Below are 220,527 nucleotides of genomic sequence, written 5' to 3'. Positions count from 1 at the left end.
TGCTGATGCCCTTCGGCCTCGGCCTCGGGATCCTCTGCCTCGCCCTGTACCCCGGGCGGAGCGCGAACAAGTTCGGCCTGCTCACCGGGCAGATCGTGGCCGTGGACGACCCGCAGCTCGGCTGGCTGATCGCCATCTCGGTCGTCGTCGTGATCGGTCTCGCGCTGATCTGGCGCCCGCTGACCTTCGCGAGCGTGGACGCCGACGTGGCGGCCGCCCGCGGCATCCCGACCCGGGCGCTCTCGATCGCGTTCATGCTGCTGCTCGGCCTCGCGGTGGCCGTCTCGGTGCAGATCGTCGGCTCGCTGCTCGTGCTCGCGATCCTGGTGACCCCTGCGGCCGCGGCGCTGCGGATCTCGGCGTCGCCGGTGCTCGTGCCGCTGCTCAGCGTGCTCTTCGCCGTCGGCGCGCTGGTCGGCGGGATCCTGCTCGCCCTCGGCGGCTCCGTCCCGATCAGTCCTTACGTGACGACGATCTCGTTCACGATCTACGTCGTCTGCCGGATCATCGGCCGAAAGGGCGTGCGCCGGTCCTCGCGCCGGCGCTCACCGGCCGCGGTCGGGGCGGGGGTATAGCGTGGCGCGGGTCGTGAAACGGGAAGGCGGACCGGTGGTCAAGCGGAACACGTGGCAGCGCGAGGCCGTGCGCGAGGCGCTCACTCAGCGCGAGGACTTCGTCAGCGCGCAGGGCCTGCACAGCGCCCTGCACGCGTCCGGCTCGCCGATCGGGCTGGCGACGGTCTACCGCGCCCTGTCCGACCTCGCCGTCGAGGGCGAGGCCGACTCGCTGCAGTCGCCCGAGGGCGAGAGCCTCTACCGCGCCTGCACCCCGGGCACGCACCACCACCACCTGATCTGCCGGCGCTGCGGGCTGACGGTCGAGATCGCGGCGGACGCGGTCGAGACCTGGGCGCGCACGGTCGCGGCGCAGAACGGCTTCACCGATGCGCACCACGTGGTGGACGTCTTCGGGCTCTGCGCGGAGTGCACCCGGGCGGTCGCCGCGGCGGAGTGACGCGGGCCCCCGGGCCGCGGGCTCAGGCCGGCAGGAAGATCCCGGCCGCCCTGTCCTTCACGACGGCGCCGGCCGGCAGCACCCGTCCGCTCATCGCGAGGTAGACGCCCGGCGGCAGCAGCTGCACCGCGGCCACGGCCGCACCGAGGTTGAAGGCGGCGTCACTGTCGCGCATCCGCGCGGGCTGCATCGCGCCGGTCAGCACGACGACCCGGTCGCGGACGGCGCCGAGCGCCTCGGCCGTCAGCGTCATCGTGTCGGTGCCGTGGGTCACCACGATGCGGTCCTCCTCTGCCGAGAGCACGCGCTCGCGGATCAGCGCGCGGTCGGCGTCGTCGAGGTCGAGACTGTCCTTCCGCAGGACCTCCTCGACGCGGAACTCGAGCGTCGACAGCACGGGCTCGAGCAGGCGCGGGATCGTCGGCGCGCCGATCTCGAGCTCGCCCGCGAGCGAGTACTCCTTGTCGATGGTTCCGCCGGTGGTGAGGACGAGGATGCTGTCTGACACGCGAACAGACTAGGCCGGGCCTCCGACACGGCACGTTCGTGCGGTTCCGGCGGCCGCGGGTGCTCCGGCGCGATCGATCGGGAACGATGGACGCATGTCCTCCTCCACTCCGTCCCTCCTCCGCACCGGCGCCAAGGTCCTCCTCGGCTCCGCCCTCGTCTTCGCCGGCGTCAGCCACCTGACCCGCGCGCGCGAGGAGTTCCAGGCGCAGGTTCCGGAGTGGGTGCCGCTGGACAAGGACACCGTCGTGCTCGCGTCGGGCGTGGTCGAGATCGGCCTGGGAGCGTCGCTGGTGCTCGCCCGCCGCCGGGCGCCGCTGGTCGGAGCGGCCGCCGCCGCGTTCTTCACCGCGATCTTCCCCGGCAACATCTCGCAGTACGTCACGAGGACCAGCGCGTTCGGCCTCGACACCGACCGCAAGCGCGCCGTCCGGCTGGTCTTCCAGCCGCTGCTGGTGGCCTGGGCGCTCTGGTCGACCCGCCGCCCGCAGCGCTGAGCGGCGCTGCTCGCGCACGGACATCAGCGGAGAGCACGACTCATCGCCGAGGAGCGATGAGCAGCCCTCTCAGCTGATGCTCTGCACGCCGTCCGGCTCCAGCAGCGGCGCGAGCAGCTCCTCGATCGCCCGCCGCGCCCCCGCGGGGTCGCCCGCGGCGATCGACTCGACCAGCAGCGCGTGCTCGCGCTCGTGCCGGTCCTCGTCGCCGACGACGTCGTCCTGCAGCACCGTCTCGAACAGCCCGGTCAGCCCGTCGTAGAGCTCGAGGAAGAGGGCGTTGTGGGTCGCCGCGACGACCGCGCGGTGCAGCCCCGTGTCGGTCGCGGTCCGCTCGGCGAGGTCGCCGCCCGTCCACGAGCGGCCGCGGGCGGCGAGCAGCGCCCGCAGCGTCTCGACGTCCTCCGGCGTCCGCCGCTCGGCGGCCAGCGCCGCGGTCGCGCCGTCGATCGCGAAGCGCAGCTCGAGGCCGTCGCGCCGCTCGGCGGTGGGCAGCCGGCGCCGGAGCGACGTGGTGAGCTGCGAGCGCGCGGTCACGAAGGTGCCGCGCCCCTGCTCCCGCCGCACCAGCCCCGACTGCACGAGCGTCTGCACGGCCTCGCGGACGGAGTTCCGCCCCGCGCCGCTCCAGCGCACGAGCTCCGGCTCCGTCGGGATCCGCGCGCCGAGTGCCCAGCGGCCGGAGCGGATCTCCTCGTGGAAGAGGGCGGTGACGTGGTCGATCACGCTCTCGCGGCGGAAGGGCGCGAGGGGCTCGGGAGCGGACGGGCCGGGCGGGACGGGGCCGGCTGCGTTCGGGCCGGGTGCGCTCGAAGCCGATGCGCCCGCGTCGGCATCGGTCGCGCTAGGCTCGGCGGGATTCATCCCATCATCCTACCGAGGGCAGACCGTCATGACCGCCACCGTCGTCACTCCGCAGAGGACCGCGCTCCTCGCTCTCGCGGCGATCGTGATGACGGCGCTCAACCTCCGGACGGCCGTCACCGGCTTCAGCCCGCTGCTCGAGACGATCGGCGCCGACCTCTCCTTCGGCCCGACGCTCTACGGCGCGTTCGGCACCATCGTCACCGCGTCGTTCGCCGTCTTCGGAGTGGTCGCCGCGGCGGCCTCCCGCCGCTTCGGCCTCGAGCGCACCCTCGCCGTCGCGACGCTGGTGACCACGGCGGGCATCCTGCTCCGCGCGCTCAGCCCGAGCCCGCTCGCGCTGGTGCTCGCGTCCGTCGTCGCGTTCGCCGGAGTGGGGACCTCGAACGTCCTGATCGTGCCGATCGTGAAGCGCTACTTCGCCGACCGGCTGAAGGCGATCAGCTCGCTCTACCTCGCGCTGCTCCAGGCCGGTCAGTTCGTCGCTCCGCTCATCGCCGTCCCGCTCGCCTCCGCCATCGACTGGCGCTTCGCCGTCGGCGTCTGGGCCGCGCTCACCGCGATCGCCTGCCTGCTCTGGACGGCGCTCGCCCGCCGCGGCGAGGCCGGCGCCGCCGCGGCCGCCGCTCCCGTCCGGCTGGCCGGCGTCTGGCGCACCCGCCTGCTCTGGGCGATGGTGCTGATGCTCGGGATGACGGCCCTCAACACCTACGCGATCATCACCTGGCTGCCGACGATCCTCGTCGACGCGGGCGCGGATCCGGCGCAGGGCGGCGCGCTGCTCGCCCTCTTCTCGATCTTCGGACTCGGCGCGGCCTTCGTCGTCCCACCGCTCACCCTGGGGATGCGGAACCCGTCGATCGTGGTGGTGGTCTGCGTCGCGCTGCTGGCGGTCGGCTACGTCGGCCTGCTCGTCGCGCCGCTGACCGGCGCCGTGGCCTGGGTGGTCTGCCTCGGCCTAGGCGTCAGCACCTTCCCGATGACGCTCACCCTCGTCAACGCGCGGACCCGCAGCACGGCCGGCTCCTCGGTCCTCTCCGGAGCGACGCAGGGTCTCGGCTACGCGCTGGCCTGCGCCGGGCCGCTGCTGATCGGCCTGCTCTACGAGGCGCAGGGGAGCTGGACCGGCTCCTACGTCCTGCTGCTCGCGAGCCTCGTGGTGCTGCTGGTCAGCGGGATCGCGGCGAGTCGTCCCCGGTTCCTCGAGGACGAGGCGTCGGCGCGCTGACGTCCTCGAGGCTCAGTGCCGCCACCACGCGGCCGAGCCCGAAGCGCCAGGCGCTCTCGACATCGCCGCCGAGGGTGAAGGCGCCGTTGATCTCCATGCCGATGAAGCCGGTGGCCCAGGCGGTGAGGGTCCGCGCGGCCTCGAGCGCGTGCTCCTCGCCCGCGAGCCGGGCGGTGGCGCGGAGGACGGAGGCGCTCGCCGCGTCGCGGAACTCCTGCCGGGCCACCGGGGTCCCGGGGGCGGGCGCCATCACCAGGAGGAAGGCGGCCGGCCGCTCGCGGCCGAACGCGCGGAAGGCGTCGGCGAGCTCCTCCGCCGTGGTGAGCGGCTCGACCCTCGCGGCGAGCTCGCCCAGCGCCGCCTCGGCCACCAGTCGCACGAGCGGGTCGCGGCCCTCGACGCGCTTGTAGAGGGAGGGGGCGCGCACCCCGACGCGCTGCGCGACGGCCTGCATCGTCACGCCGGCGAGGCCCTCCTCCTCGAGGATCTCGGCGGCGGCGCGGACGATCGCCTCGAGGGTGGTGCGCTCGGGAGTGGGCATGCCCCCACTATAGCTATTGACAGTAGCCATGATGGCTATGTACCGTAGCCATCATGGAACTCGGTCCCCACCTCCGCCGCCTCGGCTCCGACATCGTCGCCGCCTACCTCGTCCACACCCCCGAGGGCGTGACCCTCATCGACGCCGGGCTGCCCCGCCTCTGGCCCGAGCTGCTCGCCGAGCTGGCGGCGATCGGCCGCTCGCTCGACGACGTGAAGGGCGTCGTCCTCACCCACGGCGACTCCGACCACATCGGCTTCGCCGAGCGGCTGCGGCGCGAGCACGGCGTGCCCGTCTTCGTGCACGAGGCCGACGCGGACCGCGCGAAGGGCGGGAAGAAGCCCTCGAACCGGACACCGTCGATGCGGCTGGGCCCGCTCGTCGGCTTCCTCGGCTACTTCCTGCGGAAGGGCGGGGCGCGCGTGCCCCCGCTGACCGAGGTCGTGACGGTGCAGGACGGCGAGAGGCTCGATCTGCCGGGCGCCCCGCGGATCATCGGGCTGCCCGGGCACTCCGCCGGCAGCATCGCGGTGCACGTGCCGATCGCGGACGCGGTGTTCGTCGGCGACGGCCTCACGACCAGGCACGTGCTGACGGGGGCGACGGGGCCGGCTCCCGCGCCGTTCACCGATGAGCCGGAGCAGGCGATCGCCTCGCTGCAGCGCCTGCTGCCGACCGGCGCCACCTGGGTGCTGCCCGGCCACGGGGCGCCGTGGAGCGGGGGAGTGGCGGCGGCGGTCGCGGCGGCGACCCGCGCCTAGCGGCCCGCCGCGAAGGAGCCGCCCGCGTATCTCGATACGCCCGCTCCGCGGGCTACTCGATCACCATGGACGAGGTCGCCTCCATGCTGGTCGAGTAGCCCCGCAGGGGCGTATCGAGACCGCCCACCGCAGGAACGCCGGTCTCCGTCTCCGCGCGCTAGGCCGCCGGCACCAGATCCCAGCGCGCCGTCAGCAGCTCGAGCCCCTTGTCGAAGGTGGCGGACCAGGCGGTCGCGTCGTGCGCGCTGTCCGGGACCTCGAGGTAGGTGGTGTCCATCCCGGCGGCCTCCGCGGCGGCGTGCAGGGTCTGCACTCCGGAGAGGAACGAGGTGTCGTTCGCGCCGACTCCGAACACCGCGAACGAGTCCGTGTACGGCGCGTTCCTCGCGAGGATCGCCGCGGGCTTGGCCGCCTCGTAGGCCGCCGCGTCGCCGCCGAAGCCCTGCTGGATCGTCGTCGCGTCGTCGCCGAGCGTCGGGGCGAGCTCGCCGGACGCGTCGATGATGTTGCCGAAGAGCTGCGGATAGCCGGCGCCGAGCTGGATCGCGCAGGTGCCGCCCTGCGAGAGGCCGCCGATCGCCCAGTGCTGCGCATCGCCGAGGACGGGCAGGTTCGCGCGGATCCAGTTCGGCACGTCGACGGTGAGATAGGTCGCGGACTTCCCGAGCGGGGAGTCGATGCACATCGGGTTGGCCGTCGGGTCGCCGAGCTGATCGGGCGACACCACGATCGGCGCGAGGCCCGCGTGCGCGGCGGCGTACGTGTCGAGCGTCTGCTGCAGGTGCTCCACCGCGAGCGGGTCCGACGGCGAGCCGGGCTGGCCGCTCAGCATCACCATCACGGGCAGCAGCGGTGGGTCCGCGGTCTGCGCGGCCGGCGGGAGGTAGACGACGGCGTCGCGGGCGGGGAACCCCGACTGCGTGGCGGGGATCGTCACGGTCGAGACGCTGCCCGCGGTCGGCATCCCGGCCGGGGCGGTCCAGGTCTCGAGGGAGGCGTGCTCGCCGGCGGGCGTCGCGATCGGACCGGCCAGCGTCGGGTACGCGCTGATCCCCAGCAGCTCGCGCACGGTCGGGTACTGGCCGAAGTCGATGTTGACCGTCATCGCAGCGGTCGTGAGCACGAGGACGCCGACGAGCGCCGAGGCGAGCGCCCGCCTCGCGCGCCGATGGGCGAGGGCGTGCACGAGGGCGACCAGGGCGACGCCGAGTCCGCCGAGGCCGAGCCCGACCCAGACGCGCGTGACGGGGGTGAAGTCGACGCCGAAGGGGCCGCCGGTGCCGCCGATCAGGCCGGCGAGCAGCCAGCCGACCAGCAGGCCGAGGAGCAGGACGCCGGCCGCGAGCACCAGGCGCCGACGGCGGCCGCGGGGCGCGGAGCGGGCGAAGGCGAGGATCAGCGCGAGGAGGGCGAGCACCGCGACCGCGTAGACGGCCACCACCGCCGGACCGGAGACGAGGCTGAGCCCGAGCAGTGCGTTCATGGGTCGTTCCGGTCGTCGAGGGGCGGTGGCGCGGGGGCGCGGCGGCGTCAGTCTGGCCCCGGCGTCTGGATGCGGTCTGGACGATCTCTGGACGGATCGAGAGGTGTGGGACTCCTCCCCAGGGGCGTGTCGGTCGATGCTTCCACCGACCGGGCGCAACCCCGCGCGGCGCGCCTCCCGAGCGGCCTACCGTGGAACTGCAGCACGCCGCTCCCGGCGCCCTCACGAAGGAGCTCGACCATGATCACGACGCCGCACCCCCGACACCTCGCCGCCGGAGTCCTCGCGTGAGCCGCGGCGTCGCCGTCGTCACCGGCGGCACCGCCGGTCTCGGCCGCGCCACCGTCCGCGAGCTGGCCTCGCGCGGCTGGGACGTCGCCGTGCTCGCCCGCGGCGAGGACGGGCTCGCGGCGACGCTCGCCGAGATCGAGCAGGCCGGCCGCCGCGGTCTGACGATCCCGACCGACGTCGCCGATCGCGAGGCGGTCGAGTCGGCCGCCGACCGCATCGAGGCCGAGCTCGGCCCGATCGAGCTCTGGGTGAACGACGCGATGGTCGGCGTCTTCGGCGAGTTCCTGTCGACCGACCCGGCCGACTTCGAGCGCGCCGTCGCCGTCAACTTCTTCGGCTTCGTCAACGGCACCCGCGCGGCGCTCTCGCGGATGACCCCGCGCGGCCGCGGCCACGTCATCCAGGTCGGCTCCGCGCTGGCGCACCGCGGCATCCCGCTCCAGGCGGCCTACTGCGCCTCGAAGTTCGGCGCCCGCGGCTTCACCGAGGCGGTCACCGCCGAGCTGCTGCACTCCAAGAGCCGGATCCGCCTGTCCGAGGTGGACATGCCCGCGCTCAACACGATCCAGTTCAACTGGGTGAAGTCGCAGCTGCCGCACCATCCGCAGCCCGTGCCGCCGATCTACGAGCCGGAGGTCGGCGCGATCGCGATCGCCGACGTCGCCGACAAGCCGCGCCGGCGCACCTGGGTCGGCGAGCCGACGGCGGGCACCATCCTCGGCGACCGCTTCGCCGGCGCCTTCATGGACTGGTACCTCGCCCGCAGCGCGTTCGACGGCCAGCAGGCGCCCGACAAGAAGGAGCCGATGCTCCCGAACAACGTCTACGAGCCGGTTCCCGGCGATCACGGCGCCCGCGGCCTCTTCAGCGACCGCGCGCACACCATGACGCCGCAGATCTGGATGATCCGCCACCGTGCCGCGAGCTACGCCGGCGCCGCCGTCCTCGGCGCGGCCGGCCTGGTCGGGGCCGTCGCGGCGCTGCGGAGGAAGTGACGTGGTCGACGCCGTCGTCGTCGGCTCCGGGCCCAACGGGCTCTCGGCCGCGGTCACCCTCGCCCGCGCAGGGCTCTCGGTCGCGGTCTACGAGCGCAACGAGACCCTCGGCGGCGGCGCCCGGACGGCCGAGCTGACGCTGCCCGGTTTCCACCACGACATCGGCTCGGCCGTGCACCCGATGGCACTCGCCTCGGAGTTCTTCCGGCGGTTCGAGCTCGACCGGCGGATCGATCTGCGGCTGCCCGAGATCTCCTACGCGCACCCGCTCGACGGCGGGCGCTCCGGCATCGCCTACCGCGACCTCGAGCGGACGGCCGCGGCGCTCGGGCGCGACGGCGCCGCCTGGCGCTCGCTGATGGGTCCGCTGGCGGAGCGGGCCGACCGCGTCGCGGGCTTCACGAACGACGCCCTGCTGAAGATCCCGACCGACCCCTCGGTGCTGCTGCGCTTCGGGCTGCGCGTGCTCGAGCAGGGCTCGCCCCTCTGGAACGCGCGCTTCCGCGAGGAGGTGGCCCCGGCGATGCTCGCGGGCGTCGCCGCGCACGCGATCCGGCCGATGCCGAGCCTGTCCACCGCCGCCGCGGCGCTCGCGCTCGGCTCCTACGCGCACGCGCGCGGCTGGCCGGTGCCCGTCGGCGGCAGCCAGGCCATCGTCGACGCGATGGCGGACGATCTCCGCGCGCACGGCGGCACGATCGAGACCGGCGTCGAGATCACCTCGCTCGCCCAGCTGCCGAGCGCCCGGGCCGTGCTGCTCGATCTCACGCCGACGGCGCTGCTCGAGCTGGCCGGCGACCGCCTGCCCGCCCCGTACGCCGCGGCGCTCCGGCGCTTCCGCTACGGCAACGGCGTCGCCAAGGTCGACTTCGCGCTCGACGGCCCGGTGCCGTGGACCGATCCCGAGCTCGCGGAGGCCGGCACGCTGCACGTGGGCGGCACCCGCGCCGAGATCGCCGCCGCCGAGCGCGACGTGGTCCTCGGCCGGCACAGCGAGAACCCGTACGTCCTGGTGTCCCAGCCCTCCGTCCTCGACCCGACCCGCGCGCCCGAGGGCAAGCAGGTCCTCTGGGCGTACACCCACGTGCCGCGGAACTCGCCGGCCCACCAGCGCGAGTCGATCACGGCGCAGATCGAGCGCTTCGCCCCGGGCTTCCGCGACCGCGTGCTCGCGGCGTCCTCGATGACCGCGCGCGACATGCAGGCGTGGAACCCGAACTACATCGGCGGCGACATCGCGGCCGGAGCGGCGAGCGTGGCGCAGCTGCTCTCGCGACCGGTGCCCTCGCCCGACCCGTGGCGGCAGCCCGCGAAGGGGCTCTACCTCTGCTCGTCGTCCACGCCGCCCGGGCCCGGGGTGCACGGGATGGCGGGCTTCCACGCCGCCCGCAGCGCGCTCCGGCACGAGTTCGGCATCCGCCGGGCGCCGGACCTCGCGCCGGGGCCCGACCAGACGCGCCCCGCGGATCTGGCACCCTGAGACGCGGGCGGCACGACCCGCCCGCGTTCAGCACCCGCTTCGAAGGAGCATGCGATGTCCCGCAACACCCGCGTCTTCCACTGCCCGCCCGAATCCGTCTTCGCCGTCTTCGCCTCCGGCTGGCTCTTCCCGTCCTGGGTCGTCGGCTCGTCCCGGATGCGCCGGGTGGGCCGCGACTGGCCGCACGTCGGCTCGAAGCTGCACCACTCGTTCGGCGTCTGGCCGCTGGTGATCGACGACGAGACGACCGTGCTCGAGTGGGACCCGTCGAGCCGCTTCATCATCCAGGCGGCCGGCTGGCCGATGGGCGAGGCCCGCGTGCGGCTCGAGGTCGAGCCGCACCGCGACGGCTGCAGGGTCCGCATCCACGAGACGGCGGTGAAGGGGCCGGGCACGCTGATCCCGAAGCCGCTCCTGCACACGTTCCTCTGGGTGCGCAACATCGAGACCCTGCGCCGGCTCGCGCACATGGCGGAGGCGGGCGCCAACGGGCGTGCGCTGCCGGCGGCCGCGCTGGCCTCGCCGAAGGACCGCGCGGGTCTCGACACTCCGAAGCACGTCTGGCCCCGGCTGCTCGGCACCGTCGGCTCGATCGTCGCGGGCTCGCTGGCGCTCCGGGCCGTCCTGGCCCTCGCGCGCCGGGCCCGGCGCTAGGGGAGGGGAGCGGGGCGGCTGCGATCAGCCGCCGCCGCCCCGCTCGGCCGAGCTCAGACGATGCGCTCGATCAGCCGCACGTGGTGCACGGCCACCCGGGTCGGCTCACCGGCGAACGCGGCCTCGCGCTCCGGCGAGGCGAGGTAGGCGCGCTCGATCTCGCCGAACGCGTCCGCGTCGCCCGGGGTGCTGACGGCCCAGACGAACTCGTTCACCTCGCGGTCGGCGTAGGCGAACTCGATCGTGAAGCCGTGCGCGGCGCGGGCGGGGACGATCTTCGCCTCGTACCAGGTCAGGAAGTCGTCCATCACCCCGTCGACGAGCTCGTAGCGGCGGAGTTGGATCGTGCGGGTCTCGGAGTCGCTCATGCGTCCGACGCTACCCGGCCCGGGCGCCGCAGCGCCCTCCGGCCCGCGCTACGCTCGCCCCGCACCCCACCCCGTCCTCAGGAGGCCGCCCTGGATCCCCGCCGTCAGCGCGCCCTCGCACTCCTCGTCGCGGGCTGCTTCTTCATGGAGAACCTGGACGCGACGATCGTCACCACCGCGGCACCCGCCATCGGCGCCGACCTGGGCGTCGACTCCGCCGCCGTCGCCATCACGGTCACCGCGTTCCTGCTGACCGTCGCGGTGCTGATCCCCGCCTCCGGCTGGTTGAGCGAGCGCTTCGGCGTCCGCCGCGTCTTCACGATCGCGATCGCCGTCTTCACGCTCGCGTCGCTGCTCTGCGCGCTCAGCCCGACGCTGCCGCTGCTCGTCGCGGCCCGGGTGCTGCAGGGCGTGGGCGGCGCGCTGATGGTGCCGGTCGGCCGACTCGCGGTGCTGCGCGTCACGCCGCGGGAGGGGATCATCCGCGCCATCGCGATCCTGGTCTGGCCGGGACTGGTCGCGCCGATCCTCGCGCCGTTCATCGGCGGACTGCTGACGACCTACGCCTCCTGGCACTGGATCTTCCTGATCAACCTGCCGCTGGGCGTCGTCGCCTTCGTGATCGCGCGGCGGATCGTGCCCGTCGGGACCGAGGCGGCGCCGCCTCCGCTCGACGTCGTCGGCCTGCTGCTCGTCGCGGTCGGCCTCGGCGCGCTCGTCGGGGCGTCCGGCTTCGTCACCGGCAGCGGCTCGAACACCGTCGCCCTCGGCCTGGGAGTGGCCGGCGCGCTCGTCACGGGCGTCGCGGTGCGCCACCTGCGCCGGACGCCGCATCCGCTGGTCCCGCTCGACGCCTTCCGCTTCTCGACCTTCCGGGTCGCGAACGCCAGCGGCTCGCTCTACCGGGCGACGATCAACGCCGTGCCGTTCCTGCTGCCGCTGCTCTTCCAGGACGCCTTCGGTTGGGACGCGGTGCAGGCCGGGTCGATCGTGCTCGCGCTCTTCGTCGGCAACCTCGCGATCAAGCCGGCGACGACCTGGCTGCTGCGCACGGTCGGCTTCCGCGGGGTGCTCGTCGCGGCCAACGTCGTCGGCATCGCCTGCATGGTCGCGATGGCGTTCCTCGATCCGGACGTCCCGATCCCGGCGATCGTGGCGCTCCTGGTGCTCAGCGGGGTCGCCCGCTCGGCCGGCTTCACGGCCTACAACACCGTCACCTTCGCCGAGGTGGCGCCCGAGGGGATGTCGGGCGCGAACACCCTCAGCGCGACCACCCAGCAGATCGCCGCGGGCTTCGGCGTCGCGGCCGGCGGCATCGCGCTCGCGGCCGGCTCCGCCTTCGGCCCGGGCCTCGTCCCCTACCGCTTCGCCTTCCTGACGCTCGCCGTGCTGACCCTCGTCCCCCTCGCCGCCGCCGCCCGCCTCCCCCGAGACTCCGGCAGCACCCTCACCCACTGACCCGCACCCCCGCGCCCCCCTTCTCCCCGCCGCGAGATGCCACTTGTGCACGCGACACGCCGTGAAAGGCGTGCACAAGTGGCATCTCGCGGAGGGGAGCGTGAGGGGAGGGACCGGTCAGAGGGTGAGGGCCAGGCCGTCGAGGATGTCGTGGGCCGTCGTGGTGACGGTGGTGACGGCGGGGGAGGCCTGCTGCGCGGCGCGGAGGACCTCGGCCCAGATCGCGGCGCCGGCACCGAGGACGTCCTCGCGGCCGGCGCGGACGTAGGGGAGCGCTGCGGTCTCGGCGGGTGAGAGCGCGGCGAGCTCGTCGCAGGCGGCGAGGACGTCGCGGATCGGCAGGGTCGCCTCGAGCGCCCCGCGGTCGTAGGCCTCGAGTCGGAGGACGTGCGCGGTGACCGTCAGCACCGTCGCCGCGACCCCCACGACGCTGCGGGCGGCGGAGAGGTCGACGGAGGAGGCGGCCAGCGCGCGCCGGACGTCGGCCCGGATCGCGTCACGCTGCTCCTCGGTCGGCGCGCCCCCGCTCGCGCGGTGCCGCTCGGTCAGCCGCACGCTGCCGACGTCCATCGAGTGCGCCTGCTCGGGCGCGTCGACGCCCGCCACCAGCTCCGTCGAGCCGCCGCCGAGGTCGACGACGAGGACGGGGCGGGCCGCGTCGACGGCCGAGACGGCGCCGCGGAAGGAGAGGGCCGCCTCCTCCTCGCCGCTGATCGTCTCGGGACGCACCCCGATGATCCGCTCGACGGCGCCGAGGAAGTCGTCCCGATCGGCCGCATCGCGGGTCGCCGAGGTGGCGACGAAGCGCCGGCGCGAGGCTCCCGACTCGTCGACCAGCGCCGCGTACTCGCGGGTTACGGCGAGCGTCCGCTCGAGCGCATCGGGGTCGAAGCGGCCGGTGCGGTCGACGCCGTGCCCGAGCCGCACGAGCTCGGTGCGGCGGAGGACGTCGACGAGGCGGCCGTCCTCGACGTCCGCGATCAGGAGGCGGAGGGAGTTCGTGCCGCAGTCGAAGGCGGCCACGCGGGTGGCGGTCATGCCGACAGTCTGCCCGGCGCTCCGGCGCACACCCCGCCTGCGGACCCGCCGGTAGATTGGCAGGGACGAGCCGAAGGAGCCCCCGTGCACGAACACCACGTCCGCGTCCACCGCAGCGACGAGGAGCTCCCGCGCCACGGGCAGCTCGCCCACGCCCTGGCCGAGGTGGCCGCCGATCCCGTCGAGGTCGACGCCGAGGTCGCCGAGATGGTCGTCAACCGCGTGATCGACAACGCCGCCGTCGCCGCCGCGTCGATCCTGCGCCGGCCCGTGGTCGCCGCCCGGTCGCAGGCGCTCGCGCACCCCGCCTCGATCGGCGGCGAGGGCGCGACCGTCTTCGGCGTCGATCCGGGCCGCCGCGTCTCGCCCGAGTGGGCCGCCTGGGCGAACGGCGTCGCGGTCCGCGAGCTCGACTACCACGACACCTTCCTCGCGGCCGAGTACTCGCACCCCGGCGACAACATCCCGCCGCTGATCGCCGTCGCCCAGCACGCGGGCATCGACGGTGCCCGGCTGCTCCGCGGCATCGTCACCGGCTACGAGGTCCAGGTCGACCTCGTCCGCGCGATCAGCCTGCACCGGCACAAGATCGACCACGTCGCGCACCTCGGCCCCTCGGTCGCGGCAGGCCTCGGCACGATGCTCGGCCTCGACGTCGCGGTGATCGAGCAGGCGATCGCGCAGGCGCTGCACACCACCACGGCGACCCGGCAGTCGCGCAAGGGCGAGATCTCGAGCTGGAAGGCGTACGCCCCCGCGTTCGCCGGCAAGGCCGCGATCGAGGCCGTCGACCGGGCGATGCGCGGGGAGACCAGCCCGTCGCCGATCTACGAGGGCGAGGACGGCGTGATCGCCTGGCTGCTCGACGGCCCGGACGCCTCCTACGACGTCCCGCTGCCCGACGCGGGCGAGGCCAAGCGCGCGATCCTCGACACGTACACGAAGGAGCACTCGGCCGAGTACCAGGCGCAGGCCCTGATCGATCTCGCCCGCCGGCTGCACCACGCGCACCCCGAGGCCGCCGACCCCGAGCGGGTCGAGCGGATCGTCCTGCACACCTCGCACCACACCCACTACGTCATCGGCTCCGGCGCGAACGACCCGCAGAAGTACGACCCGACCGCGTCGCGCGAGACGCTCGACCACTCGGTCCCGTACATCTTCGCGGTCGCCCTGCAGGACGGCGCCTGGCACCACGAGCGCAGCTACGCCCCCGAGCGCGCCGCCCGCCCCGACACCGTCGCGCTCTGGCAGCGCACGACGACCCAGGAGGACGCGGAGTGGACGCGCCGCTACCACTCGACCGACCCGGCCGAGAAGGCGTTCGGCGCCCGCGTCGAGATCCTGCTCACCGACGGCACGACGATCGTCGACGAGATCGCGGTCGCGGACGCGCACCCGCTCGGCGCGCACCCCTTCACCCGCGAGCAGTACGTCGCGAAGTTCCGCACCCTCGCCGCCGACGTCCTGGAGGAGGCCGAGGTCGACCGCTTCCTCGACCTCGCGCAGCGCCTGCCCGAGCTGACCCCCGACGAGGTCGCCCGCCTCACCCTCGTCGCCGCCCCGGGCGTCCTCGCCTCCGTCGAGTCCCCCCGCGGCCTCTTCTGACCGCGAAGGCGACGCCTCGCGCGCCAACCACTCCACCGCCATCGATGCTTACCGGTCTCACTCCCTAGACTCGCGAATCCCGTCCGTGTCGCACTCGGACGGATCGGCCTGGGCCCGGTACTCGGGTCAGATGTCGCAGGTCATGGCGTGCACAAACGAAGGCGCACTGATGCACCTTCCCGGGAAAGGCTGGTTGGACTGATGAATCGCTATGAGGTCGCCGTCACTCAGGAGAAACCGTTCTGGGTCGCGGTCGTTCAAGGGCTGCCCGGGGGCGCCGCCGAGTCGCGCTCGCTCGCCCTGCTCGAAGGCGAAGTCCGCGACCTCGTCTCCGCGCTGACGAACGTCGACGATGACACTCTCGAGTTGTCCTGGGACTTCGGCGCCGCCTTCCCGGACGACGTCGCGTCGGTCCTGCGGGAGCTAAGGGCGGCAAGGGAGAATCTGGAGCGCAGCCGCGACGAGTACGGGCGTCTCCAACACGACGCGGTCCTGGGCGTCAGGGATCAAGGAGTCTCGATGCGGGACACCGTCGTTCTCTTCGACCTCTCCGTCCGGCGCATCTCTCAGATCGCGTCCTGATCCCCTCTCCGCGAGATGCCACTTGTGCACGCGACACGCCGTGGGAAGCGTGCACAAGTGGCATCTCGCGGAGGGGAGGGGCTAGAGGAGGGCGTCCGTCAGGTGGTTCGGGGTGCCGAAGCGGTGGGCGGTGATGGAGACGGCCTGCTCGCGCAGGAACGGCAGCAGCTCCAGGCGGCCGGACTCGGTGGCCTCGCCGGCGTAGACCGCGAGGTCCGGGCGGCCGCCGGTGACCGCGGTGACGGAGGAGGCGGGGGCGCCCAGCAGGCGCACCCGGCCGGCCCCGTGCTCGCGGACCCGCGTCGCGAAGGCGGCGTCGTCCTCGACGGCGACCGCCGAGGCTCCCGACGCGATCGCCGACACGAGCTGCGGGGGCAGCGGCGTCGCGCTCGAGACCGCCACCCGGGTGCCCGCGGTCGCGGCGGCGACGACGACCTGCGCGAGCGACCCCACCGGCTCGCCGTCCGCGAGGCGGATCAGCACCGGGGCGCCGTACGGGAGGTGCCGGAACACGTTGCGCTCGGCGGCCAGCCCGGTGACGTCGCGGGCCGAACCCGCCGCCAGAGCCTGCGCGGCGCTGCGGGCGGTGCGCTCCACCGCGTCCGCCTCCGCGGCCGGCAGCTCGGCCCGGGCGGCGGCCACCAGGCGCCCGACGCGCGGGTCGTCGACGGCGGTCGTGGCCGCGGACGGCGCTGAGGTCCAGGACCCGAGGCCGAGCAGGTAGTCCGGTCCGCCGGCCTTCGTGCCCGGACCGACCGCCGACTTCTTCCAGCCGCCGAACGGCTGGCGCTCGACGATCGCCCCGGTGATGCCGCGGTTGACGTAGAGGTTGCCGGCCTGGATCCCGTCCAGCCAGGTGCCGATCTCGGCGGGGTCGAGCGCGTGCAGCCCCGAGGTGAGGCCGTAGTCGACCTCGTTGACGAGCGCGATCGCGTCCTCGAGGGTCGCCGCGGTCATGATCCCGAGGATCGGACCGAAGTACTCGGTGCGGTGGAACTCCGAGCCGCGGCGCACGCCGTCGCGGACACCCGGGCTCCAGAGCATGCCGGTGTCGTCGAGGGAGCGCGGCTGCAGCAGCCAGCGCTCGCCCTCGCCGAGCGTCGTCAGTCCGCGCAGCAGCTTGCCCGCGGCGGGCTCGATCACCGGTCCCATGCGGGTCGCCGGGTCGGTCGGCTGCCCGACGGTGAGCGACTCGACCGCGTCGAGCAGCTGCGCGCGGAACCGCTTGGAGCGCGCGACCGAGCCGACCAGCACGACGAGCGAGGCGGCCGAGCACTTCTGGCCGGCGTGGCCGAAGGCGCTCGAGACGACGTCCTTGACGGCGAGGTCGAGGTCGGCGGAGGGCGTGACGATGATCGCGTTCTTGCCGCTGGTCTCGGCGAGCAGCGGCAGGTCGTGGCGGAACGAGCGGAACAGCTCGGCCGTCTCGTAGGCGCCGGTGAGGATCACCCGGTCGACGGCGTCGTGCGCGACGAGGTCGGCGCCGAGCTCCTCCTCCGGCAGGCGGAGCAGCAGCAGCGCCTCGCGGGGGACGCCCGCGGCCCAGAGCGCCTCGGCCAGCACGGCGCCGCAGCGCGCGGTCGGCCCGGCGGGCTTCAGCACCGCGGCCGAGCCGGCGGCCAGCGCGGCGAGAGCGCCGCCCGCGGGGATCGCGACCGGGAAGTTCCACGGCGGAGCGACGAGCGTCAGCTGCGCGGGGTGGAAGACGGCGCCGTCGACCGAGTCGAGCTCGCGGGCCCGCTCGGCGTAGTAGTGCGCGAAGTCGATCGCCTCGGACACCTCCGGGTCGCCCTGGTCGATCGTCTTGCCGGCCTCGGCGGCCATCACCTCGAGCAGCTCGCCGCGGCGCGCCTCGAGCTCGTCGCCCGCGCGGTGCAGGATGCGCGCCCGCTCGTCGGCGGGCAGGGCGCCCCAGGCGGACCCGGCGGCGCGGGTGGCGGCAAGGGCCGCCTCGAGCTCGTCACGGGTGGAGATCGTCGCGGCCTCGATCGCCTCGACCCCGGCGCGGGACGCCGGCACGCGGGCGAGGATCTCCTCGGCCCAGGCGCGGTTCGAGGCGACGGACGGATCGGTGTCCGGGGTGCTGCGGAAGTCGCCGAAGCCGGGGCGGCCCGACGCGGCGAAGCGGTCGGCGACCCGGTGCGCGGGCGGCACGGCGCCGTCGAGCGCGGCGACGGAGGCGCGGAAGCGGGCCTCCTCGCGGGCGAACAGCGCGGGCTGCGCCTCGAGCTCGAACACGGCCGACATGAAGTTGTCGCTCGACGCCCCCTCCTCGAGCCGGCGGATCAGGTACGCGATCGCGACGTCGAACTCGGCCGGCGAGACGACCGGCGTGTAGAGCAGCAGCGAGCCGACGGTCCGGCGCACCGCCTCCGCCTGGCCCTGCGCCATGCCGAGGAGCATCTCGTACTCGATCCCCTCGCGGACGCCGCGCTCGCCGGCCAGCAGCCAGGAGTACGCGACGTCGAAGAGGTTGTGGCCGGCGACGCCGACCCGCACGTTCCGGATCCGGTCCGGGTGCAGCGCGTAGTCGATCACGCGCTTGTAGTTGGTGTCCGAGTCCTGCTTGGTCGACCAGGTCGCGAGCGGCCAGCCGTGCACGGACGCCTCGACCTGCTCCATCGGCAGGTTCGCGCCCTTGACCAGGCGCACCTTGATGCCGGCACCGCCGCGAGCCCGGCGCGCGGCGCTCCACTCCTGCAGCCGGATCATCGCCGAGAGCGCGTCGGGCAGGTAGGCCTGGAGCACGATGCCCGCCTCGAGGTCGAGGTACTCGGGCCGGTCGAGCAGGCGGGTGAAGACCGCGATGGTGAGATCGAGGTCCTTGTACTCCTCCATATCGAGGTTGACGAACTTCTGCGGCGTCGCGGCGGCGGCCCGGGCGAAGAGCGGTGCCAGCTCGTCGACGATGTCGTCGACCGCGGCGTCGAACGCCCATGGGTTGTGCGGGGCGACGGTGGAGGAGACCTTGATCGACACGTAGTCGACGTCGTCGCGGGCGAGGAGGCGGTGCGTGCCCTCGAGGCGGCGCTGCGCCTCCTTGCGGCCGAGGACCGCCTCGCCGAGCAGGTTCATGTTGAGGCGGACGCCGTCGCGGCGGATCTTCGCGATGGCCGGCCCGAGTCGCGAGTCGGTCGCGTCGATGATGAGGTGGCCGACCATCTGCCGCAGCACCCGGCGGGCGATCGGCACGACGACGTCCGGGAGCAGCGGGGCGACCGCGCCGCCGAGGGCGACCGCGCCGCGCATCGGGGCGGGCAGGAAGCGCGGCACGCCGCCCGCGATCGAGCGCAGGGCCGCGGCGGCGACCTTCGTGTCCTCCGGGCGGACCACGCCGTCGACGAAGCCGACCGTGAAGTCGAGGCCGCTCGGATCCTTCAGCACGCCGGCGAGCTGGGCGCCGGACGCGTCGACCGGGACGTCGGCGGCGTCGCGCAGCCACTGGCGCACCAGGGCGACGCTCGCGTCGACGAGTCCGGGGTCGACGCTGTCCGCGGCGGGGCCGTCGGGGGAGGGGCCGGTGGAGCGGGCAGGAGCTGCGAGATCCGTCATGTCCCCAGTATTCGACGGGGTACCATTGAGCAGAAGCGACCGTTCCTTACCGGTACCGGTCAGCTGGTCTTACCGATTCGCGCCGCAGAAGCGAGGTCCGCCGTGCTCGACGTCCGCCGCCTCGTGCTGCTGCGCGAGGTCGCCATCCGCGGCACCCTGGCCGCCGCCGCGGAGGCCCTCGCCTACAGCCCCTCCGCCGTCTCGCAGCAGCTGAGCGTGCTCGAGCGCGAAACGGGCGTCGAGCTGCTGCGGAAGGTCGGGCGGCGGGTGCAGCTCACCCCGCAGGCCGAGATCCTGGTGGCGGCGGCGGGCGAGGTGATGGCGCTGCTCGAGCGGGCGGAGGCGGCGCTCGCCGCGTCGGGCGAGTCGGTCACGGGGCGGGTGCGGGTCGCGGTGTTCCAGTCGGCGGCGCTCGCGCTGATGCCCGGAGCGCTGCGCTCGATCGCCGAGCGGGCGCCCGAGGTGCGGGTCGAGATGGTGCAGCGCGAGCCGGAGGGGGCGCTGCACGAGACCTCGTGGGCGCGCGAGTTCGACCTGGTCGTCGCCGAGCAGTACCCGGGCCACTCGGTGTCCTGGCTGCCGGGCCTCGTGCGCAGCGACCTGACGACCGACGCCATCCGCCTCGCGGTCAGCCGCGACTCCTCCGTGCGCGATCTGCAGGGCGCGCGCGACGCCGCGTGGGTGATGGAGCCGCGCGGCACCGCGAGCCGGCACTTCGCCGAGCAGACCTGCCGCGTCGCGGGCTTCGAGCCGGACGTCCGCTTCGAGACGGCGGACCTGCAGGCGCAGATCCGCCTCGCCGCCTCGGGCAACGCGGTGGCGCTGATGCCGGACCTGGTCTGGGCCGGCGGCGAGCCCGACTGCCGCCTCCTCGAGCTGCCCGGCCGCCCGCGCCGCACCATCTTCACGGCCCAGCGCGAGGCGCAGCTCGCCTCGCCCGCCGTCCGCGTCTTCCGCGACTGCCTCGCCGAGGTCGCCGCCCGCTACGCCTGACCCGCACGTCCCTTCCCTCGCCGTGAGATGCCACTTGTGCACGCTTCCCCCGGCGTGTCGCGTGCACAAGTGGCATCTCGCGGCGGGGGATGGGAGCGTGAGGGACGTGAGTGGGCGCGTGGGTGCAGACAGGGATGCGGGCGGGGTGCGGCTGGTCGAGACGACGGCCGGCGACGCGGTGGCGGAGCGGCTGTTCGCCGTGCAGGAGGCCGAGATCATGCGGCGCTACGGCGGCGACGACCCGGGGCCGCGGCCGCCTGCGGACGCACCGACACTGCTGCTGCACGCCGAGTCCGAGGTCGTCGGCTGCGTCGCGCTCGCCGCCGAGGGTGAGATCGGCGAGATCAAGCGGATGTTCGTGACCGAGGCGGCGCGCGGCCGCGGTCACAGCCGCGTCCTCCTCGCGGGAGTCGAGGAGCTGGCGGTCCGGCACGGCGTCACGCTGCTCCGCCTGGTCACCGGCATCGAGCAGCCCGAGGCGATGGCCCTCTACAGCAGCTCGGGCTACGACCCGATCCCCGGCTTCGGCTACTGGGGCGACGAGCCGGCGACGCGCTGCTACGCGAAGCGGCTGGCCCCGGCCGTCCCCGCGGCCTGAGCCCGCGCCGCGCCCCGGCTCACAGCCGGGCGAGCTTCGCGCGCGCGATCAGGAAGCCGCCGTACATGATCAGGCCCACCCCGACCGCGGCGAGCAGGATCGTGCCGTAGGGCGGCACGTCGAGGAAGCGCAGGGCGCCGTCCAGGCCGGTCGCGCGCCGGGCGTCGCCGGTGATCGCCGCGACGACGAAGAGCCCGCCGGCGATGCCGAGCGCGATCCCCTTCGAGACGTAGCCGGCGGCGCCGAGGATCAGGACGGCCAGACCGCGCCTGCCCGCCGGGATCCGCACGAGCTTGCGGAAGCCGCGGCGCACGCCGATCGCGACGAAGCCGATCCCGCTGCCGAGCACGATGCCCCCGACGATGGTCAGCACGATCGACCCCGCCGGCCGGGCCAGCAGATCGGTGCTGATCGCGCGGATCGTGGCGGAGGAGCTGGTCGACCCGCCGAGCGCGAAGACGAGCGTCGTCCCGGCCAGCGCGAGCGACGCGAATCCCTTCCCCGACTCGACGAGCCGCCGCCCCCAGCGCTTCGCGCGACTCGGATCGCTCGAGCGGCTCTGGAAGGTGAACTGCCAGATCCCGAGGGCCACGAGCGCGACGAGCGCCGCCCAGACGACGACGAGACCGGCCGGCGACTCCGCCATGCGCGCGATCGCTCCCGACGGATCCGCCTCCTGCGTCGTCTCGTCGCCGAACGCCACCCGCAGCGAGAGGCCGCCGATCAGCAGGTGCACGAGGCCGTTGACCGCGAAGCCGAGGCGCGCGAGCCGCCGGAAGCGCCGCGTCCGCACTCCCGCGCGCGTGGGGGCGCGCACGGAGGACATCGGACCACCTTCTCACGCGTCCACCCCTGTCCGGGCGCGCCCGGTCGGAGTGGAATGGACCCCGGCCCGCGGCGTCCGCGGGGACCTCGAGGAAGAAGGACCGCCATGACCACCTGGCTCATCACCGGCTGCTCCACCGGACTCGGCCGCGCCCTCGCGACCGCCGTCCTCGCCCACGGCGACCGCGTCGTCGTCACCGCGCGCGACGTCGAGTCCGTGCGGGACATCGCCGAGGAGCACCCCGACTCCGCACTCGCCCTGGCGCTCGACGTCACCGACGACGCCCAGGTCGCCGCCGCGGTCGACACCGCGCAGGAGCGTCTCGGCGGGATCGACGTGCTGGTGAACAACGCGGGCTACGGCTACCGGGCGGCCGTCGAGGAGGGCGAGGAGGACGCGGTGCAGCAGCTCTTCGACACGCAGCTGTTCGGCTCGGTGCGGACGATCAAGGCCGTCCTGCCCGGGATGCGCGAGCGCCGCTCCGGCACGATCGTCAACCTGTCCTCGATCGGCGCGCGCATCTCCCCGGAGGGCTCGGGCTACTACGCCGCCGTGAAGGCCGCGATCGAGGCGCTCACCGAGTCGCTGCGCAAGGAGGTCGCGCCACTGGGCATCCGAGCGTTCTCGGTCGAGCCGGGCGGCTTCCGCACCGACTTCGCCGGTCGCTCGCTGACCCAGTCGTCGCAGCCGATCGCCGACTACGCCGAGACCGCGGGCAAGCGCCGCAAGGAGCACGACACCGTGCACGGCACGCAGAAGGGCGACCCGGCGAAGGCGGCGACCGCGCTGATCGAGGCCGTCGAGTCGGACGCGCCGCCGTCGATCCTGCTGCTGGGCAACGACGCCTCCGACGCCTTCCGCGCGGCCCTCGACGCCCTCCGGTCCGACGCCGACGCGTGGGAGGAGCTCAGCCGCAGCACGGACTTCCGCGACGGGGAGTGACAGCGGACCGACGTCGCGCCGGAAGCGAGCAGGGTCCGGATCGGCGCGCGACGGCTCCGGTCAGACGCCCCAGTTCATGTAGGGCGCGTTCAGACTCGACACGGTGACCTCGTCGTCAGCGACGGCGCCCACGCCGTTCGTCAGCTCGGTGCCGTCGGCGCTCCCGACGGGGGTGTTGTCGAAGAGGAACGCGCCGGGCCTGTCGCCGATCACGCTCTCCGGCCGCTCGGCCGCGACCTCGGCGGCGGAATCGCCCACCGCGACGCCGCCGAGGGTGCTGATCGCGACGTCGGCGACGGCGGGCGCGGTGGCCTTCACCATGACGTCCGGCTCGGGGTAGGTGAGCTCCGGTCCGCCGGCGTCGTAGACCTCGGTGTCCTTGAGCACGAAGCCCGGCCAGGTGTAGTCGTGGGTCCGGTAGCCCTCGTAGGGCACGTCGTCCGACTCGGTCGGCTCGCTGCCGAACGCCTCGGTGAGCGCCGCCACCGCCCCGGTGCCGTCGCGGTAGGCCCAGGTGCCCAGCTCCGCCCCGGAATCGTCCACCAGCGAGAACGACGTCGGCCCGAGCAGGAGGCTCGCGGCGTCGGCCGGCACGGGAGTGGCGGAGGGCGTCGGGGTCGCGGTGACGGTGGCGGTCGCGGTCGCCGTGGCCGTCACGGTCTCCTCGGGGAGCGGCTGCGCGACAGGATCCTCCGCAGGCACGCAGCCACTCAGGACGGTGACGACACCGGCGGCGAGTGCGGCGCGCAGCAGCGCGCGGGACGGAACATGCATCGGTGGACCCCCGGGACGTGACGACGGGAGCACGGACCGTCCCCCTTCTCCCATCCTCCGGCGCCCCGGCCCCACGAGGGGCGCGCCTCCCGTAACGATCTCATCCCGCCTCGCGCCCGTCCCACCCCCTCGTCCCTCCCCGCCGCGAGATGCCACTTGTGCACACGACACGCCGTAAAAAGCGTGCACAAGTGGCATCTCGCGGCAGCCGGCAGGGCTCACGCCGGGGCGTGCACCAGCTCGGAGATGCGGCGCTTGCACTCGTTGAACTCGGGCGCCGTCACGTCGCGCTCGCCGGGCAGGTCGACCGTCACGATCTCGCTGATGTGCCCGGGCACGCCGTGCGAGGCGCCGCCGGTCATCACGACGACGCGATCGGCGAGGTAGACCGCCTCCTCGATCGAGTGCGTCACGAACAGCACCGTCGTGCCCGTCTCGCGGTGGATCCGCTTGAGCTCGACCTGCAGATCCGAGCGGGTCAGCGCGTCCAGCGCGCCGAACGGCTCGTCCATCAGCAGCACCGACGGCTCGTTCGCGAGCACCCGCGCGATCGCCACCCGCTGCTGCATGCCGCCGGACAGCTCGCCCGGGTACCGGTCGGCGAAGCGGGTCAGCCCGACCGCCTCGATGAAGCGGTCGGTCACCTCCGCCGCGGCCGCCTTGGCCAGCTTCTTGCGCCGCGGACCGTAGGCCACGTTCTCCCGCACGCTCAGCCACGGGAAGAGCCCGTAGTCCTGGAAGACGACGCCGCGATCCGGCCCGGGCGCCGAGACGGCCCGGCCGCCGACCTCCACGACCCCCTCGGTCGCCTCCTCGAAGCCGGCGAGGATGCGCAGCAGCGTCGACTTGCCGCAGCCGCTCGCGCCGACCACGGCGACGAACTCGCCCGAGCGGATGTCGAGGGAGACGTCGGCCATCGCGAGCACGCCGCCGCCGGCGGTGTCGTAGCGCTTCACCAGGTTGAGCACGTGGACGTCCGCGGTGCGGGACGCAGCGACGGGGCCGGGAGAGGGGGCGGAGAGCGTCATCGGGTCCTCACTTGACGAGCGGCCGGCGGCCGAAGAGCACGCGGAACAGGAGCAGGAGCAGCCGGTCGGAGGCGAAGCCCGCGATCGCGATGCAGATCATCCCGACCACGATCAGGTCGGTCCGCACCACGTCGCGCGCGAGGAAGATCGTCGAGCCGAGGCCCGTGCTCACCCCCGTCGTCTCGCTGAGCACCAGCACGACCCAGGCGAGGCCGAGCCCGATGCGCATTCCGTTGACGATCGCGGCGGCGGAGGCGGGCAGCACGACGCGCACGAGCACGCCCGCTCGCGACGTGCCCAGCATCCGCGCGGCCTCGATCAGCCGCGGCGGCACCTGGCGCGCCCCGCTGATCGTGCCGAGCACGATCGGGAAGAACGCCGACAGCGTGATCAGGAAGATCGACGCCTGGTCGCCGTAGCCGATCAGCAGCGCCACGAGCGGCACCCAGGCCGTCGCCGGCACCGGTCGGAACAGGTTGATGAACGGATCGAACAGCGAGTTCACCGTGTAGTAGCGGCCCATCAGCACGCCGAGCGGCACGGCGATCACGGTGGCGAGCGCGAAGCCGCCGAAGACCCGGCCGGCGCTCGCCGCGAGGTCGGTCCAGAGCAGGCCGCTGAACGCGTCGTTACGGAGCCCGGCGACGGCGTAGTCGATCAGCGAGACCAGCACGTCGCCCGGGTAGGGCAGGAACGCCATCCGGATGCCGAACGGCAGCTCCCACTCGCCCGCCCGCCCGAACTGCCAGAGCAGCAGGAACAGGATCGGGACGGGCAGGCCGAGCAGGAAGGTCGTCCAGCCGCTGCGGGCGCCGCGACGTCGGCGCCTGACCGTCGACAGCCGCTCGGTGGCGGTCGCCGGCTCGACGGCGCGGGTCGTGGTGGTCATCGGCCGACGACTCAGGCGGCCGGGGCGAACGTCGTGTCGACGACGTCCTCGATCGCGGGTGCGGAGTCGATGAAGCCGAGCTCCTGCATCTGCGTCGCGAGCGCGCCGAGCTGGCCCTGGTACTCCTCGCTGAGGTCGGAGCGGAGCCAGAAGTTCTCCAGCGCCGACTCGAGGACCTCCTGGTCGCCGCCGAACTCGGCGATCATGTCGGGCAGCCACTCGTCGACGCTGTCCGCCATGTACTCGGTCGTCGCCGCGTGCGTGTCGACGACCTTCTGCACGACCTCCGGCTGCTCCTCGATCATCGCGCCGGTGGTGACCAGGCCGATGTTCACGCGTCCGATCGGCGTCGCGTACGGGTCGGCGATCTCGGTGCCGCCGGCCGCCTCCGCGATCGAGACGCCGATCTCCACGCCGAAGAACGCGTCGATCGAGCCGCTCGTGTACGCGGACGCCATCTCGGGGACGGGGATCGTGATCAGCTCGAGGTCGTCGTCGGTGAGCCCGGCCTCGTCGAGGTAGTAGCGCAGTGCCACCTCCTGCGCGCTGCCCTGGATGTAGCCGACCTTCTTGCCGGCGAGGTCCTCGACCGAGGAGACGCCCTCGCCGCCGATGAAGCCCGAGCCGCCGTCCGCGGCGGACGCGACGATCGTCAGGTCCCGGTCCTGGGCGATCGAGGCGATGGTCGGGGTGACGCCCGAGATCGCGAAGTCGATCGTCCCGGCGACCAGCGCGTCGCTGAGCGCGGGCGTGGTGTCGAGGGTGATCACCTCGAACTCGACGCCCTCCTCGGCGAACCGCTCGTAGAGGAAGGGCTGGTAGAAGTGCGGCTGACCGCGGAGGGTGCCGACGGTGACGGTGACGGTCTCGTCGCCTCCGGAGCCGGAGCCGGAGCCGGCGTCACTCGATCCGGAGCACGCGACGAGCGAGAGGGCGGCGGTGAGCGCGGCGCCGAGGGCGAGGGCGCGGCGGGCGGTGGTGCGGGCGGACGGCCGGGACAGGGGCATGCGGGCTCCAACGGGTGAGGGGTGTGCCCCCACTCAACCGCCCCCACATGCTGTGCCGTTTCTGAGAAGTTTCCGACGTATTAAGTCCCGCCCGCGCTCCCTCCCCCCCTCCCTCGCCTCCCCCCGCCGCGAGATGCCACTTATGAGCGCGACACGCCGGGGAAAGCGTGCACAAGTGGCATCTCGCGGAGGGGGACGGGAGCGGAGCGCGTGCCTACGCCGCGAGGAAGCGGTCGGCCGTGCGGAGCGCCAGTGCGACCGTCAGGAGCGCCGGGTTCGCGATCACGGCGCTCGGGAAGACCGAGTTGTCGCAGACGAAGAGGTTCGGCACGTCGAAGCTGCGCCCGTCGCCGTCCACGACCGCGTCGCCCGGGTCGGTGCCCATCCGGCAGGTGCCGAGCGTGTGCGCCGTCCGCGCGATGACCCGGGTGCTCCGGGCACCCGCCGCCTCGACGATCGCGGTCATCGTCCGGATCGCGTGCCGGTCGATCGCCTCCTCGTTCGAGCCCGGCGAGAAGGTGATGCGCGCCTTCGGCACCCCGTGCTCGTCGAGCTCGTCGGTCAGCACGAGCCGGTTGTCGTCCGAGGGCAGGCACTCCGCGTTGATGCCGACGCCCGCCAGGAAGCGGTAGTCGTCCAGGGCCGCCATCAGCGACGGCCCCCACAGCCCCGCCCCGCGGACGAACGAGGTCGCCTGCGTGAGCGGCATCGTGCCGAGGCTCTGGATCAGGTAGCCGCCGGCGAAGTCGGCGTCGGCCGGGCGCACGGTGTCCTCGGTGATGACGGAGGAGGGGTAGCCGCGGTAGCCGCGCATCTCCTGGTCGAAGGTGCCCCAGACCTGGGTCGCGCCGTGCGCGAGGAAGTTGCGCCCGACCATCCCGCTGCTGTTGGCGATCCCCGTGTGCAGGAGCAGCCGCGGCGTCTCGACCCCGCCCGCGCAGAGGAACAGCGCGGAGCAGCGCTGCCGGTGCTCGACGCCGTCGGCGGTGTAGAGGACGGCGCTGACCTTCCCGGCCGCGTCGAGCTCGATGCCGTGCACGAAGGACTCGGCCCGGATCTCGGCGCCGTCCCGCACCGCGAGCGGCAGGTAGGACGTGTCCATGCTGCCCTTGGCGCCGGTGCGGCAGCCCTGGTGGCACTGACCGCAGTTGCGGCAGGAGGCGCGCTCGCCGTGGGCGTCCTGGTGCCGGCCCTCGCTGAGGACGGCGGCAGGAGCGTCGGTGGCGCGGATCCCGAGGGCCGCGCAGCCGCGCAGCATCATGTCGGCCGAGGCGTTGCGGTCGACCGGCGCCTGCAGGTAGCGGCGCGACGGGTCCCACGGGTAGTCGGCCGGTCCGGAGACGCCGATGGTCGCCTCCGCCCGCTCGAGGTAGGGGACGAGCTCGGCGTGGGTGACGGGCCAGTCGCGGCCGAGTCCGGACTCGGTGCGCAGCAGCAGGTCGCGCGGGTCGGGGCGCGGCGTGAACGCGCCCCAGTGCAGGGTGGAGCCGCCGACGCCGCGGCCGCTGTTGTTCGGGCCGAAGGCAGTGGGCGTGCTGCCGCCGCTGAGGCGCTCCTCCATCCAGTTGATCTCGGTCGCCTCGGTCTCGTCCGAGGTGAAGGCCAGCGGATCGAAGTGCGGCCCCGCCTCGAGCGCGACGACCCGGAGGCCCCGCGCGGCGAGGGTCGCCAGGATCGGGGCGCCGCCGGCGCCGGTGCCGATCACGACGGCGTCGACGATCTCGTCGGGGGAGTAGCGGCGCATGGTCGCGGTGTTCATCGGGGATCCCTCGTGCTGGTCTGCAGGGTGCTGTCCTGCGTGGTGCTGCTCGGTGAGGTGCTGCTCGCCACGGTGATCGTCCGCGCCGTGCCGGGCTCCCAGGTGTCGTGATCGCCGGCGGCGAGCGCGGTGAAGCCGAGGAGCGGGAGGACGTCGCCGCCGGTCGCGTAGCCGTCGAAGCCGATGCGCGCGAGGCTCGCGGGGTGCGCGAGCCACTGCCGGACCAGGTCGTTGCGGCAGTCCTCGAACCAGGCCTTCGCCTGCTCCGCGCCGAACGCCCCGAGCGGCTCCGTTCCGAGCGCCTCCAGGCGGGCGTCCTGCTCCGCGGGCGCCAGGGCGGCGAAGCCCTCGAGGGCGTCGAGGCCGAGGCGGTAGGCCTCCGGGTCGCTGGGCAGGTCGGCGTTGCGCCAGCCGTCGCCGCGGCCGGCCGCGAGCTGGGCGTCGACGCGGGCGGCCAGGTCGATCCGTCCCGCGACGGCGCTCTCGCCGCTGTCCTGCGGCACGACGCGGTCGGCGACGGCGCGCAGCGTCGTCAGCTGGGCGGGGCTGAGCGCGGCGGGCGCGTACCCGGGGTCGTCGGCGAGCAGCCGCTCGGCGAAGAGGGCGCGGATCCGCGAGGTGGTGCGGCTGGAGCGGATCGTGGCCGCGACGTCGGCGGGCACGGCCGGGCCGGTGCCGGCCTCCTCGTCCCAGAAGGCGCGGATCGCCGCGGCGACCTCGACCGGCCGCTCGATCGGCAGCAGGTGCCCGGCACCGGGCAGCTCGACGAGGCCGGCGCGCGGGTACGTCCGGGCGTTCGTCGCGCGCTGGCCGTCGGCACCGAGGTCGCCGTCCTCCCCGCCCGCGATCAGCAGGGCGGGCAGGGCGCGGAGCGCGTCGGCGAGGTCGCTGCGGTCCTCGCGGCTGCCGCTCTGCAGCCAGTCGCGCCAGGCGGCGGGGGAGGAGCGGAGCAGATCGGCGAGCGCCTGCTCCTGCTCGGCGGCGGGCAGGGCGCCGCCGATGTTCTGCTCGAGGAACTCGCGGGCGTGCTGCTCGGAGAGGGGGCCGTCGGCGGCCCAGCCGAGCATCTCGCTCCGCTTCTCCTCGGGCATCGGCTCGGGCGAGAGCGGCGACCCGGCGAGCAGGACGACGCCCGCGAGCCCGAAGAGCCCGGAGCGGCCGGACAGCGTGCGCTCGGCGACCAGCGAGGCGACCTTGCCGCCCATGCTGTGCCCGACGAGCAGCCAGCGCGTCGCGCCGTGCTCGCGGATCACGCGGATCACCGCGGTGGTCATCGCGGCGAGGGAGGTGTCGACGGCGTCGCGCGCGTCGCCGTAGCCCGGCAGGTCGATCGCAACCACGTCCGCCGTGCCGGCGAGCTCCCGCGCGAGCGGATCGAAGAGGCGGCCGCTGAGGCCGAGCCCGTGCAGGGCGAAGATCGTCGGCCGGCTCGCGGTCGTGGGCATGCAGGTCCTGTCGCATCACGGAGCCGCCCGAGCGGCGGCGTCCGAGCACCATGCGACCACAGCGCGAGAACGAGCGTTGGCACTTGCGGCGCCCCCGCGTTCGTGCCAGTGCCGCGCGTTGGTCCGACCGACCACCCCGCGCTCCATGCTGATCGAGTAGCCCGCGCAGCGGGCGGTCATGCTGATCGAGCAGCCCGCGCAGCGGGCGGCCATGCTGATCGAGTAGCCCGCGCAGCGGGCGTATCGAGATCCACGGCTCTCAGAAGTCCGGCCTGCACACCCGCCCTGCGAACGACGGCGGGTCTCGATACGCCCTGCGGGCTACTCGACCAGCATGGGCGGGCGCTCTCTCGTGCTCCCCGACGGCTCCGCGAGGCGTCAGGCGCCCTCGCCGAGGGGGAAGACCAGCAGCGTCGACGTGGCCGTCGCGACCAGGCGGCCCTGCGCGTCGGTCACCCTCGCCTCGGCGAACGCCACGCGCCGCCCGGGCTTCACGACGGTGCCGACGGCGAGCAGCTCGCCGCTGTCGCTGTGCAGGCCGCGCAGGTAGCTGACGGTGAGATCGAGCGAGGTGTAGCCGACGCCCGCCGGCAGGGTCGACTGCACCGCGCAGCCCGCGGCCGAGTCGAGCACCGTGCAGACGAATCCGCCGTGCACCCGCCCGATCGGGTTGTAGTGCGACTCGTCCGGCGAGCAGCGGAACTCCACCCGCCCCTCGTCGACCTCGCCGAGGTCCATGTTCATCAGCGTGATGATCGGCGGCGGCGGGATCGTCCCGTCCTTCATCGCGCGGAGGTAGGCGAGCCCGCTCATCCGCATCGCCGCGGCCGCGCCCGCCATCGGATCGTGCCAGGTCACCGTCCTGCTGCGCAGCCCGTCGTTCCCCGCGTCCTCGCCCGTGTCCCTGCCCGCTTCCATGCCCACTCCCTCGTGCCCACTCCCGCGGCGACCACCGGCCGCGCTCGCACCCTACGCGCGTCGGCCCTCCGTGCGTCGGCGCAGGGTCTCGAGGAGTGCGGCCGGGGTCTCCGGGTCGCTGAGGGTGATCGCGAACTCGCTGCCGCGCGTGGTGGTCACGACGAGCCCCGGCCCGGAGCGGAGGATGAGGGCCGAGCGGCCGGGCGACATCCGGTAGCCCCAGCCGCCCCACTCCGACGGTCGGAGCGCCGCGGTGCTCACCGAGGCCATCGATGACAGCGGGATGCGGCGCAGCGGGATCCCGAGCACCTTCGAGACGACGCGGAGGCCGCGGCGGTCCGCGGTGACGCGCAGGCGGGTGAAGCCGAGCATCACGATCGCGCTCGCCCCGAGGACGATCCCCATCGCGATCGCCGGACCCGTGGCGTCCGTCGCGAGCAGGCTCGTCACGGCGATCGCGGTGCTGCCCACCAGCACCGCTCCGGTGACGGCGAAGACCCTGCCGGTGACGGTGTGCGACCAGGCGCCGGTCTCCTCGCCGCCGAGCGGCAGGCCGTCCGCGGCGATCCGTGGTGCGTGCCGGGTCGGCGGGGCGAGCAGCGCGGGGATCACGGCGAAGGCGCCGCTGCCCAGGAGTGCGACGAGCCAGGCGCCGAGCACGGCCTCCTCCGCGGAGCCCGCGGCGAGCGTCGTCCCGACCGAGGTCGCCCAGGCGCCGGCGCCGAGTCCGGCGACCAGGCCGAGACCGCCGAGCAGGAGCCTCGAGCCTCGGCCGAGCGCCGCCGCGACGAGTCCGGCGACGGCGGGGACGCCCGCCAGCAGCAGCGCCAGCGCGAGGAGGGCCCCGACCGGCTGCGACTCGTCCGCGGCGCCCGTGCTCGACCAGTGCGAGGCGAGCACCGGCGGGAGCCGGTCGGCGAGGACCGCCCGCGAGACGAGGATCCCGGCGGCGGGGATCAGGAGCGACGCGGCGGCGACGAGCGCGCGAGGTCGCGACCCGGAGATGGTCGAGGTGCGGGTGGTGGTCACAGTGCGGTCCTCTCGAGGAATCGGATGACGTCCGCGCGGCTGATGCCGCTGCGGCGGGCCTCGGCGGCGAGCTGCTCGACGAGGGCGGTGACGCGCACGAGTCCCGGGCCGGCGGACTCCGCCACCCAGGCGCCCCGGCCGCGGCGCATCTCGAGGAGGCCGTCGTCGCGGAGCGCGGCGTACGCGCGCAGCACGGTGTGCATGTTGATGCCGAGGGAGTCGGCGAGCTCGCGCGCCGGCGGCAGACGATCGCCCGCCGACAGCTCGCCGGACGCCACCGCGGCGCGGACCTGCGCCTCGAGCTGATCGGCCAGCGAGCGCGGTGAGGAGTGGTCGACGCGCAGCAGCATGTTCGCCATGTTAGTAGAACAATGCGAGTGAGGGAAGGCGCGCTAGCGTGGGAGGACCAGTCCGGGAGAGGGGACCCCGATGACCGCTCCGACCGCCTCGCGCGCGGCGACGCTGCGCCTGGCCGGCCTGTTCGTCGCCGGGGCGGGGCTGCTCGAGGTCCTGTTCCTCGTCGTCCCGGCCGGCTCCGGATCCGTGCTCGCGGCACGCGCGGTCGTGCTGCTCGGCGCGGGGCTGCTCGCGGCCGCCGCGTCGGTCCTCGCGCGCGGGGCCGACTCGAAGGGCGGGCTGGTCGGCGCGACCGGCGCGACGGCACTGATCGTCTTCGCGGTGCTGATCGTGCTGCGGCCGATCATCAGGTGGTCCTCGCCGAGCACGACGGGCTCGACTCCCACACCCGAGATGATCACCGCCTCGACGCTCGTGCTCACCCTCGCCGTGCTGTCGCTGGTCGCCGGAGTGGTGGGGCTCGTCGCGCTCGCTCGCTCGCGCACCGTCCCGCGGCGGGTGGTCGTGATCGCCGCCGTCGCCGTGGGTGTGAACGCCGTGGGCGGCTTCGCGACCTCGGTGCCCCTGCTGGTCACGGCGACGCCGTCCCAGGAGCTGCTGATCGGGATCTCGATCGCGGCGTCGCTCGTCGGGTCGCTGCTGATCCTCGCCACGGGGGTCGTCTGGCTCCTCGCCGCCCGCACGATGGTCCGCGCGGGCTGAGCCCCGGCCCGCTCAGCACGCCGGCGCCCGCTCAGGACGAGATCGCTTGCTCGGGAGCCCCGGCCTGCTCAGGACGACAGCGCCAGCGACACCGCCAGCACCACCATCACGACCGCGACCGCCCCGTCGAGCACGCGCCAGGCCGTCCGGCTCCGGAACAGCGGCCGCAGCGCCCGCGCCCCGACGCCCAGCGCCGTGAACCACAGCACGCTGCCCAGCGCCGCCCCCGCGCCGAACCACCAGCGCTCGTCGCCGTGCGTGTTCGCCACCGAGCCCAGCAGCACGACGGTGTCGAGGTAGACGTGCGGGTTCAGCAGCGTCAGGGCCAGGCAGGTGCCGATCGCCGTGCGCAGCGAGGTGGAGGCGCCGGCCGGATCGCCCTCGAGCGTCCCCGGGCGCAGTGCCCGCCGCGCGGCGAGCACCGCGTAGGCGAGGAGGAACACGATCCCGCCCCAGCGGATCACGACCAGCAGCCACGGTGCCGACTCGATGACGGCGCCGATCCCGGCGATGCCGAGGACGATCAGCGCGGCGTCCGCGAGGGCGCAGATCGCGACGACGGCGAGCACGTGCTCGCGCCGCAGCCCCTGCCGCAGCACGAACGCGTTCTGCGCACCGATGGCGATGATGAGCGAGAGGCCGAAGCCGAGGCCGGACACGGCGGCGAGGAGGGGGGACACGGCTCCGACGGTAGGCCCCGCCGCTCCTGTAGACCAGCTCATGCTCCTTCAGTACCGTAAGCACGACTGATGCGAGGAGCGCGATGCTGACCGACGACCTCGACCTCGCCCGCCTCCGCGCCCTCGCGGCCGCCGTCCGCTTCGGCTCCTTCGACGCCGCCGCCCGCGAGCTGCACGTCACTCCCTCGGCGCTCAGCCAGCGGATCAAGGCGCTCGAGTCGGCCGCCGGCCGCGTCCTCCTGGTGCGCTCGCGCCCCGTCGTCGCGACCGAGGCGGGCGCCGGTCTGCTCCGCCTGGCCCGCCAGATCGAGCTCCTCGCCGAGGACGCGGTCCGCGCGCTCGACGGCGGCCCGCGGGAGGGGCGCGGCCCGGTCACGGTGCCGATGGCCGTCAACGCCGACTCGCTCGCGACCTGGGTGCTCCCCGCGCTCGCGACCGTCCCCGAGGTCGTCGTCGAGCTGCACCGCGAGGACCAGGAGCACACCACCGCGTTCCTGCGCGACGGCACCGTGCTCGCCGCGGTGACGGCCGAGGCGGAGGCGGTGCTCGGCTGCACCGTCGAGCGGCTCGGCACGATGCGCTACCGGGCGATGGCCGCGCCCGCCTTCGCCGAGCGCTGGTTCCCGGACGGACCGGACGCGGCGGCGCTCGCCGTCGCTCCCGTCGTCGTCTTCGACGAGAAGGACCGCCTGCAGGCCCGCTTCCTCGCCGCGGCCGGCGTCGAGGCGCGACCCCCGCAGCACCGGGTGCCCGGCTCGGCCGACTTCGAGCAGGCCGTCCGCCTCGGTCTCGGCTGGGGCATGCTGCCCGAGCTGCAGGCCCCCGTCGGCGCCGCGGGCCTCGTCGCCCTCGGCGGCGCCCCCGTCGACGTCCCCCTCCACTGGCAGCAGTGGGCGCTGCGCACCCCGAGCCTCGACGCCGTCGCCGCCGCGATCACCGCCGGCGCCCGAGCCGCACTCCGCCCCTGACCCCTCTTCCGCTTCCGCGAGATGCCACTTGTGCACGCGACACGCCGTGTCGGGCGTGCACAAGTGGCATCTCGCGGGAGCGAAGAGGGGGTCAGACGGCGAAGACGTCGCGGAGGGTCACCGTCTGCAGGGAGCGCTCGCGCAGGAGGTCGACCAGCTGCGCGTAGACCGTCGTCACGGGGTCGAAGTTGGCGTGCCCGATCACGATCCGCTGCGGCCGGAACCACTCGTCCGCGAAGCCGAGCAGCTGCTCCGGCGTGATCCGACCGGAGTCCGAGAGCGAGCCGTACCAGAGCGTCGTCGCCGTGTAGCCGATCGCCGCTGCGGCCGTCCGGCTGCGCGCATCGGTGTAGCCGAACGGCGGCCGGTAGAAGGGAGCCGCCTCCACCCCGTAGGTGGCGCGGATGAACTCGCCGTTCCGGCCGAGCTCCTCCTGGATCCCGTCGGTCGAGAGCGAGGTCAGATCCGCGTGCGACCAGGTGTGGTTCGCGAGCTGCACCTGCCCGCCGGCGACCAGCGGCGCGAGCGCGGGTGCGTTCACGGTCCAGGAGTCGTACTTCCCGTTGAGGAAGAAGGTGAGCCGCGTCCCGGTGTCCTTCGCGAACTGCGCGTACGCGGCCACGACGTCGGAGTCGGACCCGTCGTCGACCGTCCACGCCAGCAGGCTCCCGTCGCCGGGCAGCTCGGTGATCGTCCCCTCCGGCAGCGGGAACCGCGCGCGGACCGGCACGGGCGCCGCCGTGGTCGTCGGCACGGGGCGCGGCGGGGGAGTGGGCGTCGGAGTGGGCGACGGCGTCGCGGCCACGGCGGCCGCGGTCGGCCCGACGCGGACGGCGCTCGTGCAGCCGGTCAGGCCGACGGCCGCGGACGCGAGCCCCAGCAGCAGCGCACGGCGCCTCAGCGCGCTCGGCTGCGCACCCGGTCTCGGCGCGCTCGCCCTCGATGCAGACATGGTCCCCCCACGCGGCGACCCGGACCCCCCGGGAGCGCCGGAGCGACCGTAGCACCGGCGTGTCTTGCAGGGCGCGCGGGTGTCGCCTAAGCTACTCGGGTTGCGTGCATCTGCACGCTCTTGCGCGCTGCCCTCGGGCGGCGCGCCGACAAGTGACCTTGGGTGGGTCGGGCGAGGCCTCGTGCCGCGCGTGGCCCACGGTACCCACACATGGAGGAAACCATGGCAGCAGTCTGCCAGGTGACCGGAGCCGTCCCCGGTTTCGGACACGCCATCTCGCACTCGCACCGGCGCACCAAGCGCCGCTTCGACCCGAACGTGCAGAAGAAGACGTACTACGTCCCGTCCCTGCGCCGTAACGTCACGCTGACGCTGTCGGCCAAGGGCATCAAGGTCATCGACGCCCGTGGCATCGAGTCCGTCGTGAAGGATGTTCTCGCTCGTGGGGTGAAGATCTAATGGCCAAGCAGCAGGACGTCCGTCCGATCATCAAGCTCCGTTCGACGGCCGGAACCGGTTACACCTACGTGACCAAGAAGAACCGCCGCAACGACCCCGACCGTCTCGTGCTCAAGAAGTACGACCCCGTAGTGCGCAAGCACGTCGACTTCCGCGAGGAGCGCTAAGTATGGCTAAGAAGAGCAAGATCGCCCGCAATGAGCAGCGCAAGGTGGTCGTCGAGCGCTACGCCGCCAAGCGCCTCGAGCTGAAGAAGGCCCTCGTCGACCCCGCCGGGACCGACGAGTCCCGCGAGGCCGCCCGCACGGGCCTCCAGAAGCTCCCCCGCAACGCCTCGCCGGTCCGCGTCCGCGGCCGCGACGCCGTCGACGGCCGCCCCCGCGGCAACCTCTCGAAGTTCGGTATCTCGCGTGTCCGCTTCCGTGACATGGCCCACCGCGGCGAGCTGCCCGGCATCACCAAGTCGAGCTGGTAAGCGGCGCGCAGCGCCGCTTACCAGCGTGCTAGCTGCGTGAACGACGAAGGCCCCTCGATCTCACGATCGGGGGGCCTTCGTCGTTCACGGGTCAGGAGCGTCCCTGCCGCCCCTGACCGCGGTCGGCCTCGCGACGGGGCCGGGATCCGCAGAGCGTCCTGCGTCCGCTGCGGAGAATCGCTTGGCACGCGATTCTCCGAATCGCTCGCGGTTCCCGCTTGCGCTCCGCGTCTTCGGCGGTGATCCGTCGCGAACGGCTCCTTCGTCGGCGGTGGGACAGCCGGTCGTGACGGATGGGCTCGCTTGCGCCGGTGGGGCCGGCCCATGCTGATCGAGTAGGCCGCGGAGCGGGCGTATCGAGATCCACCCGCATCGAACGGTGGTCTCGATGCCGCCCTGCTGACGACGGTGGGTCTCGATACGCCCCTGCGGGGCTACTCGACCAGCATGGGGCTGCCGCCCATGCCTTCCGATCGAGTAAGCCGCGGAGCGGGCGTAGCGAGATGCACGGTCCATGCTGATCGAGTAGGCCGCGCAGCGGGCGTATCGAGATCCACGCGAACGGGCGTATCGGGATCCACCGCCGCCGGAGCTTCGCGAACGCGCCGCGTAAAATGGCGCGCATGACAAGCAGCCTTCCGACCGTCGCCGAGATCGCGGCGCTCATCGACCACGCGATCCTCAAGCCCGAGCTGACCCGCGCCGAGGTCGACGCGCAGCTCGACGAGGCCCGGGCGGCGGGCGTCTTCAGCGTCTGCGTCCGCCCCTCCGACATCGCGCACGCCGTCCGCCGGCTCGAGGGCTCGGGCGTCCTCGTCGGCACGGTCATCGGCTTCCCGCACGGCACCACCTCCACCGCCGCCAAGGTCGCGGAGTCGACGCAGGCGCTCGCCGACGGCGCCGTCGAGCTCGACATGGTCGTCAACATCGGCCGCCTCCGCAGCGGACTCCTCGAGGACGTCGAGGCCGACATCCGCGCGGTCGTCGATGCGGCCGAGGGGCACGTCGTCAAGGTCATCCTCGAGACGAGCCACCTCGACGACGAGCAGATCGTCGCCGGCAGCGAGGCCGCCGAGCGCGCGGGCGCCGACTTCGTCAAGACCGCGACGGGCTTCGCCGGCGGCGGCGCGAACGAGCACGACCTCCGCCTGATGCGCGGCGCCGTCTCCGACGCCGTCCAGGTCAAGGCGTCCGGTGGCGTCCGCGACCTCGACACGCTCCTCGCCTTCCGCGAGCTCGGCGTCACCCGCTTCGGCACGAGCGGCTCGGCCGTCATCCTCGGCGACCTCACCGCGCGCCAGGCCGGCGACTCCTCCGCCGCCCGCGTCGACACCGGCTCCTACTGAGCACCGTGCGCGGAGGAGGGGGCCGCGGTCGTCGCGCGGTGGCGGAGGGCCGCGCGCTCGACGACATCGCCAAGGCGCTCAAGGAGCGGGTCTACGCCGCCTTCACCGGCCTCGCCGTCGTGATGATCTACGCCGTCGACGACCAGGCCGACTCCGCGCACGCGCTGCGCAGCCTCGTCATCGCGATCGTCGGCATCTCCGCGGCCGGCTTCGTCGCCGACGTGATCGCGCACCAGGTCGCCCACGCCTCGACCCCGACCGCGGTCGAGGCGCGCACGATGCTCCGGATCTCCGGCGGCGCCCTCGCCTCCGCCTCCCTCCCCGTCCTGGTGCTCGCGGCATCGGCGCTCGGCTGGATCGACGACGTCCTCGCGCTCCGGATCGGCGTCGGCGTCTACGTCGCGACCCTCGCCGGCATCGCCCTGATCGCCGTGGTCCGAGCCGGTCTCGGTCTCGGCCAGAGCATCATCGGCCTGCTCGGACTCGTCGGACTGGGAGCCGCCGTCGTCGGCGTGCTCGCGCTGTCGCACTGATGACGGCGACACCGACGCCGACGGCGACCCCCGCGCCGACTCCAGCGGCGGCGCCCCGATGACCCGCACCCGCGTCGAGCTCGGCCGCCGCGAGGACCTCGGCGGCGACTGCGAGCACTGCTTCGGGCTCTGCTGCGTCGCCCTCGCGTTCACCCGCTCCGCCGACTTCCCCGTCGACAAGGCGGCGGGCGACCCCTGCGGCAACCTCGACACCGAGGACGCCTGCACGATCCACCGACGGCTGCGACCGGAGGGCTTCGTCGGCTGCACCGTCTTCGACTGCTTCGGCGCCGGTCAGAAGGTGTCGATGCAGACGTTCGGCGGCGTCTCCTGGCGCTCCGCCGCCCAGGTGCGGGCGCGGATGTTCGCGGTCTTCCCTCTGATGCGCCGCCTGCACGAGCTGCTCTGGTACCTGGACGTCGCTCTCGCCCTGCGCGAGACCGACGCGGCTCTGCGCGACGAGCTGCGCGCCCGCTTCGACGCCGTGCACGGGCTGACGCTCGCCGAGGCGGACGAGATCCTCGCGGCCGACGTCGACGCGGAGTACGCGGCCGCCCGACCGCTGCTGATCGCGGCGAGCGCGTCGGCCCGCTCCGCCCTCCCGCGCCGGAAGCGGCACGGGCGCCTGCGCCTGCAGCCCGGCACCGACCTCGTGGCCGCGGCGCTCCGGGGCGCGGATCTGCGGGGCGCCGACCTGCGCGGCTCGCTGCTGATCGCGGCGGATCTCCGCGGGGCGGACCTGCGCGGCTGCGACGTGCTGGGCGCCGACCTCCGCGATGCGCTGGTGGCGGGCGCCGATCTCTCCGGGGCGCTCTTCCTGACGCAGGCGCAGGTCAGCAGCACGCGCGGGGACGCCGCGACGGCGCTGCCGCCGCACTTCGAGCGCCCGTCGCACTGGGCCGTCGCGGGAGGCTGACCCCGAGGATCACGAGGTCGACGAAGGGGGAGTCGACGAGGGGGGGAGTCGGCGAAGGGCGAGTCGGCGAAGGCCCTCAGCCCTCGACGGTGCCCGCGGCCGAGCCGTCGTGCTCGAGGCCGAGGCCGCCGAGGACCTCGCGGTGGACGAGGTTCGAGCCGTTCCAGTTCTCGATCACGCACTGCGGGAAGGCCTCGCGGTCGAGGGCGTCGAGCCAGCTGGCGGCGGCCTCGCGCGCCCAGGTCTCGGACGAGTAGACGCCGAGGATCTCGGTCTCGTCCGCCCACTGCCCGGTGGACGAGAGCACGTAGTGACCGACGCTCATGGCTGCTCCTTCATCGTCGCGCAGTGGCGCGCATTGACAAGCCTGTCACAAACACACTCTTGCGCGCGGCCGTTGTCCGTGGTTACGCGATGCTGTCGCGAAGTCGCGCATTGAGCGCTGCGAGGGCCGCGCCGATCTCGGGTCCGTCGGCTCCGGGCAGCACGGCGCCGCCCTGCGCGAGGCTGTGCCGCAGGGCGTCGAGCTCCGCCGAGCCGATCCGGCCGTCGGTGGTGAGCACCTCGAGGGTGGTGAGGACTCCGACGAGCGCGACGGCGTCGTCGACGTCCAGGGGGCGGGCGCAGCTGTTCTCCATGCGCTTCTCCAGGGGATCGGTGCCGCGCGGGGAACGCGGCGAGGGGGGTCGGGTGGGGGTGGGCGCCGGTCGGGAGTCCGGACGCGCCGAGACGCCCCGCAGTCGGATCGACCGCGGGGCGTCGCGTGGGACGGCGTCAGCGGTCAGGCGACGCGCGGCTCGTCCTCGGGGGCGTCGTCCTCGGGGATGTGCACGTCCTGGACGGTCACGTTGATCTCGGCGACCTCCATGCCGACGATCTCGCGGATCGCACGGCCGACGGCGGAGCGCACGCCCTCCGCGACGTCCTGGAGCGCGACGGGGTACTCGGCGACGATCGTGACGTCGGCCGCGACCTGGCGCTCGCCGACCTCGACCTTGACGCCCTGGGCGCGGTCCTCGTTGCCGAGCGCGCCACGGATCGCACCGAGGGCGCGGGCCGCTCCGTTGCCGAGAGCGTGCACGCCGGGGACCTCTCGGGCCGCGATGCCGGCCACCTTCGCGATGACGCCGTCATCGATGACGGTGCGTCCGGTGCCGGTCGTCGTCGTGGTGGTCGTGGTGCTCTCGGCCATGGTCTCCTCTTTCGTCTCGGTGCCCGGTCGGTCGATCGGGCGGTTCTGAAGTAGGACGGAGCCACCCCGTCGTTCGTCACGGTGTCGTCCCACGTGCCCAGGCGACTGCCAGGGTCGGGTCTCACCGCGCCGTCTCCCGGTCGAGGAAGGCGAGGGTGCGCTCGAGCGTCTCGCGCGCCTCCGGCCGCTCGAAGTGGAACTGGTACTCGTGCCCGAGCTCGCTGTCGTGCCCGTCGCCCCAGAGCAGCGCGGTGACCGGCACGCCGAGCGAGCGCAGCTGCGCCGCGAACGGGCGCGACTGCTGCGCCGTGAGCGGATCGGCGTTGCCGCCACTGAGGAACACCGGCGGGAAGCGCGGGGTCACGTGGTCGATCGTCGACATCCAGCGCGCGGCCTCCGACGTCCACCACGCGCGCCGGCCGGTGTACGCCCAGAGGGCGGCGCGCAGTCCGCGGCCCGCCAGCCCGGTGGCCGCGGCCAGCGTGTCGAGATCGAAGATCCCGCAGTGCAGGACCACGGCCCGCAGCGCGTCGACGGGCAGCGTCGTGGGGAGTCCCGCGGCGCGGGCGTAGGAGGGGTTCGTGATCGCCGTGGCCAGCTGGCTCGCGAGCTGGGCGCCGGCGGAGTCGCCGGCCAGGACGATGCGGTCGCGCGCGATGCCGAGGCGTCCGGCGCTGCGGCGGAGGTGCTCGAGCGCGGCGAGCAGCTGCCGCGGTGCGGTCGGATGCACCGCCTCCGGTCCGCGGCTGTAGTCCAGGGCGACGGCGGTGTAGCCGGCGGCCGCGAGCATGCGGAGGTAGGGGTCGACGTCGCGCCGGTGGCCGGACACCCAGCCGCCGCCGTGGATCCAGACCACGGTCGGCCGGGAGCCCGCGGCTGCGGAGCGGAAGACGTCGGCCGTGGTGGCGGGCGCCCCGGGGCGCGCCGGGATCGGCTCCGCGACCCGGCGGATCCCCTCGGGCGCGAACGGGAGCATCGACGCGGCCGTCCGCCGAGCCTCGCGCTCGAACACCGTTCGGACAGCCAGCGCGGTCGGCCAGGACGCGGCCCGGATCGGCGTCGCGTGCACGGTGCCCCCTCCTCGCGCCGCTCGCCCGGCCCCACCGGCGACGCGTCACGAAGGGTACGCACTTCGTGTTTCCACCGTGAGACAGCGCAGGTGGCAGGCTGGGCGGGTGACGGACGACGTGAGCGCGCAGGGCGACCCGGGACGGCCGGTTCCCGCACCGGCCGGCCCTGCACCGGCCGCCCCCGCATCGGCCGCCCCTGCATCGGCCGCCCCCGTGAAGACCCCTCGCGGGAGGCGCGAGCGCAGAAGGGCCGCTCGCGGGAGCTCCCTCCGTCCGCGGACCCTGCTCGTCCTCGCCCTGATCGGCTCGATCGGCGGGGTGCTCTCCGGCGCGTTCGGGGTCGGCGGCGGCATCGTGATGGTGCCGATGCTGATCGCCTGGGCCGGGATGGACCAGCGCCGCGCCTCCGCGACCTCGCTGCTCGCGATCGCCCCCACGGCGGTGGCCGGCGCCTTCGGCTACGCGCTCGGCGGTCAGGTCGCGTGGCTCCCCGCGGCCGTGATCGCGGCGGCGGCGATGATCGGCGCGGTCGCCGGCTCCTGGCTGCTCGCCCGCCTGCCGCTCGGCGTGCTCCGCTGGCTGTTCGTCGCGCTGCTGCTCGCGGCGGCGGTGCGGATGGCCGTGTTCGGCTCGAACGAGACGGGCGACGTCGCCGAGGGCTGGGGCGTCTGGCCGGGCTTCGGCGGTCTGGGGCTCGCGATGGGCGTCGCGTCGGGGCTCTTCGGCATCGGCGGCGGCGCGATCGCCGTGCCCGTGCTCGTCGGGGCGTTCGGCCTCGCCGACCTGCTCGCCAAGGGCACCTCGCTCGCCGCGATGATCCCGACGGCGATCAGCGGCTCGATCGCGAACGCGCGCCGCGGGCTGCTGGACGTCCGCGCCGGACTCGTCGTCGGCCTCTGCGCGACGGGGTTCTCCTTCGCCGGAGTCGCGCTGTCGTTCCTGCTGCCCGCGCGACTCTCGGGCGTGCTGTTCGCCGCGCTGCTGCTCCTGGCGGCGCTCCAGCTCGCGCTGAAGGGGCGGCGGAAGCGCTCCTGATCCGGTCCGGTGCACCGACCGGATCGTCCCGCGCTCTTGACATCCGGTCTTGGTGAGTGTTCGATCAGTCACATGCCTACCACGACCCCTCGCTCCACCGCCGAGGCGCAGCGCGAGCGGATCACCGCGGCCGCCGTGCACGTCTTCGCGCGCACCGGCTACGCGGCGACCCCGATCACCGAGGTCGCCACGGAGGCCGGGGTCTCGCCGGCCTACGTCTTCCGCCTGTTCCCCGGCAAGCTCGGCGTCTTCGTCGCCGCGGTCGACCGCTGCTACGAGCTGGTCGCGTCGAGGCTCGCAGCAGCGGGGGAGGCCTCGCCCTCCTCCGACCCGGCCGACCGGCTCGAGGCGATGACCGCCGCCTACATCGACCTGATCGCCGACCGCGACCTGATCATGCTGCAGTCGCAGGCGCAGAGCGCGTGCGAGGTCCCGGAGATCCGCGAGGCCGTGCGCCGGGGCGTCTCCGCGGTCGTCCGGCGGGTCACCGTCGTCTCCGGAGCCGACGGCCCGGCCGTGCAGCGCTTCATCGCCTACGGCCAGCTCTGCCACCTGATCGTCCAGGCCGACCTCGGCGGCGTCGACTCCGAGTGGGCGCACATCGTCTCGGCAGGCATCCGCCACCACCCTTGACCGCCACATGCCGGTCGACTAGCCCCGCAAGGGCGCATCCCCTGCTGGTCGAGTAGCGCTGGTTCGCCCGCTGGTCCAGCAGGCCCGCCCCCACCCATGCTGGTCGAGTAGCCCCGCAGGGGCGTATCGAGACCCACGCTGCCATCCCTTCCGCCTCCACCCCACCCTCTCCACCGCACCACTCCTTCCCGCACACCCACACATGTGACTGTCCAGTCACTCAGCAAACCACCCAGGAGCACCCCATGACCACCACCCTCCCGCGCACCACCACCCGCGTCGTCCTCCCCGGACTCGTCGAGCCGTCCGGGCTCGTCGTCGAGCAGGCGCCCGTCGAGCCGCCCACGGCCGGCGAGCTGCTCGTCGCCGTCGAGGCCACCGGCATCTCCTTCGCGGAGCAGTCGATGCGCCGCGGCCGCTACGTCGCCCAGCCGCCCTTCCCCTTCACCCCGGGCTACGACCTGGTCGGCCGGGTGCTCGCAGTCGGCCCCGGCGGCGACGCGTCGCTCGAGGGCCGCCGCGTCGCCGCGCTCACCAAGACCGGCGGCTGGACCGGGCACGCCCGCGTCGCCGCACGCGACTGCGTCCCGGTGCCCGACGGCGTCGCGTCGGAGGACGCCGAGGCCGTGGTGGTGAACGGAGTGACGGCCTGGCAGATGCTGCACCGCTCGGCCCGGGTCTCCCGCGGCGACACGATCCTCCTGTTCGGAGCGAACGGCGGCGTCGGCGGTCTCGTGCACCGGCTCGCGCGGCTCGAGGGCATCCGGGTGATCGGCGCCGCCTCGCCCCGCTACCACGACGCCCTCCGCGCAGCCGGCGTCGAGCCCGTCGACTACGCCGACCCGGAGGTCGCCGCGCGCGTCCGCGAGCTCGCGCCCGGCGGTGTCCAGGCCGTCTTCGACAACATCGGCGGAGCGACGACCCGCCTGGCCTGGTCGCTGCTCGCGCCCGGCGGCACCCTCGTCGCCTACGCGATCGTCAGCGCGAGCACCGGGAGCATCTGGCCGCCGTTCCTGAAGCAGCTCGCGCGGATCCAGGCCTACCAGCTGGCGCCCAACGGCCGGCGCGCCGTCTTCTACGACCTCTGGGCCGGGCACTCGCTGCGTCCCGCGCGCTTCCGCGCCCGGCTCGAGGAGGACCTCGGCCGCGTGCTCGCGCTCCTCGCCGAGGGCTCGCTCTCGGCCAACATCGCGGCGCGCTTCCCGCTCACCGGGATCGTGGCGGCGATGGAGCTCGCCGAGTCGCGGACCCTCGACGGCAAGGTGATCCTGCTGCCCTGATCGAGGCGCTGCCCTGATCGAGGCGCCGCCCTGATCGAGGCGCCGGGCGACCGGTGCCGCGCGCCCGTGGAAAAATGGGCGGTGATGTCCTCCGAAGCCTCATGAGCGCCGCCACCTACCTGACCGCCTCGATCCCCCTGCGCCTCGCGAGCGCGGGGATGGTCGTCGCCCTTCCCGTCCTCGCCGTCGAGCGCCTCGACGACGTCGCCCTCGGCGGGCTGCTGACCGGCGCGGCGCTGTTCCCGAGCGTGATCGCCGCGCCGCTGGTCGGCACGGTGCTCGACCGGGTGCGCGCGCCGCGCCGGCTGCTGGTCGGCGCGGCGCTCGCCACCGCCGCCTCCTTCGCGCTCGCCGCGTTCCTCGGCGACGTGCCGACGCTCCTGATCGCGCTGCTCCTGGTGCTCGCGGGTCTCGCGACCCCCGTCTACATGGGCGGCATGTCGAGCTTCGTCACCAGCGCGATCGCCGAGCCGCGCCGCGCCTACGCGCAGGACTCGCTCTCCTACACCGTCGCCTCCATCGGCGGCCCCGCGATCGCCGGGCTCGTGATCGCCGTCGCCTCGGCCCGCTTCGCGATGCTCGCGATGGCGGCCCTCGCGCTCATCGGGGTCCTCGGCTCGCTCGCCCTGCGGATGGAGGCGCGGCCGACTCCCACCGTCGGGGTCCGGCGCACCATCGCCGCCGGGGTCACCCACCTCGTCCGCCACCGGCCGATCGCCATCGTCACCCTCTCGGGCACGATCAGCCAGATCGGCGGAGGCGCGGCGGGGGTCGCCGCGATCGGCCTGTCGCTCGAGCGGGTGGGCAGCCCCGCCGCGGCGGCCGGGCTCCTCACCGCCTTCGCCGTCGGCGGGCTGCTCGGCGCGATCGCGGTCGCCCTCCGGCGCTGGACGCACCGGCCCCCGGCCTGGGTGATGGGCGCGGGCTTCGCCGCGACCGGCGTCGCCCTGCTCGCCGCCGCTCCCGATCTCGGGATCGTCGTGGCCGTCGTCGCGTTCGCCGTCGCCGGGATCTTCACCGCGCCCGCGAACGCCGCGATGCTGCTGCTGCGCGATCAGGAGAGCCCGGCGGCCGTCCGCTCCCAGGTCTTCACGATCGGCGCGGGCCTGCGCGCCGCCGCCGCCGCGGTCGGAGCCGCCCTCGCAGGCGCCGCCTCCACCCTCGACGCCGGCTGGCTGATCCTCGGCATCGCCACCGTCTGGATCGCCTCAGGCGCCCTGCTCACCCTCTTCCCCAGCCCCGAGCCCCCCACGCGCCTCACACCCTGATCCCCCCGCCGCGAGATGCCACTTGTGCACGCGACACGCCGTGAAAGGCGTGCACAAGTGGCATCTCGCGGGAGCGGGAGGGAGTGGGTCAGGCGGCGGCGCCCGCGAGGCTGCCGGTGCTGAGGCCGGCCGGGTCGGTGATCAGGCAGTTGATGACGCGGTCGCCGCTGCCCCAGCTCTCCTCGGTCGGGTAGTAGTAGCTGAACTCGTACTGCGACTCCTCGTAGCTGAGCCCGACGAAGCTCTCGAACGCCGTCTGGCACTCGGAGTCGGCCTGGGCGACGGTGTCCGTCTCGCCCGGGTACTCGTCGGCCTCGGCCATCGTGATGTTCTGGAAGACCTCGTAGCTGTGCTCGTCGGTGCACGGCACGGTCGGCACGTCGGTGACCTCGGTCGCGGTCTCGCTCAGCTCGTCGTTCAGGCAGTCGCCGACGCGCAGCTGGAAGACGTCGGTCGTGCCGCCCTCGACGATCTCGCCCGAGGAGTCGTCGCGGGTCTCGCCGCCCATCATGCTGTTGATCCCCGAGCAGCCGGTCAGGCCGAGGGCGAGGGCCGCAGCGGCGGCGAGGACGAGGGAGGAACGGCGGCGGTTCATCAGGAGCTCCAGACGGCGGCGGTGACGGTGACAGATCGGCTCCAGGGTAGGGGCGGCCGGGCCCGCGCGGGCACCCCCTGTGCGGTGCGTCCGCCCGCCGATCGAGGCCGCTACTCCGATCGCCGCCTCCCGACAAGGCCCCCCGCGCGGCAGGCGCCGCCCAGCCGAGTGGAGTCGAATGGGGGCATGGCTCAGAAGACCGTCGCAGACCAGCTCATCGCCCAGCTCATCGACGCCGGGGTCTCCCGGATCTACGGCATCGTCGGCGACTCGCTCAATCCGATCGTCGACGCGGTGCGCCGCAGCGGCGGCTCGGCCAAAGGCGGGATCGACTGGATCCACGTCCGCAACGAGGAGGCCGCCGCCTTCGCGGCCGCCGCGGAGGCGCAGATCACCGGGAAGCTGGCGGTGTGCGCCGGGAGCTGCGGGCCGGGCAACCTGCACCTGATCAACGGCCTCTACGACGCGCACCGCTCGGCCGCGCCGGTGCTCGCGATCGCGAGCCACATCCCGAGCAACGAGATCGGCTCCGGCTACTTCCAGGAGACGCACCCCGACCGCCTCTTCGTCGAGTGCTCGCACTACCGCGAGCTCGTCTCCACGGCGGCGCAGGCCCCGCGGGTCGTGAACGCGGCGATGCGCAGCGCCGTCGCCCTCCGCGGCGTGGCCGTGGTGACGCTGCCGGGCGACGTCGCCGAGTTCGAGGCCGTGGGGGAGTTCCCCGCCTTCGTGCTGCCGGAGCCGCCGATCCTCGTGCCCGCCGAGGCCGACGTCCGCGCGCTCGCCCAGGCGATCGACGCCGCGAAGACGGTCGCGATCTTCGCCGGCGCCGGAGTGCGGCACGCGCACGACGAGGTCGTCGCGTTCGCCGAGCTCGTCGGAGCGCCGATCGGGCACAGCCTGCGCGGCAAGGAGTGGATCCAGTACGACAACCCGTACGACGTCGGCATGACGGGGCTGCTCGGCTACGGTGCCGCGCACGCGGGCATCCACGACGCCGATCTGCTGATCCTGCTCGGCACCGACTTCCCCTACGAGCAGTTCCTGCCCGACGCGTCGAAGGTCGTCATCGCCCAGGTCGACACGGACGCCTCGAAGCTCGGCCGCCGGGTGAGCGTGGCCCACCCTGTGCACGGCGACGTCGCCGCGACGCTCGACGCGCTCACCCCGCTGGTGAAGCGCAAGGACCACCGCTTCCTCGACAAGCTGCTGAAGAAGCACGAGAAGCTCGTCACGGGCGTGGTCGGGAAGTACACCGAGGTCGCCACGAAGCGCCCGATCCACCCCGAGCTGGTCGCCTCGACGCTCGACGTGCTGCTCGCGGACGACGCGATCGTGACCGCCGACACCGGCATGGGCAACGTCTGGCAGGCGCGCTACATCACGCCGAACGGCCGCCGCCGCCTGCTCGGCTCGTACTCGCACGGGTCGATGGCGAACGCGCTGCCGCAGGCGGTCGGCGCGCAGCTCGCGCAGCCGGGCCGCCAGGTCGTCTCGCTGAGCGGCGACGGAGGGCTCTCGATGCTGATGGGCGAGCTGGTGACGGTCGCCGCGTACAAGCTGCCGGTGACGATCGTCGTGTTCAACAACTCGACGCTCGGGCTGGTCAAGGTCGAGATGCTCGTCGACGGCTTCCCCGACTTCGCGGTCGACGTGCCGATGGTCGACTACGCGCAGGTCGCGACCGCGATCGGCTTCCGGGGGATCCGCGTCGAGGACCCGCGCGAGGTCGAGGGGGCGCTGCGGGAGGCGCTCGCCGATCCGGGGCCGGTGCTCGTGGACGTGGTGACGGATCCGCTCGCCCTGTCGCTGCCGCCGACGGTGACCGGCGCGCAGGTGAAGGGATTCGCGCTGGCGATGTCGAAGATGGTGATGAACGGCGGCACGGGCGAGGCGATCGCGCTGGCCCGCTCCAACGTGAAGCACGCGCTGCGGTGAGGCGCCTGGCGACCGGCACGTGGTTCGTGCGCGGCTCGAGCCTGCCGCTCTGGCGCGGGCGGGAGGGGGTGGCGATCACCTACGCGCCGCTGCCGAGCGGCGAGGTCGCCGACGTCGTCAGCTGGCGCGGCCGGCGCTCGACGCGGTACGTGGTCGGGATCGACGCCCCCGACCCCGCGGATCCGGACGGCTTCCGCTGGCGCGGCGTCGAGCCGCTGACGCTGCTCGCCCGCAGCCGGTGGTCCTTCGTCGCGGCCGACGCGGAGGCGGGCTGGGCGCTGACCCGCTTCGCGCGGACGCCGTTCACCCCGGCCGGCGTCGACGTCTGCGTCCGCGACGCGCACCCGGCGCCCGGCGTGCTCGCCGCCGCCCTCGCGGCCTGCGCCGCCGACCCCCGCACGGCACCGCTGCGCCCCCGCCTCTTCGAGGTCGCCCCCTGACAGTGGATCTCGATACGCCCGCTGCGCGGGCCACTCGATCAGCATGAGCGGGTGCGGCCCGCTCGCTGCGGACCGCTCCCATGCTGGTCGAGTAGCCCCGCAGGGGCGTATCGAGACCCCGCGTGCAGGCCTCAGAGGCTCTCGCCGAGCGTGATCGCGTCGGCCTCGACGGCCTCCGCCTCCGCCCCGTGCGCGTCCGCGCGCGCCAGCGTCCGCCGCCCGAGGAACACGATCAGCGATGCGACCAGCACCGCACCCGCCGCCGCGTACATCGGGAACGCCGGCGACACGGCGACGGCCAGCGCGGACGCCGCCGGCGGCGCGATCGCCCCGCCGAGGAACCGCACGCCCGAGTAGGCGGACGACGCGACGGAGCGCGGCAGGTCGGTCGCCTCCATCACGCACTCGGTCAGCACCGTGTTCACCACGCCCAGCAGCAGGCCGCCGACGATGATGCAGACGATCAGGCCGACCCGCGACGAGATCAGCAGCCCGCCCGCGACGAGGTCGAGCGCCAGCAGCACCAGGACCGAGCGGAGCACGACGGTGCGCGGCAGCCGCGCGGTGAGCAGCGGAGCGACGAACACCGAGGTAATCGCGACGCCCAGCCCCCAGCCGAAGAAGGTGAAGCCGAGCCCCATCTCGTCCAGCCCCAGCGGGTAGGGCGTGTAGGCCAGCAGCACGAAGAAGCCGATGTTGTAGAACAGCGCGGCACCGGCGAGGGTGCGGATCGCGGGGACCGCGAGCGCTTTGAACGGCGCGGACAGCGGCGTCGGGGTCGGCCGCGGGCCATCCTCCCGCAGCAGCGTCGCGATGGCGATGAAGCCGACCGCCATCAGCACCGCGGTGCCGAAGAACGGGCCGCGCCAGGAGACGGAGCCGAGCAGGCCGCCGAGCAGCGGGCCGATCGCGATGCCGACGCCCAGCGCGGCCTCGTAGAGCACGATCGCGGCGGAGGAGCCTCCGCTGGCCGCGCCGACGATCGTCGAGAGCGCGGTCGAGATGAAGAGCGCGTTGCCGAAGCCCCAGCCCGCGCGGAAGCCGATGACGCCCTCGACACTGCCGGCCGTGCCCGCGAGCGCGGCGAAGACCACGATCAGCACGAGGCCGATCATCAGCGTCTTCTTGGCGCCGATGCGGCTGGAGAGCCAGCTGGTGAAGAACATCACTACGCCGGTGATCACGAGGTAGCTGGTGAACAGCAGCGAGGTCTCGGTCGGCGTCGCCTCGAGGCTCTCGGCGATCGCCGGGAGGATCGGGTCGACCAGGCCGATGCCCATGAAGGCGATGACGGCGGCGAAGGCGACGGCCCAGACGGCGAGCGGCTGCCGGAGGATCGAGCCGCCCGCGGCGGGGGAGTGGGGTGTGGACACGGAGGGGCCTTTCGGGACGGGGTCGTGCGGGGAGGGGGACATGCGGGGAGGGGGACGTGCGCGGGGAGGGCGTCAGGAGCCGGCGACGCGCAGCACGCGCGCCTCGACGAGGGCCGCGGCGCGCTCGAGGGCGCGGCGGTCGTCGTCGTCGAGGTCCTCGAACAGCGGCGCGAGGGCGGCGTCGAGGCGGAGGCGGTGCTCGGCGAGCGCCGCGGATCCCGCCTCGGTGCCCTCGATCAGCCAGGCGCGGCCGTCGCTCTCGTCGTGCACGCGGCGGATCCAGCCGGCCTCGTCCAGGCGCGCGACGATGCCGGTCATCGTCGGCTGAGTGACGCGGACGCGCTCGGCGAGCTCGCCCAGGCGGATCCGGGAGGCGGTGCGCAGCTCGGCGAGGGTCGACCAGACCGCCCCGGACTGCGCGCCGAGCCCAGTGGCACCGCTGGAGCGACCGGCGTACCGCGCGAGCGCGGTGGCGGCGGAGGCGAGGCGGACGGGAGCGGACGGTTCGAGCACGTCCATAAACATAGCACGCCTATGTATTGAGGGGAATCGCGAGACGTCGGCTCCCGCACTGCCCTTCTCGATGGTTCCCGTGCCAAAATGGTTCGCAATCCCTCGTCACAGCCGGGGATCACCGACGGAAAGAGTTGTCATGCCCAGCGCCTCACCCAGCGCACCCGCCTCCGGATCCGGCGTCGCCTCCGAGATCGACTGCGACGTCATCGTGATCGGCGCCGGCGCGACCGGCCTGACCGCGGCCCTCCGCCTGCAGGAGCGGGGCCGCAGCGTCGTCGTCCTCGAGGCGCGCGAGCGCGTCGGGGGCCGCCTCGAGACGCGGGTGATCGACGGCCAGATGCTCGAGCTCGGCGGTCAGTGGGTCTCCCCGGACCAGACCGCGCTGCTCGAGACGCTCGACGAGCTGGGCCTGGCCACCTACTCCCGCTACCGCGAGGGCGAGAGCATCTACATCGGCGCCGACGGCGGCGCCCGGCGCTTCACCGGCGACATCTTCCCCGGCGGCGCGAGCACCGAGGCCGAGATCGAGCGGCTGATCGGGATCCTCGACGGCCTCGTCGCCGAGACCGACCCGGCCGCCCCGTGGTCGCACCCGCTCGCCCACGACTACGACCGGATCAGCTTCGCCGCCTGGCTCGAGGCGCAGACCGACGACGCCGAGGCGCGCGCCAACGTCGCGCTCTTCATCGCCGACGCCATGCTCACCAAGCCCGCGCACGCGTTCTCGCTGCTGCAGGCCCTGCTGATGGCGGCGAGTGCGGGCAGCTTCGGCAACCTCGTCGACGCCGACTTCATCCTCGACAAGCGGGTCCTCGGCGGGCTGCAGCAGGTCCCGGAGCGGCTCGCCGAGCGCCTAAGCGCCGAGCGCGTCCTGCTCGGCCGTCCGGTCCGCTCCGTGCAGTGGAGCGGCGACGCGGTGACCGTGCGCGCCGACGGCGTCACGGTGCGGGCCCGCCGCGCGATCGTCGCGGTGCCGCCGAACCTCGTCAACCGGATCGCCTTCGACCCGCCCCTGCCCCGGCTCCGCCAGCAGGCGCTGCAGCACCAGTCGCTCGGCCTCGTGATCAAGGTGCACGCGACCTACGCGACCCCGTTCTGGCGCGCCGACGGCCTCTCCGGCACCGCGTTCAGCCCGCACGCCCTCGTGCACGAGGCGTACGACAACTCCAACGCGGGGGAGGAGCGCGGCACCCTCGTCGGCTTCGTCTCGGACGAGAAGGCCGACCGCGTGCTGGCCCTGCCCGAGGCCGAGCGGAAGGCCGCGATCCTCGACTCGCTCGCCGCCTACTACGGCCCGGCCGCGCTCGACCCCGTCGTCTACTACGAGAGCGACTGGGCCGCGGAGGAGTGGACGCAGGGCGCCTACGCCGCGAGCTTCGACCTCGGCGGGCTGACCCGCTACGGCGCGCTCCAGCTCGAGCCGGTGGGCCCGCTCCGCTTCGGCTCGAGCGACCTCGCCGCGGAGGGCTACCAGCACGTCGACGGCGCGATCCGCGTCGGCCGGCGGCTCGCGCAGGAGATCCTGGACGAGGACGGCGCCGAGCGCGACACCACCCAGCACGACGACACCGCCGGCGCGACCGCGCCGGCCCACCACCGTGAAGGAGCACTCCCCGCATGAGCAGCAGCACCTACGCCGTCATCGACCCGGCCTCGGGCGAGACGCTGAGCGAGTACCCCGGAGCGACCGACGCCGAGGTCGCCGACGCGATCGCCTCGGCGCACGACGCGTACTCCTCCTGGTCGCGCACCGTGCCGGTCGCCACCCGCGCCGCGCTGATCGGCCGCGTCGCCGAGCTGCACGCCGAGCGCGCCGATGCGCTCGCCGAGATCATCGTCCGCGAGATGGGCAAGCCGCTCGAGCAGGCGCAGGGCGAGGTCGGCTTCGCGGCCGACATCTACCGCTACTACGCCGACAACGGCGAGGAGTTCCTGAAGGACGAGCCGATCGCGCTCGCCGACGGCACCGGCTCGGCCTTCGTCCGCCGCGCGGGTCTCGGCGTGCTGCTGGGCATCATGCCGTGGAACTTCCCCTACTACCAGGTCGCCCGCTTCGCCGGCCCGAACGTGGTCGCCGGCAACGCGATCCTGCTCAAGCACGCCCCGCAGTGCCCGGAGTCGGCCGCCGCGATCGCCGACATCTTCCGCACCGCCGCCGAGGAGCTCGGCGCCCCCGCCGGCGTCTACGTGAACCTCTACGCGAGCAACGACCAGGCCGCGGCGGTGATCGCCGACCCGCGCGTGCAGGGCGTGTCGGTCACCGGCTCCGAGCGGGCGGGCGCGGCGGTCGCCGAGATCGCCGGCCGCCACCTGAAGAAGGTCGTGCTCGAGCTCGGCGGCTCCGACCCGTTCGTCCTGCTCTCCACCGACGACCTCGACAAGGCCGTGGAGGACGCGGTCGCCGCGCGCCTGGACAACAACGGCCAGTCCTGCAACGCGGCCAAGCGCTTCATCGTCCTCGACGCGCTCTACGACGAGTTCGCGGCGAAGTTCACCGAGGCCTTCACGAAGGCGCAGCCCGCGGATCCGTTCGCCGACGGCACCCTGCTCGGCCCGCTGTCCTCCTCCACCGCCACCGAGCGCCTCGAGCAGCAGCTCGCCACCGCGCGCGAGCAGGGCGCGACCGTCCGCGCGAGCGGCGAGGTGACCGGCAACTTCTTCCCGCCGGCCGTCCTCGAGGACGTCACGCCCGAGATGAACGCGTACCGCGAGGAGTTCTTCGGCCCCGTCGCCGCGCTCTACCGGGTCCACGACGAGGACGAGGCGATCGCGCTCGCGAACGACACCCCGTTCGGCCTCGGCTCCTACCTCTACACGACCGACGAGGAGCAGGCCCTGCGCCTGGCGGATCGCATCGACGCCGGCATGGTCTGGATCAACCTCGTCCTCGGCGACGCGGTCGAGCTGCCCTTCGGCGGCGTCAAGCGCTCCGGCACCGGCCGCGAGATGGGCCGCAGCGCCCTCGAGGAGTTCGTCAACAAGAAGCTCATCCGCATCGCCCGGCCCTAGGTGGTCCGGCGGGGCCGTGCCAGCGCCGGCGGGCCTGCCTTCCAGGCGTTCCGTCATCGACAGTCCAGGTCGGGAAGCGCGGTCGGCTCGACTCCCAGCACGTCCAGCACTCGCCGCGCGGTCGAGGGAGTCGACATCGACAGACCGCGTTCGAGGCGTCGAACGTCGGAGACGGACACCCCTGCGGCGCGCGCCGGCTCGTCGGTGGAGAGGCCCTGGATTGCCTCCACTCGGCCCGCAGCGATCAGCGCCCGCATTCGGCGCGGAGTGACGCCGAGCTGCTCGGCGACCTGCTCGACGTTCATGATCCGTCTCTCTCGTTCGTCCGGTCTGCTGTCTCGCGGCCGATCGACCTTCGACGACATCGAGCGCTCCGTCTGCGGCACGGAGAGCGGCCGCGGCCTTCCACCAGTCACACGGCGGGGTTGCTCCCCCCTGTCGCCTGGCCAGAAGGTCTCCGGAGCTTGGCGCGCAACGCACTCCGTCTGATATCGCCGGTGATACTATGACGATGTCGTCGATTGCAAAGCTTCTGCAGCGCATGCGGAGCAACCCGAGAGGGGTGCGCTTCGAGGATCTCGCGAGGGTGTGCGATCACTTCTTCGGCGAACCTCGTCAGCGCGGCACTTCCCACCGCGTCTACCGGATGCCCTGGTCGGGCGATCCGCGGGTGTACATTCAGAACGACCGGGGAGAGGCGAAGCCCTATCAGGTCAAGCAGGTGCTCGCGGCGATCGAGAAGTGGGAGGGGGAGCTGAAGTGACCGACGCGGAGCACTACACCTATCGAGTCCAGTGGTCGCAGGAGGACGAGCAGTTCCTCGGCACCGTGGCGGAGTTCCCCTCGCTCTCCTGGGCGGCGGACTCGTCGTCGGAGGCGTTCGCCGGGATCCGGAGCGTCGTCGTCGAGGTCCTCGCCGACATGGCCGACACTGGCGAGGTGCCACCTGTCGCGTTCGGCGACCGGACCTACTCGGGTCGCTTCCTCGTCCGAATGCCCCCCGGGTTGCATCGTCGGCTCGTCATCGAGGCGGCTGAGCAGCAGGTGTCCCTCAACAGCCTGGCGCTGACGCGGCTCGTGGGGGCCTGAGGCTCGTCGGCCCTGAAGCCCGGTAGGCTCGCCCGTCATGCGCGTCTTCGGCTGTCCGCACTGCGAGGCGCGGGTGGAGTTCGAGGACGCGGTGTGCCTGCGCTGCGGCACGGCGCTCGCCTACGACGTCGCCGCGGACGAGCTCGTCGAGGCCGAGGGGCGCGCGCTCTGCGTCTACCGCGGCACGATCGACTGCACCTGGCTCGCGGCGGAGGGGACCGGCGGCGCCTGCGCCTCCTGTGCCCTGACCCGCGCCCGGCCGCCGGTGTACGACGCGGCGACGCTGAGCCAGCTGACGGTCGCCGAGTTCGCCAAGCGGCGCCTCCTGCGCCAGCTGCGGCACCTCGACCTGCCGGTCGATCAGGGCCGCCGGCTCTCCTTCGAGCTCCTCTCCTCGGCGCAGGGCTCCGTCACGACGGGGCACGCGGACGGTGTGATCACCGTCGATCTCGCCGAGGGGGACGACGCGCACCGCGAAGCGCTGAAGGCGCGGCTCGGCGAGCCCTACCGGACGATGCTCGGCCACTTCCGTCACGAGATCGGCCACTACTACTGGCAGCTGCTCGTCGACGGCACCCCGCTCCTGCCCGCGTTCCGCGAGCTGTTCGGCGACGAGCGGGCCGACTACGGCGCGGCGCTCGACGCGCACTACGGCGGCGCTGCCACCGAGGACTGGGCCCGCGACCACATCTCCCAGTACGCGACGACGCACCCGTGGGAGGACTTCGCCGAGACCTTCGCGCACTACCTGCACATCGCCGACGCGCTCGAGACCACGGCGACCGTCGGTCTCACCGTGGCCGGACCGTGGGGCCGCCTGCCCGAGTCGCTCGTCGGCGGCGTCCAGGCCACGGGCGCCGAGCGGATCTCGGGCCTGGAGATGCCCGAGATCCTCGCCCGCTGGCACGGCTTCTCCCTCGCCCTCAACAGCGTGAACCGCTCGATGGGCAAGGACGACCTCTACCCGTTCGTGATCACGCCCGCGATCGCCGAGAAGCTGGCCTGGGTGCACGAGCTGGTGCGCCGCGGCGGCTGACTCCGGAGAGCCCGGCCGGGCGGCGCACCCCGCACCGCCGGGGAGCGGCGCTACTTCTTCTTCAGCGAGGACTCCTTGTGCGCGGCCTTCGCGTCGGTCTTGTCGCTCTGCACGATCCAGTAGGGCTCGTCGTCCGAGGCGTTGAACTTCTGCCCCTCGAACTGGAACTCCTTCGTCTTCTTCTCGACCAGCTCGCCGTGGGTCTCGCCCTGGGAGGTGTTCCAGCTGATCTTGTCGCCCTTCTTCACGAGGCGCTCCTTCTCTCTCGTGCCGCCCCGGGACGGGGCAGCGTGATGGTGGTCGTGACGTCGACGATCGCCGGAGCGGCCGGCGCCGACGAGAAGCCGAAGCGGACGGGCGGGGACAGCGGCCCGAGTGCGCCGAGGTCCTCGCCGCCGAGCGACGCGGAGACCTCGAGGATCCGGCGGATCGCACGGACCCCGTAGTACTCCCGCCTGCCGTGGCCGGCCGAGCCCGCGGTGCTGACGCCCCGCACGAGCACCGAGGCGACCGGCGAGATCGCGGTCAGCCATGCCGGGTGCTCGGCGAGCGGTCGCGGGACGATCCGCAGCAGCCGCCCGAGCGGGGTGAGCCCGCCGAGCCGCAGCGACACGGCGAGCGGCCCCGCGGCGGCGTCGAGGCCGCCGGAGATCCGCCGCCACGAGACCGGCGCGAGCAGCACCTCGTCGAACGAGTAGGTCGATCCGATGAACCCGGCCACCTCGTCCGTCGGCGCGATCAGGATCCGGTGCCCGTCGGGACGCTCGATCATCGCGTCGGCGAACGCGCCGAACGGCGTGCGCTCCCACATCCCGAGCACGATCCGGGTGCCGGAGGCCGTGCCGAACCCCGCGATGCGCCCGCTGAAGCGCAGGCGCCGCGAGGTCCGGCCCGGCCCGGTCATCAGGAGGCGGCGGAGCGCAGCAGCGTGAAGGACGCGTCGCGGACGATCAGCGTGGTGACCTCACCCGCGACCACCTGCTCGGGGTCGCTCGAGGCCGCGAGCTCCCACTCCGCGCCGGGAGCGTCCGGCACCGTGAACTCGACGCCGTTCTCGGCCGAGTTGAGCAGCAGCGCGAAGCTCGCGCTGCCCTCGGCGCGGAAGACGAACGTGATCGAGCGGGCGTCCGGGTTGTCCCAGTCCTCGTCGGCGAAGCCCGCCGCGTCCGAGCGCAGGATGTCGACCGTCTCGGGTCCGTCGCCGGGGGCGCGGCGGAACCACTTCGGCCGCAGGGCCGGCTCGGCCTTCCGCAGCGCGATCAGCTCGCGGGTGAAGGCGAGCAGCTCGCGGTCCGCGTTCTCCCAGTCGAACCACGAGATCTCGTCGTCCTGGCAGTAGGCGTTGTTGTTGCCGCCCTGGGTGCGCGCGATCTCGTCGCCGCCGAGGATCATCGGCACACCGGCCGAGAGCAGCAGCGTCGCGAGGAAGTTGCGGCGCATCCGGCCGCGGCGCTCGTTCACGGCGGGGTTGTCGGTCGCGCCCTCCGCCCCGTTGTTCGAGGAGCGGTTGTCGCTCTCGCCGTCGTTGTTGTCCTCGCCGTTGGCCGCGTTGTGCTTGCGCGAGTAGGCGGTGAGGTCGGCGAGGGTGAAGCCGTCGTGCGCGGTGACGAAGTTGACGCTCGAGACGGGGGAGCGCTTGTCGGCCTCGTAGACGTCGGGCGAGCCGAGGATCCGCTGGGCCGTGGTGCCGAGCACCGAGTCGGCGCCGTGCCAGAAGTCGCGGACGTCGTCGCGGAACTTCCCGTTCCACTCCGACCAGTCGGCCGGGAAGCCACCCACCTGGTAGCCGGCGGTGTCCCACGGCTCGGCGATCATCTTGACGGGCGCGAGCACCGGGTCCTGCGCGATCAGGTCGAGGAAGGCGCTGTGCACCTCGGCCTCGCCGGTCTGGCGGGTGAGCGTCGTGGCGAGGTCGAAGCGGAAGCCGTCGACGTGCATCTCGGTGACCCAGTAGCGCAGCGAGTCCATGATCAGGCCCAGCGCCGCGGGGTGCGCGACGTTGAGGCTGTTGCCGGTGCCGGTGGTGTCGAAGTAGTTGGCGCGGTCGTCCTCGACGAGGCGGTAGTAGGAGCCGTTGTCGATGCCCTTGAAGGAGAGGGTCGGGCCCTTGTCGTTGCCCTCGGCGGTGTGGTTGTAGACCACGTCGAGGATGACCTCGAGGCCGGCCTCGTGGAACGCCTTGACCATGGCCTTGAACTCGTCGACCTGCGAGCCGTCGTCGCCGGCGTGCGAGTACTCGTTGTGCGGAGCGAAGAAGCCGAGCGAGTTGTAGCCCCAGTAGTTGCGCAGGCCCTTCTCGATCAGGTGCGAGTCCTGCACGAACTGGTGCACCGGCAGCAGCTCGACCGAGGTCACGCCGAGGTCGGTGAAGTGCTTGATCGACGCGGGGTGCGCGAGACCGCGGTAGGTGCCGCGGATCTCCTCGGGCACGTCGGGGTGCAGCTGGGTGAAGCCCTTCACGTGCACCTCGTAGACGACGGTCTCGTCCAGGGGGATGCGCGGGGCCTCGTCGCCGGTCCAGTCGAAGGAGGCGGGGTCGGTCACGACGCAGCGCGGTACGGAGGCGGCGGAGTCGGCGTCGTTGCGGGTGTCGGCGTCCTCGTAGAACTGGCCGAAGACGTCCTCGCTCCAGTCGTAGGAGCCCTCGATCGCCGTGGCGTGCGGGTCGAGCAGGAGCTTGGCGGCGTTGTGGCGCAGACCGTTCGCGGGGTCCCAGGGGCCGTCGACGCGCAGGCCGTAGCGCGTGCCGATGCCCATGCCGGGGACGATCCCGTGGAAGACGTGGCCGGTGCGCTCGGTCAGGGCGACGCGGGTCTCGGCCCCGGACTCGTCGAACAGGCAGACCTCGACGCCGTCCGCGGTCTCCGAGTAGACGGCGACGTTCGCGCCGGCGTCGCCGCGGAGGGAGACGCCGAGGGGATAGGGGAAGGAGCGGGGAGATGCGGGCATGCGACCATCCTGACGAACGCTCCCTGAGCGGTTCTCGCCCTTGTCGGGCGGGTCGGGGGCCGCTACTGTCTTCGACCCCACTCCACGCGCCGGCCTGGCGGACGCCCTGCTCGGAGGCATATAGTCAGCTGGCTTACTAATGGAGCTCCGGACCGGATCCGGGGCGGAGGAGGGCGGCGGACATGGTCATCGCAGCAGCACGGCGTCGGTGGATCGGCCTGGTCGTGATCAGCCTCGGCGTCGCGACGATCATCGTCGACTCGACGATCGTGAACGTCGCGATCCCGTCGATCGTCGGCGATCTCGGCATCACCTCGACGCAGGTGCAGTGGGTGCAGGAGTCGTACACGCTCGTCTTCGCCGCGCTCCTGCTCGCCTTCGGCACCCTGGCCGACCGCTGGGGCCGGCGCCGGATGCTCATCGTGGGCATCGCGCTGTTCGCGCTGTCCTCGATCGCCGCGGCGCTGGCCCCGACCGGCGACCTGCTGATCGCCTCGAGGGTGGTGCAGGGGGTCGGCGGCGCGATGGTGCTCCCGTCGACGCTGTCGCTGATCAACGCGACCTTCCGCGGCAAGGAGCGCGCGATCGCTTTCGCCGTCTGGGGCTCGACCATCGGCGGCATGACCGCCGTCGGCCCGCTGCTCGGCGGCTGGCTCACCACCGACTTCTCCTGGCGCTGGGCGTTCGGGATCAACATCCCGCTCGGGATCGTGATCGTCGTGGGCGCCCTGCTCTTCGTCGACGAGTCGCGGCAGCCCGACGCGGGCCGGGTCGACCTGGTCGGCGCCCTCCTCTCGGTGATCGCCTCGGCCGCCCTCGTCTTCGGGCTGATCGAGGGCCGGAGCCTGGGCTGGTGGCTGCCCTCGCCCGTGCCGGTGGCCTTCGCGGTCGCGGTCCTCGCGACGATCGCGTTCGTGCTCTGGGCCCGCGCCCGGGAGCGCGCCGGCCGCTCGGCGATGCTCTCGCTGCGCCTGTTCCGGCTGGCGTCGTTCCGCAACGGCAGCATCGCCGCGATGATCGTCTCGCTCGGCGAGTTCGGCATCATCCTCGCCCTGCCGATCTGGCTGCAGAACGTGCTCGGCTACTCGGCCGTGCAGACCGGCCTGGTGCTGATCGCCCTCGCGCTCGGCTCGTTCGTCGCCTCCGGCTTCGCGGGGGCGTTCGGCAACCGGGTGTCCGCGGTGCTGATCGTCCGGGTCGGGCTCGCGGCCGAGATCGTCGGCGTCGTCGGCATCGGCGCGGTCGTCACCGACGCGACGCCGTGGTGGGCGCTCGTCCCCTTCCTCGCCGTCTACGGCTTCGGCGTCGGCCTCGCGACCGCGCAGCTGACCGGCGTGGTCCTCCGCGACGTGCCGGTCGAGCTCAGCGGCCAGGGCTCCGGCACCCAGTCGACCGCCCGCCAGATCGGCTCCGCGCTGGGCATCGCCGTGCTGGGCACGATCCTCTACACCTCGACGGCGGGCGTGCTCACCGCGTCGCTCGAGGAGCAGGGACTGCCGGCCGCGCAGGTCAGCAGCACCGTGGACGCGGTCGTCGACTCCTCGGGCGCGGCGATCGCCGGGCTCGCGGCCGACCCGGGCACCGCAGCGGTGGCGCGGGCGGCGGGGGAGGCGCTCTCGGACGGCACGCGCTTCGCCGCCTTCGCCGCGGCCGCGTTCCTGGCCGTCGGCTTCGCCGCGACCCTGTCCCTCGGCGGGTCGGCGCCGCGCGAGGAGGAGGACGAGGCCGCGGCCCCGTCCGCTGCCCCGGTCGGCACGGACCCGGTCAGCTGAGCGGCGCCGCGTCGTCGGCGGTGAAGACGATCTTGCCGAGGGTGCGGTCGGTGCCCTGCGCCCGCCGCGAGAGCACCGCGATGATCTCGTCGAGCGGATGCACCGCTCCCGCCGTCGGGGTCAGCTCGCCCGAGACGGCGAGCGACACCGCGCGGCCGATCCGCTCGGCGCTCGCCGTGACGATGAGGTTGCGGACCGCCGGGCGGTCGCGCCGGACGAGTCCCGCCGCCTGGGCGCCGAGGTCCGGGCCGCTGGGCACGAGCGTCGCGTAGCGCCCGCCGTCCGCGAGCAGGAGTGCGGCGTCCTTCGCCGGCAGGTGCCCGGACACGTCGAGCACCGCGTCGAAGCGGCCGCCGAGCACGCCGAGATCGAGCAGCCGGTAGTCGTGCGCCTCGGCGCCGAGCGCGCGGAGGGTGTCGGCCGAGGCCGCCGAGCCGGTCGCGGCGACGGTGCAGCCGGCCCGGACGAGCAGCTGCACGACGAGGTTCCCGATCGCCCCGGAGCCGCCGCCGACCAGCACCTGCTCGCCCGCGCGGACCCGCAGTGCGTCGACCGTGCCGACCGCGGTGCCGCCGGACATCGCCAGCGTCACGCCCTGGACGTCGTCGAGGGAGTCGGGGAGCGGCACGAGCGAGCGGTCCCGGACGATCGCGGCGTCCGCGAAGGCGTCGCCGTCGCGGGTCATGCCCACCACCCGGTCGCCGATCGAGACGGAGTGGCGGCCCGGGCCCAGCGCCTCGACGGTGCCGACGATGTCGAGTCCGAAGCCGTAGGGGCGCTTCCGGCCGACGGTCATGATCCGGGCGGTGCCGGAGAGGATCTTCTCGTCGGTCGCGTTGATGCTGGCCGCGCGGGTGCGCACGAGCACCTCGCCGCGGCCCGGCATCGGCACGGGCGCCTCCCGCCAGGAGAGCACGTCCGGCCCGCCGAACCGTTCGTAGCCGAGTCGTCGCACTTCCCACTCCCGTCGTCGCGCCGCCGGAGCGGTCGTCCCCCGAGCCTAGGCGCTGGCCGCCCGGTGCTACCGTGGCCGCCATGAGTGCAGACGACAGCCCCGAGTTCGCCGGATTCACCAGCGGAGGCTCGGCGAACGTCGAGAAGCCCGACGACGTCCGGCCCGTCGACGACGACAACGAGGAGAGCACCACTCCCGAGGAGAGCGCCGACCCCGACCACCCCTACGACTCGATGGCCGAGAGCGGCACCGAGAACGCTCCGGAGGACGAGGTCGGCTCCCGCGAGGACGAGGAGGGACTGCTTCCCCCCGGCAGCACCGCCGAGGGAGCGGGCACCTCGCTCGGCTCCGTCCCCGCCGAGGCGCGGCGCGAGGCCGAGCCGCTCGGCGCGCACGACGGCGAGGCCGGATCCGGTCAGCTCGCGGACGAGCGCTGGCGGCAGAACGGCGTCGATCCGCTCGGCTGAGCCCTCCCGGCGCGGAGTCCGGCGTCCAGGAACTACTCCGGTTGCTCGGAGGAGCCCTTCTGGCGCGACCCGTACGGTTCCGGAGGACGCGGCACGCCCGCCGCGTGGACGGAGAGTCTCATGTCGTTGCTGTTCAACCGCACCCGGGAGCTCCGCTGGACCCCGGACGAGCGGAAGGCCCTCGCCGAGGCCGTCGCCGAGGACCGCGCCCAGCTCTGGCGCAGCGTCGGCGATCTCGATCGCACCGTCGTCGTCTCGACGGAGGACCCGGGCGTCCGCGGCGGCGCCCGCTGGCCCACCGATCACCGCGCCTTCCTCCGGGTCGAGCGCGGCCCCTCCGTGGTCCTCGCGACCGACGGACTGAGCGACCCCTTCGACCGCCTCGCGAGCCCGGGCACCGGTCTCGGACTCGAGCTGTGCCTCGAGACGTCGGCGCTGCGCGGCATCCCGGCGGCCGACCTCTGGAACCACTGGCAGTTCCGCGTGCTCTACGAGGCGGCCCGGCTGGCGGCGCTCCAGGGCGTCTGCTGCCGCACCGGCGTCGACACCGCGACGCTGCCGGGAGCCGCGGCTCCGGCGGCGTGGACCGATGAGCACGGCGCCGTCGGCGTGCTGCTGGGGCTGCGCGGCGGCGGTCTGCCCGAGCGCCTCGAGCTGGCGACCGGCGACGTCGAGCTGGTGACCCTCACCCCGCTGTGGCCGGAGGAGTACGCGTGGGCCTCGGTCGACGCCACCGCCCGCGAGGAGATCGCGTCGCGCCTGCGCGCGCTGCCGCACGACGAGCTCGTGCACATCGCCCGCCCCCGCGTGGTCTGAGCGGCCCGCCGGCCCCGCCGGATCTCGATACGCCCTCTGCGAGGGCATGGTGCGGCCGATCTCGATACGCCCTCTGCGAGGGCTACTCGATCAGCATGGTGCGCGCCGTCTGCGAGGGCTGCTCGATCAGCATGGTGTGCGCCGTCTGCGAGGGCTGCTCGATCACCGTGGCGCTGCCGCGGATCGCGCGGAGCGGCGAGAACATGCTGGTCGAGTAGCCCCGAAGGGGCGTATCGAGACCGACGCTGATCGAGCTGCCGCGCAGCACCCCCGCCATGCTGGTCGAGTAGCCCTGAAGGGGCGTATCGAGACCGACGCTGATCGAGCCCCCTCAGTCGCGCTCGTCCGGCTCCGGCGTCAGCACCATCTCGCCGGTCCCGTTCGCGTGCGCGATCAGCTCATCGATCCAGACGCGGTTCAGCGCCGGCCGCCGGCCGCCGTGGAAGCGGAAGTGCAGCGGTGTCGTCGGGTGGACCCAGACGGAGCTGCGGCCGTAGCCGCTCGACTCCGGTTCGCTCCAGGAGAGGCTGAAGGATTCGTTCCGCCGCATCTTCGCGAACATGGCCACCTTGAGGTGGGCGAGCAGTCGATCGTCGAAGTCGATCTCGAGTGACTGCGGCCCGTAGATCAGTCGTCCCATGGAGGCGAGGATACCGCCGAGGCCGGGCCCGGTGGATCAGCGCCCGGGAACGGCGAACGCCCCGCCCACCGGATCCGAGGATCGCGGGGGACGGGGCGCTCGCTGACGCAGAAGGTCGGAGATTACTCGCCGACGCCGCGGATGTTCGCGGCCTGCGGGCCCTTGCGGCCCTGCTCGACGTCGTACTCGACGTGCTGGTTCTCGACGAGCTCGCGGTAGCCCTCCTTGGCGATGGCGGAGAAGTGCGCGAACACGTCGGCGCCTCCGTCGTCGGGAGCGATGAAGCCGAAGCCCTTTTCGGAGTTGAACCACTTAACGGTGCCAGTAGGCATTTCTTTTCCTTACGTGATGGTGACGCCCGCGCGAGCGGTCGTCGTTAGATGTCGCACAGCTGTGCGGTACCCGTTCCGCTCGTCCGCTGCGGGTGAAACACGCGTCGGCCGGTCGATCCGGGTCGTATCAGGGGCGGAGAGCGCGGCTCCTCGTGGGGAGTGCGTCTGCGCGGGGGAGAACGTCCCGCTCGCCGAGAGTATCGGTGAGGCGGGGGTCGAACGAGGAACGGCACGGCTTCCGCGGCGTCCTGTGAAGGGCGGTACCCGCGGATGAGGCGGGCGTTCGAACCGGCTGACCGAGGGCGATGCACTCGGTCGATGCGGTCTCTATCAGGGGCTGAATCTCTTCGTCGTCGTGCGACTTCTCAGCCATGGAATTCGGGCGATCGCCCAGGAGATGACCCCACTCTACGGGAGAGGAGCGCCCGAGCGCGACTGCGCTGCGCGGAACGTCTCGGAGCGGGCCGCCCTGTGCCACGATGCATCCACCGGTGCGGCCCGCGCACCGCCGCCAGGGCGAGGTGCCGATGCTGCTGCCGAGTGCCGAGACTCCGGGCGCCCGGACCCCGAGCGCGCAGACTCCTGACGTCGCGATCAGCGTCGCCGACGCGCTCGAGCTGCGCCGCGAGCAGATCGAGGTCGGCATCGCCTGCGCGCGGCGGGCCGGCGGCGTGTTCGCCGGCGCGTCGGCCCTGCACCTGGCACTGCTCGCCCCGACCGGGCTGACCGCCGTGCTGCCGAGCGCGCTCCTGCTCGTCGTGAGCGCCGCGATCCAGCTCTCCTCGCTCCGCGCCGGCCCGGGCGGTGCGCGGGCCGTGATCGCCGGTCTGGTGCTGGGCTTCGCCGCGCTCGCGGCGTTCCTCGGCCCCGGAGTCCAGGACGGCGACCGCACCGTGCTCAGCTGCGTGACGATGCTCGCCTCGATGGCCCTGCCCGCCGGGCTGCTCGCGATCGGCTCGTCCCGGCGTCTGATCGGGGCCGCCGTGCTCGCGGGCGTGCCGGCGCTCCTGCTCGGCATGGCGGCGACCCTCGGGTCGGGCCGGTCGCTGTTCGTCGGCCTCTCCGTCGTGGTCTGCTGGGTCATCGCCGTCATCGGCGCCCGCTGGCTGGCGTCCAGCGTCGCGCGGGCTCGCGCGGGCACCGCCCGCCTGCGGACCGCGCACGCCGCCGAGCGCCGCTCCAGCGAGAGCGAGGCGCGGCGCCGCCGGGAGGCCCGGCTGATGCACGACACGATCCTCGCCACGCTGACCCTCGTGGCGCACCGCGGCGAGGGCGTGCCCGCGACGACGCTGCGCGCCCAGGCGGCGGCCGACCTCGCCCTGCTGCGCCGTCTGGAGCACTCCGAGCCCGGCGACCGGCCCGAAGCGGAGCCCGAGCACGGATCCGGACCCGACCCGGTCGTCTCCGGGGAGGTCGCCGTGGTGCCCCCGGTCCTCCTCGAGGTCGGCCGCCGCGCCGAGGCGCTCGGCGTCGCGGTGCGCTGGCACGCCGGCGTCTCCGACCCCGGCGGCGACGACTCCCTTCCTCCGCTCGACGGCCCCGCCCTCGACGCCCTCGCGCGGGCGGCCGGCGAGTGCCTCGAGAACGTGCGGCGCCACTCCGGTGCCACGACCGCGCACATCACGCTCGATCAGGGCGCCGACACGGTCCGGCTGACCGTCTCGGACGCCGGTCGCGGCTTCGACCCCGCCGCCGTGCCCACGTCGCGGCTCGGGCTCGCGCAATCGGTCGTCGGGCGGATCGAGACCGTCGGCGGCACGGTCCGGATCTTCTCCGCGATCGGCGCCGGCACGACCGTCCTGCTGAGCGTGCCGCGATGACCGCCCCCGCGAGGACCGGCCGCTCCGGCGAGGGGACGCTCGTCGAGCTGGTCCGCGCCGCCGGGCAGGGTCCGCGCACGCTCGACTCGGTCCGCCAGCGGATCACCCGCACCAACCGCCTGACCGCGAGCTACCTCGCCGTCGGCTTCCTCGCGATCACCGCGGCACTGGTCGTCCGAGGGCTCGCGTCCTTCCTCTGGGCGCTGAACGACCGGTCCGCGACCTGGCTCTCCGGCCTGTCCTGGGCGATGGTGCTGGTGGCGCTCGCGGTCGGGGTCGTCGTCGTGGTGACCCGGCACGGCGACCTGCCGCGGGGCGTGTTCACCGGGGTGCTCGTCGTGGACGCCGCGGCGATGGTGCTGGAGTTCGCCGACTACGCGCTCCCGGCGCCCGCGCCCCTCTACTACCCGACCGTCTGCATCGGCGTCGGCGCCACGGTGGTCGCGCTGCTCGGCTTCCAGCCGCCGTCGCGCAGCACCACGGCGATCTCCGTGCTCGTCGGACTCGGCCTGCTCGGACTGCTCGGCCACGCCGTGCTCACCGGCGAGGGGTCGAGCATCGCGGTCGGCAACGTGCTGCTCGCCACGACACCGGTGGGCGTCTACGCGTCCCTCCTCTCCGCGCTGCAGCGGCACGTGCACCGCGGGCTCGACCGCACCGTCGCGGAGAGCGTGGTCGACGGGCCGGGGAGCGGGCCCGGCGGGCTCGCCGCCTCCGAGCTCGCCCGCGTCGACGCGGAGATCGCGGAGCTGCTCGAGGAGGTCGTCGACCGCGACGCCGTCCCCGACGCCGAGCTGGCGGAGCGCGCCCGCGTGCTCGGCGACCGCCTGCGCGAGGTGCTGGCCCGCAGCCACGACCGCACCTGGCTCCGGATCGCGGTGGAGGAGTCGGCGCTGCTGTCCGGGGCGGTCCTCCTCCGGGACCCGCGCGGTGCAGCCGCGGCCCTCGCTCCGCCCGACCGCTCGCGACTGCTCTCGGCCCTCTGGCTGCTGACCACCCAGGCGGGCGCCGGCCGTCCGCCGATCGAGCTCGAGCTGGAGCCGGCGCCGTTGCCGGCGGCGCCGATGCGGATCGTCCTCCGCGCGCCGGGCCTGCGTCCGCGCGACGTCGATCCGGCGGTGTGGGGGATCCTCGGCGAGATCGGCGCGCACCACGCCTCGCCGGAGGGCGCGGGCACGACGATCGAGCTCGAGCACCGCGCTCCGGGGAGGCCGGCGTGAGCGCCCCCGACGGCACGATCGGGACGCCGGGGGTCGCGGCGGAGGCGCCCGGGATCGCGCTCGCCATCCTCGACGACCACCCGATCCTGCTGAGCGCCCTGACCGAGTGGATCAACCGCTCCGGCTCCGACATCCGCGTCGTCGCGACGGCCTCGAGCTGGACGGCGCTGCTCGCGCACCCGCGCTTCCCGACCGATGTGGTGCTGCTCGACATCGACCTCGGCGACGACCTCGACCTCGCGATGAAGATCCGCACGATCACGGCGGCGGGGGCCGCGCCGATCATCATCAGCACGCACTCGCAGGCGGAGACCGTCGCGGGGGCGCTGGAGGCGGGCGCGCTCGGCTACCTGGTCAAGAGCGAGCGGACCGAGGTGATCCTCGAGGCGATCCGCTCGGCGGCGCGCGGCGAGTGCTTCCTCACGCCGCAGACGCGGGCGCTGCTCGGCGGCGGCGGCGCGGGTCCGTTGACGGCCCGCGAGCGGCGGATCGTCGGCCTCTTCGTGGAGGGCCTGTCGCTGAAGCAGGTGGCGACCGAGCTCGGCATCACCCAGGACGCCGCGCGCAGCTCGCTCCGGAACGCGCGGGCGAAGTACCGCGCCGAGGGCGTCGGGGTGAGCACCAAGATCGCGCTGCGCCGCCAGGCGATGCGCGACGGGATCATCGGGCGCGCGCCCTAGGCGCGGCCCGACGATCCCGTGGGCGGAGCGGTCGGCGTCAGACGCTCTCGTCGCGCTTCTGGCGCGCGGGCTCGGCCGGGCGGTCGGGGCCGTTCCAGACGGAGACGATGCCCCACGCCACGGCGGCGATCGGCACGGCCAGCACGGCGCCGACGATGCCCGCGAGCACGGTGCCGATGGTCAGGGCGATCAGCACGATCAGCGGGTGCAGCTTGAGCGAGCGGGCCATCACGACCGGCTGGAGGAAGTTGCCCTCGAGCTGGTTCACCGCGATGACGACGATGATCACGATCAGCGCGGCCAGCGGCCCGTTCGCGACCAGGGCGACGAGCGCGGCGAGGATGCCGGCGGCCGTCGCTCCCACGATCGGGATGAAGGCGGTGAGGAAGACGATCACCGCGAGCGGCAGGGCCAGCGGGACCTGCAGGATCGCCAGGGCGATGCCGATGCCGATCGCGTCGACCGCGGCGACGGTCGCCGTGCCGCGGATGTAGCCGCCGAGGACGTCGACGGTCTTGCCGCCGACCCGCTTGGCGCGGTCGTAGCTCGAGCCGGTGAAGGGGCGGAGCAGGAACTCCCAGATCTTCGGGCCGTCCTTCATGAAGAAGAAGAGGACGACGATCATCAGCACCAGGCCGGTGACGAAGTTCGCGGCGGCGGCCGCCCCGGCGAGGGCGCCGGAGCCGAAGGAGCTCGAGGTGAGGAAGTCGACCACGCTCTGGCGGGCGTCCTCGATCTGCTGCTCGTCGATCTGGAACGGCAGGTGCTGCACGTAGTCCTGCAGCGACGCGATGCCGTCGGAGGCGCTGCTGACCAGCTCGTCCCACTGGTTGCGGACGGCGACGGTGATCAGCCAGCCGATCGCGCCGAGGATCGCCAGCAGCCCGATCAGCGCGATCCAGGTCGCGAGGATCGACGGCACGCCCTTCCGGCGCATCCAGGCGAGCAGCGGGTGGATCGCGGAGGCCAGGATGATCGCGATCAGCACCGGGATCAGCACCAGCGTGAGCTGGGTCAGCGCGAAGACGAGGACCGCCGCGAGCGCCAGGACGACGAGGACCTGGAGGCAGCGGAGGGCGAAGCGCCCGAGCCCGTCGGACCACACCGTCGGCCGGCGCTCGGTCGGGGGAGTGGCCGGAGGAGTCGCCCGAGGAGTCGCCGGGGGGACGTTGCGGTCGAAGAAGCCCATGGGGGGAACCGTAGTGGAGGGACGCGGTCCGGTTCTCCCGCTTGACGGCCGCGGGCCGCGCCCGGGGCGGGGCGGCCCTCGGCGGTGGCGGACCGGCGAGCGGGATGCGGAATCCGTCGCGTTCGGCGCGGCGGGCTGAGCAGAATCGCCTGTTTCCGAACGGGAAACGGCCTTCTTCCGCTCGTTCCGTTGCCTCCGCGACGGAATCCGCACTAGGGTCGCCATGTCCATGCACGTGCATGGGGTGCGAGACCCGAACTCGCGCCGCAGCCGCGCTCGCCGTCGCCCGCCGCCTCCCGACCGGGCGGCGGGCCCGTGCCCTCCGGCATGGACCGCCGGATCGCAGCCGCCGGATCGCCGCCGCCGGATCAGGCGGCGGGCACCCGGACCGTCAGCCCGCCCGGCTCGATCCAGGTGCGGAACGCCGAGGTGGAGCCGAACGGGTCGCCGTCCAGCTCGATCTCCTGCGGCCGCTCGAGCCGCACGACCAGCTCGTGGCCCTTCACGTAGCGCAGCGCCGAGACCTCCTTGGTGAGGCCCATCAGCTTCTTGCCGACCACGCCGCTGCGGCGCAGCACTCCGTTCTCCCAGACCACCTTGAAGATGATCTGCACCCAGCCGAAGAAGCCCTCCGGGCGCAGCAGCACGATGTCGAACTCGCCGTCGTCGACCGCGGCGTCCGGCAGCAGCAGGATGTTCGCGGGCAGGGCGCCGCAGTTGCCGACGATGATCGTGTGCGCGCGCACCTTGCGGGTCTTCGCGCCGTTCAGGGAGTAGCGGAACTCGAGCTGGTTCTTGTCCAGCAGGGCCTTCCGCAGTGCGTCGACGTAGGCGAGCCAGCCGGCGCGCTTCTTGAGGTCGTCGTCCGTGTTCGCGAGCATCTTCGCGTCGATGCCCAGGCCCGCCATCACGACGTAGGAGCGGCGGTCGCGGCCCTTCGACGTCTCGATGTCGATCACGCCGATGTCGATCGCGCGGTCCCGGCCCGAGAAGGCGACGGTCAGCGCGTTGTCGATGTCGTCGAGCGTGAGGTTCAGGTTGCGGGCGAGCAGGTTGCCGGTGCCCGAGGGCAGCAGGGCGAGCGAGGCCTTCGAGTCCTGCAGCGCCTCGGCGACCACGCGCACGGTGCCGTCGCCGCCCGCCGCGATCACCATGTCGACGCCTTGCTCGAGGGCCTCGCGGGTCTGGCCGGCTCCCGGGTCCTCGACCGAGGTCTCGAACCACAGGGTTTCGTCCCAGCCCGCCGCCTCCTCGGCGCGGGCGACGGCGGCCTTCACGGCCTCGAGGTCGACCTTGACGGGGTTGTAGACGACGGCGGCGCGACGGAGCTCAGACATCGGCGCCGTCCTCGTCCTGCTCGGCGAGCTCGTTCCCGTCGGCGTCGACGCGGCCCGGGCGCACGTCGGCGTCGTCGCGGATGTCAATGCGGGTGTCGCCCGCGGGGGTGGTCGTCACGTCGATGCGCGGGGCCGCGTCGGCCTCCGTCGCCTTCGGTGCGCTGGTCAGCTGGTCTCGGCGATCATCCGCCGTCTGGTCGCTCATGCCTGGACGGTAGCAGCGCGCTCGCGCGTGCCGCTCGGGGTTGCGCCCGCCCTAGCGGGCTGCCTGGAGGCCCCAGAGCACGAGCGGGATCTGCAGCGGGAGGCGCAGCAGCGTGATCGCCCGGGTGCGCGGGCGACGGGCGTCGAGCGCCATCTGCACGTTGGCGGGGAAGACCCCGGCCATCAGGGCGGCGGAGGCGAGACCGCCGGCGCGGCGGGTGGAGGGCAGGAGCGTCGCGGCGGCGCAGGCGAGTTCGGCGACTCCCGAGACGAGCACCCAGCCGCGGGCCGAGCCGGGCATCGCCCGCGGGACGGCGCGCTCGAACACGGCGGGGCGCACGAGGTGGATCACCCCGGAGACGGCCATCGCGCCGACGAGGACGAGCGGGCCCGCGCCGAGCGGGCCGGGACGGGCGGTGCGGCGGCGGCTCATCGGCCCTGCGCTCCGCGCTCGAGCGGAGCGACGTGGTCGAGGATCCGCCGCCACTCGCGCACCAGCGCCAGCCGCCCCGTGCCGTCGACGGTGGCGGAGCGCGCATCGGGCAGGTGCGAGCGGAACCACCGCGCGTCCTCCGTGCCCGCGACAGGGTCGGCGTCGCCGTTCACGATCAGGACCTCGGCCGTCACCCGGTCGAGCTCGTCGGCCCAGGAGCCGTCGCGGAGCGCGACGAGATCGGTCGCCGCGCCGGTGGGGCCCTGGCGCCAGCCCTCGCCGAGCATCCGCTCGAGGCGGTTGCGCAGCCCGCCGTGGCTCGCCAGCACCGGGTCGCCCGGGTCGACCCCGAGCGCGTCGAGTCCGGGCACGTCCGTCGGCAGCGTGCCGGCGATCCCCGCGGCGTCCTCGCCGAGCAGGGTCCGGCGCCGCTCCCACGCCGTCGTCGAGTGCACCAGCACGCCGGCCTGCGGCGGCGCGGGCGTGCCGACGATCGCGAGGCGGTCGACCAGGTCCGGGTGCCGCGCCGCGAGCGAGAGCGCGACGACTCCGCCGGAGCCCCAGCCGACGACGCCGACGCTGCCGAAGCGCGCGCCGTCGATGACGCGGGCGGTGCGCTCGGAGCGGCGCAGGTACTCCGCGAGATCGTCAGCGCGGTCCTGCACGCGGCCGTCGGCCGGTCCGACCGGGTCGGAGGCGCCGTAGCCGGGGCGGTCGAGGGTCATCAGATGGAGTCCCCACGGGCCGGTGACCAGCGGGTCGGGATCGAAGCCGCCCGCGCCGGGAGTGGGATGGCAGAGGACGACCAGCCGGTCGGCGATCGGATCGCCGGCGGCGGACACGCCGATCCCGCGTCCGGATCGCAGCTCGAATCGGTGGTTCGCCATGTCTCCTCCAGAGTGCCGCCGTCCATCGGCGGTGCGCGCCCAGTCAACCGGAGACGCGGGCCGCGCCGCTGGGGATTGTGCTCGCGTCGGCACATCGTGTCCGCCTCCGCCCGCCGCCGCCACCCCCTGGCGCTCCCGGTCGGGCGCGGAGGAGAGTGGTCGTCCCGGCAGAGCGCCGGAGCGAAGGGAGAGCGGCGATGAGCAGCGACAGCAGCAACGGCACCGAGGACGAGAAGACCGAGAAGACCGAGGACCTCCCCGACGGCACCGGCACCGACACCTCCGACGGCGGCGGCGACACGGACACCGTCTCGGGCGGAGAGCCCGACGACGAGTAGCCGTCGCGGCACGCTCTGAGACGAGAGGAGGGGCGCCACCGGTGATGCCGGTGACGCCCCTCTCGTGGTTCCGCGGGTCAGACGACCGGGCCGCTGCCCTCGCTGGTGCGGCGGGTGACCTGCTCGCCGCTGGCGGGGTCGACCGCCGAGCGGGTGGTCGAGACGGCCTGGCGGCGGCGGGTCCTCAGCACGAGGCCGATGATGAGGCCGACGGCCCCGGCGGCCATCAGGATGTAGCCGATCAGCGTCAGATCGACTCCGGCGACGTCGATGTCCACGGCGAAGGCGAGGACCGCGCCGACGACGAGGAGGAAGATCCCTGCTCCGATGCTCATACGTGCTCCTTCTGCGATCGCCGGCGTGCGCGGGAGGCGCTGAAGGGGCACCGGCGGGCGACGCCCCACCGTAGTGCCCGCACACCACGCGCCCGAAGCCCTATCCGCGACCGGTCCCGCGGGTGTAGGCGCGCGACGCCGCACCGAGCCTCCGCCGGCGATCACCGGGACCTTGCGTCCGCATCTCTCGGACGAGGTGTGACCGCCTGCCGCAGGACCGCGGCGAGCTTCTCGTTGCTCCCGGTGTCCTGACTGTGGAATCGCGCTTCCACGAAGGCGTCCCGCAGCGGTGCTCCGGGCAGGAACCTTGCGGCGTCGATCAGGTAGCCCGCCTGCTCGGCCAGCTGGGAGAATAACACGAATTGCGAGCGAGTGTTGCCCTCTCTCGCGAAGTGGATCACGTTCAGCTCGCCCCAGCTCTCGGCGAGCTCCTCGACGAACTCCTCCGGACCGAGGCCGCGGAGATGATCCTTGCGGGCGAGCTCGGCGTACTCGGATTCCGCGGCCTCGGCGAGGGATGGGCCGGCGGGGTAGTAGGCGTGTCCGTCCTTGGTCATGCGCTTCCCGACCGGAGCGACTCGCTCCTGGCCCGCCCATGCGTACACGTCCTGGAAGATCGCGAGATGGATCGCCTTCATGTGCGCGTAGTCGAACCGGCCGGCGATGGGCTTCTCGTGCAGCTCCCGGATGCGGACAGCGGTGATCGCCTCCTCCATCACGCGCAGCTTCACGGGATCGGTCTCGCCGTAGGGCTTCCCGGGTCCCGTCAACAGGTTCCGGAGAACAGTCGTCCCCGGGATGAAGTAGTCGTCCCAGGTGCGGAAGGTGGAACCGCCGGGCATCAGCCCTGGACGTGCCGCCTGATCGCCGCGACCGCCTCGTCCCCCGACAGCTCGTGGCGCGCAGCGAGTTCGATGATCGCGCGCAGTGCCGGATCCTCGACCTCGTGGCCCGCGAGAGAGAGTGCGGCCTCCGCGAACATCCGATGCCGATCCCTCTCGGCATCACCGACCGTCGTTGCTGCGACTGCATGCGCCATGCCGGACTCCCTTCCGAAGCCTCGATTCTACCGACGCGACCCGGCGAACAGCAGGGCGTCGTCGCGGTTCAGCGGTCCGCGATGCGGAGCATCACGCGGGTGCGGTCGCCGCGGGAGACGATGCGCTCGATCACCATGAAGACGCGGTACTCGAGGCGGTACTTCCGCAGGAAGACGCGGCCGAGGCGGTCGACGGTGCCGGTGTCCGAGACGATGCGCGCCTCGGCCTCGAGGACGGTCGCGCCGTCGGCGACGCGGCCGCGGCGGTCGCAGGGCACCAGGGTCACCCGCGGGTCGTTCCGCAGGCGCTTGACCTTGCCGCTCTTGCGGGGAGTGGTGACGACCAGCTCGTCGCCGTCGCGCGCGATCCACACCGGCGTGGACACCCCGACGCCGGTCTTCCGGAAGGTGGTGAGCGAGACGAACGAGGCGTCGGCGAGGGCCGCGAGCGCGGGCGAGAGGGTCATCCTCGAAGGGTAGGGGCACCGGGAAGCGGGTCCGCAAGCCTCCCGGACACCTCGGATCGCCCCCGTAGGCTGGAGGCATGCCCGACCCGACCCCCCTGATCGGTCCGATCGCGGCCCCCGAGCTGCACGTGATGACGTACAACATCCGGCGGCGCATGCCCCGCCTCACCGCCCGGGCGGTCGACCAGTGGGAGCGGCGCAAGCCGCTCGTCCGCCGCCTGCTGCAGGAGGAGCGCCCGTCGATCCTCGCGGTCCAGGAGGCGCTGCCCGATCAGGCGCAGTGGGTGCACGAGTCGCTCGACGCCTCCTTCGAGGGGATGGGCTTCGGCCGCGACGCCGACCGCGGCGGCGAGCGCGTGATGCTCTTCGTCGACCGCAGCCGCTTCGCGGTGCGCGACTGGTCGCAGATCGCCCTGTCCGCCACTCCGGACGTCGCCGGCTCGCGCAGCTGGGGCAACCGCATCCCGCGGACCGCCGTGATCGCCGAGCTGACCGACCACGCGACGAATCGCGAGCTGACCGTGGTGGCGACGCACTTCGACCACCTCTCGCGCCGCTCGCGGCTGCGCTCGGCCGAGCTCGTCGCCGAGCGGGTCCTCGATCTCGGCCGGCCGGCGATCGTGATGGGCGACACCAACACCGACATCGGCACGGCCCCCTACCGCGCGCTGCTCGACGAGGGCCGTCTCGCCGACTCCTGGGTCGTCGCCGGCACGCACCTCACCCCGCACTGGGGCACCTACTCGAACTACCGCCCGCCGAAGGCCGGGCGCCGCATCGACTGGCTGACCGTCAGCGCCGGGGCGTTCGAGGTCGTCTCGGCCGCGATCAACGCCACGCGCTACGACGACGCGGCTCCGGGCTCGGACCACGAGGCGGTCCAGGCCGTGCTCCGCTTCACGAAGCCGTGACCCGCACCGCCGTGAGATCCCGCCCCGAGAACGAGCCCGTCCTGATCTCGACCTTCATGGAGCCGCCGCGCACCCGGGGCGAGTGGTTCGCCGACGCGGTCCGCGCGCTCGGCGCCGCGAGCATCGTCGCCGCGGTGCTCGGCTGGGACCTCGTCGACGTCGCCGTCTTCGCCCTCGCGGCGATCGGGCTCGTCCTGCCGCGGTTCCTCGGGATCCGTCCCGCGCTGGACGCCGCGTTCGGCCTGGCTCTGCTGATCGCCTCGTGGAGCAGCGTGCTCGGGCTCTACCAGGCGTGGGCGTCGTGGGACCTCGTCGTGCACTTCGTGCTGAACGGGCTGGTCGCGGCCGTCGCCTACATCCTCGCCGCGCGCGCCGGCGTGGTGCCGACGGTGGCGGGCGATCGCGGACCGCTCGCCCCGGCGATCGTGCTCTGCGCCTGCTTCGGCCTGACGATGGGCGTCGTCTGGGAGTGGGGCGAGTGGGCCGGGCACCGCTTCGTCGACGAGACGATCTTCGTCGGCTACGAGGACACGCTGGGCGACCTCGCCGCCGGGGCGGCCGGCTCGATCGCGGCCGGCGCGCTGATGCGCTTCTGGTCGGCGAAGAGCCGCGTCGTCGGCGGCTGACCACCGCCGGTCGGTCGGCGCTCCTCGGGGCTACGACACCGCGCGGAGCGCGTCGAGCACCACCGCGCGGGCCGGATTCCCCCGGCCCGAGCGGCGCCAGGCCGCGCTGACGACGCGCGTCGAGATCGGGTCGACCGCGGGGACCGCGACCACCGCCTCCGGAAGCGGCTCGCGTCCCAGCCGCGGGACCAGCGCGACCGCCGCACCCGCCTCGACCAGGGCGATGTGGGTGCTGAAGTCCTCGTCGTAGTAGGCGATGTCCGGCTGGCGGCCGGTGCCGGCGAAGGTGCGCAGCAGCCAGGCGTGGCAGATCGCCCCCGCCGGGATGCTCACCCAGGTCTCGTCGGCGAGGCGGCTCGGCGCGATCTCGGCGCTCCCGGCGAGCGGGTGCGCACGGTGCAGGAGGACGTCGGCGCGGTCCTCGAGGAGGATCTCGCTCTCGATGGTGTCGTGGGGGAGATCGAGCGCCAGCCCGGGCCAATCGTGCAGGATCGCGAGATCGGCCGCGCCCCGCTCCAGCCGGCGCGAGGCCTCCCACGGGTCGAGCTCGTCGAGGGTGAGCCGCAGCCGAGGCGCGCGCTCGCGGATGAGCAACAGGGCCGGCACCAGCAGGCCGCGCATCGCGGTCGAGAACGCGGCCACCCGCAGAGTGCCGGTCACCTCCTCCGCCGGGACGGTGCCCAGGTGCCCGAGCGCCTCGAGCTCGGCGAGGAGGCGCTCGCCGCGCTCGGCCAGCGTGCGGCCGTGCGCGGTCAGCAGCACGCCGCGACCGGAGCGCTCGGCAACGGCACCGCCGGTCTGGCGCTCGAGGCGCTTGAGCTGCTGCGACACGGCCGAGGGGGTGTAGCCGAGCGCGTCGGCCGCGGCGGCAACGGTGCCGCAGTCGCGGACGGCGACGAGGGCGCGGAGCGCGGACGGCTCGATCATGCAGCGACGCTACCGGATCGGCGGTGCCGACCTGCGCTGGTGCTGCCGGGTCGTTCGCGCTTGTCTGGACCCATGACCCGCCGGCACAGCCTCCTCGCCCTCCTCGTCGTCCTGCTCTGGGGGCTGAACTTCGTCGTCATCGACGTCGGGCTCGCGGACGTGCCGCCGCTGCTGTTCCTCGCGATGCGCTTCGCGGTGGTCGCGGTGCCGGCCGTGTTCCTCGTGCCGCGGCCCGAGGCGCCGCTGCGCACGGTCGCGACGATCGGGGCGTTCATGAGCCTCGGGCAGTTCGCTCTGCTCTATCTCGCGCTGGCGCTGGGGATGCCCGCGGGGCTGGCGTCGCTGGTGGTGCAGGCGCAGATCGTGATGACGGTGCTGATCGCGGCGGTGCTGCTGCGGGAGCGGCCGACCCGGCGGCAGAGCATCGGCCTGGTCGTCGGCGTCGCGGGTCTCGTGATCGTGGCCGTCTCGCACGGCGCGGTCGCTCCGTGGCTGCCGTTCGTGGTCTGCCTGGGCGGTGCGCTGTCCTGGGCGATCGGCAACGTCCTGACCCGGCGCGCGAAGGGCGCCTCGGGGCTGTCGCTGGTGGTCTGGTCGGCGCTGGTCGTGCCGATCCCGGCGCTGCTGCTCTCGCTGCTCGTCGACGGCGGGCCCGCGATCGCGACGGCGCTGCAGGGGCTCTCGCTCGCGGCGGTCCTCAGCACGCTCGACACCGCGGTGTTCGCCTCGCTGATCGGCTACGGGATCTGGAACTCGCTGCTGGCCCGCTACCCGGCCGCGTCGGTGGTGCCGTTCACGCTGCTCGTGCCGGTGGTCGGCGTGCTGTCGGCGTGGGCGCTGCTGGGCGAAGTGCCCTCGGTCGGCGTGCTGATCGGCGGTGCCGTGATGGTCGCCGGGCTCGCGGTCGCGACGATCCGGCGCGGTCGGCGCGCAGAGGTCCTCGCCGCCGTCGGTGGTCCGGCGTAGTGTCGCCCACATGTGCGGACGCTTCGCGATGGATTCCGAGACCGACGCCCTGATCGCCGAGTTCGTCGCGGCGGGCGGCCGGGCGGCCGACTGGGCGCCCGACTTCAGCGTCGCTCCCACCGACGCCGCGCCGATCGTGCGCGAGCACCGGCACGAGGACGCGCTCGAGCGCGAGATCGAGCTGGCCTCCTGGGGCTTCCGGCCCTCGTGGGCGAAGGGGAAGGGGCCGTCGCCGATCAACGCGCGGCTCGAGACCGTCGCCTCGAACGGGCTGTTCCGCGGGGCCTTCGCGAAGCAGCGGGCCATCGTGCCGATGCGCGGCTACTACGAGTGGGAGGCGCGGGCCGACGGCAAGCAGCCGTGGTTCCTGCACGGCGACGAGCCGATCCTCGCCGCGGCGGGCCTCTACGCGGCGCGCAAGGAGGGCGACGAGTGGCGCGTCTCGTTCACGATCATCACCCGCGAGGCGCGGGACGCCTCCGGCGAGGTCCACGACCGGATGCCCGTCTTCCTCACCCCCGACGTCCGCGACGCCTGGCTGAGTCCGGAGCCGCTCGCCTCGAGCGAGGAGATGCTGGCGACGCTCGACCGAGCCTCGGTCGCCGTCGCCTCGACGATCACGGCCTACCCGGTCGACCGCCGCGTCAACAACGCGCGGACGGTCGACCGCCACGATCCTGGCCTGCTCGACCCGGTCGCGTGAGGGGAGTTACTTCGTACCTGCGTGCCCCGCCCGCCGGCGGAGCCGGCTGATGGGAGCGGTTCCCGGGGCAGGCCGGATCATTTCGTTCCGGCGTGTCCCGGGAACGGCTTGCCGTTGAGGCTGACCTCGTCGGGGTCCACCTCGACGGTGCCGACGTCGTCCGCGCCGCCCGTGCCGGGGACGGAGATGACCTCGGCCGAGCCGGAGACCTCGGTCCGGCTGGTGGTCGGGTCCTGCTCCTGGCGGACCTCGGTCTCGCGCTCGCTGCCCGGGGACTCGGCGCGGTCCTTCTCGATCGTCTCGCTCTCGTTCGCCGTGGCCGGAGCCGCGCCGTCCGTCGCGCCGATCGTCGATCCCTGCTCGTCCTCGTGCATGTGCCTCACCTTTCGTCGGGACCAGCCACGCTACGCGCGGCCCCCTCGACGGGCACCCGCTTGACAGGCCGCCCGCCCCGGTCGGTCCTGCGTGCCGGAGGACGGACGTACTACCCTGAGGGAACGGTCGCACCGGGGAGCGCGGCGTTGCCGCAGCATCCGTCCGAGGAGGAATCGTGTCATCCCACCGAACGGGCGAGAACCGCGTCGTCGGCACGACGATCGGCGGTCGCTACACGATCGAGGAGCTGATCGGGCGCGGCGGGATGGCGACGGTCTACCGGGCGCGCGACGAGATCCTCGGCCGGTCGGTGGCGCTGAAGATGTTCGCCCCGGGCATCGACGACGCGCAGGACCTGCAGCGGAAGTCGTCCGAGATCCGGCTGCTCGCCGCCCTCAACCACCCCGCGCTGGTCACTCTCTACGACGCCGACGACGGCGGGGACGACACCGGCGGCCAGGCGTACATGGTGATGGAGCTCGCGGAGGGGCCGAGCCTCGCGGAGCGGCTCGCCAGTGGCCCCGTCGCGCCCAACGACGTCGCGTCGATGGCCGCCGATCTCGGCGAGGCCCTGCACACGGTGCACGCGGCCGGCGTGGTGCACCGCGACGTGAAGCCGTCGAACGTGCTGCTCGTGCCGAGCCCGCTGACCAGCCGCGAGTTCCGGCCCAAGCTCGCCGACTTCGGCATCGCCTACCTGATCGACGCCACCCGCATCACCTCGCCCGGCACGCTGATCGGCACGGCCGCCTACCTCAGCCCGGAGCAGGCGCACGGCGACGTGCTGACCTCCGCGAGCGACGTCTACTCCCTGGGGCTGGTGCTGCTCGAGTCGCTGACCGGGCGGCGTCCCTTCACCGGCTCGGCCATCGAGGTCACCCTCGCCCGGCTGCTGCGCGACCCCGAGGTGTCGGAGTCGCTCGGCGGCGGCTGGTCGGCGCTGCTGAACGCGATGACGCGGCGCGAGCCGGCGGAGCGGCCGAGCGCGATCGAGGTCGCGGAGTCGGCGCGCGCGCTGATCGATCCGCGGCGCGACGGGCCGCCCACGGCGATCGTCGTCCCGGACGTGATCCGCGCGGAGCCGGCCGGCCCGCCGCCGACGGAGCGGATGCTCGCCACCGAGCGCTTCGCTCCGACCTCCGCCGCGACCGAGCTGCTCGACGCGACCTCGGTGCTGCCCGCGGGGGCGACCGAGCGGCTCCCCGAGGCCGCGCCCGCGACCGCGACGACGACGTGGGTCGCGCCGAGCGCGCCCGCCGTTGCCCGGCGTCGCACCGGCCCGAGCCCGTGGCTGATCGTCCTGGTCCTCGCGCTCGTCGCCGTCGCGGTCGGTCTCGTGATCGTCCTGTTCGACGGTCCGCAGTCGCCGCTGCCCGCCGTCGACGGCGAGCTCGGCGAGCACCTCCGTCAGCTGCGCGAGAGCATCGGCTCATGAGGGGCGGGAAGCGCGTGAGGGGACTGCGCACGGGTCTCGGCCTGCGCACCGGCCTCCGACTGCGTGCCGGGGGAGCGGTGCTCGCCGCGGTGCTCGTGCTGTCGGGCTGCTCCGCCTCGGATCCGTCGATCGACGACGGCACCGCGCAGGCGCTCGACGACGCCGTCGTGGCGGTCGCCGAGAAGGCGTCGGCCGACGACTGGGAGGGAGCGCTGACCGAGCTCGACGCGCTCCAGGCGACGCTCGACGCGGCGATCGCGGGCGGGACGGTCCAGGCCGATCGTGCGAGCGCGATCCAGGCTCAGGCCGATCTGGTGCGCGCGGACCTCGGTGCGCTGATCGCCGCCGTGCCCGCGCCCGAGGAGTCGACCGCGCCCGTCCCCGAGGAGACCGCGCCCGCCGAGGAGGAGCCGCCGGCCGAGGAGACTCCCGAGGAGGAGACCCCGGCCCCGGTCGAGACCGCGGACGAGGAGCCGTCGCCGATTCCCGAGGAGACCGAGTCGACCGAGCCCTTGGAGCCGACCGAGCCGACCGAGCCGCCCGAGGAGGAGTCGCCGGCGCCCGTGCCGTCGGCGCCCGCCGTGGGCGCACCCGCGGTCGAGGCGCCGGTCGAGGAGCCCGTGGAGGCTCCGGGCACCGGCGGCAACGGCGGCGGTCGCAGCCCGTCGAGCGGGCAGAACCCGGGCAACGGGAACGGGCCCGGGAAGGGCTGAGCCCCTCCGACTCCGGGCGCTCACCCCTGCTCGCGGGTCCTACTCCTCTGTGCGCAGGACCGCGAAGTCGGCGCCGAGGTCGACGTCCACGTCGGTGCCGTCCGCGCGGGTGACCTCCACGTCGAACGCGTGGTCGGCGTCGTCGCTGCGCTCGGCCTCGGTCACCGTGCCGCCGCCGACCGCGGCGATCGCGGCCTCGCTCGCGCGGGTCAGCTCCTCGCCGACGAGGTCGTCGGGATCGACGGCGCCGGTCGTGGCGTCGTCCGTTCCGGCCGTGCCGTCCGTCGTGCCGGTCGTGCCGTCGCTGCCCGTGCCGGTCGCGCCGTCGCCGCGCACGGCGTCGTCGTCCTCCGGGTCGACCACGAGGACTCCGAAGGAGTCGTCGAGACGCACGTCGTACTCGAGGCCGTCGTCGCCGCGCAGCTCGAGCTCGTAGCCCGGCGTGCCGTCGTCGTCGCGCTCGGCCGAGGTGACGGTCCCGCCGCCGATCTCGCTGATCGCGACCTCGCTCGCGCGGTCGAGGTCCGCTCCGGTCAGCGCGTCCGAGCGCTCGAAGCCGTCGGTCGCGGCGAAGGCGATGCCCGTGCCGGCCCCGACGAGCACGACCGCGCCCACGACTCCGACGATGATCCCGGTCTTCTTCTTCATGATCCGCTCCGTCTCCGGCGCCGCTCGTCGACGCCGCAGCCACTGTCCCGCGGGCTCGCTGAAGCCACCCTGAAGCGACCGGAGGGCGTGGCCTCAGCCCAGCGGCACCCGCAGCGTCAGCCGCGCGCCACCCCACGGCGACTCCTCGACCGCGACGCTCCCGCCGTGCGCGGCAGCGATCTCGGCGACGATCGCCAGCCCCAGCCCGGAGCCGCCGGCGTCGCGGGCGCGCCCCTCGTCCAGCCGCACGAAGCGCCCGAGCACCCGCTCGCGCTCGGCCGGCGGAATGCCCGGACCGTCGTCGTCGACGACGATCACCGCCGCCTCGCCCTCGCCGCGGGTCGCGATCGCGAGCCGCGAGGCGCGGTGGCGCACCGCGTTGTCGACCAGGTTCCGCAGCGCCCGCCCGAGCAGCGCCTCGTCGGCCACCGCCTGCACCGGGGAGACCCCGGACGCGTCGACGGCGATCCCGGAGTCGCGCAGCCGCCGCACCTCGCGCAGCGCCAGGTCGTCGAGGTCGACCGGCGCAGCGAGCACCGCCAGCCGGGCCTCGTCGGCGCGCGCCAGCAGCAGCAGTCCCTCGATCAGGCCGCCCATCCGCACCGACTCCTCGGCGACCGTGGTCGCCAGCCGGGCACCGTCGAAGCGGTCGGGATGCGCGAGCGCCACCTCGGCGCTCTGGCGCAGGGCCGCGACCGGGGAGCGGAGCTCGTGCGAGGCGTCCAAGACGAACCGGCGCTGGCGCTCCTGGCCGTCCTCGAGGCGCCCGAGCATCCGGTTGAGCGTCTGCGCGAGCCGGTCGATCTCGTCGCCCGAGCCGGGCTCCGCGATCCGGCGGTCCAGGGCCGCGGCGGTCACCGCGTCCGCCTCCGCCCGCATGCGGTCGACCGGCCGCAGCGCCCGGCCCACGACGACCCGGCAGACGATCGCGACGAAGGCGATCAGCAGCGGCACGGCGACCGCGAGCAGCCCCGCGGTCGTCGCGAGCGCCTCCCCGCGGCCCTCGTCGGGCACGCCGACGACGAGGAGCGCGCCGTCGTCCAGCTCCTGGGTCGCGACCACGAGCGGATCCTCGTCCGCGGGCGTCGTCGCGAACGGCTCGTCGCGCTCCTCGGTCGCCAGCGCCGGCAGGTCCTCCGCGTCCTCGCCCGCGGCGACCACGCGCCCGTCGACGACCAGCTGCACCGCGCCCTCCGAGGCCCGCACCGCGGCCGCGCCGTCGTTCTCGACCAGGGTCGCGATCCGCTCCGCCTCGGTCTCGGCGGCCGTCGCGGCGCTGCCGGCGAGCACCGAGGACAGCACCAGCAGGAAGCCGGCCGCGCCGAGCACCGCCGCGAGGGCGACGACCGCGGTCGCCGCGAGCGTGATCCGGGTGCGCAGCGAGCGCCGGCCCCTCCCGACCGCGCCGCGCCTCCCGGCCGCGCCGCCCGTCACGGCTGCACCGAGTAGCCCGCGCCGCGCTGGGTGCGGATCGTCTCGCGGCCGAACGGCCGGTCGATCTTGTTGCGGAGGGTGCGGATGTAGACCTCGACGATGTTGGGGTCGCCGTCGAAGTCGAAGTCCCAGACCGCGCCGAGGACGTCGCGCTTGGAGACGACGTCGCCGGCCCGGGAGACGAGGTACTCGAGCACGCTGAACTCGCGCGCGGTGAGCGGGATCGGCACGCCGCCGCGCTCCACCCGGCGGGCGGCGGGGTCGAGCACGAGGTCGCCGACGACCAGCACGGTCGGGCGCTCGGCGGCGCCGCGGCGGATCAGCGCCCGCAGCCGCGCGACCAGCACCGGGAAGGAGAACGGCTTGGTGAGGTAGTCGTCGGCGCCGGTGTCGAGCGCCTCGACCTGGTCCAGGTCGCCGTCCTTCGCGGTCAGCATCAGGATCGGCGTCCAGTCCTCGGCCGCGCGCAGGCGCTCGCAGACGCGGAAGCCGCTGATGTCGGGGAGCATCAGATCGAGGACGATCGCCGCGTACTCCGCCTCCTGCGCGAGCCAGAGCGCGTCGGTGCCGTTCGCGGCGGTGTCGACCGCGAAGCCCTCGCCCTGGAGGCCCGCCTCGAGCGCGCGGAGCAGATTGATCTCGTCGTCGACGATGAGGATGCGGATGGGAGCCTCCCGGTCTCGGCGCGGACGCCCAGGTTAACCCGCCGGTCTCCGGGGTGCGCTAAGACGGGGCGGTGACCTCCCACGCCTCCCTCGCCCGCCGCCTGGGCACCCCCGACGCCGTCGTCATCGGGCTCGGCTCGATGCTCGGTGCCGGTCTCTTCTCCGCGTTCGCGCCCGCCGCCGCCGCGGCCGGCCCGTGGCTGCTGATCGGTCTCGCGCTCGCCGCGCTCGTCGCCTGGGCCAACGCCTCCTCGACGGCGCAGCTCGCCGCGCAGTACCCGCGCTCGGGCGGCGCCTACCTCTACGGCCGCGAGCGGCTCGGCGAGTGGCCGGGCTTCCTGGCCGGCTGGAGCTTCGTCGTCGGTAAGACCGCGAGCTGCGCGGCGATGGCGCTGACCGTCGCCGCCTACGCCGCCCCGGCCGGGTGGGAGCGGCCGGTCGCCGTCGCGGCGGTCGTCGCCCTGGTCACGGTGAACGTGCTCGGCGTGACGCGCACGGCGCTGGCGACGCGGATCCTGCTCTCGATCGTGCTCGTGGTGCTGGTCGTGGCGGTCGCGGCCGTCGCGGCCTCCGGGCCGTCCGCGGCGGGCGGGCCCTTCGACGCCGTCGCGGACCGGCCCTTCGACGCCTACGGCGTGCTGCAGTCGGCCGGCCTGCTGTTCTTCGCCTTCGCCGGCTACGCCCGCATCGCGACGATGGGGGAGGAGGTGCGCGACCCCGCGCGCACCGTGCCGCGGGCGATCCTCGGCGCGCTCGTGCTCGCCGTCGTGATCTACACCGTCGTCGGCGTCTCGCTGCTGGCCGCCCTCGGCGCGGACGGGCTCGCCGCCTCCACCCAGCCGCTCGTCGACGCGGCCGCTGCCTGGCCGTGGACGGCGCCGCTGATCCGCGCGGGCGCCGCCGCGGCGAGCCTCGGCGCGCTGCTCGCCCTGATCGCCGGCATCGGCCGCACGAGCCTGGCGATGTCGCGCAACGGCGACCTGCCGCGCGCGCTGGCGACGATCGACCCGGTGCGCAGCGTCCCGCGCCGCGCCGAGATCACCGTCGGTGCGATCATCGTCGTCCTGGTGCTCGTCGCCGACCTGCGCTCGGCGATCGGCTTCTCCTCGTTCGGCGTGCTGCTCTACTACCTGGTCGCGAACGTCGCGGCGCTGACGCAGGAGGCGCGGCACCGCCGTTACCCGCGCGTGCTGGCGGTCATCGGCGTGGCCGGCTGCCTGCTGCTCGTGGCGACCCTGCCGCCCGCCTCGATCGCGGGCGGCGCCGCGGTGCTGGCCGTCGGCGCCGCGTACCGGGTGATCACTCAGTCGCGGGTGCGGCGGAGCAGCCAGACGAAGTAGGGCGCGCCGACCAGCGCGATCATCAGGCCCGCGGGCAGCTGCGACGGCGCGATCAGCGTGCGGCCGAGGGTGTCGGCGACGAGGACGAGCAGCCCGCCGAGCAGCATCGCGACCGGCACGATGCGCCCGTGCCGCGCGCCGACCAGCGTGCGGGCCAAGTGCGGCGCGACCAGGCCGACGAAGCCGACGGTGCCGACGGCGACGACGGCCAGCGAGGCGAGCACGGCGGCCAGCGCGAGCATGCCCAGGCGGGTGCGCTCGGGCCGGACGCCGAGGATCCGCGGGGTGTCCTCGTCGATCGCCAGCAGATCGAGTCGGCGGCGCAGGCCCAGGAGCACCGGCAGCAGCACGAGGATCCCGACGGCGACCGGCAGGACGTCCGGCAGCGACCGGCCGTACGTGGTGCCGGAGAGCCAGGTGAGGATCCGCGGCGTCCGCCAGGGGTCGGAGCTCAGCAGGAGGAAGGCGGTCACCGCACTCAGGGCGTAGCCGGCGCCGATGCCGACGAGCACGAAGCGGTCCGGCTGCAGTCCGCCCCGCCAGGCGAGCAGGGCGATCGCCCCGAAGGTCACGAGCCCCGCGGCGACCGCCATCATGATCAGCACCGGCCGACCGCCGCCGCCGAGCCCGGTGGTGACGACGATCACAGCGCCGAGCCCTGCGCCCGCCGTGATGCCGAGCAGTCCCGGCTCGGCCAGCGGATTGCGCACGGTGCCCTGCACGGCGGTGCCCGCGAGGGCGAGCGCCGCGCCGGCGAGCACGGCCGCCGCGATCCGCGGTGCCCGTTCGTCGAGGGCGCGGGCGACGAGGTCCGGTGCAGCGCTCTGCAGCCAGAGGGCGACGTCGCCGAGCCGCAGCTGCAGGCTCCCCGCGAGCAGCGCGAGCACGATCGTCACCGCGAGCAGGACGCCGACGACCGCGAGCACGACCCGGAACCGCCGCGCCGTCCGCAGGGTCGAGTGGACCGTGCGTGCCGTTCGCGCCGCTCCGGCGTCGCGCATCCGCAGCGCGAGCACCACGATGACGAGTCCGCCGAGCACCGCGGTCGGGATGCCCGTCGGGATCGCCGTGGCCCCCTCCGGGCTGAGGATCGCGCGCAGCAGTGCGTCGGCGAGCACGATCAGCGCGGCGCCGATCAGCGCCGAGGCGGGCACCAGGAAGACGTGGCGGCGCAGCGCTGGGACCCGCGCCGCCAGCAGCCGGGTGAGGACGGGGGCGCCGAGCCCGACGAAGGCGATCGGCCCGGCCAAGGTGACCGAGGTGCTGGTGAGCAGCACCGCGCAGAGCAGGGCCAGCGCGCGGGTCGAGCGGACCGGGACGCCGAGCGTCGCGGCGCCGTCCTCGCCGAGACCGAGCACATCGAGGCGGCGCGAGAGCAGCAGGGCCAGTGCGAGGACGACGGCGATCAGCGGAGCCGCGCGGACCGAGGCGTCGATGTTCAGCTGCCCGAGCGAGCCGCTGCCCCAGGCGAAGAGCCCAGTCGTGTTCTCCCGGAAGAGGATCAGCAGCATCGCCGTGCCGGAGTCGAGCGCCATCGCGATGGCCGAGCCCGCCAGGATGAGCCGGGTGCTCGAGGTCCCCGCGGCCCGCCCGGTGAGCGCGAGCACGAGGGCCGCCGCGGCGAGACCGCCGAGGAAGGCGACTCCGCTCGACGCCCAGAGCGGCACCGACACCGAGAAGGCGGCCACCGCGGTCAGGGCGAAGTAGGCGCCGGCCGTCACCGCGAGCGTGTCGGGTGAGGCGAGGGCGTTGCGCGAGATCGACTGCAGCAGGGCGCCGGCGGCGCCGAGGGCGAGACCGACGGCGATGCCCGCGGACAGGCGCGGCAGCCGTGAGCCGGCGAAGACATCGGCCGCGGAGACCCCGCCGACCGACACCTCCTCGCCGAGGAGGGCGCGGAGCAGTCCGTCCGCGCCGATCCCCGAGGTGCCCTGGGTCAGGTGCCAGAGCCCGATGAGCACGACCGCGACCGCGAGGGCCGCGAGCACGCCGACGATGACGTCCACGAAGGCGTCGATGGCCTGCTCGCCCGACTTCGGACCGCCGGCGCCCCAGACGCCGGGCGGGAACTCGAAGGCGCGCCCCTGCTGCACGGCGGGCAGCGCGGCCCAGACCGGGCTCTTCGCGAGCTCGGTCACGTAGCTGTCGGCGGTGCCGTCGTTGGAGTAGACGAGGTTCGCCTCGCCGACCGCGGTCAGCCCCTCGATATCGGTCTGCGCGAGCCCGTAGGAGGGGTCGACGCCGCCGCTGCCGTAGGAGTCGTTGATCTCGTCGGTCCAGGCGCCCTCGAGGCCGAGCTCCTCGCCGAGCTCGGTGAAGAGCGCGCCCTTGCCGTAGGGGCGGATGACGACGTTGCCGCTCTCGATCCAGCCGTCGAAGAAGACGAACTCGGGCGTCGCGAGCGCGGCCTCGGCGACCTCGGTCTTCGCGTCGGCCAGGTGCTGGTCGAACTCCGCGAGCACCGCGTCGGCGCGCTCGGTCCGGCCGGTGGCCTCGCCGAGGAGCGAGAACACCTCCTTCATGTTGTCGATCTGACCGCTCGCGTCCGCGCCGATGGTCGCGAGCACGGGCACGTCGCGCTCCTCGAGCTGAGCGAGCAGGTCGTCGTCGGCGCTGTAGGCCTCCATCACGATCAGATCCGGGTCGAGCCCGTAGAGGGTGTCCAGATCGGGCTCGCCGCGCTCGCCGACGTCCGCAGTGCTCGCGGGCAGGGTCTCGGCGCTGACGTAGGTGGCGTAGTCCTCCGTCGAGGCGGCGCCGACCGGGGCGACGCAGAGCGTCAGCAGGTCCTCGGTCTGCTGCCACTCGAGCACGACGATCCGCTGGGCGGGGGCGTCGAGCTCGACGGTGCGGCCGAGGCTGTCGGTCAGCGAGACGGCGCCGGTGGCGGTCGGCGTGTCGTCGGCGGCGCACTCGGCGGAGTCGACAGTGCCGGCGGCGTCGGCGGTCTCGACGGCGGTGGTGCCGCAGCCGGTGAGCAGGAGCACGCCGGCGGCGGCCGCGGCGAGGGCCGTGGGGAGGAGGGGTGCGCGGGTCATTCTTCGGTGTCCTCTCGGGAACGGGCGGGGGTCGTCTCGTGCGGGCGGGAGTCGTGCAGGCGGCTGCTGTGCCGGCCGACGGGGTCGATGCGCAGGCGGCCGGTCCGCTCGTCCACGGCGACCTCGACCGGCAGCCCGTAGGCCGCCTCGATGTGCTCGGCGGTGAGCACCTCGATCGGGGCGCCCTCGGCGAGGACGCGGCCGTCGCTCAGCAGCAGCAGGCGGTCGGCGACGCGTGCGGCGTGATCGAGGTCGTGCAGGACGACGCCGACGGCGGCGCCGTGCACCTCGGCGAGATCGCGGAGGAGATCGAGCGTCTCGACCTGGTACCGGAGGTCGAGGTGGTTGGTCGGCTCGTCCAGCAGCACGACCCCGGTCTGCTGGGCGAGGCAGGCTGCGAGCCAGACACGCTGCAGCTCGCCGCCGCTGAGCTCGCCCGCGGCGCGCTCCGCCATCGACAGCACGCCCGTGGCGGCCATCGCCTGCTCGACGGCGTCGCGGTCCCGGGCCGAGGGGCCGGCGAAGGGGCGGCGGTGCGGGTGGCGGCCGAAGGTGACGACCTCGCGCACGCTGAGCCCCTGCGGCGCGGTGCGGCTCTGCGCGAAGAGGGTCACCTCGCGAGCGAAGTCGCGGCTGCTCAGCGCGGTCGCGGGGCGGTCGTCGTCGAGGGTGACGAGTCCGCCGCTGGGGGTGTGCAGCCGCGCCAGTGCGCGCAGCAGCGTCGACTTGCCGGAGCCGTTCGGCCCGACCAGCGCGGTCACCCGGCCGGGCTCCAGCTGCACCGAGACGCCGTCGACGACGGTGCGCTGACCGAAGCCGAGCACGAGGTCGGCACCGGCGAGGCGCGAGGGCGAGCGCGGAGGCTCGGGGGAGGGGTGCATGGGGAAGGCGGAGTCCTGCGTCTGAAGAGCGAGCGGGGAGGAGATCCGCTGACTAAGGGTTGGCTTACCTTCCTCAGGCTAGGTGGCCGCAGGATCGACCGCAATCGACTGCCGAGGACACCGCATAGAGCGTTCCGGCCACTCCGGCCCGCCGCGTCAGCTCGCAGAGGCCCCTGCGGCGCCGCGCTGATCCTGCGCGAACGCCCCGGGCGTGGTCCCCATCACCCGCTTGAAAGCGGCGATGAACGTGCTCGGGTGGGTGTGCCCCATCAGCTCCGAGACGTCCTGCACGCTGCGCCCCTCGGCCAGGAGCGCCACCGCGCGATGCGCCCGCAGCGCCTGCCGCCACTGCAGGAACGACAGCCCGGTCTGCGCGCGGAGCACCCGGGAGAGGGTCCGCTCGCCGACGCCGAGGTGCTCGGCCCAGTCGGCGAGCGTCCTCCGGTCGGTGGGGTCGTCGAGGAGGGCCGCGACCAGCGGCGCGAGCCGCTCGCCCTGCGGGACGGTGACGGAGTACTGCTCGCTCGACGGCGCGATCACGTCGAAGACCACCGCCTCCGCTCGCAGCCGCGCGGCCTCCTCGAGGTCGGTCCGCGAGAGCCGCGTGAGCAGGGCGGCCAGCACGGGCGTCACCTCGACGAGTGCCGGCACTGCGATCGGCACCGGTGAGCGCTCCGGATCGAACAGGGCGTCGCAGAGCGCTGTGCGCGCCGTCGTCCGTCCGGCGTGCTCCGTCCCGGCCGGGATCCAGACGCCGAAGCCGTCGGGCACGGTCAGGATCCGATGCTCGAGGCGCACCGTCATCGTCCCGCCGCGGACCCAGACCAGCTCGTGGAGCTCGTGCCGGTGCGGCGCGAACTCGTGCGGCGCCTCGAGCAGGACGCTGCCGGCCGCGATCGCGAACGGCTCCTCGATCCTCGTCGGCGCACCGGTGTCGGCGACGACGACGGTGCTCGGCTCGCGCCGCCAGGTGCCCCGCGCGCTGTCCTCGTCCATGCCCACGATCTTAGGAAGTGCCCGCGTCGGGGCAGACTGGCGCGGTGACCCGAGTGCCGACGACAGCAGCGCAGACCCCCACAGCAGCGCGGATCCCCTCCGCAGCGCAGGCCTTCCGCGACCGCCTCGTGGAGCACATCGACGCCACGGGATTCGGCGCCCACGGCCTGCACGTGCTGATCGGCGACGACGCAGCCGAGCACCGCTGGACTCCGGACGTGCGCGAGGACGTGCACTCCGTGGCCAAGGGTGTCTGCGTGCTGGCCGCGGGGCTGGCCGTCGATGACGGCATGATCTCGCTCGACGAGCCGCTGGGACCGCTGTCCGCGGACGTCTCCACCGACCTCGGCGAGGGAGTCGCCGAGCTCACGCTGCGCCGGCTGCTGAGCATGACCAGCGGCATCGACCTGCCCTGGTCGCCCACGCTGATGACGGACTGGCGCGACCTCGCCGTCGAGTTCCTCCGCCGCCCCTCCCGGGGGCCCGTCTTCCAGTACTCCAACGCCGCGAGCTACACCGCGATGCGGCTCCTGGAGACGCGCGTGGGCGACGTGGGGGACTACGTCGACCGCAGGCTGCTGCGGCCACTCGGGATCGAGGGCGCGGAGTGGGAGCGCTGCCCGAGCGGGCGCATCGTCGCCGGCAGCGGGCTCGCCCTGCGCACGGAGGAGACGGCCCGGATCGGCCGCCTGATCCGAGACCGCGGACTGTGGCGCGGCGAGCGGCTCCTCGCCCCTGAGTGGAGCGACGCGCTGCACTCCGACTGGGTCGCAGCGGGCACGGGGCCGGGCTATCAGCGCTACGCCCTCGCCGGCTGGGACGGCCCCGGCGCCTGCTGGCGCCTGCACGGCGCGTACGGGCAGCTGCTCGTCTTCGCGGGCGACGCCGTGGTGACGATCAGCGCCGACGACCATCCGGGCGCCGATGCGGTCGCGGCGTTCATCGCGTCGGAGCGGGCGGTCGCCGTCGACTGACGGCCCGCCCGCTCCCGCGAGGGTCTACTCGTCGCGGTCGGTGTACTCGCCCTCGCCGGTGGTGTCGGGGCCGGTGCCTTCGGTGTCGACGTAGGAGCCCTTCTCGGTGCTCGACTCCTCGTGCGAGGAGGTGTCGACGTAGCTGCCCTCCTCGTCGCCGGAGGTGTGCGAGACGCCGTCGGTCTCGGTGTACTCGCCCTCGTCGGAGGTGTCGGTGCCGGGAGCCGTGCCGGAGTCGTCCGCGACGGCGCCGTCCGCGACGTGGCGGCCGCGTCGGGTCGTCTCCTCGGTCGTGCTGCCGTTCTCGCTGGTCGTGGTGGTCTCGAACTCGTCGTCGTGTGCCATGGCGGTCTCCTCGCCTCATCGCGTCGGGTGGATGCACTCGACGATCCAGCACCGCGACCGCCTGTGCAAGCCGTTGCGGCTGCACATCCGCGCACCTCGGCACCCGTCCGGCGAACACTCCGCGGCCCGAGCGCAACTCCTGTCGCGATGTCCCCGGTGCCGCCTAGCCTCCGAGCATGACTGCACGGACTCGCACCCGCTGGGGCGTCATCGGCCAGCTCGGCCCCCTCTTCGACGACGGAGGCCCGATGCTGCTCGTCGAGGCGCGCTCGGCCTTCGGGCGCCGGCCGATGCACCGCGCGAAGGCGCAGCTGCTGCTCTCGGCGCTGCGCCACCGCGGCCGCGAGCTCGGCGACCGCGTCGAGTACGTCCGCGCCGAGACCTTCGCCGAGGGCCTCGCGGGCCGCGACGACCTCGAGGTGATCGACCCGCCGACCCGCGGCGGCCGCCGGCTCGCCCGCCGGATGGGGATGAGCATCCTCCCCAGCCGCGGCTTCGTCACCGAGGAGGAGGACTTCCGCGAGTGGGCGCTCGCGAAGTCCGGCAAGCGCCTGCTGCTGGAGGACTTCTACCGCTGGAGCCGCGAGCGCACCGGCGTGCTGATGCGCGGCGACCAGCCCGAGGGCGGCCGCTGGAACTACGACCACGACAACCGCAACCCGCCGCCCAAGGGCGCCTCGCGGCTCGGGCTGCCCGATCCGTGGTGGCCGGAGGAGGACGACATCGACGAGGAGGTGCGCGCCGATCTCGCCCGCTGGGAGAGCGAGGGCGCGATCCACCTCGTCGGCGAGGACGGCCCGCGCCGGTTCGCGGCGACCCCCGCGGAGGCGGAGGCGGCGCTCGCCGACTTCGTCTCGTCGCGGCTCGGCGACTTCGGCACCTACGAGGACGCGATGCTCTCGGGCGACTGGACGATGGCGCACTCGCTGCTGAGCGCGCCGCTCAACCTCGGCCTGCTCGATCCGCGCGCGGTGATCGACGCCGCCGCGGCCGAGCACGCCTCGGGCGGCGCTCCGCTCTCGAGCGTGGAGGGCTTCGTCCGGCAGATCCTCGGCTGGCGCGACTACGTCTGGCACCTGTACTGGCACCTCGGGCCGGACTACCGCCACCGGAGCAACGCACTCGGCGCGAAGGCCCCGCTGCCCCAGCAGCTGCTCGATCTCGATCCGGCCGGCATCGAGGCGAACTGCCTGCACGAGACGCTCGACGACGTGCGCCGGCACGGCTGGGCGCACCACATCCAGCGCCTGATGGTGCTCGGCAACTGGGGCCTTCAGCGCGGCTGGGACCCGGCCGAGCTGAACGACTGGTTCGTCGACGTCTTCGTCGACGGCACGGAGTGGGTGATGCCCGCGAACGTGATCGGCATGTCGCAGCACGCGGACGGCGGGATCGTCGCGACCAAGCCGTACTCCTCCGGCGGCGCGTACATCAACAAGATGTCGGACTACTGCGGCGGCTGCCGCTTCAACCCGAAGGTGCGCCTGGGCGAGAACGCCTGCCCGGTCACGGCCGGCTACTGGGCGTTCCTCGACCGCACCGAGCCGGTCCTCCGCGGCAACCACCGGATGGCGCAGCCCCTCGCGGGCCTGCGCGCCCTCTCCGACCGCGCCGCCGTCGTCGACCAGGAGCGCCACCGCGAGAGCTACTGACCCGCGGAGCGGGCGCGCCCCTGCTGATCGAGCAGCCCGCGGAGCGGCCCCCGCTCCTGCTGATCGAGTAGCCCGCGCAGCGGCCTGCGCTCATGCTGATCGAGTAGCCCGCACAGCGGCCTGCGCTCATGCTGATCGAGTAGCCCGCACAGCGGCCTGCGCTCATGCTGATCGTGCAGCCCGCGCAGCGGCCCCGCTCATGCTGATCGAGCAGCCCGCGCAGCGGGCGTATCGAGATCCACCGTTCTGCAGACGCGGGGTCTCTATACGCGCTGCGCGCTACTCGACCGGCATGAAGGGGAGCGCGCCGATGAGCGGCATCGAGCGGATCGGATCCGCTCAGCTCGCGCGGTACACGGACACCGTGACGGCGACGGTGACCTCGGTGGTGTCCTCGCGGCCGGCCAGCAGCGCGTCGACCGCGCCGGCGTCGACGTGGTGCGCGCTCGGCCCCATCAGGACCTCGGCGCGCAGCTCGCCGGGGGTCATCGCGACCGCGTAGTCGAGCTCCTCGCGCGCCACCCGCTCGAAGCCCTGCAGCTGCTCGTCGAGCCGCTCGGCCTTGCCGGCGTCGATCCCGAGCATCCCGAACACCGGGCGGATCTCGCCGAGGTGGCGCTCGCGGGGCGTCACCACGACGGCGACGCCGCCCGGGCGCAGCACCCGCAGCATCTCCGGCGCGTTCCGCGGCGCGAAGACCGTCAGCAGGGCGTCCGCGCAGCCGTCGGCGAGCGGCAGCGGCTGCCACAGGTCCGCCGTCGCGATCGCGGCGCGAGGATGCGCCCGCGCCGCCCGCCGCGCGGCCGCCGCGGACAGATCGAGCCCCAGCCCGCTCGCCTCCGGCCGCGCGTCGAGCACCGCCGCCAGATACGCTCCGGTCCCGCAGCCGAGGTCGACGACCAGCCGCGCGTCGACCGGCACGGCCGCGGCGACCGCGTCCTGGATCGCCCGGTAGTGCCCCGACCCGAGCAGCGCGTCGCGCGCCTGCACCATCGCGGCGGTGTCGCCCGACGTCGCGTGCCGCCCGCGCAGCAGCGAGACATAGCCCTGGCGCGCCAGGTCGGCGCTGTGGCCGAGCGGGCAGCGCAGGAGCGACGGCCTCGGCAGAGCGTCCGGCGCGAGAGCGGCGGAGCAGACCGGGCAGGCGAGCGCGGGCAGGACCGCCGACCCGGGGACGCCCGCCGGGTCGAAGGGGTGCCGGCTCACGCGGGCCGCCCCGGTTCGTGCCGCATCGCCGTGATCGCCGAGTTCAGCGTCGCGATGACCGGCACCGCGAAGAGCGCGCCGGCGAGCCCGGCGACCTCGAGCCCGGTCGCGACGCCCAGCACCACCGCGAGCGGATGCACCTTCACCGCCGTGCCGAGGATGAGTGGCTGGAGCACGTGCCCCTCGAGCAGGTGCACGACGACGACCACGCCGATCATGATCAGCGCCGCGACCGGCCCGCTGAACAGCAGTGCGACGACGGCGGCCAGCGCCCCCGTCACGATCGCGCCGAGGAAGGGCACGAAGGAGCCGAGGAACACCACGATCGCGATCGGCACGACCAGCGGCAGCTGCAGGGCGAGCGCGCCGATCCCGATCCCGATCGCGTTGATCGCGGCGACACCGAGCTGAGCGCGGACGAACTGACTGAGCGTCTCCCAGCCGGCCGCCGCTCCGGTGTCCAGCGGTGAGCGCGCGGCGCGCGGCATCAGCCGGAGGAACCAGGTCCAGATCCGCCGGCCGTCCAGCAGCAGGAAGATCAGCGAGAAGAGGGTGAGCAGGGTGCCCGCGAACACCTCCGCGACCTGCGAGCCGACGGCGAGCGCCCCGGAGGCGATGGTCGACGCCTGGGTGTCGGCCCAGTCGATCGCCCGCTGCGCCCAGTCGCCGAGCTGCACGTCGGTGAAGCCGAGCGGCGGGCCCTGCAGCCACGCCTCGACGTCGTCCACCGCGTCGAGCGCCCGCTGCCCGACGCCGCCGAAACCGGCGCGCGACTGCACGACGACGAGCCCGATCAGACCGACGAGGGCGAGCAGGAGCGCCAGGATCGAGAGGAGCACGGCGAGTGGCCGCGGCAGCCGCCAGCGCTCGAGCCGGTCGCGCAGCGGCGTGAGCAGGGCCGTCACCAGGAGCGCGATCAGCACCGGCACGACGACGACCGGCACCAGCGCGACCAGCTTCACGACCAGCCAGAGCAGCGCGGCGACGGCCAGCACGCGCCAGCCCCAGGCGGCCGCGATCCGCATGCCGGGGGAGACGTCGTGGAGCTCGTCGGCCGGAGCGGCGGGAGCGGCGGCGACGGGAGTGGCCGTAGCGGGAGCGGCGGGACCGGAAGCAGCGGCCGGAGGGGTCGCCGCAGCGTCGCGTCCCCCGTCGCGCGGCCGGCGTCCTCGCATGTCCCCTCCGATTTCCCTCGCAGTGTACGACCGCGGCGGCGGGCCCCGCCGGGAGAGTGCGCCATCCACGACGGATCCGGTTGCACAAAGGCCCGATCACTGACGTAATGGAGGCATCATGGCCTCGAAGAGCACGGTTTTCGAACGATCAGCACCCGCCCCCTCCGTCGTCGACCACGCGCTGGCCGGCACGCGGCGCGGCGTGCCCTGGCTCGAGGGCGCCCCCGCACCCCGCCCGGCTCTCGTCGGCGCCGTCCGCGCCGATCTCGTGATCGTCGGCGGCGGCTACACCGGCCTCTGGAGCGCCCTGCGCGCGAAGGAGCGCGACCCGGGCCGCCGCGTGGTGCTGCTCGAGGCCCGCTCGCTCGGCTGGGCCGCGTCCGGCAGGAACGGCGGGTTCGTCGAGTCGAGCCTCACCCACGGCCGCGAGAACGGCCTCGCGCGCTGGCCGGCCGAGGCCGCGCGGCTCGAGCGGCTGGGCGTGCTGAACCTCGACGGCATCCAGGAGACCGTCGCCCGCTACGCGATGGACTGCGACTTCGAGCGCACCGGCTCGCTCGCGGTGGCGGTGGAGGAGTACCAGGTCGGCCCGCTCGCGGACGGCGACGGCGTCGCGGGCGGCCGCTTCCTCGACACCGCCGAGATCCGCGCACTCGTCGACTCGCCGATCTTCCTGGCCGGTCTCGCCGCGCCCGCCGAGCAGTGCGCCCTGGTGCACCCCGGCAAGCTCGTCCGCGAGCTGGCGCGGGTCGCGGAGGAGCTCGGCGTCGAGATCCACGAGGACAGCCGCGTGCTCGGCCTCGAGCGCGACGGCTCCGGAGTCCTCGTCCGCACCGCGGCGGGCTCCGTGACGGCGTCCCACGCGATCCTCGGCACCAGCGCCTTCCCCTCGCTGCTCGCCCGCACCCGGCTGCTGACCGTCCCGGTCTACGACCACGTCCTGATGACCGAGCCGCTCGACGCCGCCCAGCTGGCCTCGATCGGCTGGACCGGCCGCGAGGGCGTCAGCGACGTCGCGAACCAGTTCCACTACTACCGCCGCACCGCCGACGACCGGATCCTCTGGGGCGGCTACGACGCGGTGTACCACCCGGGCGGCCGGATCCGCGCCGCCTACGAGGACCGCCCCGAGACCGACCGCGCGCTCGCCGCGCACTTCCTCACCACGTTCCCGCAGCTGGAGGGCCTGCGCTTCAGCCACCGCTGGGCCGGGGTGATCGACACCAGCACGCGCTTCGCCGCCTTCTACGGCACGGCGCTCGCCGGTCGCGTCGCCTACGCCGCCGGCTACACCGGGCTCGGCGTCGGGACGACGGCGTTCGCGGCCGACGTCCTCCTCGACCTGCTCACCGGCGAGCCCACCGAGCGGACCGAGCTGGAGATGGTCCGCAAGCGCCCGCTGCCCTTCCCGCCCGAGCCCTTCGCGACCGCGGGGATCCAGGCCACCCGCTGGTCGCTCGACCGCGCCGACCACGACGACGGCCGCCGGAACCCGCTGCTGCGGACCCTGGACGCGCTCGGGCTCGGCTTCGACTCCTGAGCTGCGCCTCTGGACGGATTCCGCCTCCTGGCGGATTCCGTCTCCCGACGGGCTCCGCCTCCTGACGGCGGCGCCCGCCCGGTAGCGTGCTCTGCGGGGGCACCGCCGGGTGCGGGAGGGACACGGATGCCGACGACGACGCTCACGGCCGTGCTCGCGATCACCGGAGCGGTGGCCGGCGCCGTCCTCGTCGTCAGCGGAGTGCTGAAGCTCGGCCGCACGGAGCGGTTCCGCGCCAGCCTCGTCGCCCTCGGCCTGCCGGACCGGCTCTCCGCGGGCCCGCTCTTCGCCCGCGTCTTCCCCGTCCTCGAGATCGCGCTCGGCCTCGCGATCCTCCTCGCCCCCGCGCCGCTGCACCGCGTGCCGCTGCTCGGCGCGGTCGTCCTCGACGTCGTCTTCCTCGTCGTCGCAGTCCGGGCGGTGCGCGCCCCGGAGCCGGTGGAGTGCGAGTGCTTCGGCGGTCTCGGCGACGCGCGGATGACCGGCCGCACCGTCGCGCGGAACGCGGTCCTCCTCGCGCTGGCCCTGGCAGGTCTCGTCGGGGCGGCATCCGCGACTCGGCTGATCGCCTGGTGGCTGCCGGCCGCCGTCGCGGTGCTGCTCGCGCTCGCGCTGGTGCCGGTGCGCGACCGCCTCGCCGCCCGCGCGACCGCCGCCGCGCCCGCCGCGCCCTCCCGACCCGCCTCGGCCCCCGACCTCGACGCCCTCGTCCTCCTCACCGCGGCCGGCGAGCCGATCGCCCTCGCCGAGTGGGCGGACCCGCCGACGCACCTCGTCTTCTTCTCGCCGTCCTGCATCTCCTGTCACGAGCTGGTCGAGCGCTTCCGCTGGTGGCCGAACGGCCTGCGCGAGGGCGAGGAGCTGATGCCCGTGTTCCTCGGCGCACCCGCCGACTTCGCCGCGCACGAGGTCTTCGCCCCGCTCGTCGAGCACGCGCTCTACGACCCCGACCGCTCGGTCGCGGCGGCGGTCGGCCGCGGCGCGACTCCCGGCCACGTGCTGCTGAGCCCCGCGCACCCCGTCGGCGACGGCTGGACCAGCGGCTGGTTCGAGATCGAGCGGCAGGTGCTCCGCCCCGACTTCTTCGAGGACGTCCACCGAGGCGCCGTCGCCCCGGCGCCCGGTCCCGCCGAGCACGCCTGACCCGGCCGGCCCACCGCCCCGCCGCGCCCAGCACGACGGCGCGTCCGCGGCCACCCCGTAGCCGCCCGAAACATGAGGGTCGTACGGTGAGCGCATGCGCGCAGAACTGACCCTCGGTGCGGAGGAGGAGCTCCACCTCATCGATCTCGAGTCGAGGCAGCTCTCCCCCCACGCCCCCCAGGTGCTGGCCCGGCTTCCGCGAGACAGCTTCTCGGCCGAGCTCCAGCGGACCACGGTCGAGACGAACACCGCGGTGGTCGACTCGCTCGACGGGCTGCGCGAGCAGCTGATCTCGCTCCGGCGCGCGGTGATCGACGCCGCGGCGCCCGACGGCATCGGCATCGCCGCCGTGGGCACCGCGCCCCGCTCCGAGCACGGCGACTTCGAGCTCACCAGCACCGGCCGCTACGGGCGGATGCAGGAGCAGTACCGGATGCTCGTGGACGAGCAGCTGATCTGCGGCACCCAGATCCACGTCGGCGTCTCCGACCGCGAGCTCGCCGTGCAGATCGCCCAGCGCATCGCCCGGGACCTGCCGGTGCTGCTCTCCGCGAGCGCGAGCAGCCCGTACTGGAACGGCCAGGACACCGGCTACGCGAGCATCCGCACGATCATCTGGCAGCGCTGGCCGAGCGCCGGCGCGACCGGGCCGCTGGACTCCGCCGCCGAGTACGACCGCCTCCTCGACGACCTGATCGCGACCGGGGTGATCGCGGACTCGAAGATGGCCTACTTCGACGTGCGGCCCTCCTCGCACGCGCCGACCCTCGAGCTGCGGGTCTGCGATGCGATGCCGATCGTCGACGACGCGGTGCTGATCGCGGGGCTCTTCCGCGGCCTCGTCCGCACCGCCGAGCTCGACATCGAGGCGGGCCGGCCGTTCCGGCACACCCCGCCGCCGATCCAGCGCGCCGCCACCTGGCAGGCCGCGCGCGGCGGTCTCGCCGGCCCGCTGCTCGATCACACCGAGCACCCGCGCCCCGTGCCCGCCGCCGAGGCGCTGCGCAGCCTGATCGCGCGCCTCCAGCCCGCCCTCGACGAGCTCGGCGACCTGGAGCAGGTCCGCGCGCTCGCCGAGGCGCTGATCGCGCGCGGCAACTCGGCCGACCGTCAGCGCGCCGTCTTCGCCGAGCGCGGCACCCTCGACGCCGTCGTCGACGCCGTGGTCGCCGAGACGCACGGCCCCGCGAGCGGCCCGATCCTCCCCGCGCCGAGCCTGCGCACCTACCGCGTCCGCGCCGGCGACGAGGCCGTGGCCACCGGCGGACGGCCCAAGAGCGCCTACCAGCCGATCCTCGAGCACTTCCGCGGGCTCGGCCCCGAGCGGCTCGCGAGTCTGCACGACTCCCGCGACCGGCGCGTCGCCGAGGCCGGGCTCACCTTCCGCGTCGGCGAGGAGGACCGCCCGTTCCCGGTCGACCTCGTCCCGCGTGTGCTGCAGGCCCACGAGTGGGGCGAGCTCGCCGCGGGGCTCGAGCAGCGCGCCCGTGCGCTCGAGTGCTTCCTGCAGGACGTCTACGGCGAGGGCCGCGCGGTCAGGGCCGGGGTGGTCCGCGACCTGCGCGGCGCGCCGGGCTGGAGCGAGGACGCCGCGCGGCTGCCGGCCGGCACCGTCCGCGGCGCCGTGATGGGCTTCGACCTGGTCCGCAACGAGTTCGGCGGCTGGCGGGTGCTGGAGGACAACCTGCGGAACCCCAGCGGTCTCGCCTACGCGCTGGGCATCCGCCACCTGCTCGACGACGTGCTGCCCGATCTGCCGCGCCCCGACGGCCTCCTCGATCCGTCGACGGCGCTCGCCGGACTGCGTGCGACCCTCGCCCACGGCGCGAAGGGCGCCGACCCGGTGCTCGGCCTGCTCTCCAGCGGAGCGTCGAGCTCGGCGTGGTTCGAGCACCGCCGGCTCGCCGAGGGCGCGGGTCTCCTCCTGCTCCAGGCGGGCGACGTCGAGGTGCGGGGCGGCCGGGTCCTGGCGGGCGGCGCGCCGGTGGACGCGCTCTACCTGCGGCTCGACGTGGAGCTGGTCGACCTCGTCGACGGCGACCGGCCGATCGGCCGCGAGATCCTCGAGGTCGCAGCGGCCGGAGACGTGTACCTCGCCAACGCGCCCGGCAACGGCGTCGCGGACGACAAGGCCCTCTACTGCGCGGTGCCCGAGCTGATCGGCTACTACCTCGACGAGCGCCCGCTCCTGGAGTCCGTGCCGACCTACCGGCCCGAGGACGAGGCCGAGCGCCGGATCGTGCTCGAGCGCGTCGGCGAGCTGGTCACCAAGCCCGTCGACGGCTACGGCGGCCGCGGCGTGATGATCGGCCCGGCCGCCCCCGCGGCCCGGGTCGCCGAGCGGCGCGCGGAGATCGCGGCGGACCCGGGCGGCTGGGTCGCCCAGGAGGTCGTGCGGCTCTCCTCGCTGCCCGCGTTCTCCGGCACCGAGCTGCAGCCGCGGCACATCGACCTCCGCGCCTTCGTCCTCGTCACCGGGACCGGGCCGGGCGACGTCCGGCTCGCCGACCTCGCCCTCACCCGTGTCGCCGCGGAGGGCAGCATGATCGTCAACTCCTCGCGCGGCGGCGGCGCGAAGGACACCTGGATCGTAGGCGGCTGAGATGTGCGGCATCGCGGGCGAGATCCGGTTCGACGGCGAGCGCGCCGACCGGGGCGCGGTCGATCGGATGACCGGCTGCCTCGTGCACCGCGGCCCCGACGGCGACGGCCTCTGGGCCTCGGGCCGCGTCGCGCTCGGGCACCGGCGGCTGGCCATCATCGACCTCTCCGCTGCGGGTGCGCAGCCGATGGTCGACGCCGCGCTGGGCCTGACGATCGTCTTCAACGGCTGCATCTACAACCACCGGGAGCTGCGCGCCGAGCTGGAGGGGAAGGGGCACCGCTTCTTCTCCCACTCCGACACCGAGGTGATCGGCAAGGCCTACGCCCAGTGGGGCGAGGACTGCGTCGACCACCTCCTCGGCATGTTCGCCTTCGCGATCCACGAGCGCGACTCCGGCCGCGTCGTGCTGGCCCGCGATCGCCTCGGCATCAAGCCGCTCTACCTCGACGAGTCGCGCGACCGGCTCCGCTTCGCCTCGACCCTGCCGGCCCTGGTCGCGGCCGGCGGCGTGGACACCTCGATCGACCGCACGGCGCTGATGCTCTACCTCAGCTTCCACTCGGTCGTGCCGGCGCCGCGCACGATCCTCACGGGCGTGACGAAGCTGCCGCCCGCGACCGTGCGGGTGATCGAGCCCGACGGGCGCAGCCGCGAGCGCGTCTACTGGGAGCCGGTCTTCGCCCGCGATCCCGCGCGGGCCGACTGGAGCGAGCGCGACTGGCAGGAGGCGCTGCTCGCCTCGTTCCGCACCGCCGTCTCGCGCCGGATGGTCGCGGACGTGCCCGTCGGCGTGCTGCTCTCCGGCGGCATCGACTCCAGCCTCATCGTCGCGCTGCTCGCCGAGGCGGGGCAGACCGGACTGCAGACCTTCTCCATCGGCTTCGACGCGGCGGGCGGCGAGTCCGGCGACGAGTTCGAGTACTCGAGCCTGGTCGCGGAGCGCTTCGGCTCCGATCACCACCGCCTCCCGATCGACTCGTCCCGGCTGCTGCCCGGGATCGACGCCGCGGTCGGCTCGATGAGCGAGCCGATGGTCTCGCACGACGCCGTCGCCTTCCACCTGCTCAGCGAGGACGTCTCGCAGCACGTCAAGGTCGTGCAGTCCGGGCAGGGGGCCGACGAGGTGCTCGGCGGCTACGACTGGTACCCGCCGCTGGCGCGGGTGCCGCGCGAGCGGGCGGCCGAGGCCTACGCGGACGTCTTCGTCGACCGCTCCTTCGCCGCGCTCCAGTCGCTGCTCTCGCCCGCCTGGCGCGGCGACCCCGACGCCGCGACCGTCTTCCTCGCCGAGCGCTTCGCCCGGCCGGGAGCCGACACGGCCGTGGACGCGGCGCTGCGCAACGACACCGCGGTCATGCTCGTCGACGACCCGGTGAAGCGGGTCGACAGCATGACGATGGCGTGGGGCCTGGAGGCGCGGGTGCCGTTCCTCGACCACGAGTTCGTCGAGCTCGTGGGCACGATCCCGCCGGAGCTCAAGCTCGCCCACGGCGGCAAGGGAGTCCTCAAGCGCGCGGTCCGCGGCATCGTCCCGGACGAGGTGATCGACCGCACCAAGGGCTCGTTCCCGGTGCCCGCGATCCGCCAGCTCGAGGGCCCCTATCTCGAGCGGGTGCGCTCGGCGCTGACCGACCCGGCCGCGCGGCGCCGCGGGATCTTCGATCCGGCGACAGTGGACGCGCTCCTGGCCGATCCGAACGCGACCCGCACCCGCCTGGGCTCCAACGAGCTCTGGCAGCTCGCCCTGCTCGAGATGTGGCTGCAGGAGCACGGCGTCGGCTGAGCGGTGCCGGAGGATGGAGGCATGACGCTCCCTCCCGCCGCTCCGCCGGCCGCCGCTCGACCGGCCGCCGACCTCCTGGCCGCCGCCGAGGAGCTCGGGCTCGGCCTCGTGCACGCCTGGGGCAGCTGGGGCCCGACGATGACGCCGGACGCCGCTCGCGTCGCCTTCCTCAGCGATCGCGGCGGAGCGCCCGAGGTCTGGGTCCAGGACGTGGTCGTCGGAGCTGCGCCCCCGGAGGCGCGCCGCCTCCGCTTCACGGACGATCCGGTGCTCGAGGTCTCCTGGTCGGCCGACTCCGCCTGGCTCGCCTGCCTCGTCGCGACCGACGGCGGCGTGCGCAGCCAGGTCTGGGTCGTCCGGCCCGACGGCTCCGACGCCCGCCGCATCGCCGGCTCGCGCGACGCCCACGCCGAGCTCGGCCCGTGGACGCGCAGCGGGCACCACGTCGTCGTCACGATCCCGTCGGCCGAGCCGGAGCAGCCGACCCGCTCCTTCCTCGTCGACCCGGTCACGGGCGAGCGGAAGCCGCTGGTCGACGGCGACCTGATCTCGGTGCTCGACCTCTCGGTGGAGGAGCGGCTCGTCGTCGTCCGCGACGGGCAGCGCGGCCAGCAGTACTGCGTGGTCGTCGACCGCCTGACGAACGAGAACCACGCGCTCCTCCCCGACTCGGGCACCGGATCCACGGACGTCGCGCTGCTGCGCCCCTCGCCGCCGCACGACACCGAGAGCCCGATGGTCGCCTACCTCGCGACCGACGTCGATCTGCCCCGGCGCCAGCTGGTCGCGATGCCGCTCGGCCCCGACGGCTGGCGCGGCCGGATCCGCCGCGTCGCCGCCCGTGACGACGCCGAGCTCGAGGGCCTGGACGCCGACGACGCCGGCCGGATGCTGATGCTGGTCTGGAACGTCGCCGGCTCGAGCGAGATCGAGCTGCTCGACACCACCACCGGCGAGCGGGTCCCGGTCGCGGGGCTGCCGGGACTCGTCGCCACGACCCCCGTGCTCTCCCGCGACGGCGGCGCCGTGATCCTCGGCGTCGAGGGCCCGGAGCGCCCGCGCGAGCTCTGGCGGCTGGACACCGCCAGCCACGAGTGGTCCCGGATCACCGGGGTGCCGGCGCTCGCCGCCGCGCCGCTCGTCGTCCCGACGCTGGAGCGCTTCGAGGGCCGCGACGGCCTGGCGCTCTCCGGCTGGCTCTACCGCGCTCCCGGCGCGACGGCGCAGGGCCCGGCGATGCTCAGCCTGCACGGCGGGCCGGAGTCGCAGGAGCGGCCGACCTTCTCGGCGCAGCACCAGGCGGTCGCCGCCGCGGGGATCACCGTCTTCGCGCCGAACGTGCGGGGCTCCTCGGGCTTCGGTCGCGACTTCGTCCACGCCGACGACGTGGAGAGGCGCACGGACGCCTTCGACGACGTCCTGGCCGCCGCCGCGTTCCTCGTCGAGTCGGGGCACGCCGACGCCGAGCGGATCGCCGTCACCGGCCGCTCCTACGGCGGCTACCTCACCCTCGCCGCGCTGGCCTTCTCGCCCGGCGTCTTCGCGGCGGGCGTCGACATCTGCGGCATGTCGCACCTGCAGACGTTCTACCGCGACACCGAGCCGTGGATCGCCTCCGCCGCCGTCACCAAGTACGGGCACCCCGAGCACGACGCCGCGCTGCTCGAGGAGCTGTCACCGCTGAACGCCGCCGACGCGATCGACGTGCCGCTGCTCGTCGTGCACGGCGAGCTCGACACCAACGTGCCGATCGGCGAGGCACGGCAGATCGTCGCGGCGCTCGAGGAGCTCGGCCGCCCGGTCCGCTTCCTGCAGCTGGACGGCGAGGGGCACGAGTACCGCCACGCCGAGTCGAAGGAGGCGCTGCTCGTCGAGCTGCTGCGCTTCCTCACCGAGACCCTCGGCCCCGACCGGACGCCCCCGCGCGCAGGCTGATCGAGTAGCGCCCGGAGGGCGCGCATCGAGATCCACCGTCGTCGGCGCAGGGGTCTCGATACGCCGCTCCGCGGCTACTCAACCAGCATGTGATCGACAGCGTGGGTCTCGATACGCCGCTGCGCGGCTACTCGACCAGCATGACTGCGCCCCGCCCTCGTCCCTCCGCCGCCGCACGCCGATCCAGCAGCCCCGCAGGGGCCCCCATGCTGGTCGAGTAGCTTCGCAGGGCCCCATGCTGGTTGAGTCACCCCGCAGGGGCATCATGGTCGAGTAGCCCCGCAGGGCCCCCATGCTGGTCGAGTAGCCCCGCAGGGGCGTATCGAGACCCACCGCTCCGCGAGCCGATCGATCAGCAGGGACGTCCCGCCGCGGAGCTCAGCGCTTCTCGAACTCCGCGCTGAACGACCCGTGGATCGGCTGCGCCGGGTCGTCGCCGACGGCGCGCGCCGGGTCGTCGATCTCGGGGGCGCGCCGGAGCGCCGGCGCCGCGTCGCCGCCGATCGTGTCCGAGACGCCGTCGAGGAGCTCCTCGGCGATGCGGCTGGAGAGACCGCTGCGCTCGCCCGGCCCGGGATCGGTCAGGGAGTCGACCGGGGCGGCCAGCGCCTCCTCGAGGCCGGTCCGCTCGCGGCCCGCCTCCGGCTCGTGCTCGATCCGCAGCGCCTGCGCGGTCTGATCCTGCTGTGACTGCGACCCGTCGGGCATCGTCGCTCCTCGTCCGTCTCGAGCGGCCGGGGCAGTGCGCTCCCGCCGCTGCCCCGAGCGTAGATCACCGGGAGCCCGCCGCCCACGCTCCGTCGAGCGGCTCCGTCGAGCGGCCCGCTCGCGCAGCTCAGTCGAGCAGGAGCCAGGAGTGCGCCTCGACGCGGATCCCGCCCGGGCTCGCCGCCTCGTCGCCGAGGTTGAGCGCGAGCCGGGCGCTCTCGCCGCCGGGCCCCTCGGCCACGAGGAGCACCGAGGTGTTCGCGAGGTCGACGCTCCGGGTGCGCGCGGCGACGAGCCACGGGTGCCGGCGCCGGAACGCGATGACCTCCTGGTGCACGCGGTAGGCGTCGTTCCGCGGCCACTCGGCCGGGTCGTCCGGGAACTCGGGCCGGATCGCGTCGTCGCCGCCGGCGCGCTCCTCCTTCACGCCCTCGAGACCGCGCTCGTCGCCGGAGTAGATGCTGGGGACGCCCCCGACGAGGCCGAGGACCGCGACCGCGTGGCCGTGGTGCCGCGGATCGGCGATCGCGCTGGCGAGCCTCGTCACGTCGTGGTTGCCGATGAAGGTCATCGGCACGAAGGTCTCGAGGAGCTCCGCGTGCCGCTGCAGCGTCCAATCGAGCTCGAAGAGGTTGCCCTCCTCGATCGAGCTGCGCACCGACTTCCACAGCTCGTACTGGGTGACGGAGTCCAGGCCCGACTCGCGCACGTAGCCGGCGTAGTCGCCGTGGATGACCTCGCCGACGAACCACGCCTCGGGGAAGCGCTCGCGCACCGGGTCGATCGCGGCGCGCCAGGCGGAGGGGGCGATCGCGTACGCGGCGTCCAGGCGCCAGCCGTCGATCCCGCGCTCGAGCCAGTGGCTCATCACCGCCGAGACGTGCGCGGCGACCTCGGGGTTCGTCGTGTCGAGCTCGACCAGAGCCTCGTGCCCCTCGAAGACGTCGACCCGCAGGCCGTCGACCTCGCGCGCCGCGTCCGTCCGACGGAAGCGCGCGGCGGCGGGGGAGCCCTCGCCCGCGGCGACGGCCTCGCGCCACCACGCGTGCTCGCGGCCGACGTGGTTGAAGACCCCGTCGAAGACCAGGCGGATCCCGCGCTCGCGGCAGGCGGCGATCAGATCGTCGAGGTCCTGCTCGTCGCCGAGCCGCGGGTCGACGCGGAGGTGGTCGACCGTGTCGTAGCCGTGGGTCATCGAGGCGAAGACCGGGCCGAGCAGCAGGCCGTTGCAGCCCAGCGCGAGCAGGTCGTCGAGCCAGGGGAGGAGGCGGCGGAGGCGGTGCTGCGGCTCGTCGCCCTCCCGCGGTCCGTCGGCCGAGGTCGCCTCGGCCCCCAGGAAGGCGAGCGGGTGGATCTGCCACCAGATCGCCGTCGAGATCCAGCCGTCCGTCGTCTGCGCCATCGCGGTCGCCTCTCCCGGCGAGCTCGGGCGCGCGCCGTCGGCGAGTGTAGCGACGGCCCCTGACACCGCCTCCCAGCCGTTCGAGAGCCTCCGCGGGGTGCCGATCGGCGTGATTCCGGGCTTCTCGACGCGCGAATCGACGCCGATCCGGGATCGGGCTGGTAGGTTACGGACGGTCCGACCGGTTGACGGGGTCCGTCCCCGGCCGTTGGACGACACACAACCACCAGCTGTTCTCAACAGCGCGAACGTCCTGGGAGGACACTCCAATGGCTGACAAGTCGCTCAACCGCACCGAGCTCGTCGCGAAGATCGCCGCCGACTCCGGCCAGAGCCAGGCCGCCGTCAACGGCGTCCTCGACTCGCTCTTCTCGACCCTCGCCGACTCCGTCTCCAACGACGTGAAGGTCACCATCCCCGGCTGGATCGCCGTCGAGCGCACCTCCCGCGCCGCGCGCACCGGCCGCAACCCGCAGACCGGCGAGACCATCCAGATCGCGGCCGGCCACTCGGTCAAGGTCTCCGCGGGCACCAAGCTCAAGGCCGCTGCCAAGTAGTCAGCGCCCCGCACGACGCACGAAGGCCCCGGCGATCCCGCCGGGGCCTTCGTCGTCCACGGCCCCTCTGCGGCCCCGGCGATCCGCCGGGGCCTTCGTCGTCCCGGACCTTCGTCGTCCTGCCGCCCCTCAGCCGCGAGAACGTAGGCTTGCGGGGTGAATCGAACCGTCCGGATCGCGGGCCCGGCGCTCCTGCTCGTCGCCGCCGCCCTCATCGCGCTCCTCGCGGCTCTCGCGTTCGGCGGCGGCTCGGCCGCACCCCTGCTCAACGACCCGGGCCCCGTCGTCCGCTTCGGTCTCCCGATCGCCAAGCTCGCGGTCAACCTCGGCGCCGCCGGCATGATCGGCTCGCTCGTCCTGACGCTGTTCGCGCTGAGCCCGCGGCTGCCGGGCTCCCGGTCGGCGGCGCAGCGCTCCCACGCCACGGCGGGCCGGGCCGGCACCGCGGTCGACACCGCCGTCGAGACGCGCACCGAGTACACGATCGCCCTCGACGTGGCCGCGGCCAGCGCCGCGTTCCTCGCCGCCGCCTCCGCGGTGACCGGCTTCCTCACCTTCCTCAACGTCACGCAGACGCCGCTGAGCCTCGACCGCGACTTCGGCACCAAGCTCAGCTACTTCATCGGGAGCATCCCGGTCGGCCAGGCCTGGCTGATCACGACGCTGCTCGCGGCCGTGGTGACGGTGCTCTGCTTCGCCGTGCGCAACCAGACCGCGCTCGTCTTCGTGACGGCGATCGCGCTCCTGACGCTGCTGCCGATGGCCCAGCAGGGCCACGCCGCCGGAGCGAGCGGCCACGACGCCGCCGTCACCGCCCTCGGCCTGCACCTGGTCTTCGCCGCGATCTGGCTCGGCGGCCTCCTCACGATCATCGTGCTGCGCCCGCTGCTCGGCGGCGAGCGCCTGCTGCCGGTGATCGCGCGATACTCGAGCCTCGCGCTGGTCAGCTTCGTCGTCGTCGCCGCCTCCGGCTACATCAGCGCCGAGCTGCGGCTCGCCACCCTCGGCAACCTGCTCACCGGCTACGGCGTGCTCGTGCTCGTCAAGGTCGCGGCGCTCACCGCACTCGGCGTCTTCGGGCTCGTGCAGCGCCGCTTCCTGATCGCGCGGATGCGCGCCGCCGGGGGAGCGGGCGGGCGCAGCTTCTGGTGGCTCGTGGCGGCGGAGGTCGCCTTCATGGGCATCGCCTCCGGAGTCGCCGCAGCCCTCGCCCGCACGGCGACCCCCGTCGACCAGGTCGCCGCGACCGAGCTCACGAACCCCACGCCCGCGGAGCTGCTCACCGGCGAGCCGCTGCCGCCCGCGCCGAGCGCCCTGAACTTCGTCACCCTCTGGAACGTCGACCTGCTCTGGCTGCTGCTCTGCGGCTTCGGCATCGCCTTCTACGTCGCCGGCGTCGTGCGCCTGCACCGCCGCGGCGACCGCTGGCCCGTCCACCGCACCGTGCTCTGGATCGCGGGCATGCTCCTCCTCGCGTACATCACGAACGGCGGCGTCAACGCCTACGAGAAGTACCTGTTCAGCGCGCACATGCTCGCGCACATGGTGCTCACGATGGCGGTGCCGGTGCTGCTCGTCCCCGCGGCCCCGGTCACGCTGATCGCGCGCGCCGCGGCCCGGCGCACCGACGGCTCGCGCGGCGGCCGCGAGTGGGTCCTGCTCGCCGTCCACTCCCGCTTCGCCACCGCGGTCTCGCACCCGATCGTCGCGGCACTGCTGTTCGTCGGCTCGCTGTGGGGCTTCTACTACTCGCCGCTGTTCCGCTGGGCCACGACCGACCACATCGGCCACGAGTGGATGATCGTGCACTTCCTGATCACGGGCTACCTCTTCGTGAGCGTCCTGATCGGCGTCGACCCGAGCGTGCACCGCGTGCCCTACCCGATGCGCCTGCTCCTGCTGCTGGGCACGATGGCGTTCCACGCCTTCTTCGGCCTGGCGCTGATGACGGGGGAGGGCCTCCTCCTCGCCGACTGGTACGGCGCGATGGGCTGGGGCACGAACGCACTCTCCGATCAGCAGGCGGCCGGCGGCATCGCCTGGAGCATCGGCGAGATCCCGACGCTCGCGCTCGCCATCATCGTCGCGGTGATGTGGAGCCGGGCGGACGCCCGCGACTCGAAGCGGATGGACCGCCAGGCGGACCGCACCGGCGAGGCCGAGCTCTCCGCGTACAACGACCGCCTCGCGGCCCTGCAGAAGCGCGGCTGACCCGGGGCGTCCCCGGGGCGTTCCCGTCCGAGCGGACGTTCCGCGACAGCGCGGAGCGGGCCCCGCGAGCCCTTCCTAGGCTGTCCCCCGCTGTGCCGATCCCGCCCGCCTCCTGCGGGCTCGAGGCGGCGCGCTGCGAGAAGGGGAACGCATGATCGAGGCACGGGGCCTGACCAAGAAGTACGGGGCGAAGACCGCCGTCGACGGGATCGACTTCACCGTGGCGCCGGGGAGGGTGACCGGGTTCCTCGGTCCCAACGGCGCCGGAAAGTCGACGACGATGCGGATGATCGTCGGCCTGGACCGGCCGACCGCCGGCTCGGTGCTGGTGAACGGCCGCCCCTACCGGGAGCACGAGGCACCGCTCGCCGAGGTCGGCGCCCTCCTCGACGCGAAGGCGACGCACCGCGGCCGGTCCCTCCGCGACCACCTGCGCGTGATCGCCGCGACGCACCGCATCCCGCGGTCCCGGGTGGAGGAGGTCATCGAGGTCGTCGGCCTCGGCAGCGTCGCGCGCAAGCGCGTCGGCGGCTTCTCGCTCGGCATGGGCCAGCGGGTCGGCATCGCCACCGCGCTCCTCGGCGATCCGCGCACGCTCCTGCTCGACGAGCCGGTCAACGGACTCGACCCGGAGGGCGTCCGCTGGGTCCGCGACTTCGTCCGCGCGAAGGCGGCCGAGGGCTGCTGCGTGCTGCTCTCCTCGCACCTGATGAGCGAGATGGCGCAGACGGCGGACCACATCGTCGTCCTCGGCCGGGGCCGGATCCTCGCCGACGCCCCGCTGTCCGACTTCCTCGCCGAGGCGCGGCCGCGCGTGCGCGTCGAGAGCCCGGACTCGGCGCGGCTCGCCGAGCTGCTGGTCTCGCGCGGCGCCGCGGTCTCCCTCGTCCCCGGCGGGCTCGAGGTCGAGGGGCTCGAGGCACCGGCCGTCGGAGCGCTCGCCCACGAGTCCGGAGCCGTCCTGCACGCCCTCACCGCGCTCACCCGCTCGCTCGAGGAGGCGTACGTCGCGATGACCGCCGACTCCGTCGAGTACTCCACCCCCGCCGCGCCCCTCGAAGGAGCCTCCCGATGACCGCGACCGCCTCGAGCCCGGTGCGCCCCGCCGCCTCGCCCGCCCGGCTGCGGCTGGACGGCATCGTCCTCTCCGAGCTGCTCAAGCTCGTCACCGTCCGCTCGACCTGGTGGTCGATCGGCGTCAGCGTCGTCCTCGCCCTCGGGCTCGCCCTGGCCCTCGGATCCGCGGTCGAGCCCCCGACCTCGGGCTCGGCGTCCGGGCTGGTGGCCGGCGGATCGACCCTCCATCTGCAGTTCGTCGGCCTCATCATCGCCGTCCTCGGCGCGCTCTCGCTCGGCGGCGAGTACTCGACGGGGATGATCCGCTCGACCTACACCGCCGTTCCGCGCCGAGTGCCCTCGCTCGTCGCCCGCGGGATCGTCGTGGGTGCGGCCTCCTTCCTCGTCGGCGTGATCACCTGCGTCGGATCGTTCGCGCTGATCGCGCCGCCGCTCGCCGCGAAGGGCGCGCAGGTGTCCCTCCTCGAGGGCGGCGTCCTCGGCGGCCTGCTCGGCGGCGCCTTCTCCCTGGCCGTGATCGGCGTCTTCTCGGTCGGGATCGCGGCGCTGGTGCGCAGCACAGCCGCCGCCATCGGCCTCGCGGTCGGCGTGCTCTTCGTGCTGCCGCTGATCGCGACCATCGCGAGCGGGCTGATGGACGTGCAGTGGATCGCCGACGTGAGCCCGTACCTGCTCTCGAACCTCGGACTGGCGCTGGCGAGCGTTCCCAGCGAGGGGTCGGGCGTCGAGGAGATCAGCACGACGTCCGCTCTGCTGGCCAGCGCCGCCTGGGTCCTCGCCGTCTGGGTCCCCGCCCTGACGGTGACCCGCGTCCGCGACGTCTGACGATCCCGGAATCGACCCCGGGTCGGCTGGGTACAGTGGACCGGTGACCCAGCCGACCCTCTCCGACGAGCAACAGCGGGTGTTCGACCTCATCGAGAACACCCGCGAGCACCTCTTCGTCACGGGCCGCGCCGGCACCGGCAAGTCGACCCTGCTCAACCACCTGAGCTGGAACACCGACAAGCAGATCGTCATCTGCGCTCCGACCGGTGTCGCCGCCCTCAACGTCGGCGGTCAGACGATCCACTCGCTGTTCCGGCTCCCGATCGGCGTGATCGCCGATTCGGACCTCGATCAGCCGCCCGAGCTGCGGAAGCTGCTCAACACCATCGACACCCTCGTCATCGACGAGATCTCGATGGTCAACGCCGACCTCCTCGACGGCATCGACCGCAGCCTCCGTCAGGCCCGGCAGCGGCGCTCCGAGCCGTTCGGCGGCGTCCAGGTCGTCCTCTTCGGCGACCCGTTCCAGCTCGCCCCCGTGCCGGGCGACCCGGAGGAGCGCGCCTACTTCGCCGACCGCTACCGCTCGCTCTGGTTCTTCGACGCGCTGGTCTGGCAGGAGGCGCCGCTGCGGATCATCGAGCTCGGCAGGATCCACCGGCAGAGCGACGAGCGCTTCAAGTGGATGCTCAACGCGGTGCGCTTCGGCATGGTGACCAAGGAGATCGCGGACGTCCTCAACGCCGCCGGTGCGCGCACCCCGCCCGAGAACGACGCGATCACCCTGGCGACCCGCAACGACACCGTCAACCGGATCAACCAGACCGCCCTCGCGCGACTGAAGGGCCCGGTGAAGACGGCCTCCGCCGAGATCAGCGGCGACTTCGGCGGTCGCGCCTACCCGGCCGATCAGAACCTCGAGCTCAAGATCGGCGCGCACGTGATGTTCCTGCGCAACGACGCCGAGCAGCGCTGGGTGAACGGCACGATCGGCCGCGTGACGAAGGTCGCCGGCACCGTCTGGGTTGAGGTGGACGGCGAGGTGCACGAGGTCGAGCCCGCGACCTGGGAGCGCTACCGCTACTCCTACTCCGCCGCGACGAAGAAGCTGACCCGCGAGATCGTCGCCGAGTTCGCCCAGTTCCCGCTGCGCCTGGCCTGGGCGGTCACCATCCACAAGTCGCAGGGCAAGACCTACGACTCCGCCGTGGTCGACCTGGGGCAGCGCGCCTTCGCGCCCGGGCAGACCTACGTCGCGCTCAGCCGCATCACGAGCCTCGAGGGGCTCTACCTCACCCGGCCGCTGCGGCCGAGCGACATCATCGTCGACAAGGACGTGCTGCGCTTCATGTCCGAGCGCCGGGCCGAGCCCGCCGCGGTGGCCGAGGCGGAGCCCGCCTCCTCCTGAGCCCGGTGCGCGCGGCGGTCAGGCCGCGGCGCGCGAGCGGGCGAGGTCGCGGAAGAGCGCGGTGGTGAGCCGGTAGGCCTCCGCCACCTCCGCGATGACGCGGTCGCGCTCGTCGTCGTCCCAGCCGGCCGCGTCGAGCTGCTCGCGGTAGACCGCGCGGAACGCCGAGGGCGTCGCGATCTCGCCGTAGAGGTAGAAGCCCACGCCGTTGGTCTCGAAGCCGAAGCGCCGCTGCAGCAGGGCGCGGACGATCGAGCAGCCGGACAGGTCGCCGAGGTAGCGCGTGTAGTGGTGCGCGACGAAGCCGCCGCTCCAGCCGCTCGCCACCGTGCGGATCCGCTCGACGTAGGCCGCGGTGGAGGGGAGCGGGCTGATCCGCGAGCGCCAGTCCTCGCCGACGAGGAAGCGGAGATCCTCAGCGATCGCGGGCAGGCGGGTGAGCTTGGGCGAGATGAACGGGGCGGCGACCGGGTCGCCGACCATCGACTCCGCGACGGCCTCGAGCGCCTCGTAGACGAAGTAGTGCTGGGCGATCATCGCGACGTAGTCGTCGCGGCTGCCGGAGCCGGTCATCAGCGCGGTCATGAAGGCCGAGACCTCGTCGTCGCCGCCGGACCCGCCGATCCGCGCGCGGAGGGCCTGGGAGAACGGGACGACGTTCGAGAGGGTCGAGGCGGTCGGTCCGGTCGAGGCGTTCGGCACGGTGGCCTCCTTCGGCTTCTTAGGCTGCCCTTACCGTAGCCGAGAGGCCGCGTCGTCGCCAGAGTGCGGCGCGAGGAGACGGGTCAGTGCCCGTGCCCGCCGTCGCGGACGGTCGTCATCATGCCGCCCATGTCGTGCGTGCCCTCGGACGACGCCGACAGCGCGGGAGTGGCGAGGGCCGAGACGAGCAGCGCGCCGGCGAAGAGGCCGAGCACGGCACGCGGGGCGGAGACGGGTCGCTCCGCGTCGTCGCGCTGCGAGCGGAGGGTCGCGGCGACGACGGCGGCGGCGACGAGCTGCAGAGCGCCCGCCGCGAGGGCCGGCAGCGGATCGCGCAGCAGTCCGGCGGCGATCGCGAGGACGAAGCCGGCGACCGTGGCCCCGGTGACGCCGAGGGCGATGCGGGGGACGAGGATCCGGCCGCGCGCGAGGACGAGGACGCCCCAGGCGAGCTCGGCGACGCCGAGAGCGGCGATCGGGATCGTCGCGGCGTTCAGCTCACCAGCGGCGAGCGAGAGGTGCACGAGACCGGCACCCAGTCCTGCGAAGGCGGCGTTGCCGCGGGCCACGGTGCTCATCCCGGTCTCCGTTCTCGTCACTGCGCCGCTCTCGCGGTCGCGCTGTTCTCGTCACCGAGGTCTCCCGCCGATGCAGGAGGGGCACCCCGGTGAAGAGGGAAGGCCCCGGATCGACACACCGCATCGTGTCGTCCGGGGCCGTTCAGTCCGTCCGCCGCGGAAAACGGCGGGCCCACGGCGGACGGAGCATGGGGGGAGCGGCCGGAGCCGCTCCGGGTCAGGCGGTCGCGGTGCGCGCCCGGGTGCCCTTGTCGGCGGTGAGCCCGACTCCGAGGAGGACGAGCGCGCTGGCGAGGTGCAGGAAGTGGTCGGCAGTGTTCAGCGCGAGCACGTTGAGGGCGGTGTCGACCAGGAAGAACCCGACGATGCCGAGGAGCAGGTAGACCGCTCCGACGGTGACGTTGACGGACTTGGCCGCCGGGACCGTGGAGAGACCGGCGATGAGCAGGGCCCCGCCGATCAGGAGATGGGCGATGTTGTGCAGCGGATTGACCTCGAAGATGCCGAGGAGCAGACCGCCCTCCGTCGCGAGGAACTGGACGCCGCCGGTGACGACGAAGCCGAGCAGTCCGACGACGACGTAGACCGCGCCGAAGAGCGTGGCGAGCAGTCGGTTCGGTGAAGTGCGCATGATCCTTGATCTCCCTTCGAGCAGCGTCTGATCGCCGCCTGTCCTCTCTTCGTAGCAGCCGCTCAGACGGTTTGGAAAAGGGGTGGCCGGATCGAGGAGCGCGTGCTCGCCGGGTCACGGTCGGGACACGAAACCCCTCGGAGGGGGCACCCGCCGCCCGGCCCGCCGGAGCGCGCCCGTACAGTGGAAGGGTTCCAGCAGGCGTCTTCGGGGGGAGTCGGACCGCATGATCGGTGGCCGCAGGTCGACCCGGGTCGGCGCTCTCGCCGTGCCCGCCCTCGTCCTCGCCCTCACCGGCTGCACCGGCGGTGTCCCGTCCGTCGTGCCCGCCGCGCCGTCCGATCCCGCGCCGGAGGACCTGGCCGTCGCCCTCTCCGCTCTCCTCGCCGAGGCGCAGGACGCGGCGGGATCCTCGGGAGCGGTCGCGGGCGTCTGGTCGCCGTGGGCCGGCGGCTGGGAGAGCGCGGTCGGCTCGATCGGCGACGCCGAGGCGACTCCGGTCACCACCGAGACGCAGGTGCGCCTCGGCACGGGCGGGACGCAGGCGATGACCTGCGACGTGGTGGTGGCGCTCGCCGAGGAGGGGACCGTCGACCTCGACGCCGACGTCGGCGAGACGCTCACCTCGCTGCCCGGCATCGACGGCACGACGCTGCGCCAGCTCTGCTCGCACACCTCGGGGCTCGCCGACTTCCGCTCGATCCTCTGGCCGACCGTCGTGCAGAACCCCTCCCGCGAGTGGCCGACGCTCGAGCTCATCTCGGCCGCCCAGGTGAGTGCGCCGATCGCCGAGCCGGGCGCCTCCTGGGCGGACTCGGCCACCGGTCCACTGCTCGCGGGCTTCGTCGCGTCGCAGGCGACGGGGCGCAGCATGCAGTCGCTCTACGACGAGTACGTCGTGCCGCGCTACGGCCTCACCAGCACCCGCCTCCCCGGCGACTCCGAGCTCGAGCTGCCCGCGCCGGCGATGCTCGGCTTCGCCGCGTCCCTCGACCCGCGCACGGGCGCCCTCCAGTGCGAGAACCGCCGCGACCTGTCGGCGGCGTCGCCGTCCTCGCTCGGTGCGGCCGGTGGGGCGGTCACCGATCTCGAGGACCTCCGCCGTCTCGCGCAAGGTCTCGCTGCCGAGCCCGCGGGCGAGGCGATGTGGACGGATCCGATCCCGCAGGGCCAGGGGCGCGCCGAGTGGCTCCGCGCCGGTCTCGGCGGCCACGAGGCCGGTCCGCTCCGCGGCTTCTCCGGAATCGCACCGGGCTTCCTCACCGCCGCCTACTCCGATCCCGCGTCCGGGCTGACGGTCGCGGTCGCCTTCAACGACTCCACCGCCGGGGACGGCTTCGCCGCGACGACGGCGCGCGCCCTCGCGGCGATCGCGGTCGAGCAGGGCGCGGCGAGCGGCGCCACCGGACTGCCGGAGCTGCCCTGGAACGCGGAGGGCGAGCGCTCCGCGGTGCAGGGCGCGCGACCCTGCTGAGCGGTCCTACCCTGGAGCCATGCCCATCACTCCCGACACCAAGGACTGGACCTGGGTGCTCGAGCGCCCCTGCCTCGAGTGCGGCTTCGACGCCTCGCTGGTCGAGTCCGACGCCGTCCCCGCTCTGATCCGCCAGAACGCGGCCGCCTGGCCGTACGTCCTCGAGCGCGACGGCGCCGCGGGGCGCCCCGACGACGAGACCTGGTCCCCGCTGGAGTACGCCGCCCACGTGCGCGACGTGCACCGGATCTACCGCCGGCGCCTCGGCCTGATGCTCGAGGGCGACGATCCGCTCTTCCCGAACTGGGACCAGGACGTGGCCGCGGTGGAGGAGCGCTACGACCAGCAGGATCCGGCGGTGGTCGGTCGCGAGCTCGTCGAGGAGGCGGCGCGGATCAGCGACGTCTTCGAGGGCGTCACCGGCCGTCAGTGGCAGCGGCCGGGCCGTCGCAGCGACGGCGCGTCCTTCACTGTCGAGACGATCGCGAAGTACTACCTGCACGACGTGCAGCACCACCTGCACGACGTGCAGGGCTGAGCCCGGACGTCGTCAGCAGTCGATCAGCTGCGGGTTGAGGAACGACAGCGTCCGCGCGTAGGCGAGGGCCGCGGCCGCCGGGCTCACCGACTCCCGCAGGGTGGCGTTCGCGAAGTGCCGCTGAGTGTCGGGATAGGTGTGCGCGGTGACGGGCGTGCCCGCCTCCTTCAGCCGCCCGACGAACGACTCGGGGTCGTCGCCCTCCGGCCACTCGTCGCTCTGCGCGTAGTGCAGCAGCGTCGGGCAGGGCACGAGCGCGTGCTCCTCGCGCCCGAGGGTCGCGTAGTAGGCGACGACCGCGTCGACGAGACCGGTCGCGGCGACGAGCAGGGCCAGCCGCCCGCCGAAGCCGAAGCCGATCAGGGCGGAGCGCTCCGCCCCGGCCGCCGCTCCGGTGCGCACCGCGTCGGCGACGGAGGCGAGCGCGCGGTCCTGCGCGGCCATCGCGGCGAGGTCCCGCGCGTCCTCCGGGGCGAGCGTGGCCCAGCCGTCGTAGAGGTCGGGGACGAGCACGTGGTAGCCGTGCTTGGACACCGCCTCGGCGAAGGGCTCGAGCCAGGGCAGCCGGCCGAACACGTCGTGCAGGATCACCACGACCGGGCGGCCGGGGTGCCCGTACTCGAGGGCGATGCCCGGAGACGGGATCTGCACGAGCTCGCTCACCCCTCCACCCTGCACCGTCGGGCGCCGCGATCGGCCTGCCGGCGCGGATCCGCTCGGCGTGTCGCGCCGATCCGCGTCACTCCCGGATCGAGAAGCCCTGCTGGGCGCCGTACTCCACCAGCTCCGCCTGCCAGTCGAGCAGTCCGTCCTGCAGCGTCGCCTCCCCGGTGTAGGCCCTGCCGACCGAGTCGTTGAAGACCCCGGAGGCGTAGACCTGGAACGGGAGGAAGCGGAAGTCCTCCGGGGCCCGCTCCGAGGCGGTGGCGTACTCCCGGTTGACCGCCTGCCCGCCGAAGTAGGCGTTCGGCTCGTCCAGGAAGCCCGGCTCCTCGGTCGCCGCCCGGTGCGCCGGCCACAGCCCGGAGTCGCGGATGACCTCGACGCCGTCGCCCGCGGTGGCGAAGGTCAGGAAGTCGACCGCGAGCTCCTTCCTCCCACTGCTCTCGAGCACCGAGAAGCCGCCGCCGCCGTGCTCCGCGGCGACGCTCGCGCCGGGCTCCCACTGCGGCAGCTGCGCCACGCGCCAGTCGCCGGCGGAGTCGGGGGCGGTCCGGGCGAGGACCGCGGCCATCCAGCTGCCGGCGGGCAGCGTCGCGATCCTGTCCTCCACCAGCATCCTCCGCCACTCGTCGCTCCAGTCGGGGACCGGGGCGAGCAGGTCGTCGTCGAGCAGCCGCTGCCAGGTGTCCGCGTACCGCGCGGTCCCCGCGTCGGTGAGATCGATCCCGATCTCCGAGCCGCTCACGGCGAAGGGCCTGCCGCCGGCCTGCTGGATCAGGCTCGCGGCGAGGCCGGCGTTCCCGGTGTCGTTGAGGATGTGCACCTCCGGGTCCGCGGCGTGCAGATGCTCGGCCGCGCTCACGTACTCGTCCCAGGTGGTGGGCACCGGCACGCCGAGCCTCTCGAAGAGGGCCGCGTTGTAGAACATCACCATCGGCCCCGAGGCCCACGGCAGCCCGTAGACCGTGCCGTCGACCTGCGACGCCGACCACGGTCCGGGCGCGAACCCGTCGGCGAGAGCGGCGGCGCCGAGCGGACCGAGGTCGGCGAGGGCTCCGGAGAGGGCGAACTGCGGGAGCGCGGTGTGGTCGAGGAAGACGGCGTCCGGCGTCCCGGACCCGGCCGCGAGGACGTTCTGCAGGACGGTGTACTGCTCGGCCCCCGTGCCGACGTCGACGACGTCGATCTCGACCCCCGGGTGCTCCTGCTCGTAGCGCTCGGCGACCTGCGGGAGCTCGTCGTCCCAGGTCCAGACGAGCAGCCGGTCGTCCTCGGCGGCGGCCGCGCCGGTGCAGCCCGGCAGCGCGAGCGCGGTGGCGGCGAGGGCGAGCGCCGCGGCGAATCGGGGGAGGCGGCGAGGAGTCACGGTGGTCCTGTCGTCGAGCACGCCGCAGCCCGGGCGGGGGCGGCCGCCGCCGATCATACGAGGATCCGGGCGTCCGTGGTTGCCTTACCATTCGGACATGTCCTCCGAGCCCGGGCCCGACCCCCTCCCCCCGCCCGACTTCCTCGAGGACGTCCTGGACGAGCTGCGGCGCAGGAGGAGCCACTATGGAGACATGACCGAAGCCCCCCGCCGCCCCTCCCTGGCGGACGTGGCGCGCCTGGCCGGAGTGGCCCCCGTCACCGCCTCGCGCGTCGCGAACGGACAGACCAACGTCGTTCCCGCGACACGACAGCTCGTGCTCGACGCCATGCGCACCCTCGGCTACCGGCCGAACAGCGCGGCCCGCGCCCTCAAGAGCGGCTCGTTCCGCACCATCGGCGTCGCCGTCTTCAGCCTCGACACCCTCGGGATGATGCGGACGGTGGACTCGATCGCCGCCGCCGCGGCGGCGGCGGGCTATGCGATCACCCTCGTCCCGGTCTCCGCGGCCAGCCAGACCGGGCTGAACGGCGCCTTCACCCGGTTCGGCGAGCTCGCGGTGGACGGCCTCATCGTCGTCGTCGAGACGCACCTGCGCGACACCGACCGGCTGACCCTCCCCAGCATCCCGCGCGTGCTCGTCAACGCGGCCGCCGGAGCCTCCTCGCCCGTGGTCGACGCGGACCAGGCGGGCGGCGTCCGCGCCGCGGTGGAGCACCTGCTGGGGCTGGGGCACCGCACCGTGCACCACATCGCCGGACCGCGGGGCTCGTTCGCGGCCGAGCGCCGCGAGGCGGCCTGGCGGGAGGCGCTCGTCGCGGCCGGCGCTCCCGTTCCCCCCGTCCGCTACGGCAACTGGCTCTCCGACGGCGGGTACCTGCAGGGCGCCGCGCTGGCCGAGAGCGGCGACTGCACCGCCGTGCTCGTCTCGAGCGATGAGGCCGCGCTGGGCGTCTACCGGGCCTTCGCGGAGCACGGACTGCGGATCCCCGAGGACGTCAGCGTCGTCGGCTTCAACGACATCCCCGAGGCGCAGGACTACTCGCCGCCGCTCACGACGGTCCGCCAGGACTACCGGGCGGTCGGCGTGCGGTGCGTCGAGCTGCTGCTCGAGCAGCTCGCCGACGGGGTCAGCGACGAGCCCGTGACCGAGCTGGTGCCCACGACCCTGATCGTCCGGGCCAGCACCGCCCCGCCGGCGACCCGCTAGCCGTGCCGGACCTCGGGCGGGTCGTCGCCGAGCTGGAGCGGGCCTGGCCCGGGAACCGTGCGGTGAACCTCGTCTTCCACGGCCACAGCGTCCCCGCCGGCTACGCCGCGACCCCGGTGGTCGACCGCCGCTCCGCCTACCCCCAGGTCGTGGCCGCCCGGCTGGCCGAGCTCCGTCCCCGCGCCGTGCTCAACGCGATCGTCACCGCCGTCGGCGGCGAGCACTCGGAGGCGGGCGCGGGCCGGATCGTCGAGGTCCTGGGGCACCGCCCCGATGTCGTCCTGATCGACTACGCCCTGAACGACCGGGTGATCGGACTCGAGCGGGCGCGCCGCGCCTGGGAGTCGATGATCGCCGCGGTGCTCGGAGCGGGCGCGGTCCCTGTGCTGATCACCCCGTCGCCCGACCTGACGGCGGACCTCGCCGATCCGGAGGACCCCCTCGCGCAGCACGCCGAGCAGATCCGCGAGCTCGCCGCGCGGCAGGTCCTGCCGCTGGCGGACCCGTTCCGGGTCTTCCGCCGGCTGCACGCGGAGGGCTACTCCTTGGCGGAGCTGATGGCGCAGCCGAACCACCCGAACGGGCGCGGGCACGCGATCATCGCGGCGGAGATCCTCGAGCTGTTCGCCGCGGCGCACGAATGACACCGGCGATCAGCGAGCGGTGACCAGAAGGGCGAGTGGAGCGAGTGACGGGAATCGAACCCGCGCCATCTGCTTGGGAAGCAGAAGTTCTACCATTGAACTACACTCGCGCGGCGCCGCTCGGGCGCACCAGGACATGCTAGCAAGCCCCGCACCCTAGGATCGCCTCGTGCTGCTCTCCGATCGCGACATCAAGCTCGAACTGTCCTCCGGCCGCGTCGGACTGACTCCGCACGATCCGGCGATGATCCAGCCCTCCTCGGTCGACGTGCGCCTCGACCGCTTCTTCCGGCTGTTCGACAACCACCGCTACCCGTACATCGATCCGGCCGAGGACCAGCCCGAGCTGACGCGGCTCGTCGAGACCCCGGCGGGCGAGGCGTTCATCCTGCACCCCGGCGAGTTCGTCCTCGGATCGACCTACGAGGAGGTGGCGCTGCCCGACGACATCGCCGCCCGGCTCGAGGGCAAGAGCTCGCTCGGGCGACTGGGGCTGCTCACCCACTCCACGGCGGGCTTCATCGATCCGGGCTTCACCGGGCACGTCACGCTCGAGCTGAGCAACGTCGCCACCCTGCCGATCATGCTGTGGCCCGGGATGAAGATCGGCCAGATGTGCTTCTTCCGGCTCAGCTCGCCGGCCGAGCAGCCCTACGGCTCGGCCGCCTACCTCTCCCGCTACCAGGGCCAGCGCGGCCCGACGGCCTCCCGCTCCGCCCTGAACTTCCACCGCACCGACGTCTACACCGACTGACCCCTCCCGCGAGATGCCACTTGTGCACGCGACACGCCGTGTCGGGCGTGCACAAGTGGCATCTCGCGGAGGGCGCGGGAGCGCGAGCAGGCGCAGCGCGTCAGCCGAGGAGGCGGGGGAGCTGGAGGACGAGCCAGGGGGAGAAGGCCCACGGGGTCGCGCGGACGGCGGCCAGCGTCGCCTCGGGGTCGACCCACTCGACGTCCATGACCTCGTCGGCGCGCGGGTCGAGCGCGTCGCGGCTCGAGACCGTCGCGGTGTAGACCGGGCAGATCTCGTTCTCGACGATGCCGGAGGCGTCCACCGCGCGGTAGCGGAAGTCGGGCAGCGCCACCTCGAGCGTCTCGAGCCGGGCGCCCAGCTCGCGCTCGGCGCGGCGCACCACCGCGTCCTCGATCCGCTCGCCGGGAGCGGGGTGGCCGCAGAACGAGTTGGTCCAGACGCCGGGCCAGGTGCGCTTGCCGAGCGCGCGGCGGGTCACCAGCAGCGCGCCGTCGGGCGCGAAGACGTGGCAGGAGAACGCGAGGTGCAGGCGGGTGTCCGTGTCGTGCACGGTCGCCTTGTCGGCCACGCCGACGGCCGTCCCCGACTCATCGAGCAGGACGACCTCCTCGAGGAGATCCAGCTGCTCGAGCTCGTCGGTGCGCACGGCGATTCCTTCCGAAGTCATGACCGTAAGTCAAGCACGACCGCGGAACTCAGCCGGCTTATTGCTAGAGAAGCGAGTTTGTTAGCCTCGACCCCGTGGATACGCGCGACCCCGTGGTTCTCTCCCGAAGGCGGCAGGAGCACGTCGATGCTGTCCTGGACCGGTTCTTCTCGCTCGCGCGCTCGCGGGCGACGCGGCTCGGGCCCCGGTACCTCACCCTCTGGCAGACCATCGAGGCCAACACCCGCGGGGGCAAGCGCTTCCGCCCGCTGATGGTGATCTCGGCCTACGAGGCGCACGGCGGCCTCGACCCGGAGGCGTCCGCCCACCTCGGCGCGGCCTTCGAGCTGCTGCACACGGCGCTGATCGTGCACGACGACGTGATCGACCGCGACTTCGTCCGCCGCGGCGGCCCGAACGTCTCGGGCAGCTACCGCGACGAGGCGACGACGGCCGGCCTCTCGATCCCGATCGCCGAGCACCGCGGCACCTCGGTCGCCGTCATCGCGGGCGACCTCGCGCTCACCGGCGCGCACCGCCTGATCGAGGGCGTCGGCGCGGCGGACGGCGTCCGCGCGCGCCTGCTCACCCTGCTCGACGAGGCCGTCTTCGCCTCCGCCGCGGGCGAGCTGGCCGACGTCGACTTCTCGCTGATGCCCGGCATGCCCTCGGTCGACGAGGTGCTCGAGATGGAGCGGCTGAAGACCGCCGTCTACTCGTTCGAGGCGCCGCTGCAGGCCGGGGCGATCCTGGCCGGCGCGGACGACGCGGCGGTGGAGGCCCTCGGCGAGTTCGGCCGCGGCATCGGCATCGCGTACCAGATCGTCGACGACCTCCTCGGCGTCTTCGGCACCGAGGGGCAGACCGGCAAGACCACGCTGGGCGACCTCCGCGAGGGCAAGCGCACGGTCCTGATCGCCCACGCCGCGGGGACCGACCGCTGGCGCGAGATCGAGGGGCTGATCGGCGACGAGCACCTCGACCCCGAGACGGCGGAGCGGGTGCGCTGCATCCTCGAGGAGTGCGGCTCGCGCGGCTACGCGGAGGCGCTCGCGAGCGACTTCGCCAACCGGGCCTGGGACGCTCTGCACACCCCCGCGGTGACCGAGGCGTTCCGCACCGAGATGCGTCCCCTGGTCGCCAGCGTCCTCGGGCGCACCCGATGACCGCGCACTCGCCGATCGGCCGCGACGCGCGGATCGCCGCCACGATGACGGTCGCCGCCCGATCGAGCCGTACGGTGGCACGATGAGCCGCCAGAGCGAACTGTACGACCGCGTCGCCCACGAGGCGTCCGCGCAGGTGATCCGGCGCTACTCCACCTCCTTCGGCCTGGCCACGCGCCTGCTCGGCGCGGGCGTGCGGGAGCGCGTCGAGGACGTCTACGCGCTGGTGCGCGTCGCCGACGAGATCGTGGACGGGGTCGCCGTGGAGGCGCACCTCGACCGCGCCGCTGTGGAGGAGTCGCTCGACGCCTTCGAGGCCGAGACCGAGCGGGCGCTCGCCACCGGCTACAGCGCCAACCTCGTCATCCACGCCTTCGCGCGCACCGCGCGGGCGACCGGCTTCGGCACCGAGCTCACCGCGCCGTTCTTCGCGTCGATGCGTGCCGATCTGCGCGAGACGGTGCACACCCCCGAGTCCTTCGAGAGCTACGTCTACGGCTCGGCCGAGGTCGTCGGGCTGATGTGCCTGCACGTCTTCCTGGCCGCGCCCGACGCGGGGCTCGTCTCGGCCGCCGCGCGCGAGCGCCTCGTCGCCGGTGCCCGGCGCCTCGGATCGGCCTTCCAGAAGGTCAACTTCCTCCGCGACCTCGCCGCCGACGTCGACGGCCTGGGGCGCAGCTACTTCCCCGGCGTCGACCCGCGCGCGTTCTCCGAGCGCGACAAGGCGGCGCTGCTCGCCGACCTCGACGACGACCTCGCCGCCGCCGGTGCGATCGTGCCCGAGCTGCCGCGCTCGAGCCGCCGCGCCGTGCTGCTCGCGCACTCCCTCTTCGCCGCCCTCGCGGACCGGATCCGGGCGACCCCGGCCGAGGAGCTCCTCCGGGCCCGGGTCAGCGTGCCGACCGCGACGAAGGCGGCGCTCGCCGCCCGGGCCGCGGTCTCGACGATCGGTCCGCGCCTGGGCGCCGGTCCCGCGCGCGCCTCGCGCTCGGCGAGCGGTCCGCACCGCGCCGTCGTGATCGGCGGCGGCATCGGCGGTCTCGCCTCCGCCGCCCTCCTCGCCCGCGACGGCTGGGACGTCACGCTGCTCGAGCAGCGCGAGGTCGTCGGCGGCCGCGCCGGCTCCTGGGAGCGCGACGGGTTCCGCTTCGACACCGGTCCCTCCTGGTACCTGATGCCCGAGGTGTTCGACCACTTCTTCCGCCTGATGGGCACGAGCGCCGCCGAGCGCCTCGACCTCAAGCGCCTGGACCCGGGCTACCGGGTCTACAGCCAGGGCGTCGACGAGCCGATCGACGTGCTCGCCGACCTCGAGTCGAACCTCGCGCTGTTCGAGAGCATCGAGCCCGGTGCCGGCGACCGGATGCGGGTCTACCTCGAGTCGGCGCGCGACACCTACGAGGTCGCGAAGCGCCGCTTCCTCTACACGAGCTTCGCGTCCTTCCTGCCGCTGCTGCGGCGCGACGTGCTCAGCCGCACCGGCCGCCTCGGCCGCCTCCTGCTCACCCCGCTCGACACGTTCGCCGCGACCGCGGTCACCGACAACCGGCTCCGGCAGATCCTGGGCTACCCGGCCGTCTTCCTCGGCTCCTCGCCGTTCGCCGCGCCGAGCATGTACCACCTGATGAGCCACCTCGACCTGGCCGACGGCGTGCTCTACCCGATAGGCGGCTTCACCCGCCTGATCGCGGCGGTCGCCGAGGTGGCGGAGGAGGCGGGCGTCACCGTCCGCACCTCCTCGCCCGCGACGCGCATCCTCACGACCCGCGCTCCGCGCAGCAGCCGCCGCGGCGCCGAGGTCGTCGGCGTCGAGTACGAGGGCCCCGACGGCGTGCACCGCCTCCCCGCCGAGCTCGTCGTCAACGCCTCCGACCTCTTCACCACCGAGCAGTCGCTGCTGCCGGACGAGCTCCGCAGCTACCCGCCGGAGTACTGGGAGAACCGCGAGCCCGGCCCGAGCGCCGTGCTGGTGCTGCTGGGCGTGCGCGGCGAGCTGCCGCAGCTCGAGCACCACACGCTCCTGTTCACGACCGACTGGCGCGAGAACTTCGGCCGGATCTTCGGCGAGAACCCCTCCGTCCCGGATCCGGCGTCGATCTACGTCTGCCGCCCGAGCGCGACCGACCCCGACGTCGCTCCCGAGGGCCACGAGAACCTCTTCGTCCTCGTCCCGATCCCGGCCGACACCTCCATCGGCCACGGCGGAGTCGACGGCGCGGGCGACGCGCAGGTCGAGGCGATCGCGGACGCCGCGATCCGCCAGATCGCGACCTGGACCGGTGCCGAGGACCTCGCCGAGCGCGTCGTCGTCCGCCGGACCATCGGCCCGGCCGACTTCGAGAGCGACCTCGGAGCCTGGCGCGGCTCGATGCTCGGGCCGGCGCACATCCTCTCGCAGAGTGCGTTCTTCCGCTCCGGCAACGCGAGCGCCCACGTCGACGGCCTGCTCTTCGCGGGCAGCTCGACGATCCCGGGCATCGGCCTGCCGATGTGCGTGATCAGCGCCGAGGTCATGCTCAAGCGCGTGCGCGGCGACGTGTCGACCGAGCCGCTGCCGGTGCGCGACGCCCCGTCGGCGCCGGTCGCGCCGAGCGTCGCTCCCGAGCCGAGCCTCGCGGCCGCGGGGGAGTAGCGCGTGGGGGTCCTCTACCTGCTCGCGCTCGTCGTCTCGATCTCCGGGATGGTCGTGCTCGACAGGCGCTTCGGCCTGTTCTTCTGGGCGGACGCCCGCCGGGCGGCGATCGTGCTGCCGGCGGGCGTCGCGTTCTTCCTGCTGTGGGACCTCGCCGGCATCGGCCTCGGCGTCTTCTTCCGCGGCGAGACCCCGTACATGACCGGGCTGCAGATCGCGCCGGAGCTGCCGATCGAGGAGGTCCTCTTCCTCACGCTGCTCTGCTACCTGAGCATGAATGTGCACGGCTTCCTGGCGAAGCGGGCGGAGGCGCGCGCGTGACCTACCTGCTCCTCAACACGGTCTTCCTCGCGGTCGTCGCGGTGCTGCTGGTGCTGGCGCTGCGCCGCCGCCGGCTCCGGCTCCCCGCGCTGCTCGGCACCCTCGCCGTGCTCCTGGTGATGACGGCGGTGTTCGACAACATCATGATCGGGGTCGGACTCCTCGTCGCCTACGACGACGACCTGATCTCGGGCATCCGGATCGGCGTCGCGCCGATCGAGGACTTCGCCTACGCGATCGCCGCCGCGCTCGCCCTTCCCGCGCTCTGGGCCCTCCTGCCCGCGCGCCGCCCGAGCGCCTCGTGAAGCGCCTGCGCGCGCTGTTCGTCTCGAGCCGCCCGCTGAGCTGGGTGAACACCGCCTACCCGTTCGCCGCGGCCTACCTGCTGACCACCCGCGAGATCGACCTCGCCTTCGTGCTCGGCACCCTCTACTTCCTGATCCCCTACAACCTCGCGATGTACGGGATCAACGACGTCTTCGACTACGAGTCCGACCTGCGGAATCCGCGGAAGGGCGGCGTCGAGGGAGCGGTCCTGGACCGGAGCGAGCACCGCGCGACGCTGATCGCCGCCGTCGCGACCAACGTCCCGTTCCTGATCGCGCTCGTCCTGCTCGGCTCGCCGCTGTCCTGGCTGGTGCTGGCGATCAGCGTCTTCGCCGTCATCGCCTACAGCGCGCCCGGGCTGCGCTTCAAGGAGCGGCCGTTCGTCGACTCGCTCACCTCGGCGACCCACTTCGTCAGCCCGGCGGTCTACGGCATCGCGCTCGCGGGCACGGCGCTCACGCCGGGGCTGTGGGCGCTCCTGGTCGCGTTCTTCCTCTGGGGGGTCGCCAGCCACGCCTTCGGGGCGGTGCAGGACATCCTGGCCGACCGGGCGGGCGGCATCGGCTCGATCGCCACGGTGATCGGAGCGCGGGCGACCACGCGCTTCGCGATCGCCGCCTACGTCGCGAGCGGGCTGCTCCTTCTCCTGCTGCCCTGGCCGGGGACGCTCGCCGCGGTGCTGGCGATCCCGTACGCCGTCAGCATCTGGCCGTACCGCTCGCTGACCGACGAGCAGGCCGAGCGCGCGAACGCCGGGTGGAGGCGGTTCCTGGGGCTCAACTTCCTCACCGGGTTCCTGGTGACGCTGCTGCTGATCCTCTTCTGGGTCGCGACCTGATCGCGGCCGGCGACCCCGCGGCCCGCTAGCCGCCCGTCGTGCCCCGGGCGCCGCGCGCCGCCGCCGGGCTCCGCACCGGCAGCAGCAGGGCGAGCCCCGCGGCGAGCACGACGACGAGGCCGAGGATGCCCCAGTACTGCACGTCGGCCTCGCCGCCGCCGGAGAGGCTCGCGGCGATCGACACCGCGGTCGCGAACGCGGCGGGGGCGAGGAAGGACGCCGCGCGCCCGGTCGTCGCGTAGAGGCCGAAGATCTCGCCCTCGCGGCCCTCGGGGATCAGCCGGGAGAGATAGCTGCGGCTGGCCGACTGCGCGGGACCGACGAAGAGGCAGAGCAGCAGTCCGAAGATCCAGAACGCGGTCGGCCCGGCGTCGTGCAGGACGAAGACGGCGCCGCCGCAGACGATGAGGCCGATCAGCGAGGCAACGATGACCGCCTTCGGGCCGATCCGGTCGTCGAGGGCGCCGACCGCGATCGTCGCGACGCCGGCGACGATGTTCGCGGCGATGGCGAAGAGGATGACCTGCCCCGCGCTGAAGCCGAAGGTACCCTGCGCCAGGACGCCGCCGAAGGTGAAGACGCCGGTCAGGCCGTCGCGGAAGACGGCGCTCGCGAGCAGGAAGGCGAGCGTGGTGGGGCTCTCGCGCCGCAGCGCCCCGATCTGGCGCAGGAGCGCGCGGTAGGAGGCGAGAACGCTCACCCGCTCGCCGTGCTCGGCGCTCCCGGGCAGCTCGGGGACGGCGAAGAGCACGGGCAGGGCGAAGACGGCGAACCAGACCCCGGCCAGCAGGATCGAGACGCGGACGTCGAGGCCGTCCTCTCCGGTCACGCCGAAGAGCCCCACCTCGGGCGAGATGAAGCCGAAGTAGAGGATCAGCAGGAGGGCGATGCCGCCGACGTAGCCCATGCCCCAGCCGAAGCCGGAGACGCGGCCGACGCTCGCGCGGGTGGAGACCTGGCTGAGCATCGCGTTGTAGTTGACGCTCGCGAACTCGAAGAAGACCGTGCCGACCGCGAGCAGCCCGAGGCCGAGCCACAGGTACGCCGGGTCGGGGCGGACGAGGAACATCAGCAGGATGCAGGCCACCACCACCGCGGAGTGCAGGCCGAGCCAGCGGCGGCGGCGCCCGCCCCGATCGGCGCGGCGGCCGGTCACCGGCGCGATCAGCGCGACGACCACGCCCGCGCCCGCCAGCGTCCAGCCCAGTGCCGCCGAGACGCCGCTCGGCGTGCCGAAGAGACCGTCGGTGGTGAGGTAGACGGTGAAGACGAAGGTCGTCACGACGGCGTTGAAGGCGGCGCTGCCCCAGTCCCACAGCCCCCAGGCGAGGACGGGCCAGCGGCTGGTTCGAGGCAGGGCGGGGGCGGTCATGCACTCACCGTAGGGGGATCGGGGAAACGGCAGGTAGCGTGGCGGCCCGTGCAGCCTGAGAGTTGAGCCGGGTCGACTCAGGTTTGCGGTCCCGGACTTGACTCACCGGGGCGGATGCGTAAACTTGAGCGTGCGGGGCTCAACTCCCGCACTCGACTTTCCCGCAGAAGATCCACCAGTGAGGGACGGCCCGACGGCCGTCCACGAAGGAGAAACACGCATATGTCCCGTGCCGTAGGCATCGACCTGGGAACCACCAACTCGGTCGTGGCCGTCCTCGAAGGTGGCGAGCCCACCGTCATCGCCAACGCCGAGGGCTTCCGCACCACCCCGTCCGTCGTCGCGTTCACCAAGGACGGCGAGGTGCTCGTCGGCGAGACCGCGAAGCGCCAGGCCGTGACGAACGTCGACCGCACCCTCGCCTCCGTCAAGCGCCACATGGGCACCGACTGGACCTTCGGCGTCGAGGACAAGAAGTACACGCCGCAGGAGATCTCGGCGCGCATCCTCGGCAAGCTCAAGCGCGACGCGGAGCAGTACCTGGGCGAGAAGGTGACCGACGCGGTCATCACCGTCCCGGCCTACTTCAACGACGCCGAGCGCCAGGCCACGAAGGACGCCGGTGAGATCGCCGGCCTCAACGTCCTCCGCATCATCAACGAGCCCACCGCCGCGGCGCTCGCCTACGGCCTCGACAAGGGCAAGGAGGACGAGCTCATCCTCGTCTTCGACCTCGGTGGCGGAACCTTCGACGTCTCCCTCCTCGAGGTGGGCAAGGACGACGACTTCTCCACGATCCAGGTCCGCGCGACCTCGGGTGACAACCGCCTCGGCGGCGACGACTGGGACCAGCGCGTCGTCGACTACCTGGTCAAGCGCTTCAAGGACTCGACCGGCGTCGACGTCTCGAAGGACAAGATCGCGCGCCAGCGCCTCAAGGAGGCGGCGGAGCAGGCCAAGAAGGAGCTCTCCTCGAGCACCTCGACCAGCATCCAGCTGCCCTACCTCTCGCTCACCGAGAACGGCCCCGCGAACCTCGACGAGACGCTCACCCGCGCCAAGTTCGAGGAGCTCACGAACGACCTGATCGAGCGCACCCGCAAGCCGTTCACCGACGTCATCGCGGAGGCCGGGGTCAAGGTCGACGACATCGCGCACGTCGTCCTCGTCGGCGGCTCGACCCGCATGCCGGCCGTGGCCGAGCTCGTGAAGAAGCTCACCGGCGGCAAGGAGCCCAACAAGGGCGTCAACCCGGACGAGGTCGTCGCCGTCGGCGCCGCCCTGCAGGCCGGCGTCCTCAAGGGCGAGCGCAAGGACGTCCTCCTCATCGACGTCACCCCGCTCTCGCTCGGCATCGAGACCAAGGGAGGGATCATGACCAAGCTCATCGAGCGCAACACGGCCATCCCCACCAAGCGGTCCGAGACCTTCACCACGGCCGACGACAACCAGCCGTCCGTCGCGATCCAGGTGTTCCAGGGCGAGCGCGAGTTCACCCGCGACAACAAGAACCTCGGCACCTTCGAGCTGACCGGCATCGCGCCGGCGCCCCGCGGGATCCCGCAGGTCGAGGTCACCTTCGACATCGACGCCAACGGCATCGTGCACGTGTCCGCGAAGGACAAGGGCACCGGCAAGGAGCAGTCGATGACGATCACCGGCGGCTCGTCCCTGCCGAAGGACGACATCGACCGCATGGTGCGCGAGGCCGAGGAGCACGCCTCCGAGGACAAGGCGCGCCGCGAGGCCGCCGAGGTCCGCAACAACGCCGAGACCCTCGCCTACTCGATCGACAAGCTGATCAAGGAGAACGAGGACAAGCTGCCCGAGGACGTGAAGGTCGAGGTCCAGGGCGACGTCGACGCGCTGAAGACCGCGCTCGCCGGAGACGACGACGCGGCCGTCAAGACCGCGTTCGACGCCCTCAACGCCTCGCAGACCAAGATCGGGCAGGCCATCTACTCGCAGGACCAGGCCGCGCAGAGCGCTCCGCAGGACGCGCCGGCCGAGGACGAGAAGAAGGACGACGAGGACATCGTCGACGCCGAGGTCATCGACGAGGACGAGCCGAAGGACACGAAGTAACGATGGGGAAGCACAACCAGGAGCCCGCCGAGGGCGTTCCCGAGGACGAGCCGACCACCGGAGCCGAGGCGGCCGAGTCCGCGCAGGACACCGAGGGCCTGATCGAGGCCGAGGGCCCCGACGTCGAGACGACGCTCTCCGACGCCGACCTCTCGTTCCTCTCCGGTCAGTCCGACGGGGAGACCCTCGCGGCCGAGCGCCTCGCCGACCTCCAGCGGGTGACCGCGGAGTACGCGAACTACCGCAAGCGAACCGAGTCGAACCGCCAGGTCGACAAGGAGCGGGCGATCGGCGACGCGGTGAAGGTCATCCTCCCCGTGCTCGACGACATCGACCGCGCCGAGAAGCACGGCGATCTCGCCGAGGGCGGCCCGTTCACCGCCATCGCGCAGAAGCTGCGCGGCGGCATGGAGAAGCTGGGTCTGGTCAAGACGGGCGCCGTCGGCGACCTGTTCGACCCGAACATCCACGAGGCGATCTTCCAGCAGCCCACTCCCGGCGCCGAGACCTCCACGGTCGCGGACGTCGTCGAGTCGGGCTACTACCTCGGCGGCTCGCTGCTGCGCGCCGCCAAGGTGGTCGTCGCGGTCCCCGCCGACTGATCCACCTCCCGCACCACCGCGGAGCCTCCGCTCCCGACCAGGGGCCGTCCCGACCACGGGCGGCCCCTGCCGGGTGCTGAGGCCCGCACGCACCACGACACAGGAAGAGGCGCATGGCCAGCCAGGATTGGTTCGACAAGGACTTCTACAAAGTCCTCGGTGTCTCGAAGGACGTCTCCGCGGCGGACCTCAAGAAGACCTACCGCAAGCTCGCACGGCAGTTCCACCCCGACTCCAACCCGGGGGACGCGAAGGCCGAGGCGCGCTTCAAGGAGATCAGCGAGGCGTACACCGTCCTCTCCGACGCGGAGCACCGCAAGGAGTACGACCAGATCCGCGCGATGGGCTCGGGCGCCCGCTTCACCGCCGGCGGTCAGCCCGGCGGCTTCGACGACGTCTTCGGGAACGTCTTCAACCAGGGCGGCGGCGGACGCACGTCCTACAGCACCCAGCAGGGCCCGCCCGCCGGCTTCGAGGACATCCTCGGCGGCATGTTCGGCAACGCGGGCGGAGGCCGGTTCGGCCAGCCCAGCGGCGGATTCCGCGGCTTCGGCGGCCCGCAGAAGGGCGCCGACGTCACCGCCAGCACCACCATCGACTTCCGCACGGCGACCCAGGGGGACACCGTGCAGCTGCAGACCGGCGAGGGCCGCGCCCTCTCGGTCCGCATCCCGGCCGGCGTGTCCGACCAGCAGAAGATCCGCGTCCGCGGCAAGGGCCGCCCGAGCCCCGACGGCGGCGAGCCCGGCGATCTCGTGCTCACCGTCGCGGTGCGCAAGCACCCCGTGTTCGAGCGCGACGGCCTGAACCTGCGCGTCACCGTCCCCGTCACCTTCGTCGAGGCCGTCTTCGGCGCGACGATCGAGGTGCCGACCCTCGGCGGCGACCCGGTGAAGCTGCGCGTCGCCCCCGGCACCCCGAGCGGCCGCGTGCTGCGCGTGAAGGGCCGCGGCGTCGCCACGGGCAAGGGCACGGGCGACCTGCTCGCCGAGATCCAGGTCGCGGTGCCCGACCACCTGTCCGGCGCGGCGCGCGACGCGCTGGAGGCCTACGCGGCCGCCGAGCCGTCGGACAACCCGCGCGACGACATCCTGGAGAAGGCCCGCTACTAGCGCCCGGACCCTGCAGGGCCGGCCGGAGAGGAGAAGACGTGGACGAGAGCACCCCGGTGTTCGCGATCGCGGTCGCCGCCGAGCTGGCCGGCATGCACCCGCAGACCCTGCGCCAGTACGACCGGCTCGGCCTGGTGCGCCCCACCCGCACGGCGGGCAAGTCGCGCCGCTACTCGATGCGCGACGTCGTGCAGCTGCGCGAGGTCGCCCGGCTGTCCTCCGAGGGTGTCTCGCTGGAGGGCATCGCCCGCATCCTCCAGCTCGAGAACCAGGTCCTCTCGCTGTCCCAGCGGGTCCGCGAGCTCGAGTCCGCGCTCGCCGACGAGCTGCTCAACCGGCCCGGCCGCCGCGTGTTCGCCGCCGGCCTCGAGGGCGACGTCGTCACCCTCCGGCACGGCACCCGCGCGCAGCGGCGGACCGAGCTGGTCGTCTGGCGTCCCCTCCCGCGCTCGGGGGGCAGCGACGACATCGGCTCAGAACAGGACTAGCCTGACCAGGCGCTCGGAACGAACCGGGCGCTGAGGGAGCACCATGACTCAGGACGACCGCGGCAGCGACGCCGCGACGCCGGACTACAGCCGCGAGGACTACGCCATCCACGCCACCCGGAGCGAGCTGCCGCTCTTCTCGGAGGCCGTCGCGGATCGCCACGACGACTCCGGCTGGCTCTCCTCGCTCTCGAACGTGCTCGGCCGCACGCAGAAGGACGCCGCCGCGGCGGCCGCGCAGGCCGCTCTCGAGCGCCGGGCCAGCAGGACTGACGACGCCTGAGGCCAGGGGGCTGGGCGAGCACGTCAGCGGGGTCTCGATACGCCCCTGCGGGGCTACTCGACCAACATGCGCGGGGCTGCTCGACCAGCATGGGTCTCGGGGCGCGTCTGCTGAGTGCTCGATGAGCGAGCAGGGTGCGGCTACTTGCGGGCGGGGACGCGCAGGGCGGGGGCGCCGAGCGCCGCGCCGCCGAGACGGCCGCCGCTGAGGCGCTGCAGGATCGCGGAGCCGAAGGGCACCGCTCCGACGAGGCGGCGCGCGTCGACGTCCTCCTCGTCGGAGTAGCCGACCAGGACGTAGACGCCGACGACGACGATCGCGGCGATGGACGCGACGCGCGCGGGGATCTGATCGACCGCGCCACCGCTGCCGTCCACCGGCTCGGCGAGCGTGACGCACATCAGGAACACCGTCGCGTAGACCGCGAGGTGCCGGTGCGTGCTCTGCCAGGGACGCGACAGCGCCGCGATCGGCAGGATCCAGAGGGCGTACCAGGGGTGGATCGCGGTCGACGCGGTGACGAAGGCCAGCAGTGCGCCGGTGAGCCGGGCGAGGGGATCGATGGCGCGCCGCGAGAGCATCAGCGCCGCGGCGACCACGCCCGCGCCGAGCAGGGCCAGCATCTTGACCACGGCGATGGCCGCGGCCGGGTCGTGACCGACCGCCTGCACCGCGGTGGAGACCGCGACGACGACGGCCGACATCGGCGCGTACCAGTGCAGGATCGAGCCAGGGACGATCATCGCGCCGATCCAGCCCACGCCCACGCCCGCGGCGAGGCCGATCGCGACGACGACGGCCAGCGCGCCGGCTCCGCTCCAGGCCCACACCCGGATCCGCTGCCGCAGCGTCGCGTCGTGGCGGAGCCAGAGCAGGGCGAGCACCGGCAGGGCGAGGACCGCGACGGGCTTCACGGCGATCGCGGCGCCCATCAGCAGCACCGCCGCGACCCGGCGATCGGTGTGCCCGTAGTAGAGCGAGGCGAGGATCAGGGCGATCATCACCGAGTCGTTGTGCCCGGCGACGATGAAGAGGACGAGGGTCAGCGGGTTGGCGACGAGGCTCCACGCGGTGAGCGGGACCGACAGGCCGCGCAGGCGGGCCAGCCGGAGCGCGTAGACGGCGCTGACGGCGACTCCGGCGACCGAGAGCGCGCGGAGCATCGCGACGGAGAGCTCGGGGAAGGTCCAGCCCGCGACGTGCACGGCGGTCTGCTCGGCGAGCAGGTAGAGCGGGCCGTAGGGCGTCGGCGTGTCGGCCCAGCGCGGGTCGACGCCGAGCGCGTACCAGCCCGGCAGGGTGGCCACGCCGCTGACGTACGGGTCGACGCCGGCGGTCATCAGCCGCCCCTGCGCGACGTAGGAGAACATGTCGCGGCTGAACAGCGGCACGGTGAGCAGCAGGGGAGCGGCCCAGGCGAGCGCGGCGACGAGGATCGCGCGGACGGATCCCGGGCGGTCGTCGAGGGCGACCGCGCGCAGGCGCAGCCAGGCGACGAGGAGCAGCATGCCGCCGCCGATCACGGCGACCAGGCCGAGCTCTGTCGGGCCGGACGAGCCGCGCAGGGTGGCGATCAGCGGCCAGTCGCGGATCGGCGAGTCGAGCGGGAGGTAGCCGACGGACAGCGAGCCGGCGAGGATCGCGAGCGATCCGATCAGGCCGACGACGAGCGGCGCGACCGTCGAGAGGAGCGGCGCGCGCGTGCGCTCGTGCTGTGACCGGGCCTCGCCCGGTCGCCGCGTCGTCCCCCGAGTCACCATCCCGGCCACGCTAGAGGACCCGGATCGAAAAGCGGTGGACGGGCGGTGAACGGTTGACCAGTCGGCTCTCAGCCGTTAGCGGTGTCCGGCGCCGCCTCGGCGAAGCGGAGCTGGTTGCCGAACGGATCGATCAGCTCGAGCGCGAAGCCGAACGGCGTCCGCGTGATCCGCGGGTTGAGGTACGGGTACTCCTTGGAGTCGAGCTCGGCGTGCAGCTCGCGCACCCCGCGCAGGGCCACGTGCACCGCGGCTCCGGGGCTGCCGTCGCGGTGGTGCTCGCTGAGGTGCAGCCGCAGTCCGGACCGCGAGACCTGCAGGTAGAGCGGTGCGTCGCGGGAGGCGCGGTGCTCCCAGTCGACGGTGAAGCCGAGGTAGTCGACGTAGAACTCGCCCGCCTTGGCGACGGAGAAGATCCTCAGGATCGGCACCGCCGGCTCCAGCCGCACCGCTTCCAGGCGCGCAACGTCGCCTCCGGTCGGCTGGTCCCTGGCGCGTCGTCTCGTCTCCACGCCACGAGGCTAGCCGCCCGCGAGCGCGTGTCGCGGCGTGCGCTCAGTCGACGAGGTCCGTGCGATCAGTCGACGAGGTCGAGGGCGCGCAGCCGCGCGAGGGTGTCGACGCCGGCGGGCGGGCAGAGGTCGGCATCGGCGCCGGTGACCCAGTGCAGCGCGTCGATCTCGCTGCTCGCGCGCGGCTCGGCGGCGAGCTCCGCGGCGAACACGGTCATGTGCACCTCGCGCCCCTCCGGCTCGCCGTGCGCCTGCGTCCGCACGGTGAAGAGCTCGCGCAGGGCGGTCGGCGCGGTCCCGAGCTCCTCCTCCGCCTCCCTCGCCGCGGCCTGCGCGCCGGTCTCGCCCGGGTCGACCTTGCCGCCGGGGAGGTACAGGACGTCGCGTCCGCGGGCCGTCACCATCAGGACGCGCCGCTCGCGCAGGACGGCGACGGCGGAGACGACGAGGGGAGGCAGGCTGCTCATCCCGCCATCATGCCGCGGCGGCCGCTCCGGCCCGCGGCCGCCCCTCCGGCCCGCGGCCGCCCCTCCGGCCCGCGGCTACCATGGACGCACACCAGAAGGACGCGCGCAGCCGGCGCGCGCCAGGGCCCCGTGCGCCCGAACAGCTGAGGAGCTCCCCGTGGCAGAACCCACCACCCTCGACAAGGTCGTCACCCTCGCCCAGCACCGGGGGTTCGTCTTCCCCTCCGGTGAGATCTACGGGGGCACCCGCTCCGCCTGGGACTACGGCCCCCTCGGCGTCGAGCTCAAGGAGAACATCAAGCGCCAGTGGTGGAAGGCGTTCGTGCAGGGCCGCGGCGACGTGGTCGGCCTCGACTCCGCCGTCATCCTGCCGACCGCGATCTGGAGCGCCTCCGGTCACGTCGGCGTCTTCTCCGACCCGCTGACCGAGTCGCTGATCACGCACAAGCGCTACCGCGCCGACCACCTCTTCGAGAAGTACGAGGAGGACAACGGCCACGCGCCCGAGAACGGCCTCGCGGACATCCCGGACCCGGAGCACCCCGACAAGATCGGCCAGTGGACCGAGATCAAGCAGTTCTCCGGGCTGATGAAGACCTACCTCGGCGTCGTCGACGACGAGTCCGGTCTGCACTACCTCCGCCCCGAGACCGCGCAGGGCATCTTCACGAACTTCGCCAACGTGCTGCAGAGCGCGCGGAAGAAGCCGCCGTTCGGCATCGGCCAGATCGGCAAGGCGTTCCGCAACGAGATCACCCCCGGCAACTTCATCTTCCGCACCCGCGAGTTCGAGCAGATGGAGCTCGAGTTCTTCGTCGAGCCCGGCACGGACGAGGAGTGGCAGGAGACCTGGATGAAGCTGGCCTGGGACTGGTTCGTCGACCTGGGCATCTCGCCGGAGAACATCCGCCAGTTCGAGCACCCCAAGGACAAGCTCTCCCACTACTCCAAGCGCACCGTCGACATCGAGTACCGCTTCCGCTTCGCCTCGGGCGAGTGGGGCGAGCTGATGGGGGTCGCGAACCGCACCGACTTCGACCTCAAGACGCACATGGAGCACTCCGGCAAGGACCTCTCCTTCTTCGACCAGACGAAGAACGAGCGCTTCGTGCCGTTCGTGATCGAGCCGTCCTTCGGCCTGACCCGCGCGCTGATGGCCTTCCTCGTCGACGCCTACGAGGAGCAGGAGCTGCCGCCGAACGCCAAGGGCAAGGTCGAGACGCGCACCGTGCTGCACCTCGACCCGCGCCTCGCGCCGGTGAAGGTCGCCGTCCTGCCGCTCTCGCGCAACGAGGCGCTGTCGCCGCTCGCTCGCGAGGTCGCCGACCGCCTCCGCGCGCTCTGGAACGTCGACTTCGACGACTCCGGCGCGATCGGCCGCCGCTACCGCCGCCAGGACGAGATCGGCACGCCGTACTGCGTCACCATCGACTTCGACTCGCTCGAGGACCACGCCGTGACCGTCCGCGACCGCGACACCATGAAGCAGGAGCGCATCCCGCTCGACCAGCTCGAGACGCACCTCTTCTCCGGCCTGCGCGGAGCCTGACCCTTCTCGCGAGATGCCACTTGTGCACGCTTTCCACGGCGTGTCGCGCTCACAAGTGGCATCTCGCGGAGGGCGTCAGCGCTCGCGGGCGAGGAGGGCGTAGACGAGGGTCGAGGTCCACTCGCCCTTGCAGTGCTCGTCCTCGAGGTGGTGCGCCTCGAGGCGCATGCCGAGGCGCTCGCAGAGCCGGGCCGAGGCGGTGTTGCGCGCGTCCAGCTGCGCGACGACGCGGTGCGCACCGAGCCGGTCGAACGCGAGGTCGAGCAGGGCCCGGGCGGCCTCGGTCGCGTAGCCGACGCCTTGCGCCTCCGGATGCAGCACCCAGCCGATCTCGACGCCCGCCTGCTCGACGGAGGAGGCGATGAGGGTCAGATCGCCGACGACGTGCCCGGCGAAGGGTCCCGAGCGGGGCACGATCGCGAGCACGACGACGTCGCCGTCGGCCGCGAGCCGGTCGGACGGGAGCCGGACGGCCAGGTGCGCCCGCGACTGCTCGGGCGTCCGCACCGGCCAGCGGAGGTAGCGGACCGCCTCCGGATCGCCCTGGTAGCGGGCGTGGTCGTCGGCGTCGTCGAGGGTGAGCGGACGCAGCACGAGCCGCTCCGTCCCGATCGGCTCCGCCGAGTAGGGGAGCCGGAGCGGGGTCATGCGGAGGCGGCGGTGCCGTCGGCGTCGAGCGGGCGGGTCGCCGCGCGCTCGGCCGGCACCTCGATGCCGAAGAGCGCCTCGAGACCGGTGAGGTACGCCTCCTGCTCGCCGGCGCGGGCGTAGTCGCGCGCCCGGACGCTCGGGGTGTGCAGCAGCACGCCGGCGAGGTGCCGCAGCGCCTGCTCGGTGCGGCCGTCCTCGTCGCCGCGCGAGCGGGCGCGCTCGATCTCGGCGTCGAGGGCGTCGAAGACGTGGGTGCGGAGGGCGACCACCGCGGGGGTGAGGCTCTTCTCGTCGGCGACGTCGGAGAACTTGCGGGCCGCCTTGTCGACCAGGGCGCGCGCCTGGGTGGACGCGTCGAGCACGTCGAGCGGGGCGTGCAGGCTGATCGTCTCGAGGTCGAGCAGCTCGACGCCGGTGACGGTCGTGACGTCGGCGGCGACGTTGCGGGGGAGGCCGAGGTCGATGACGAGCTGGCGCTCGCGGGAGAAGCCGCGCAGGCGCCCCTCGCTCAGGATCGCGGCGTCGAGGACCGGCTCCTGGGTGGTGGTGCAGGTGATCACGACGTCGGCGGCGACGGCCTCGACGGCGAGCTCGGCACCGTCGATCGGGCGCAGTGCGCGGCGGGCGGCGAAGCCCTCCGCGCGACCGGAGGGGGAGTGCACGGCGATCTCGAGCACACCGCGATCGCGGAGCGCCGCGACGGTGGCGCGGGCGTAGCTGCCGGTGCCGATCAGCAGCACCCGGGCGGCGCGCCAGTCGGTGATGCGGCTGGAGGCGAGGTCGAGGGCGAGGCGGACGATCGAGCGGCCGGCGCTGCCGAGGCCGGTGCGGTTCTTGATCCCGCGCGAGGTCTGCGAGGCGCGCTGGAAGAGGCGCTCGAGCTCGGAGGAGGTGGTGCCCAGGCGGCGCGCCTCCTCGAGCGAGCGGCGGACCTGCCCGGCGATCTCGCCCTCGCCGACGACGACGGACTCGAGCCCGCTGGAGACGGCGAAGAGGTGCTCGGCGACGCGGTCGCCCGAGACGACGCTCACGGAGCTGCGCAGCTCCTCCTGCTCGACCCCGGTCGCGGCGCTCACGGCGGCGGTGGCGGCCTCGACGGCCACGGCCTGGGCGGCGGTGAGCGGCTCGTCGATGTCGAGGTAGGCCTCGAAGCGGTTGCAGGTCGCGACGACGACGGCCCCCGAGACGAAGTCGATGCCGTCCGACAGGGCGGACGCCACGGCGGAGGAGTCGACGGAGAGCTTCTCGAGGAGATCGAAGCTGGCGTTCTTGTGCGACGCCGTCAGACACAGAAGCACCAGGGCAGTCTACCCGCGGTGCCCGGGAGTCGGCCGCGGTCCTCGGGAAGACTGCACGGATGCGCCGGGATCAGCCCGGCCTGGAATAATGCCGCGGTGACCTCCCCCATCGCCGGCCTGCTCGATCCGCTGCACCCGCTCGCCTCCGGGCGGACGGCCGACTCCGCTCTGCTGCGGGCCTACCGCTCCGAGCGGCCCGAGGCGACGCCCGTCTGGTTCATGCGCCAGGCCGGGCGCAGCCTGCCCGAGTACCGGGCGCTGCGCACGGACACCCAGATGCTCGACGCGTGCCTCGATCCGGCGCTCGCGAGCGAGATCACGCTCCAGCCGATCCGCCGGCACGGCGTGGACGCCGCGATCTTCTTCAGCGACATCGTCATCCCGCTGCGCCTGGCCGGCGTCGCCGTCGACATCGTGCCGGGCCGCGGTCCGGTCCTCGAGAAGGCGGTGCGCACCGCCGCCGACGTGGACGAGCTGGTCGCCAAGGACCCGGCCGTGCTCGACGAGACGCTCGAGCCGATCCGGGAGGGCGTCCGCCGCACGGTCGAGGGCCTGCAGGGGATCGGCGCGGGCGACACCCCGCTGATCGGCTTCGCCGGCGCCCCCTTCACCCTCGCGGCCTACCTCGTCGAGGGCGGGCCGTCCAAGGACCACATCCGCGCCCGCACGCTGATGCACTCCGACCCCGAGGCCTGGGCCCGGTTGATGGAGTGGACGGCCGAGGTGACCGGCCGCTTCCTCCGCGCGCAGGTGCTGGCCGGCGCGAGCGCGGCGCAGCTCTTCGACTCGTGGGCCGGCGCGCTCTCGCTGGCCGACTACACCGAGCACGTCGCCCCCGCCTCCGCCCGGGCGCTCACGCACGTGCGAGACCTCGCCTACGACCACGGCGAGACTCGCCGCAACGTGCCGATCGTGCACTTCGGCGTCGGCACCGGCGAGCTGCTCGCCGCCATGCACGGCATCGGCGCGGACGTGGTGGGCGTCGACTACCGCATCCCGCTCGACGAGGCGAACCACCGCCTCGGCGGCTTCGTCCCGGTCCAGGGCAACGTCGACCCGGCCCTGCTCTCCGCCCCGTGGGAGGTGCTGGCCGCCCACGTCGACGACGTCCTCCGCCGCGGCACCAGCGCTCCGGGGCACGTGCTCAACCTCGGCCACGGCGTGCCGCCCGAGACCGACCCCGACGTGCTGACGCGCCTCGTCGCGCACGTGCACGCCTGGCGGCCGTGACCGAGGGGTCCGGCACGGGAGCGGCAGCCCCGGTCGACTGCGACGTCGCGGTCGTCGGCGGGGGAGTGGCGGGGCTCGCCGCCGCCGCCGAGTGCCTGCGGATCGGCCTGCGCGTCGTCGTGCTCGAGGCGGGCGACGCCGTCGGCGGCTCGGTCGCCCCGCTCGAGATCGCCGGGGTCGTGCTCGACGCCGGCGCCGAGAGCTTCGCAACCCGCGGCGGTCACGTCGAGAAGGCGCTCGCCGCGCTGACCCTCGACGGCCGACCGCTCGCGGAGTCGATCGTCGAGCCACGGGCGGGCGGCTCCTGGCTGCACCTCGCGGGCGGGCGCTCCGTGCCGTCGCCGCGCGCCGGGATCCTCGGCATCCCGGGCACGCCGCTCGCCCCCGACGTCGTCCGGGCGATCGGCCGCCGCGGCGCCGCCCGCGCCTGGCTCGACGCCGTGACGCCGGTGCTCCGGATCGGGCGCGCCCACTCGCTCGCCGAGCTCGTGCGCACCCGGATGGGGCAGCGGGTCCTCGACGACCTCGTGGCGCCCGTCGTCTCCGGCGTCTACTCCAGCCGCCCGGAGGACATCGACGTCGACGCGGCGGCCCCCGGACTGAACGGCGCGATCACCCGCGCGGGCTCCCTCGCCGGCGGTGTCGCGGCTCTGCGCGCGAACCTCCCCGCGGGCGTCGCCGTCCGCGGGATCGACGGCGGGATGCACCGCCTCGTCGCCGCGCTCGTCGAGCGGATCGACTACCTCTCCGGCGAGATCCGGGTGCGGACCCCGGTGGCGCGCCTCGAGGGGGACGGCGAGCCGTTCCTGCTCACCCTCGGCGACGGCTCGCGGCTGAGCGCCCGCGCCGTCGTCGTCGCGACCCCCGAGCGCGACGCGCGCGAGCTGCTCGCCGGGATCGTCCCCGCCGTGCGCGAGGAGGCCGCCGAGGTGCTGCGCGACTCCGTCGAGCTGGTCACCCTCGTCGTCGACGACGCCCGCCTGGACGCGGCGCCCCGCGGATCCGGGGTGCTCGTCGCTCCGACCGCCCGCGACGTGGTCGCCAAGGCGATCACCCACGCCACCGCGAAGTGGGCCTGGCTCGCCGCAGGGCTCCCCGCGGGGCGGCACGTGCTCCGCCTCTCCTACGGGCGCCCCGGCGAGCATCCGCCGCTCGAGGGCGCGAGCGACGCCGAGGCGGCCGCGACCGCGCTGCGCGACGCGTCGATCCTGCTCGGGATCGAGCTCGACCCGGCGAGCCTCGTCGACTCGGCCCGGGTGCGCTGGGCGAACGTCCGCCCCGCCGCGGCGCTGGGCCGGCGTGCGCACCTGGAGGCGTTCCGCGAGGTGCTCGCGCCGGTGGCGGGGATCGCCGTGACCGGGACGTGGCTCGCGGGCACCGGCCTGGCCTCGGTGCTCCCGCATGCCGCGGAGACCGCCGCTCTTATCCGGCGCCGACTGGTGCGTCAAGGCGTCGGCATTCCGCGCGAAGAATATGACGGCGACGGCTACTCTGGGTCGCAGGCATCCGCGTGAGTGCGGCGTGCCCCGACACGAGTGGTCATCGACCGCGTGAACGAGCCGCGAGAGCGGCCCAGGACGAGGAGTAGGCGTGAAGGGCAAGATTCTTTTCGTGGCAGGAGCCGCAGCCGGCTACGTGCTGGGAGCGCGTGCCGGTCGCAAGCGGTACGAGCAGATCGCCGCAGCGGCGAACCGCTTCTGGCAGACCCAGCCCGTGCAGGACGTCGCGGGCGCCGTCGGCGGAGCGGCGAAGACGCAGCTCAGCACGGTCTCGGACAAGGCGTACGACCTGGTGCGCGGCGTCGTGGTGAAGGCGGTGTCCGGCGGCAAGAAGGCCCAGGGCGCCTCCCAGGCCGAGGCGACCGCCGCGGCCCGCTCGGCCGCGTCGAAGGTCGACGAGGCCGCCGCCGCCGCCGGCTCCGGAGGATCGACGACGTCGTCCTCCACCAGCAAGGCGTAGTCCTCATCCCTCCGGGCCGTCCGCTCTGCGAAGGCCCGGCACGTCCCCCCTCCGAGGAGCCCCTGTGGTGAACGAACGCAATCCGAAGAACGCCCGGTCGCTGGGCGAGCTGGTCAGCGACCTGCCCGGTCTGGTGATCGAGCTCGTCAAGGCCGAGATCGCGTCCCTGAAGAACGAGCTGTCCGGCAAGGCGAAGAGCGCGGGCCTCGCGGTCGCGCTGTTCGCGGTCGCCGCCTTCTTCCTCCTCACGGCGTGGGCGACGCTGGTCACCTTCGCGATCATCGGCATCGCGTCCTGGCTCCCCGCCTGGCTGTCGGCGCTGATCGTGACCGTGTTCTTCCTGCTGGTGGCGGTCGTGCTGATCCTGGTCGGCGTGAAGTCGATCAAGAAGGCCGTCCCGCCCGTTCCGCAGGACTCGATCGAGAGCATCAAGAAGGACGTCCAGGCGTTCAAGGGAGTCGGCAGCTATGACCACTGATCGCGCTGTATCCAGCACCACGCCCCGCTTCGTCGACCCGGCGGAGCTCCAGCCGAGCCAGCTGAAGGCCGACATCGAGCGCGCGCGCAGCGAGCTCGCCGCGACGCTCGACGCGATCGAGTACAAGGTGAACGTCCCGCGCAAGGTGCGGAACGTCCAGCGCACCCTGGAGCGCAAGGTCTCCGTCGTGCGCAAGCACCACCCCGAGGCCCTGATCGCCGGTGCCGCGGGCGCCGCCGCGGCCGTCGGCCTCGTCGTCTGGGGCATCGTCCGCGCGGTCGTCGAGGACTGACCCCGGACCGGGCGCCCACCCGGTGCCGGGGAGCCGCGAGCCGCTAGCGCTCCCGGCCCCCCGGCGCCAGAGTCCCTCCTGCTTTTGTGCATCGGCGCGAGCGGAGGGATGATGGATCAATGACCGATCAGACCGCCGGAACGGCGGGTCCCGTTCAGTCCGCCCCCGACACGAGCGCCGCACCGGCGCCGCAGCCCCCCGCCGATCAGGATCACTCCGATCAGGCCCTGGGATACACGCTCTGGGCGGTTCTCCGCAGGGATCCCTCACGCCCGTTCACCCTCTCCGCCGACGAGTCCGCCCAGGCCGCCACGGCCTACGAGGACGCCGTCGCACGGCTCGCCGGCGAAGGCGTCACGGTGCGCGGCACCTACGACGTCTCGGCCCTGCGCGCCGACGCCGACATCATGCTCTGGCTCACCGGAGCGGCCCCCGAGGAGCTGCAGCGCGCATACCGCGAGCTGCGCCGCACGGAGCTGCTCTGCGGGCTCCTTCCGACGTGGAACGCGATGGGCGTGCACCGCGACGCCGAGTTCAGCGCCAATCACCTGCCCGCGTACATGCGCGGCAAGGCGCCGGCCCGCTGGCTGACGGTCTACCCGTTCGTCCGCTCCTACGAGTGGTACATCCTCCCCGAGGAGGAGCGCCGCACCATGCTCGCCCAGCACGGCCGTCAGGGCTCGCGCTTCCGCTCCGTGCTGACCAACACGGTCGCCTCCTTCTCGCTGGGCGACTACGAGTGGATCCTCGCGCTCGAGGACGAGGAGCTGGTCAACCTGGTCGACCTCATGCGCGACCTGCGGGCCACCGAGGCCCGCCGCCACGTGCGCGAGGAAGTCCCCTTCTACACCGGTCGGCGCATCGAGGCCGACCAGATCGCCGAGGTCCTCCGATGAGCTCCACCGTTCCCGCCCCCGAGGCGCGCGACTTCGCCGAGGCCGTCCCCGCGGTCCCCGAGGGCGTCCTCGTTCGCGGCGCCACGCCCGCCGCCGCCTCCGGCCCCGAGCACGTCTCCGTGCCGGTCGCCTACGACGCGATCCTGCTCGCCGGCTTCGGTGGTCCGGAGGGCCAGGACGACGTCATCCCGTTCCTGCGCAACGTCACGCGCGGCCGCGGCATCCCGGAGGAGCGCCTCGAGGAGGTCGCCCACCACTACCGCCACTTCGGCGGCGTCAGTCCGATCAACGCGCAGAACCGCGCGCTGAAGGCCGCGCTGGAGGCCGAGCTCGCGAACCGCGGCATCGACCTGCCCGTGCTCTGGGGCAACCGCAACTGGGCGCCCTACATGAGCGAGGCGGTGACGGAGGCGAAGGAGCGCGGCTTCTCGAATCTGATCGCCGTCGCGACCAGCGCCTACTCGTCCTTCTCCTCCTGCCGTCAGTACCGCGAGGACTTCGCCGCCGCGCTCGACGCGACCGGCCTCGAGGGCGAGCTGCGGATCGACAAGGTCCGCCAGTTCTTCGACCACCCCGGCTTCGTGATGCCGTTCGTGAAGGCCGTCCACGACGGGCTCGACGAGCTGCGCTCGCGCCTGCCCGGCCTGGACGCGACCACCGAGGTCGAGGTGCTCTTCGCGACGCACTCGATCCCCTCCACCGACGCCGCGCGCAGCGGTCCGCACGAGCGCCACGAGGACGGCACCGTCGTCGACGTGCACCACTTCGGCGACGGCGGGGCCTACGAGGCCCAGCACCTCGCGGTAGCGGAGGTCGTCATGGCGGCCGCTGGCGCGGAGGACGTGCCGTGGCAGCTGGTCTACCAGTCGCGCTCCGGCCCGCCCACCCAGCCGTGGCTCGAGCCCGACATCAACGACGCCATCGCCGAGCTGCCCGCCAAGGGCCGCAAGGCGCTCGTGATCGTGCCGCTCGGCTTCGTCTCGGACCACATGGAGGTCATGTGGGACCTCGACAACGAGGCGCTCGAGACCTCCGAGGAGCACGGCCTGGTCGCGATCCGCGTCGCGACGCCGGGCACCGACCCGGTCTACGTCTCCGGTCTCGTCGACCTCGTCATGGAGCGGGTGAACGGCACGCCGGTCGAGGACCGTCCGTCGATGACGGCGCTCGGCCCCTGGTACGACGTCTGCCGTCCGGGCTGCTGCGAGAACGTGCGCGCGGGCTTCAAGCCGGCGCTCGCGGGGATCGCACCGTGACGGGAAGCATCCTGTCGTGAGCATCCGAGTCGGCACCCGCGCGAGCGCGCTCGCGGTGGCGCAGACCCGGATGACGGCGGATCTGATGTCCCGGGCCGCGGGCGTGCCCGTCGAGCTGGTGCGCATCGAGTCCGACGGCGACCGGATGCGCGGCTCGCTCGCGTCCCTCGGCGGCACCGGGGTCTTCGTCAGCGCTCTGCGCGACGCCCTGCTGGCCGGCCGCTGCGACGCGATCGTGCACTCGCTGAAGGACCTGCCGACGGCGCCGGTCGAGGGCCTCGTCCTCGGCGCGGTGCCGGAGCGCGAGGATCCGCGCGACGCGCTCTGCGCCCGCGACGGGGCGACCCTGGCGACCCTGCCCCACGGGGCTCGGGTCGGCACGGGCTCGCCGCGGCGGCGGGCCGCGCTGCTCGCCGCGCGTCCCGACCTCGAGATCGTCGACATCCGCGGGAACATCGACACCCGGCTCGGCCGCGTGTCCGCGGGGAGCGCGTCGCCGCTCGACGCTATCGTGCTGGCGCTGTCGGGGCTCCGCCGCCTCGGCCGGACCGACGCGATCACCGAGGTGCTCGACTTCGACGTCTCGCCGCACGCGCCCGGTCAGGGTGCGCTCGCGATCGAGGTCCGCGACGAGGAGCCGTCCGAGGAGTTGCGGGCCGCGCTCGCGGCCGTCGAGCACGCCCCGACCCGCGCGGCGATCACCGCGGAGCGCGCGCTGCTGGCCGTGCTCGAGGCGGGCTGCGCCGCGCCGATCGGCGCCAGCGCATCGGTCGAGGGCGACAGCGTCGTGACCCGCGGCGTGGTGTTCGCGGTCGACGGCTCGGCGTCCCTCTCTCGGGAGGTGGCGGAGCCGATCGATAACGGTTCGGTCGCCGGTGCTCGACACCTGGCGGATCCGCAGTATGGTGGTCGCGAACTGCCCGTCGTCGAAGCCGCGTTCCGTTGCGGCTCTCTGCTCGCTGACGCGCTTCTCGGTGCGGGTGCCGCCCAACTCGCACCTCTGGGAGCCTCTTCGTGATCGTGCCCGCCGCCTACTCCCAGTGGGAGAAGCCGTTGCAGGGCTGGCGTGTCCTCGTCCCCCGCGGAGGTCCGTGGGGCGACGGCGTCGCCGGTGCCCTCCGCGCGAAGGGAGCGTCGCCCGTCGTCGCTCCGATGATCAACTTCGCGCCCACCGATGACTTCCCCGCCCTCGAGCAGGCCCTCGCCGACCTCGAGGCCGGCGCCTTCGACTGGATGACGGTGACGAGCGCGACCACGGTCGACGTGCTGTCGCTGCTGCGGACGACCGTGCCCGCGGGCACGAAGGTCGCCGCCGTGGGCGAGACGACCGCCGCGGCGCTCGTCGCGGCCGGCTACTCCGTCGACCTCGTCCCCTCCGAGGACAACTCCGCGAAGGGCCTGCTCGCCGAGTGGGAGCAGGCGACGGGCGGGCAGCACCCGCTGCGCGTGCTCACCCTGCGCTCCGAGATCGCGAAGCCGCTGCTCACCGAGGGCCTGAAGCGCATCGGCCACGACGTGCGCTCGGTGGTCGCCTACCGCACCGTCGGAGTGCAGGTGGAGGACCGGGTCGTCGCCGACGTCGCCAGCGGCGCCGTCCACGCCATCCTGGTCACCTCGGGGAGCGTCGCGGAGCAGGTGCAGAGGCAGCTCGGCCCGGTGCCGGAGTCCACGCTCGTCGCCGCGATCGGCCCGCAGACCGCGAAGGACGCCCGCGCCTTCGGCCTGCGCGTCGACGTCGTGGCCGACGAGCGCTCCGCCTCCTCCCTGATCGACGCGGTCGCCGCCGTCGCCGCGGAGCGCGCGACCCGCTGACCGGCGGCTGCGCCGCACAACATCAGCTGAGACGGGTGGGCCTCGGCTGACAGAGGAGGGACCCCCTTCTCAGCTGACGTTGTGCGGACGCACTCCATCGACAGGGCCGCTCATCCTCGTTCGAGTCCTCGGCGACGGCGCTGCGCGGCGGTCCACAGGTGCTCGTTCCGGCCGATCATCGTGAAGAGAGCCGCCTCGGTCCGGGGCCAGTCGTCCATGATCTGATGGTTGTCGAGACGGATGCAGAGGTACTCCTGGCGGGCGAGCTCGAGGTCGCGACGGGGGTCCTCATGGAACTGCTCGACGCTGGAGTGGTAGCGGTAGCCGTCGGTCTCGAGGACCATCCGGTCGCCGATCACCTCGTCGACTCGGCCCACGCGGGGAATGAGCACCTGCGGCCGGACGAGCACGTTGCGGCGGCGCATGCTCAGGCGCGTCTTCGTCTCGAGACCCGACTGACTCCGGCCGTCCACTCGTGCGAAGAGGTTCCGCTTCCCTGCGGGCGCGAGTGCGCGAAGAGCAGGCAGCTCATCCGCGTCCAGCAGACCGGAGTTGAGAGCGGAGTCGATGGTCACGATCGCGTCGTCCTCGCCGATGCAGGTGATGAGATTCAAGATCGCGGACCCGATCCCGTCCTGGGAGAACGAGCGCCGCCCCTGTCCGGGCCATCGCCGCCAGTGTCCGACGGCCCCGGGGCGAACGGAGTGGACGGAGGAGTCGCCCAGCGTGATGTGCAGGCCCGGTCGCTCGGTGGTCCAGAGTCCGAGCGCGTGCAGCAGAGAGACGCAGGTCAGCACGCCGCCGGCGCGCACTGCTGCGAGCTCGATCTCGGGGACACCGGCGAGTGCGTACCAGCCGCGCCGGACCCGGACCACGTCCCCCGCGGAGAGTGCGCGCTCGAGGGTCGTCCGGTCGATGCCGGCGGCGCGAAGGGCGCTCGCGGGAGCGAAACCGCCGCCCGCAGCGAGGAGGGAGCCGAGGTCAGTCACGAGCCGACCCTGGCGGCCGTCCGGTCCGGGTGGTGTGCCGGGCGTCGATCTGTGGAAAACGAAGCGCCTGCAGGCCCTGGGGAGGAGCTGATGTTCTGCGGGCGGGGGGCTCCCGGCGGGACCGGCTTAGGCTGGAGGCATGACCGCGATCCGCCCGCGGCGACTCCGCACCACCCCGGCTCTGCGCCGGCTCGTGCAGGAGACGCGCGTCCATCCCGCCCAGCTCGTCCTCCCCCTCTTCGTCGCCGAGGGGATCACAGAGCCCCAGCCGATCGGCTCGATGCCGGGGGTGTCGCACCAGTCGCTCGACAGCGTCCGGCGCGCGGTGACCGAGGCGGCGGAGGCCGGACTCGGGGGCGTCATGCTCTTCGGCGTGCCCACCACCCGTGACGCGGTCGGCTCCGGGGCCACCGATCCGGACGGCGTGCTGAACGCCGCCACGCGCGCCGTGGTGGAGGAGGTCGGCGACGCGCTCGTCGTGCAGACGGACCTCTGCCTCGACGAGTTCACCGACCACGGCCACTGCGGCGTGCTCGACGAGCGCGGCCGGGTCGACAACGACGCGACGCTTCTGCGCTACGAGCAGATGGCGCTCGCGCAGGCCGAGGCCGGCTCGCACCTGCTCGGGCTGTCCGGGATGATGGACGGCCAGGTCGGCGCGATCCGCGCTGCCCTCGACGGCGCCGGGCACCTCGACACCGCGATCCTCGCCTACTCGGCCAAGTACGCCTCCAGCTTCTACGGCCCGTTCCGCGAGGCCGTGCAGTCCACGCTCGAGGGCGACCGGCGAACCTACCAGCAGGACCCCGCGAACCGCCGCGAGGGGCTCCGCGAGGCGACGCTCGATCTCGCCGAGGGCGCGGATGTCGTGATGGTGAAGCCGGCGATGTCCTACCTCGACGTGCTCTCCGACGTCGCCGCCGTCTCGGACGTGCCCGTCTGGGCGTACCAGGTGTCGGGCGAGTACGCGATGATCGAGGCCGCCGCGGCCAATGGCTGGATCAACCGCGAGGCCGCGATCGTGGAGTCGGTCACCGGCATCGTCCGCGCCGGCGCCGACGCCGTGCTCACCTACTGGGCGGTCGAGCTGGCGAACGACCTGCTGAGGTAGCGGCGGTCACGAGGTAGCGGCCGGCCGCGTCCGGCGTCCGCTGAGGCGCGCGCCGTATCGTGGTCGGGTGACTCCCACCGCGAACGACACCCTGTACGAGCGTGCCCGGCACGCGATCCCCGGCGGCGTGAACTCGCCGGTCCGGGCCTTCCGCTCCGTCGGCGGCACCCCGAGGTTCATGGTGTCGGCGACCGGTCCGTACATCACCGACGCCGACGGCCGCGAGTACGTCGACCTGGTCTGCTCCTGGGGCCCGGCCGTGCTCGGCCACGCCCACCCCGAGGTCGTCGCGGCGGTGCAGTCGGCCGCGGCGCGCGGACTCTCCTTCGGCGCGTCGACCCCGGCCGAGACCGAGCTGGCCGAGCTGGTGGAGGCGCGGATCACGGCCGGCGGCGTCTCGCCGATCGAGAAGCTGCGCCTGGTCTCGACGGGCACCGAGGCGACGATGACCGCGATCCGGCTGGCCCGCGGGGTCACCGGCCGCGACCTGCTGATCAAGTTCTCCGGCCACTACCACGGCCACTCCGACGGGCTGCTCGCGGACGCGGGCTCCGGACTCGCGACGCTGGCGCTGCCCGCCTCGGCCGGCGTGACGGCGGCGACGGCGGCGCAGACGATCGTGCTGCCCTACAACGACCTCGACGCGGTGCGCGCCGTCCTCGCCGAGCGCGGCTCCGAGATCGCCGCGGTGATCACCGAGGCGGCCGCCGCGAACATGGGCGTCGTGCCGCCCGCGCCGGGCTTCAACGCGGCGCTCGCCGAGCTCGTGCACACCAACGGCTCGCTGCTGATCATGGACGAGGTGCTCACCGGCTTCCGCGTCAGCGCCGGCGGCTGGTGGGGTCTCGAGAACGCGGGAGCGGAGGCGCCCTACGTCGCCGACCTCTACACCTTCGGCAAGGTCATCGGCGGCGGCATGCCCGTCGCGGCGCTCGGCGGGCGCGCGGACGTGATGGACCACCTCGCGCCGCTCGGCCCGGTGTACCAGGCGGGCACGCTGTCGGGGAATCCGGTCGCCGTGGCCGCGGGCATCCGCACCCTCCAGCTGGCCGACGAGGCCGTCTACGCCTCGCTCGACCGCACCGCCCTGACGCTGCAGCGCGAGGTCTCGGCCGCGCTCTCGGCCGAGGGCGTCGTGCACACGGTGCAGAGCGCGGGCAGCCTCTTCAGCTTCATGTTCACCGACATCGGCGGGCCGGTGCGCGACTACGCCCAGGTCCAGGCGCAGGAGTCGTTCCGCTACCCGGCCTTCTTCCACGCGATGCTCGACGCGGGCGTCTCGCTGCCGCCGTCGGTGTTCGAGGCGTGGTTCGTCTCGGCCGCTCACGACGACGCGGCGATCGGCCGGATCGTCGACGCGCTGCCGGCCGCCGCGAAGGCCGCAGCGGCAGCGCGCCCGTAGCGGCGGCGGTCGCGCCGGGGGTCAGCCCCGGCGCGACACCGACTTCGGCAGCACGAACACCAGCGCGAACGCCGCGATCGCCATCAGTGCGCTGACGAGCATGGCCGGAGCGGCGGCGTCGAGGAAGCCCGACGCGACGGTGTCCGGGCCGGAGATCACGAGTCCGCCGAAGAGGACGCTGCCGATCGCGGCGATGCCGACGGCCGAGCCGATCCGCTGGATCGCCGAGATGACGCCGCTGGCCGCGCCCGCGTCCTGCGGGTCGACCGTGGAGACGATGAACTGCACGTTCGGCGCGATGAAGAAGCCGTTGCCGACGCCGGCGATGAACAGCGGCGCGAGCAGCTGCCAGTTCGTGATCGAGTCGGGCGTCGCGGTCAGCAGCACCAGCCACACCCAGACGAGGCCGACGGCGAGCAGTCCGCTGCCGAGCACCAGGACGTTGCGGCCGAGCTTGGCGGTGAGGCGGTTGCTCTGCGAGGCGCTGACGATGCTGCCGATCGCGAAGGGGATCGACACCAGACCGGACTCGAGCGCGGTGTGGCCGAGGCCCGACTGCCAGAGCAGCGAGATGGTGAAGAAGATGCTCGTGAACGCCGCGAAGTAGACCAGCGCCAGGATGACGCCGCCGGTGAAGGCCGGGTGGCGGAACAGGGTCGGCGGGACGAGCGGCGCGCGGCCGCGGCGGGTGTACGCCACCTCCCAGGCGCCGAACGCGGCGAGCAGGATGACGCCGCCCGCGATCGAGAGGAAGGTCCACAGCGGCCAGCCCTCGTCCTCGCCCTGGATGAGCGGCACGAGCAGGGCGACGAGTCCGCCGGAGACGAGGATCAGGCCGAGCCAGTCCACGCCGCCGCTCGGGGCGCGGTCCTCCGCGCCGAGCTCGCGGCGGGTCGGGAGCAGCAGCGCGGCGGCGATCAGGGTCGCGACGCCGATCGGCAGGTTGACCCAGAAGACCAGGCGCCAGCCGTTCTCGTCGCCGAAGGCCTGGATGATCAGCCCGCCGATGATCGGGCCGAGCGCCGACGAGACGCCGAGCACGGCGCCCATGATGGCGAAGGCCTTGCCGCGGGCCGGGCCGCGGAAGAGGAGCTGGATGTAGGCGTTGACCGCGGGCACGAAGACGCCGCCCGCGAGGCCCTGCACCACGCGCGCGACGACGAGCTGCACGTCGTCCGCGGCCAGACCGCAGGCGAAGCTCGCGACGGTGAAGAGCGCGACGCCGCTGACGAAGACCCACTTGTGCCCGAACCGGTCGCCGAGGCGGCCCGCGGGGATGAGCGCGAGGCCGAACGCGAGCGCGTAGCCGGAGATGATCCAGGAGAGCGTGGACTCGGAGGCGTCGAGGGTGGTGCGGATCGTCGGCAGGGCGACGTTGACGATGGTGGTGTCGAGCAGGGCGATGAACATGCCCGCCAGGAGGACCACGAGGGAGCGCCAGGCGCGGCGGTCGGGGGCCGGAGGGGCGCCGGTCGCGCGGTCGGTCGACGTCTCGGTCATGCGGAGGAGGCCTTTCGAGGAGGCGGCAGAAAGGGGGGAGGGGGAGCGGGACCACCCATCGGGGGTACGACCGCATGTGAACTCTCGCAGGAGCACCCGGGTTTCTGCACGCCTTGGCCTGTGGGGGCCTTCAGGGTGCGCGGGAGTGCACGGCCTCGGCGCGCGTCGTCGTCACCGGCGGCGAGACTCGGCGGCGCGGGCGCAGGTGATGCAGAGGTCGGCGGTGGGGCGGGCCTCCAGGCGGGCGGCGCCGATCGGGCGGCCGCAGTTGGCGCAGTCGCCGTAGTCGCCGGAGGCGAGGCGGGCGCGGGCGGCGGCGAGGTCGTGCTCGGTGCGGGCGAGGGCGTCGCGCACTCCGGCTATCCGCGACCACTCGGCCGAGAGCGGGGTGCCCTCCGGGTCGTGCTCATCGTCGGCGGTGCCGTCGGCGCGGTCGAGGAGCAGCTCGCGGAGGGACTCCTCGAGCCGCTGCGCCTCGCGCCTCGCCTCGGCCTGCCGCTCGGCGAGGCGGGTGTCGAGGAGGCGCCGCTCGTCCTGATCGCCGACCATCCCTCCATGCTGCCACCGCGACCCCGGGCGCCGAGTGCGATGGTCGGGGCAGACTAGGGGCATGCCCGTCGTGACCGTGCTCCCCGACCGCCTCGAACTCCGCCTGACCCGCGCCGAACGGGTGCTCGCCCTGCACCGCGGCGACGTCGTCGTCGATCGCGCGAGCATCCGCTCGGCGACGGTCACCGAGGATCCGTGGATCTGGGTGCGCGGGATCCGCGCGCCGGGGACCGCGGTCCCGCTCACGATCGCGGCGGGGACCTGGAAGTTCCACGGCGGCAAGGATTTCCTGCTGATCAAGCGCACGGCCGCGGCGGTGGTGATCGACCTGGTCGGCGAGGAGTACTCGCGCCTGATCGTCAGCACGAAGCACGCGCCGGAGCTGATCGCCGCGCTGCAGCTGGGCACCGCGACCGCCGCCATCCCGGTGATCGAGACCGACGATCTCGTCGTCGTGCCGGCGGTCGCCGAGCAGGCCGCTGAGCGCCTGGCCGCGGCGCAGGCGGAGAAGCCCGCGGAGGAGCCCGCCGCGAAGAAGCCCGCTCCGAAGAAGTCGCCCGCGAAGAAGCCTGTCGCTGAGAAGCCCGGCGCCGAGAAGCCCGTCGCCGACGAGCCCGCAGCCGACAAGCCTGCCCCCGACGAGCCCGCCGCCCCGAAGCCCGCCGCGAAGAAGCAGGCTCCGAAGAAGCCGGCCGCCTCGAAGCCCCGCCCCGACGCCTCCGCCGGCCGCGCCTCCGCTGAGCCGAGCGGCGCGACCGAGGCCGCCGAGTAGCCCGCCCCCCCGAGGCTCCCCGGGCGTCAGCCCCGCACGTCGACCAGCGTGCGCCCGTGCGCGCGCCCGGCGAGCAGATCGGCACCCGCGTCGATCGCGCCCGCGAGCGGGACGGTCGTCGTCAGGCCGTCGAGCAGGTCGAGGTCGAGGTCGTGCGCGAGCCGGCGCCAGGCCTCCTCGCGCAGCTTCCGCGGCGCCTCCACCGAGTTGATGCCCGCCAGCGTCACTCCGCGGAGGATGAACGGCATCACGCTCGCGGGCAGGTCGCCGCCCTGGGCGAGACCGCACGCGGCGACGGTGCCGCCCCAGCGGGTCTGCGCGAGCGCGTTCGCGAGGGTGTGCGAGCCGGCCGAGTCGACCGCGCCGGCCCAGCGCTCGGACTGCAGCGGCTTCCCCTCCTCGGACAGCTCGGCCCGGTCGAGGACGTCGGCCGCGCCGAGGCGGCGGAGCAGGTCGCCGTGCTCGTCCGCACGCCCGGTCGACGCGACGACCTCGTGGCCGAGCGCCGACAGCACGGCGACGGCGATCGAGCCGACACCGCCCGAGGCGCCGGTGACGAGCACCGGTCCGTCGCCCGGCCGCACGCCGCGGCGCTCGAGCGCGAGCACGGCCAGCATCGCGGTGAAGCCGGCGGTGCCGATCGCGCCGGCCCGGGCCGAGGAGATCGCGCCGGGGATCCGCAGCAGCGAGGCCGAGTCGACCCGGGCGCGCTCCGTGAGGCCGCCGTCGAAGCGCTCGCCGAGACCGGCGCCGTTGAGCACCACGCGGTCGCCGGAGTCGAAGCGCTCGGCCGCGGCGCCGTCGGCGTACTCGACCGTGCCGACGACGTCGATGCCCGCGATCAGCGGGGTGCGCCGCACCACGCCGGGACGGCCGGCGAGAGCGAGGGCGTCCTTGTAGTTGACGCTCGAGTACTCGACGGCGAGCGTCACGTCCCCGTGCGAGCGGTCGGGATCGTCCCGCTCGGTCAGTCGCGCGCGATTCGGGGTCTGGGAGTCGGAGGAGGAGTGCTGCTCGACGACGACGGCTCGGAACATGAGCCCACGCTACGCCCGGGCACGCGGGGCGCGCCCGGGCGCGCGATCAGTTCAGCGGCCGGGTGTACTCGGGCAGCGCGCCGCCCGAGTACAGGGCCGATGCCGCATCCTGCAGGGCGGTCAGTGCGACGCGCTGCGTCCACGGGCCGTAGGAGACGCGGGCGAGGCCGAGCTCCTCGAAGCGGGCGGGGGACTGCGAGCCGGGGACGCCGATAACGCTGACCCGCTGGAGGCCGAGGGCGGCCACGAGGGCCTCGAGCTCCGCGTCCTGCAGGAGGCCCGGGACGAAGAAGCAGGTCGCCCCCGCGTCGAGGTAGGCGCGACCGCGCTCGATCGCGTCGGCGAGCACCTCGCCGCGGTCGCGGTCGCCCGCGCGGAGGAACACGTCGGTGCGGGCGTTGAGGGCGAAGGGCACGGCCTCCTCCTCGGCCGCGGCGACCGCCTTCTCGACCGCGCGCAGCGCCTCGGGCAGCGGCTTCGCCTGGTCCTCCAGGTTCGCGCCGACCACGCCGACCTCGATGGCCCGGCGGATCGTCTCGCCCGCGTCGCCGTAGCCGGCCTCGAGGTCGGCCGAGACGGGGACGTCGACCGCGGCGACGATCCGCTCGATCATGCCCAGGTGCAGGTCGAGCGGGATCCTCTCGCCGTCCTCGTAGCCGAAGGTCGCGGCGATGGAGTGGCTGGCCGTCGCGAGCGCCCGGGTCCCGGGCAGCGCGGCGATCGTGGTCGCCGAGATCACGTCCCACACGTTCACCACGCTCAGCAGCTCGGGGGCGGTGTGGAGGTCGACGAGGATGCGGCCGCGCGCTTCGATGCTCATCCGAGCACCGTAGGCCCCGCGGCGGGGAGGGTGCCGTGCGCCGCGCAGGCCGCGGTGCCGCAGTCGTCGCAGACGACCAGCTGCTCGCGGCAGGCGGGATCGGTGCAGTTGCGCATCCGGCTCGTCGGCTCGGCGCAGACGCGGCAGCGGCCGATCACCTCGGCGCCGGGGGAGAAGGTCAGGGAGCCGCGGCCGTCGAACACGTAGAGCGCGCCGCGCCAGAGGCCGGTGTCGCGGCGGGCCTCCTGGTAGCGCACGACCCCGCCGTCGAGCTGGTACACCTCGCCGAAGCCGCGCGCGAGCATCAGGCTCGAGAGCACCTCGCAGCGGATCCCGCCCGTGCAGTAGGTGACGACCGGCCGGTCCTTGAGGTGGTCGTAGGCGCCGGAGTCGAGCTGCTCGACGAACTCGCGGGTGCTGGCGACGCCGGGCACGACCGCGCCGTCGAAGCGGCCGATCTCGGCCTCGAAGGCGTTCCGGCCGTCGAAGAACACCACGTCCTCCCGCTCGGCGACGAGCGCGTCGACCTCGTCCGGGTCCAGCCGGACGCCGGTGCCGACGACGCCCGTCGCGTCCACGCGCAGCTCCTCGGGCGCCCCGAACGACACGATCTCCTCGCGCACCTTCACCGACAGCCCGGGGAAATCGACGCTCCGGCCCTCCTCGTCCAGGGCGGTGCCGTCGCTCCACTTCACCTCGAGACCGCGGAAGGCGGAGTGCTCGCGGGTGCGGCGGACCCAGCGCTTGAGCGCGCCCATCTCACCGCCGAGGGTGCCGTTGACGCCGTCCGCGGAGAGCAGGACGCGCCCGCGCAGGCCGAGGTGCTCGCAGAGCTCGCGCTGCCACAGCCGCACGGACTCGGGGTCGGCGAGCGGCACGAAGCGGTAGAACAGCAGGATCTTCGGCAGCACCGGCACATCCTACGAGGGCGCGGCCGGGGCGGACGACACGCTCCCGAAACGCGGGTGTGGCAGCATCTCCGGGTGACCGACGCCCCCCTCTCCGCTCCGCAGAGCCTGCCCGTCCCGCACAGCCGCGTCGAGGACGTCTTCGGACTCGTGACCGGCGCGTTCATCGTCTCGCTCGGGCTGTTCCTGCTGCGGGCGAGCGAGGCGGTCACCGGCGGCACGGCGGGGCTGGCGCTGCTGCTGGGCTACGCGGCGCCGATCCCGTTCGGCGTGATCCTCGTCGTGGTCAACCTGCCGTTCCTGGCGCTCTCGCTCTGGAAGAAGGGCTGGCGCTTCACCCTGCGGACGATGTTCTCGATCGTGCTGGTCTCGCTGCTGGCGGGCCTGCATCCGCTCGCGTTCGGGACGATCCGCATCGAGCCCGTCTACGGGGTGCTCACCGGCGACGTGCTCGCGGGGATCGGCCTGCTGATCCTCTTCCGGCACGGCTCGAGCCTGGGCGGCTTCAGCATCCTCGCCCTCCTGGCCCAGGAGCGGCTGGGCTGGCGGGCCGGCTACGTGATGATGGCGCTCGACGCCTGCGTCGTCGTGGCGGCGCTGCTCGTCGTGCCGCCGCTGAACGTGCTCATCTCGGCGGCGGGGGTCGTGGTGCTCAACCTCGTGCTCGCCTTCAACCACCGGCCGGGGCGCTACCTCGGTTCCTGAGCGCGCAAGCCCTCGACGCGGCGCGCACGGTTCCTAGGCTGGGAGCTGGCGCGCACCCCGAGCGCCCGAACGGAGAACCGGATGTCCGACTGGAACTACGACCCCTACGCCCGCCTCGGCGAGGTGGCGACCTTCACCCTCGAGAGCGACGACATCAGCGACGGCGCACCGCTGGCTCCCCGCCACTACGGCGAGGGCTCGGGCGGCGAGGACGTCTCGCCGCAGCTGCGCTGGTCGGGAGCGCCCGCGGAGACGAAGAGCTTCGCGGTGACGGTGTTCGACCCCGATGCGCCCACCGGCTCGGGCTTCTGGCACTGGGCGGTCTACAACCTGCCCGCCGACACGACCGAGCTGCCCACCGGCGCGGGAGCGGCCGGCTTCGAGCTGCTGCCCGCGGGCGCGCAGACGCTGCCCAACGAGATGCGGCTGCGCCAGTTCATCGGAGCGGCGCCGCCGGACCGCGAGCACCGCTACTTCTTCGCCGTGCACGCCCTCGACGTCGAGCAGCTCGAGCTGGATCCGGAGTCGACGCCGGCGATCCTCGGCTTCAACGTGCACTTCCACACGCTGGCGCGCGCGGTGCTCGTCGCGACGGCGACGCCGGACGGCGCGAAGGGCTGACGACGGCGGGTCTCGATGCGCCGCTGCGTGGCTGCTCGACCGGCATGCAGGGCCGCTGGCCGGTCATCCCGCTCGGCGTGGAGTGCCTCTGGGCGCACATGCTGATCGAGTAGCCCTCGCAGAGGGCGTATCGAGATCCGCTTCACCCGGCCTGTCGAAGCGCTCTCAGGAACTCGCGGACGGCGCCGACCGCCTGGCGTGTCGCGAGTGGCGGCGGAGAAGAGACGAATCTGGAATAGCTCACCGCTCCGACTGATCCCGTGCTCTCGAACTGCTGCCCGAGTCGTCGCACCAGGACTTCGACCTCGGCGGTGTAGGCGGCTCGCTCGCCCCAGGCCACGGCGGCGGCCGCGGGGCCGCCCGGCCAGCTCTCGAGGAGCCAGACGATGTCGTACGCGTCCTTCGGCTTGTCCCGATTCTGAAGAGCGGCGCTCTTGGCGACCAGGAATCCGAGCGGGCCGGTCACGCGGAGGGCGATGTCGATCGTTCCGCGCCCCTCGGGAAGGACGACGCGGCGTTCGATCGTCTCGGCGTCGTCGATCAACACGTCGCCTGCGTCGAGAGCCAGCGCTGAGAGGCGCGCGCCCATGTTGTGCTTGGCGACGGGGTTGTCCGCTGCTCGTGGACGGTGAGCGGCACCGGCAGGACGGCCCGGACCGGCGGGGCAGAAGAACTCCAGTGTCACGCGGGGATGCGTCCCTCGGACCCAGCGGAACGATGCATCGGAGACGGAGAAGCCTCGGTCGAGGAGGACACGCTCCAGGCGGTCGTACTCCTCCGTCTCTCCGTCGACGAAGGCCAGGCTGACGCAGAGGTCGATGTCGGCGGTCCCGATATGCGGGTCTGCTCCCTCCTCCAGGACCGGGACGAGGAAGGAGGGGACCAGACCGCCGATCACGACGAGGTGAGCGCTCGCGAAACCGGCGGCGCGGATGACATCGGCCGCCTCGCTGATCGCACGTCGGTCGTCTCCCGGCTGTAGGCGTCCACCTGTGTCCCGTCGGAGTCAGTCACGGAGCTGCTCCCACAGAAGGTCGGCGGCATCGGCATAGCGACCGCCCTGGCGCAAGAGGTCGAGCCAGACGCGCGCAGCCGGCGCCACTCGGACCCCTTCGATGTCGACCGACGCAGCCGTCCCCACGAGGCCCGTGTCCGTCCAGAGTTCGAGATTCGCACCGTCACGTGAGGGAAGGTCCTCGACATCGAGCAGAATCGCGACCCTCAGGAGGTCGTCTGCGGCCACACGCACCCGGACGATGTCCGTCGTCGTCACAGGAACACCCCAGAGTCGCGAACCCATCGTCGAGGTCACGGCGTAGTCCACGCCGGCGCTCGCGGCAGCAGTGGCCAGCTTCTGCGTGACCTCCCGGTCGTTGTGGCTGTAAAGATGCGCGAAAAGTCCGGACGGCGGTCGAAGCAGGGACTCCGAGATGCGCAGTCGGCCGAGGAGCGGGTCCTTCCTGCTCAGAACGCGCCGCTTGGAAGCTCCGCGGCCGACGGCCTCCAGCACCCCGTCCCTCTCGAGGAGGGCGAGGACGTTGTGGGCTTGGCCGGCGGAGATCCTGGCGCGTTCGGCGAGCCGGGTCACGCTCCACACACTCGGAGTGGGTTCTGTCAGCAGGAGCTGCGCTGCTCGTCGTCCGACCGGGCCCAACCCGCGTTCAGAACTCCGTCCAGTCGCCGAGGACCCCCTCGTGCGCGGCGGAGTCGACTCGCGATCGATCCGTCGGCCCTCGAGATCCAGATGCAGCCCTCCCTCGAGGTCCCACCAGCTCAGCTGCGAGCGCTCCAGCTCGTCACGCTCGTCGGCCGGAATTCCGCGCCCGACGATCAGACCTGTCCATCCGTCCGGTACCGCCCGGGAGAGGTGGGAGGGCAGGCGCGACGCACGTTCCAGCACCCAGACCGGACGGCGATGACCATCGGCTTCGATCCACGCCCCCTCGCCCTCGAAGAGGACGGAGACGCCGACTGGTCGTTCTGACGCCTCGAATCTGCCGGACAAAGACGCGGGAAGGCAGATGACGACATTCACCCTGGACCCACTTTCACTCCATAGTGAATCTTGCCACAGAGTGAAGATGGAGTGAAGAACTGCGCTATCCGAAGAGGGTGCGCGCCTCCTCGTAGCGGGAGTCGGGCACCGTCTTCAGGGTGCCCAGCGCCTCGGCGAAGTCGACGTGGTAGATGTCGGTGCCGCGCAGGGCGACCATGCGGCCCCAGTGCTCGGCGACGACGGAGTCCGCGGCGGCCATGCCGAGGCGGGTGGCGAGGACGCGGTCGAAGGCGCTCGGCGTGCCGCCGCGCTGGATGTGGCCGAGGGTGGTGGCGCGGGTCTCGATGCCCGTGCGGTCCTCGATCATCGGGGCGAGCATCTCGCCGATGCCGCCCAGCCGCGGACGGCCGAAGGCGTCGAGGCCGCGCTCGGAGTGCGCGTCGTCCATCGAGTCGAGCGAGAAGCCCTCGGCGACGACGACGAGCGGCGCGCGCCCGCGGTCCTGGGCGCTCCGCACCCACTCGACGATCTGCTCGATCGAGGTCTTCTTCTCGGGGATGAGGATGACGTGCGCGCCGGCGGCCATGCCGGAGTGCAGCGCGATCCAGCCGACGTGGCGGCCCATGACCTCGGCGACCATGCAGCGGCCGTGCGAGTCGCCGGTGGTGCGCAGGCGGTCCATGGCGTCGGTCGCGATGCCGACGGCGGTGTCGAAGCCGAAGGTGTAGTCGGTGGCGCCGAGGTCGTTGTCGATGGTCTTGGGGACGCCGACGATCTTGAGGCCCGCGTCGGTGAGGCGCTTCGCCGCGGCCAGGGTGCCCTCGCCGCCGATCGCGATGATCGAGTCGATGCCGTTGCGGTCCATCATCTCGGCGATCTTCTCGGGGCCGCCGTTGTCGCCCTCGAAGGGGTTCGTCCGGCTGGTGCCGAGGATGGTGCCGCCCTGCTTGGCGATGCCCTGGATCTCGGGCCGCCCGAGGGGGAGGAGGTCGCCGTCGACCACACCGCGCCACCCGTTGCGGAAGCCCACGAATTCTTGGTCGTACACCTTGATGCCCTTGTACACGGCACCGCGGATGACGGCGTTCAGCCCGGGGCAGTCGCCTCCGGAGGTCAGGATCCCGATCTTCACCCGCTCAGAGTAGAGGACTCCCGGGAGCGCTCGAGGCACCCGTTCGGGCAGGTCCGCCCGCGGGTGCGTTCGAGCGGGGACGACGAAGGGCCCCTCCTCGCCGCCTCGAGGAAGGGCCCTTCATCGTCGTGGGGTCAGACGCCGCCGTTGGAGGCGGTGTTCACCGCACCGTTGACGCCGGCGGGGAAGAACCCGCCCTTGACGACCGGGCCGGGGTTCAGGTACACGATGTTGAGGACCTGGCCGGGGCTGCGGCTGAACGCGATGCCGTTGGCGTCGGTGGGCTGGATGTTGGCCGCGCCGCCGACCTTGACACCCTGGTCGAGGTCGGTGGGACCGTCGAGGCTGTCGCGGGCGTCGGACAGCTTGCCCGCCTGCACGTCGAGGCCGGCACCGTAGATCGCCGAGCGGATGGCACCGGCGTGGTAGGCCTCCACCGCGAGGATGCCGGCGGCCGCCTCCAGGTAGAGCTTCGACTCGATGAGGGGGGCCGCGCCCTTGTAGGCGGTGACTCCGACGTCCTCGAAGACGAAGGCGCCGAGCAGGAAGTTCTGCTCGTTGAGGAACGGGTCGAAGGTGCCGCCCGCGGGGATGAGGCCGGCCGCGGTCGCCGCGGCGTTGAAGCTGGCCTCGAGGTCGATCGAGGGACGCGCGACGGCGGCGCCGCCGAGCTGGGCGCGCAGGAACTTGACGTGCGCCTTCTCGTCGTTGGCGACCTCGCGGGCGAAGGACTTCAGCCACGGGGTCTTGAACGGGACGGCGCGGCCGCCCTTGACGCCGCCGAGCTTGCCGGTGCCGCCGGTGTCGCTGCTCGCGAGGCCCGAGCCGGTGACGGCGCGGAGGTAGAACTCGGCCTCGAGGTACTCGAGGTTGAGCGCGAAGTTGAGGACCGCGGCGTCGCCGGGGCCCTCGGCCGCGACCTCTTCGGCCGAGGCGGCGGGCGCGGAGGCCAGAGCCGCCGCTCCGATGCCGAGTCCGGCGACGCCGGTGGCCTCGAAGAAGCGGCGACGGTCGAGAGCGGTCTCCGAGCTCCTGACGATCGCGTTGCGGATGAATGTCGTGTCGAACATGTGCGCATCTCCAGTGATAGGCGGTTGGCCGGGCGGTCGAACACTGCCGCGACAGCGCGAAGCTACGCCCCGAAGCGCATCGCTGACCAGCGGAATCGGCGGATCGGAATTGCGCATGTGTTCTGGCCGTTTGAACCAATCCGGGGCGGGCAGCGCTCCGAACACGTCGTGGATGGGAGTTCTGCGGGACCCCTGATCAGGGCGCGGATCGGCGGGTCACGGCGGGTGTCGGCGGCCGCGGCTACCATCGCAGCGTGTCGTCCGCCCTCCCCGCTCCCGTGCCGTTCCTGGCCACGGTCTACGCGCCCGCCGTGCCGGTGAGCCTCGCGCTCACCCTGCGCACGCTGCTGCGCGGCTCGGGAGACCCGACGATGCTGATCGACGCGTCCGGATTCTGGCGCGCGTTCCGCACTCCGCTCGGCCCGGGCACTCTGCACCTGCGCCAGGCGGCCGACGGCGCCGTGCACGCGCGGGCCTGGGGCGAGGGCGCCGAGTGGCTGATCGACCACGTGCCGGAGCTGCTCGGGCACGGTGACGACTGGAGCGGGCTCGATCTGTCCTCGCACGGTCCGCTCGCCGAGGTGCTGCGCCGCTCGGCCGGGCTGCGCCTGACCCGGGCGAACCTCGTCTTCGAGATGCTGGCGCCGTCGATCCTCGAGCAGAAAGTGACCAGCACGGAGGCGTGGCGCGCCTACCGCGCGCTGGTGCGGCTGCACGGCGAGCCGGCTCCCGGGCCGGTGCCGCTGCACGTGGCGCCGTCGGCGGAGCAGTGGCGCCGGGTCCCTTCCTGGGACTGGCACCGGGCGGGCGTCGATCCGCGGCGCTCGCGCACGGTGCTGACGGCCGCGCTGGTCGCGAAGGGCCTCGAGCGCACGCTGGCGCTCGGCCGCGGCGGCGAGGTCGTCGCGCAGCGGCTGCAGTCGGTGCCCGGCATCGGGCCGTGGACGGCGTCCGAGGTGATGATGCGCGCCCACGGCGACCCGGACGCGGTGAGCGTCGGCGACTACCACCTCGCCGCGGCGGTCGGATTCGCGCTGACGGGCCGGCTCGGCGTCGACGACGACGGGATGCTCGAGCTGCTCGAGCCGTGGCGCGGCCACCGGCAGCGGATCATCCGCCTGATCGGGACGAGCGGCGCCAGGAAGCCCCGGCACGGCCCGCGGATGACCATCCAGGACCACCGCTTCCATTGACGGCGACGAACCGTCAGGCCCCGATCGCCTCCAGCACCGCCATCGCCGCATTGTGGCCGCCGAGCCCGGAGACCCCGCCGCCCCGGCGCGCGCCCGCTCCGCAGAGCAGCACGCGCGGGTGCTCGGTCGCCACTCCCCAGCGCTGGGCGGGCGTGTCCAGCGGCTCGTCGTCCTCGGCGAAGGGCCACGCCAGCGGCCCGTGGAAGATGTGGCCGCCGGGCAGACCGAGGCTCTCCTCGAGGTCGCGCGTCGTCCGCGTCTCGATGCAGGGGTTCCCGTCGGCGTCGGCGAGCAGCAGATCGCGGATCGGCTCGGCGAGCACCGAGTCGATCGAGTCGAGGACCGCGGCCTCGAGCTCGGCGCGAGTCGGGGCGCCGTCGCCGGTCAGCAGCCGGTCGGGGGTGTGCAGGGCGAAGACGGTGAGGGTCTGCGCGCCGCTCGCGGCCAGCTCCGGCGAGAGGATCGTCGGATCGGTCAGCGAGTGGCAGTAGATCTCGCAGGGCAGCGGCGAGGGCAGGCGCCCCTGCCCGGCCGCCCGGTAGGCGTCCTCGAGCTGCTCGTAGCCCTCGTTCACGTGGAAGGTGCCGCCGAAGGCCGCCGCCGGGTCGACGCTCTCGTCGCGCAGGCGCGGAAGGCGGCGCAGCACCAGGTTCACCTTCACCTGGGCGCCCTCGGGGCGGACGGCTCCGCCCTGGCCGCCCAGCAGCCGGTCGAGGACGAAGGGGGCGACGTTCGAGAGCACGAACCGCGCGCGCACGCGGCGGCTGCGCGGGCCACGGCGATAGACGACGTCGCCGTCGGGGTCGATGCCCGTCACCTCGGCGCCGGTCAGGATCCGCGCGCCGGCGTTCCGGGCGGCCCGCTCCAGCGCCCCCGAGACGGAGCCCATCCCGCCGACCGGGACGTCCCAGTCGCCGGTGCCGCCGCCGATCACGTGGTAGAGCAGGCAGCGGTTCTGCGCGAGGTCGGCGTCGCCCGCTCCCGCGAAGGTGCCGATCAGCGCGTCGGTGAGCAGGACGCCTCGCGCCGCGTCTCCGGCGACGCTCCGCTCGACCAGCTCGCCGATCGGCTGCTCGAACACGGAGCGCCACAGCTCGTCCTCGCCGACCAGGCGACGCGCCTCCGAGCGGCGCAGCATCGGCTGGGTGAGCGTCGGCCAGAGGGCGCGCGCCAGCCGCGAGGTGAGCTCCGAGAAGCCGGCGAACGACTCCGCGTCCTCCGGGGCGCCCATCCGCGCGAACGAGTCCGCGGTCGCCGCGGCGTCGCCGGTGTCGACCAGCAGCCCGCGGGTCGGATCGGCGGGGTCGGGCGTGTACGAGGAGTAGCGCCGCCGGAGCAGCGGCACGTCCACGCGCAGATCGGCGAGGATCGACGGCGGCAGCAGGCTGACGAGATAGGAGTAGCGGCTGAGCCGCGCCTCGACGCCGCGGAACGGGTACTCGGAGGCGGTAGCGCCGCCAGCGTGCGCGCCGCGCTCGAGGACGAGCACGTCGAGTCCGGCCTGCGCGAGGTAGGCCGCCGCGACCAGCCCGTTGTGACCGGCGCCGACGATCACGACGTCGACCGACGGATCCACCGCGGCGGGGGAGGAGCGCAGCGGGCCGGGCGCGGTGCCGCTGCGCTCGGTGACGTCTCGGGGGCGGTGCCTGTCGCGTCGGGCCATGCCCTCAGTCTGGCGTCAGCCCTCGTCGCTGCGCAGCGCCTCGGTGACGAACTCGCGGAGCGAGAAGAGGATCTCCTCGCTGGGCTGCGCCCCCGGCACCGCCCTCCACAGCATCGGTTCCCCGCCGAGTGTCCACAGACGCGGGCGACACGACCGGCCGTCGCGCCGCCTCGGGCATAGCCTCGGAGGATGGAGAAGTCGACGCCCTCAGCCGTGCCCGGGAACGACCCGGAGCAGGAGGAGACGATCGACGCGAGGGACGAGACGATCGACGCGACGGACGACGAGATCGGCGAGCACGACGAGAAGATCGACGCGCACGACGACAAGATCGACCGCGGCGCCCTCAGCGACACCGGCCAGTACCAGACGGGCATGGCGCTCCGCCTGCCCCGGCAGAAGCCCGAGTTCGACGGCGAGGCGCCGGTCCTCGCCCGCGTCGAGGCGCTGGTGCGCCGCTGGCTGGTCCGCAGCCGGGCCTTCCCCGTCGATCCCGCCGCGCAGCGCCTCGCCGGCGTCCTGCAGGATCCGAACGGGCTCGACTTCACGGTCGGCTTCGTCGACGGGGTGGCCCGTCCGGAGGACACGACGGTCGCGGCCGAGAACCTCGCCGCGCTCACCGCGAAGACGCCCGCGTTCCTCCCCTCCTACCTGCGGGCCGCGGTCGCGACCGGCGGCGCCGTCGGTCCGGTGCTGCCGTGGATCGTCGTCCCGGCGGCCCGGCAGGTGCTGCGCCGCATGGTCGGCCACCTCGTCGTCGACGCGTCCGACGCCCGGCTCGGCGCGGCGATCCGCCGGCTGCGCGAGGGCGGCGACCGGCTGAACCTCAACCTCCTCGGCGAGGCCGTGCTGGGCGACCGCGAGGCCGACCGCCGCCTCGAGGGCACCCGCCGCCTGCTCGAGCGCCCCGACGTCGACTACGTGAGCATCAAGGTCTCGAGCATCGCCAGCCAGCTCTCGATGTGGGCGTTCGACGAGGCCGTCGACCGCGTCGTGGAGCGGCTGACTCCGCTCTACCAGTACGCCGCGGCGAGCCCGGAGCCGAAGTTCATCAACCTCGACATGGAGGAGTACCGCGACCTCGACCTGACCGTCGCGGTCTTCCGCCGCCTCCTCGACCAGCCGGGGATGCAGCAGCTCGAGGCCGGGATCGTGCTGCAGGCCTACCTGCCCGACGCGCTCGGCGTGCTCGCGTCGCTGACCGAGTGGGCGACCGAGCGCCGCCGGATCGGCGGGGCGCCGATCAAGGTGCGCGTCGTCAAGGGCGCCAACCTCGCGATGGAGCGGGTGGACGCGGCGATCCACGACTGGCCGCTCGCGACGGTGGGCAGCAAGGTCGAGGCGGACACGAACTACAAGCGCCTGCTCGACTGGGCGCTCCGGCCGGAGCGCACCGACGCGGTGCGCATCGGCGTGGCCGGTCACAACCTCTTCGACATCGCCTGGGCGTGGATCACCGCGAACGAGCGCGGCGTGGTCGACGCGGTCGACTTCGAGATGCTGCTCGGCATGGCGACCGGCCAGGCGCGCGCCGTCCGCGAGGACGTGGGCCGGCTCCTGCTCTACACGCCGGTCGTGCACCCGCACGAGTTCGAGGTCGCGATCTCGTACCTGATCCGCCGGCTGGAGGAGAACTCGAGCTCGGAGAACTTCCTCTCGGCCGTCTTCGAGCTCGAGGACGAGAGCGTGCTGCAGCGCGAGCTCGGCCGCTTCCGGGCGTCGCTCGAGGCGCTCGACGACTCCGTGCCGACCCCGAACCGCACGCAGGACCGCCTGCGCGAGTGGGGCTCGGGCTCGGGACTCCGGCTGGTCGAGGAGCACGCCGGTGCCGGGGCCCGCGTCGAGGACCCCGCCGCGGAGGGTCTCACCCAGGCGGTGCTGGGGCTGCGCCGCGGCTCCGGGGCGGCAGCGGCGACCAGCGCCTTCCGCAACGAGCCCGACACCGACCCGGCGCTGCCCGGCAACCGCCGCTGGGCCCGCCTGATCACCGACCGGATCGCGCGGTCCAGCATCGGCGCGCTCGCCGCCGACCGCGCCCGCATCACCGACCCGGCCGAGCTGCAGGAGCTGCTGCGCCGGGTCGCCCGCCGCGCGGAGCGCTGGGGCGAGCGCCTGGGCTACGACCGCGCCGCGATCCTCGACCGGGCGGGGCTCGCCCTCGCCGCCAACCGCGACCGGCTGATCGAGGTGATGGCCTCGGAGACCGGCAAGACCGTCGCGGAGGCCGACCCCGAGGTGTCCGAGGCGATCGACTTCGCCCACTACTACGCGACCCGGGCCCGCGAGCTGGACGCCGTCGGCGGCGCCACGTTCGTCCCTGAGCGGGTCACCGTCGTCGCGCCGCCGTGGAACTTCCCGGTCGCGATCCCGGCCGGCTCGATCCTCGCGGCGCTCGCCGCGGGCTCCGGAGTCGTCGTCAAGCCGGCCCCGCAGGCCCGGCGCTCGGCCGCGGTCCTCGTGGAGGCGCTCTGGGACGCGGGCATCCCGCAGGATCTCGTCGCCCTGGTCGACCTCGACGAGGAGACGCTCGGCCGCGCCCTGATCACCGACCCCCTGGTCGACCGGGTGCTGCTCACCGGCTCCTACGAGACCGCGAAGCTCTTCCGCTCGTGGCGGCCCGACCTGCCGCTGCTCGCCGAGACCAGCGGCAAGAACGCGATCGTCGTCACCCCGCACGCGGACTACGACCTCGCCGTCGCCGACATCGTGCGGAGCGCGTTCGGGCACGCCGGGCAGAAGTGCTCGGCCGCCTCGCTGGTGATCCTCGTCGGCTCGGTCGCCCGCTCGAAGCGGTTCCGCGCGCAGCTGGTCGACGCCGTGACCTCCCTCCGCGTCGGCTGGCCGAGCGACCCGGCGGCCGCGATGGGGCCGCTGATCGAGCCGCCGACGGGCAAGCTCGCGCACGCGCTGACCACCCTCGGCGCGGGGGAGTCCTGGCTCGTCGAGCCGCGGCGCCTCGACGACTCCGGGCGCCTGTGGTCACCGGGTGTCCGCGAGGGCGTCACGGAGGACAGCTACGCGCACCTGACCGAGTTCTTCGGCCCGGTGCTCGGCATCATGCACGCCGCGACCCTCGAGGACGCGATCCGCCTGCAGAACGCCACCGACTACGGCCTCACCGCCGGCCTGCACTCGCTGCACTCCGACGAGCTCGCGCTCTGGCTCGACTCGGTCGAGGCGGGCAACCTCTCCGTCAACCGCGGCATCACCGGGGCGATCGTGCGCCGCCAGCCCTTCGGCGGCTGGAAGCGCTCCTCAGTCGGCGGCGGAGCGAAGGCCGGCGGCCCGAACCACCTCATCGGGCTCGGCTCGTGGAAGCCCTCGCCGGCCCGCCCGTCGACGACCCTGCACCTGCGCGGGCTGGACGACCGCGCCCGGCAGTTCATCGAGGCCGCGCAGTCCTCGCTGCAGTTCGAGCAGTTCGATCTGCTGCGCCGCTCGGCGCTGTCCGACCAGCTCGCCTGGGCGACGGAGTTCGGCGTCGTCACCGACGTCTCGCAGGTGGGCGTCGAGCGCAACCTGTTCCGCTACCTCCGGGTGCCGGTCGCGCTGCGGCTGGCCGACGGGGGCGACCTCGGCGAGCTGCTGCGCGTCATCGCCGCGGGCCTGCTCGTGCGGGCGCGCCTGGAGATCTCGACGTCGATCCCGCTGCCGCCGAAGGTGGCCGGCATGCTCGCCGGCGACGAGCTGCTCGAGATGGCGGGCCTCGCCCCGAAGGTGGTCGTGGAGTCGGACGAGCAGTGGCTCGCCCGCGCCGCGGCCGGCCGGATCACCGCCTCGCGCATCCGGATCGTCGGCGACATCGTCTCGGACCGGGTGGACGCGTTCGGCGGCCCGCAGGGCGGCACCGCCCCCTCCCTCGGCCCGGACTCCTCGGCCGAGGCGATGCAGATGGTCCGCGACTCGACCCGCTCCTTCACGGACGTGGTCAGCGGGATGACCCGCGGCAGCACCGGCAAGCCCGTCCCGCTCGTGCGCGCGGACGGCTCGCGCGTCCCGCTGTCGACGGCGCTCGCCGAGGCGCTCGGCGGCTCGCCCGACGTCGCGATCTACGCCGACCCCGTCACTCCCGCCGGCCGCGTCGAGCTGCTGCCCTTCCTCAGGGAGCAGTCGATCTCGATCACGAACCACCGCTTCGGCGCCCCGATCGCGTTGAGCGACGACGTGGTGTGACGCGCCCCGTCTTACTTGTCGCGGCAACAAAGCGCTAGGGTGGAGGGATGGACACGGACAGGGGCGGCGACGGCAGGGGCGGCGACGGCACGCGCTGGCTCACGCAGGAGCAGCTCGCCGCGTGGCTGCGCTTCGTCGCGGTGGTGGAGCTGCTGCCGGGCGCGCTCGACACCCAGCTGCAGCGCGACGCCGGCCTGACGCACTTCGAGTACATGACCCTGGCGATGCTGTCGGAGGCGCCCGAGCGGGCGCTGCGGATGACGACGCTCGCCGCCCGCACCAACGCCACCCTCCCGCGGCTCTCGCACGTCGTCACCCGGCTGGCCGCCCGCGGCTACCTCGAGCGCCGGCCCTGCCCGACCGACGGGCGCGCGACGAACGCCGTGCTCACCGACGCCGGCCTGCAGAAGATCGTCGACACGGCGCCCGGGCACGTCGCCACGGTGCTCGCGGACGTCATCGACCCGCTCGACGCCGAGCAGATCCCGCAGCTCGCCGACATCATGACCCGGATGCTCAGCCGCCTCGATCCGGAGGGGCGGATGACCGTGGACGCCGTCCGCTCGTCGCTCGGCGAGCCCGCCGACCCCGACCGCGAGGACCCGGCCGACCGCGACTGCTGAGCGTCTGGCGGACGCCGCGGTCGCGTGCCATCCTCGACCCGTGCGCTTCACGACGACGCTCTTCCAGGTGGGCCGGAACACCGGCATCGAGGTGCCGCCCGAGGTGCTCGACGCGCTCGGCGGCGGCAGACGGCCGGCGGTGAGCGTCGTCGTCAACGGCTTCGCCTTCACCAGCACCGTCGGCGCGATGGGCGGCCGGGCGCTGATCCCGCTCTCCGCCGACAGGCGCGCCGCGAGCGGTCTGGCCGGCGGGGACGCGCTCGAGGTCGACCTCGAGCTCGACACCGCGCCGCGCACCGTGGAGGTCCCGGAGGATCTCGCCGCCGCTCTCGAGGCGGGTGGGGTGACGGCCGCCTTCGCCGCGCTGTCGCCGAGTGCGCGGAAGGCGCACGTCACCTCGGTCGAGGGCGCCAAGGCGGCCGAGACGCGGGCCCGTCGCGTCGCCGCGGTGGTCGCGGCGCTCCAGGCCTGAGCCGGGCGGATCTCGATACGCCCGCTGCGCGGGCTACTCGATCAGCATGAACTGTGCCCGCTTCGCAGGGAGGACATGCTGGTCGAGTAGCCCCGCAGGGGCGTATCGAGACCCGCCCGCTCGGCCGGGCGGAGTAGTCACAGCGGCTGACGCGCCGCGTCGCATGCGGTCGATAGGCTGCGGTCCGGCGCGCCACGGGGGAGCGCCGGGGCGCACGGGCGCCGGAGTCGGGGGACAGACATGGGTGCGGTTCGGCGATGGGTCTTCCCGATCGTGTGGATGGTGATCATCGGCGCCGCGGCCGTCGCGCTGGTGAAGATCGCGTTCTTCCCGGACGGGTCCGCCGAGGCCGATCCGACCGTCCCCACCGGGGAGCTGACCGAGCCGACCGTCGTCGTCGGCCGCGGCACCGTGACGAACGACCTCACGCTCCAGGGCACCGTCGCCGCCGACCCGGCCGTGCCGGTCAAGGCGACCGCCGTCGGCACCGTCGACGACGTCTACATCACCCAGGGCGCCACCGTCGCCTCGGGCGACCTCATCTACGACATCCGCGTCGAGACCGTGCGGGACCCGGTGGAGACCACCGGCCCCGACGGCCAGATCACCGTCACGCAGCCGCCGCCCTCGGTCCGCTTCGAGCGCGTCTACGCGCCGGCCGCGGGCGTGCTGAGCGCCCTCGGCGTCATCCACGACCAGGCCGTCGCCGTCGGCGAGGTCACCGGGCAGGTCGCCCCGCCGACCTACTCGGTCACCGGCTCGATCGACGCCGAGCAGCTCTACCGGATCCAGGACCGGCCCACCGAGGCGCAGGTCGCCGTCACCGGCGGCCCGGCCGCCTTCACCTGCACCGGGCTCACCATCACGACTCCGCTGGCCGGCGAGGGCGAGACGCCCGCCGGCGAGACGGGCGGCACGGGAGCGACCGGCGGCTCCGGCACCAGCTTCCGCTGCCAGGTCCCCGGCGAGGTGACCGTGTTCCCCGGCCTCGCCGCGACCGTCACCCTCGCGGGCGGCCTCGCCGAGAACGTGCTCGTCGTGCCGACCACCGCGGTCGAGGGCACGGCCGAGTCCGGCGTCGTCCACCGCCTGGCCGAGGACGGCTCGACCGAGGAGGTCCCCGTGACGCTCGGCCTCACCGACGGCGTGAGCATCGAGGTCACCGGCGGCCTGGACGAGGGCGCCGAGATCCTGCAGTTCGTGCCCGGCGCCGCCGCCGGCGACGAGCAGCTCGAGGGCGACTGCGTGACGAACCCCGACGGCTCGGTCTTCTGCCCGTGACGATCGAGAAGCAGACGATCCTGCGGCTCGAGGGCATCCGCAAGGTCGTGCCGCTGCCCGACGCGCCCCCGCTGACCATCCTCGACGGCGTCGACCTCGAGGTGGGCGAGGGCGACCACGTCTCCGTCGTCGGGCGCAGCGGCTCCGGCAAGTCGACGCTCCTGAACATCCTCGGCCTGATCGACGAGCCGACCGAGGGGCGCATGCTCCTGGAGGGACGGCCGACAGAGACGCTCTCCTCGCGGGCCCGCGCCAGGATCCGCGGCGGCAGCATCGGCTTCATCTTCCAGCAGTTCAATCTGCTCGAGGGCCGCACGGCACGCGAGAACGTGATGACCCCGCTGCTCTACGCCACCGGCACCGAGTTCTGGCGGCGCTCCGCCCTCGCCGCCGAGATGCTGGAGCGGGTCGGGCTCGGCCACCGGGTCGACTCGATGCCCGGCCGGATGTCCGGCGGCGAGCAGCAGCGGATCGCGATCGCGCGCGCCCTCGTGCGCCGGCCGCGGCTGATCCTCGCCGACGAGCCGACCGGCGCGCTCGACACCGACACGGGGGAGAGCGTGATGAGCCTGCTCGACGAGATCGCCCAGGAGTCCGGCTCGGCCCTGGTCACCATCACGCACGACCCGGCCATCGCGGCCCGCGCCGAGCGGCACTACCGGCTGGACCACGGCCGGCTGAGCGCCTCCTCCTCGGCCTCGACGGCGGAGAGGCGGCACTGATGGGCGGCCTCACGGGACTCGTCGGCGCGATCGTCGAGGCGTGGACCGAGCTGCGGATCCACCGCGGCCGGGTGCTGCTCTCGCTGATCGGCGTGGCCGTCGCGGTCGCCGCCCTCACCGGCGTCGTCGCCGCGGGCGGCATCGCACGGCAGGCCAACATCGAGGTCTCGGAGCGCAGCGGCGGCCGGCCCGCCAGCCTCTTCCTCTCCGCCTACACGACCGGGCCTGAGGGCGTCGTCGACCCCGTCGTGATGCAGTCCGCGTGGGAGAAGGTGCTCGAGCGGTACCGCATCGACTACGCCAGCCGCACGACCTACGGCGGCACGCGCGTCCAGTTCACCGACGGCGCGGTCGACGTGGGGATCACCGCCGTCGACCAGCCCTATGCCGAGATGCACCGGGTGGAGCTGGCGAGCGGCACCTGGTTCGCCGACGGCGACGAGCGCCGGCTCGCTCCCGCGCTCGTGGTCAACGAGGCCTTCTGGGACCGCCTCGGGCGCCCGGATCTGCGGACGCACCCGACGGCGACGCTCCTCGGCGGCGAGCACGACACCACCGCGGTCGTGATCGGGGTGACGCCCTCGAACCAGTACGACACCAGCCCGAGCGCGATGATGCTGGTCGACGCCTACTCCGCGCTCGCTCCCCAGGGGGATCCGGCGTTCGGCGGCCCGCAGCTGCCGAACTACGAGATGTGGGTGCCGCTGGACATCGCGGATCCGCTGATCGAGGCGGTGAAGCGCGACGTCACCGCGGCGCTCGGCCCCGGCTTCGAGGCGGACGTCTACCGGCAGGACTACCTCAGCTACGACTCCGACCCGTTCGCGGTGCTCACCTGGGTGATCGGCGGGGTGGCCGGCCTGGTGCTGGCGCTCGGCGCGCTCGGGCTGCTCAACATCGCCCTGGTGACGGTGCGGCAGCGGATCCGCGAGATCGGCATCCGGCGCAGCTTCGGCGCCTCGTCGGGGCGGATCTTCTTCTCGATCATGATGGAGAGCGTCGTCGCGACGGTCGTCGCGGGCGTGGTCGGCGTGACGATCGCGGTGATCCTCGTGACGAATCCCTGGACCGTCGCTTTCGTGAAGGAGAACGGGATCAGCGACATCCCGCCGTTCCCGGTGGAGGCGGCGCTGCTGGGGCTGGGGGCGGCGACCCTCGTCGGCGCGCTCGCCGGCGTGGTGCCCGCGATCGTCGCGGTGCGGGTGAAGGTGATCGACGCGATCCGGTACTGAGGGCTCAGGCCAGGGTCAGCACCAGGTCGTCGCCCTCGACGGCGACGCTCGCCTCGGAGTAGTGCGGGATCCGCGGGAGACCGCGGGTGGCCTCCGACTCGTGCGCTCCGACGACGACGACGCGCATCCCGGCGGCGAGGCCCGCGAGGATCCCGGCCTCCGCGTCCTCGAAGACGATCGCCTCGGCCGGGTCGACGCCGAGGAGACCGGCGGCAGCCAGGTAGCCGTCCGGGGCGGGCTTGCCGTGCACGACGTCGTCCGCCGTGACGACGGCCGCGGGGGAGGGGACGCCCGCGGCGGCGAGCCGGCCGGCGGCCAGCGCGGGGCTCGCGGAGGTGACGAGCGCGACCCGGTCGCGGGGGAGCGCGGCGAGGAAGGCGGTCGCGCCGGGGATCTCGACGGTGCCCTCGGTGTGCTCGAGCTCGTAGGCGTTCAGCTCGTCCACGATCCCGAGGACGTCGCTGCCCGCCGGGGCGAAGCGCCGCACGCTGTCCTCCGCGCGGACCCCGTGCACGGCGCCGAGGACGAGTCCGGCGTCGAGGCCGAAGCGCTCGGCGAAGGAGCGCCAGATCGTCTCCACCACCGCGGTCGAGTCGACCAGGGTCCCGTCCATGTCGAAGAGCAGGGCGCGGGCGCGGAGGGTGTGCGGCATGCGTCCATCCTGGCGGAGGGGCGCGCACGGCGTCCGGTCAGGCGCAGCAGAGGCGGCGGCAAGGCGCCGCTCAGGTGCGGCCGAGGAGTGCGGCGATACGCTTTCCGGAGATGGCGGGCAGAGCGCCCGATGGGGAGCGGAGGACGCGATGACGGACGACCTGAACGGCGGCAACGAGCGCGGCAGCGAGCAGGAGCGGAACGGCGGCTCGGCCTCCGGCCCGCGCGCCGGCTGGTACCCGGACCCGGCGGGCTCGCCGCGGCAGCGCTGGTGGGACGGCCAGGGCTGGACCGACTCCCTGCGCGACGCCCCGGCCGCGGCGCCGACGCCGCCGAGCGCTCCCGTCTCCTCCACTCCCACGACTCCGCCCGCCGCGCCCGAGCAGAGCGCCCCGCGCCCTCCCGTCGCGCCGCCCGTGTCGGGCCCCGCGTACGGCGAGAACCGCCCGGCGTACGGCGAGACCTCGAGCGGCCAGGCGACGAGCTACGGCCAGTCGGCGTCGGGCCGGTCGGCTCCGGAGCACGACGTCCCGCAGCAGCAGCCCTACGGCCAGCAGCCCGCCGGCCAGCAGCAGCCCTACGGTCAGCAGGCCTACGGCCAGCAGCCCGCCGGCCAGCAGCCGCCCTACCCGCAGCAGCAGCAGCCGTACCCCCCGTACTCCGGCCAGCAGGCCGCGTACGGCGGTCGCCCCGCGCCGCAGCCGCGGGACCCGAGCATCGTCACCACCACTCCGTGGATCTGGGTGGTCGTGCTCCTGCCGCTGCTGTCCGCGCTGTCGATCTTCCTGCTCCCGCCGGACGCGATCGCCGCGTCGGCCGTCTCCTCGACCTACGGCCCGCGCGCCACGATGGGCATGTCGACCGCGTACCTCGTCGGCCTCGGCGCCGTGCAGGTCGTCGGCTTCCTGATCTACGCGGCCGAGGTCGTCTTCGCGTTCCTCGACTACCGGCAGCTGAAGAAGGCCGGCGTGCAGCGACCGTTCCACTGGGCCTGGGCGTTCCTCGCCGCTCCCTACGTCTACGTGATCGGGCGCAGCGTCGTCGTGAAGCGCGTGACCGGCGGCGGACTGCTGCCGCTGTGGATCTTCCTCGGCGTCGTGGCCGTCTCCTTCATCATCGCGATCGGCTGGACCGCCGCGCTGTTCTCGGAGATGATGCAGACCTTCCCGTCCGCGGGACTCTGACCGCCGCGCTCGGCGCTACTGCTCCTCGCCGCGCTGGATGAGGCGGGAGAGCACGATCGCCGAGCGGGTGTGGTCGACGTTGGGCGCGATCCGCACCTTCTCGAGGGCGAGCTCGAGGCTGGGGATGTCGCGGGAGCGGATGTGCACGATGGCGTCGGCCGAGCCGGTGACCGTGCCCGCATCGACGACCTCGGGGACCGCGGAGAGGATGCGGCGCAGCTCGTCGGGCGCGACGGTGCCGCGGCAGAACAGCTCGACGTAGGCCTCGGTCGCCATGCCGTCGACGGCCGGGTCGACCTTGATCGTGAAGCCGCGGATGACGCCGTCGGCGACCAGGCGGTCGACGCGGCGCTTCACCGCGGACGCGGAGAGGCCCACGACACCGCCGATGTCGCCGTAGCCCGCCCGGGCGTTCTGGCGCAGCAGATCGAGGATCTTCCGGTCGATGTTGTCCATGCGTCGAGCCTAGGGCGGGGGTGGAGTCGGGACGGGTACGTGGGGGGCACGGCGGGTCCGGGCTCGATCGCGTGGGTCTCGATACGCCGCTGCGCGGCTACTCGACCAGCATGAGGCGTGGGTGTCGATACGCGCAGCCCGCCGCTCGATCAGCATGATCGGGCGCCGCTGCTCCAGCGGCAGCGCGACCGAGGGAAGGGTAGCCTTGCCTCACGCCGCGTGAGGAGAGGGAGGGTGACGATGCCCGCCTTCCTCGACGGACTGGGGTTCGCGGAGCTGCTGGGAGCGCTGTTCGTCATCGTGCTGGTGCGGGCGCAGGCGACTTACTGGCTGGCGCGCGCCGTGGTGACCGGGGCGGCGTCGCGGCGGTGGGGGCGGTGGCTGGAGTCGCCGGCGCTGCGCCGGGCCTCGGCGCTGCTCGCCCGCTACGGGGCGCCCGCGGTGACCGTGAGCTTCCTCACCGTCGGGTTCCAGACGATGATCAACGCGGCAGCGGGGGCGGCCCGGATGCGCTTCGGCGTCTATCTGCTCGCGATGCTGCCGGGCTGCGCGGCCTGGGCGCTGATCTACGCGACGGTGGGCTTCGCCGTGCTCTGGGCCGTGATCGGCGCCGCGGCCGGATCGCCGCTCGGCGTCGCGGTCCTCGTCGCGCTCGCGGCCGCGGTCGTCGTCGCGGTGCTGCTCCTGCGCCGTCGCGGCGTCGCCCGCTGAGCCGGGCGACACGACGGCGGAATTGCTCCCCGCAGCCCCTGGTGAAACACCTCGCTCGGCTATATAGTTGCAGTCGGTCAATAGTTGATCACCATCAACTAGTACCCCGCATCGTCACCAAGGAGCCGTATGTCCCGCGCAGAGCGCACGCGCACTCGAGAAGAGCGCGCCACCCCCGTCAGTCCCGACGGGTCCATGTCGCACCGCCAGGTGCTCGAGTCCCTCAGCGGCCTGCTGCTGGGCATGTTCGTCTCGATCCTCGCGGGCACGGTCGTCTCGACCTCGCTGCCGCTGATCATCTCGGACCTCAAGGGCGACCAGAACGCCTACACCTGGGTCGTCACCGCGACGCTGCTCGCGACCACCGTCTCCACCCCACTCTGGGGCAAGTTCGCCGACCTCTTCAACCGCAAGCTGCTCATCCAGCTCGCGCTCGCGCTGTTCGTGATCGGATCGGCCGCGGCCGGCTTCTCGCAGGACACGAACATGCTCATCGTGTTCCGCGTCTTCCAGGGCCTCGGCGCCGGCGGCCTCGCGGCGCTGAGCCAGATCATCATGGCCGACATCATCAGCCCCCGGGAGCGCGGCAAGTACGCCGGCCTCTTCGGCGGCGTGATGGCGATCGGCACCGTCGGCGGCCCGCTGCTGGGCGGCGTCGTCACGGACGCGTTCGGCTGGCGCTGGAACTTCTTCATCGCCCTGCCGGTCGCGATCGTCGCGATCGTCCTGCTCCAGGTCACGCTGCGCCTCCCCGCGCACCCCAAGCGCACGGTCAAGATCGACTACCTCGGCGCGGTCCTCATCGCCGGCGGCGTCTCGCTGCTGCTGATCTGGGTCTCGCTGGCCGGCAAGAACTTCGAGTGGGCCTCGTGGGAGACCGCGGTCATGGTCGGCGGCTCCGTCGTGCTGCTGATCGCGGCGGTGATCACCGAGCTCACGGTCGCCGAGCCGATCATCCCGATGGGCATGTTCAAGAACCGCACCTTCAGCCTCGCCGTCGTGGCGAGCATCTCGGTCGGCGTCTCGATGTTCGGCGTCGCTGTCTTCCTCGCCCAGTACATGCAGCTCTCGCGCGGCGCCACGCCGACCCAGTCGGGTCTGCTGACGATCCCGATGATGGCGGGCCTGCTGATCGCGTCCACCATCTTCGGCGGGATCATCTCGCGCACCGGCAAGTGGAAGGCGATCATGGTGACCGGCGGCGTGCTCGCGGTCGTCGGCACAGCCCTCCTCAGCACCCTGCGCTACGACACGAACCTCGTGCTGGTGGGCGTCTTCATGGCGATCCTCGGTGCGGGCCTGGGCATGCTGATGCAGAACCTGGTGCTCGTCGTGCAGAACTCGATCGACATCAAGAACCTCGGCGTCGCGACCAGCGCGGTCACCTTCTTCCGCAGCCTCGGCGGCACGGTGGGCGTCTCGGTGCTGGGCTCGATGCTCGGCACGGTGATCGCCGACCGGATCAAGGACGGCATCGCCGGACTCGCCCCGGCCGACCAGGCGATCGCCGCCCAGGCGCTCGCGGGCGGCACGATCCCGCAGGTCAACTCGCTGCCCGACGCCGTGCGCGTCGTGGTGGAGAGCGCCTACGGCATCGGCGTCGGCGACGTCTTCCTCTACAGCATCCCGCTCGCGGTCATCACGCTGATCGCGGTCCTGCTGCTGCCGAACGCGCCGCTGGGCACGATGAACGCCGTGCAGCGCAAGTCCGAGCCCTCGGACGTCGTCGCCGGTGCGGAGGACGCGCTGATCGCCGCCTCCGACGGCCAGGCGGCGCTCCGCCCGGTCGGCCAGAGCGTCCGGAGCGACAGCGCGGTGCATGCGGAGGAGCGCACCCACGTCGACCGCGTCGCTGTCGACCGCGCTCACGACGACAGCGCGCACGGCCGACACGCTGCGCCCGTCGCCCACGCCCGGCACGCCGCGACCACCACCGGCTCGATCGACGTGGCCGAGCGCCCCTGATGCCCGCCGCACCGGCCGCCGCATCGTCCGCCCCGCCGTCCGCCTCCCCGGCGAGCGCGCTGCTCCAGGTCGAGGAGCAGATCACCGCGCTCGCCGTGCAGGTGCGGACCGCGGTGCGGGACGCGGCGGCGACCATCGATCCGGCGCTGCCGCCCTTCGGGCTCCGGCTGCTGCGGATGCTGGAGCGCTGCGGGCCCGTGCACTCGAGCGCCGCGGCGGAGCGGCTCGGGGTCGACCGCAGCGTGATCAGCCGGCAGATCCGCCAGCTCTGCGCGCTGGAGCTCGTCGAGACCGCGGCCGATCCCGCCGACGGCCGCGCCCGCTTCCTCACGCTGACCGACCTCGGCCGCGAGCGGATGCAGGACCTCGGCGGGCAGCAGCGCCAGCGGATGCAGGAGGCGCTGAGCAGCTGGCCCGAGGCCGACCTGCTCGCCTTCGCCGGCTACCTCGAGCGGCTCACGACGGCGGACTGACCGCGGGCGTCCCGGCCGGCGGCGACGCCACCAGGGTCGCCACGTGCACGACGAAGGCGCGGCGGCGCTCGCGGGTGCCGCCGTCGCCGCGCTGGGCGAACGGCGTCAGATGCCAGATCTCGCAGAGCCCCAGCAGGGCGATGAAGAGGTCCTCGGCCGACCAGCTCGGATCGACGATGCCGGCCCGCTGCCACTCCTGGACGCGGGCCTCCGGCGCGGGGAGGCTGCCGAGGCGCTCGCCCGCCTCCTCCCAGACGCCGCCGCCCTCCAGGCGCGCCCAGGTGAGCAGGCGGAGGAACTCGGGGTGGTTCCAGACGTGGTCGAACATCCGCCCGGCGAGGTCCGGCAGATCGACCGCCCCGCTGAGCAGCGTCGAGTCGAGCGCCCGCAGCGCCTCGACGACGGTCGAGACGAACAGACCGCGCTTGCCGCCGTAGTAGGCGTAGAGGCGCTCCTTGTTCAGGCCCGCGGAGGCGGCGACCCGGTCGACCCGGGCTCCGGCGAAGCCGTGGGCGGCGAACTCGGCCGTCGCGGCGCGGAGGATGCGCTCGCGGGCGGGGAGCACCGCGTCCTGGTCGTCCGACTTCTCGCTCACGCTCACACCTCCGGGCGCTCGAACGATACACTCGTCGATGCCCAACCAACCAGTTGGGGTGGGCTAGTCCCACGAGATTCGGCCCCAGAGACGCGGCTCGGATCCGGACCCGCCGGTCCCGCTCCCTCCGCTTCGAAAGGCTCTGCAATGCCCGCGCCCTCGTCCTCCCGCCGCTGGTGGGTCCTCGTCATCCTCGCGATGACGCAGCTCGTCGTCGTCCTCGACGGCACGATCGTCACCATCGCCCTCCCCGCCGCGCAGCAGGACCTCGGCCTCACCGACGTCGAGCGCCAGTGGGTCGTCACCGCCTACGCGCTCGCGTTCGGCGCGCTGCTCCTGCTCGGCGGCCGGATCGCCGACTACACCGGCCGCAAGCGCACCTACCTCATCGGCATGGTCGGCTTCGGCGCGGCGTCCGCGTGGGGCGGCGTCGCCTCGACCGGCACCGAGCTGATCGCCGCCCGCGGTCTGCAGGGCGCCTTCGCCGCGCTGCTCGCCCCGGCCGCCCTCGCCCTGCTCACCGTCTCCTTCCCCGGCGGACGCGAGCGCAACACGGCCTTCGCCGTCTTCGGCGCGGTCGCCGGAGCGGGCGCCGCGGTCGGCCTCGTCCTCGGCGGCCTGCTCACCGAGTTCGCCGACTGGCGCTGGTGCCTCCTGGTCAACGTCCCCGTCGTGCTGATCGGCGTCGTCGCCGGCGCGCTGCTGGTGACCGAGAGCCGCGCCGAGGGCCGCAACCGCTTCGACATCGCCGGCACGATCACCGTCGCGCTCGGCCTCGCCGGCCTCGTCTACGGCTTCACCCTCGCCGAGCAGGGCTGGCTCCGCGTCGACACCCTCGGCTTCCTCCTCGCCGGCGTCCTGCTGCTCGCGGCCTTCGTCCGCATCCAGGCCCGCTCCGACCACCCCCTGCTGCCGCTGCGCATCGTCTCGGACCGCGTCCGCGGCGGCGCGTTCCTCATCCAGGCGATCGTCGGCAGCGTCATGATCGGCTCGACCCTCTACCTGACGCTGCACCTGCAGCTCGTGCTCGGCCTCGCTCCGCTCGAGGCGGGCCTGGCGAACCTGCCGATGACCGTCACGATCATGGTCGTCGCGGGCATCGCCACGAAGCTCCTGCCGACCGTCGGCCCGCGCCTGCTGATGATCGTCGGCCCGCTGATCGCCGCCGCAGGCCTGCTCTACCTCAGCCGCATCACGGCCGACGGCTCGTACCTCGTCCAGGTGCTGCCCGGGCTGATCCTGCTCGGCGTCGGCATGGCGATGATCTTCGTTCCCGTGCAGAATGTGGCGCTGACCGGGATCGCCGGTCACGACGCCGGCGCCGCCGGGGCGACCGCGAACGCCGCGATGCAGATCGGCGGCTCGATCGGCCTCTCCGTCTTCACCACGATCTACGCCGGTGTCGCGGGGGAGCAGTCCTCGCCGGTCGCCTTCGTCGAGGGCTACTCCGCGGTGTTCGTCGCCGCGGCGGTCGGCCTGGTGCTGGCCGCGGTGATCGCGTTCTCGATGATCCGCATCCGCAAGGAGCAGTTCCTCGCGCAGGCGCCGCGGGAGGCCGTCGCGCACCTCGGCTGATTAGGCTGAGGAGGACATGCTTCCCCTCACCGACCAGCAGATCCGCGACTCCTTCGTGAACGCCTCGCGCAAGGAGGTCGCGGATCTCGCGCTCCCCGCCCGCTTCGACGAGCTCGACTGGGACTCGTTCGACCACCTCGGCTGGCGGGACCGGAAGATCGGCCGCCGCGCCTACGTCGTGGTGCCGCTCGAGGACCGGCTGGTCGGGGTCGTGCTCCGCCAGGCCGACGCCAACCCGCGCTCGCGGGCGCAGTGCTCCTGGTGCCGCGACATCCGCCTGCCCAACGACGTCGTCTTCTTCGGCGCGAAGAAGGCCGGTGCGGCCGGGCGCGCGGGGGACACCCTCGGCACGCTGGTCTGCGCGGACTTCCAGTGCTCGGCGAACGTCCGCACGCGACCCTCGGTGGCCTACGTCGGCTTCGACGTGGGCGCCGCGATGGCCGAGCGGATCGCGACGCTCCGCGCGAAGACGACCGGCTTCGTCCGCGAGGTGCTCGGCGAGAGCTGAGCCGCGGGCCGGCGCGCCGCTCAGCGCCGGGTCGAGGCGCGGATGTGCATCCGCTCGCCCTGGCGCCCGAAGAGGCTGAGGAACTCGACCTGCTGCTCGTCGGCCCGGCCGAACCAGTGCGGCACGCGGGTGTCGAACTCGGCGGCCTCGCCCGGCGGCAGGACGATGTCGTGCTCGCCCAGGCGCAGCCGGAGCCGACCGCTCAGCACGTAGAGCCACTCGAAGCCCTCGTGCGTGCGCTGCTCCTCCGGCGCCGGGAGGGGGCCCGCGGGGATCGTGGTCTTGAAGGCCTGGAGCGCTCCGGCGTCGCGGCTGAGCGGCTGGATCCGCATCCCGTGCCGGGTGAACGGCCGGCCGTGCACGCGCGGGTCCTCGGGCGCGGCGCCGACGAGCTCGTCGAGTGGCACGCCGAGGGCGCGGGCGATCGGGAGGAGCAGCTCGAGCGTCGCGCGCCGGCCGCCGCTCTCCAGCCGCGAGAGCGTGCTCGCGGAGATGCCGGTCTCGGTCGCGAGCGAGGCGAGGGTGCGGTCGCGGCGGGTGCGCAGGCGCCTCAGCCGCGGACCGACCGCGGCGACGATCTCGTCGTCGGAGGGGGAGTCGTGCTCGGGGTGCTCGGGCATGCCCCGATCCTGGCACGCCGGTCGCGCGGTCATGCTGGAACGGCACGGATCCTCGACGGCCCGCGGCGATCGCCCGAAGCTCGAGACATGACCGCTTCAGACCTCCCCGACGTCCCTGTCCCCGACGTCCTCGTCGCCGGCGCCTCCTTCGCCGGACTCGCCGCCGCCACCGCGCTCGGCCGCAGCCTCCGCGACGTGCTCGTCGTCGACGGCGGGCCGCCGCGGAACGCCCCCTCGCCCGGCGCCCACAACGTGCTCACCCGCGACGGCACCTCGCCCGTCGAGCTGGCCCGCCTCGCCCGGATCGAGGCCGAGGGCTACGGCGCACGGGTGGTCCCGGGCCGGATCGTCAGCGCCGAGACCACCGACGCCGGCGTCACGGCGACCCTCGACGACGGCACCGTGCTGCGCGCCCGCCGGCTCCTGCTCGCGAGCGGATCGACGGACCGGCTGCCCGCGATCCCCGGGCTCGCCGAGCGCTGGGGCCGCGACGTGCTGCACTGCCCGTACTGCCACGGCTTCGAGGTGCGCGGGCGCCGGATCGCCGTGCTCGGCAGCGGCTTCTCCGGGCACCAGGCGCAGATGTTCCGGCAGCTCAGCGGCACGGTGTCGATCCTGACGAACGGCGTCTTCGCGCCGGGTGCGGAGGAGGCCGAGGGCCTCGCCGCCCGGGGCATCGAGCTGATCGACGGGGCCGTCACCGAGGTCCTCGTCGAGGACGACCGCCTGGTCGGCGTCGTCGTCGACGGCCGCCGGATCGACCTCGACGCTCTCGTCGTCGGCCCGCGCGTCGAGGGGAACCTGCCGGACGGGCTCGGCCTCGAGCTCGTCGAGCACCCCTCCGGCGCCGCCCGGCACCTCACCGTCGACCCGATGGGCCGCACCACCGCGCCCCGGGTCTTCGCCGCGGGCTCGCTGGTGGAGCCGATGTCGCAGGTGATGGCGGCCGCCGCCGACGGCCTCCGCGTCGCCGCCGCGATCAACCACGACCTGATCGAGGAGGAGATCGCCGCGGCGGTGCGCGCCACGAGGGGCTGACCGGCGCTCGGGGTCGTCGGCCGGTGAATACTGGACCGATGACCCCGCCGCGCCCCCTCGAGCAGTCCTCCAAGCTCCGCAACGTCCTCTACGAGATCCGGGGCAAGGCGCTCGTCGAGGCGTCGCGGCTGGAGAGCGAGGGCCACCGGATCCTGAAGCTGAACACCGGCAACCCGGCCGGCTTCGACTTCGAGGCGCCGCACCAGATCGTGCGCGACATGATCGCGGCGATGCCCAGCGCGCACGGCTACAGCGACAGCCGCGGGATCCTCTCCGCCCGCCTCGCGGTGACCTACCGCTACGAGGAGGTCCCCGGCTTCCCGCCGGTGGACCCCGAGTGGGTGTTCCTCGGCAACGGCGTGTCCGAGCTGATCACGATGACCCTCCAGGCGCTGCTCGACGACGGCGACGAGGTGCTCATCCCGGCGCCCGACTACCCGCTCTGGACCGCGATGACGAGCCTCGCCGGCGGCACCGCGGTGCACTACCGCTGCGCAGAGGACGACGGCTGGCAGCCCGACCTGGAGGACATCCGCGCGAAGGTCACCTCGCGGACGAAGGCCATCGTCGTCATCAACCCGAACAACCCCACCGGCGCGGTCTACACCCGCGAGGTGCTCGAGGGGATCGTCGCGGTCGCCGAGGAGCACTCGCTGCTGCTGCTCGCCGACGAGATCTACGACCGGATCCTCTACGACGACGCCCAGCACATCCCGCTGGCCTCGCTCGCGCCGGACCAGCTCTGCCTCACCTTCAACGGGCTGTCCAAGACCTACCGCGTGGCGGGCTACCGCTCCGGCTGGCTCGCGATCACCGGGCCGCGCGAGCACGCCGCGGGCTTCCTCGAGGGGATCACCCTGCTCGCGTCCACCCGGCTCTGCCCCAACGTGCCGGGGCAGTACGCGGTGCAGGCGGCGCTCTCGGGCGTGCAGTCGATCGAGGCGCTGATCGCCCCGGGCGGCCGGCTGCGGCGCCAGCGCGACGCGGCCTGGACCGGGCTCCAGGCGATCCCCGGCGTCTCCTGCGAGCTGCCGCTCGGCGCGCTCTACGCGTTCCCGCGGCTCGACCCGGAGGTGCACGAGATCCGCGACGACGGGCGGCTCGTGTACGACCTCCTGCTCGCCGAGCACATCCTGCTGGTGCCCGGCACCGGCTTCAACTGGCCGACGCCGGACCACCTGCGGATCGTCACGCTGCCGGAGGAGCGGGTCATCTCGGAGGCGATCGAGCGGCTCGGGAACTTCCTCTCGTCCTACAGGCAGTAACTGCCGGCAGCTCACACCCGCCGGTACTCCAGCTCGGGCCGCCCCGGCGACCCGTAGCGCGGCGCGCGCTCGGCGACGCCCGAGTCCGCGAGGTGCTCGAGGTAGCGCCGGGCGGTGACGCGCGACACGTCCAGGCGCGCCGCGAGCTCGCCCGCGGAGAGGCCGTCCGGGCCGAGCAGCGCGGTCACCGCGTCGAGCGTCTCGGCCGAGAGGCCCTTGGCCAGCCCCGGCGCGTTGGAGGTCCGCAGCGCCGCGAAGGCGCCGTCGACCTCGTGCTGGCTCGCCACGTCGGCGCCGTGCATCCGCTCCCGGTAGGAGCGGTAGCTGGCGAGCTTCGCGGCGAAGACGCTGAAGACGAACGGCTTGATCAGGTACTGCACGATCCCCGCGGCGACGGAGGCGCGCACCACGGCCGCGTCGCGCACGGCGGTGATCGCGATCACGTCGACGTCCAGGCCCGCCGTGCGGACGGCGCGGCAGAGGTCGAGGCCGCCCATGTCGGGCAGGTTCATGTCGAGCAGGATCAGCGCGATCCCGGGGTCGGCGCGCAGGGCGCGGATCGCCTCCGCCCCGCTGCCCGTGACGGCGGCGACCTCGAAGCCCTCGACGCGGCGGACGTAGTCGGCGTGGGCGCTCGCGGTCAGCGGCTCGTCCTCGACGACGAGGACGCGGATCGGGGCGGTGGTCACCGGGTCGCCCCGGCCGGGTCCCGCAGCGGCAGCTGCACCGTGAAGACCGCGCCGACGTGCCGCGACACCTCGATGCTCCCGCCGAGCCGCTGCACCACCTGCTGCACCAGCGCGAGGCCGATGCCGCGGCCGAACGCGTCCGACTCCTTGGTGGAGTAGCCGCGGGCGAAGACGTCGGCGGCCTCGGCGACGCCCGGTCCGCTGTCGGAGACCTGCAGCACCAGCTCGGCGCCCTCGGTGCCCGCGGCGTCGGTCAGACCGAGGTAGACCTCGACCCAGGGCTCGCGGTCGGCGGCGGAGGAGGCGGCCGCGTCGAGCGCGTTGTCGATCAGATTGCCGAGCACGGTCACCAGGTCGCCGGGCTCGAAGCCCTGCGCGCCGGGCTCGAGGTGGGTCTCGAGGTGCAGCTCGACCCCGCGCTCGCGGGCCTGCGCGGCCTTGCCGAGCAGCAGCGCGGCGATCACCGGCTCCTGCACCGAGCCGAGCACCCGGTCGGCGAGCCGCTGGCTGAGGTTCAGCTCGCCGGCCGCGAAGGAGAGCGCCTCCTCCGGCCGCCCGAGCTCGATCAGCGAGGCGATGGTGTGCAGGCGGTTCGAGAACTCGTGGGTCTGCGAGCGCAGCGCGTCCGAGAGCGTGCGCATCGACTCCAGCTCGCCCGAGACCCGCTGCAGCTCGGTGCGGTCGCGGAGCGTGGTCACGGTGCCGAGCGGCCTCGCGCCGGGGGAGGCGGCCGGCCGGCCGTTGACCACCAGGATCCGCTCGTGCACCACGACCGCCCGGTCGGCGACCGGCACATCGGCGAGCAGGACCGAGCGGAGCGCCTCGGGCAGGTCGAGCGCGTCGACGGCCACCGGGATCGACACGCCCTCGAGCCGGAGCAGCTCGAGCGCGTGGTCGTTCGCGAGGACCAGCCGCCCGCGGTCGTCGACGAGGAGCAGGCCCTCGCGCACCGAGTGCAGCACCGACTCGTAGTACGCGAACACCTGGCTCATCTGCTCCGGGCCGCGGCCGCCCGTGACCCGGCGGAGGTAGCGGGCGAGCAGCCAGGAGCCGATGCCGCCGAGCGCCACCGCGCCGAGCACGCCGCCGGCGACGACCTGCAGGCGGGGGAGGAAGGAGGCGTCCACGCGGCTCAGGGTCACGCCTGCCGAGACCAGCGCGACGATCGTGCCGTCGGCGTCCTCGATCGGGGCGACAGCGCGCACCGAGGGGCCGAGGGTGCCGGTGTAGGTCTCGGTGAAGGTCTCGCCTCTGAGCGCCGGGGTGATGGTGCCGATGAACGGCTGGCCGATCCGGGCGGGGTCGCGGTGGGTGTACCGGGTGCGGTCGGGGTTCATGATCGTGAGGAAGTCGACGTCCGTGTCGGCCATGACCTCCTCCGCGTAGGGCTGGAGGGTGGCGGACGGATCGGCGCTCTCCGCCGCGGCGAGGACGAACGGGTTGTCGGCGACGGTGCGCGCGACCACGAGGCTCCGCGCGGCCGCGTCGTCGCCCGCACGTGCCCGGGCGTCGAGGGCGAGCACCAGGACGGCGACCGCGCCGAGCACGAGGATGCAGACCAGCTGCACCGCGAACAGGCGGGCGGCGATGCTGCCGCGGGGGCTCGCTGCGGGCATTCGACCTCCTCGTCCGTGCGCGTTCGTGAACAGTATGAACGCAACCTCCGGCGGGCGGCCCGCGGGGGCGAGCATCGTCGTACCCCCTCCCAGCTCGATGAAGAGACAGGACATGCGCATGGCGAAGACGCCCGGCGGCCCCGATCGGCTCAGCCCCTCCCTCACCCCCTTGAAGACCCGCCGGCGGATCGACCGCAACCACTGGCTGTACATCGCCGTGATCATCGCGGTCGTCGCCGGCGTGATCGTCGGCCTGGTCGCCCCCGCCTTCGCCGCGACGCTCGAGCCCGTGGGCAAGGCGTTCGTCGGGCTGATCAAGATGATGATCGCGCCGATCATCTTCTGCACGATCGTGATCGGCATCGGCTCGATCGCCAAGGCCGCGACCGTCGGCAAGGTCGGCGGGCTCGCGCTCGGCTACTTCATCGTGATGTCGACCTTCGCCCTGGCCATCGGCCTCGTCGTCGGCAACATCCTGCACCCGGGCGAGGGCCTCGACATCTCGAGCGCCACCTACGACACCAGCGACCTCAAGGCCGAGTCGACCAGCGACTTCATCCTCGGGATCATCCCTGTCTCGCTGTTCTCCTCGCTCGTGGACGGCAGCATCCTGCAGACGCTCTTCGTCGCCCTCCTGGTCGGCTTCGCGCTGCAGAAGATGGGCGCCAAGGGCCAGCCGATCCTCGGCGCGATCAAGCAGCTCCAGGTGCTGGTCTTCCGCATCCTCTCGATGGTGCTCTGGGTCGCCCCGATCGGCGCGTTCGGCGCGATCGCCGCGGTCGTCGGCAAGACCGGCTGGGGCGCTGTCGTCGCCCTCGCCACGCTGATGATCGGCTTCTACCTCACCTGCGCGATCTTCGTGGTCGTCATCCTCGGCCTGCTGCTGCGCCTGGTCACCGGCGTGAGCATCTTCTCGCTGATGAAGTACCTCGGCCGCGAGTACCTGCTCATCGTCGGCACCTCCTCCTCCGAGGCCGCTCTGCCCCGCCTGATCGCCAAGATGGAGCACCTGGGCGTCTCCAAGCCCGTCGTCGGCATCACCGTCCCGACCGGCTACTCGTTCAACCTCGACGGCACCGCGATCTACCTCACGATGGCCTCGCTCTTCATCGCCTCGGCGACCGGCGCCCCGATGTCGGTCCCGGAGCAGATCGGGCTCCTCCTCTTCATGATGGTCGCGTCCAAGGGCGCGGCGGGCGTCACCGGCGCCGGGCTGGCCACGCTGGCCGGCGGTCTCCAGTCCTTCCGCCCCGACCTGGTCAACGGCGTCGGCGTCATCGTCGGCATCGACCGCTTCATGTCGGAGGCCCGCGCGGTCACCAACTTCACGGGCAACGCGGTCGCCACCCTGCTCGTCGGCACCTGGACGAAGCAGATCGACATGGGCCAGGTCCGCGAGGTGCTCGGCGGCCGCCTGCCCTTCGACGAGGCCAGCCTCGGCGCGGACGACCACGACGCCCCCGCCTCCGGCACCTCGATCACCGAGGGCATCGCCTCCATCCAGGACTCGGACGAGGCCGAGCGCACCCGCGCGGAGCTGAGCGCGAAGCGCTAGCGAGCGCATGCCGGTCGAGTAGCCCCGCAGGGGCGTCTCGAGACCCACGTGTCTGCACGTCGGATCTCGATACGCCCGCTGCGCGGGCTGCTCGATCAGCATGCCCGGTTCCGCCCCGCGGCCGGCTCGATCGGCATGCGAGGGCTCGGCGCCGCACAACGTCAGCTGAGAAGGGGTGCCCTCCTCTGATGGGGGAGGCCGCCTCCTGTCAGCTGACGTTGTGCGGTCCGCATGCTGGTCGAGTAGCCCCGCAGGGTCGTATCGAGACCCACCGTTCTGCACCACGGTGGATCTCGATACGCCCGCTGCGCGGGCTACTCGATCAGCATGTCCGGGGTCCGCTCCGCGGCCGGCTGGATCGGCATGTGCGGCGCCCGCTCCGCGGCCGGCTCGAACAGCTCAGTGCCGGCGGACGCCGAGCAGCGGGAGCGTCACGGAGCAGAGCGGCCCGATCAGGAGGGCGAAGGCGAGGGTGCCGAGGCCGACGTCGCCGCCGAGGGCCCAGCCGATCAGGAGCACGGTGAGCTCGACGCCGCCGCGGGCCGCCCAGATCGGGACGCCGAAGCGGGTGTGCAGGCCGGTCATCAGGCCGTCGCGGGGGCCGGGGCCGAGGCGGGCGCCGATGTAGATCCCGCTCGCCACCGCCAGCAGCAGCAGTCCGCCGGCGAACAGCAGGGCCTTCCCCCACCACTCGGCGGGGACGGGGAGCAGGTGGATCCCGACGTCGATCATCGTGCCGACCACCAGGACGTTCAGCACGGTGCCGAGCCCTGGTCGCTGCCGCAGCGGGATCCACAGCAGCAGGACGAGCAGTCCGATCACGTTGGTGAGCAGTCCGATCCCCAGTCCGGTCTGGCGCGAGACACCCATCGCGAAGACGGTCCACGGGTCCACGCCGATCGAGGCGCGGATCATCATCGCGTCGGCGAACCCGTAGAGCACGAGCCCCACCAGCAGCCGCGGGACGGGGCGGATCCGCCACTGGCTCACCGGGGGAGCGGGGACGGCGAGGGGCGCGGTGATCGTCATGTCAAGCATCCCATCGCAGGAGTGGCCTCCTTCGCGCGGTCCAATCCGGCTATCTTGGACGCATGGCTGATGTCCACTTCGGCGTGCGCGCCCTGCAGACCCTCCTCGGCGACTGGCGCGAGCAGCGCGGCACGCGCCCCGCGTACCTCGCGCTCGCCGACCGGATCCGGCTGCTCAGCATCGACGGCCGCATCCCGGCCGACAGCCGCCTGCCGGCCGAGCGCGAGCTGTCGGCGCGGCTCGGCGTGAGCCGCACCACCGTGGCCGCCGCCTACCGAGAGCTGCGCGAGAGCGGCTACCTCGTCAGCGTCCGCGGCTCCGGGAGCGTCACGCGCCTGCCCGGGGCGGCGGTGCACGCCGTGCCCACCCTCGCCTCCGACTTCGTCGACTTCACCAAGGCCGCGCTGCCCGCCGTGCCCGAGCTGGCGGAGGCCTACGCCCGCGCCGCGCGCCTCGCGCCGGAGTACTTCGAGGACGGCTCCTACGACACCGTCGGCCTGCCGCTGCTGCGCCGCGCCATCGCGGAGCGGTACACCCGGCGCGGGCTCCGGACCGAGCCGGGTCAGATCATGGTCACCATCGGCGCGCAGCACGCGATCGCGCTCGTCGCCCGCACCCTGCTCGCCCGCGGCGACCGCGCGCTGATCGAGGCGCCGACCTACCCGCACGCCTACGAGGCGCTGCGGCTCGCCGGCGCCCGGCTCGTCCCGGTGAACGTGGACGGCGCCGACGGCTGGGACGGCGAGGGGCTGATCGCCGCGATCCGCGGCACGAGCCCGACCCTCGCCTACCTGATGCCCGACTTCCACAACCCGACCGGCCGCTCGATGGCGGTCGACCTGCGCGAGCGCGCGATCGCCGCGGCGGCCCGCCAGGGCACGCTGATCATCGCCGACGAGACCACCGCCGAGCTCGACATCGACCGGCGGATGTCGCCGCTCCCATTCGCGTCCTACGGACCGGAGGGCACGGTGATCTCGATCGGCTCGGTCGGCAAGACGCTCTGGGGCGGCATCCGCATCGGCTGGGTCCGCGCCGAGCGGAGCATCATCCGCAAGCTGGTCGCCGCGCGCTCGGCGGGCGACCTCGGCAGCCCGATCCTCGAGCAGCTCCTCGTCGCCGACATGCTCGGCCGGATGGACGGCGTGCTGGAGCTGCGCCGCGAGCAGCTGCGCGCCGGCCGCGACCACCTCGAGGCGGCGCTCGCGCGCGCGATCCCGGAGTGGAGCGTCCCCCGGGTCTCTGGCGGGCTGTCCACCTGGGTGGGCCTCGGCCGCCCCGCGAGCTCGCAGCTGGCGCTCGCCGCCCGCACCTCGGGCCTGCTGATCACCGCCGGTCCGCGCTTCGGGATCGACGGCGCCTTCGAGCGGTTCCTGCGGATCCCGATCGGCTACTCGCCGGAGACGACCGACCGGGCCGTCGAGGCGCTCGCCGTCGCCTGGGGCCAGGTCGCGCGCCACCCGGCGGCCGACACCGGCTACCTCGCCGACGTGGTCTGAGCCTCGCCGACGGGGTCTGAGCCTCGCCGATGTGATCTGAGCCTTCACCCCCGGTCCGGGGCCCCTCGTCCGTTCCTCAGCCGGCTGATGGAAGACTCGGAGGGTGCATCTCCTCGCGGTCCTCAGCATGAAGAACCGGGCGCTCATCGCGCTCGTCACCGTCGTCGTCGCCGTCTTCGGCAGCGTCGCCCTCACCGGGTTGAAGCAGGAGCTCGCGCCGTCGATCTCCTTCCCGCAGCTGGCGGTGATCTCGAGCTACCCGGGAGCCGCTCCGGAGGTGGTCAACGACGACGTCTCGACGCCGATCGAGACCGCCATCCAGGGGGTGCCCGGCCTCGAGTCGACGAGCGCGACCTCGTCGACGAACTCGTCGCTGATCTCGGCCTCCTTCACCTACGGCACCGACCTGGCGACCGCCGAGCAGAAGATCCTCCAGGCGATCAACCGGATCCGCACCGCGCTGCCCGAGGGCGTCGATCCGCAGGTCGTCACCGGCTCGTTCGACGACCTGCCGGTGCTGCAGCTGGCCGTGTCGAGCGACGGCGACGCGAAGGCGCTCGCCGACCGGCTGCGCACGAGCGTCATCCCGGACCTGGAGAAGGTCGAGGGCGTCCGCGAGGTCGCCCTGGTCGGCGAGAGCGCCCAGCGCGTCACCATCACGCCCGACGACGCGGCGCTGGCCGCGGCCGGCCTGTCCGCCGCCGACATCCGGACCGCGCTGCAGCAGAACGGCGTTCTGGTCGCCGGCGGCGAGATCACCCAGGACGGCAGCACCTTCTCGGTGCAGTCCGGCGTCAAGCTCGACTCGACGGACGCGATCGCGGCACTGCCGCTGATCCCGTCGGCGGCCTCCGCAGCGGCGGCCTCGGCCCTCGCCCCCACCGCGCCCGCCGCGGCCCCCACCCTCGGCTCCGTCGCCACCGTCGCCGTCACCGACGCCCCGATCACCTCGATCTCGCGGGTCAACGGCCAGCCCGCGCTGACCCTCTCCATCACGAAGCTGCCCGCGGCGAACACGGTCGACGTCTCGACCGGCGTCTCCGCGCTGCTCCCCGACCTCGAGGCGTCGCTGGGCGAGAACGCGGCCTTCACCTCGGTCTTCGACCAGGCCCCCTACATCCAGGACTCGATCGAGTCGCTCGCGCAGGAGGGGGCGCTCGGCCTCGTCTTCGCGGTGCTCGTCATCCTGCTGTTCCTGCTCTCGGTGCGGTCGACGCTGGTCACCGCGATCTCGATCCCGACCTCGGTGCTGATCACCTTCATCGGCCTGCAGACCGCGGGCTACACGCTCAACATCCTCACGCTGGGCGCGCTGACGATCGCGATCGGCCGCGTGGTGGACGACTCCATCGTCGTGATCGAGAACATCAAGCGGCACCTCGACGCGGGGGAGGAGCGCGCGGCGACCATCGCGGTCGCGGTGCGCGAGGTCGCGGGCGCGATCACCGCCTCGACCATCACCACGGTCGCGGTGTTCCTGCCGATCTCGTTCGTCGGCGGCACGACCGGCGAGCTGTTCCGGCCGTTCGCGCTGACGGTGTCGATCGCGCTGCTGGCGTCGCTGATCGTCGCGCTGACGATCGTGCCGGTGCTGGCGTACTGGTTCCTCCGGCCCTCGAAGCGCCCGGGCGTCCGCGAGGCGGCGCAGGCGGCGCTCGCCGAGGAGCGCGGCGCCGCCGGCGAGACGGTCGCGCCGGCCCCGGAGGCCGCGCCCGAGCACGCCCGCCACAGCGCGAAGGCGGGCCCGCGCCGCGCGTCCGGACTGCAGCGGGTCTACGGCCCGGTCATCGCCTGGACCCTGAAGCACTCCGTCGCGACCGTCCTGCTCTCGCTGCTGGTGCTCGTGGGCACCGGCGCGCTCTACCCGCTGATGAAGACGAACTTCCTCGGCGCGAGCGGCCAGAACACCTTCACCGTCACGCAGACCGTGCCCGACGGCCAGAGCCTGGACGCCCAGGACGCGACCGCCCAGCAGGCGAGCGCGGCCATCCTCGACGTCGACGGCGTCGAGACCGTGCAGCTCTCGATCGGCTCCGCGAGCGGCGGGCTGCAGAGCGCGTTCGGCGGCGGAGGCGGCGGCACCTCGATCCGCTACTCGGTCACGACCGACGAGTCGGCCGATCAGGAGGCCGTGCAGACGGAGGTGCGCACGGCGCTCGGCTCGGTCGCCGCGGCCGACGACATCAGCGTCGCCGCGTCCTCCGGCTTCGGCGCCTCGTCGAACATCGAGGTGGACCTCTCGACGGCCTCGCAGGGCGACCTGCAGAGCGCGAACGACGCGCTCCTCGAGGCGCTGCGCGGCACCGACGGGATCAGCCAGGCGGAGAGCAACCTCTCCTCCTCGCTGCCCTACATCGCCGTGCGGGTCGACCGCGCCGCCGCCGCGGACGCCGGGCTCACCGAGGTCGCGGTCGGCACCCTGGTCAGCCAGGCGCTGCAGCCGACGCAGACGGGCAGCGTCGTGATCGACGACCGCACGCTCTCGGTCTACCTCGCCGAGGCGCAGCCGCCGGCCACCCTCGACGAGCTGTCGGCGCTCGAGATCCCGACGCGCACCGGAGCGGTCCCGCTCTCCTCGCTCGCGGTCGTCGAGCAGACCGACGGGCCCGCGAGCATCACCACGGAGCGCGGGCAGCGCACCTCCACCATCACGGTGACGCCCGAGGGCGACGACCTGGCCTCGGCCAACGCGGCGGTGCAGAGTGCGATCGACGACACGGAGCTGCCGGCCGGCGTCTCCGCCTCGCTCGGCGGCGTCACGGCCGACCAGAGCGACGCGTTCTCGCAGCTCGGGATCGCGCTGCTGGTGGCGATCCTGATCGTCTACGTCGTGATGGTCGCGACGTTCCGCTCGCTCCTGCAGCCGCTGCTGCTGCTGGTGTCGGTGCCGTTCGCGGCGACCGGAGCGATCCTGCTGCAGGTGCTCACCGGCGTGCCGCTCGGCGTGCCGTCGCTGATCGGCGTGCTGATGCTGATCGGCATCGTCGTCACCAACGCGATCGTGCTGATCGACCTGGTGAACCAGTACCGCGATCGGGGGATGCCCGTGCGGGAGGCGCTGCTGCACGGCACCGAGCGGCGGCTCCGGCCCATCCTGATGACGGCGCTCGCGACGATCTTCGCGCTGCTGCCGATGGCGCTCGGCATCACCGGTCACGGCGGCTTCATCTCGCAGCCGCTGGCGATCGTCGTGATCGGCGGACTGGTGTCCTCGACGGTGCTCACGCTGGTCGTGCTGCCGGTCGTCTACAACCTGGTCGAGGGGTATCGTGAGCGGCGGCGTGCCGCCCGCGCCGGAGAGGCGTCGGCATGAGCGACACAGGATTCGAGACCACAGCAGCAGAGACCACCACGGCAGCGGAGGTCGCCGCGGCGGCCCCCGAGACGATCGGCTCGCGCTGGCTGAGCGGCTCCGACCGCGCCGCCCGCGCGATCGCCGAGGTCGGCCCCGAGCGCTTCGTCGCCGCGGACTACCGCCCCGGGACCATTCGCCACATCGTGCTGTTCCGCTTCCGGCCGATGGCGCTCGTCGCCGAGGTGGACGGCGTGATCGCGTCGTTCCTCGCGCTCGGCGAGGAGTGCGTCCGCAACGGCGTCCCCTACATCGTGTCGATCGAGAACGGCCCGCAGCTCAGCACCGAGGGGGCGGGCGAGGGCTTCGACCGCGCGTTCCTGCTGACCTTCGCGTCCGAGGGCGACCTCAACTACTACATCGGCCGCCCCGCGGTCGACGGCCCCGGTCTGTTCGATCCGGCGCACGACGCGTTCAAGGGACTCGTCGGCCCGCTGCTCGACACGGCCGGCGTGGTCGCCTTCGACTTCCGCCCCGAGCCGTTCGACTCCGGCGCGCTCGCGGGCTGACCGCCGCCGATGGCCACCCCCGAGTTCGTCCTCCGGCTCCGCGAGAAGGTGGGCACCGAGCTGCTCTGGCTCTCCGGCGTCACCGCGGTGATCGTGCGCGAGGACCCGGTCCGGCAGATCCTCCTGGTCCGCCGCGCGGACACCGGCGCCTGGACGGCGGTCACCGGCATCATCGACCCCGGTGAGACCGTGGCCGGCACCGCGTGCCGCGAGGCGCTGGAGGAGGCGGGCGTCGTGATCGAGGTCGAGCGCGTCGTCCGGCTGCACACCCTGCCGCCGATGGAGTACCCGAACGGCGACCGCGCGCAGTACCTCGACCACGTGCTGCGGGCGCGTTACATCTCGGGCGAGGCGCACGTCGCCGACGACGAGTCGAGCGAGGTCGGCTGGTTCGCGCCCGACGCGCTGCCGCCGATGAGCGCGGACCACCGCGACCGGATCCTGCGCGCGCTGTCCGACGAGACGGCCTGCACGTTCGACTGACGAGCGGTGCCGCTTAGACGTGCTCCGAGACGAGCACCGCGCTCGTCCCCGGCTCGAGGGCGTCGAAGACGTGCGGCTCGTCGCCCGGGTAGGACAGGCAGTCGCCGGGTGCGAGCTCGACCGGGTCGTCGGCCGGCCCGGCCAGGGCGCGGCCGGACGAGAGGATCAGGTGCTCGACGGTGCCGCGGGCGTGCGGATCCGAGTTCCTGGCCGCTCCCGGCTCGGCGGTGATGCGGTAGACGTCGCGGCGGGCGCCGGGCGGGCAGGCGCTGAGCAGGGTGGCGGCGTAGTCGGCGGTGGCGGAGGCGATCCGCGGGCCCTCCCCGGCGCGGATCAGCTGCACGGAGCGGCGGGGCGGCTCGACCAGGTGCGAGAACGGCACGCCGAGGGCGCTGCCCAGGGCCCACAGCGTCTCGAGACTCGGGTTGCCCTCGCCCGCCTCGAGCTGCGAGAGGGTCGACTTCGCGATCCCGGCGCGCCGCGCGATCTCGGAGATGCTGAGGCCGAGGCGGCCGCGCTCGCGGCGCAGGGCGGAGGCGACCAGGTCGCGGGGGGAGTCCGACATCGTTCGCTCTCCGGATCGATCGTTCGACTTGACGAACGGCGGTGGTGGACGGCAGCATGTGCCTCGTGTTCATTGTAAGCACCGCGCGTTCGCTGCTCCGAACGGTCGGCCCCCGAGACCTCCGGGGCGTCCTGCTCGTCGCCGCCTCCGTCGCGGTCGTCGGCGTCTCCTACGGGCTCGGCGCGACCGCCGCCGGATTCCCGCTCTGGCAGATCCTGCTGCTCGCGGTCGCGGTGTTCGGCGCCTCCGCCGAGATCCTCTTCGTCGGCGTGGTGGCCGCGGGAGGCGCACCGCTCGCGGCGGCGCTGGCCGCGCTGCTCGTCAACGCCCGGGCGCTGCCCTACGGGATGACGGTCGGCGGCTTCCTGCCGCGCGGGCCGCTCCGGCTCCTCGGCGCGCACCTCGCGAACGACGAGACGGTGGCGCTCGCGCTCGGCGGGGCGACGGTCGCGCGCCGGCGCGCCCTGTTCTGGGTCTCGGGGGCCGCGGTGCTCACCGCCTGGCCGCTCGGGGCGCTGGCCGGGGCGCTGCTCGGCGCCGTCGTTCCCGACCCGTCGGTGCTCGGGCTCGACGCGGTCTTCCCCGCCCTCCTGCTCGCGCTCGCATTCCCGGCCCTCCGAGAGGGGCGGGCCGCAGCGGCCGCGATCGCGGGCGGAGTGCTCGCGCTCACCGCGCTGCCCCTGGTGCCGCTCGGACTCGCGCCGGTGCTGGCACTCGGCGGTCTGCTGATGACGGGGCGCCGCAGGTGAGCACCGCCGCGGTGACGCTCGGCGTCCTCGTCCTCGCCGTCGGCAGCTTCGCCCTCCGCGGGGGAGGGGCGGTGCTGCGCGACCGGATCGACCTCGGTCCCGCGACGCAGCGGCTCCTGGACCGCGGCACGGTCGTGCTGCTCGTCGCGGTCGCGCTGACCTCGGCACTGGCCGACGGCGGTGATCCCGCGCCCGCGTCCCGGGCGGTCGGTGTCGCGGCGGGCACGACGGCGGTGCTGCTGCGCGCGCCGCTCGTGGTCGTCGTGCTGGTGGCTGCGGCGACGACCGCGCTGGTCCGCGCGCTCTGAGGTCGGGCCGCGTCAGACCGAGCGCGCGAAGCAGACGCCCGAGTCGTCGCCCACGTGGGCGCCGAAGCCGTCGATCTCGGTGAAGCCGAGCGCGCGGGCGGTGGCGAGGGCCGCCTCCGCCTCGACCGGGACGCGGAAGCGGAGTGTGCGGATGCGCTGGACGCTCGCGTAGGAGAGCGCGGCGGCGACGAGGCGGCGGGCCGCGCCGCTGCGCCGGGAGCCGGGGAGGACCTCGAGGGCGAGCAGCTCGGCGAAGTCGTCGGGGCCGGGGGTGAGCGCGAGCACGCCGATCGGCTGCTGCGTCGTGCCGTCCCGGGCGACGAGGAGCCGGGCGTGCGGCGGGAGCGCGGTGTCGAGCAGGCCGGCGAGCGCAGCGGGATCCGGCCGTTCGAGCCGGACGACGATCCCGGTGCTCACGACGCGGGCGCCGCCGCCGGCTCGGCCGGCTCGAGTGAGAGCGTCTGCACAGCCGGGGCGTCGAGCTGCGCGTGCAGGAACTCGACGACGGTGGCGCGGAGGGACTCGTCGAGCATCGCGATCGAGTGGCGGGTGCCGGGGACGACGACGAACTCCACGCTCGCCCCCGTCGCGTCCAGCGCGCGGGCGAAGCGCTGCGACTGGCTGAACGCGACGCGCTCGCCCTCCGAGTGCGCGATCAGGAAGGGCGGCTCGGAGCCGTCGACGTGTGTGATCGGCGACGCGGCGTCGGCGACGGCGCAGTCGGCCAGGTCGGCGCAGTCGAGGTAGCCGCGGACGGCCGCGCCCACCCCGATGATCGGGTCGTCGTCGGCGAGGCCGGCCGCCGTGAGATCGGCGGGGCCGCTGAGGTCGACGACCGCGGCGAGGCGCGAGGTGCCGGCGCCGTCGGCCGTCAGTGCGTCGTCAGTCCCGAGCAGCGAGACGAGGTTGCCGCCGGCCGAGCCGCCGAAGGCCGCGACGCGGGTCGGGTCGATGCCGAAGCGCTCCGTCTGCTCGGGCGCGAGGATCCAGTCGAGCGCGGCCGAGACGTCCTCGATCTGCGCGGGGAAGACGTCGGCCGGAGCGAGGCGGTAGTTCACCGAGGCGGCGACGAAGCCCTCCGAGGCGAGCCACTGGCAGAGCGGTCGCCAGTTCGGGTCGGCCTTGTCGCCGCGGGTCCAGCTGCCGCCGTGCACCACGAGGACGGCGGGGAGGGCGGCGCCGGCCGCGGCGTCGACGGGGGAGCAGACGTCGAGCGCCTGCCCGGTCGCCTCGTCGTAGACGAGATCGGCGGTGACGGGCACGTCGTCGTACGCCGTGACCGCGGCGGCGCCGGCCGCCTGGGCGATCGGCTGCGAGACCGGGGCGCTCGTGCAGCCGGCGAGGCCTCCCGCGAGCAGTGCCAGGGTCGCCGCGAACAGGGCGATCGGTCGCGTGGGTCGGGTGGGCGCGCGCATGGGTGAGCCGAGCATAAGGGGAAAGGCGGCGCCCGCCTAGGTCGACCCCGCGATCAGGGGGTGGACAGCGGGACCTCCGCCTCGCGGGCCTCGGGGACGGCCGGCGTGGGCGCCTCCGCCTGCAGCCGCACGAGCACCACTCCGATCAGGATGAGCGCCCCGCCGCCGAACTGGATCGGCGCCGGCAGCTCGCCGAGCAGCGCCCACGCGGCGACGATCGAGAACAGCACCTCGGTCAGCCCGACGAAGGAGGCGATGCGGGTGCCGAGCCGCGAGCCGCCCTCGATCCCGAGCAGATAGGCGAGCACCGTCGACATCCCGAGGATGACCGCGGCCGGCAGGAACCAGGGCACGTCGTTCCCGACGAAGACGACGTCGCCGAACGTCGCGCGCAGCGGCACGAGCCCGCTGAGGCCGAGGATCAGCAGGAGCACGGCGCCGACCGTCATCGCCCCCGCGGTGAGCGCGATCGGCGGCAGCTCCGGATCGATCCGGCCGGCGATCACGTAGTAGACGCAGAGGCCGAGCGACGCGGTCAGCGCCCAGGCGACGCCGACGAGCTCGGGAGTGGACTCGCCGGACAGGTCGAGCACGAGCACCAGGCCCGCCAGCGCGAGCGCCGAGCCGGCGAGGGTGAAGCGGCCGGGGTGGCGGCGGGTGCGCGCCCAGGCGAAGAGGACGAGGAACACGGGGGCGAGGTACTCGATCAGGAGCGCGACGCCGACCGACATGTGCTCGATCGCGCTGTAGAAGCAGAGCTGCGCAGCGATCACCGCGAAGACGCCGTAGAGGCCGACCGTGCCGAGGTTGCGCCGGAGCACGTGCCAGCGGCCCCGGAGCGACAGCGCGGCCGGGATCGCGAGGATCAGCGCCGCGCCGCCCGCCCGCCAGAGCACGGCGGCGGACGGGCTCCAGCCCGCCTCGAGCAGCGGCTTCACGAAGGGGCCGCCGAGGCCGAACGCGGCCGCGGCCGCGAGGGCGAGCGCCAGACCGGAGCCCAGGCGGCGCGGGGGAGCGGAGAGCGTCACGGTGGCCTCTTCCAGGAGTCGGTATCGAGCAGTCGGTGTTCAGGAGTCAACGTCGTTATGCTCGTGACAGTACTGATCGGACGTGTCAGGAGTCAACATGGTCTTCGCTTATGACGTGGAGGCGGCGCTCACCTCCACCGCCGTGCTCGTCAACACGCTGCCCGAGCTGTCGCCGTCCGGGGAGGACGAGATGGCGTCGATCGAGCAGCTCGACGAGTTCCTGATCGAGCACCGCTACACCGGCAGCCGCGACGGCTCGGCGGCCGAGCTCGAGGCGGTGCGCTCGGTCCGCGCCCCGCTCCGCTCGCTCTGGCGCAGCCGCGCCGAGGAGGACCTCGTCGCCGTCGTCAACGGGATGCTCGAGGAGGGCCGCGCCCTCCCGCAGCTGGTGCGGCACGGCGTCTACGGCTGGCACCTGCACGCCACCCGCGACGAGAGCCCGCTCGCCACGCGGATCGTGGTGGAGGCGGCGATGGCCTTCGTCGACGTCATCCGCGGCGACGAGCGCGACCGCATCCGCATCTGCGCGGCCGATGACTGCGAGGCGGTGCTCGTCGACTTCTCGCGCAATCGCTCCAAGCGCTACTGCGACACCGGCAACTGCGGCAACCGAGCGAACGTCGCGGCGTACCGGGCGCGGCGCGCGTCGAGCTGACGCGGCACTCGCCCCGGCGCACTCGCGCCGGCGCACTCGAGCGCGCGCACTCTAGCCAGCACCCGGGCTCGCGTGTAAACTCTCGTGGTCGGCTCTTGACTCCGTGCGTCGCCGCGCGGATGGGTTTGTCAGTCAAGCGGGCCGGATCTCCGACAGTCGTCGTGAGATGAATCACATGTGTGAATCGGCCCCGGTCAGCGTCTCAGAGCAGCGACTCACCCGGGTTCCCGCAGCGCCCCGTCCGTTCGCACCCCACGAGGGTGATCGATCGGCGTGTGCCTGCTCGCGCAAGACCTGAACCCAGGAAGCAGCCATGCCCAAGAACAAGAAGCCCGCCGGCGGACGCCCCGCCAAGAACTTCGAGCCGAACCGCTTCGGCGCCTCGAGCGGCAAGTCCCAGCTCGGCGGCCGCCCCCGCTTCGCCGCGCCCAAGTCCGGCTCGCGCAGCGAGGGCCACCGCGGCTACCGCCCGGTCGACGAGAACGCCCCCAAGAAGGCGCGCTGGAACGCCGAGGAGCGCGCCGCGAAGCTCACCGAGCGCGGAGAGTCCCGCGGCGAGTCCCGAGGCACCGACCGCGGCGAGTCCCGCGGCTACGACCGTCCGGCCCGCAGCTACGACCGCGACGACCGCCCGGCCCGCAGCTACGACCGCACCGACCGCCCGTCGCGTTCGAACGACCGCGACGATCGTCCGGCCCGCTCGTACGACCGGACCGACCGCCCCGCGCGCTCGAACGACCGCGACGTACGCCCGGCGCGCTCCTACGACCGCACCGACCGTCCGGCCCGCTCGTTCGACCGCGACGAGCGCCCCACCCGCAGCTACGACCGCGACGCCCGCCCCGCGCGCTCGAACGACCGCGACGACCGCCCGGCCCGCTCGTACGACCGCGGCACCGACCGCCCCGCGCGCAGCTTCGACCGCACCGACCGCCCGGCGCGCACGAACGACCGCGACGCCCGCCCGGCGCGCTCGTTCGACCGCACCGACCGCCCGGCGCGCTCGTTCGACCGCACCGACCGCCCGGCGCGCTCGTTCGACCGCACCGACCGCCCCGCGCGCTCCTTCGACCGCACCGACCGCCCGGCCCGCGGCTTCGACCGCGGCACCGAGCGCCCCGCCCGCGGCGGCGCCGACCGGCACGACCGCGGCCCGCGCCGCGACTCCGGCTCGGACTTCTACCCCAAGCGCGACGGCCGCGGCAGCCACCAGGCCGACGACGTCGTGCTCGAGCGCCTCGAGGCGACCGCCACGGTCGCCGTCGATGTCGAGGGCGTCAGCTTCGGCGACCTCGGCCTCGGCGCGAACATCGTCCGCCAGCTGACCCAGATGGGCGCGGCCTCGCCGTTCCCGATCCAGGCCGCGACGATCCCCGAGGTCCTCGCCGGCAAGGACGTCCTGGGCCGCGGCAAGACGGGCTCGGGCAAGACCATCGCGTTCGGCGCCCCCGTCGTCGAGCGCCTGATGGAGAACGACGGCGCGAAGGGCCGCAAGCCCGGCCGCCCGCCGCGCGCGCTCATCCTCGCCCCGACCCGCGAGCTGGCGATGCAGATCGACCGCACCATCCAGCCGATCGCGCGCTCCGTGGGCCTGTTCACCGCCACGATCTTCGGCGGCGTCCCGCAGTACAAGCAGGTCGGCGCCCTCCAGCGCGGCGTGGACATCATCATCGCCACCCCGGGCCGCCTCGAGGACCTGATCGAGCAGGGTCGTCTCGACCTCTCGACCATCTCGGTGACCGTCCTCGACGAGGCCGACCACATGTGCGACCTCGGCTTCCTCGAGCCGGTGCAGCGCATCCTCCGCCAGACCAAGCGCGGCGGCCAGCGCCTGCTCTTCTCCGCGACGCTGGACAAGGGCGTCGCGACGCTCGTCGACGAGTTCCTCGTCGAGCCGAGCGTGCACGAGGTGGCGGGCGAGGACCAGGCGTCCTCGACCATCGACCACCGCGTCCTGCTGATCGAGCACCGCGACAAGGGCGCGATCATCGAGGAGCTCGCGGCCCGCGCCGGCAAGACGCTGATCTTCGCCCGCACGCGCGCCTTCGCGGAGCAGCTCGCCGAGCAGCTCGAGCACGCCGACATCCCGGCGACCAGCCTGCACGGCGACCTCAACCAGTCGCGCCGCACCCGCAACCTCGCCCTGCTGACCAGCGGCCGGGTCGACGTCCTCGTCGCCACCGACGTCGCCGCCCGCGGCATCCACGTCGACGACATCGACCTGGTGATCCAGGCCGACGCCCCCGACGAGTACAAGACCTACCTGCACCGCTCCGGCCGCACCGGCCGCGCGGGCAAGAAGGGGACGGTCGTCACGCTGATCACGCGCAACCGCCGCCACCGCATGGAGGAGCTGCTCGAGCGCGCCGAGATCCGCGCTGACATGATCCAGGCCTACCCGGGCGACCGGGTGCTGGCCGAGATCAGCGCCGGCGAGTAGAGCGTTCGCACGGTTCTCCGCGCAGCAACGCCGAAGGGCGGACACCCGGTGAGGTGCCCGCCCTTCGGCGTTTCAGGGGTGCGATCCGAGGATCGCGCCGGCTCAGGAGGCCGGGGGGGTGAGGACGGTGTCGATGAGGTACACGGTCGCGTTGGCGGTCTGGACGCCGCCGCAGATGACCGAGGCGTCGTTCACCTTGATGTCGTCGCCGGAACCGGTGACGGTGACGTCGCCGCCCTGGACGGTGGCGTGCGTGCCGTCGATGTCGTCAGGGGCGATCTGGCCGGGGACGACGTGGTAGGTGAGGATCGAGGAGAGCGTGGCCGCTCCCTCGGGGGTCTTCAGCGTCTCGAGGGTCGCGGCGTCGAGCTTGGCGAACGCGTCGTCGACGGGGGCGAAGACGGTGAACTCGGCGCTGTTCAGCGTGTCGACGAGGTTGACGTCGGGGTTCAGCTGACCCGAGACCGCAGCGGTCAGGGTGGTGAGCAGCGGGTTGTTCGACGCGGCGGTGGCCACCGGGTCGAGCGCCATTCCGCCGACCGAGCCGGCGCCGTCCGGGACCTGCTCGGCGTACGCGGCGCAGCCGGAGCCGACGAGGTTGGCGGCCGGGTCCATGGTCGCCATGGGCGTCGCGGACTCGGTCATCATCGGGGTCGACATCTCGGAAGCGGTGTCGGTCGCGGCGTCGGTGGTGCCGGCGCCGGACGAGCAGGCGGTGAGGCCGAGGGCGGCGGTGCCGAGCAGGGCGAACGCGGCGAGGGTGGTGCGCTTGGTGGATCGCATGGGGATGCTCCTTCGTGATACGGCCCCCACGTGATGCGGAGGACCTGTCTGTGTGTGGACCGTTTCGCGGCCGTTGAACAGTCTTCGGAGCCCTCCCCGAGGGGGTTTGGAATCGATCGGGGCAATCGGGTCACGGGTTCATAACGGCCCGGGTGAGGCGATTACCCTGGATGTCGGCCCGCGCACGCGGTGCGGCACGAGACGGACAGCACAGGACGGCAGGAGTCGAGCGGATGCAGACGCGAGGGGCACGGGTGGCGCGCGGAGTCGTCGCCGCCGTCGCCGCGACCGCGACCGCCGCCGCCTCGCACACGCTCGCCGGCGCCGAGGCCCCAGCTCCGGCGATCCTCGCGCTCGCCACCGCCTTCGCGGCGGTCGTCTGCGTCCTCCTCTCCGGTCGCACCCTCTCGCTGGCGCGGCTCGCGGTATCGGTTCTGCTCAGCCAGCTGGCGTACCACTCCCTCTTCCTGGTGACCGGCGGCGGCGGCGACGTGAGCGTCGTGGGCGCGACCGCCGGCGGCCACTTCCACGGCAGCGGCACGGTCGAGCTCGTCGCGGGCGGCGCCGCGCTGGACAGTGCTGGCCACTCCGCGCACACCCCGCTGATGCTCGTCTCGCACCTCGTCGCCGCTCTCGTCACCGTCGCGGCGCTCCGCCACGCCGAGCGCGTCTTCTGGACCCTCGGCACCGCCGTGCTGCGCGTCGTCGTGCGCCTCGTCGCGCGGGCGTCTGCCCTGCTGGAGCCGCTCGCCGCCTCGGTCGCCGTGCTCGGCGCGGTCGAGCCGAGCGCACCCCGGGCCCTCGACGCGGTCCTGCGGACCCTGCGGCACCGCGGCCCGCCCGCGCGCGCCCTGCCCGCCGTCTGACGTCCTCCCACCCGATCCCTTGGTCGGCGACGGGAGGCCTCGGCCGGTGAGCCCGCGCGCACCGCGATCCCGCGCTGCGCCCTCACCCTTCCTCGGCGATGCGCCGACTCCCTCAAGGACCTCTCACGATCATGACCACCACCCGCACCTCCTCCACCACCTCCTCCTCCTTCTCCTCGCGCGTCCGCCTCGTCGGCGGCGGTGCGCTCGTCGCCGCGGGCTCCGTCGCCCTCGCGCTGGCCGCCCCGACCGCCGCGAGCGCGCACGTCACCGCGGCCGCCTCCACCACCGCCGCCGGCTCGTACACGGTCGTCACCTTCTCCCTCGCGCACGGCTGCGAGGGCTCGCCGACGACCGGCCTCACCATCACCGTCCCCGAGGGGATCAACTCGGTCAGCCCGACCGTGAACCCCAACTGGGACGTCGTGAAGAACGAGGTCGCCATCGCGGACCCGGTGACCGACTCGCACGGCAACACCGCGACCGAGCGCGTCTCGGACGTCGTCTACACCGCGAAGACCCCGCTCGCCGACGGCTACCGCGACACCGTCTCGCTGCAGCTGCAGCTGCCGGAGGACGCGGCGGGCTCGACCCTCGAGTTCCCCGTGCTGCAGACCTGCGAGACCGGCTCGACCGCCTGGGACCAGCCGACCGTCGAGGGCGAGGCCGAGCCGGAGCTGCCCGCGCCGACCGTCGCCGTGACCGCGGCGATGGAGGGCTCGGGCCACCACGACGACGACGGCGACGGTGACGACGCGGTCGCGACGACCGCCTCCGCCACCACCGCGACCGGTCAGGGCGACGACGTGCTCGCCCGCGTTCTGGGCGTGGGGGGCCTCGTCCTCGGTGCCGTCGGCGTCGCCTTCGGGCTCGCCTCGCGTCGCCGCAGCCCGAAGGCGTCCGCGTGACGCTGACGACTCGGAAGACGGGCACCCGCCTCGTCCTCGCCGCCGCCGCGATCGGGCTCCTCGGCTCGGTCGCGGTGGCGACGCCGGCCAGCGCGCACAACTACCTCGTGTCGACGACGCCCGCCGCCGACTCGACGGTGACGGAGCAGCCGGGCACCCTCGCGCTGACGACGAACGACGACCTGCTGGTCCTCGGCAACGACGGCGCCGCGGCGGCCCTGCGCGTCGTCGGACCGGACGGCCTCTACTACGGCGACGGCTGCGTCAGCGTCCTCGGGCCCGAGGCGTCGATGCCGCTCGAGCTCGGCGCGGCCGGCGCCTACGAGGTGACCTGGCAGGTCGTCTCGACCGACGGCCACCCGGTCTCCGGGCAGTACGGCTTCGACTGGCAGCCCGGAGCCGACGTCGCCCTCGCGGAGGGGTCCGAGTCCGTCCCCGACTGCAACGGCACCGTCGCGGTGTCGGACGCCTCGGCGCCGTCCGCGGACGAGGCCGAGGCGGCGACCGGATCCGATCCGGCGCTCCTGGGCGACGTCCTCTGGATCGGCGGCGCGCTCGTCGCCGTCGTCGCGGCGATCGGCATCACGCTGCTCGTGCTGCGGAGGCGTCCGCAGAGCTGATCGCGAGCGGGCCTCCTGCTCCCCGTCGAGGGGATCAGTGCAGGAGGCTCGCCAGTGGTCCGCCCTCGAGGTCGGCGAGGATCGCCGCGGCGTCCTCGTAGACCGCGACGGCTCCGGCCTCGCGCAGCTCGTGCTCGCCGGTTCCGCCGGACTGCACGGCGATCGTGGCCAGGCCGGCCCGCTCGGCCGCGATGACGTCCCAGGTCGCGTCGCCGATCATGATCGCGTGGTCGACCGAGACGCCGGCCCGCTCGAGCGCGATGCTCATCAGGTCGGGCGCCGGCTTGGCCGTGTCGACGTCCCCGCCGCTCGTCACCGCGTGCACCGTGTCGCCGAGGTCGAGGACGTCGAGCAGGATCTCCAGCTCGTTCTCCGGCGCGGAGGTCGCGAGGACGATGCGGACCCCGCGGTCCGCCAGCGCCCGGATCAGCTCGCGCGCACCGGGCAGGAGCGTGATCCGCGCGGACGCCTCGGCGTAGAGCTTCGTGTGCAGGTCCTTGATCAGGGTCCGCTTCGCGTCGTCGACCTCGTCGTCCACGAGCAGATCGAGCAGCTCCGACGAGTCCGCGCCGATCGCCCGCTGGATCCGCCAGGTCGGGATGTCGAGGTCGGCCAGCCGGAAGGCGCGCGACCAGGCCTCCACGTGCAGGAAGTTGGTGTCGGCGAGCGTGCCGTCGATGTCGAAGAGCGCGGCGGTCGGTGTCGTGGGCATGTCGTCCTCTGCTGGTCGTGGAGCTGAGTGCGGAGCCCGGTTCTCACCAGGCCGAAGGGGGAACCCTACGCCTGCGCCCGGGCAGGAGTCGCGCCCCTTGACGTGAGGCTGTCAGAACGGCGGAGGCTCGTCCTGCGCCGCATTCGGTTGCATGATCTGTGGCGCGCCGTCGGCGCCCGGCGGTGGCTCGGAGTGCGCCGGGCGCGTGGTGTAGCGCCGGCCGATCGGGCTCGTCCAGTGCAGGACTCCGGCGGGCCGGTGCTCGATGCGCCAGGTGGTGGTGTGCCGGAGCCGGTGGTGATGGCGGCAGAGGTGGGCGAGGTTGTCGGCGTCGGTGCGGCCGCCGTGCTGCCACTCCACTCCGTGGTCGACGTCGCTCGCGGAGGCGGCACGCGTGCAGCCGGGGAAGCGGCAGGTCTCGTCCCGGTGGAGAAGGTGCCGCCGCAGATCGGCGGGGACCCGGTAGCTCGTGCGCCCGACGGAGAGCACGGCGCCGGTCTCGGGGTGGGTGAGGATCCGCGTGAAGGAGGGCGCGTCCGCGGCGAGTAGGCGGGCGGTCCCGGGGTCGATCGGCCCGTAGCCCTCGAGGGTGCCGGGCTCGTCGGAGCGCCCGAGAAGCGTCAGCACGGGGACAGTGACCGCGACGCGGGGACGGATCCCGGCGGGGACGGCGGTGCCCGTCGCGCGGGCGCCGTTCGTCTCGCCGTCGAGCAGGAGCGCCGCTCCGACGTCGGCGCGCAGCTGGCCGACCGTCCGCTTCTCGCCGGGCAGCTCGCGCAGGGAGTGCGCCACCCGGTCGATGCGGTCGAAGGCGCCGTGCGCCTCGGGCGCCGGGAGGTGCAGGTGCAGGGTGGCCATGCCGTCCCCGTCACCGTCGAGCCAGACCCCGCGGCGCTCGGCGCACCGGCGGTGGCGCTCGGTGAGCGACTCGGGGTGCAGTCGCTCGCGCAGGGTCCGGAGGCGGCGCTGCAGCTGCGGGGGAGTGCGATCGGCCGCTAGCGCGGCGGCCTCCTCGTCGAAGCGCCCGCGCACCTCGGGCGGCAGCTCGGCGGCCGCACGGAGGATCGCCCGGGCGTGCTCGGGCGAGATCTCCGCGTCGCGCAGGGCTGCGAGGGTCCGCGGGAGCTCGTTGACGAGCAGCCGGCTCTCCTCGATCAGCCCGGTGGCGTGCGCCTCGGACACCCGCAGCGCCGTGGCGAGCTCCGCGATCAGCGCCCTGTGCGCCGCCTCCGACCGCTCGGCCCGCACGGTCACCCGCGGGTCGACCAGCGCGGCATGGGCGGTCAGCGACGCGACCCGCGCGAGCTCGATCAGCTCGGCCCGCTGCGCCTCGGCCCGCGCCCGGAACCCGTCGACGACGCACACCACGCCGACGGCCGAGGCGAGCGCCTCGTCCAGGTGCTCGCGCACCCCCGGGGGTCGTCCCCCGTCCTCGTTCTGAACCATACGAGGATGGTTCCACAGACCACCGACACGGGGCCGGCCGTCCGGCCCTATCAGTGGAGAACGCGCCGAGATCGATCCTGGGGAGGAGCGATCGCCCGATTCTCGATCCCCCTACGCGTAGACCCGCACCGTCTCCCGGATGGTGTTCGCGTATTCGTAGATCTCGTCGAGCGTCGAGATCGCGTGGCGCGTCTCGTTCTTCTCCTGGTCGAAGGTCCCGAGGTACTTCTGCTTGCGATTGAAGTGCAGCCGCGCGACGGGCTTGCGGTTGTTGTCGTCGATGATGATCGCGAAGTACGACTTGGCGTCGCGGGAGGCGATTCTGCTCACCTTGACCTCGCTGCAGGCGATCGCCTTCACGATCTGATACCCCTCGAGCTCCTCGAGCGTGGTCTCGATGTCGCTCTGGTCCTCGAACTCCTCCTCGACCACGGCCTGGCTCGTGACCGCCTGCTCTGCGGCGATCATCTCCGTCCGTGGGAAGTTCGGCGCTCCGAGTGCCGTCTTCAGGCGCTCATTGACCTGCTCGTTGAGGAACTGCTTCGAGGCCTTCGTCACCAGTGCGGTGAACTGCTCCCGCACCTTCTGCGTGTACGCACCGCCCTCGTAGACGCGCGTCGTGAAGAACTTCACCCACTCATCGGACGGAGAAGCGAACTGGGCGGCCAGCTCGCGCTTGAGCTGGCCGATGTACTTCAGCTCGCCGGCCGCGCTGATGATCGAGTCGAGGTCGAAGACCTCCTTCGTCAGCTTCACCAGTTCGGGGATGAGCGTCTCGTCGATGTCGGTGAGATCGAGCACCAGGAAGGGCTTCGCATCCATACGATTAGGAGCGTCGAGATCGGTGTAGAAGTGGTACTGCTCGCCATTGGTGAGGATGGCGATGCGTGCGTTCGTCACCGCGAAGTACCGGTACAGCTGCGATGCGTGCTCGATCTTGAGCGGCTCACTCGACTTCTTGCACTCGACGAGCATCTGGACGTCGCCGTTGTGCACGATCGCGTAATCGATCTTCTCGCCCTTCTTCACGCCGACATCGGCGATGAACTCGGGAACGACTTCGAGGGGATTGAAGACGTCGTAGCCGAGGATCGTCGAGATGAACGGCATCACGAAGGCGTTCTTCGTTGCTTCCTCGGTCTGGATGATGTCTCGCTGCTGGGTGACCTTCGTCGCAAGGGCCATCAGTCGTTCGGTGAATTCCACGGGTCTCCTCGTCGAGGCGGAAAGGCTCTGTCCGCTGAATGCTCTCCGACGAGCCGGCGCCTTAGCCACCCCCTTTCGGGGATCCCCCTCACACCCGCCGCGGCACCGTGAAGACCGTCTCGACGCCCGGCGAGTACAGCACCGAGTCCGGCGCCCGCGACGCCAGCCCCGGGAATCCGGCGACCTCGAGCAGCCCGTCGTCGAGCGCGAGCAGATCGGCGCGCTGCAGCGGCCACGACCGGTGCAGATTGCGGCCGTACCAGGTGGAGCCCAGGTGGCGCTCGTGGTAGGCCCAGCGCGAGGTCAGGAAGCCGGCCAGCGGGTCCTCGGACGCATCGGTGCCGGGGGTCGGGCGCACCACGATCCGGGAGCGCGCGGCGGGCTCGCCGATCCGCTCGGTCGTGTAGATCGCGGCTCCGTGGCGGTGCTCGATGTCCATCCGCGCCCAGCGGTACGGCAGGCCGAAGACGGCCTGCGCGGTGAGCACGGGGAGCAGGTGCGACGCCTCGAGCGAGACGAAGACGACTCCGCGGCGCCCGTGCCGATCGACCGAGTAGAGCCGCACGTTCACCTCCGGGAACGTCCCCAGCCACGGCACGCGCGGCCCGCCGAGGAACGCCGTCCGCGACAGCCGGAACGGGATCAGCCCCACCCAGGAGGAGCCGTCGTGCTCGTCGGGCCGGACGCCGGCCGGGAGGTGCGGGGCCACCTGCGCCGGGTCGACGCGCCAGTGCAGGAAGGACGCCTCGGTCCAGCGCTGGCGGAGGATGCGCGGCCCGCCGAGCGCCGGCGCGGTACGGGTCACGGATTCGACGGAGGTCATCCCGCCATCGTGCTCCTCGCTGCTGCGAACCGGCCTGTCCCGAGCGATTCCGGCGCGGTGCGCGGCACGGGCGGCGCGCGGCGCCGCCACCCGCCACGATGAGACCATGTCGAGCACCGCCCCCTCCGCCTCCACTCCCGCCGCCCCCGCCGCGACCCCCACCCGCCGCGACGCCGTGCTGCTCTGGTCCGCGATCGCCGTGACGGTGCTGCTCTGGGCGTCGGCCTTCGTCGGGATCCGCTTCGCCGCGGACGACTTCGACCCCGGCGCGCTCACCCTCGGCCGGATCGTCATCGGCTCGATCGCGCTGACGGTGGTGCGCCTCGTGCTCACGGCACGCCGCCACGGCGAGCGGACCGCGCGCAGCCGGGTGCCGCGCGGCCGGATCCTCCTCCTCGTGATCGTCTGGGGCGTCGCCTGGTTCGGCCTCTACAACCTCGCGCTCAACGCGGCCGAGCGGCACGTCGACGCCGGCACCGCGGCGCTCCTGGTCAACATCGCGCCGATGATCACCGCGGTGCTCGCGGGCCTCCTGCTCGGCGAGGGCTTCCCGCGGCGCCTGCTCGGCGGCATGGCGGTGGCGCTCGCCGGAGTCGCGGTGATCGCGTTCTCCACCTCGTCCGGGCAGTTCGACGTGATCGGGGTCGTCCTCGGCCTCGCCGCCGCGGTGCTCTACGGCGGCGCCGCGACGCTGCAGAAGCGCCTGCTCGGGCACGTCGACGCGATGACGATGACGTGGATCGGCTGCCTGGCCGCGACCGTCGCCTGCCTGCCGTTCGCCCCGGAGCTGCTCGCCTCGCTCCAGGCCGCGCCCGCCTCCTCGATCGCCGCCGTCGTCTACCTCGGCGTCTTCCCCACGGCCGTCGCCTTCACCACCTGGGGCTACGTCCTCTCCCGCTCGAGCGCCGGCCGCACGGCCGCCACCACCTACGCGGTCCCGGCCGTCGTGGTGCTGCTGTCCTGGCTGCTGCTGGGCGAGACGCCGCCGGCGGCGGCGCTGATCGGCGGCGCGATCGCCCTGGGCGGCGTGGCGGTCGCGACCCTCCGGCGCCGACCCGCGGGAGTCTGAGGGAGCGCTCACTCCCCGGCGATATGCTGGGGGCACGTTCGTCCAGTCGGCGCCGAGCGCCGGCCACGGTGCGCGCCCGTTACGGTGAGGATCCCCGATGACCGAGGCCCTGCAGCCGCCCCAGAACGCCCTCTCGCTCACGCCGCCCGAGCCCGTCGCCGCCGTCGCGACCACCTCGGCGCCGTCGATCGCGCCGAAGGTCCCCGAGCAGGCGCTGCCCGGGCTCGAGGCGAAGGTCGACGGCTACCTCGCGTCGCTGATGTCGTCGGAGGCGCGCAGCCCCGAGTTCGCGGCGAAGGCGAACGACATCCGCACGATGGGCGACGCGGACATCCGCTCGGCCGCCGACTCCTCGAACCGCCTGCTGAAGACGCCCGTGCGCGCGCTGCAGGAGGGCGGCCTCTCCGAGGGCTCGAACATCGGCAGGACGCTGCTGGAGCTGCGCCGGACCGTCGAGGACCTCGACCCGTCCGAGGACAACATCCAGAAGAAGATCCTCGGCTTCATCCCCTTCGGCAACAAGATCACCGACTACTTCCGCCGCTACGAGAGCGCGCAGTCGCACCTCAACGCGATCATCCAGGCGCTCTACGACGGCCAGGACGAGCTGCGGAAGGACAACGCGGCGCTCAACCTGGAGAAGCAGAACCTCTGGGACACGATGACGCGCCTCAACGAGTACATCTACGTCGCCGAGCGCCTCGACGTGAAGCTGTCGGCGAAGATCGCCGAGCTCGACGCGACCGATCCCGACCGCGCCCGGGCGCTGCGCGAGGACGTCCTCTTCTACGCGCGGCAGAAGCACCAGGACCTGCTGACCCAGCTGGCCGTCTCGATCCAGGGCTACCTGGCGATCGACGTCGTGATCAAGAACAACGTCGAGCTGATCAAGGGCGTCGACCGCGCGACCACGACGACCGTGTCGGCGCTGCGCACCGCGGTCATCGTCGCGCAGGCGCTCGCGAACCAGCGCCTCGTGCTCGACCAGATCACCGCACTCAACACGACGACCTCGAACATGATCGAGGCGACGTCGCGGATGCTCGCCGAGCAGTCCGCGAGCATCCAGTCGCAGGCCGCGTCGGCGACGGTCGGGCTCCCGCAGCTGCAGGCCGCGTTCGCGAACATCTACCAGACCATGGACTCGATCTCGGACTTCAAGATCAAGGCGCTCGACAGCATGGCGCAGACCGTCGGCGTGCTGCAGGTCGAGACCGCGAAGGCCGGCGAGTACGTCGAGCGGGCCCGCCGCAGCAACTCCGACATCGACGCGGCCTCCTCGCTCGATCTCGGCCGCTAGCCGATGGGCTGGCTCTCCCGGCTGTTCGGCGGCACCGACCCGGTGCCGGAGGAGACCGCGCCCGCACTGCCGCGCGTGCCGTCCAGCGACGACATCCTCGCGGCGCTCGACCGGGTCGCCGCGGAGACCGCGGGAAAGGTGCCGGCGATCGTGGCCGCGCGCATCCGCCGGGTCGACGAGACCGTCCGCGAGATGGTCCCGCGCCTGGACCGCCTCGGTGGGATGAGCCGGCAGGGCCACACCGTCGTCGCCACCGCGACCAGCTACCTGCCCGAGGCGGTCGAGGGCTATCTGCGCCTCCCGCGCGACTTCGCCGACCGCCGCGCCGTCCACAAGGGGAAGACCTCGCTGATGATCCTCTGCGACCAGCTCGACCTGCTCGGGGGCACCCTCGACCGGATCTCCGACGCCGTCTCGCGGCAGGACGCCTCGGCGCTGATCGCGCACGGGCAGTTCCTCGCCGAGAAGTTCACGGAGTCGTCGCTGTCGAGCGGGCTGGACGCGCCGAGCACGCCGTCCACGCCGCCCGCGCCGACCACCCCCGGCTCGCTGACCCCGCCGAGCGCCTCGTGAGCACGCTGCAGGCGTCGCTCGACGCGCTCGTCCTCGTCGGGACCGCCGCCGGTCTCGACGGCGCCGACGTGCGCGCCGAGGGCGGCCGCCTCGCCGCCGCGGTCGCCGAGTCGATCACCGGAGCGGGTCAGGACTGGCTCGCCGAGACCGGAAGCACCGGCGGGCTCGAGGCCTTCTTCACCGCCGCGTCGAGCGCCCGGCGCTGGCGCAGCTCGCCGACCGACCTGCTCGCCGGGCTGGTCGCGGCGCGCTCCGAGCAGGCCGGCGCGTACGCGCGGGCGCTGACCGAGGTCGTCTCCGCGGCGAGCTCGCTCGGACAGCCGGGGATCGGCGGGATCGCGGCGGCGTCGGCGACGGCGGCGGCGCAGCTGGGGGCGGTCGGGGCGGCGCAGGCTCCTCCGTCCTCCGTCCCCGCGGCGCCGCGCGATCTGCCTGCCGGCGTTCCCGGGGTCGACGAGATCCTCGCCCGGCTGCGGCGGACCGAGCACGACGGGCCGCAGGACGAGCCGGGGTCGGCCGCCGCCGCGCCGCCCGTCACTCCGGCCGCCGAGCCGGAGCCCGAGGAGCTCGAGCCGCCCGAGGCGATCGAGGACCTGCTCGCCGAGCTCGACGCGCTGATCGGCCTCGACCGGGTGAAGGGCGAGATCAAGCGGCAGACCCAGCTGCTCCGGATCGACACCCTGCGCCAGGCCGCCGGGCTCACCACGCCGACGCTGACCCGGCACCTCGTCTTCACGGGCAACCCGGGCACCGGCAAGACCACGGTCGCGCGCCTGGTCTCGCGGATCTACCGCTCGCTCGGCATCCTCTCGAAGGGCGTGCTCGTCGAGGTCGACCGCTCGGAGCTGGTGGCCGGCTACCTCGGCCAGACCTCGATGAAGACCGCCGAGGTGATCGCCTCGGCCCGCGGCGGCGTCCTCTTCATCGACGAGGCCTACGCCCTCGCGCTCGATCAGTACGGGGCGGAGGCGGTGACCACCCTGGTCAAGGACATGGAGGACCACCGCGGCGACCTCGTCGTCATCGTGGCGGGCTACTCCGGCCCGATGCAGGGCTTCCTCGACACCAACCCGGGGCTCGCCAGCCGCTTCTCGACCACGATCGACTTCGCCGACTACAGCGACGACGAGCTGTCGGCGATCTTCGCGCGCCTCGCCGCCTCCGCCGACTTCACGCCCACGGAGGAGGCGATCGCCGCCTTCGCCGACCTCGCCGCCGCGCAGGAGCGCACCGAGGCGTTCGGCAACGGCCGCTGGGTGCGCAACGTGCTCGACGCGGCGATCGCCCGCCACGCCTGGCGCCTGCGCGACACCGAGGAGCCGACGCTCGACGAGCTGCGGACGCTCGAGGCGGCGGACGTCGTGGAGGCGGAGCTGCCGGAGGCCGACGCATCGACCGGGGAGAGCTCATGAGCATCACGACCGCCGCACCTCCCGCGCAGGCCGCACCGCCGGCCGCGCCCGCCACCCGGCGGCCGACGCTGCTCGCCCGGGCGACCTCGACCACTCCGCGCACCCTCCGCCTGATGCTGGTGCTGACGGCGCTCGCCGCCGTGCTGTTCGGCGTCTTCGCCCAGCAGGCCGCGTCGCTGCAGTCGCGCGCCGCGACCGAGGCACGGGAGCAGGCCGCGCAGCTCGTCGGTGTGCAGGACGTGCGGAACCTCCTCGTCGACGCCAACGCGATCGCCGCGAACACCTTCCTGGTCGGCGGCCTCGAGCCCGCCGATCAGCGGCAGAGGTACGTGGCCAACCTCGCGGCCGCATTGACGCGGCTCACCGAGCTGGCCTCGACGCAGCCCGACGACGCCGAGACCCTCGCCGCGATCACGAGCAAGCTGACCACCTACAGCGGCCTGATCGAGCAGGCCCGGGCCAACAACCGGCAGGGCTTCCCCGTCGGCTCGGCCTACCTCGACCAGGCCTCGGCGCAGCTGACCGGTGCCGAGAAGGGGATCCTCCAGGACCTCAACGGGCTCGTCACCCGCGGGGCGGACCGCGTCGCCGCCGCGTACGACACCGTGCGCTTCAGCGTGCTCCTGCTGATCGGCTCGCTGGCGATGCTCGTCCTGCTGATCGCCGCGCAGATCTGGCTGGCCCGCCGGACGCACCGCTACCTCAACCGCCCGCTCGTCACCGCCACGGCCCTGCTGCTGCTGGTCGGCATCGGCGGCGCGGTCGTCCTCGGCTCGATCGGCGGGCGCGCGGCCGCGGTGCGGGCCGACCCGTACCAGGCGACCCTCGTCGTCTCGCAGGCGCTCACCGCCGCGAGCGACGCGAAGTCGCTGGAGAGCTTCACGCTGATCAAGCGCGGCTCGGGAGCGGCGCTGGAGGCGGAGTTCCAGACCGCGGCGGAGGACGCCCGCACCCGCCTGCAGGACGGCGTGGAGGCCGGCATCGTCGACGGGTCGCTGCTGAGCGAGCTGAACGCGTGGCTGGAGCTGCACACCGCGATCCGGGGCGCCGACGACGACGGCAGGTGGGACGACGCCGTCGATCTCGCCACCTCGACCGAGCCCGACTCCGCGAACGTCGCCTTCACCGCGTTCGCGAACGACGCCCGCACCGCGATCCTCGACGACGCGGACACGACCCGGACCGAGCTCGACGACGGGAGCGCGATCGCCTCGGTCGCCTCCTGGATCCTGCTCGCCGCCGGCCTCGCGGGCGCCCTGCTCGCCTGGCGCGGCGTCTCGCAGCGACTGGAGGAGTACCGATGACCCGCCTCAGCACCCTGCGGACGGGCGCCGTCGCGCTCCTGCTGACCACCGTGCTCGCCGTCTCCGGCTGCACCAGCGGAGCGGAGGACCTCGGCACCATCACCGAGGCGACGCCGACCCCGACGGCCTCCGCGTCGTCGAGCGCCGCTCCCGCCACCGCGGAGTGCTCGCCCTCGGCCGTCACCTCCTACGCGCCGACCGGCGTCACCGACAGCCCCCGCCTCGCTGAGATCCGCGCGGCGGGCACGCTCCGCGTCGGCGTCTCGGCCGACACCCTGCTGATGAGCGCGCGGAACCCGCTGACCGGCAGGATCGAGGGCTTCGACATCGACATCGCCCGCGAGATCGCCCGCGCGATCTTCGGGAACCCGGACTCGATCGAGTTCGTGGTCATCACCTCGGCCCAGCGCCTGCCCGCCCTCAGCGGCGACGCGGCCACCCCGCAGGTCGACCTGGTCGCCCGCACGCTCACCATGACCTGCGACCGCTGGAGCAGCATCGCCTTCTCCTCCGAGTACTACGGCGCCGGCCTCAAGGTGCTCGTCTCGGACAGCCTCGACGCGGACGGCATTGAGGACCTCGCGGGGAAGTCGGTCTGCGCTCCGCGCAGCACCACCACGCTCAGCCGGCTCGAGAACGACTACCCGGAGGTGACCGCGGTCGCCGCCGACACGCACACCGAGTGCCTCGCGGAGTTCCAGGAGGGCTCGGTCGACGCGATCGCCGGCGACGACACGATCCTCGCCGGCTTCGTGGCGCAGGACCCCTACGCCAAGGTCATCGGCGGCCCGCTCAGCTCCGAGCCGTACGGCCTCGGCATGCCCGCCGGCGACACGGACTACGTGCGCTTCGTCAACGCGGCACTCGAGAGCATCCGCGCCGACGGCCGCTGGCAGAGCATCTACGACCGCTGGCTCGGCGAGCTCGGCGCGCAGTCGCCGCCCGACGCGGTGTACGGACGCTGACGGTGGCCGCGGGGACGGGGACGCAGGGCGGCTCGGGAGCGGGGGTCTCGGAGGGGACGCCCGTCGCTCCGGGGCGCCTGGGCGAGGCGATCCCGCAGCGCGAGCTCTTCGACTACCTGGCCCGGCTCGGCCGCTGGCTCGATCGGACGACCCGGGAGCTGTCGCGGCTCGACGCCGCCGCGCTCGCGTCGCCGCAGGCCGACAGCTACACCGCCGACGTCGTGCTCGCGCAGTCGCTGCGCGAGTCGGTGACGCGGCGGCTGGCCGAGCTCGAGCAGGTCTGGGACTCCGGCCGGGTCGACGCCGTGGCGCGCGAGCGGATGTCGCAGCTGATCTGGGGCCGGCTCGACGCGTCGGGGTCGGGCGGGAGCGCCGCCGTGTCGCTGGTCGAGGCCGTCCGGCTCTGCGACGCCGTGGTCGGACAGCTGAAGTCGCGGCTCGAGCTCGACCCGAGCGGCACCGACGTGGCCGGCCGGATCGTCGGCGTCCGCGCCGAGATCGAGCGCTGCCGCGACCTCACCCGCGACGCGCGCGGCGCCGTCGACCAGGCCGCCGCCCAGCGCGTCGCCGTGCTGCGCTCCCGGCTGGACAGCCTCGCGGAGAAGGCCGGCCGCGGCGCCGACGTCTCCGGCCCGCTCGGCCAGCTCGAGAGCGACTCCGCCCGGCTCGAGCGCGACCTGATCATCGCCGCGTCCGAGCGCCGGGGGCTCGAGCACGACCGGGCCCGCGCCCGCGAGCTGGCCGCCGCCGCGGAGCTGCGCGAGGCGCCGCTGCGCGAGCTGGTCGCCCGCTGCCGCCGCGAGATCGCGGATCCGCCCCGCCTCGCCGTGCCCGACGTCTCGCGACTCGGCGAGCCGCCGGCCGACCGGCAGGCGCTCGACGCGCACCTCGCCCGCCTCACCGCCGTCGGCCGGGCGTTCGACGCCGTCGAGGCCGCCTACACCTCGCCGCTGCGGGAGCGGGCGGCGCTCGGCTTCCGCCTGCGGGCGCTGCGCGAGCGCGCGGCCGCCAACGGCCGGGCGGCCTCCGCCGTCGGTGCCGCGGCCGACGCCGAGGTCCGCGCCGCGCTCGACGCGGTGCCGTGCTCGGTCGCGCTCGCCCGCCACCTGGTCGAGCAGTACGACGTGGTCACCCGCGATCTGCCCGCCGCCTCCTCTCCCTCGCACCCCCGGAAGGCCAGCTCATGAACGGCGCCCCCTGCACCTCGACCCCGGGCTGCACCGGTGTGATCGAGGACGGCTACTGCAACGTCTGCGGGCTGCCGGCGGAGGCGCCGGCGGCGGCTGCTCCCGCCGCCGCCGTCTCCACCCCCACCGCGCGCCGCGCCGCTCCCGCGACCGGCGCCGCTCCCGCCGCTCCCGCCACTGCCTCCGCCGCGTTCGGGACCGGCTTCGCCGAGGGGGCGCCGAACGCGCAGGCCCCGGTCGGCTCGAGCACCGAGGAGGCGGCGACCGCCCGCAGCGGCCGCACCTCCTCCGCCCGCCTCGCGACCGCCGCGCTCGGCTCGGCTCGCACCGCGCAGACCGGCTCGAAGACCACCCGCCGCGTCGGCACCACCTCGACCCGCCTGCGCGGACCCCGGCTCGGCGCCGGACTGACGACCGTCCCCTCGCGTCCCGCCGCCGATCCGATGGCCGCGCTGATGAAGGAGGCGGTGCTCCCCGAGCGCAAGCGCTTCTGCTCGAACTGCGGCACCGCGGTCGGCCGCGGCCGCGACGGCAAGCCCGGCCGCACCGAGGGCTTCTGCCCCAACTGCCGCACGCCGTTCAGCTTCACCCCGCAGCTCGCGAAGGGCGACGTCGTCGGCGGCCAGTACGAGGTCGTCGGCTGCCTCGCCTACGGCGGACTCGGCTGGATCTACCTGGCCCGCGACCGCAACGTCTCCGGCCGCTGGGTGGTGCTCAAGGGCCTGCTCAACTCCGGCGACCCGGACGCGTACGCCGCCGCGGTCACCGAGCGGCAGTACCTCGCCGAGGTCGAGCACCCGCTGATCGTCGAGATCTACAACTTCGTCCTGCACGAGGGCGCCGGCTACATCGTGATGGAGTACGTCGGCGGGCCCAGCCTCAAGCAGATCCTGCAGGAGCGCCGCGACGCGAACGGCGGCTCCGCGGATCCGCTGCCGGTCGACCAGGCGCTCGCCTTCGTGCTCGAGGTGATGCCGGCCTTCGCCTACCTGCACGACCACGGACTGCTCTACTGCGACTTCAAGCCGGACAACATGATCCAGGTCGGCGACCAGGTGAAGCTGATCGACCTGGGCGGGGTGCGCCGGGCCGACGACGAGGAGTCGGCCATCTACGGCACCGTCGGCTACCAGGCGCCCGAGGTGCCCGAGCTCGGGCCGTCGATCGCGTCCGACGTCTACACGATCGGGCGGACCATCGCCTCGCTCGTCCTCGACTTCCGCGGCAACCAGACCACCTACGTCGCGTCGCTGCCGCCGGTGTCCGAGACGCCGCTGTTCCAGAAGTACGACTCGTTCTACCGCCTGGTCGCGAAGGCCTGCGCGCCGGATCCGCAGGACCGCTTCGCCACCGTGGACGAGATGCGCGGGCAGCTGCTCGGCGTGCTGCGCGAGGTCGTCGCGACCGACCGCGGGCCCGGGCACCCGGCACTGCACTCGACCGAGTCGGCGCTGTTCGAGGCGCCGGTCGCCGACGTGGTCGACCGGCCGCTGCCCTGGGACGCGCTGCCCGGGCTGAAGACCGACGAGTCCGACCCGGCCCGCGCCTGGCTCGCGGGCGTCAACGTCGCCGACCCGATCGTCCGGCTGCGCGCCCTCGCGCTCGCGCCGACCGTCACCGTCGAGGTCCGGCTCGCCCGCGCCCGCGCGGCGATCGAGGCCGAGCGCTGGGAGGACGTCGCCCGGGCGACCGGCGAGATCCTGACCGAGGACCCGTGGGAGTGGCGGGCGGTCTGGATGAGCGGCCTCGCGCAGCTCGCCCGGCGCGACGCCATCGGCGCCCGCGCCTCCTTCAACACCGTCTACGGCCAGGTGCCCGGGGAGCTCGCCCCCAAGCTCGCCCTCGCGGCGGCTTGCGAGTCCAGCGGCGAGCCCGAGGTGGCGGAGTCGCTCTACGTCATCTGCGCCCGCGCCGACGCGAACTACACCGCCCCGGCCGCCTTCGGCCTGGCGCGGGTCCGCCAGCATCGGGCCGACCTCGACGGCGCGCTCGACGCGCTCGACATCGTCGGGCCCACCCGCTCCTCCTACGTCGACGCCCGTCGTCGGCGGGCCGAGCTGCTGGCCGGCTCCGGACGCGGACTGCCCGCGCTCTCGGCCGCGCTCGCGAGCGTCGACGCCGTCGCGATCGACGCGCGCACCCGGCTCGAGCTGACGACCGGGGTGCTGGAGTCGGCGCTCGAGCTGGTGCGCCGCGACGGCCCCGCGGAGGGCGCGACGATCGGCGGGATCGATGCGACGGAGCCGGCCCTGCGCGACGGCCTGGAGATCTCCTACCGCTCCCTCGCCGCGGCGACCCGCGAGAAGCAGGAGCGCCTGCGCCTCGTCGACCGGGCGAACGCCGTGCGCCGCTGGACGCTGACGTGAGCGGGGAGAGCGCCGTGCTGTCCACGGCCTGCCCGAACTGCGGCGAGCCGGTCTCGACCGGCGACGCCTTCTGCGAGGCCTGCGGGACGACGCTGATCGTCCCGGCCGCCGCGGCCGCTCCGCCCGCCGCCGGCTCGGAGGGGCCCACCGCCTGCGTGCACTGCGGGGGAGCGATCGCCGACGACGGCTACTGCGAGCAGTGCGGCCAGCGCGCGCCGACCGAGCGCGAGCACTGGGCCGAGGCGCCGCACCCGCTGGTCGGCGGGGTCTGCGACCGGGGGATCCGGCACGCGGCCAACGAGGACGCCATGGCGATCGGCGCGACCGCCGGCGAGGACGGCGCCCTGCTGACCGCGCTCCTCGTGGTCTGCGACGGCGTCTCCTCCACTCCGGACTCCGACACCGCCTCACTGGCCGCCGCCCGCGCCGCGCTGAGTGCCCTGCGCTCCGAGGTCGGCGGAGCGGTCCACGGCGCCGAGCGCTGGGGCGCGCTGCTGCAGATGGCGGTCGCGCGCGCCTCCGGAGCGATCGACGCCGCGGTCCCGGAGAAGCGCGACAACCCGCCGTCGTGCACCTTCACCGCCGCGATCCTCGACGGCGCCCTGCTGGTCACCGGCAACGTCGGCGACAGCCGCAGCTACTGGATCCCCGACGGGGGACCGGCGCGGCAGCTGACGGTCGACGACTCCTGGGCGCAGGAGCAGATCGCCTCCGGCGTGCCCCGCGCCGAGGCCGAGACGGCGCCCGACGCGCACGCGATCACCAAGTGGCTGGGCGCGGACGCGCACGACGAGTCGCCGGCGATCGCCTCCACCGTGCTCGACGAGCCCGGCTGGGTGCTCGCCTGCTCCGACGGACTGTGGAACTACGCGTCCCCCGCCGACGACCTCGCAGCGGTGCTGCACGACGCCGTCGCCCGGATCGGCAGCGACCCGGTCGCGCTGGCGGAGGCGCTGGTCGCCTGGGCGAACGAGCGCGGCGGCCACGACAACATCACGGCGGCGCTGGCGCGCTTCGCCCCGGGCGGGGACCAGACGCCCCACGCAGACGAGTAGGCCGCCTGCGGCCGCCTCCATGCTGATCGAGTAGGCCGCTTGCGGCCGTATCGAGATCCACCCTTCGACAGCGTCGGTCTCGATACGCCGCTGCGCGGCTACTCGACCAGCATGGGTGGGCGGACGATCCCGTTCCGCTTCATGCTGATCGAGTAGGCCGCCTGCGGCCGTATCGAGATCCACCCTCCGATAGCGTCGGTCTCGATACGCCGCTGCGCGGCTACTCGACCAGCATGGGTGGGCGGACAATCCCGTTCCGCTTCATGCTGATCGAGTAGGCCGCTTGCGGCCGTATCGAGATCCACCCGTGCCGCTCCGTCCAGCCGGGACCCCTGCCGCTGGACAGATCCGCCCCTCGCGTCCGCCCGCTCGCCGCCTACCCTCGAGCCCATGAGCATCGCCGAGTCGCCCGCCACCTCGCTGTCCACCATCGGCCACTGGATCGACGGGGCGGCCTCGCCGTCCTCGTCCGGCCGCACCGCGCCGGTCTACGACCCGGCGCTCGGCGTCGCGACGAAGGAGGTCGCGCTGGCCGACGCCGCCGAGATCGACGCGGCCGTCGCCTCCGCCAAGGCCGCCTTCCCCGCCTGGCGCGACACCTCCCTGGCCAAGCGCCAGCAGATCCTCTTCCGCTTCCGCGAGCTCCTCGACGCCAAGAAGGGCGAGCTGGCCGAGATCATCACGTCCGAGCACGGCAAGGTGATCTCCGACGCGCTCGGCGAGATCACCCGCGGCCAGGAGGTCGTGGAGTTCGCGACCGGGCTCGCGCACCACCTGAAGGGCGAGTACTCCGAGCAGGTCTCGACCGGAGTCGACGTGTACTCCGTCCGGCAGCCGCTCGGCGTGGTCGGGATCATCAGCCCGTTCAACTTCCCGGCGATGGTGCCGATGTGGTTCTTCCCGATCGCGATCGCGGCCGGGAACACCGTGGTCGTGAAGCCGTCCGAGAAGGACCCGTCGTCGGCCATCTGGCTCGGCGCGCTCTGGAAGGAGGCCGGGCTCCCGGACGGCGTCTTCACCGTGCTGAACGGCGACAAGGTCGCCGTCGACGGGCTGCTCGAGCACCCGGACGTGACGTCGATCTCGTTCGTCGGCTCCACCCCGATCGCCCAGTACGTCTACGAGACCGGCACCCGCAACGGCAAGCGCGTGCAGGCGCTCGGCGGGGCGAAGAACCACATGCTGGTGCTGCCGGATGCGGACCTGGACCTCGTCGCCGACTCGGCGATCAATGCGGGCTTCGGCTCGGCGGGCGAGCGCTGCATGGCGATCTCGGTGGTCGTCGCCGTGGAGCCCGTCGCGGACGAGCTGATCGGGAAGATCCAGGAGCGGGCGGCGACCCTGCGCATCGGCGACGGGCGCCGCGGCTGCGACATGGGACCGCTGGTGACCCAGGCGCACCGCGACAAGGTCGCCTC

The 220,527-nt window shown here is 73.6% G+C and carries 221 protein-coding genes and 1 tRNA gene (1 of these 222 only partly in view); 126 read left to right on the top strand and 96 right to left on the bottom strand.

Annotated elements, in window-relative coordinates; translation table 11 throughout:
- On the top strand, positions 1 to 575 hold the 3' portion of the coding sequence (locus tag HQQ82_RS11610; RefSeq protein ID WP_173233317.1) for a metal ABC transporter permease. The gene continues 310 nt to the left of window position 1, outside the view; only the last 575 of its 885 coding nucleotides appear in the window; its start codon lies beyond the left edge, outside the window; its stop codon occupies positions 573 to 575.
- 34 nt (positions 576 to 609) lie between these two features.
- The gene (locus HQQ82_RS11605) at positions 610 to 1,014 is read left to right on the top strand and encodes a Fur family transcriptional regulator (RefSeq protein WP_160091201.1); all 405 of its coding nucleotides are present in this window, start codon (positions 610 to 612) and stop codon (positions 1,012 to 1,014) included.
- A 22-nt stretch (positions 1,015 to 1,036) separates the two neighbouring features.
- Here the strand turns inward: HQQ82_RS11605 and HQQ82_RS11600 are convergent, their stop codons facing one another.
- Entirely contained in the window at positions 1,037 to 1,522 is a 486-nt protein-coding gene (locus tag HQQ82_RS11600; RefSeq protein WP_173233316.1) for an asparaginase domain-containing protein, read from the bottom strand.
- A gap of 94 nt (positions 1,523 to 1,616) precedes the next feature.
- Between HQQ82_RS11600 and HQQ82_RS11595 the strand changes: the two genes are divergently transcribed.
- Positions 1,617 to 2,018, top strand: coding sequence for a hypothetical protein (locus HQQ82_RS11595; protein WP_173233314.1), 402 nt, complete (start codon positions 1,617 to 1,619; stop codon positions 2,016 to 2,018).
- Between the two features lie 69 nt (positions 2,019 to 2,087).
- On the opposite strand, the gene HQQ82_RS11590 is transcribed toward HQQ82_RS11595, so the two are convergent.
- Positions 2,088 to 2,882, bottom strand: coding sequence for a FadR/GntR family transcriptional regulator (locus HQQ82_RS11590; RefSeq protein ID WP_173233312.1), 795 nt, complete (start codon positions 2,880 to 2,882; stop codon positions 2,088 to 2,090).
- Positions 2,883 to 2,910: 28 nt separating this feature from the next.
- On the opposite strand from HQQ82_RS11590, the gene HQQ82_RS11585 reads away from it, so the two are divergent.
- Positions 2,911 to 4,110 (top strand): MFS transporter, encoded by a 1,200-nt coding sequence (locus tag HQQ82_RS11585; RefSeq protein ID WP_173233310.1) that lies wholly within the window; start codon positions 2,911 to 2,913, stop codon positions 4,108 to 4,110.
- Here HQQ82_RS11585 and HQQ82_RS11580 read toward each other — a convergent pair.
- Positions 4,052 to 4,651, bottom strand: a complete 600-nt coding sequence (locus HQQ82_RS11580) for a TetR/AcrR family transcriptional regulator (protein WP_173233309.1) — start codon at positions 4,649 to 4,651, stop codon at positions 4,052 to 4,054. The genes HQQ82_RS11585 and HQQ82_RS11580 overlap by 59 nt on opposite strands.
- A 53-nt stretch (positions 4,652 to 4,704) precedes the next feature.
- Here HQQ82_RS11580 and HQQ82_RS11575 point away from each other — a divergent pair, with 53 nt between their 5' ends.
- Positions 4,705 to 5,412 carry an MBL fold metallo-hydrolase gene (locus HQQ82_RS11575; RefSeq protein ID WP_173233307.1) on the top strand — a complete coding sequence of 236 codons (708 nt, stop codon included), beginning with the start codon at positions 4,705 to 4,707 and terminating at the stop codon, positions 5,410 to 5,412.
- 157 nt (positions 5,413 to 5,569) lie between these two features.
- Here the strand turns inward: HQQ82_RS11575 and HQQ82_RS11570 are convergent, their stop codons facing one another.
- On the bottom strand, positions 5,570 to 6,895 hold the full coding sequence (locus tag HQQ82_RS11570) for an esterase family protein (protein ID WP_173233305.1): 1,326 nt from the start codon (positions 6,893 to 6,895) through the stop codon (positions 5,570 to 5,572).
- 191 nt (positions 6,896 to 7,086) lie between these two features.
- Here HQQ82_RS11570 and HQQ82_RS11565 point away from each other — a divergent pair, with 191 nt between their 5' ends.
- From HQQ82_RS11565 to HQQ82_RS11555, 3 genes are read left to right on the top strand one after another with little or no spacing between them, the layout of a single operon-like run.
- Entirely contained in the window at positions 7,087 to 8,181 is a 1,095-nt protein-coding gene (locus HQQ82_RS11565) for an SDR family oxidoreductase (RefSeq protein WP_367947930.1), read from the top strand.
- A 1-nt stretch (position 8,182) separates the two neighbouring features.
- Positions 8,183 to 9,661: an NAD(P)/FAD-dependent oxidoreductase gene (locus HQQ82_RS11560; protein WP_173233303.1), complete on the top strand. Its 1,479-nt coding sequence runs from the start codon at positions 8,183 to 8,185 to the stop codon at positions 9,659 to 9,661.
- A gap of 54 nt (positions 9,662 to 9,715) precedes the next feature.
- On the top strand, positions 9,716 to 10,315 hold the full coding sequence (locus HQQ82_RS11555) for an SRPBCC family protein (protein WP_173233302.1): 600 nt from the start codon (positions 9,716 to 9,718) through the stop codon (positions 10,313 to 10,315).
- Between the two features lie 53 nt (positions 10,316 to 10,368).
- Here the strand turns inward: HQQ82_RS11555 and HQQ82_RS11550 are convergent, their stop codons facing one another.
- Positions 10,369 to 10,683, bottom strand: coding sequence for an NIPSNAP family protein (locus HQQ82_RS11550; protein WP_173233300.1), 315 nt, complete (start codon positions 10,681 to 10,683; stop codon positions 10,369 to 10,371).
- A 90-nt stretch (positions 10,684 to 10,773) separates the two neighbouring features.
- Between HQQ82_RS11550 and HQQ82_RS11545 the strand changes: the two genes are divergently transcribed.
- Complete coding sequence (locus HQQ82_RS11545; RefSeq protein ID WP_301952475.1) at positions 10,774 to 12,141, top strand: MFS transporter; 1,368 nt, start codon at positions 10,774 to 10,776, stop codon at positions 12,139 to 12,141.
- A gap of 117 nt (positions 12,142 to 12,258) precedes the next feature.
- On the opposite strand, the gene HQQ82_RS11540 is transcribed toward HQQ82_RS11545, so the two are convergent.
- Positions 12,259 to 13,179, bottom strand: coding sequence for an exopolyphosphatase (locus HQQ82_RS11540; RefSeq protein WP_173233296.1), 921 nt, complete (start codon positions 13,177 to 13,179; stop codon positions 12,259 to 12,261).
- Between the two features lie 84 nt (positions 13,180 to 13,263).
- On the opposite strand from HQQ82_RS11540, the gene HQQ82_RS11535 reads away from it, so the two are divergent.
- Together HQQ82_RS11535 and HQQ82_RS11530 are read left to right on the top strand one after the other, a co-directional pair.
- Complete coding sequence (locus HQQ82_RS11535; protein ID WP_173233294.1) at positions 13,264 to 14,787, top strand: MmgE/PrpD family protein; 1,524 nt, start codon at positions 13,264 to 13,266, stop codon at positions 14,785 to 14,787.
- Positions 14,788 to 14,988: 201 nt separating this feature from the next.
- On the top strand, positions 14,989 to 15,369 hold the full coding sequence (locus HQQ82_RS11530; RefSeq protein ID WP_173233292.1) for a hypothetical protein: 381 nt from the start codon (positions 14,989 to 14,991) through the stop codon (positions 15,367 to 15,369).
- An 81-nt stretch (positions 15,370 to 15,450) separates the two neighbouring features.
- Here HQQ82_RS11530 and HQQ82_RS11525 read toward each other — a convergent pair whose 3' ends face one another.
- On the bottom strand, positions 15,451 to 18,921 hold the full coding sequence (locus HQQ82_RS11525; protein ID WP_173233290.1) for a bifunctional proline dehydrogenase/L-glutamate gamma-semialdehyde dehydrogenase: 3,471 nt from the start codon (positions 18,919 to 18,921) through the stop codon (positions 15,451 to 15,453).
- Positions 18,922 to 19,023: 102 nt separating this feature from the next.
- Between HQQ82_RS11525 and HQQ82_RS11520 the strand changes: the two genes are divergently transcribed.
- Positions 19,024 to 19,914, top strand: a complete 891-nt coding sequence (locus tag HQQ82_RS11520) for a LysR substrate-binding domain-containing protein (protein ID WP_173233288.1) — start codon at positions 19,024 to 19,026, stop codon at positions 19,912 to 19,914.
- Positions 19,915 to 20,032: 118 nt separating this feature from the next.
- A complete protein-coding gene (locus HQQ82_RS11515; RefSeq protein ID WP_173233287.1) occupies positions 20,033 to 20,512 on the top strand; it encodes a GNAT family N-acetyltransferase in 480 nt (159 codons plus the stop codon).
- Between the two features lie 19 nt (positions 20,513 to 20,531).
- On the opposite strand, the gene HQQ82_RS11510 is transcribed toward HQQ82_RS11515, so the two are convergent.
- On the bottom strand, positions 20,532 to 21,338 hold the full coding sequence (locus HQQ82_RS11510) for a DUF1206 domain-containing protein (RefSeq protein ID WP_173233285.1): 807 nt from the start codon (positions 21,336 to 21,338) through the stop codon (positions 20,532 to 20,534).
- 105 nt (positions 21,339 to 21,443) lie between these two features.
- Here HQQ82_RS11510 and HQQ82_RS11505 point away from each other — a divergent pair, with 105 nt between their 5' ends.
- The gene (locus HQQ82_RS11505; RefSeq protein ID WP_173233283.1) at positions 21,444 to 22,280 is read left to right on the top strand and encodes an oxidoreductase; all 837 of its coding nucleotides are present in this window, start codon (positions 21,444 to 21,446) and stop codon (positions 22,278 to 22,280) included.
- 60 nt (positions 22,281 to 22,340) lie between these two features.
- Here HQQ82_RS11505 and HQQ82_RS11500 read toward each other — a convergent pair whose 3' ends face one another.
- The 9 genes from HQQ82_RS11500 to HQQ82_RS11460 form a co-directional block, all read right to left on the bottom strand.
- A complete protein-coding gene (locus tag HQQ82_RS11500) occupies positions 22,341 to 23,054 on the bottom strand; it encodes a hypothetical protein (protein ID WP_173233282.1) in 714 nt (237 codons plus the stop codon).
- 218 nt (positions 23,055 to 23,272) lie between these two features.
- Positions 23,273 to 24,082: an ABC transporter ATP-binding protein gene (locus HQQ82_RS11495; protein ID WP_173233280.1), complete on the bottom strand. Its 810-nt coding sequence runs from the start codon at positions 24,080 to 24,082 to the stop codon at positions 23,273 to 23,275.
- 7 nt (positions 24,083 to 24,089) lie between these two features.
- Entirely contained in the window at positions 24,090 to 24,971 is an 882-nt protein-coding gene (locus HQQ82_RS11490; protein ID WP_173233278.1) for an ABC transporter permease, read from the bottom strand.
- Between the two features lie 11 nt (positions 24,972 to 24,982).
- Entirely contained in the window at positions 24,983 to 25,978 is a 996-nt protein-coding gene (locus tag HQQ82_RS11485; protein WP_173233276.1) for an ABC transporter substrate-binding protein, read from the bottom strand.
- Positions 25,979 to 26,192: 214 nt separating this feature from the next.
- Positions 26,193 to 27,737, bottom strand: coding sequence for a GMC family oxidoreductase (locus HQQ82_RS11480; RefSeq protein ID WP_173233275.1), 1,545 nt, complete (start codon positions 27,735 to 27,737; stop codon positions 26,193 to 26,195).
- Positions 27,734 to 29,182 carry an alpha/beta hydrolase gene (locus tag HQQ82_RS11475; RefSeq protein WP_173233273.1) on the bottom strand — a complete coding sequence of 483 codons (1,449 nt, stop codon included), beginning with the start codon at positions 29,180 to 29,182 and terminating at the stop codon, positions 27,734 to 27,736. Before HQQ82_RS11475 ends, HQQ82_RS11480 begins: the two co-directional genes overlap by 4 nt.
- Before the next feature lie 378 nt (positions 29,183 to 29,560).
- Positions 29,561 to 30,100, bottom strand: coding sequence for a PaaI family thioesterase (locus tag HQQ82_RS11470; RefSeq protein ID WP_173233272.1), 540 nt, complete (start codon positions 30,098 to 30,100; stop codon positions 29,561 to 29,563).
- A 51-nt stretch (positions 30,101 to 30,151) separates the two neighbouring features.
- Entirely contained in the window at positions 30,152 to 31,129 is a 978-nt protein-coding gene (locus tag HQQ82_RS11465; RefSeq protein WP_173233270.1) for a hypothetical protein, read from the bottom strand.
- Positions 31,126 to 31,488, bottom strand: a complete 363-nt coding sequence (locus HQQ82_RS11460; protein WP_367947931.1) for a GntR family transcriptional regulator — start codon at positions 31,486 to 31,488, stop codon at positions 31,126 to 31,128. Before HQQ82_RS11460 ends, HQQ82_RS11465 begins: the two co-directional genes overlap by 4 nt.
- A gap of 70 nt (positions 31,489 to 31,558) precedes the next feature.
- Here HQQ82_RS11460 and HQQ82_RS11455 point away from each other — a divergent pair, with 70 nt between their 5' ends.
- The gene (locus tag HQQ82_RS11455) at positions 31,559 to 32,188 is read left to right on the top strand and encodes a hypothetical protein (protein ID WP_173233268.1); all 630 of its coding nucleotides are present in this window, start codon (positions 31,559 to 31,561) and stop codon (positions 32,186 to 32,188) included.
- 68 nt (positions 32,189 to 32,256) lie between these two features.
- Here HQQ82_RS11455 and HQQ82_RS11450 read toward each other — a convergent pair whose 3' ends face one another.
- Positions 32,257 to 32,868, bottom strand: coding sequence for a LysE/ArgO family amino acid transporter (locus tag HQQ82_RS11450; RefSeq protein WP_367947932.1), 612 nt, complete (start codon positions 32,866 to 32,868; stop codon positions 32,257 to 32,259).
- Between the two features lie 83 nt (positions 32,869 to 32,951).
- On the opposite strand from HQQ82_RS11450, the gene HQQ82_RS11445 reads away from it, so the two are divergent.
- Complete coding sequence (locus tag HQQ82_RS11445; RefSeq protein ID WP_173233265.1) at positions 32,952 to 33,836, top strand: ArgP/LysG family DNA-binding transcriptional regulator; 885 nt, start codon at positions 32,952 to 32,954, stop codon at positions 33,834 to 33,836.
- Between the two features lie 91 nt (positions 33,837 to 33,927).
- Here HQQ82_RS11445 and HQQ82_RS11440 read toward each other — a convergent pair whose 3' ends face one another.
- The gene (locus tag HQQ82_RS11440; RefSeq protein WP_173233263.1) at positions 33,928 to 34,788 is read right to left on the bottom strand and encodes a polysaccharide deacetylase family protein; all 861 of its coding nucleotides are present in this window, start codon (positions 34,786 to 34,788) and stop codon (positions 33,928 to 33,930) included.
- Positions 34,789 to 35,010: 222 nt separating this feature from the next.
- Here HQQ82_RS11440 and rpmB point away from each other — a divergent pair, with 222 nt between their 5' ends.
- The 6 genes from rpmB to HQQ82_RS11410 all read left to right on the top strand — a co-directional run bounded on the left by rpmB (position 35,011) and on the right by HQQ82_RS11410 (position 38,517).
- Positions 35,011 to 35,247 carry a 50S ribosomal protein L28 gene (gene rpmB / locus HQQ82_RS11435; RefSeq protein WP_056038148.1) on the top strand — a complete coding sequence of 79 codons (237 nt, stop codon included), beginning with the start codon at positions 35,011 to 35,013 and terminating at the stop codon, positions 35,245 to 35,247.
- On the top strand, positions 35,247 to 35,414 hold the full coding sequence (gene rpmG, locus HQQ82_RS11430) for a 50S ribosomal protein L33 (RefSeq protein ID WP_027692168.1): 168 nt from the start codon (positions 35,247 to 35,249) through the stop codon (positions 35,412 to 35,414). The genes rpmB and rpmG overlap by 1 nt, the downstream gene beginning before the upstream one ends.
- A gap of 2 nt (positions 35,415 to 35,416) precedes the next feature.
- Positions 35,417 to 35,722, top strand: a complete 306-nt coding sequence (gene rpsN, locus HQQ82_RS11425) for a 30S ribosomal protein S14 (RefSeq protein ID WP_159986058.1) — start codon at positions 35,417 to 35,419, stop codon at positions 35,720 to 35,722.
- Between the two features lie 623 nt (positions 35,723 to 36,345).
- The gene (gene deoC / locus HQQ82_RS11420; protein WP_173233261.1) at positions 36,346 to 37,068 is read left to right on the top strand and encodes a deoxyribose-phosphate aldolase; all 723 of its coding nucleotides are present in this window, start codon (positions 36,346 to 36,348) and stop codon (positions 37,066 to 37,068) included.
- Between the two features lie 5 nt (positions 37,069 to 37,073).
- The gene (locus HQQ82_RS11415; RefSeq protein WP_173239177.1) at positions 37,074 to 37,601 is read left to right on the top strand and encodes a hypothetical protein; all 528 of its coding nucleotides are present in this window, start codon (positions 37,074 to 37,076) and stop codon (positions 37,599 to 37,601) included.
- Between the two features lie 58 nt (positions 37,602 to 37,659).
- Positions 37,660 to 38,517 (top strand): pentapeptide repeat-containing protein, encoded by an 858-nt coding sequence (locus tag HQQ82_RS11410; protein WP_173233258.1) that lies wholly within the window; start codon positions 37,660 to 37,662, stop codon positions 38,515 to 38,517.
- 76 nt (positions 38,518 to 38,593) lie between these two features.
- On the opposite strand, the gene HQQ82_RS11405 is transcribed toward HQQ82_RS11410, so the two are convergent.
- From HQQ82_RS11405 to HQQ82_RS11390, 4 genes are all read right to left on the bottom strand, one after another.
- Positions 38,594 to 38,842: a hypothetical protein gene (locus HQQ82_RS11405; protein ID WP_173233256.1), complete on the bottom strand. Its 249-nt coding sequence runs from the start codon at positions 38,840 to 38,842 to the stop codon at positions 38,594 to 38,596.
- Between the two features lie 82 nt (positions 38,843 to 38,924).
- Positions 38,925 to 39,155 carry a hypothetical protein gene (locus HQQ82_RS11400; protein ID WP_173233254.1) on the bottom strand — a complete coding sequence of 77 codons (231 nt, stop codon included), beginning with the start codon at positions 39,153 to 39,155 and terminating at the stop codon, positions 38,925 to 38,927.
- A 143-nt stretch (positions 39,156 to 39,298) separates the two neighbouring features.
- Positions 39,299 to 39,709: an Asp23/Gls24 family envelope stress response protein gene (locus HQQ82_RS11395; protein WP_173233252.1), complete on the bottom strand. Its 411-nt coding sequence runs from the start codon at positions 39,707 to 39,709 to the stop codon at positions 39,299 to 39,301.
- A gap of 121 nt (positions 39,710 to 39,830) precedes the next feature.
- Positions 39,831 to 40,778 (bottom strand): alpha/beta hydrolase, encoded by a 948-nt coding sequence (locus HQQ82_RS11390; protein ID WP_173233250.1) that lies wholly within the window; start codon positions 40,776 to 40,778, stop codon positions 39,831 to 39,833.
- A 214-nt stretch (positions 40,779 to 40,992) separates the two neighbouring features.
- Between HQQ82_RS11390 and HQQ82_RS20610 the strand changes: the two genes are divergently transcribed.
- The 4 genes from HQQ82_RS20610 (at position 40,993) to HQQ82_RS11370 (ending at position 44,995) form a co-directional block, all read left to right on the top strand.
- Positions 40,993 to 41,814, top strand: coding sequence for a sulfite exporter TauE/SafE family protein (locus HQQ82_RS20610; RefSeq protein WP_173233248.1), 822 nt, complete (start codon positions 40,993 to 40,995; stop codon positions 41,812 to 41,814).
- Between the two features lie 72 nt (positions 41,815 to 41,886).
- On the top strand, positions 41,887 to 42,447 hold the full coding sequence (locus tag HQQ82_RS11380) for a TetR/AcrR family transcriptional regulator (RefSeq protein WP_173233246.1): 561 nt from the start codon (positions 41,887 to 41,889) through the stop codon (positions 42,445 to 42,447).
- 245 nt (positions 42,448 to 42,692) lie between these two features.
- Entirely contained in the window at positions 42,693 to 43,727 is a 1,035-nt protein-coding gene (locus HQQ82_RS11375; RefSeq protein WP_173233244.1) for a zinc-binding dehydrogenase, read from the top strand.
- A gap of 101 nt (positions 43,728 to 43,828) precedes the next feature.
- Positions 43,829 to 44,995, top strand: a complete 1,167-nt coding sequence (locus HQQ82_RS11370; RefSeq protein ID WP_173233242.1) for an MFS transporter — start codon at positions 43,829 to 43,831, stop codon at positions 44,993 to 44,995.
- Positions 44,996 to 45,083: 88 nt separating this feature from the next.
- Here the strand turns inward: HQQ82_RS11370 and HQQ82_RS11365 are convergent, their stop codons facing one another.
- The gene (locus HQQ82_RS11365) at positions 45,084 to 45,590 is read right to left on the bottom strand and encodes a septum formation family protein (protein WP_173233240.1); all 507 of its coding nucleotides are present in this window, start codon (positions 45,588 to 45,590) and stop codon (positions 45,084 to 45,086) included.
- A gap of 186 nt (positions 45,591 to 45,776) precedes the next feature.
- Here HQQ82_RS11365 and HQQ82_RS11360 point away from each other — a divergent pair, with 186 nt between their 5' ends.
- Together HQQ82_RS11360 and HQQ82_RS11355 are read left to right on the top strand one after the other, a co-directional pair.
- Positions 45,777 to 47,528, top strand: a complete 1,752-nt coding sequence (locus HQQ82_RS11360; protein ID WP_173233238.1) for a pyruvate dehydrogenase — start codon at positions 45,777 to 45,779, stop codon at positions 47,526 to 47,528.
- Positions 47,525 to 47,968, top strand: coding sequence for a hypothetical protein (locus HQQ82_RS11355; protein ID WP_173233236.1), 444 nt, complete (start codon positions 47,525 to 47,527; stop codon positions 47,966 to 47,968). Before HQQ82_RS11360 ends, HQQ82_RS11355 begins: the two co-directional genes overlap by 4 nt.
- 131 nt (positions 47,969 to 48,099) lie before the next feature.
- On the opposite strand, the gene HQQ82_RS11350 is transcribed toward HQQ82_RS11355, so the two are convergent.
- A complete protein-coding gene (locus HQQ82_RS11350; RefSeq protein ID WP_367947933.1) occupies positions 48,100 to 49,341 on the bottom strand; it encodes an MFS transporter in 1,242 nt (413 codons plus the stop codon).
- 72 nt (positions 49,342 to 49,413) lie between these two features.
- Entirely contained in the window at positions 49,414 to 49,854 is a 441-nt protein-coding gene (locus tag HQQ82_RS11345; RefSeq protein ID WP_173233232.1) for a MarR family transcriptional regulator, read from the bottom strand.
- 139 nt (positions 49,855 to 49,993) lie between these two features.
- On the opposite strand from HQQ82_RS11345, the gene HQQ82_RS11340 reads away from it, so the two are divergent.
- Complete coding sequence (locus HQQ82_RS11340; RefSeq protein WP_173233230.1) at positions 49,994 to 51,478, top strand: NAD(P)/FAD-dependent oxidoreductase; 1,485 nt, start codon at positions 49,994 to 49,996, stop codon at positions 51,476 to 51,478.
- On the top strand, positions 51,475 to 52,866 hold the full coding sequence (locus HQQ82_RS11335; protein WP_173233228.1) for an NAD-dependent succinate-semialdehyde dehydrogenase: 1,392 nt from the start codon (positions 51,475 to 51,477) through the stop codon (positions 52,864 to 52,866). The genes HQQ82_RS11340 and HQQ82_RS11335 overlap by 4 nt, the downstream gene beginning before the upstream one ends.
- A gap of 53 nt (positions 52,867 to 52,919) precedes the next feature.
- Here the strand turns inward: HQQ82_RS11335 and HQQ82_RS11330 are convergent, their stop codons facing one another.
- Positions 52,920 to 53,171 (bottom strand): helix-turn-helix transcriptional regulator, encoded by a 252-nt coding sequence (locus tag HQQ82_RS11330; protein WP_173233226.1) that lies wholly within the window; start codon positions 53,169 to 53,171, stop codon positions 52,920 to 52,922.
- A gap of 206 nt (positions 53,172 to 53,377) precedes the next feature.
- On the opposite strand from HQQ82_RS11330, the gene HQQ82_RS11325 reads away from it, so the two are divergent.
- Genes HQQ82_RS11325 through HQQ82_RS11315 form a run of 3 tightly spaced genes read left to right on the top strand, consistent with a single transcriptional unit; the run spans position 53,378 to position 54,991 of the window.
- Complete coding sequence (locus HQQ82_RS11325) at positions 53,378 to 53,629, top strand: toxin HicA (protein WP_173233224.1); 252 nt, start codon at positions 53,378 to 53,380, stop codon at positions 53,627 to 53,629.
- Positions 53,626 to 53,955 (top strand): toxin-antitoxin system HicB family antitoxin, encoded by a 330-nt coding sequence (locus HQQ82_RS11320; RefSeq protein WP_173233222.1) that lies wholly within the window; start codon positions 53,626 to 53,628, stop codon positions 53,953 to 53,955. The genes HQQ82_RS11325 and HQQ82_RS11320 overlap by 4 nt, the downstream gene beginning before the upstream one ends.
- Positions 53,956 to 53,992: 37 nt before the next feature.
- The gene (locus HQQ82_RS11315) at positions 53,993 to 54,991 is read left to right on the top strand and encodes a putative zinc-binding metallopeptidase (protein WP_173233220.1); all 999 of its coding nucleotides are present in this window, start codon (positions 53,993 to 53,995) and stop codon (positions 54,989 to 54,991) included.
- A 50-nt stretch (positions 54,992 to 55,041) separates the two neighbouring features.
- Here HQQ82_RS11315 and HQQ82_RS11310 read toward each other — a convergent pair whose 3' ends face one another.
- From HQQ82_RS11310 to glgX, 3 genes are read right to left on the bottom strand one after another with little or no spacing between them, the layout of a single operon-like run.
- Entirely contained in the window at positions 55,042 to 55,239 is a 198-nt protein-coding gene (locus HQQ82_RS11310) for a DUF2945 domain-containing protein (protein WP_123701627.1), read from the bottom strand.
- The gene (locus HQQ82_RS11305; RefSeq protein WP_173233218.1) at positions 55,236 to 55,895 is read right to left on the bottom strand and encodes a hypothetical protein; all 660 of its coding nucleotides are present in this window, start codon (positions 55,893 to 55,895) and stop codon (positions 55,236 to 55,238) included. The genes HQQ82_RS11310 and HQQ82_RS11305 overlap by 4 nt, the downstream gene beginning before the upstream one ends.
- Positions 55,895 to 57,940, bottom strand: coding sequence for a glycogen debranching protein GlgX (gene glgX, locus HQQ82_RS11300; RefSeq protein WP_173233216.1), 2,046 nt, complete (start codon positions 57,938 to 57,940; stop codon positions 55,895 to 55,897). The genes HQQ82_RS11305 and glgX overlap by 1 nt, the downstream gene beginning before the upstream one ends.
- Before the next feature lie 182 nt (positions 57,941 to 58,122).
- Here glgX and HQQ82_RS11295 point away from each other — a divergent pair, with 182 nt between their 5' ends.
- Positions 58,123 to 59,712, top strand: coding sequence for a DHA2 family efflux MFS transporter permease subunit (locus tag HQQ82_RS11295; RefSeq protein ID WP_173233214.1), 1,590 nt, complete (start codon positions 58,123 to 58,125; stop codon positions 59,710 to 59,712).
- Here the strand turns inward: HQQ82_RS11295 and HQQ82_RS11290 are convergent.
- Positions 59,705 to 60,667 carry an NADP-dependent oxidoreductase gene (locus tag HQQ82_RS11290; protein WP_173233212.1) on the bottom strand — a complete coding sequence of 321 codons (963 nt, stop codon included), beginning with the start codon at positions 60,665 to 60,667 and terminating at the stop codon, positions 59,705 to 59,707. The genes HQQ82_RS11295 and HQQ82_RS11290 overlap by 8 nt on opposite strands.
- Positions 60,668 to 60,747: 80 nt before the next feature.
- On the opposite strand from HQQ82_RS11290, the gene HQQ82_RS11285 reads away from it, so the two are divergent.
- Together HQQ82_RS11285 and HQQ82_RS11280 are read left to right on the top strand one after the other, a co-directional pair.
- The gene (locus HQQ82_RS11285; protein ID WP_173233211.1) at positions 60,748 to 61,134 is read left to right on the top strand and encodes a hypothetical protein; all 387 of its coding nucleotides are present in this window, start codon (positions 60,748 to 60,750) and stop codon (positions 61,132 to 61,134) included.
- Positions 61,135 to 61,254: 120 nt separating this feature from the next.
- Positions 61,255 to 61,950: a suppressor of fused domain protein gene (locus HQQ82_RS11280; protein ID WP_173233209.1), complete on the top strand. Its 696-nt coding sequence runs from the start codon at positions 61,255 to 61,257 to the stop codon at positions 61,948 to 61,950.
- Positions 61,951 to 62,032: 82 nt separating this feature from the next.
- On the opposite strand, the gene HQQ82_RS11275 is transcribed toward HQQ82_RS11280, so the two are convergent.
- The 3 genes from HQQ82_RS11275 to HQQ82_RS11265 form a co-directional block, all read right to left on the bottom strand.
- Entirely contained in the window at positions 62,033 to 62,227 is a 195-nt protein-coding gene (locus HQQ82_RS11275; protein WP_216848532.1) for a hypothetical protein, read from the bottom strand.
- 54 nt (positions 62,228 to 62,281) lie between these two features.
- A complete protein-coding gene (locus tag HQQ82_RS11270) occupies positions 62,282 to 62,590 on the bottom strand; it encodes an ATP-dependent DNA ligase (protein WP_173233205.1) in 309 nt (102 codons plus the stop codon).
- Positions 62,591 to 62,712: 122 nt separating this feature from the next.
- Positions 62,713 to 62,922 carry a cold-shock protein gene (locus HQQ82_RS11265; protein WP_123444803.1) on the bottom strand — a complete coding sequence of 70 codons (210 nt, stop codon included), beginning with the start codon at positions 62,920 to 62,922 and terminating at the stop codon, positions 62,713 to 62,715.
- A 491-nt stretch (positions 62,923 to 63,413) separates the two neighbouring features.
- Between HQQ82_RS11265 and HQQ82_RS11260 the strand changes: the two genes are divergently transcribed.
- Genes HQQ82_RS11260 through HQQ82_RS11250 form a run of 3 tightly spaced genes read left to right on the top strand, consistent with a single transcriptional unit; the run spans position 63,414 to position 66,642 of the window.
- On the top strand, positions 63,414 to 64,742 hold the full coding sequence (locus HQQ82_RS11260; protein ID WP_173233203.1) for an ATP-binding protein: 1,329 nt from the start codon (positions 63,414 to 63,416) through the stop codon (positions 64,740 to 64,742).
- Entirely contained in the window at positions 64,739 to 65,962 is a 1,224-nt protein-coding gene (locus HQQ82_RS11255) for a hypothetical protein (protein ID WP_173233201.1), read from the top strand. Before HQQ82_RS11260 ends, HQQ82_RS11255 begins: the two co-directional genes overlap by 4 nt.
- Positions 65,959 to 66,642, top strand: a complete 684-nt coding sequence (locus HQQ82_RS11250; protein ID WP_173233199.1) for a response regulator transcription factor — start codon at positions 65,959 to 65,961, stop codon at positions 66,640 to 66,642. The genes HQQ82_RS11255 and HQQ82_RS11250 overlap by 4 nt, the downstream gene beginning before the upstream one ends.
- Positions 66,643 to 66,679: 37 nt before the next feature.
- On the opposite strand, the gene HQQ82_RS11245 is transcribed toward HQQ82_RS11250, so the two are convergent.
- The 5 genes from HQQ82_RS11245 to HQQ82_RS11225 all read right to left on the bottom strand — a co-directional run bounded on the left by HQQ82_RS11245 (position 66,680) and on the right by HQQ82_RS11225 (position 70,692).
- The gene (locus HQQ82_RS11245) at positions 66,680 to 67,831 is read right to left on the bottom strand and encodes an AI-2E family transporter (protein WP_173233197.1); all 1,152 of its coding nucleotides are present in this window, start codon (positions 67,829 to 67,831) and stop codon (positions 66,680 to 66,682) included.
- Between the two features lie 368 nt (positions 67,832 to 68,199).
- The gene (locus tag HQQ82_RS11240) at positions 68,200 to 69,168 is read right to left on the bottom strand and encodes a diacylglycerol kinase family protein (RefSeq protein ID WP_173233195.1); all 969 of its coding nucleotides are present in this window, start codon (positions 69,166 to 69,168) and stop codon (positions 68,200 to 68,202) included.
- A complete protein-coding gene (locus HQQ82_RS11235; protein ID WP_173233193.1) occupies positions 69,161 to 69,373 on the bottom strand; it encodes a multidrug transporter in 213 nt (70 codons plus the stop codon). The genes HQQ82_RS11240 and HQQ82_RS11235 overlap by 8 nt, the downstream gene beginning before the upstream one ends.
- 51 nt (positions 69,374 to 69,424) lie before the next feature.
- A complete protein-coding gene (locus HQQ82_RS11230) occupies positions 69,425 to 69,805 on the bottom strand; it encodes a hypothetical protein (protein WP_216848531.1) in 381 nt (126 codons plus the stop codon).
- A complete protein-coding gene (locus tag HQQ82_RS11225) occupies positions 69,802 to 70,692 on the bottom strand; it encodes an alpha/beta fold hydrolase (RefSeq protein ID WP_173233191.1) in 891 nt (296 codons plus the stop codon). The genes HQQ82_RS11230 and HQQ82_RS11225 overlap by 4 nt, the downstream gene beginning before the upstream one ends.
- A gap of 197 nt (positions 70,693 to 70,889) precedes the next feature.
- Between HQQ82_RS11225 and HQQ82_RS11220 the strand changes: the two genes are divergently transcribed.
- Positions 70,890 to 71,030, top strand: a complete 141-nt coding sequence (locus HQQ82_RS11220) for a hypothetical protein (protein ID WP_173233189.1) — start codon at positions 70,890 to 70,892, stop codon at positions 71,028 to 71,030.
- Positions 71,031 to 71,107: 77 nt separating this feature from the next.
- Here HQQ82_RS11220 and HQQ82_RS11215 read toward each other — a convergent pair whose 3' ends face one another.
- The 4 genes from HQQ82_RS11215 to HQQ82_RS11200 form a co-directional block, all read right to left on the bottom strand.
- A complete protein-coding gene (locus tag HQQ82_RS11215) occupies positions 71,108 to 71,365 on the bottom strand; it encodes a DUF6458 family protein (protein ID WP_173233187.1) in 258 nt (85 codons plus the stop codon).
- Between the two features lie 161 nt (positions 71,366 to 71,526).
- Complete coding sequence (locus tag HQQ82_RS11210; protein WP_173233185.1) at positions 71,527 to 72,207, bottom strand: Fic family protein; 681 nt, start codon at positions 72,205 to 72,207, stop codon at positions 71,527 to 71,529.
- On the bottom strand, positions 72,207 to 72,347 hold the full coding sequence (locus HQQ82_RS11205; RefSeq protein ID WP_173233183.1) for a hypothetical protein: 141 nt from the start codon (positions 72,345 to 72,347) through the stop codon (positions 72,207 to 72,209). Before HQQ82_RS11205 ends, HQQ82_RS11210 begins: the two co-directional genes overlap by 1 nt.
- Positions 72,348 to 72,472: 125 nt before the next feature.
- The gene (locus HQQ82_RS11200) at positions 72,473 to 72,871 is read right to left on the bottom strand and encodes a PPOX class F420-dependent oxidoreductase (protein ID WP_173233181.1); all 399 of its coding nucleotides are present in this window, start codon (positions 72,869 to 72,871) and stop codon (positions 72,473 to 72,475) included.
- A gap of 77 nt (positions 72,872 to 72,948) precedes the next feature.
- Between HQQ82_RS11200 and HQQ82_RS11195 the strand changes: the two genes are divergently transcribed.
- Both HQQ82_RS11195 and HQQ82_RS11190 read left to right on the top strand, forming a co-directional pair.
- The gene (locus tag HQQ82_RS11195) at positions 72,949 to 73,782 is read left to right on the top strand and encodes an endonuclease/exonuclease/phosphatase family protein (protein ID WP_173233179.1); all 834 of its coding nucleotides are present in this window, start codon (positions 72,949 to 72,951) and stop codon (positions 73,780 to 73,782) included.
- The gene (locus HQQ82_RS11190) at positions 73,779 to 74,408 is read left to right on the top strand and encodes a hypothetical protein (protein WP_173233177.1); all 630 of its coding nucleotides are present in this window, start codon (positions 73,779 to 73,781) and stop codon (positions 74,406 to 74,408) included. The genes HQQ82_RS11195 and HQQ82_RS11190 overlap by 4 nt, the downstream gene beginning before the upstream one ends.
- A 30-nt stretch (positions 74,409 to 74,438) precedes the next feature.
- Here the strand turns inward: HQQ82_RS11190 and HQQ82_RS11185 are convergent, their stop codons facing one another.
- The gene (locus tag HQQ82_RS11185; protein ID WP_173233175.1) at positions 74,439 to 75,335 is read right to left on the bottom strand and encodes a LysR family transcriptional regulator; all 897 of its coding nucleotides are present in this window, start codon (positions 75,333 to 75,335) and stop codon (positions 74,439 to 74,441) included.
- Between the two features lie 72 nt (positions 75,336 to 75,407).
- Between HQQ82_RS11185 and HQQ82_RS11180 the strand changes: the two genes are divergently transcribed.
- A complete protein-coding gene (locus HQQ82_RS11180; RefSeq protein WP_173233173.1) occupies positions 75,408 to 76,301 on the top strand; it encodes an EamA family transporter in 894 nt (297 codons plus the stop codon).
- 10 nt (positions 76,302 to 76,311) lie between these two features.
- Entirely contained in the window at positions 76,312 to 77,004 is a 693-nt protein-coding gene (locus HQQ82_RS11175; RefSeq protein ID WP_173233171.1) for an SOS response-associated peptidase, read from the top strand.
- Positions 77,005 to 77,081: 77 nt separating this feature from the next.
- On the opposite strand, the gene HQQ82_RS11170 is transcribed toward HQQ82_RS11175, so the two are convergent.
- Positions 77,082 to 77,378 carry a hypothetical protein gene (locus tag HQQ82_RS11170; protein ID WP_173233169.1) on the bottom strand — a complete coding sequence of 99 codons (297 nt, stop codon included), beginning with the start codon at positions 77,376 to 77,378 and terminating at the stop codon, positions 77,082 to 77,084.
- A 176-nt stretch (positions 77,379 to 77,554) separates the two neighbouring features.
- On the opposite strand from HQQ82_RS11170, the gene HQQ82_RS11165 reads away from it, so the two are divergent.
- Positions 77,555 to 78,814 (top strand): serine/threonine-protein kinase, encoded by a 1,260-nt coding sequence (locus HQQ82_RS11165; protein WP_173233168.1) that lies wholly within the window; start codon positions 77,555 to 77,557, stop codon positions 78,812 to 78,814.
- Positions 78,811 to 79,527: a hypothetical protein gene (locus HQQ82_RS11160; RefSeq protein ID WP_173233166.1), complete on the top strand. Its 717-nt coding sequence runs from the start codon at positions 78,811 to 78,813 to the stop codon at positions 79,525 to 79,527. The genes HQQ82_RS11165 and HQQ82_RS11160 overlap by 4 nt, the downstream gene beginning before the upstream one ends.
- 39 nt (positions 79,528 to 79,566) lie before the next feature.
- Here HQQ82_RS11160 and HQQ82_RS11155 read toward each other — a convergent pair whose 3' ends face one another.
- The 3 genes from HQQ82_RS11155 to HQQ82_RS11145 all read right to left on the bottom strand — a co-directional run bounded on the left by HQQ82_RS11155 (position 79,567) and on the right by HQQ82_RS11145 (position 82,274).
- On the bottom strand, positions 79,567 to 80,175 hold the full coding sequence (locus HQQ82_RS11155) for a PepSY domain-containing protein (protein WP_173233164.1): 609 nt from the start codon (positions 80,173 to 80,175) through the stop codon (positions 79,567 to 79,569).
- 93 nt (positions 80,176 to 80,268) lie between these two features.
- Positions 80,269 to 81,609, bottom strand: coding sequence for a HAMP domain-containing sensor histidine kinase (locus HQQ82_RS11150; protein ID WP_173233162.1), 1,341 nt, complete (start codon positions 81,607 to 81,609; stop codon positions 80,269 to 80,271).
- Positions 81,606 to 82,274 carry a response regulator transcription factor gene (locus tag HQQ82_RS11145; protein ID WP_173233834.1) on the bottom strand — a complete coding sequence of 223 codons (669 nt, stop codon included), beginning with the start codon at positions 82,272 to 82,274 and terminating at the stop codon, positions 81,606 to 81,608. Before HQQ82_RS11145 ends, HQQ82_RS11150 begins: the two co-directional genes overlap by 4 nt.
- A gap of 71 nt (positions 82,275 to 82,345) precedes the next feature.
- Here HQQ82_RS11145 and HQQ82_RS11140 point away from each other — a divergent pair, with 71 nt between their 5' ends.
- Entirely contained in the window at positions 82,346 to 83,614 is a 1,269-nt protein-coding gene (locus HQQ82_RS11140) for an APC family permease (protein WP_173233160.1), read from the top strand.
- Here HQQ82_RS11140 and fhuB read toward each other — a convergent pair.
- The 3 genes from fhuB to HQQ82_RS11125 form a co-directional block, all read right to left on the bottom strand.
- Positions 83,578 to 86,652 (bottom strand): Fe(3+)-hydroxamate ABC transporter permease FhuB, encoded by a 3,075-nt coding sequence (fhuB, locus tag HQQ82_RS11135; RefSeq protein WP_173233158.1) that lies wholly within the window; start codon positions 86,650 to 86,652, stop codon positions 83,578 to 83,580. The genes HQQ82_RS11140 and fhuB overlap by 37 nt on opposite strands.
- Positions 86,649 to 87,533, bottom strand: a complete 885-nt coding sequence (locus tag HQQ82_RS11130; RefSeq protein ID WP_173233156.1) for an ABC transporter ATP-binding protein — start codon at positions 87,531 to 87,533, stop codon at positions 86,649 to 86,651. The genes fhuB and HQQ82_RS11130 overlap by 4 nt, the downstream gene beginning before the upstream one ends.
- A 156-nt stretch (positions 87,534 to 87,689) precedes the next feature.
- Positions 87,690 to 88,529, bottom strand: a complete 840-nt coding sequence (locus tag HQQ82_RS11125; RefSeq protein WP_173233154.1) for a helix-turn-helix domain-containing protein — start codon at positions 88,527 to 88,529, stop codon at positions 87,690 to 87,692.
- A gap of 44 nt (positions 88,530 to 88,573) precedes the next feature.
- On the opposite strand from HQQ82_RS11125, the gene HQQ82_RS11120 reads away from it, so the two are divergent.
- Positions 88,574 to 89,503 carry a serine hydrolase domain-containing protein gene (locus tag HQQ82_RS11120; RefSeq protein ID WP_367947934.1) on the top strand — a complete coding sequence of 310 codons (930 nt, stop codon included), beginning with the start codon at positions 88,574 to 88,576 and terminating at the stop codon, positions 89,501 to 89,503.
- A gap of 24 nt (positions 89,504 to 89,527) precedes the next feature.
- Here HQQ82_RS11120 and HQQ82_RS11115 read toward each other — a convergent pair whose 3' ends face one another.
- Positions 89,528 to 89,848: a hypothetical protein gene (locus tag HQQ82_RS11115; protein WP_173233152.1), complete on the bottom strand. Its 321-nt coding sequence runs from the start codon at positions 89,846 to 89,848 to the stop codon at positions 89,528 to 89,530.
- A gap of 176 nt (positions 89,849 to 90,024) precedes the next feature.
- Between HQQ82_RS11115 and HQQ82_RS11110 the strand changes: the two genes are divergently transcribed.
- Positions 90,025 to 91,500, top strand: a complete 1,476-nt coding sequence (locus HQQ82_RS11110) for a cryptochrome/photolyase family protein (RefSeq protein WP_173233150.1) — start codon at positions 90,025 to 90,027, stop codon at positions 91,498 to 91,500.
- A gap of 339 nt (positions 91,501 to 91,839) precedes the next feature.
- Here HQQ82_RS11110 and HQQ82_RS11105 read toward each other — a convergent pair whose 3' ends face one another.
- A complete protein-coding gene (locus HQQ82_RS11105; RefSeq protein WP_216848529.1) occupies positions 91,840 to 92,706 on the bottom strand; it encodes a methyltransferase domain-containing protein in 867 nt (288 codons plus the stop codon).
- Positions 92,703 to 93,881: an AI-2E family transporter gene (locus HQQ82_RS11100; protein WP_173233149.1), complete on the bottom strand. Its 1,179-nt coding sequence runs from the start codon at positions 93,879 to 93,881 to the stop codon at positions 92,703 to 92,705. The genes HQQ82_RS11105 and HQQ82_RS11100 overlap by 4 nt, the downstream gene beginning before the upstream one ends.
- A gap of 118 nt (positions 93,882 to 93,999) precedes the next feature.
- Here HQQ82_RS11100 and HQQ82_RS11095 point away from each other — a divergent pair, with 118 nt between their 5' ends.
- The 5 genes from HQQ82_RS11095 (at position 94,000) to HQQ82_RS11075 (ending at position 102,887) form a co-directional block, all read left to right on the top strand.
- Positions 94,000 to 95,421, top strand: coding sequence for an FAD-binding oxidoreductase (locus HQQ82_RS11095; protein ID WP_173233147.1), 1,422 nt, complete (start codon positions 94,000 to 94,002; stop codon positions 95,419 to 95,421).
- Positions 95,422 to 95,547: 126 nt separating this feature from the next.
- Positions 95,548 to 96,564 (top strand): MauE/DoxX family redox-associated membrane protein, encoded by a 1,017-nt coding sequence (locus tag HQQ82_RS11090; protein WP_173233145.1) that lies wholly within the window; start codon positions 95,548 to 95,550, stop codon positions 96,562 to 96,564.
- 94 nt (positions 96,565 to 96,658) lie between these two features.
- On the top strand, positions 96,659 to 99,166 hold the full coding sequence (locus HQQ82_RS11085) for a glutamate--cysteine ligase (protein WP_173233143.1): 2,508 nt from the start codon (positions 96,659 to 96,661) through the stop codon (positions 99,164 to 99,166).
- Between the two features lies 1 nt (position 99,167).
- Positions 99,168 to 100,952, top strand: a complete 1,785-nt coding sequence (locus HQQ82_RS11080) for an N-acetylglutaminylglutamine amidotransferase (protein WP_173233140.1) — start codon at positions 99,168 to 99,170, stop codon at positions 100,950 to 100,952.
- Positions 100,953 to 100,973: 21 nt separating this feature from the next.
- The gene (locus HQQ82_RS11075; RefSeq protein WP_173233138.1) at positions 100,974 to 102,887 is read left to right on the top strand and encodes a S9 family peptidase; all 1,914 of its coding nucleotides are present in this window, start codon (positions 100,974 to 100,976) and stop codon (positions 102,885 to 102,887) included.
- 378 nt (positions 102,888 to 103,265) lie between these two features.
- On the opposite strand, the gene HQQ82_RS11070 is transcribed toward HQQ82_RS11075, so the two are convergent.
- Both HQQ82_RS11070 and HQQ82_RS11065 read right to left on the bottom strand, forming a co-directional pair.
- On the bottom strand, positions 103,266 to 103,595 hold the full coding sequence (locus HQQ82_RS11070) for a hypothetical protein (protein WP_173233136.1): 330 nt from the start codon (positions 103,593 to 103,595) through the stop codon (positions 103,266 to 103,268).
- Positions 103,596 to 103,722: 127 nt separating this feature from the next.
- Entirely contained in the window at positions 103,723 to 104,997 is a 1,275-nt protein-coding gene (locus tag HQQ82_RS11065; protein WP_173233133.1) for an alpha-amylase family glycosyl hydrolase, read from the bottom strand.
- A gap of 269 nt (positions 104,998 to 105,266) precedes the next feature.
- On the opposite strand from HQQ82_RS11065, the gene HQQ82_RS11060 reads away from it, so the two are divergent.
- From HQQ82_RS11060 to HQQ82_RS11040, 5 genes are all read left to right on the top strand, one after another.
- Positions 105,267 to 105,554, top strand: coding sequence for an HU family DNA-binding protein (locus HQQ82_RS11060; protein WP_055786347.1), 288 nt, complete (start codon positions 105,267 to 105,269; stop codon positions 105,552 to 105,554).
- Positions 105,555 to 105,710: 156 nt separating this feature from the next.
- Positions 105,711 to 107,765 (top strand): cytochrome c oxidase assembly protein, encoded by a 2,055-nt coding sequence (locus HQQ82_RS11055; protein ID WP_367947935.1) that lies wholly within the window; start codon positions 105,711 to 105,713, stop codon positions 107,763 to 107,765.
- A 151-nt stretch (positions 107,766 to 107,916) separates the two neighbouring features.
- Positions 107,917 to 108,840 carry an ABC transporter ATP-binding protein gene (locus tag HQQ82_RS11050; RefSeq protein WP_173233131.1) on the top strand — a complete coding sequence of 308 codons (924 nt, stop codon included), beginning with the start codon at positions 107,917 to 107,919 and terminating at the stop codon, positions 108,838 to 108,840.
- Positions 108,837 to 109,667, top strand: a complete 831-nt coding sequence (locus HQQ82_RS11045) for a hypothetical protein (RefSeq protein WP_173233130.1) — start codon at positions 108,837 to 108,839, stop codon at positions 109,665 to 109,667. The genes HQQ82_RS11050 and HQQ82_RS11045 overlap by 4 nt, the downstream gene beginning before the upstream one ends.
- 43 nt (positions 109,668 to 109,710) lie before the next feature.
- Entirely contained in the window at positions 109,711 to 111,018 is a 1,308-nt protein-coding gene (locus tag HQQ82_RS11040) for a DEAD/DEAH box helicase (RefSeq protein WP_173233129.1), read from the top strand.
- Between the two features lie 18 nt (positions 111,019 to 111,036).
- Here the strand turns inward: HQQ82_RS11040 and HQQ82_RS11035 are convergent, their stop codons facing one another.
- The 3 genes from HQQ82_RS11035 to HQQ82_RS11025 all read right to left on the bottom strand — a co-directional run bounded on the left by HQQ82_RS11035 (position 111,037) and on the right by HQQ82_RS11025 (position 112,929).
- Positions 111,037 to 111,720 carry a biliverdin-producing heme oxygenase gene (locus HQQ82_RS11035; RefSeq protein ID WP_173233128.1) on the bottom strand — a complete coding sequence of 228 codons (684 nt, stop codon included), beginning with the start codon at positions 111,718 to 111,720 and terminating at the stop codon, positions 111,037 to 111,039.
- Between the two features lie 83 nt (positions 111,721 to 111,803).
- Complete coding sequence (locus tag HQQ82_RS11030; protein WP_173233127.1) at positions 111,804 to 112,298, bottom strand: hypothetical protein; 495 nt, start codon at positions 112,296 to 112,298, stop codon at positions 111,804 to 111,806.
- 217 nt (positions 112,299 to 112,515) lie between these two features.
- Positions 112,516 to 112,929, bottom strand: a complete 414-nt coding sequence (locus HQQ82_RS11025; protein ID WP_173233126.1) for a DUF4383 domain-containing protein — start codon at positions 112,927 to 112,929, stop codon at positions 112,516 to 112,518.
- A 268-nt stretch (positions 112,930 to 113,197) separates the two neighbouring features.
- Between HQQ82_RS11025 and HQQ82_RS11020 the strand changes: the two genes are divergently transcribed.
- Together HQQ82_RS11020 and HQQ82_RS11015 are read left to right on the top strand one after the other, a co-directional pair.
- On the top strand, positions 113,198 to 114,403 hold the full coding sequence (locus HQQ82_RS11020; protein ID WP_173233125.1) for a serine hydrolase domain-containing protein: 1,206 nt from the start codon (positions 113,198 to 113,200) through the stop codon (positions 114,401 to 114,403).
- Positions 114,404 to 114,422: 19 nt separating this feature from the next.
- Positions 114,423 to 114,941: a DinB family protein gene (locus HQQ82_RS11015; RefSeq protein ID WP_173233124.1), complete on the top strand. Its 519-nt coding sequence runs from the start codon at positions 114,423 to 114,425 to the stop codon at positions 114,939 to 114,941.
- 12 nt (positions 114,942 to 114,953) lie between these two features.
- On the opposite strand, the gene HQQ82_RS11010 is transcribed toward HQQ82_RS11015, so the two are convergent.
- Together HQQ82_RS11010 and HQQ82_RS11005 are read right to left on the bottom strand one after the other, a co-directional pair.
- The gene (locus HQQ82_RS11010; RefSeq protein WP_173233123.1) at positions 114,954 to 115,604 is read right to left on the bottom strand and encodes a dienelactone hydrolase family protein; all 651 of its coding nucleotides are present in this window, start codon (positions 115,602 to 115,604) and stop codon (positions 114,954 to 114,956) included.
- Positions 115,605 to 115,680: 76 nt separating this feature from the next.
- Positions 115,681 to 116,970 carry an extracellular solute-binding protein gene (locus HQQ82_RS11005; protein ID WP_173233122.1) on the bottom strand — a complete coding sequence of 430 codons (1,290 nt, stop codon included), beginning with the start codon at positions 116,968 to 116,970 and terminating at the stop codon, positions 115,681 to 115,683.
- A 193-nt stretch (positions 116,971 to 117,163) separates the two neighbouring features.
- Between HQQ82_RS11005 and HQQ82_RS11000 the strand changes: the two genes are divergently transcribed.
- Together HQQ82_RS11000 and HQQ82_RS10995 are read left to right on the top strand one after the other, a co-directional pair.
- Positions 117,164 to 118,180, top strand: a complete 1,017-nt coding sequence (locus HQQ82_RS11000) for a LacI family DNA-binding transcriptional regulator (RefSeq protein WP_173233121.1) — start codon at positions 117,164 to 117,166, stop codon at positions 118,178 to 118,180.
- A 2-nt stretch (positions 118,181 to 118,182) separates the two neighbouring features.
- Positions 118,183 to 118,824 carry an SGNH/GDSL hydrolase family protein gene (locus HQQ82_RS10995; protein ID WP_173233119.1) on the top strand — a complete coding sequence of 214 codons (642 nt, stop codon included), beginning with the start codon at positions 118,183 to 118,185 and terminating at the stop codon, positions 118,822 to 118,824.
- A 36-nt stretch (positions 118,825 to 118,860) separates the two neighbouring features.
- On the opposite strand, the gene HQQ82_RS10990 is transcribed toward HQQ82_RS10995, so the two are convergent.
- Positions 118,861 to 118,934, bottom strand: a tRNA-Gly gene (locus tag HQQ82_RS10990).
- 59 nt (positions 118,935 to 118,993) lie between these two features.
- On the opposite strand from HQQ82_RS10990, the gene dcd reads away from it, so the two are divergent.
- On the top strand, positions 118,994 to 119,578 hold the full coding sequence (dcd, locus tag HQQ82_RS10985) for a dCTP deaminase (protein ID WP_173233117.1): 585 nt from the start codon (positions 118,994 to 118,996) through the stop codon (positions 119,576 to 119,578).
- A 100-nt stretch (positions 119,579 to 119,678) separates the two neighbouring features.
- Here dcd and idi read toward each other — a convergent pair whose 3' ends face one another.
- Complete coding sequence (gene idi / locus HQQ82_RS10980) at positions 119,679 to 120,248, bottom strand: isopentenyl-diphosphate Delta-isomerase (protein WP_173233115.1); 570 nt, start codon at positions 120,246 to 120,248, stop codon at positions 119,679 to 119,681.
- Positions 120,249 to 120,340: 92 nt separating this feature from the next.
- Between idi and HQQ82_RS10975 the strand changes: the two genes are divergently transcribed.
- From HQQ82_RS10975 to HQQ82_RS10955, 5 genes are all read left to right on the top strand, one after another.
- Positions 120,341 to 121,393, top strand: a complete 1,053-nt coding sequence (locus HQQ82_RS10975; RefSeq protein WP_173233114.1) for a polyprenyl synthetase family protein — start codon at positions 120,341 to 120,343, stop codon at positions 121,391 to 121,393.
- Between the two features lie 82 nt (positions 121,394 to 121,475).
- Positions 121,476 to 124,025 carry a phytoene desaturase family protein gene (gene crtI / locus HQQ82_RS10970; RefSeq protein ID WP_173233113.1) on the top strand — a complete coding sequence of 850 codons (2,550 nt, stop codon included), beginning with the start codon at positions 121,476 to 121,478 and terminating at the stop codon, positions 124,023 to 124,025.
- A 3-nt stretch (positions 124,026 to 124,028) separates the two neighbouring features.
- On the top strand, positions 124,029 to 124,346 hold the full coding sequence (locus HQQ82_RS10965) for a lycopene cyclase domain-containing protein (RefSeq protein ID WP_173233112.1): 318 nt from the start codon (positions 124,029 to 124,031) through the stop codon (positions 124,344 to 124,346).
- Positions 124,343 to 124,651: a lycopene cyclase domain-containing protein gene (locus HQQ82_RS10960; protein ID WP_173233111.1), complete on the top strand. Its 309-nt coding sequence runs from the start codon at positions 124,343 to 124,345 to the stop codon at positions 124,649 to 124,651. Before HQQ82_RS10965 ends, HQQ82_RS10960 begins: the two co-directional genes overlap by 4 nt.
- Entirely contained in the window at positions 124,648 to 125,511 is an 864-nt protein-coding gene (locus tag HQQ82_RS10955) for a prenyltransferase (protein WP_173233110.1), read from the top strand. The genes HQQ82_RS10960 and HQQ82_RS10955 overlap by 4 nt, the downstream gene beginning before the upstream one ends.
- A 25-nt stretch (positions 125,512 to 125,536) precedes the next feature.
- Here the strand turns inward: HQQ82_RS10955 and HQQ82_RS10950 are convergent, their stop codons facing one another.
- Positions 125,537 to 126,883 (bottom strand): MFS transporter, encoded by a 1,347-nt coding sequence (locus HQQ82_RS10950; RefSeq protein WP_173233109.1) that lies wholly within the window; start codon positions 126,881 to 126,883, stop codon positions 125,537 to 125,539.
- Positions 126,884 to 127,105: 222 nt separating this feature from the next.
- Here HQQ82_RS10950 and dnaK point away from each other — a divergent pair, with 222 nt between their 5' ends.
- From dnaK to HQQ82_RS10925, 5 genes are all read left to right on the top strand, one after another.
- Entirely contained in the window at positions 127,106 to 128,968 is a 1,863-nt protein-coding gene (gene dnaK / locus HQQ82_RS10945) for a molecular chaperone DnaK (RefSeq protein WP_173233108.1), read from the top strand.
- A gap of 2 nt (positions 128,969 to 128,970) precedes the next feature.
- Positions 128,971 to 129,570: a nucleotide exchange factor GrpE gene (locus HQQ82_RS10940; protein ID WP_173233107.1), complete on the top strand. Its 600-nt coding sequence runs from the start codon at positions 128,971 to 128,973 to the stop codon at positions 129,568 to 129,570.
- Between the two features lie 113 nt (positions 129,571 to 129,683).
- On the top strand, positions 129,684 to 130,682 hold the full coding sequence (locus HQQ82_RS10935; RefSeq protein ID WP_173233106.1) for a DnaJ C-terminal domain-containing protein: 999 nt from the start codon (positions 129,684 to 129,686) through the stop codon (positions 130,680 to 130,682).
- Positions 130,683 to 130,720: 38 nt separating this feature from the next.
- Positions 130,721 to 131,170 (top strand): MerR family transcriptional regulator, encoded by a 450-nt coding sequence (locus tag HQQ82_RS10930; protein ID WP_173233105.1) that lies wholly within the window; start codon positions 130,721 to 130,723, stop codon positions 131,168 to 131,170.
- Positions 131,171 to 131,213: 43 nt separating this feature from the next.
- Positions 131,214 to 131,453: a hypothetical protein gene (locus HQQ82_RS10925; protein WP_173233104.1), complete on the top strand. Its 240-nt coding sequence runs from the start codon at positions 131,214 to 131,216 to the stop codon at positions 131,451 to 131,453.
- A gap of 140 nt (positions 131,454 to 131,593) precedes the next feature.
- Here the strand turns inward: HQQ82_RS10925 and mptB are convergent, their stop codons facing one another.
- The 3 genes from mptB to HQQ82_RS10910 form a co-directional block, all read right to left on the bottom strand.
- The gene (gene mptB, locus HQQ82_RS10920; RefSeq protein ID WP_173233103.1) at positions 131,594 to 133,213 is read right to left on the bottom strand and encodes a polyprenol phosphomannose-dependent alpha 1,6 mannosyltransferase MptB; all 1,620 of its coding nucleotides are present in this window, start codon (positions 133,211 to 133,213) and stop codon (positions 131,594 to 131,596) included.
- 68 nt (positions 133,214 to 133,281) lie between these two features.
- Positions 133,282 to 133,659, bottom strand: coding sequence for a VOC family protein (locus HQQ82_RS10915; RefSeq protein WP_173233826.1), 378 nt, complete (start codon positions 133,657 to 133,659; stop codon positions 133,282 to 133,284).
- Positions 133,660 to 133,787: 128 nt separating this feature from the next.
- A complete protein-coding gene (locus HQQ82_RS10910; RefSeq protein ID WP_173233102.1) occupies positions 133,788 to 134,189 on the bottom strand; it encodes an NUDIX domain-containing protein in 402 nt (133 codons plus the stop codon).
- 157 nt (positions 134,190 to 134,346) lie between these two features.
- Here HQQ82_RS10910 and HQQ82_RS10905 point away from each other — a divergent pair, with 157 nt between their 5' ends.
- Positions 134,347 to 135,738, top strand: a complete 1,392-nt coding sequence (locus tag HQQ82_RS10905) for a glycine--tRNA ligase (RefSeq protein ID WP_173233101.1) — start codon at positions 134,347 to 134,349, stop codon at positions 135,736 to 135,738.
- A 75-nt stretch (positions 135,739 to 135,813) separates the two neighbouring features.
- Here HQQ82_RS10905 and HQQ82_RS10900 read toward each other — a convergent pair whose 3' ends face one another.
- Positions 135,814 to 136,386, bottom strand: coding sequence for a GNAT family N-acetyltransferase (locus HQQ82_RS10900; protein ID WP_173233100.1), 573 nt, complete (start codon positions 136,384 to 136,386; stop codon positions 135,814 to 135,816).
- The gene (locus tag HQQ82_RS10895; protein WP_173233099.1) at positions 136,383 to 137,687 is read right to left on the bottom strand and encodes a glutamyl-tRNA reductase; all 1,305 of its coding nucleotides are present in this window, start codon (positions 137,685 to 137,687) and stop codon (positions 136,383 to 136,385) included. Before HQQ82_RS10895 ends, HQQ82_RS10900 begins: the two co-directional genes overlap by 4 nt.
- Before the next feature lie 96 nt (positions 137,688 to 137,783).
- Here HQQ82_RS10895 and hemE point away from each other — a divergent pair, with 96 nt between their 5' ends.
- The 9 genes from hemE to HQQ82_RS10850 all read left to right on the top strand — a co-directional run bounded on the left by hemE (position 137,784) and on the right by HQQ82_RS10850 (position 145,610).
- Positions 137,784 to 138,917, top strand: a complete 1,134-nt coding sequence (gene hemE, locus HQQ82_RS10890) for a uroporphyrinogen decarboxylase (RefSeq protein WP_367947937.1) — start codon at positions 137,784 to 137,786, stop codon at positions 138,915 to 138,917.
- The gene (locus tag HQQ82_RS10885) at positions 138,914 to 140,431 is read left to right on the top strand and encodes an FAD-dependent oxidoreductase (RefSeq protein WP_173233098.1); all 1,518 of its coding nucleotides are present in this window, start codon (positions 138,914 to 138,916) and stop codon (positions 140,429 to 140,431) included. The genes hemE and HQQ82_RS10885 overlap by 4 nt, the downstream gene beginning before the upstream one ends.
- 97 nt (positions 140,432 to 140,528) lie before the next feature.
- On the top strand, positions 140,529 to 140,876 hold the full coding sequence (locus HQQ82_RS10880; protein WP_216848527.1) for a hypothetical protein: 348 nt from the start codon (positions 140,529 to 140,531) through the stop codon (positions 140,874 to 140,876).
- 67 nt (positions 140,877 to 140,943) lie between these two features.
- Positions 140,944 to 141,354: a phage holin family protein gene (locus tag HQQ82_RS10875; RefSeq protein ID WP_367947938.1), complete on the top strand. Its 411-nt coding sequence runs from the start codon at positions 140,944 to 140,946 to the stop codon at positions 141,352 to 141,354.
- Complete coding sequence (locus HQQ82_RS10870; RefSeq protein ID WP_173233097.1) at positions 141,344 to 141,646, top strand: DUF3618 domain-containing protein; 303 nt, start codon at positions 141,344 to 141,346, stop codon at positions 141,644 to 141,646. The genes HQQ82_RS10875 and HQQ82_RS10870 overlap by 11 nt, the downstream gene beginning before the upstream one ends.
- Positions 141,647 to 141,765: 119 nt before the next feature.
- A complete protein-coding gene (hemQ, locus tag HQQ82_RS10865; protein WP_173233096.1) occupies positions 141,766 to 142,542 on the top strand; it encodes a hydrogen peroxide-dependent heme synthase in 777 nt (258 codons plus the stop codon).
- Positions 142,539 to 143,798 carry a ferrochelatase gene (locus HQQ82_RS10860; RefSeq protein WP_173233095.1) on the top strand — a complete coding sequence of 420 codons (1,260 nt, stop codon included), beginning with the start codon at positions 142,539 to 142,541 and terminating at the stop codon, positions 143,796 to 143,798. The genes hemQ and HQQ82_RS10860 overlap by 4 nt, the downstream gene beginning before the upstream one ends.
- A 16-nt stretch (positions 143,799 to 143,814) precedes the next feature.
- The gene (gene hemC / locus HQQ82_RS10855; RefSeq protein WP_173233094.1) at positions 143,815 to 144,816 is read left to right on the top strand and encodes a hydroxymethylbilane synthase; all 1,002 of its coding nucleotides are present in this window, start codon (positions 143,815 to 143,817) and stop codon (positions 144,814 to 144,816) included.
- Positions 144,816 to 145,610 (top strand): uroporphyrinogen-III synthase, encoded by a 795-nt coding sequence (locus HQQ82_RS10850; protein WP_173233822.1) that lies wholly within the window; start codon positions 144,816 to 144,818, stop codon positions 145,608 to 145,610. Before hemC ends, HQQ82_RS10850 begins: the two co-directional genes overlap by 1 nt.
- 110 nt (positions 145,611 to 145,720) lie before the next feature.
- On the opposite strand, the gene HQQ82_RS10845 is transcribed toward HQQ82_RS10850, so the two are convergent.
- A complete protein-coding gene (locus HQQ82_RS10845; protein ID WP_173233093.1) occupies positions 145,721 to 146,599 on the bottom strand; it encodes a type IV toxin-antitoxin system AbiEi family antitoxin domain-containing protein in 879 nt (292 codons plus the stop codon).
- Positions 146,600 to 146,738: 139 nt separating this feature from the next.
- On the opposite strand from HQQ82_RS10845, the gene hemB reads away from it, so the two are divergent.
- Together hemB and hemL are read left to right on the top strand one after the other, a co-directional pair.
- Complete coding sequence (hemB, locus tag HQQ82_RS10840; RefSeq protein ID WP_173233092.1) at positions 146,739 to 147,710, top strand: porphobilinogen synthase; 972 nt, start codon at positions 146,739 to 146,741, stop codon at positions 147,708 to 147,710.
- 67 nt (positions 147,711 to 147,777) lie between these two features.
- Positions 147,778 to 149,112 carry a glutamate-1-semialdehyde 2,1-aminomutase gene (hemL, locus tag HQQ82_RS10835; protein ID WP_173233091.1) on the top strand — a complete coding sequence of 445 codons (1,335 nt, stop codon included), beginning with the start codon at positions 147,778 to 147,780 and terminating at the stop codon, positions 149,110 to 149,112.
- A 21-nt stretch (positions 149,113 to 149,133) separates the two neighbouring features.
- On the opposite strand, the gene HQQ82_RS10830 is transcribed toward hemL, so the two are convergent.
- Positions 149,134 to 150,612 carry an MFS transporter gene (locus tag HQQ82_RS10830; RefSeq protein ID WP_173233090.1) on the bottom strand — a complete coding sequence of 493 codons (1,479 nt, stop codon included), beginning with the start codon at positions 150,610 to 150,612 and terminating at the stop codon, positions 149,134 to 149,136.
- A gap of 171 nt (positions 150,613 to 150,783) precedes the next feature.
- A complete protein-coding gene (locus HQQ82_RS10825; RefSeq protein WP_254071442.1) occupies positions 150,784 to 151,161 on the bottom strand; it encodes a TraR/DksA C4-type zinc finger protein in 378 nt (125 codons plus the stop codon).
- Between the two features lie 61 nt (positions 151,162 to 151,222).
- Here HQQ82_RS10825 and HQQ82_RS19975 point away from each other — a divergent pair, with 61 nt between their 5' ends.
- A complete protein-coding gene (locus tag HQQ82_RS19975; protein ID WP_254071443.1) occupies positions 151,223 to 151,933 on the top strand; it encodes a hypothetical protein in 711 nt (236 codons plus the stop codon).
- 26 nt (positions 151,934 to 151,959) lie between these two features.
- Here the strand turns inward: HQQ82_RS19975 and HQQ82_RS10815 are convergent, their stop codons facing one another.
- From HQQ82_RS10815 to HQQ82_RS10805, 3 genes are read right to left on the bottom strand one after another with little or no spacing between them, the layout of a single operon-like run.
- Complete coding sequence (locus HQQ82_RS10815) at positions 151,960 to 152,970, bottom strand: MDR family oxidoreductase (protein ID WP_173233088.1); 1,011 nt, start codon at positions 152,968 to 152,970, stop codon at positions 151,960 to 151,962.
- Positions 152,971 to 153,016: 46 nt separating this feature from the next.
- The gene (locus HQQ82_RS10810) at positions 153,017 to 153,790 is read right to left on the bottom strand and encodes an isocitrate lyase/phosphoenolpyruvate mutase family protein (protein WP_173233087.1); all 774 of its coding nucleotides are present in this window, start codon (positions 153,788 to 153,790) and stop codon (positions 153,017 to 153,019) included.
- Complete coding sequence (locus tag HQQ82_RS10805) at positions 153,787 to 154,701, bottom strand: rhodanese-related sulfurtransferase (RefSeq protein ID WP_173233086.1); 915 nt, start codon at positions 154,699 to 154,701, stop codon at positions 153,787 to 153,789. The genes HQQ82_RS10810 and HQQ82_RS10805 overlap by 4 nt, the downstream gene beginning before the upstream one ends.
- A 72-nt stretch (positions 154,702 to 154,773) precedes the next feature.
- Between HQQ82_RS10805 and HQQ82_RS10800 the strand changes: the two genes are divergently transcribed.
- The gene (locus HQQ82_RS10800) at positions 154,774 to 155,403 is read left to right on the top strand and encodes a YitT family protein (RefSeq protein WP_367947939.1); all 630 of its coding nucleotides are present in this window, start codon (positions 154,774 to 154,776) and stop codon (positions 155,401 to 155,403) included.
- A gap of 81 nt (positions 155,404 to 155,484) precedes the next feature.
- On the top strand, positions 155,485 to 156,024 hold the full coding sequence (locus HQQ82_RS10795; protein WP_173233084.1) for a YbhB/YbcL family Raf kinase inhibitor-like protein: 540 nt from the start codon (positions 155,485 to 155,487) through the stop codon (positions 156,022 to 156,024).
- 142 nt (positions 156,025 to 156,166) lie between these two features.
- Here HQQ82_RS10795 and HQQ82_RS10790 read toward each other — a convergent pair whose 3' ends face one another.
- The 4 genes from HQQ82_RS10790 to HQQ82_RS10775 all read right to left on the bottom strand — a co-directional run bounded on the left by HQQ82_RS10790 (position 156,167) and on the right by HQQ82_RS10775 (position 160,222).
- The gene (locus tag HQQ82_RS10790) at positions 156,167 to 156,922 is read right to left on the bottom strand and encodes a hypothetical protein (protein ID WP_173233083.1); all 756 of its coding nucleotides are present in this window, start codon (positions 156,920 to 156,922) and stop codon (positions 156,167 to 156,169) included.
- Positions 156,923 to 157,030: 108 nt separating this feature from the next.
- Positions 157,031 to 158,059 carry a hypothetical protein gene (locus HQQ82_RS10785; RefSeq protein ID WP_173233082.1) on the bottom strand — a complete coding sequence of 343 codons (1,029 nt, stop codon included), beginning with the start codon at positions 158,057 to 158,059 and terminating at the stop codon, positions 157,031 to 157,033.
- Positions 158,060 to 158,123: 64 nt separating this feature from the next.
- Entirely contained in the window at positions 158,124 to 159,152 is a 1,029-nt protein-coding gene (locus HQQ82_RS10780; RefSeq protein ID WP_173233081.1) for a 6-phosphofructokinase, read from the bottom strand.
- Positions 159,153 to 159,286: 134 nt separating this feature from the next.
- Positions 159,287 to 160,222 carry a ferritin-like domain-containing protein gene (locus HQQ82_RS10775; RefSeq protein WP_173233080.1) on the bottom strand — a complete coding sequence of 312 codons (936 nt, stop codon included), beginning with the start codon at positions 160,220 to 160,222 and terminating at the stop codon, positions 159,287 to 159,289.
- Positions 160,223 to 160,476: 254 nt separating this feature from the next.
- Between HQQ82_RS10775 and HQQ82_RS10770 the strand changes: the two genes are divergently transcribed.
- Positions 160,477 to 161,415 (top strand): DNA-3-methyladenine glycosylase, encoded by a 939-nt coding sequence (locus HQQ82_RS10770; RefSeq protein WP_367947940.1) that lies wholly within the window; start codon positions 160,477 to 160,479, stop codon positions 161,413 to 161,415.
- A gap of 13 nt (positions 161,416 to 161,428) precedes the next feature.
- Here HQQ82_RS10770 and HQQ82_RS10765 read toward each other — a convergent pair whose 3' ends face one another.
- Entirely contained in the window at positions 161,429 to 163,078 is a 1,650-nt protein-coding gene (locus HQQ82_RS10765) for an NAD(P)/FAD-dependent oxidoreductase (protein ID WP_173233079.1), read from the bottom strand.
- 189 nt (positions 163,079 to 163,267) lie between these two features.
- On the opposite strand from HQQ82_RS10765, the gene HQQ82_RS10760 reads away from it, so the two are divergent.
- From HQQ82_RS10760 to HQQ82_RS10735, 6 genes are all read left to right on the top strand, one after another.
- Positions 163,268 to 167,251 (top strand): bifunctional proline dehydrogenase/L-glutamate gamma-semialdehyde dehydrogenase, encoded by a 3,984-nt coding sequence (locus HQQ82_RS10760; protein WP_254071444.1) that lies wholly within the window; start codon positions 163,268 to 163,270, stop codon positions 167,249 to 167,251.
- 47 nt (positions 167,252 to 167,298) lie between these two features.
- Positions 167,299 to 167,874, top strand: coding sequence for a MarR family winged helix-turn-helix transcriptional regulator (locus HQQ82_RS10755; protein ID WP_173233078.1), 576 nt, complete (start codon positions 167,299 to 167,301; stop codon positions 167,872 to 167,874).
- Positions 167,875 to 167,914: 40 nt separating this feature from the next.
- Positions 167,915 to 168,346 carry a YdeI/OmpD-associated family protein gene (locus HQQ82_RS10750; protein ID WP_173233077.1) on the top strand — a complete coding sequence of 144 codons (432 nt, stop codon included), beginning with the start codon at positions 167,915 to 167,917 and terminating at the stop codon, positions 168,344 to 168,346.
- Positions 168,347 to 168,625: 279 nt separating this feature from the next.
- The gene (locus HQQ82_RS19970; RefSeq protein ID WP_254071445.1) at positions 168,626 to 169,627 is read left to right on the top strand and encodes an efflux RND transporter periplasmic adaptor subunit; all 1,002 of its coding nucleotides are present in this window, start codon (positions 168,626 to 168,628) and stop codon (positions 169,625 to 169,627) included.
- Entirely contained in the window at positions 169,624 to 170,349 is a 726-nt protein-coding gene (locus HQQ82_RS19965) for an ABC transporter ATP-binding protein (RefSeq protein WP_367947941.1), read from the top strand. The genes HQQ82_RS19970 and HQQ82_RS19965 overlap by 4 nt, the downstream gene beginning before the upstream one ends.
- The gene (locus HQQ82_RS10735) at positions 170,349 to 171,581 is read left to right on the top strand and encodes an ABC transporter permease (protein ID WP_173233075.1); all 1,233 of its coding nucleotides are present in this window, start codon (positions 170,349 to 170,351) and stop codon (positions 171,579 to 171,581) included. The genes HQQ82_RS19965 and HQQ82_RS10735 overlap by 1 nt, the downstream gene beginning before the upstream one ends.
- Before the next feature lie 4 nt (positions 171,582 to 171,585).
- Here HQQ82_RS10735 and HQQ82_RS10730 read toward each other — a convergent pair whose 3' ends face one another.
- The gene (locus HQQ82_RS10730; protein ID WP_173233074.1) at positions 171,586 to 172,233 is read right to left on the bottom strand and encodes an HAD-IA family hydrolase; all 648 of its coding nucleotides are present in this window, start codon (positions 172,231 to 172,233) and stop codon (positions 171,586 to 171,588) included.
- A gap of 148 nt (positions 172,234 to 172,381) precedes the next feature.
- Here HQQ82_RS10730 and HQQ82_RS10725 point away from each other — a divergent pair, with 148 nt between their 5' ends.
- Positions 172,382 to 173,416, top strand: a complete 1,035-nt coding sequence (locus HQQ82_RS10725; protein ID WP_173233073.1) for a DUF2510 domain-containing protein — start codon at positions 172,382 to 172,384, stop codon at positions 173,414 to 173,416.
- 15 nt (positions 173,417 to 173,431) lie between these two features.
- Here the strand turns inward: HQQ82_RS10725 and HQQ82_RS10720 are convergent, their stop codons facing one another.
- Entirely contained in the window at positions 173,432 to 173,872 is a 441-nt protein-coding gene (locus HQQ82_RS10720) for an Lrp/AsnC family transcriptional regulator (RefSeq protein WP_173233072.1), read from the bottom strand.
- Positions 173,873 to 174,112: 240 nt separating this feature from the next.
- On the opposite strand from HQQ82_RS10720, the gene HQQ82_RS10715 reads away from it, so the two are divergent.
- From HQQ82_RS10715 to HQQ82_RS10705, 3 genes are all read left to right on the top strand, one after another.
- Positions 174,113 to 174,583, top strand: coding sequence for a DedA family protein (locus HQQ82_RS10715; RefSeq protein WP_173233815.1), 471 nt, complete (start codon positions 174,113 to 174,115; stop codon positions 174,581 to 174,583).
- Between the two features lie 195 nt (positions 174,584 to 174,778).
- Positions 174,779 to 176,548, top strand: a complete 1,770-nt coding sequence (locus tag HQQ82_RS10710) for an MDR family MFS transporter (RefSeq protein ID WP_173233071.1) — start codon at positions 174,779 to 174,781, stop codon at positions 176,546 to 176,548.
- The gene (locus tag HQQ82_RS10705) at positions 176,548 to 177,021 is read left to right on the top strand and encodes a MarR family winged helix-turn-helix transcriptional regulator (RefSeq protein WP_173233070.1); all 474 of its coding nucleotides are present in this window, start codon (positions 176,548 to 176,550) and stop codon (positions 177,019 to 177,021) included. The genes HQQ82_RS10710 and HQQ82_RS10705 overlap by 1 nt, the downstream gene beginning before the upstream one ends.
- On the opposite strand, the gene HQQ82_RS10700 is transcribed toward HQQ82_RS10705, so the two are convergent.
- Positions 177,005 to 177,616, bottom strand: a complete 612-nt coding sequence (locus HQQ82_RS10700) for a TetR family transcriptional regulator (RefSeq protein ID WP_173233069.1) — start codon at positions 177,614 to 177,616, stop codon at positions 177,005 to 177,007. The two genes, HQQ82_RS10705 and HQQ82_RS10700, sit on opposite strands and share 17 nt — an antisense overlap.
- A 147-nt stretch (positions 177,617 to 177,763) precedes the next feature.
- On the opposite strand from HQQ82_RS10700, the gene HQQ82_RS10695 reads away from it, so the two are divergent.
- Positions 177,764 to 179,191 (top strand): MFS transporter, encoded by a 1,428-nt coding sequence (locus tag HQQ82_RS10695; RefSeq protein ID WP_173233068.1) that lies wholly within the window; start codon positions 177,764 to 177,766, stop codon positions 179,189 to 179,191.
- Between the two features lie 16 nt (positions 179,192 to 179,207).
- Positions 179,208 to 179,699, top strand: a complete 492-nt coding sequence (locus tag HQQ82_RS10690) for an FBP domain-containing protein (protein ID WP_173233067.1) — start codon at positions 179,208 to 179,210, stop codon at positions 179,697 to 179,699.
- 20 nt (positions 179,700 to 179,719) lie between these two features.
- Here the strand turns inward: HQQ82_RS10690 and HQQ82_RS10685 are convergent, their stop codons facing one another.
- The gene (locus HQQ82_RS10685; RefSeq protein WP_173233066.1) at positions 179,720 to 180,319 is read right to left on the bottom strand and encodes a helix-turn-helix domain-containing protein; all 600 of its coding nucleotides are present in this window, start codon (positions 180,317 to 180,319) and stop codon (positions 179,720 to 179,722) included.
- A gap of 87 nt (positions 180,320 to 180,406) precedes the next feature.
- On the opposite strand from HQQ82_RS10685, the gene HQQ82_RS10680 reads away from it, so the two are divergent.
- Together HQQ82_RS10680 and HQQ82_RS10675 are read left to right on the top strand one after the other, a co-directional pair.
- Positions 180,407 to 181,357: an NAD(P)/FAD-dependent oxidoreductase gene (locus tag HQQ82_RS10680; protein ID WP_173233065.1), complete on the top strand. Its 951-nt coding sequence runs from the start codon at positions 180,407 to 180,409 to the stop codon at positions 181,355 to 181,357.
- Between the two features lie 38 nt (positions 181,358 to 181,395).
- Entirely contained in the window at positions 181,396 to 182,622 is a 1,227-nt protein-coding gene (locus tag HQQ82_RS10675) for a pyridoxal phosphate-dependent aminotransferase (RefSeq protein WP_173233064.1), read from the top strand.
- An 11-nt stretch (positions 182,623 to 182,633) separates the two neighbouring features.
- Here HQQ82_RS10675 and HQQ82_RS10670 read toward each other — a convergent pair whose 3' ends face one another.
- Positions 182,634 to 183,311: a response regulator gene (locus HQQ82_RS10670; RefSeq protein ID WP_173233063.1), complete on the bottom strand. Its 678-nt coding sequence runs from the start codon at positions 183,309 to 183,311 to the stop codon at positions 182,634 to 182,636.
- Complete coding sequence (locus HQQ82_RS10665) at positions 183,308 to 184,927, bottom strand: sensor histidine kinase (protein ID WP_173233062.1); 1,620 nt, start codon at positions 184,925 to 184,927, stop codon at positions 183,308 to 183,310. Before HQQ82_RS10665 ends, HQQ82_RS10670 begins: the two co-directional genes overlap by 4 nt.
- A 118-nt stretch (positions 184,928 to 185,045) precedes the next feature.
- Here HQQ82_RS10665 and HQQ82_RS10660 point away from each other — a divergent pair, with 118 nt between their 5' ends.
- Positions 185,046 to 186,482 carry a cation:dicarboxylase symporter family transporter gene (locus tag HQQ82_RS10660; protein WP_173233061.1) on the top strand — a complete coding sequence of 479 codons (1,437 nt, stop codon included), beginning with the start codon at positions 185,046 to 185,048 and terminating at the stop codon, positions 186,480 to 186,482.
- Positions 186,483 to 186,881: 399 nt separating this feature from the next.
- On the opposite strand, the gene HQQ82_RS10655 is transcribed toward HQQ82_RS10660, so the two are convergent.
- A complete protein-coding gene (locus tag HQQ82_RS10655) occupies positions 186,882 to 187,400 on the bottom strand; it encodes a YitT family protein (RefSeq protein WP_173233813.1) in 519 nt (172 codons plus the stop codon).
- A 173-nt stretch (positions 187,401 to 187,573) separates the two neighbouring features.
- Between HQQ82_RS10655 and HQQ82_RS10650 the strand changes: the two genes are divergently transcribed.
- From HQQ82_RS10650 to HQQ82_RS10635, 4 genes are all read left to right on the top strand, one after another.
- Positions 187,574 to 189,010, top strand: coding sequence for a PLP-dependent aminotransferase family protein (locus HQQ82_RS10650; RefSeq protein WP_173233060.1), 1,437 nt, complete (start codon positions 187,574 to 187,576; stop codon positions 189,008 to 189,010).
- A gap of 103 nt (positions 189,011 to 189,113) precedes the next feature.
- Entirely contained in the window at positions 189,114 to 192,323 is a 3,210-nt protein-coding gene (locus HQQ82_RS10645) for an efflux RND transporter permease subunit (protein WP_173233059.1), read from the top strand.
- Positions 192,320 to 192,871: a Dabb family protein gene (locus HQQ82_RS10640; protein WP_173233058.1), complete on the top strand. Its 552-nt coding sequence runs from the start codon at positions 192,320 to 192,322 to the stop codon at positions 192,869 to 192,871. The genes HQQ82_RS10645 and HQQ82_RS10640 overlap by 4 nt, the downstream gene beginning before the upstream one ends.
- 9 nt (positions 192,872 to 192,880) lie before the next feature.
- Positions 192,881 to 193,354, top strand: coding sequence for an NUDIX domain-containing protein (locus tag HQQ82_RS10635; protein WP_173233057.1), 474 nt, complete (start codon positions 192,881 to 192,883; stop codon positions 193,352 to 193,354).
- Positions 193,355 to 193,367: 13 nt separating this feature from the next.
- Here the strand turns inward: HQQ82_RS10635 and HQQ82_RS10630 are convergent, their stop codons facing one another.
- Positions 193,368 to 193,919 carry a helix-turn-helix domain-containing protein gene (locus HQQ82_RS10630; RefSeq protein WP_173233056.1) on the bottom strand — a complete coding sequence of 184 codons (552 nt, stop codon included), beginning with the start codon at positions 193,917 to 193,919 and terminating at the stop codon, positions 193,368 to 193,370.
- Between the two features lie 41 nt (positions 193,920 to 193,960).
- Here HQQ82_RS10630 and HQQ82_RS10625 point away from each other — a divergent pair, with 41 nt between their 5' ends.
- Complete coding sequence (locus HQQ82_RS10625) at positions 193,961 to 194,668, top strand: AzlC family ABC transporter permease (protein WP_367948279.1); 708 nt, start codon at positions 193,961 to 193,963, stop codon at positions 194,666 to 194,668.
- Positions 194,665 to 194,976 carry an AzlD domain-containing protein gene (locus HQQ82_RS10620; RefSeq protein WP_173233052.1) on the top strand — a complete coding sequence of 104 codons (312 nt, stop codon included), beginning with the start codon at positions 194,665 to 194,667 and terminating at the stop codon, positions 194,974 to 194,976. The genes HQQ82_RS10625 and HQQ82_RS10620 overlap by 4 nt, the downstream gene beginning before the upstream one ends.
- Positions 194,977 to 194,988: 12 nt before the next feature.
- Here HQQ82_RS10620 and HQQ82_RS10615 read toward each other — a convergent pair whose 3' ends face one another.
- Genes HQQ82_RS10615 through HQQ82_RS10605 form a run of 3 tightly spaced genes read right to left on the bottom strand, consistent with a single transcriptional unit; the run spans position 194,989 to position 197,419 of the window.
- Positions 194,989 to 195,393: a GNAT family N-acetyltransferase gene (locus HQQ82_RS10615; protein WP_173233050.1), complete on the bottom strand. Its 405-nt coding sequence runs from the start codon at positions 195,391 to 195,393 to the stop codon at positions 194,989 to 194,991.
- Positions 195,390 to 196,391: an alpha/beta hydrolase gene (locus HQQ82_RS10610; protein WP_173233048.1), complete on the bottom strand. Its 1,002-nt coding sequence runs from the start codon at positions 196,389 to 196,391 to the stop codon at positions 195,390 to 195,392. The genes HQQ82_RS10615 and HQQ82_RS10610 overlap by 4 nt, the downstream gene beginning before the upstream one ends.
- 53 nt (positions 196,392 to 196,444) lie before the next feature.
- Positions 196,445 to 197,419, bottom strand: a complete 975-nt coding sequence (locus HQQ82_RS10605; RefSeq protein WP_216848526.1) for a DMT family transporter — start codon at positions 197,417 to 197,419, stop codon at positions 196,445 to 196,447.
- Between the two features lie 97 nt (positions 197,420 to 197,516).
- Between HQQ82_RS10605 and HQQ82_RS10600 the strand changes: the two genes are divergently transcribed.
- A complete protein-coding gene (locus HQQ82_RS10600; protein WP_173233046.1) occupies positions 197,517 to 198,074 on the top strand; it encodes a CGNR zinc finger domain-containing protein in 558 nt (185 codons plus the stop codon).
- 313 nt (positions 198,075 to 198,387) lie between these two features.
- The gene (locus tag HQQ82_RS10595) at positions 198,388 to 200,514 is read left to right on the top strand and encodes a DEAD/DEAH box helicase (protein WP_173233044.1); all 2,127 of its coding nucleotides are present in this window, start codon (positions 198,388 to 198,390) and stop codon (positions 200,512 to 200,514) included.
- A gap of 102 nt (positions 200,515 to 200,616) precedes the next feature.
- Here the strand turns inward: HQQ82_RS10595 and HQQ82_RS10590 are convergent, their stop codons facing one another.
- Positions 200,617 to 201,297, bottom strand: coding sequence for a fasciclin domain-containing protein (locus HQQ82_RS10590; protein ID WP_173233043.1), 681 nt, complete (start codon positions 201,295 to 201,297; stop codon positions 200,617 to 200,619).
- Positions 201,298 to 201,530: 233 nt separating this feature from the next.
- On the opposite strand from HQQ82_RS10590, the gene HQQ82_RS10585 reads away from it, so the two are divergent.
- The 3 genes from HQQ82_RS10585 (at position 201,531) to HQQ82_RS10575 (ending at position 203,691) form a co-directional block, all read left to right on the top strand.
- Positions 201,531 to 202,163: a hypothetical protein gene (locus HQQ82_RS10585; RefSeq protein WP_173233041.1), complete on the top strand. Its 633-nt coding sequence runs from the start codon at positions 201,531 to 201,533 to the stop codon at positions 202,161 to 202,163.
- A 131-nt stretch (positions 202,164 to 202,294) separates the two neighbouring features.
- Positions 202,295 to 203,071, top strand: coding sequence for a YcnI family protein (locus HQQ82_RS10580; protein WP_173233039.1), 777 nt, complete (start codon positions 202,295 to 202,297; stop codon positions 203,069 to 203,071).
- Positions 203,068 to 203,691 carry a copper resistance CopC family protein gene (locus tag HQQ82_RS10575; protein WP_173233037.1) on the top strand — a complete coding sequence of 208 codons (624 nt, stop codon included), beginning with the start codon at positions 203,068 to 203,070 and terminating at the stop codon, positions 203,689 to 203,691. The genes HQQ82_RS10580 and HQQ82_RS10575 overlap by 4 nt, the downstream gene beginning before the upstream one ends.
- Positions 203,692 to 203,725: 34 nt before the next feature.
- Here the strand turns inward: HQQ82_RS10575 and HQQ82_RS10570 are convergent, their stop codons facing one another.
- The 4 genes from HQQ82_RS10570 to HQQ82_RS10555 form a co-directional block, all read right to left on the bottom strand.
- Positions 203,726 to 204,403, bottom strand: coding sequence for an HAD family hydrolase (locus tag HQQ82_RS10570; RefSeq protein ID WP_173233035.1), 678 nt, complete (start codon positions 204,401 to 204,403; stop codon positions 203,726 to 203,728).
- 111 nt (positions 204,404 to 204,514) lie between these two features.
- A complete protein-coding gene (locus HQQ82_RS10565; RefSeq protein WP_173233033.1) occupies positions 204,515 to 205,849 on the bottom strand; it encodes an HNH endonuclease signature motif containing protein in 1,335 nt (444 codons plus the stop codon).
- Positions 205,850 to 205,960: 111 nt separating this feature from the next.
- Entirely contained in the window at positions 205,961 to 207,055 is a 1,095-nt protein-coding gene (locus HQQ82_RS10560; RefSeq protein WP_173233031.1) for a type I restriction endonuclease, read from the bottom strand.
- Positions 207,056 to 207,143: 88 nt separating this feature from the next.
- On the bottom strand, positions 207,144 to 207,878 hold the full coding sequence (locus HQQ82_RS10555) for a YqjF family protein (RefSeq protein ID WP_173233029.1): 735 nt from the start codon (positions 207,876 to 207,878) through the stop codon (positions 207,144 to 207,146).
- A gap of 106 nt (positions 207,879 to 207,984) precedes the next feature.
- Between HQQ82_RS10555 and HQQ82_RS10550 the strand changes: the two genes are divergently transcribed.
- The 10 genes from HQQ82_RS10550 to HQQ82_RS10505 form a co-directional block, all read left to right on the top strand.
- A complete protein-coding gene (locus HQQ82_RS10550) occupies positions 207,985 to 208,947 on the top strand; it encodes a DMT family transporter (protein WP_173233027.1) in 963 nt (320 codons plus the stop codon).
- A gap of 97 nt (positions 208,948 to 209,044) precedes the next feature.
- Complete coding sequence (locus HQQ82_RS10545; RefSeq protein ID WP_173233025.1) at positions 209,045 to 210,247, top strand: toxic anion resistance protein; 1,203 nt, start codon at positions 209,045 to 209,047, stop codon at positions 210,245 to 210,247.
- Between the two features lie 3 nt (positions 210,248 to 210,250).
- Complete coding sequence (locus HQQ82_RS10540; protein WP_254071447.1) at positions 210,251 to 210,820, top strand: hypothetical protein; 570 nt, start codon at positions 210,251 to 210,253, stop codon at positions 210,818 to 210,820.
- Positions 210,817 to 212,232 carry an AAA family ATPase gene (locus HQQ82_RS10535; protein ID WP_173233023.1) on the top strand — a complete coding sequence of 472 codons (1,416 nt, stop codon included), beginning with the start codon at positions 210,817 to 210,819 and terminating at the stop codon, positions 212,230 to 212,232. The genes HQQ82_RS10540 and HQQ82_RS10535 overlap by 4 nt, the downstream gene beginning before the upstream one ends.
- Entirely contained in the window at positions 212,229 to 213,536 is a 1,308-nt protein-coding gene (locus HQQ82_RS10530) for a hypothetical protein (protein WP_173233021.1), read from the top strand. The genes HQQ82_RS10535 and HQQ82_RS10530 overlap by 4 nt, the downstream gene beginning before the upstream one ends.
- Positions 213,533 to 214,501, top strand: coding sequence for a glutamate ABC transporter substrate-binding protein (locus HQQ82_RS10525; RefSeq protein ID WP_173233020.1), 969 nt, complete (start codon positions 213,533 to 213,535; stop codon positions 214,499 to 214,501). The genes HQQ82_RS10530 and HQQ82_RS10525 overlap by 4 nt, the downstream gene beginning before the upstream one ends.
- Before the next feature lie 2 nt (positions 214,502 to 214,503).
- Positions 214,504 to 215,688: a hypothetical protein gene (locus tag HQQ82_RS10520; RefSeq protein ID WP_173233019.1), complete on the top strand. Its 1,185-nt coding sequence runs from the start codon at positions 214,504 to 214,506 to the stop codon at positions 215,686 to 215,688.
- Positions 215,685 to 218,054 carry a serine/threonine-protein kinase gene (locus tag HQQ82_RS10515; RefSeq protein ID WP_173233018.1) on the top strand — a complete coding sequence of 790 codons (2,370 nt, stop codon included), beginning with the start codon at positions 215,685 to 215,687 and terminating at the stop codon, positions 218,052 to 218,054. The genes HQQ82_RS10520 and HQQ82_RS10515 overlap by 4 nt, the downstream gene beginning before the upstream one ends.
- Entirely contained in the window at positions 218,051 to 219,109 is a 1,059-nt protein-coding gene (locus HQQ82_RS10510; protein WP_173233017.1) for a PP2C family serine/threonine-protein phosphatase, read from the top strand. The genes HQQ82_RS10515 and HQQ82_RS10510 overlap by 4 nt, the downstream gene beginning before the upstream one ends.
- Positions 219,110 to 219,499: 390 nt before the next feature.
- Positions 219,500 to 220,527, top strand: a 1,028-nt coding sequence (locus HQQ82_RS10505) for an aldehyde dehydrogenase family protein (RefSeq protein WP_173233016.1), incomplete at its 3' end; no start/stop codon positions are given.

Source organism: Rathayibacter sp. VKM Ac-2856, from assembly GCF_013205055.1.
In the GTDB taxonomy this organism is placed as follows: domain Bacteria; phylum Actinomycetota; class Actinomycetes; order Actinomycetales; family Microbacteriaceae; genus Rathayibacter.
This window is presented reverse-complemented; position numbering and strand designations above follow the sequence as displayed.

Bases quoted from the DNA above. Each gene is read 5' to 3' on its own strand.
- HQQ82_RS11595 (WP_173233314.1), top strand. From the start codon at position 1,617: ATGTCCTCCTCCACTCCGTCCCTCCTCCGCACCGGCGCCAAGGTCCTC.
- HQQ82_RS11590 (WP_173233312.1), bottom strand. From the start codon at position 2,882: ATGAATCCCGCCGAGCCTAGCGCGACCGATGCCGACGCGGGCGCATCG.
- HQQ82_RS11585 (WP_173233310.1), top strand. From the start codon at position 2,911: ATGACCGCCACCGTCGTCACTCCGCAGAGGACCGCGCTCCTCGCTCTC.
- HQQ82_RS11580 (WP_173233309.1), bottom strand. From the start codon at position 4,651: ATGCCCACTCCCGAGCGCACCACCCTCGAGGCGATCGTCCGCGCCGCC.
- HQQ82_RS11575 (WP_173233307.1), top strand. From the start codon at position 4,705: ATGGAACTCGGTCCCCACCTCCGCCGCCTCGGCTCCGACATCGTCGCC.
- HQQ82_RS11570 (WP_173233305.1), bottom strand. From the start codon at position 6,895: ATGAACGCACTGCTCGGGCTCAGCCTCGTCTCCGGTCCGGCGGTGGTG.
- HQQ82_RS11555 (WP_173233302.1), top strand. From the start codon at position 9,716: ATGTCCCGCAACACCCGCGTCTTCCACTGCCCGCCCGAATCCGTCTTC.
- HQQ82_RS11550 (WP_173233300.1), bottom strand. From the start codon at position 10,683: ATGAGCGACTCCGAGACCCGCACGATCCAACTCCGCCGCTACGAGCTC.
- HQQ82_RS11540 (WP_173233296.1), bottom strand. From the start codon at position 13,179: ATGACCGCCACCCGCGTGGCCGCCTTCGACTGCGGCACGAACTCCCTC.
- HQQ82_RS11530 (WP_173233292.1), top strand. From the start codon at position 14,989: ATGAATCGCTATGAGGTCGCCGTCACTCAGGAGAAACCGTTCTGGGTC.
- HQQ82_RS11525 (WP_173233290.1), bottom strand. From the start codon at position 18,921: ATGACGGATCTCGCAGCTCCTGCCCGCTCCACCGGCCCCTCCCCCGAC.
- HQQ82_RS11510 (WP_173233285.1), bottom strand. From the start codon at position 21,338: ATGTCCTCCGTGCGCGCCCCCACGCGCGCGGGAGTGCGGACGCGGCGC.
- HQQ82_RS11505 (WP_173233283.1), top strand. From the start codon at position 21,444: ATGACCACCTGGCTCATCACCGGCTGCTCCACCGGACTCGGCCGCGCC.
- HQQ82_RS11500 (WP_173233282.1), bottom strand. From the start codon at position 23,054: ATGCATGTTCCGTCCCGCGCGCTGCTGCGCGCCGCACTCGCCGCCGGT.
- HQQ82_RS11495 (WP_173233280.1), bottom strand. From the start codon at position 24,082: ATGACGCTCTCCGCCCCCTCTCCCGGCCCCGTCGCTGCGTCCCGCACC.
- HQQ82_RS11490 (WP_173233278.1), bottom strand. From the start codon at position 24,971: ATGACCACCACGACCCGCGCCGTCGAGCCGGCGACCGCCACCGAGCGG.
- HQQ82_RS11485 (WP_173233276.1), bottom strand. From the start codon at position 25,978: ATGCCCCTGTCCCGGCCGTCCGCCCGCACCACCGCCCGCCGCGCCCTC.
- HQQ82_RS11480 (WP_173233275.1), bottom strand. From the start codon at position 27,737: ATGAACACCGCGACCATGCGCCGCTACTCCCCCGACGAGATCGTCGAC.
- HQQ82_RS11475 (WP_173233273.1), bottom strand. From the start codon at position 29,182: ATGCCCACGACCGCGAGCCGGCCGACGATCTTCGCCCTGCACGGGCTC.
- HQQ82_RS11470 (WP_173233272.1), bottom strand. From the start codon at position 30,100: ATGGAAGCGGGCAGGGACACGGGCGAGGACGCGGGGAACGACGGGCTG.
- HQQ82_RS11460 (WP_367947931.1), bottom strand. From the start codon at position 31,488: ATGGCGAACATGCTGCTGCGCGTCGACCACTCCTCACCGCGCTCGCTG.
- HQQ82_RS11455 (WP_173233268.1), top strand. From the start codon at position 31,559: ATGACCGCTCCGACCGCCTCGCGCGCGGCGACGCTGCGCCTGGCCGGC.
- HQQ82_RS11445 (WP_173233265.1), top strand. From the start codon at position 32,952: ATGCTGACCGACGACCTCGACCTCGCCCGCCTCCGCGCCCTCGCGGCC.
- HQQ82_RS11440 (WP_173233263.1), bottom strand. From the start codon at position 34,788: ATGTCTGCATCGAGGGCGAGCGCGCCGAGACCGGGTGCGCAGCCGAGC.
- rpmB (WP_056038148.1), top strand. From the start codon at position 35,011: ATGGCAGCAGTCTGCCAGGTGACCGGAGCCGTCCCCGGTTTCGGACAC.
- rpmG (WP_027692168.1), top strand. From the start codon at position 35,247: ATGGCCAAGCAGCAGGACGTCCGTCCGATCATCAAGCTCCGTTCGACG.
- rpsN (WP_159986058.1), top strand. From the start codon at position 35,417: ATGGCTAAGAAGAGCAAGATCGCCCGCAATGAGCAGCGCAAGGTGGTC.
- deoC (WP_173233261.1), top strand. From the start codon at position 36,346: ATGACAAGCAGCCTTCCGACCGTCGCCGAGATCGCGGCGCTCATCGAC.
- HQQ82_RS11410 (WP_173233258.1), top strand. From the start codon at position 37,660: ATGACCCGCACCCGCGTCGAGCTCGGCCGCCGCGAGGACCTCGGCGGC.
- HQQ82_RS11405 (WP_173233256.1), bottom strand. From the start codon at position 38,842: ATGAGCGTCGGTCACTACGTGCTCTCGTCCACCGGGCAGTGGGCGGAC.
- HQQ82_RS11400 (WP_173233254.1), bottom strand. From the start codon at position 39,155: ATGGAGAACAGCTGCGCCCGCCCCCTGGACGTCGACGACGCCGTCGCG.
- HQQ82_RS11395 (WP_173233252.1), bottom strand. From the start codon at position 39,709: ATGGCCGAGAGCACCACGACCACCACGACGACGACCGGCACCGGACGC.
- HQQ82_RS11380 (WP_173233246.1), top strand. From the start codon at position 41,887: ATGCCTACCACGACCCCTCGCTCCACCGCCGAGGCGCAGCGCGAGCGG.
- HQQ82_RS11375 (WP_173233244.1), top strand. From the start codon at position 42,693: ATGACCACCACCCTCCCGCGCACCACCACCCGCGTCGTCCTCCCCGGA.
- HQQ82_RS11370 (WP_173233242.1), top strand. From the start codon at position 43,829: ATGAGCGCCGCCACCTACCTGACCGCCTCGATCCCCCTGCGCCTCGCG.
- HQQ82_RS11365 (WP_173233240.1), bottom strand. From the start codon at position 45,590: ATGAACCGCCGCCGTTCCTCCCTCGTCCTCGCCGCCGCTGCGGCCCTC.
- HQQ82_RS11360 (WP_173233238.1), top strand. From the start codon at position 45,777: ATGGCTCAGAAGACCGTCGCAGACCAGCTCATCGCCCAGCTCATCGAC.
- HQQ82_RS11340 (WP_173233230.1), top strand. From the start codon at position 49,994: ATGCCCAGCGCCTCACCCAGCGCACCCGCCTCCGGATCCGGCGTCGCC.
- HQQ82_RS11335 (WP_173233228.1), top strand. From the start codon at position 51,475: ATGAGCAGCAGCACCTACGCCGTCATCGACCCGGCCTCGGGCGAGACG.
- HQQ82_RS11330 (WP_173233226.1), bottom strand. From the start codon at position 53,171: ATGAACGTCGAGCAGGTCGCCGAGCAGCTCGGCGTCACTCCGCGCCGA.
- HQQ82_RS11325 (WP_173233224.1), top strand. From the start codon at position 53,378: ATGTCGTCGATTGCAAAGCTTCTGCAGCGCATGCGGAGCAACCCGAGA.
- HQQ82_RS11315 (WP_173233220.1), top strand. From the start codon at position 53,993: ATGCGCGTCTTCGGCTGTCCGCACTGCGAGGCGCGGGTGGAGTTCGAG.
- HQQ82_RS11305 (WP_173233218.1), bottom strand. From the start codon at position 55,895: ATGACCGGGCCGGGCCGGACCTCGCGGCGCCTGCGCTTCAGCGGGCGC.
- glgX (WP_173233216.1), bottom strand. From the start codon at position 57,940: ATGCCCGCATCTCCCCGCTCCTTCCCCTATCCCCTCGGCGTCTCCCTC.
- HQQ82_RS11295 (WP_173233214.1), top strand. From the start codon at position 58,123: ATGGTCATCGCAGCAGCACGGCGTCGGTGGATCGGCCTGGTCGTGATC.
- HQQ82_RS11285 (WP_173233211.1), top strand. From the start codon at position 60,748: ATGAGTGCAGACGACAGCCCCGAGTTCGCCGGATTCACCAGCGGAGGC.
- HQQ82_RS11280 (WP_173233209.1), top strand. From the start codon at position 61,255: ATGTCGTTGCTGTTCAACCGCACCCGGGAGCTCCGCTGGACCCCGGAC.
- HQQ82_RS11275 (WP_216848532.1), bottom strand. From the start codon at position 62,227: ATGGCGGGGGTGCTGCGCGGCAGCTCGATCAGCGTCGGTCTCGATACG.
- HQQ82_RS11270 (WP_173233205.1), bottom strand. From the start codon at position 62,590: ATGGGACGACTGATCTACGGGCCGCAGTCACTCGAGATCGACTTCGAC.
- HQQ82_RS11265 (WP_123444803.1), bottom strand. From the start codon at position 62,922: ATGCCTACTGGCACCGTTAAGTGGTTCAACTCCGAAAAGGGCTTCGGC.
- HQQ82_RS11255 (WP_173233201.1), top strand. From the start codon at position 64,739: ATGACCGCCCCCGCGAGGACCGGCCGCTCCGGCGAGGGGACGCTCGTC.
- HQQ82_RS11245 (WP_173233197.1), bottom strand. From the start codon at position 67,831: ATGGGCTTCTTCGACCGCAACGTCCCCCCGGCGACTCCTCGGGCGACT.
- HQQ82_RS11240 (WP_173233195.1), bottom strand. From the start codon at position 69,168: ATGTCTGAGCTCCGTCGCGCCGCCGTCGTCTACAACCCCGTCAAGGTC.
- HQQ82_RS11235 (WP_173233193.1), bottom strand. From the start codon at position 69,373: ATGAGCGACCAGACGGCGGATGATCGCCGAGACCAGCTGACCAGCGCA.
- HQQ82_RS11230 (WP_216848531.1), bottom strand. From the start codon at position 69,805: ATGAGCCGCCGCCGCACCGCCCGTCCCGGCCCGCTCGGCGCGGGCCCG.
- HQQ82_RS11225 (WP_173233191.1), bottom strand. From the start codon at position 70,692: ATGGCGAACCACCGATTCGAGCTGCGATCCGGACGCGGGATCGGCGTG.
- HQQ82_RS11220 (WP_173233189.1), top strand. From the start codon at position 70,890: ATGAGCAGCGACAGCAGCAACGGCACCGAGGACGAGAAGACCGAGAAG.
- HQQ82_RS11215 (WP_173233187.1), bottom strand. From the start codon at position 71,365: ATGAGCATCGGAGCAGGGATCTTCCTCCTCGTCGTCGGCGCGGTCCTC.
- HQQ82_RS11210 (WP_173233185.1), bottom strand. From the start codon at position 72,207: ATGCCCGGCGGTTCCACCTTCCGCACCTGGGACGACTACTTCATCCCG.
- HQQ82_RS11205 (WP_173233183.1), bottom strand. From the start codon at position 72,347: ATGTTCGCGGAGGCCGCACTCTCTCTCGCGGGCCACGAGGTCGAGGAT.
- HQQ82_RS11200 (WP_173233181.1), bottom strand. From the start codon at position 72,871: ATGACCCTCTCGCCCGCGCTCGCGGCCCTCGCCGACGCCTCGTTCGTC.
- HQQ82_RS11195 (WP_173233179.1), top strand. From the start codon at position 72,949: ATGCCCGACCCGACCCCCCTGATCGGTCCGATCGCGGCCCCCGAGCTG.
- HQQ82_RS11185 (WP_173233175.1), bottom strand. From the start codon at position 75,335: ATGATCGAGCCGTCCGCGCTCCGCGCCCTCGTCGCCGTCCGCGACTGC.
- HQQ82_RS11180 (WP_173233173.1), top strand. From the start codon at position 75,408: ATGACCCGCCGGCACAGCCTCCTCGCCCTCCTCGTCGTCCTGCTCTGG.
- HQQ82_RS11175 (WP_173233171.1), top strand. From the start codon at position 76,312: ATGTGCGGACGCTTCGCGATGGATTCCGAGACCGACGCCCTGATCGCC.
- HQQ82_RS11170 (WP_173233169.1), bottom strand. From the start codon at position 77,378: ATGCACGAGGACGAGCAGGGATCGACGATCGGCGCGACGGACGGCGCG.
- HQQ82_RS11160 (WP_173233166.1), top strand. From the start codon at position 78,811: ATGAGGGGCGGGAAGCGCGTGAGGGGACTGCGCACGGGTCTCGGCCTG.
- HQQ82_RS11155 (WP_173233164.1), bottom strand. From the start codon at position 80,175: ATGAAGAAGAAGACCGGGATCATCGTCGGAGTCGTGGGCGCGGTCGTG.
- fhuB (WP_173233158.1), bottom strand. From the start codon at position 86,652: ATGACCCGCGCACCCCTCCTCCCCACGGCCCTCGCCGCGGCCGCCGCC.
- HQQ82_RS11130 (WP_173233156.1), bottom strand. From the start codon at position 87,533: ATGCACCCCTCCCCCGAGCCTCCGCGCTCGCCCTCGCGCCTCGCCGGT.
- HQQ82_RS11125 (WP_173233154.1), bottom strand. From the start codon at position 88,529: ATGGACGAGGACAGCGCGCGGGGCACCTGGCGGCGCGAGCCGAGCACC.
- HQQ82_RS11115 (WP_173233152.1), bottom strand. From the start codon at position 89,848: ATGGCACACGACGACGAGTTCGAGACCACCACGACCAGCGAGAACGGC.
- HQQ82_RS11110 (WP_173233150.1), top strand. From the start codon at position 90,025: ATGACTGCACGGACTCGCACCCGCTGGGGCGTCATCGGCCAGCTCGGC.
- HQQ82_RS11100 (WP_173233149.1), bottom strand. From the start codon at position 93,881: ATGCGAGGACGCCGGCCGCGCGACGGGGGACGCGACGCTGCGGCGACC.
- HQQ82_RS11095 (WP_173233147.1), top strand. From the start codon at position 94,000: ATGGCCTCGAAGAGCACGGTTTTCGAACGATCAGCACCCGCCCCCTCC.
- HQQ82_RS11090 (WP_173233145.1), top strand. From the start codon at position 95,548: ATGCCGACGACGACGCTCACGGCCGTGCTCGCGATCACCGGAGCGGTG.
- HQQ82_RS11085 (WP_173233143.1), top strand. From the start codon at position 96,659: ATGCGCGCAGAACTGACCCTCGGTGCGGAGGAGGAGCTCCACCTCATC.
- HQQ82_RS11080 (WP_173233140.1), top strand. From the start codon at position 99,168: ATGTGCGGCATCGCGGGCGAGATCCGGTTCGACGGCGAGCGCGCCGAC.
- HQQ82_RS11075 (WP_173233138.1), top strand. From the start codon at position 100,974: ATGACGCTCCCTCCCGCCGCTCCGCCGGCCGCCGCTCGACCGGCCGCC.
- HQQ82_RS11070 (WP_173233136.1), bottom strand. From the start codon at position 103,595: ATGCCCGACGGGTCGCAGTCACAGCAGGATCAGACCGCGCAGGCGCTG.
- HQQ82_RS11065 (WP_173233133.1), bottom strand. From the start codon at position 104,997: ATGGCGCAGACGACGGACGGCTGGATCTCGACGGCGATCTGGTGGCAG.
- HQQ82_RS11060 (WP_055786347.1), top strand. From the start codon at position 105,267: ATGGCTGACAAGTCGCTCAACCGCACCGAGCTCGTCGCGAAGATCGCC.
- HQQ82_RS11050 (WP_173233131.1), top strand. From the start codon at position 107,917: ATGATCGAGGCACGGGGCCTGACCAAGAAGTACGGGGCGAAGACCGCC.
- HQQ82_RS11045 (WP_173233130.1), top strand. From the start codon at position 108,837: ATGACCGCGACCGCCTCGAGCCCGGTGCGCCCCGCCGCCTCGCCCGCC.
- HQQ82_RS11030 (WP_173233127.1), bottom strand. From the start codon at position 112,298: ATGAGCACCGTGGCCCGCGGCAACGCCGCCTTCGCAGGACTGGGTGCC.
- HQQ82_RS11025 (WP_173233126.1), bottom strand. From the start codon at position 112,929: ATGCGCACTTCACCGAACCGACTGCTCGCCACGCTCTTCGGCGCGGTC.
- HQQ82_RS11015 (WP_173233124.1), top strand. From the start codon at position 114,423: ATGCCCATCACTCCCGACACCAAGGACTGGACCTGGGTGCTCGAGCGC.
- HQQ82_RS11000 (WP_173233121.1), top strand. From the start codon at position 117,164: ATGACCGAAGCCCCCCGCCGCCCCTCCCTGGCGGACGTGGCGCGCCTG.
- idi (WP_173233115.1), bottom strand. From the start codon at position 120,248: ATGACTTCGGAAGGAATCGCCGTGCGCACCGACGAGCTCGAGCAGCTG.
- crtI (WP_173233113.1), top strand. From the start codon at position 121,476: ATGAGCCGCCAGAGCGAACTGTACGACCGCGTCGCCCACGAGGCGTCC.
- HQQ82_RS10950 (WP_173233109.1), bottom strand. From the start codon at position 126,883: ATGACCGCCCCCGCCCTGCCTCGAACCAGCCGCTGGCCCGTCCTCGCC.
- dnaK (WP_173233108.1), top strand. From the start codon at position 127,106: ATGTCCCGTGCCGTAGGCATCGACCTGGGAACCACCAACTCGGTCGTG.
- HQQ82_RS10940 (WP_173233107.1), top strand. From the start codon at position 128,971: ATGGGGAAGCACAACCAGGAGCCCGCCGAGGGCGTTCCCGAGGACGAG.
- HQQ82_RS10935 (WP_173233106.1), top strand. From the start codon at position 129,684: ATGGCCAGCCAGGATTGGTTCGACAAGGACTTCTACAAAGTCCTCGGT.
- HQQ82_RS10925 (WP_173233104.1), top strand. From the start codon at position 131,214: ATGACTCAGGACGACCGCGGCAGCGACGCCGCGACGCCGGACTACAGC.
- mptB (WP_173233103.1), bottom strand. From the start codon at position 133,213: ATGGTGACTCGGGGGACGACGCGGCGACCGGGCGAGGCCCGGTCACAG.
- HQQ82_RS10910 (WP_173233102.1), bottom strand. From the start codon at position 134,189: ATGAGCAGCCTGCCTCCCCTCGTCGTCTCCGCCGTCGCCGTCCTGCGC.
- HQQ82_RS10900 (WP_173233100.1), bottom strand. From the start codon at position 136,386: ATGACCCCGCTCCGGCTCCCCTACTCGGCGGAGCCGATCGGGACGGAG.
- HQQ82_RS10870 (WP_173233097.1), top strand. From the start codon at position 141,344: ATGACCACTGATCGCGCTGTATCCAGCACCACGCCCCGCTTCGTCGAC.
- hemQ (WP_173233096.1), top strand. From the start codon at position 141,766: ATGACCGATCAGACCGCCGGAACGGCGGGTCCCGTTCAGTCCGCCCCC.
- HQQ82_RS10860 (WP_173233095.1), top strand. From the start codon at position 142,539: ATGAGCTCCACCGTTCCCGCCCCCGAGGCGCGCGACTTCGCCGAGGCC.
- hemB (WP_173233092.1), top strand. From the start codon at position 146,739: ATGACCGCGATCCGCCCGCGGCGACTCCGCACCACCCCGGCTCTGCGC.
- HQQ82_RS10830 (WP_173233090.1), bottom strand. From the start codon at position 150,612: ATGACCGAGACGTCGACCGACCGCGCGACCGGCGCCCCTCCGGCCCCC.
- HQQ82_RS10825 (WP_254071442.1), bottom strand. From the start codon at position 151,161: ATGGTCGGCGATCAGGACGAGCGGCGCCTCCTCGACACCCGCCTCGCC.
- HQQ82_RS19975 (WP_254071443.1), top strand. From the start codon at position 151,223: ATGCCCGTCGTGACCGTGCTCCCCGACCGCCTCGAACTCCGCCTGACC.
- HQQ82_RS10815 (WP_173233088.1), bottom strand. From the start codon at position 152,970: ATGTTCCGAGCCGTCGTCGTCGAGCAGCACTCCTCCTCCGACTCCCAG.
- HQQ82_RS10810 (WP_173233087.1), bottom strand. From the start codon at position 153,790: ATGAGCATCGAAGCGCGCGGCCGCATCCTCGTCGACCTCCACACCGCC.
- HQQ82_RS10795 (WP_173233084.1), top strand. From the start codon at position 155,485: ATGTCCGACTGGAACTACGACCCCTACGCCCGCCTCGGCGAGGTGGCG.
- HQQ82_RS10775 (WP_173233080.1), bottom strand. From the start codon at position 160,222: ATGTTCGACACGACATTCATCCGCAACGCGATCGTCAGGAGCTCGGAG.
- HQQ82_RS10765 (WP_173233079.1), bottom strand. From the start codon at position 163,078: ATGGCCCGACGCGACAGGCACCGCCCCCGAGACGTCACCGAGCGCAGC.
- HQQ82_RS10760 (WP_254071444.1), top strand. From the start codon at position 163,268: ATGGAGAAGTCGACGCCCTCAGCCGTGCCCGGGAACGACCCGGAGCAG.
- HQQ82_RS10755 (WP_173233078.1), top strand. From the start codon at position 167,299: ATGGACACGGACAGGGGCGGCGACGGCAGGGGCGGCGACGGCACGCGC.
- HQQ82_RS19970 (WP_254071445.1), top strand. From the start codon at position 168,626: ATGGTGATCATCGGCGCCGCGGCCGTCGCGCTGGTGAAGATCGCGTTC.
- HQQ82_RS10735 (WP_173233075.1), top strand. From the start codon at position 170,349: ATGGGCGGCCTCACGGGACTCGTCGGCGCGATCGTCGAGGCGTGGACC.
- HQQ82_RS10730 (WP_173233074.1), bottom strand. From the start codon at position 172,233: ATGCCGCACACCCTCCGCGCCCGCGCCCTGCTCTTCGACATGGACGGG.
- HQQ82_RS10725 (WP_173233073.1), top strand. From the start codon at position 172,382: ATGACGGACGACCTGAACGGCGGCAACGAGCGCGGCAGCGAGCAGGAG.
- HQQ82_RS10720 (WP_173233072.1), bottom strand. From the start codon at position 173,872: ATGGACAACATCGACCGGAAGATCCTCGATCTGCTGCGCCAGAACGCC.
- HQQ82_RS10715 (WP_173233815.1), top strand. From the start codon at position 174,113: ATGCCCGCCTTCCTCGACGGACTGGGGTTCGCGGAGCTGCTGGGAGCG.
- HQQ82_RS10710 (WP_173233071.1), top strand. From the start codon at position 174,779: ATGTCGCACCGCCAGGTGCTCGAGTCCCTCAGCGGCCTGCTGCTGGGC.
- HQQ82_RS10705 (WP_173233070.1), top strand. From the start codon at position 176,548: ATGCCCGCCGCACCGGCCGCCGCATCGTCCGCCCCGCCGTCCGCCTCC.
- HQQ82_RS10695 (WP_173233068.1), top strand. From the start codon at position 177,764: ATGCCCGCGCCCTCGTCCTCCCGCCGCTGGTGGGTCCTCGTCATCCTC.
- HQQ82_RS10690 (WP_173233067.1), top strand. From the start codon at position 179,208: ATGCTTCCCCTCACCGACCAGCAGATCCGCGACTCCTTCGTGAACGCC.
- HQQ82_RS10685 (WP_173233066.1), bottom strand. From the start codon at position 180,319: ATGCCCGAGCACCCCGAGCACGACTCCCCCTCCGACGACGAGATCGTC.
- HQQ82_RS10680 (WP_173233065.1), top strand. From the start codon at position 180,407: ATGACCGCTTCAGACCTCCCCGACGTCCCTGTCCCCGACGTCCTCGTC.
- HQQ82_RS10675 (WP_173233064.1), top strand. From the start codon at position 181,396: ATGACCCCGCCGCGCCCCCTCGAGCAGTCCTCCAAGCTCCGCAACGTC.
- HQQ82_RS10665 (WP_173233062.1), bottom strand. From the start codon at position 184,927: ATGCCCGCAGCGAGCCCCCGCGGCAGCATCGCCGCCCGCCTGTTCGCG.
- HQQ82_RS10660 (WP_173233061.1), top strand. From the start codon at position 185,046: ATGGCGAAGACGCCCGGCGGCCCCGATCGGCTCAGCCCCTCCCTCACC.
- HQQ82_RS10655 (WP_173233813.1), bottom strand. From the start codon at position 187,400: ATGATGATCCGCGCCTCGATCGGCGTGGACCCGTGGACCGTCTTCGCG.
- HQQ82_RS10650 (WP_173233060.1), top strand. From the start codon at position 187,574: ATGGCTGATGTCCACTTCGGCGTGCGCGCCCTGCAGACCCTCCTCGGC.
- HQQ82_RS10640 (WP_173233058.1), top strand. From the start codon at position 192,320: ATGAGCGACACAGGATTCGAGACCACAGCAGCAGAGACCACCACGGCA.
- HQQ82_RS10635 (WP_173233057.1), top strand. From the start codon at position 192,881: ATGGCCACCCCCGAGTTCGTCCTCCGGCTCCGCGAGAAGGTGGGCACC.
- HQQ82_RS10630 (WP_173233056.1), bottom strand. From the start codon at position 193,919: ATGTCGGACTCCCCCCGCGACCTGGTCGCCTCCGCCCTGCGCCGCGAG.
- HQQ82_RS10610 (WP_173233048.1), bottom strand. From the start codon at position 196,391: ATGCGCGCGCCCACCCGACCCACGCGACCGATCGCCCTGTTCGCGGCG.
- HQQ82_RS10600 (WP_173233046.1), top strand. From the start codon at position 197,517: ATGGTCTTCGCTTATGACGTGGAGGCGGCGCTCACCTCCACCGCCGTG.
- HQQ82_RS10595 (WP_173233044.1), top strand. From the start codon at position 198,388: ATGCCCAAGAACAAGAAGCCCGCCGGCGGACGCCCCGCCAAGAACTTC.
- HQQ82_RS10590 (WP_173233043.1), bottom strand. From the start codon at position 201,297: ATGCGATCCACCAAGCGCACCACCCTCGCCGCGTTCGCCCTGCTCGGC.
- HQQ82_RS10585 (WP_173233041.1), top strand. From the start codon at position 201,531: ATGCAGACGCGAGGGGCACGGGTGGCGCGCGGAGTCGTCGCCGCCGTC.
- HQQ82_RS10580 (WP_173233039.1), top strand. From the start codon at position 202,295: ATGACCACCACCCGCACCTCCTCCACCACCTCCTCCTCCTTCTCCTCG.
- HQQ82_RS10570 (WP_173233035.1), bottom strand. From the start codon at position 204,403: ATGCCCACGACACCGACCGCCGCGCTCTTCGACATCGACGGCACGCTC.
- HQQ82_RS10565 (WP_173233033.1), bottom strand. From the start codon at position 205,849: ATGGTTCAGAACGAGGACGGGGGACGACCCCCGGGGGTGCGCGAGCAC.
- HQQ82_RS10555 (WP_173233029.1), bottom strand. From the start codon at position 207,878: ATGACCTCCGTCGAATCCGTGACCCGTACCGCGCCGGCGCTCGGCGGG.
- HQQ82_RS10550 (WP_173233027.1), top strand. From the start codon at position 207,985: ATGTCGAGCACCGCCCCCTCCGCCTCCACTCCCGCCGCCCCCGCCGCG.
- HQQ82_RS10545 (WP_173233025.1), top strand. From the start codon at position 209,045: ATGACCGAGGCCCTGCAGCCGCCCCAGAACGCCCTCTCGCTCACGCCG.
- HQQ82_RS10540 (WP_254071447.1), top strand. From the start codon at position 210,251: ATGGGCTGGCTCTCCCGGCTGTTCGGCGGCACCGACCCGGTGCCGGAG.
- HQQ82_RS10530 (WP_173233021.1), top strand. From the start codon at position 212,229: ATGAGCATCACGACCGCCGCACCTCCCGCGCAGGCCGCACCGCCGGCC.
- HQQ82_RS10525 (WP_173233020.1), top strand. From the start codon at position 213,533: ATGACCCGCCTCAGCACCCTGCGGACGGGCGCCGTCGCGCTCCTGCTG.
- HQQ82_RS10515 (WP_173233018.1), top strand. From the start codon at position 215,685: ATGAACGGCGCCCCCTGCACCTCGACCCCGGGCTGCACCGGTGTGATC.